Below are 230,686 nucleotides of genomic sequence, written 5' to 3' on the forward strand. Positions count from 1 at the left end.
GTCTCGGAGGGAACTGACTTTCGGCTACAGGGCTTTTACCTTCTATGCCGGGCCTTTCCAGACCTCTTCGCCTAACCAGTTCCTTTGTAACTCCATGTGAGACGTCCCACAACCCCGGCCAGCAAGCTGACCGGTTTAGGCTAATCCGCGTTCGCTCGCCGCTACTGACGGAATCACTATTGTTTTCTCTTCCTCAGGGTACTTAGATGTTTCAGTTCCCCTGGTATGCCTCTTCACATCCTATGTATTCAGATGCGAGTGACTGACTATTACATCAGCCGGGTTTCCCCATTCGGACATCCCCGGATCAAAGCTTGCTTACAGCTCCCCGAGGCAGTATCGTTGTTCGCCACGTCCTTCATCGGCTCCTAGCGCCTAGGCATCCTCCGTGTGCTCTTAGTAGCTTAACCTTTGACTCCTGTTTGTCTCGCTTCGCTCCGTTGTTTTGTGCTTCGCACAAAGCCAAAGTCGCTCTTCGATTCAAACACTCGTCTGCTACTCTTTTACTAACTTGTTTTGACACAAGTTCAGCTATACTGAAATTCAATTTTGCGCAAAGCGAAATTTCATTTCAGTACGAAAAGGATATTTCTAAAACGCAAATTCGTTTCGTTATCTAGTTTTCAAGGATCAACAATCAATTTTTCGGTTCATCACGGATGTGTGAATGAAAATTTGATTAAGTTATAGATGAAATATTGGTGGAGCCAAGCGGGATCGAACCGCTGACCTCCTGCTTGCAAGGCAGGCGCTCTCCCAGCTGAGCTATGGCCCCATAACAAATTCCATCAAAACTGAACAAATAGAATGATGTTGGTGTTGCTGATTTGTACCGCTTCACTCAGAAGCGAGGTACTCCATAGAAAGGAGGTGATCCAGCCGCACCTTCCGATACGGCTACCTTGTTACGACTTCACCCCAATCATCTACCCCACCTTCGGCGGCTGGCTCCTTGCGGTTACCCCACCGACTTCGGGTGTTGTAAACTCTCGTGGTGTGACGGGCGGTGTGTACAAGACCCGGGAACGTATTCACCGCGGCATGCTGATCCGCGATTACTAGCAATTCCGACTTCATGCAGGCGGGTTGCAGCCTGCAATCCGAACTGAGACCAGCTTTGATAGGATTGGCTCCATCTCGCGACTTCGCTTCCCGTTGTACTGGCCATTGTAGTACGTGTGTAGCCCAGGTCATAAGGGGCATGATGATTTGACGTCATCCCCGCCTTCCTCCGGTTTGTCACCGGCAGTCATTCTAGAGTGCCCACCTTAATGTGCTGGCAACTAAAATCAAGGGTTGCGCTCGTTGCGGGACTTAACCCAACATCTCACGACACGAGCTGACGACAACCATGCACCACCTGTCTCCTCTGTCCCGAAGGCCGCCTCTATCTCTAGAGGATTCAGAGGGATGTCAAGACCTGGTAAGGTTCTTCGCGTTGCTTCGAATTAAACCACATACTCCACTGCTTGTGCGGGTCCCCGTCAATTCCTTTGAGTTTCAGTCTTGCGACCGTACTCCCCAGGCGGAATGCTTAATGTGTTAACTTCGGCACCAAGGGTATCGAAACCCCTAACACCTAGCATTCATCGTTTACGGCGTGGACTACCAGGGTATCTAATCCTGTTTGCTCCCCACGCTTTCGCGCCTCAGCGTCAGTTACAGCCCAGAAAGTCGCCTTCGCCACTGGTGTTCCTCCACATCTCTACGCATTTCACCGCTACACGTGGAATTCCACTTTCCTCTTCTGCACTCAAGTCACCCAGTTTCCAGTGCGAACTAGAGTTGAGCCCTAGCCTTAAACACCAGACTTAAGTGACCGCCTGCGCGCGCTTTACGCCCAATAATTCCGGACAACGCTTGCCCCCTACGTATTACCGCGGCTGCTGGCACGTAGTTAGCCGGGGCTTTCTTCTCAGGTACCGTCACTCGGATAGCAGTTACTCTACCCGACGTTCTTCCCTGGCAACAGAGCTTTACGATCCGAAAACCTTCATCACTCACGCGGCGTTGCTCCGTCAGGCTTTCGCCCATTGCGGAAGATTCCCTACTGCTGCCTCCCGTAGGAGTCTGGGCCGTGTCTCAGTCCCAGTGTGGCCGTTCACCCTCTCAGGTCGGCTACGCATCGTCGCCTTGGTGAGCCGTTACCTCACCAACTAGCTAATGCGCCGCAGGCCCATCCGTAAGTGACAGATTGCTCCGTCTTTCATTACCGCTCCATGCGAAGCGATAAATTATCCGGTATTAGCTACCGTTTCCGGTAGTTATCCCGGTCTTACGGGCAGGTTGCCTACGTGTTACTCACCCGTCCGCCGCTAACCAAGAGCGATCCGAAGATCGCTAAGGTCCGCTCGACTTGCATGTATTAGGCACGCCGCCAGCGTTCGTCCTGAGCCAGGATCAAACTCTCCAAGAAAGATGAATCATTCGTCGGCTTTGCAGCGACGGGTGATTCATCGAAAGGTCGAACTTCGTTCGACCGACGATTGAAAATGGGTCAAACTCGGCTGAGTCGATCATTTTCAATCCATATCTTCGAAAGAGCTCTTAGCTCATTTTGAATCTGACGAGAAATAACGGACTTTCGATTGACCAAAGCCAAATCAAAAATCTCATTAATTCATCTTCATTTAAACATCATCTATTTGTTCAGTTTTCAAGGAACTTGTTTCGGTCTGTTTCGACAATTTTCATCACCGCAACAGGATCTTATTATATCATTTTCTTTCAATCAAGTCAACACTTTTTTTCGAGAGTTTCGAAAGTGTTTATCGTTTTGAAAGCCCGCCGCATCAGCGACAAGAAATAATATACCACGGATAACATGTATCATGCAACTGTTTTTTTAAAGATTAAATATGTTAATATTCTCCTGTCCATTCATAGCTTATGTAATTATAGAATTCTTCCTAATTCATTGACCTCGTTTTGCTGACGTCAGCCTAGAAAACATGATACTGGACACTTCTCACCTGGATGAATAAACGTCCCCGCCTTTTAGCTCTGCTCTAATTTAAACATCAGCAGCCACTCTACTTCTTTTAAAAAGGAAACCGGCCAGACGATCGCGAATTTCCTAAGAACATAAGAACAAAGTAATCAAAACTCTGCTTTTCAGTGACTCTGAGATCCAATCCGGTGTTAGGGGGATGAATATGAACGATTGGCTGAACCGCATACGCAAAGGTATAGGCAAAAAGCTGGCTGCCGTCCACCGATGGAATGCATGGATGATCGCCTTTCTGGCCTTTAGCGGATTGATTTTGCCCTTGGGCGTGTGGAGGGAATGGCTCGGGGCAGGCAGGGTATGGCTAAAATGGCTCCACACCGGTTTAGGTTTGGCTCTGCTGGTCCCCGTGCTCTATTACCTGCTGCTTGCCGGCAAACATTGGAGCCTGCTCAAGGGCCGACCCGCACAAAAATGGAACGTCGTGCTCGTTCTAGGCATCCTGGCTGGCTGGTTCCTTTCCGGCGTGGTGCTCTGGCAGCTTCGTTTTTTCGGCCCTGCCTGGACCAATGTCGCGCTGACGGTTCACGATGTATTTACCTGGATCGGCCTGCCCTATATCATCTACCATTCCCTGGCCCGCACCCGCTGGTTGAAAGAATCCCATCGCCGAACCGTCCGTACGGATTCCCCACCGGCCAACGTTGACTCCCCGCGTTCGGGAACGGAACCGCTGTATACGCGCAGAGCTTTTTTGCGTTCAGCGATCGGCCTGGGCCTGACGGTCGCTCTTGGACCTTCCTTCGTAAAATGGCTGTCTTCCAGCCTCAACTCCGAGGCCAATGTCGAAGCGCTTGTTCAAAAGGGCCAAAACGACCTTGTCCCCGCCCCCCAGCCTGCGGCGGATTCGCTTCCCCCGGTCGGCGGCGGCTCCAAAGGCAGCTTCCGGATCTACACCGTTACTCCCATTCCGACCTTCGACAACAGCAACTGGTCCTTTGCGGTTGATGGCCTCGTGGACCATGCGTTGAAATGGAATTGGGAAGAGTTCGTCAAACTGCCGCGGACGGTCCAAGTCAGCGACTTTCACTGCGTGACCGGCTGGTCCGTATACGACAACACTTGGGAGGGCATCCCGCTTTACCGGCTTCTTGAAAAAGCCCGCGTCCAGCCTTCGGCCACAACCGTCAAATTTTATTCGGGAGACGGGGTATACACCGATGCCTTAACCTTGGAACAGGCTCAAATGAAAGACATCATGGTCGCCGTCCTGCTTGACGGCAAACCGATTCCGAGCGAGCTTGGCGGCCCCGTCCGTCTGGTCGTTCCCCAAATGTACACCTATAAGTCCGTAAAATGGCTGAACCGGATCGAGCTGATCGCCGCAGATCATATCGGGTACTGGGAAGCGCGGGGCTACGATAAGGACGCCTGGCTGCCGGGGGCAAAAAGAACATGAAACGGTTCTCATCCATATGCAGCTGCAGAAGCAGGGGCGTGTTCCGTTATTGCTACGGACCGCCCCTTTGCTATTCCTTATACGCTTTTCTCATGACTGCGGCAAATAGAGCGGCAGCTTTCCCGCTTCCTTCGGTCATGTAATTATTGTGGTCCGTCCGGTCAAAACCCATCCATACCGCCGCCGTCCATTCGGAAGTATAACCGACAAACCAGAGGTCGCGGTTCGCTTTTCGGCTGACGCCCGGGAGATCGAGCTGGGTGGTTCCCGTTTTGCCTGCGACGGGCCGGCCGAGCCGGGCCTTTTTCCCCGTCCCTTCCGTCACGACGTTTCGCAGCATCCCTGTCATTCGTTCAGCCGTCTGCGGCGAAATTACTTGCTGATCCCGGTGAACATATTCGTACACCACGTTCCCTTTGGAGTCTTGGATCCGGCGCACCATATGAGCTTCGCGAAACACGCCGCCGCTTGCAAACACGCTGTACGCCTGCGCCATTTTTAATGGGGAGATTCCGGCATGAAGTCCCCCAAGCGCTATGGACAGGTTGCGGTCTTCCTTCGGCAGGTCGATCCCCAGTTTTGCGGCAAACGCCGTCGCTTGCGAAATGCCTACCTGCGAAAGCAGCCACACGGCAGGGGCATTCATCGATTGCTGCAGGGCCGTCCTCATCGTCACTTGCCCGCGATAAACTCCGTTCAAATTTTCCGGCGCATAACTTCCATAAGAAGCTTTCCGGTCCGGAAGCAGGCTCTCCGGCGTAAACCTCCCGCTTTCGAGGGCAGGCCCGTAATCAATGATCGGCTTAAAGGCGGACCCCGGCTGCCGTGCGTCGACGGTCGCCCTGTTCAGGCCGCCGCGAACCGGATTTCTTCCCCCGGTCAATGCGGCAATCTCGCCGGTGCGGTGATCGATAATGGCCATCGCAGCCTCAACCTGCTGATCCTTGCCGTCCGGCGGAAACAGGTCGGGATTCGAAAACGTATCCTCCAGCGCTTGCTGCACCGAAGCATTCATGCCGGTCACGATCGTGTATCCGCCCGTCAGCAGCTCCGTTTGCGATTTGCCCGTCAGCCTTGAAGCTTCCTCCAAAGCCGCATCGATGTACGAAGCGCCGATTCGCCTTTCCATTGCCCGCTCCGGGGGTCGGTATTCCTTCCGCTGGGCGGCCGCCATTTCTTCCTGCGTAATCAGCCCCTGCTCCCGCATGATTCCGAGTACCAGGTTCCGCCGCTCGACGGAAAGCCCGGCGTCATCGCCCGGATGATATATGGACGGCCCCTTCGGAATGGCGGCCAGGGAAGCGATCTGCGCGACATCAAGCTCTTTCAAATTCGTGACGCCAAAATAGTGCTCCGCCGCCGCCTTCACCCCGTATTGCCCTTCCCCCATATAAATCTGATTGAGATACATCTCCAAAATGTCATGTTTGGACAACCGCTTTTCCAACGCCAGCGCGATGGACGCCTCGTTCAGCTTGCGCAGCAGGGTCTGCTTCCGGTTCAAATACAAATTGCGGGCGAGCTGCTGCGTGATGCTGCTCCCGCCTTCCGAGACGCGCATATGAAGCGTATTATTCAACAAAGCGCGGGCGATCCCCTGATAATCCAGACCCTGATGGCGATAAAACCGCCGGTCCTCCACCGCCAAAAAAGTATCGACGAGCCGCTTCGGCATTTCCTCGAGCGTGGCCAGTTTCCGGTAACCCGACCCGGGCAGCGGGATTTTCCGCAAAACCGTTCCGTCCGATGCCGCAACGACGCTCGATTCCTGCAGCACGAGTTTTTCCGGATGGCGGGATACGGTATGTTGACCATAAACATGGACGTAAAACAAACCGGCAAGCAGCATTACCGAAACAAGAACGGCCAAATCAAACGCGATATAAGCCCCTTTTAGCAGCTTCCTTCTTGCTTCCACATGAATTCCGATCATGGCGCGGCGATCAGGCTTTCCAAAAGCCTTTCCATTCCGAGCGCTTCCCGCCTCAAGGCATCCACGTCCAAACGTTCGTCCCGTTCCTGCCCGCTGTGGGCCTGATCGGCCTTATCGATGATCCGCCGCAAAGATTTGATTCTTAAGACGAGCGCCTTGAGCTCTTCATTCTCCAGCCGGCGATCCTGTTTTTCCCGTATGTTGCGATCCTCCGCAGCAGCATCCCGCTTAGGCCTGGATCCGGCCTGTTCGTTCAAGCGCCGCAAATATCCGGCCAACTCCCGCAGTTCGCCAGCCGAAGCGACTTCGAGCTTTTTGAACGATCCTTTTCGGGCCAGCTCTTCCGTCGCCGCTAACAGCGCCTTGACATCATCGGCCGTCTTCTGCGACCGCAGCATAAAAAACAAGACGAATACCGCCAAAAAGAGCAGGACGGCAATCGGCGTTTTTCCGATATGATTGATGAGCCAGTGGACGGCCCGCACCACAAATGCTTCAGGATGCGACGCATAATGGGAATACAGCAGTCCAAACATTTTATATGTAATAAAAACAAAAAGGCCGCTGAGAAGCATGCTTCCCATAAAAATGTACAGGTACGCGGCGCGTACCGTCAAAAGCTTGTTTGCCATTTCCATCCCTCCTTGCAACCGCAGGCAAACGATGCCTTTCGCAAATAAAGGATAACGGCCAATTCTTAAAAAACAGCCCATAAATTCTTAACATTCTCTTAAAAACAACCTACAGGGCAGATCATTGCGGCCAACACGGCCGTACTTTTGGCGGGAGATCGTCGTGCACCAAGTCCGAAAACTTTCGTTTAAGCCGATTCCTTTTGCTCCCTGCACAGCGGAAACCGCGTGATAAAATCCGTCCGGTAAGTATCGCTCTGCGCCGAAATGGTCCCATGATGCCGGTCGACGATTCCTTTCGCAATCGCCAGCCCCAAACCCGAACCCCCGGTATGCTGCGACCGCGAACGTTCCGCCCGGTAAAACCGCTCAAAAATATGCGGAAGGTCTTTTTCCGCAATCATGTCCCCGAAGTTGCTGATCCGCACCACCGCCTCGTCCTTTTCGCGGGCAAAAGAGATCTCCAGCTTTTTTCCCGATTTGCCGTACCGGATCGCGTTGGTGATCAAATTTTCATAAGCCCTTACCAGCTCGTATGGCGCAGCCTCAATCCAAAGCGTTTCGTTCGTCTGGTCATGGACCGTGTACGTCATGCCGGCCAGGTTCAGCTCCGGAACCGCCTCCTCGGCCAATTGCCGGACAAAAGCCTTCAGATCCAGCCGTTCCAACACCAGCGGAGGCCCGCCGCCGCTCACGCGCGTATATTCGAACAAATCGTCGATCAGCTTGCGCAGCACGAGCGTTTTCTGGTACGCAATATCGACGTAATAGCGCATCTCGAGTTCGTCCCGGCAGCGGTCCTGCTCGATCACTTCCAAAAAACCGAGAATCGACGTCAAAGGGGTCCGCAAATCATGGGATACGCCCGTAATCAAATCGTTTTTCGCCTGGACGGCGGCCCTCTCCTCCATCAAGGAATGCTGCAGCCGCTCGGACATCACGTTGATGTTTTCCGCCAGCACTCCCAGCTCGTCCGTCGTTCGGACTTCGATCCGGTGGGATTCGCCCAGCTTGGTGATCTGCTGAATGCCTGCGGTAATTTCCTCGAGATAAGAAATGACCTTTCGGGTAAAAATAAAAAAGAAAATCAAAAAGCTCACAATGCCGGCAACGGCCATCAAAGGCCCCGAGCCGATATGGTTAATGATCCATCTCAGGATGCGCGTATACGGAGCCGAGGGCGGGGCCGAATTCGAGTACACCATGAAGTTGACGAGCTGATATCCTGCCATCAATACGGCCGCGCCCGATACCATGCTTAACAAAAAAGCCCAAATGAACTTCCAACGGATCGTGCTGATGTATTTTGCATTCATGAATCGGTCTACCTCCCCATCAGGATGTCGGCGTATCCAGTTTATAACCTACGCCCCAAACCGTTTGCACGTAACGCGGGCGTTTCGGATCGATCTCGATTTTTTCGCGGATTTTCCGTACATGCACCATGACGGTGTTGCCCCCATCGAGAAAAGGCTCGTTCCACACGCTGTTATAAATTTGTTCCATGCTGAGCACTTTTCCCTGATGCCGCGCCAGCAGCTCGAGAATCGCGAATTCCCGGGGAGTCAGCTTAACCAGTCGGCCATCGACGCGCACTTCATGTTTTACCGTATCCACCACCAAATCCTCGAACGCAAGCACGCCTTCGTCGGCCTGGGGAGGCGCTTCTTTATTAAAACGGTGATAACGCCTCAGCTGGGATTTGACTCTTGCAATCAGTTCAAGCGGATTAAACGGTTTGCCGACGTAATCATCGGCGCCGATGCTGAGGCCGTATATTTTGTCCATGTCGGTGTTTTTGGCGGACAACATGATGATCGGCATGCGGCGCTCCTCTCGAATTTTCATGCAGGCGGCGATCCCGTCCATTTGCGGCATCATCACGTCCAGAATGATCAGATCGACGTCCTCCTTCTGCAGCCACTCCAGCGCTTCTGCCCCGTTATAGGCTTTGAGGAGCCGGTATCCTTCGTTCGTAAAATAAATATCAAGCAGCTTCACGATTTCCTGTTCGTCGTCTACGAGCAATATCGTTTCCTTTTTCACTAACAAGCGTCCTCTCTATCCAAGTGATTTTTCTCATTTCATCTTAACAAAGATTCCATGCTTATATTTCCTTTTCATGCAAAAAGTCCCGATTCATAAGCTGAATCAGGACTTTTCCTATGCGGGTATATTCAATTAACTTTCCATATCCAATAAACGGATAAACTCGTCTTCGTCTTCGATCACCTGGATGCCAAGCTGCTGGGCTTTGGTCAATTTGCTACCGGCTTTTTCGCCCGCGATGACCAGATCCGTCTTCGAGGATACGCTGCCGGTGACTTTGGCTCCCAACGCCTCCAGCCTTTTGGCCGCTTCGTCGCGGGTCAGCTGGTGCAGCGTTCCGGTCAGGACGACCGTTTTGCCGCTGAAGAAGGAATCGGTGTTAATGACCTGCGGCGCTTCCGGCGCTTGGGCTTTGACGCCCAAGGCCAGCATTTTTTCGATGCCCGATTTCATGAACGGATCCGCGAAAAAGCTTACGATGCTTTCGGCGACGATGCCGCCCACGTCCGGGAGGGCAATCAATTCTTCCACGGTTGCGTTCATGATCGCATGCAGGTCGCGGAAATGGTCGGCCAGCATTTTGGTCGTCGATTTGCCGGTATTCGGGATGCCCAAGGCAAACAGGAACGACGCAAGATCCCGGTCTTTGCTTTTTTCCAGCGCGGCAAGCAGGTTGTTCGCCTTCTTCTCTCCAAAACGGTCCAGCTTGATCAGGTCCTCGAACGCGAGCGTGTACAAATCGGCAGGCTCGCGCACATTCAGCTCATTGTACAGCTGCTCGGCGGTCATGACGCTGAACGTCTCGATGTCCATCGCATCCCGCGAGGCAAAATGGGTGATCCGGCCAATGATCTGCGGTTTGCAGTCCAAACGGTTGTTGCAGAACAGATGCGCTCCGCGCTGCTCCAGCGGGAATCCACAAGCAGGGCAATGCTCCGGGTACACGATCTCTTCGCCGTCGCTCTCTTCGGTCACTTTCCCCAAAATTTCCGGGATGACGTCGTTCGAGCGGCGGATAAAGACGCGTGTGCCAAGCGCATGCTTCAGGTTTTTCCGTTCGATGTCGCCGATGTTGTTGAGCGTGCAGTTCTGCACCGTCACGCCCGCCAGTTCGACAGGTTCGACGCGCGCCACCGGCGTGATTTTGCCCGTGCGTCCCACTTCCCAGGAGACGGACTCGAGCACGGTCGTCGTTTCTTCCGCCTCAAACTTGTAGGCGACGGCCCAACGCGGGAACTTATCCGTGTATCCCAGCGCCTCCCGCGTACGCATATCGACGATTTTCACGACGGCGCCGTCGATCAGGTAATCGAGTCCCGCACGGCGCTCCTGGATGTCCTCCAGCTGTTTCGTCACGTCGTCGAAATTTTCGAAATAGAAAATATACGGGTTTACCTTGAAATGATTGTCGCGCAAAAAATCCATCATTTCCTTGTGGGATTCGAAACGGATATTGTCGGAGTACCCGACGTTGTAAAAGAATGCGCTGAGCTTGCGCTCGGCCGTGACCTTCGGATTCAGGTTGCGGAGGGCGCCGGCCGCCGCATTGCGGGCGTTTTTGAGCGGTTCGGCCGCCGTCTGGTTATATTTCTCCAGCACCGACAGGTTCATGATGCCTTCGCCTTGTACTTCGATCGTGCCTTCTGTGTAAGGGATGGTGAGCGGGACGGATTTGATCGTTTTGACTTGGGCCAAAATGCCTTCGCCAACGACGCCGTTGCCGCGGGTCGCGGCCTGCACCAGCCTGCCGTCCTTATACGTCAGATTGAGCGTTAAGCCGTCGAATTTCAGTTCGACCGCGTAGCTTGGCTGGGGCAAAGGATTGTCCGGATTTTTGCTGTTATAGTCCGCCACAAGCTTGGTGACGCGCGCGTTCCAGCTTTGCAGCTGGTCCGCGTTTTGCGCCTTGTCCAGGCTCCACAGCGGCGCCAGATGACGATGCTGAACGAATCCTTTCAGCAGCTCGCCGCCGACGCGTTGGGTCGGGGAATCCGGCAAAACGACGCCGCTCTCCTTCTCCAAAGCGACCAGCCGATCGTATAAGGCATCATACTCTTTATCGCTGATCAGCGGCTTGTCGAGCGTATAATAATGGTAATTCAATTTGTTCAGCTCGGCGACGAGCTGCTCCATCGTAGACATCGGATCCATGCGCGGACCATCCCTCCGTCATATATAATTATTTTTTTCAAAAAGCTTTTAGCTTCGAAAAGAATCGATTCCGTCCCCTCCGCTAATCCAGCATCTAGCCCAGAACTAATGAAGTTGGATTCTACTTTTTTAGCCTTCCACTCTCGTAATCGGCGCAAACCCGGCCAGAAGCCGTTTTACGCCGACAGGCGCCGGAAACGCGATTTGCAGCTCTGTATCGTTCCCGGTCCCTTTGACCGAAACGACCGTGCCCGTGCCCCATTTGCCGTGGGCAACCTTATCGCCGGCCTTCAAGGTCGTCAGGTCGGATTTGTCTCCCGATGCCGCCGGCTGCGGCGCGGAAGTCGTGACCGTCACTTTGCTAGACGATCCGGTGGCCCGTGCTGTTGAACCGCTAAGCGATGAGGTCTGGGTCTGGTTGCTGCGTCCGAAATTGCTTCCGCCGCTGCCGAAGCCCCGTCCGCCGTACGAGCCGCCGATGTTGCCGCCGCGGCGGTACCGGTCGCGGGCGACGCCGGTCTCCTCTTTCAGCTCTTCCGGGATTTCATCCAGGAAACGCGATGGCTGGTTCGCCGTCGTCCGCCCGAAAAGCGTCCGCATCTGCGCGCAGGAGAGGTACAGCTGCTGCTCCGCCCGGGTAATGCCGACATACGCCAAGCGGCGCTCCTCTTCCAATTCTTCGTTGTCCAAAAACGCCCGGCTGTGCGGGAACACGCCTTCCTCCATGCCGACGATAAACACGATCGGGAACTCCAATCCTTTTGCGCTGTGCATCGTCATAAGAATGACGGCATCGGATTGATCCTCGTCTTCGTCGTTCATCGAATCGATGTCGGCAATGAGCGCCAGGTCCGTGAGGAAGGACACCAGCGACTTGTCTTCGTTGTTTTTTTCGAATTCCATCGTAACGGACAGGAACTCGTCGATGTTCTCGAGGCGCGACCGCGATTCGATCGTGTTTTCGCGCTGCATTTCGACGCGGTATTCGCTCATCTCCAGCATTTTTTCGGTGAGCTCCGTGACGGATAAATATTCTACCATTTGATTCAGCGCGGCGATCATATCGTAAAATTCCACCAGCGCGTTGCGCGTTTTGCCGGCAAACCCGAGATCGTCCACGACCGCAAGCACCTGGAAAATCGACACGCCGCGTTCGGCCGCGGCTGCCGTCAGTTTGGCCACCGAGGTGTCGCCGATGCCTCTTTTCGGCACGTTGATGACGCGCGCCAAGCTGAGGTCGTCGTCGGGATTGGATATGAGCCGCAAATAAGCGAGGATATCCTTAATCTCTTTGCGGTCATAGAACTTGATGCCGCCCACGATTTGGTACGGAATATCGGATTTGATCAAAATTTCCTCGATCACCCGGGATTGCGCGTTGGTGCGGTACAAAATGGCGTGATCCTGGTACGACTTGCCCTGCTTCACGTTATTGCTGATTTCAGAGGTCACGAAATACCCTTCATCATGTTCCGAATCGGCTCTGTAGATTTTGATCTTTGCGCCTTCGCCTTTATCGGTCCACAGATTTTTCGACTTGCGTCCGCTGTTTTGCTTGATGACTGCGTTGGCCGCGTTCAAAATGGTGGCCGTCGACCGGTAATTCTGCTCGAGCAGGATGGTGCGGGCTTCCGGATAATCCTCCTCGAAATTGAGGATGTTGCTGATGTCCGCCCCGCGCCAGCGGTAGATCGACTGGTCGCTGTCGCCCACGACGCAAATGCGGTGATGGCCGTCGGCCAGCATCCGGCACAGCATGTACTGCGCCCGGTTCGTATCCTGGTATTCGTCGACGTGGATGTATTGGAACTTTTTCTGATAAAAATCCAGCACCTCAGGCACTTCTTTAAACAACTGGATCGTCGCCATGATCAGGTCGTCGAAATCCAGCGAGTTGTTGCTTTTCAGGCGGCGCTGGTACATGGTGTATACCTTGGCGGCGATGCTTTCCATGAAGTCTCCGGCCTTCTGCTCGTATTGAGCGGGCGTGATCAGTTCGTTTTTCGCGGCGCTGATCAGGGAAAGCACGGCTTTCGGCTCGAATTTTTTCGTGTCCAGGTTCAGGTCCTTCATGCAGTTCCGCACCAAGGATAACTGGTCCGTCGAATCCAAAATCGTAAAATTGGAATTAAAGCCGATCCGTTCGATATCCTTGCGGAGAATGCGCACGCACATCGAGTGGAACGTCGATACCCAAATGTCGCGGCCTTCATGGCCGACAAGCTTGGTGACGCGTTCCTGCATCTCGCGTGCCGCCTTGTTCGTAAACGTAATCGCCAAAATGCTCCAAGGGGGCGCTTTGCGGGTGGCGATCAGGTACGCAATCCGGTGCGTCAGCACCCGGGTCTTGCCGCTTCCCGCCCCGGCCAAAATGAGCAGCGGTCCTTCCGTCGCCTCGACGGCCTGCCGCTGCTGCGGGTTTAACTTTTGAATCGCTTGATGTATATCTATCGGTTGCATGCAGGCATGCTCCTTCCTTCATGTCGTTGTAATCCGGCAAAAGCTACTTCACGGCCTTGACGGTAAGCAGCGCCTGTTTCAAATCGCTATAAACCGCATTGCCGACGACGATCGTATCGCAAACTGCCGCCGCAGCCGCCGCGGTTTCCGGATCGTGAATGCCTCCCCCGTAAAACACCTTGGCGCCATGGACCGACTGGTGGATTTTTCTGACCGTGTCCATGTCGCCGAAGCGTCCGCTGTATTCGACGTAAACGACCGGCAGGGACATCAGCTTGTCCGCCACCTGCGCATAAGCAGCCGCCGCGTCCGCGTCCAAATCGGTTTGGGCGCCGGTCAGCCGGGCTACGGTCGAATCCGGATTCAATATAATGTAGCCTTCGGGAACGAGCAGATCCCACGGAATCATATAGCCGTACTCCTCGATGGCCCGCTTGTGCTGGCCGGTAATCCACGCCGAATCCGCGGTATTCATCACCATAGGAATCATGTACAAATCAAAACCCGGCACAATCATCTCCAGATTGGAAACCTCCAGCACGCACGGAAGCTCAAATCGGCGCACCCGCGACAGCAAATCGACCGTATTGTCGAACGTTACGCCGCTCGAGCCGCCAATCATGATGGCATCCGTTCCGGACATACATACCGCTTCCAGTGACGCGTCGTCGATCTCCCGGTCCGGGTCCAGCTTAAAAACATGTCTCCATGGTTTGATCATCTGCTTCAAACTTCATTCCTCCACGACTTTTTCTCTTAAATCTAGTCTATGTCAGCACGGGAGTAGTGTCAATTTCTTGTTCGCATTCAATGCGAACATTTTTATGGAATTTCCAGCAAGCGTTAAATAAGACGGCAAAAGACGAATCAGCCGCGGCTTAAGGTCCGTTTCAGGCTCTTTATGGGGGCTCCGGGAAATTCAGATATTTCAAGCGCAAAAAAGCCACCGACGATATGCCAGCGGCTTGCGACTCCCTTTTGTTCTATTTTCCCAGCGCGTACAGCCATCCTGCGGATTCCACCTCTTTTTCCGTTAAAAAGTCCGAGTATACGCCGTTCGCCCCCATCCGCTTAAACCTATTCGCATCAGCGGGTTCGTTGATCGTGTTGACGTAAGCGGCCGCCCCGGCTTTTTTCAGCTTCGACAAAAAGGAACGGGTCACGCGTTGTTCCGGGATCGTCACCGCTTCGATGTCATTTTCCGCTACGAAATCAACGACCTCGTCGTCCGTATCTTGGGTTGCATACAACGTATAGATGATCGATGGAAAGTCGTAAACGGCCTTGACCGTTTCCAGCATCGGCCGGTTATAAATTTGCGGCACCACCCGCTCCAGCAGCTGCGGATCGCGCGCTTGCGCCGACCTGACCAGCAGCGAAAGCTGACGCTTCCTATCTTCCGAATCCTGCTCCTTCATGTCCGTCACGATATAAATGTCCGGATAACGCTCCATCAGGTCCATGATGTCCTGCCAATCGAGCGGAGCGTAAGCGCCGAGAATTTTGCTGTTTTTGAACTCATTGTAGGTTAAACGTGCCGCCTGGCGGGCTTCGGGGAGCTGGCCTTCCTGCTGCAGCAGCTCGGTCATCGCCTGCGTCCATTCATGCCTTGCCACCAGATTGCCGTCTTCGGTCAGCAGCAAATCCACTTCGAATACCCGATTCCCTTTTTCATAATTGGCGATAAAAGCTTCATAAGAATTCGTATACGCATGATCGCGGATGCCTCCCATCGCGTGGGAAATCACCTTATAATCCGTAAAACCTCCGGTCGTTTCCTGCGAATTGCCCCGGGGCGTCCAGAACAGGATCGCGGCGGTTCCGGCCAGCAGCAGCAGGGCGATCCATTTTCGCATAGCGGTTCACATCCTTTGGCGTCGGGTTATGTATTTATGAACGATGTACCGTCATGTGGAAAATTACCCGGACAAGGATGGGAAGAAACGAACGGCAAACATAAAAAAGCGACGTGTCGACCACGCCGCTCTTCGCATCTGAAAATGCTCTAATATGCGTTTTTGTTCACGAATCCATTGCGGATCGTTTTGAAAATGATTTTAATATCGAATAAAAGAGACCAGTTTTCAATGTAAAAAATGTCATGGTTGATGCGCTCTTCGATGGAAGTGTCCCCGCGTAAGCCGTTGCTCTGCGCCCAGCCGGTAATGCCCGGACGGACATGATGCTTTACCATGTATTTCGGGATTTCTTCCCGGAACTGATCCACGAAATACGGACGTTCCGGCCGCGGGCCGACCACGCTCATATGCCCGAACAACACGTTAAAAAACTGCGGCAGCTCATCCAGGCTTGTTTTGCGCAGGAAGGAACCGAACTTCGTCCGACGGGGGTCGTTTTCGACCGTCCAGCCCGTGTCTTCGGTGCCCGGCGGCAGCTGCTTCATCGAGCGGAATTTGTACATCATGAAGTTGCGCCTGTTCAGCCCGACCCGCTCCTGCTTAAAAATAATCGGCCCGGGCGACGTCAATTTCACGCCGATGGCGATCGCAAGCATAATGGGCGACGTCAGCAGGATGGCAAACAAGGAAAACGCGATGTCGAACAGCCGTTTAAACATCCGGTTGCCTGCCAAATCGAGCGGAATGTCGCGGACGTTGATCATCGGCATCCCGGCGAAATTGTCGAAATACGGCCGGGCCGGAAGATAATCGAAAAAGTCGGGAATGATGAGCGTACGTACGCCCGCTTTTTCGCACAGGTTGATGATCTTCGGGTACTTCGAGTGCGCATCCAGCGGAAGCGCCATAATGACTTCGTCGATCAGTACTTCCTCAAGCACCTTTTCAAGATCGTCTACCGTTCCTAAAATAGGTTTATACCGCTTCTCTTCAAGCGAATCCCACTGCTGAAAATCATCAAGGAAACCGACCACCTCATACCCCATCTCCGGGTATTGCTTCAGATTCTGGTAAAATCTTTTGCCGAGCGAACCTGCGCCGACGATCAGCACGAACTGGCGGTTATAGCCCTTTTCCCGGATGACCTTGAGGGATACTTTCAGTATGTACCGGTAAAACAGGATAAACATGACGAGGGAAACCATGTAGATGGCCAAATACGACCGGGAAATGTTGATTTCCTTCACGAAAAACATCAAGCTGAGCAAAACGAAGATGCTGATGGCATGCACCTGCACGATTTTGATGAATTCATCCGCAAAGCGCTTTTTTCGCTTCGGGGAATATAAGGCGATCAACATGCCGGTCAAAACGGCAATCGCCCCGTAAATAAAGCTCCACATGGCATACGTCTCGATCGGCAAGGGAGCTTCGTAGGGTATCCAGCCGCTTTTAAATCTCAGCCACCAGGCTAACAGAAAAGAGAACTGGATGAACACAAAATCCGTCAAAACATACATTTGCGTCAAAAACTCCTGATTTTTGCGGATCACATGCCCACCTCCATGTTCGATTCTTTGGTTTGGGGTGCCGGCCCTGCCGGAGCCAGCCTGCTTTTCAAAAGAGCCATGGCAAATTTAAGCCCTACCCCCAGGTATATGAGCGCATTCGTCAGAATATTGTACCGCTTGCGATAATGCTTGCGGTGAAACACGATCATTGCCCGGTGAAATTCATAGATGATCCGAACCGGGCGTCTGCGGGCGCTCCCGCCTTTGTAGTGGACAATCCTCGTTTTCGGGTAGTAATGAATGTCCCAGCCCGCCTGCTTGATCCGGTAACACCAGTCGATGTCCTCGCCGTACATGAAAAACGTCTCGTCCAGTCCGCCAATCTGCTCGATCGTCTCCCGCCGCACCAGCATAAAAGCCCCGACCAAACAGTCCACAGGGTATTCCTGATCCGGATCGAGATGGCCCAGTTGGTACTGGTTAAACTTCGGGTTGTCCGGAAAGAGCTTCGAAAACCCAAAGGCGTAATAAAACGAAGCGGACGGCGTCGGAAATCCGCGCTTGCAAGCTTTGTCGAGCGAGCCGTCAGGCAAAATGACCTTGCACCCCGATGCCCCCACCTTCGGATGCTCATCCATAAAGGCGATCATCGTCTGCAGCGTATCCTTCTGCACGACCGTATCCGAATTAAGCAGCAAAACGTACCGGCCCTTCGCCGCCGCCATCCCTTGGTTGTTGGCTTTGGCAAATCCGGTATTCTCCGTGTTCGCGATAAGCGTTACGTGCGGGAATTCCTCGCGAATCGACTCGACCGAGCCGTCCGAGGAATGGTTGTCGATCACGATGACTTCATATTCGTACACCGTCTCCGAAGCGTAAACCGAACGAAGACAGTCCGTGGTAAGCTGACATGTATTGTAATTCACGATGAGAATGCTTAAATCCAATTGAAGCACATCCTGACAAATTTTTATCGGGTAAGATTGACCATATGACAAAATACGTTATCGTTCGTTCTATCTATCGACATCATTATAGCATATCGCGGCAGCGTTGGCAGGGGGAATATGGAAGAAATGAGAGGGGAAACTAGGTTCAAAAGGTTACCGGGAATCTATTTTCGCTACAATCGCTTTCCGCTTACTTTTTAAACGTTTAAATTCCCTTCCAAAAGACTTCCATGCTCCCAAAACCTTGGGTTCCCTCAAAATAAAATATGCATTACTAGCCACCTCGTAAGGAATCAAATGAAACAAGCACTGAAACCAACGTCGCCGATTCCCGTTTTTGTACATCATTTTATAACGGTTAATATATGAAGACCTCCGAATAAATAGGGGCTGCCGATGGCGGCTTCCTTTTTTCCAGCCTCTTGCATGATAGCCGATCGCTTCCGAATGGTAGAATGATTTCCAGCCTAAAATCTGCGCCCTCCAAGCCACGTCGACATCTTCCTTGTAGGCAAAAAAATCGCTGTCGAAAAATTCGCCGTCGATGCTGATATCTTCGATCATTTTCCTTGAATAAAACGCCGCTGCCCCCGAAACTCCAAAAACCAAACCGGATTCGCTCCATAAGGAAGCTGATTCCCCTGCCCCGCGATCAAAAGCTCTGCAAGCTTTATTCATAACAAGACCGGTACTATCGACAACTTCCGGGTTGGATTTAAGCAATAGTTTTCCGGTGGCGCTGCCAACCTCTGGATGCAATTCAAGATAGTCGACAAGAATTTCTATATACCGTGGATCTAGCGTTACGTCCGGGTTTAACACAAGCACGTATTCGCTATCCGTTGCGGCGATTGCCTGGTTATGGCCCGGTGCAAAACCGGTGTTTTCCTCATTGGGGATAACTATCAGTTTGTCCTGTAAAGCTGCCTCCATTGAAAAGACCTTCTCTAACGTCCGATCCGAAGAATGATTATCGACAACAACGATTTGCTGAACCGGATATGTTTGGGCTATAACAGCATTCAGGCACTCCTGAATGTCTTCCTCGCTATTAAAAGTAACTATATGTACGCTAACTTTTTTGATCATAACATATGGTTTCCAATCTTTATTTTGGTTCTATTATAGCAAATAATCTCTCAACCAAATGCGTATTGGCGAGAGATTATTTTACACTTTAAACTTATTGCAGGTTATTCGCTTCTTTTAACTGATTTAAAAAATCCCTTAAACCTTCCCGCCATGGTCTAAGATCCATTAAGCCATTCGTACGAATCGACAAGTGATCCATGACGGAGTTGGCCGGTCTTGGAGCCGGGCGCGGAAACTGCTCGGTGGTACATGGCTCAACCTGCGCCGTAATTTTAAAGCCAAGTTTCCGAGCTTCCTCAAATATTGCTTGGGTAAATTCAAACCAAGTGCAATCTCCGCTATTCGATGCATGGTAGATGCCGTATTTTTCGGTGTGAACCAATTCCTCCAGAAAACGGGCCAGATCAACCGTGTAGGTAGGAGAACCTTTTTGGTCATGAACGACTTGCAGCTGGGGTTTCTCCTGACCCAGGCGAAGCATCGTTTTCACAAAATTGTTCCCGTGCAGCCCGTAGACCCAGGATGTGCGGACAATGAAATATCTTGAAGATAAGCTTTGCGCAAGTATTTCGCCGGCTCTTTTCGATTTGCCATACACGCTTTGCGGATCCGTATTGTCATATTCCTGGTAAGGGGCTGCGGAACGCCCGTTAAACACGTAATCCGTACTGATGTAGACCAGCTTTGCGCCAACTTTTTCGGCTGCAACAGCTACGTTTCTTGTGCCCACTGCATTTACCTTGTAGGCTCCGTCAACATCCGTCTCGGCGGCATCCACCGCGGTATAAGCGGCACAATGGATGATTGAATCCGGCTGGAATTCGCCCATCACTTGCTGGCATTGCTCCAAACTCGTAATGTCCAATTCAGAGCGGCTGCACCCCATGACTTCGTGCCCTTTTTGTTGAAAAAAAGCGACTACATCCTTGCCTAATTGTCCTGAGGCTCCGGTAACTAAGACTCTCATACGGAATCGCCCAGCCGTTCGCCGTATTGTTTAGCGTAATAGTCTTGGTACTCACCAGATTGAATCCGGGTCCACCATTCTTTGTTGTTCAAATACCATTGAATCGTTTCCTTGATGCCTGTTTCGAAGTTATGCTTCGGCTTCCATCCAAGCTCCTGCGTAATCTTCGTCGGATCGATGCCGTAACGGCGGTCATGCCCGGGACGATCCTGTACATAGGTAATCAGCGACTCCGGTTTATTCAGCTCCGCCAAAATGGTTTTTACGATATGGAGGTTCGTCCGCTCGTTATTGCCTCCAATGTTGTATACCTCGCCGACACGACCCTTATGAATAACCAGGTCAATGGCGCTGCAGTGGTCTTCCACATACAGCCAATCGCGAATGTTAAGCCCGTCTCCGTAAATCGGAAGCGCCTGGTCGTTCAAAGCGCGGGATATCATCAGCGGAATCAGCTTTTCCGGAAATTGATACGGTCCGTAGTTATTAGAGCAGCGGGTGATGTTCACCGGTAGACCAAAAGTCTCGTGGTAGGCACGTACAAGAAGATCCCCGCCCGCTTTGCTCGCAGAATAAGGACTGTTTGGCGTTAGCGGCGTTTCCTCCGTAAATAGGCCGGTTTCCCCTAACGTACCATACACCTCGTCCGTAGATACTTGAACGTATTTCGTCACGCCGTATTTTTTGGCTGCGTCCAAAAGGACCTGCGTCCCCAAAACGTTAGTCTTCACAAACACTTCCGGATCCAAAATGCTGCGGTCCACATGCGATTCGGCAGCAAAGTTGACCACAACGTCAATACCTTGCTGGAACAAGGCGTCAATTGCTTTAGCGTCGGTAATATCAGTTTTAGAGAACGTATAGTTCGGATGATTTTCAATCGATTTCAGGTTTTCCAAATTGCCCGCATACGTTAGCGAGTCCACATTAATGATCTGATACTCCGGATGCTGCTGGAGCATATATAAAACGAAATTACTGCCAATAAATCCGGCTCCGCCGGTAACGAGAAGTTTCATGTAAAAAGCGGCCTCCTAATCAAAATTCAGTTCTGCATCCTTCAGAAGCGGATGGCGCTGGTCTTTGTCCGATAGAATGGGCCTCGATGTCGGCCAGTCGATTCCCAATGCCGGGTCATTCCACAATATGCCGCGGTCATTCTCCGGGGAATAATATTCGTCTACCTTGTACAACACTTGGGTGTTCGGTACAAGCGTGCAAAATCCGTGCGCGAAGCCTTTAGGCACAAGCAGCTGACGGTGATTATGTTCACTCAGAATAACCCCCACCCATTGACCGAAGGTAGGCGAGCTTTTGCGAACGTCAACGATGACGTCGTAAATTGCGCCGGTGAGGACGCGGATCAGCTTAGTTTGGGCTTTAGGATTCAGTTGGTAATGTAGTCCGCGAATCACGCCCGGTTCAGCCGAAAGGGATTGATTGTCTTGGATGAAGTTAAATTTGACGCCCTGCTTTTCCAAGACGGCTTCGTTGTAACTCTCCATAAAAAAACCCCGGTTATCTCCATGGACAACCGGTTCAATCAGGCATGCGCCTTGCAGGTGTAAAGGAGTGACTTTCATGATGGATTCCCTCCATACTCTCTATATTTTCAGTTTTCCAAACTCTTCGCTAAAAGTAAGGTCCTTTGCTAGTTCGTTTGCCCTCGCCAGGGATGGGTGCGTACCTGCATCGGTCCACCATCCTTTTAGGATGTCGAATGAGAGCTGGTTACGTTCAATATATGCATTATTTACATCCGTGATCTCTAATTCGCCTCGAGCGGAAGGTTTTAGGGTTTTAATAATTTCAAACACGTGATGATCGAACATATAAATTCCTGTGACAGCGTAGTTGGATTTTGGATTGGTAGGCTTTTCCTCAATCGACACGATACGATCCCCGTCAATTTCCGGCACTCCGAACCGTTTCGGATCTTGAACTTCTTGTATTAAAATTTTCGCGCCATATTGTTGCTGACGGAAGTTTTGAACAAACGGAGATAGATCGTCCTCAAAAACGTTATCCCCAAGAATAACGACCATTTGATCCTCGCCGACGAAATGTTCTGCAAGACCAAGCGCCTGAGCAATTCCCCCCGCTTCGTCTTGCACCTTATATGTAAAGGTTACGCCCATCTCCCTTCCACTTCCGAGGAGATTGACGACATCGCCCATATGGTCTTTACCGGTGACGATAAGGATGTCAGTAATTTCTGCCTGTTTAAGTCGATGTACAGAATGAAATATCATTGGGTATTTACCGACTGGGAGCAAGTGTTTATTTGTGACTTTAGTTAGTGGATATAGGCGTGAACCTGTCCCACCTGCTAGAATTATGCCTTTCATTTGTAACCTCCTATGATAAGTCAACATCTGATTTAGTAAAAACCCAAATTTGGGATAAAACAAAGTTGAACAATGGCACAACTAGTATTGAAACTAATTGTCCAATAAGGTACCAAAGTTCAAATAAATTAACGATAACAAACATAATCAGTACATTTATTATTAGACCTAATGAACACACTATAGCATATTTAACAAAACTATTTTTACTTTTTGTTTTAAGTTTAAATGTCCAACTTAAATTTAAAAAGTATGAGGTGATTAGAGAAAAAACAAAACCAAGAATTGTTCCAAATAATGGCGAGAAACTAAGCTGTTCTACGGCAAAGGCTAATACTCCAGTGTGAATTGCAGTACCTATTATACCTACAATGCCATACTTAAAAAAATTAACAATATCCCTTTCCCCAAAATGATTTATGATCAATTTTTTTATCATTTGATATTTCCTGCTTTTTTAATGTTTTCTTCCATGACTTGATTCAATTTATTTTTTAATAGTCCAATTTCTTGGGTCAATTTTTTATTTTGATTTGAAAGTCTTGAGACCAATACTGTCATGTTGTAAAGAATAATATATACAACTATAAAAGATACTAGGTAAAGTGCATTAACAGGAGTTTCTATATAGATACTTTTCGAAAGCACAAACAACAAATTAGGGAAAACAGTCAGCAATAAGGATACTGAACTCAGTACGATCCATAACAATGTATATCTAAGTTCAAGCTTATATTTACGAATATTGTTAAGCAAAATTATTATTAGTCCCAAAGTCAGTATTATTAACAGATATTGCAAATTCGTTGAAATCATTTCTATGCAATCTCCTTATTATCTTCCCTGAAGAAATCTATAAGAATAGCTAATGATACTTTAACCATATAATAGATTGACTTAAATTTACTAATTGACGAAGTACCATACTCTCTACTATTCATAACAACAGGAATCTCTACCACATTTAATTTATTCCGTAGTAGAGTAACTATTGTTTCTGGTTCTGGATAATCTGCAGGATAATTCTTCGAAAAAAAACAAATTACTGATTTATTACATGCTCTGAATCCAGAAGTAGGGTCAGTAACTTTCCTTTTCAGCAATATCTTTATGAGTCTACTAAAATGCCGTATACCGACTCTTCTAATTTTGCTGGATTGAAACCCCTCTTTGTTTAGATATCTTGAACCTATTACCATGTCAGCCCTTTGTTCAATTATGGGTTTAATTAAATGAGGAATAAATTCAGGTTTGTGTTGACCATCCCCATCTACTTGTATAGCTATGTCATAGTCATTCATTTCTGCATACTGATAACCAGTTTGAACTGCTCCTCCAATCCCCAAATTATTCGGCAAATCAATAAACTTAACAGAATGCCTTTTACACACATCAACTGTTTTGTCCGTGGAGCAGTCGTTTATTACTAATACATCAACATAGTCATAATTTTTTATACTTTCTAATAATAAACCTAAATTTTCTTCCTCATTATACGCTGGAATAATAACTAATATCTTCATAGGTCACTTTCCTTACTATATAAATAATAAATTCCAACAAGAAATTTTTTACAGTTCTGATTCTCTTTAATCGTGAGATATCCAAAGACTATCATTCTTGGGTCCCGGAAAAGTCCATATACGCATAATATTAAAAGTTATATACCAGAAGTTGATGTTTTTACAATTCTCTCCATAATCCTTACAGAATAATAAATTCCTCTCCAAAAGAACCATTTAATCTCATTCAATAAATTCACCTTCATGTGAGGATGATTAGCTGACTTAATAAATAGTTCTAAATCTTTAACGGCATTAGACCAATAATATCTAGATTTATTATAATTCTGTGGTTTTCTTAAAATTAACTTTTCTATAGCTTCTGCTACTGCTTGGGCATCATTAGTAGGTACTGTAATACCTAGACCATGTTCTTTTACTATTTGCGAGAACACATCACCTTCAGATGCAACAATTGGAAGATTACACCAAATATAATCTAAAATTCTAGTTCTATAAGAAAACCTAGTTTCCAAATGGTTTTCATGAAGCGAGACACCAACACTTGCTTCAAGTAAATAATGACTTCTTTTTTCGTATTCAACCCATTCATTAAATATGACGGTTCCTTCTAAATCCAAATCCCTTGCCATCTGCTTTAATAACTTAAGCTTGCTAGGTTCTCTTCCGTTAGGAGGCTTTACTCCGATAAAAATACATTTAATATTACTTATTTTATTTTTTAATAGTCTAACTGCTTTTAGTAAAGTCTCAGGATCTAACCAATCCCAGATTCCTCCACCCCAAACTATTAAAACATCGTCTTCCTTAATTTCAGGATGTTTTTGACTAATTGGGGTCTCTGATCTTACTGGTTCTTCTTCTGGAATGCCAAAAGGGACAATTCCGATTAAGTTATCAATTTTACCCTGAATTTGATGATACCTTTTAACATTAATTCGCCCTACAGAGGTAAGCATTCCTAACCAGTAATCCACCTGTTTTTCAGAGGCACAAAAAAAATAATCCCCAATTTTTAATTGTTCGCTCAACATGATTAGGGTTGTTTTATAAAGAATCCCGCTTTTCATACTATTATCTTTGTACACTTCCAAATTTTCCAAATGAAAAGGGTCATAGAGATCTACAGCAATTAATTTTTTAAGATATTTAATTACAGGATATTTCCATAAAGTCATGCCTTGTAGTATAATTACATCGGCCTTTTTCCCATATTTAACAATATTTCTAAAATTCAATGTATCCGTCGTTAAATTCTGGTTATAAAGTTCTATATATTTAGGAGCCAGAAGAACAACTTGATTTTTTTTTGCTAACTGGCATGAAATCTCCCAATATCTGATTGATGGGCCAGCCATCCTTTTTCCAATAGGGGTAGGGGAAATGATTAATATATTTTTCATATCAACTTTTCCATTCAAGATATTTGCTAAGAATCTTTGAATTACGTATTTTTTTAACTACTTCTACTTCAGGTAAGAGCGATTCAATTTCCTCCTCTAAATCCCTTATTTTCCTTTGTTTATTATTGCACTCTATTTTTTTGTTTTCCAACTCTATATTTAAGTTATCAAACATTGCTTTTTGTTGTTTATAACTTTCTTCTAATTGGCTGTATAAGTTCTTTATCTTAGTCATCTCTTGTTCAAATTGACGATTATTATTATCATTTTCATTTTTCATATAATCTATATGACTCTCTAATTCTTGAAATTGCTTATCCTTTTTTTCTATTATTTTTTCAAGATCTGTAGAGTATTGTTGTTGCAGAACCAATGATTCCTTTAATTGATTTACTTCTCTCTGCAAGTCAATTTTCTCTTTTTTTACACTTTCTAAAGTATCATAGATATTTTTAAAACGGTTTTCTTCATTTAGTAACACCGCTTTAATAATAAATTGATAGGTGTTAGACTCCTTGTTAGTTGTATTGATAAAATTTATTAGATTCTCCGGATATTTATGCAATACTGAAGAAAATTCGGTATTTTGTGGTAGAATCGTAACTCTAGAAACTACTTTAGGCAAGAAACCACTTTTCTCAAAGAGCTCCAGAGCTGTTTCCTTTGTGAAGAATTTCAAATGCGTGTTATCGAGTAACCCTATTTTTTGATATTCGAAAACTCCATTAATCAAATTAAGGACAATTGACATATGAGCTATGTTTGGAATAGAAGCTAAAACTTGTCCATCTGACTTTATTAAATACTTACATTTCTCCAATACAAGTTCTGGCCTTTTTAAATGTTCCAAAACATCTGCAAATACTATATAGTCAAAATCTTCACTAGGAAAGAGGTTCAAAAGATCTAAGTTCTCAATATCGCCTACGATAACTTCGCTACAATAGCGTCTTGCTTGTTCTGCTGCCCACTCATCTATTTCAATACCAATAACTGTACAATTTTTCTCTTCTACTAATATTTTTGACATATAACCAGTAGCACATCCGAACTCTAATACCTTTGAACCTGACTTTATAAGCTCAATAACATGAGAAGCCGAGTTGTTCGAATTTTGATTCACATCGTAACCATATTTGAACATCCTTTACCCCTCCCAAGTATGATCAAGTAAAAATAACCCTTCACCCTTGTATGAACTACTAACTACATTAAAAGATGAAATATTTGATTTATAGTCTAATCTCCCAATTGCCTCTTTTTCAAAAAAACCGACATGTATATGATATGTGCCTGGAAGAAGTCTTAAATTATCATAATGTATTCTCAGTTTGTTTATCCCCATACACGAGGATATTTTATACCCATCTAACTTGGTATTTAAACCACAAATATAAGCACCCGCTGGGGTATATATTGCAACCCCTGCTACAATATCTCTTATTTCTTTCAGAAGCTCATATTCAACTTCTATAGTCATGGGTTCTAATACTTCAAACTGTTGCTTTTTCTTATGGCCTTTATACTCAAAAAAGCTAGCCTTAAGTATAATAAGTGGTTGTTCAACTTGAATATCTTCGGTTTCCCTATTTATAGAATCTTTATTATCTATATCAGAAATGTCAAGATCACTTTTCTTCTTCATGAAATCTTCAAACTCGGATACAACATGAAGCGGGTCCCCCTGCTGTATAATTTTCCCGTGATCTAACCATACAGCATAATCACAAATATTTTTAACTGAGTACGTATCATGTGTTACATAAATAATAGTTTTACCACTTTCTTTAAAACTTCTGATTTTTTCAATACATTTTAATTGAAAATAGAGATCACCAACGGCAAGAGCCTCATCTACTATCAATATATCAGGGTCAATGTTAATTGCGGCTGCAAAAGCCAATCTGACAAACATACCCGAGGAGTAGGTTTTTACCGGTTTATTAATGAACTCCCCTATTTCAGCAAATTCCTGAATTAGTGGTAAACGCTGGTCCATCTCTTCCTTAGTAAAACCTTGGATAGCACCATTCATATAAACATTCTCTATACCTGTAAACTCAGGATTAAATCCTGCTCCTAACTCTAACAATGCAGAGATTCTTCCGTTTACTTTTACTTCTCCTACATTGGGTTTGAGAATTCCACAAATCACTTGCAAAAGAGTGCTTTTTCCACTTCCATTTTGTCCTACGAGTCCTATAGTTACTCCATTTGGTATCTTCAGGCTTACATCATTCAATGCATGATACTCTTCGTAAAATTTCCCCCCATCAAAAAAGAGCTCTTTCATTCTATCTAGAGGCTTACTATACGTCTTGAATATTTTACTTACATTTGTAAGTTCTACTGCATAGCTCATATAAAAACACCTTACCTATTTTTCAATTTCAACAAAAATAACAAAGCCCTTTTGGCTAATTTTGAAACAAATTCATTTCTCTTTACATAATTTATAAATCTCCATCCTAAGGTATTATAAATCAATTGCAGCTCATGCTCTCTTAATTGAAGCTCTCGCTCTAGATGTTGATTCGCACTGTTATTTTTGTTAATACTTTCATAAATTTCAAAATTAGAAAACCGAATACGGTTCTTATTATACGTATAAGAATTATTGTTAATATGTTTTTTATAGAGCATATCATATTCATAACTCATGCGGCTTATCTCATTAACCTGCATTTTCATTACATTATCTTTAACTATCTTATAATTGTTTTTATCACTAATTATATTTGTAATGACTTGTATTAACTCATTTGAATTCAAATTTTGGACTTTCCAACCATTTATTTCTTCTTCGACTCTTGAGCCTAATGCGCCCCTATCATTAACTAGTACTGGAATTCCTGCTGACCAAGCTTCTGATAATGTAAATGAAAATGTTTCCGGTACTACCGAAAGCAAACAAACTAAATGAATATTTGCTTGGTTTAGCAACTCAGTTATATTGGAACGGTTATACTGTCCCATTTTATATAAATTTCCCTTTTTCAGCTCATTTATTATAGGATCATGTATTTCACCGAATAAAAAATAGTTAATACCAAGTGAAGAATTAGTTTTATTAATGACGTCCGCAATAATATTGCTGCCTTTATGTTTTGCAAAGTTACCCACAAAAGCTATATTGAATGAATCCTCCGGTAAAGCATGAGACTTAGTTCCGTTATACTTTTCAATCCCATGCTCAATAATTGTATATTTTATATCGTTCGATATAAGATCATATTCTTTGCTGAAAAATTCATATACTGATTTTGAAGGGAAAATAATCAAACTCATTTTTTTTAGATTTTGTTCAACATGTTGTTTCCATGTTTCACGAAAATTTGTACCGTAACCCATCTTAAAGTGAAGACAATTTTGACATATTACTTCATTCTTCTTATTAAAACAATAGTCTCCTTTTTCATCCATTAATAGAATTGAGGGGCATATAAGATGGTAGTCATGGGCTGTAAAAAGCACTGGAATATCATACTTCACACACACATCTAATAAGTCAAAGGTATGTCTTTGAAAATGATGTACATGTACAATATTTATTTCAAAACTATTTACTATTTTTTCAAACAAAATACGATATTCATCTGAATAAAAAGTATGGGTCTCTATAGGATTTTTCAAATAAAAATTATAATTCAAGACCGAGCCATTGCAGAACTCTTTTAACAACACTCTTCTACCGTTAGTTGTAAGTGTATAAATATCATATTGGCTGTTTAAAGACTGAGATAAATCCGCAACATGATACTCTGTCCCTCCTCTTTTAAAGAGCCAATCTTCATCGATAGTATTATGTGTAACATATAATATTCTATTTTTCTTTGTAGGATTCGTTTTCATTCGTCGTTGAATATTATCAACTAATCTGAACACATCATTAGCTTTTAAAAATTGATCTACTCGATCAAAATAATAAGGATATTTTTTTCTAAGTACTTCTGAATTTTTGGTAATAAGTTCCGCCTTTTCAGCTTTAAACGACATTGATCCTTTATGATAAATAAAGACGTCATCAGCCAATACATTAATATATCCATGTTCAATGACCCGACAACAAAAATCATTTTCTTCCCCATAACCCATATTAAAGTTCACGTCGTCAAATAATCCTATTTCCTTGATAATGCTTCTTTTTATTAACATGCAAAATCCAACTGCTGTAGGTATAATGGGATATTCTTTAAAGGATATCTTCTCGATAAATTCGGAAAAACTACTTACTGAATAACCCTCAGGTATATCATTATCTTGTCCAAACAAAGGTACCGAACAAATTGTTCCGTTGTTTGTAAATGGGGTTACTGTAGCTATTCTATGAGAAGAGTAAGCGCACTGATCTAATTTCGATAACCATCTAGGAGTAACTTCAGTATCACTGTTAAGAAGAATTACGTCATTATTAGAGTATTTCATGCCTCTATTTACAGTTGAAACGAAGCCCATATTACTTTCATTATATAACGCATGAACATGATCATATTTATCATTTAAAAAGCCGATATAATCACGAACTCTTTGGTCAGGACTGCAGTCATCTATCAATATTAATCTATAATTCTCATAATCTGTTGTATTTTTAATTATTGACTCTACACAAGCTACTAACTCATCATAAGCATTATAAATAGGTATGATTACATCGTAATATCGCTTTGCATCTAAAGTATGCATAAAAATTCCCCTTTAATCATTAAGTGTAATCTTTCCATCTCGGTACGTTATATTTGGATTAATGAATTGGTCTGTTTTAGGTATTCTTCCTTTCCACTTTTCAACAAAAGGGGCATCTATATAAGTACATGCACTACTATAATGATTGGTTGATATAAATTTAATAAAAGGATGATATATATTGAATTTTCCCTTATACAGTACGTAGAATAAAAAGTCTCTCATACTATATTCTTCACTTTCACTTTTTAAATATTCAGCAAGAAGTTCCGTTTTGATCATAAGACTTTTATCAAACCAAATACTAGTATTTTGAATTCTTCTTACTCTTCCTAAATATCCAGTTGCATCATGTTCATCACCATAGTCGGCATACATAATTGATAAGTTCTTACCTGTAAAACAATAGTAACCACCACTGTATACTATTTTATTATTCTCAGAAACCACCTGCCCGCACACACCTGCAATATCATGGCGGTTGGCATAAGGAATCATTTTTTCTAACCACTTTTCGGTGATAGGACTTAAATCCAAATCTAAAATAGTTATTAAAGAAGCCCGGCATTTCACTGCTTCTGATAGTACACATTGTAAAATGTTGTTATCATTAATTAATACAACATCTGAATTGTTTTGGGCTAAACTCTCATGGCTAGTAAAAATGACCATCTGATAATTAGTATAAGTAATTGTTTTTTCTAATTTCCTGATTTTTTTTTGCAAGCTATCATTGTTATCACCATTAAAAAACACAGCCAAAAAAATTCTAGAGGAGTTGTTGACCTTGAATATAGGAATGTAGTTACCTCTGATATTAGGATCCTCATCCACATGTATGCATGGCAAGTTTCTTCGTTGTAATGATTGCAGAACTGCTAATCGTCCACGATCATATGCATAACCTTTACTGTCTACTTCAACAGCCGTTGAACCCGGTATCATTCTCCAATGGTAAAGTATCCTAGGAATATGAGCGATCCGATTTGTTCTTTCAGTGAATCGCAATAAGAGATCATAATCCTGAGCCCCTTCAAATCCTTTTCGAAAACCTCCAATTAAATCGACAATTTCTTTTCTGTATACTCCAAGGTGACCTATATACATAAAAGAAAATATCATTTCTGGATTCCATCCGCCTTTAAAAGCCGGATAAATTCTTCTTCCATCAAGCAATTTTTTATCTTCATCTGAGTAAATCAAGTCAAGTTTCGGGTCTCTATTAAGTAATTTCACAACCTCGTATAAAGCGTCTTCAGTTAGTTCATCGTCGTGATCTAATAAAGCAATGAATTCACCCTCTGCTTGTTTTAAAGCAGCATTAGAAGCTTCTGATATATGAGCATTTTTTTCTAATAAAACAACCTTTATTTTCTCACTTTTTTTGCTTAATAAGTAATCTTGTATTTTTTTATTAGTAGAGGCATCATCAACGATACATAACTCCCAATTAGTATAACTTTGTTTTTCAACTGAATTAATGGCTTTTTCCAACCATTCTATTGAAACATTATAAACAGGCATAATTACTGAAATTAATGGTCGATATTGAATTTTTTTTTCTTGGATCGCAGTTGTTTTATTTGCTAACCATTTATTATAAGTTTCAGCATCATCGGGATGTCCAATGTTCGCTCTTTTATTGAATCTCTTAAGCACTCTATAAATTTTATCTAACATGAAAATCTCCTAATTATCAAAGATTAATTTATTACAACATTAGACAGAGTGAATTTTTGATTATCTTCTACTGGATCAATTCTGATAGCTTGAATTGGTGTAATAGCATACTTTAATGGAAGCTTAATGTTAAGATTATTTTCTCCTTCTTTTATCGGAACTCTTATAGAATGAATTTCGTTAAATCCATTGTCTTCTATAGTTTGAAAAAATAACTGAGATACTGTCGAGTGTTCTGCTTTAATAATGAAGCTAACTTTATTTATAAAGATTTGTGTCCCTGGAAAGTTAAGAATCATAGATGGATCATTATTTTGCCCTTCAGCGGATAACTTACCGTTATTAAAATTGGCATCTATGACATTAACTATTTCAAAATCCTTTAGTTGCGGTTTAATATATTGATAACTTACCGTTTCTCTCTTAACCAAGTCCTTTATCGTACCCGCTATTCCTGTATTCCAGACTAAGATAATAAGGACTAATACGATGAGGTAAAAAAAACTTTTTCTCTTTATGCTCATAGTCTCTCCTTATTCCGATTCAAAAAATACGCTGCCATAAACACACTTAACAAACATACAACAGGTAAACCATATCGAGGATTTACCAAGAAAGGCAATGAGAATACAATATGGTACATTATAAGTAAAATTAATGGGTGGGTTAAATTCTTTTTCAGAACTAATTTAATCAAATTAAAAAGACCAAATACTGCTACTACTATTGCCAGAAGCATATTAAACACCTTAAAAAATGTAGCTGTCAGTCCTTCTGATTTAGAAAAACCGATTAGGTCTCCATAAGGAAAAAACCAATAATACTGATTCCCCACCAATAATCTTCCTACTTTTTTCACATCCCAATAGATGTACTCCATAAAATTGTTGCGGATATTATTCATGGCGACTTTTTGCAGTCTAGTATCCCCCTCACTTTCAAGATGAGTATAGGGGGTGGTGATTTCAAGGGTTTGATAATCCTTCCCTCTATAAGGCGGCTCGTCCCCCTCGGTGTCAGGCCGAGATCCTAAATAAAGTGCGGCCCCACTGCCATTGCTTATACTTAACTTGTTAAACAGCAAGTAGTTTTTGGTAATCACTGGTGAAATTACTATAAAAAAAACAAATAGATAAATTAAGCTTTTTTTCACAAAAATCTTTTTTCCGAGTCTATTATCATAAAAAGTTAGACAAATAAATAATGGAGCTATCAATAACATTGATCTAGTTAATGTGGACAATCCCAATAATAGTGCGGATAGTATTAGCTGTTTTATGCTTTGCGAGTCCCTCTCTTTAAGTAAGTAATATATACCTAGAAATAAAAGAAACATATATAATGGTTCAGTTAGTAAAGTAGGTGAAATCTCGATAATAGGATAGTAAATAGCAACAAAAAAGGCAGCAAAAACACCAACTCTGACATTAAAGGTTTTTACGCCAATTTTGTAAACTATAAATATTGTCAATACTGAGATGACTATGTTCACTAGTCTTATAAATAAAATTGGTTGACTAGTAACACCTGATAAAAGATAAATATAAAAAGAGTTAAGTGGTGCTGTCCATAAGGATTGTTCACTAATAAATGCTCCAAATAAGCCTTTTGTTTTTATCAGTTCAGACATGTTGTAATATACATTTTCGTCTGGATAATACCTAATTAAATCACTTGCATTTAATGGAATCGGTGTACTTATAAAATGAAAGAGCCTAAAGATAAAACCGAGTACCAAAACTAGGCACAGTTGTAATCTGCTGTTTTTTACCAATTTAAAGAACATCAGCGAAACCATCCTTTAGTCTATTAAATATTTTCAATCCCATAACTAGAGTTAGTATTGAAAAAAATGCAACATATAGAAAACTTGAAATATTCATTGGTTCATTTGTAGATAATAAAGCAAATCGAAAACCACTAATGAAGTGGTATACAGGGTTAATTTCAAGAAAGAATCTATATTTCTCGGGAATAATTGATATAGGATACACGATCGGTGTGAGATAAAACCAAATGTTTAAAAAAATTGAAACAAATTGGGCAATATCTCTTAGATATACATTTAAAGCAGATAAACTAAGTGCAAGACCAAATGCGAAGATCCCCATCATTAGGATATAGCATGGTAGCAGAATTACTTTTAAACTTAATGCTATACCGAAAACTCCAAGTAAAATAAAAACAATAACTAAAAATACTAGGAACGAAAACAGACTCGACAATGTGTTTGAGAGAATAATCCAACGAGTATCAACTATTGTTTTCTTTATCAAAGACGAGTTATCTAAGAGGGAATTAGTCCCCCTAACCAATACCTCATTAAAAAACATCCAAGGAACTAAGCCAGATATCAGCCAAATAGAAAAATTCATTCCACCAAATTCAGGGCCTAGTTTTGCTTTTAAAACAAAAGAAAAAACAAATGTATAGATCAAAACAGTCATGATTGGCTGAAAAAAGAACCAAAACAACCCAAACATAGAGCCGACGTATCTTTGTTTGATATCACGAATTAACATGTTTTTTACTAAATACTGATTGCTTCTATAGGAAATAACTAGCTTCCTAATCACTATATTCCACCTCATTGATATGTCTAGTCTAAAATAATGTTCTCCTTAGTTTATTTTATGTTAAAATATTGTCGTATCTTCACAAAAAGGAGAATGGAAACTTTGTCTAATCCAGTATACGGTAAACAGGCTAAAAGGTCGAGTAACGTCGAGAAAAAGCCTGCGCTTCTTTGGGTGTTAATTGTTGCCATGATAGCATATTTATTTTGGACTCCCTTTCAAGTAGCGCTTTTTAATGGTCAGATGTTAGAGTTCGAAAAGCCCTTATTTTGGGCAATTGCCTTCGGTTCAGTATTGCTGTTCCTATGGATCGCCAACTATTACAAGAGCTTTAAACTTAATGAGCAGCGAGACTGGCTCCCCTTAGCAGTACTATTGCTGCCTATTACATATCTATTGTCGTATTTTGGGGCCGCTTCGCATTATTTGGCGATGAATATGGTGCTTGTCGAATGTCTGTATGCCATCATGTTCATTATTAGCATCTATCTGCTCCAGGACCAGAGAGCCAATAAGATCATTCAAACGACGATCATGACGGTCGCGTATATTATTGTATGGTTCGGTTTTCTAAACTGGTTCGGTCATGGAAAATTTGCAGGAACGCTTATCGTCTGGTTTTCGAATGGTGTGCTGAACGGAAAATATACGGATGCGGTGATGACGGACTCCAACGGGTTGCGTCTGACCTCCGTCTTCCAGTATGCCAATACATATGCGGCATTCCTCATGGCATTTTTGTTTGCTGCCGTATTCTGTCTGATTCGCTCGAAAAAATGGTACGGGCAAGCCATTCACGGATTTATGCTGGTACCGATTATCGTGTCGATATTGCTCACGCTTTCCCGCGGCGGTCTGGTTATGCTGCCAGTCGTATTTGTTCTTTTACTGCTATTCCTGAAGCCGGCGAAGCAAATTCTTTGGGTCGTATATTGTGCAATCGCTGGCATAGCTTCCCTCGCCATCTCCAAAGAGGTTACCGATCTGGGACTTCAACTGAACCAAAAATTCGAGGCTGGCGGAGCAGCCAAAGCATGGGCATTCCTCTTAATAACATCCGTTGTGGTGGCAGTGATCGGCTGGGCCATTCAAGCATTTCTTGCACCTAAAATGGAGCAGGGCTTGGCCAAGGCTTCAGCCAAAAAGCTTGCCAATCTGTGGATTCCGGTCGGATCGGTGATCGTGGTTGGCGTTGTAGCCTTTTTGCTTATCGGAACCAGCGTACGCAATATTTTGCCGGAAAACGTCAGCACGCGACTTGAGAACATTAACTTCAATCAGCACAGCGTGCTGGAGCGGATTACGTTCTATAAAGACGGCATGAAGGTCGTGAAAGATTACCCGGTTCTCGGTGCCGGCGGCGGCGCTTGGGCTGCATTGTACGAGAAGTATCAGAATAACCCGTACACAAGCCGTCAGGCGCATAACTTCTTCGTTCAGTACTTGTTGGAAGTAGGGATTGTCGGTTTCGTTATTTTCATGGCATTTGTCCTGTTTATTTTCTATAAATATATTCGCGGATATATCCAATCGGATGCTGAAAGAAAAGATTCATATTTTCTGTACCTCATACTGACTTTGTCCATTCTTATTCACAGTATTCTAGACTTTAACATGAGTTACGTATTTATCGGGATGCTGGTGTTCATTGGTCTTGGAGGCATGGCCGCTGCCATGGACAGCAAACCTTTGAAGAAGATTGCCTGGAAAACAGAGGGCGCAGGATGGATTTATAGTTTGGTAGTCGGCATTTGCGGAATCGTCGTGCTGATTACTTCGGTTCGCTTTGTGCAGGCAAGCAATGCCGGTCTGGAAGCCCGAAAAATAGCGCAAACGAGCACCTCTTATGAGGAAATCAAAGCCGCCTTGGATAAAGACTTGAAGATTCGCCACACTCATCCGGATTCCGTACTGTTGATGTCTTCGCTGTATCAATCGGTGTATAAACAGACCCAAAACGACGATTTTTACAATGCGGCGAATTCTCTCCTGACGGACGCGCTCAAAAAAGAACCTTATAACAAAAGCATGATCAACCGCCTCATTACCAACTACCAGCTGAAAAATGAAAATGATAAAGCCTTTGAAACGCTGGTTGCAAACGCACCGAAATTCAACTGGGATATCGAATGGTATGAAAAAATGATTACGCAAGGTTATGAGCTGGGTTATACGGCGCTTGGCCAAGGCGATACTGCTGCGAAAGAGAAGTACTTTAAAGCGGGGATTGCAGCCTTTGAAAAGGTTCAAGCCGGTCTCAAGCATCTGGCTACATTGCCCAAAGGGCAAATGGCTGGACGTCCGTTCTCCAACTCGCCGGTTATGATCCTTGACGCCGGAAAAATGTACTACATGACCAACCAACTGGATAAAGCTGCTGAGACGTTAAAAATGGGTATCGCTCAGGATTTCAGCGATCCGACAAACCGCGAAATTGCCCATTGGTATATAGCGGCATTGATGAAGCAAGGTTCGAACGACCAGGCTGTGTATGACCAACTCGTTAAAGCCGATCCGACAGAAAAAGAGTCGATTGAAAAATTAGTGCAAATCAATTTTTAATTAGGGCTTGCTGAACACTTAAAAAAACAACAAAAACCGCATAACAACAAGGATTCTAAGGCCCATTTGTCGAAATCATATGCAAAGGAAATGTTTGAAAACCACCTAAAACCTTTGCAGATGGAGTGACGAAGATGTTTAAGCCGACCGCGCACCTCGATAATCAATTGATCCTGCCCGGCGATTTCTTTCTGCCCTTTGGCGGAAAGCTGGACGAGGACAATCGCTGGGTCCAGTTGGCGCGGTTGGTGCCGTGGGCGGAGGCTGAGAAAACATACGGTCAATTTTTCAAAGACACCTTTCGCGGCCAGCAAACGATCAGTCTTCGGATGGGGCTCGGTGCGCTCATCATTCAGGAGCGAATGCAACTGACCGACAGAGAAACGTTGGAGTCGATCAGCGAAAATCCTTACATGCAATACTTCATTGGTCTGCCTGGATTCGTCATGAAGCCACCGTTCCATCACTCCATGATGACGCATTTCCGCAAGCGTCTGACGGACGTGCTGGCAGAGTTGAATGAGATCGTCGCCACCGAAGGTGCGAAGGAAACGAAAGATGATGATGACAGCAACGACGCGACCGGCGGCGGTAAAGGCCAAGGGAAGCGCTCGAAGAAGCGCGCCTCTGATGAAGAAGTCGAGCAGCAAACCATGTTTGCACAATCGCAAGTCGCATCGTCAGAAGCAGCGTCTCCCGTGGAGTCGATGGCTACAGAGTCAGAGGTTCCTGAAACGAATAAACTTGTTTGCGAAGCGCATCCGAAATCGACCGCAGAATGGGAAGCCCCTGAGCAGCCGAATCAAGGGACCGTGCTGGTGGATGCCACCTGTGCGCCGGCGGATGTGGCGTATCCGACCGATCTGAATCTGTTGAATGAAGCGCGGGAGAAGCTCGAAGCGATCATCGATACGCTGCATGAGCCGGTCATCGGACAAATGGCGAAACCGCGCACGTACCGGGAAAAAGCGCGCAAACAGTTTCTGGCCGTTTCCAAGCAACGCAGACCGGGGCCGAAAGTGATTCGCAAAGCGATCAGGAGGCAACTCGGTTACGTTGGACGGAACCTCTCCATCATCGCCGAGCAAGCCAAGTCGCAACCGCTCACGCTACTTGGCCGCAAAGCCTATCGCGACCTGCTGGTGATTCACGAACTGTACCGTCAGCAGCTTCACATGTACAACGAGCGTTCCCACCAGATGGAAGACCGGGTCGTCAGCATTCATCAGCCGCATGTCAGGCCGATCGTGCGCGGGAAAGCCAAGGCGCGCGTCGAGTTCGGAGCCAAGATCGCGGTAAGCATGACGAAGGGCTACGCGTTCCTTGATCGGCTATCTTGGGATAACTTCAACGAGAGCACGACGCTCATGGACGTGATCGAGAAGTATCGCAGCCGCATGGGATTCTATCCGGCTGTCGTCCAAGCGGATCAGATCTACCGCACACGCGAAAACCGGAGATTCTGCAAACAGCATGGGATTCGGCTCAGCGGACCGGCACTGGGACGCAAGCCGAAAAACGGCCCGACAAGCGAAGATAGGCAAGTGGCCAAACAGGATACCGGAGAACGAAACGCAATCGAAGGCAAGTTCGGAGAAGGCAAGCGCAAGTACGGGCTTGGCTGTATTCGAGCACGCCTCGCAAAGACAAGTGAATCCGTGATTACGCTGCAACTTCTGGTGATGAACCTGGAGCGCAGGCTCCGCGTTCTTTTTTGCCTCATTTTTACGCTGCTATCTCGCAGTCGCCTAGCCATGAGTTTCGGTTAAAGAATCGTTCAGCAAGCCCTAATTATGATCGAAAAAGAGCAGTTCACTTCTGAAGTGCCCCCTGTCAAGTGGACAGTGTAAAAAAACAAAAATAGTTTATCTAGATCCCTCAGTTTGTTTAACGGAACTGAGGGATCTTCCTTATGCAACTCGCCTGTATTCGTTGGGTGACAGACCCTCTAAACGTTCTGTATAGCGATGGTTATTGTAATAGCGAATATAATTGCTAACATCTTTCAGGACGTCTTCATAGGTATCATGCTTTGTAAGATAATAACTTTCCGATTTATAAGTACCCCAAAAGCGCTCAATAGGTTGGTTGTCCAAGCATCGGCTCACACGAGACATGCTTTTCATAAATCCATACTTTAGTTGGAGCCGATTATACTCGTGGGACGTGTACTGGAAACCTCTGTCGCTGTGTAGGAGTGGGGTTACACCGGGATTCTTCTCATAAGCCTGCTTCAGCGTATCCACCACGAGTTTAGTGTTGTTGGAATGGCTTAATACCCATGAAACAATGGAGTTATCATATACATCGATAATGGCGCTTAAATAGGCTTTGCGGCCATTTCCATACTTCAGTTCTGTCACATCTGTACACCACTTTGTATTTGGAGACTGGGCCTCAAAGTTACGGTTCATTACATTTTCAACGACATGGGTCTCTGGGGCTTTCATATAGCTTGGTCGTTTCTTACGAATGACTGCTTTGAGGCCAAGCGCACGCATAATTCGGTAATAGCGCTTTTTGTTGTACTGCTTTTTGAGCTTTCGGTTTAATTGAGTACGCATTTGGCGGTAGCCAAGTATTCCGTTTCGCTTGTCATAACGAAGCTTTACTTCTTTGGCTAGCACTTGAATTTCAAGTTCCTTGGTAGATGGCGTCCAACCTAACCACTTGTAATAGGCAGATCGAGCAACCCCTGCTAACGCACACAACTTCTTAATTGCGTAACCTTTTTCTTTGTTCAGTTCTTGAATCGCTTGATACAAGTTTACTTGTCGAACAAGGGTTAGCGTGTATTTCGTCGCTTGATCTCCGCCAACTTTTTTGCGAAGGCATTCTCCATCTCCAGGTATTCGTTTCGAGCTTCTAATTCCTTGATCCGCAGCTTGAGACGTTCATGCTCATCCAGTTCCTCTACAGGCTTCTTTCGACCGCGATTGTCCTTAAGAGCATCTTCACTGCCTGCTTGATACTTCCGAACCCAGGCATACACTTGCTGATAAGATACACCGTACTTTTCGATGGCTTTCTGATAATCCAAACCATTAGCGATTGTATATTGCGCAATTTCAATACGTTCCTCGTAAGTTGTTTTACGTCCTTTGTTCATTTGAGATAGTCCTCTTCCTTTAAGAGTAGGTTTTAATTCTATCTCCTTAGTATACTTGTTAATCCATTTCCGCAACACACTGTTGCTGGAAATACGATGCTTCCTTGTCGCCTCTTCAAGGGAGCAATGTCCAGATAACACATCCTGAACAGCAGCAATTTTCAATTCCCTTGAATACGTTTTCCATGTTCTCGATTCCCCCAATCCATCCAAACCATCTGCTCTGTATTTTCTTATCCACTCTCTAACTGTGTGGGAACTAACCCCTAGTTGTCTCGCTTCATAGTTTGGATTTGACCTGTGATCCAGGCATCGCTGTATGGCATGCAGTTTCGTTTCAATTGAAGTTGAACTTCTTCTAGACATAGAAATACTCCCATCGTTGTAGTAGTAGAAGTTTTTATTTTTTCTACTGTCTACTATGATGGGAGCATATCATTCAATAGTGAGCTGCTCTTTTTATGAGAATAATCCAAGTCCAAGCAGGCGTATATAACGCAATACAGTTCGGGGTCTTACTAACAGGTTGAAGGGCATACTGGACAATATAAATTTTCCTACGTTTGCCTATCTGACTAAACCGAATACTTCCGCTCCCTCTCCATAACCTCCCTAATAAACTCCAGCAAATCCTCTTTCAGCTCCTCATGCTGCAGCGCATAGTGAATCGTCGTTTTGATGAATCCGAACTTCTCGCCGACGTCATGCCGTAAGCCATCAAAATGGTAGGCAAAAATCGATTCGGTTTCGCTCAGTTTCGAGAGCGCGTCCGTTAATTGGATTTCGCCATTAACACCAACAGGCTGTTCTTCGAGGATCGTAAAAATTTGGGGCGTCAGAATATATCTTCCCATGATGGCCAAATTGGAAGGCGCCTCGGAAGGCTGTGGCTTCTCTACCAGGGCGTTTGCCCGGTATACCCGATCATTCACCCTCGTTGCATCCACAACGCCGTAGCGGGAAACCTCGGACCATTCCACGGGCTGCACGCCGACGATGGAGGATTGAGGTTCATTGTAAATATCCATCATCTGTTTTAAGCAAGGAATGTCGGACTCTACGATATCGTCCCCGAGCAGAACGGCAAAAGGCTCATCGCCAATGAATTTGCGTGCGCACCAGATCGCGTGGCCCAGGCCCTTGGGCTCCTTTTGCCGAATGTAGTGGATGTCTGCCATTTCGGAGGACTTTCGGACTTCATTCAGGAGATCCCATTTCCTTTTTGCCGTCAAATTATGTTCGAGCTCGAATGAATAGTCGAAATGGTCCTCGATGGCCCGCTTGCCTTTACCGGTAACGATGATGATATCCTCAATCCCGGAAGCAACGGCTTCTTCAATGATATATTGGATGGTAGGTTTATCGACGATCGGCAGCATTTCTTTGGGCATCGCTTTGGTCGCCGGAAGAAAACGCGTCCCCAGCCCAGCCGCGGGAATGATGGCCTTACGAATTCTCATCTATATGCTCCTTATCCGGAAGTTCTATGTAATACACGGTTAATGCACGATTTATACACGATCTATTACCCTATTATATCGGACTTTACCCGAATTCGCTTGAATGTAAAAAAAGCCCCTGCTTGATCAGAGACAAATGATCAATGCAGGGGCGATATCGTTTAGATCCTTTACTTCACCAACTGCCCCCGGGTTACTCCGAGCTGATTGGTGGCTTTCAGCGTTTTCCATACCTGGGTGCCGCTGATTTCGCCGCGCAGGGCGCGGTTGTAGAGGTCGATGACCTCATGCACCTGCTCTTTCGTTTCCTCGAGGAACTCGACGCGGTAGCGCGCTACGCCCAGGTCCATAAAGTTCGTCAAGTATTCGGCGCCGGATTGCTCGATGGCGTTGTAGACCGTATTGCGGCAGCCTTCGTCCACCCGGACCGGATGGGACATGCCGATGCGGTCCTGCAGCGATACCCGGTGCGCTTCGCACGGGCGGCCGCAGTTGGTGTAGTCGGTGCCTTCGCTCAGGAAGGTGCAGTATACGCAGTGCTCGGTATGGAACATCGGCAAATGCTGATGGATGACGATTTCCATCCGCGACGTGTTCGAACGCTCGAGCAGATCGACCATCTGCTGGATGTTCAGGTCGTACGACGGCGTAACGATGTCGCAGCCGGCTTCCAGGAACAGGTTCACCGCTTTATGGTTGGCGATGTTCAGCGAGAAATCGCCGATCAGCTGCGGATGTTTGGCATCCGGGTTCTGCATCCGTTCGCGCAGGTAGAAATAGAGCGCGCCGGTGTTGCGCACCAGCACGGCGTCCGGCTGGAGGCGCAGGATGTTTTTGTGGATGCCGTTCTCGATCGGCATATGGATGCGCGGCGTCACGAGCGCAATCCGCTTGCCGGCCGCATGAACGAGTTCCACCGCTTCCTTGAACTGCTTGATGAATTCGAAGTCGGCGTAGATGAATTCGATGCCGGCTTCCAGCGCAGCCTCCACCTGCGGGAGGCTGCGGCACAGCGCGGTGAGCTCCGCCTCACCGCGCGCCACCGGCGATGCGCTGCGCGCCGCATCGCCGAACACGTCCACCGCCCGTTTCACGTACACGGGCGGCTTCGGGCGCTCGCCGGCGAGCAGCTCCACCGCACGGCGGCGGATGCTGTTCAGCTCGCGCATGGGCAAGATGACGTCGCCTTGCAGGTCGACGTCCAGCTTCTCCAGCTGGAACACGGTGCCGCCCAAACGGCCGAACTGCTCTTCGAGCAGTGCGTAATCCATCGGCCGTTTCTTGGCGACTTCCAGTTCCAGCTCCGAATCCACCTGGACCGTCGTGCCTTTCTGCACATCGGTCCAGATCGTCGTCAGCAGGCCGCCCGCATGGCCGAATGCTCTCACATGCACCGGAAAGACCCGGTACGGCTTATCCGTCTCGAACGTTTGGCGCAGGCGTTTGTCCAGCGCCGGGTCGTTCGTTTTCCAGATGCGGTCGCCGACATGCACCTTATGCAGATCCACGTCGCTGCGGCCGGGAACGATGTCGACGATCCAGCCTTCGTCCGCCTCGCCTTCGATTTTAACGCCTTTGCGCCGCAAATCGTAAATGCGTCCGCCTTCTTCCGGCTTGGTCGGGTCCCCGGCGTCAAACACGATGCCGTCGCCGCGCTTCAGCGGCGCTTCGATTTTGCATACGACGCCGTCGCGCAGAATTTTCTCTACCCGTCCGACATATACGCCGCGGCTTTTCGGGAACGTGCCGTCTACCAGCTTTTTATTGTTCGTGCCTTCCAGGAAACCATGCGTAAACCCGCGCGAAAAGCTCTGCTGCAGCTCCCGCATCTCCTCCTTGCTTGGCTTCGTGTTGTCTCCTTCGAAATAACGGTCGATTGCCTTGCGATATTTGCTGACCACGTTCGCGACGTATTCCGGGCTTTTCAGGCGCCCTTCGATTTTAAACGAAGTCACCCCTGCTTCGATCAGCTCCGGCATCAAATCGATCGCCGCCAAATCCTTCGGCGAAAGCAAATACGCAACGTCGCCCATCGGCTTTTGCTCGCCGTCAACCATCAGGTCGTACGGCAGGCGGCATGCCTGCGCGCATTCGCCGCGGTTCGCCGAGCGGCCGCCCCACATTTCCGAGGTCAAGCACTGACCCGAATAGGAAACGCAAAGCGCGCCGTGCACGAAAACCTCCATCGGCAGCTTCGCCTGCTCCCCGATTTTCTGAATCTGCTTCAAATTGTTTTCGCGGCCGAGAACGACCCGCTCCATGCCCCAAGGTTTCGTAAATTCGACCGCTTCCGGGGACGTGATCGTCATCTGCGTGGAGCCGTGAATCGGAAAGTCCGGGGAAATTTCGCGGATCATTTTCACGAGCCCCAGGTCTTGGACGATCACGGCGTCGACGCCCGCGTCGATGCAAGCATCGATCAGCTCTTTGGCGTCTTCCAGCTCGTTTTCGAACACCAAAATGTTAAACGTCAAAAACCCTTTTACGCCGTAGCTATGCAAAAACGACATGATTTCCGGAAGTTCGGCCATCAAAAAGTTGTTGGCGCGCGCCCGGGCGTTAAACTTCTCGACGCCAAAAAAGATCGCGTCCGCCCCGTTCGCCACCGCTGCCCGCATGCAATCCCAATCGCCGGCCGGCGCAAGCAGCTCCACATCTTCCCTGCGCAATGCTTTTGTGCTCATGTATATCCTCCCAAACCGGCTTTTGCCGGTTGCTCTAGTTTTTGTACCTGCATTTGACTACTCTTTGAGTTCATAACCTCTTCAACTTATCTAGTTTACCAGACATCCCGCAATCCATCTACTACGACCAAGCGATCAACGGGTGGTGGATTCTGCAAACATGCACGCTATCATTTTGGTCAAAATGGAAGCCGGGCATTCGGGCCATGAGGATCATAGTCTATCGGATTCCACTCCTGCTTCCGCCTCTTCAAAAAAAACGCAAGCAGCCCCTTTGAGGAGCCGCTTGCAGTCAGTCAATGATAGATTTTATGAGTGTCTATGCCCGTTCCTTATTTCGCTTTTTCCGTAAACGCAAACGAATTCAGCGTCTGCTCCAACGCCGCTTTTTGCAGCTCGGTCGCATTGGCGTCATTGAGGGACGCGCTGATCGTGTAGACGACGTCGTCCTTTTGCAGCAAAATCTGGCGCGCGCTGTATGGGATGCCGTCCTTCACCTGGTGCACCGTGATTAAAACGGCCGGTACGCCGGCAAAGGTGATGTTTTCGGTCTTTTCGACCTTCAGGTCCTTCTGGTATTTCGCGGCCTCCGCGTAATACGCTTTGAGCTGGCTCGCCGTCGCATCCAAGGAACCCGACTTCTCGGCTGCAATCCGGAACCTTCCTCCGACAAACTGATATTCGACGGGAGATCTTTCGAATTTATCCTGGATCGCGGTCCAGTACTGCGGAATGTTGATTTTGTACCCGAACGCCTTGGACTGCTTCGTCGTCGCTTTCGTTTTGCTGATCAGGAAGGCGTCTTCCTCCATTTTGCCAAACGTGTCGGAGACGACGCCAAAATCGATCTCCATGGACTTCATCAAATCCTTGAATTTGTTCAAGTCCTCTTTGTTGGCCTCCGGCACGGCGTATTCGGCATAATAGCGGTAGCCGTTATGAAGCACCATCACTTCGTATTCCGTCATCCAGCCGTCGCCGTAGTTGTACCGGACCTCGTTGACGAGCCCCTTCTCGCCGGAAATCTCGATCGGAGTCGTGCCTACGATTTGATAAGCATCCTGCACAAAAGCCTCTTTGACCCACGTTTTCAAATCCTCGCTCCACTGCTCCAGGCTTTCGCCTTTCGGCGAGGAGGAGACGTCCAGCTTTAGATAACTTCCCTTTTTGCTTTCGTAATACATATTGGCATTGTCGACGCTCCAGCCTGCAGGCACGTCCAGAGAAACGCCGTAATCGTCGTTCCCTTCTCGGCGCATGCCGTTTTGGACGGTGGAAAGGTCTTTTACCGTTTTATCATAACCGTTGTAGCCGATGCTGAACGAATCCAGGAATCCGGCATACCGTTTCAAATCTTTGTAGTTCGTTGCCTTCAGGTCGGCAAAATACACCTCGTATACCCGGCCGTTCGCGTAATAGCTGCGGTTTTCCCAGAACGTCCCGTCCCCGTCTTTGCTGATGATGCGGGCATACGGCACTTTGGCCTGCGGGAAGCTTTCCCGGTCCACCACCAGTTCGCCGGCATCCTTCGCGTCGCTGACCAGCATCTCAAGCAGCTCGTCCGCTCCGAGCTTGACGTCCTGATCGTTGGCGTGAACCTCGACGTAATAGGTGTTCTCCGCATCCCCGAACGACACGATGCTCTCATCCTGCTCCGAATCGCCCAGAAGCAGGCCGCTCGGGTAGTTCATCGACCATTGATAGTAGCTGTTGCCGATTTTCGTTTTGCCCTGATCGGTGTCGATGCCCGGATCCTCCGGTTCACCGGTATCCGACGGCGCGAGGCTGACGACAAGCGTTCCCGTGCTTCCCGGCGCCAATTCCGCCCCGATGCCTTCGGCCACCAATCTGAGCGGGGCCATCAACGTTCCCGATACCATCGCCGGCGCGGCATCCAGCTTTATTTTGCGTCCGTCGACCCAAGCGGTATGGCTCCCGATCGTCATGGAGACCGTATGCGGCCCATACATCACTTTCACGACGTTTTCGCCTTCAAGCCGTATCTGGCTGCCGAATGCGCGTTTGAACAACCCCAGCGGAACCATCAGCGTTCCGTGGTCCAAATACGGTTTTGCGATCTTTTCGTCTTTTCCGTTCAGCAAAGCCGAGGTGCTTCCGGCCTTTACCCTAAACGATAGTTTCTCCGCCGCATTGTCGGCCCACGCCGGCATCGCCGCCGAAAATACGATGCTTCCCGCCAATAACGCGGAACCCCATTTCAAAACCCCGTTTCTCTTCATCCGTGCATGTCCCTTCCCCATTAAAATTCATCTCCGGCATCGCCCGCTGCCGCTTCCCCGATGGCGTCCTCCCCGAGCTCCGCCGTCAGCACGAGCTTGCGGACCACGATATCGCCGTCGCTCTGCATCAGCAGCTTGACCGTTTGTCCAGGCATATATGCTTTGAACAATTCGTTGATGTCCACGATCGATGTGACGCGTTTGCCGTCAATGCTGTACAGGACGTCATTTTCGCGAATGCCGGCCTTCTTCGCTTCTTCGGAGACGACCTTCGTGATGGTCAAAGGATCCTGCGTCGGCAGCCCCACAATCGCGGACCAGCTCTCCTCCATACTGAATCCAAGGCTTGGCCGCTTGACCTCGCCGTATTTAAACAGCTGGTTGATCACGTACTGGACCGTTTCCGACGGAATCGAAAATCCCATATTTTCCACGCCGACCGCCGAAAACTTCATGCTGTTGATGCCCAGCACTTCGCCTTTCATGTTGACGAGCGGTCCGCCGCTGTTGCCTGGATTGATCGCCGTATCGCTTTGAATCAACCGGTACGAGGCGTTAATGGCCCGGTTCAGGCCGCTGACCACGCCCACGGTTGCAGAATTGCGAAAAGAGAACGAAATCGGCGTGCCGATCGCCACGACCTTTTCCCCGACCTGGGCGCTTTGCGCCGACTTGGCGAACACGGCAGGTTTCAGGTTGGACGCATTGATTTTGATCAAGGCCAAATCGCTGATTTCATCGACGTATGTATCCGTAATTTTATACGTTTTGCCGTCCGCAGTGACAACGACGGTGCTTTGCAGTCCGTTCACGACATGGGCGTTGGTTACGATCCAGCCGTTCGACCGAATGATAACCCCCGTGCCATGCATCAAGTTGTTGCGGTCTGCCGTGGTTTGTCCTGCCGGAGCCCGGCCGATAATGCCGACGACGGACGGCGAAATGTTTTTCACGATTTGCGGAACCGGATCCGCAGCAACTTTCAGCTGATTCGGCGCCGCGGTTTTTTGATTTTTGACAGCCGCGGCTGCCGTCGCCGTTTTGGCTTTTGCAGTCCCTTGCTTCGCTGCGGTTTGCGCGCCGGCTTGAGCGGCACCGCTAAGCAGCAGCAGGCTGCAGAACAGTATCATGACCCTCTTTTTCCCCATAGGCTTCATCGTCCTCACCTAGCCTCATTTTTCTAATTTTACACATTAATGGTGCTTCTCCCCTGAACCTTAATGCCAAATGTAACACAGAATATAAAAGTGTACAATTCATCCGTAGCCCTATCTTTTAAAGGCGAAAAAGAACATATACCGACAGCGATACCGACCCCTGAACGTCGCGGATCAATGCTCTGCGGGTCGGGCGAAGCGCAGGACGTTCCCATGTATCAGCGTATAAAAAAAGACCCCTTCTACGCCCCAGGGCGCAAGGTGTCTTCGTCATGCATTGCGTAAATGTCAGCCTAGCTCAACCAGTTTTGAACCATGGCATAATCAGAAGCAAGGAAAACCAGCAAGCAAATGATGCTGAATCCGATTGCAAACTTGTTCTTGACCGGCTGTCTGATCAAACGAATGGTTCCGATCAAAATAAGCAGCGTAAACAGTATCATAAAAATATCAAAGGTGTTGAATTTGGATGCGGCTGATGCAGCAGCTTCTGCAAGCAACATGATTGGACCTCCTCTATGAACGTTCGCTCGTTTTTACATATCTCCTTACATGTTATCCTTCCGCCGGGGCAGATGCAAGACTTTCCCTTCAAAAAGCCTGCAAAAAGTTGAAATTGTCATGAATTTGCCTATTTTTGGATAACGATACCGTGAGAGGGGTACTTCAAAAGACCTGAATCTGCTTTGTCATAGTATGGGTTTATTCGTCCCAAAATATGTTCGGAACAACCAAAATAACCCCGCAAAACGGGGCTGATGGCTTCGAAGCCGATTTAAGGACTTTGCTGGAACCCCGGAATTTATCCAAATGTTATAGAAAAAGAAACCGCCGGAGTTTCCCTCCGGCGGCCATGTCTCCGCTGACTGGGAAACGAGAATCAGCTGCTAACTTTCATCGCTTCGGTGCGCGCCGTGTCCCGTTCCAATATAGGTTTAAGATATTTCCCGGTATAGGAAGCCTCAACCTGGACGATCTGCTCCGGCGTTCCCGTCGCGATGATCGTTCCGCCGCCGCTGCCGCCTTCCGGCCCGAGATCGATCAAATAATCGGCCGTTTTAATGACGTCCAGATTATGCTCGATGACAAGCACCGATTCGCCCGAATCGACCAAACGATGCAGCACGGTCAACAAGCGGTCGATGTCGTCCACGTGAAGCCCTGTCGTCGGCTCATCGAGGATGTACATCGTTTTGCCGGTGCTGCGGCGGTACAGCTCGGAAGCTAGCTTCACGCGCTGCGCTTCGCCTCCGGACAACGTCGTGGCCGGCTGGCCCAGCGTAATGTACCCGAGGCCCACGTCAAGCAGCGTCTGCAACTTCCGGTGGATTTTCGGAATGTTTTTGAAAAACTCCGTCGCATCCTCCACCGTCATTTCCAGCACATCGGCGATGCTTTTGCCTTTGTATTTGACTTCCAGCGTTTCGCGATTGTAGCGCTTGCCTTTGCACACTTCGCAAGGCACGTACACGTCCGGCAGGAAGTGCATTTCGATTTTGATGATGCCGTCCCCGCGGCAGGCTTCGCAGCGCCCGCCCTTGACGTTGAAGCTGAAGCGTCCCTTTTTGTATCCGCGGATTTTCGCTTCGTTCGTTTGCGCGTAAATGTCGCGGATATCGTCGAACACGCCGGTATAGGTCGCAGGGTTCGAACGCGGCGTACGCCCGATCGGAGACTGGTCGATATCGATGACCTTTTCCAAATGCTCAAGGCCCCGGATTTCCTTATGCGCCCCCGGACGCACTTTCACGGCTTTGTTCAGCTCTTTCGCAAGCGTTTTATACAAAATTTCGTTGACCAGCGTCGATTTCCCGGAGCCGGACACGCCCGTTACGGCCGTGAATACGCCGACCGGTATTTTGACGTTCAGGTTTTTCAGATTGTTTTCGCGCGCGCCGCGGATTTCCAGCCAACGGCCATCCGGTTTTCTCCGGTTCGGGTTGACGGGAATGAACTTCCGGCCGCTCAAATATTGTCCGGTCAAGGAGTTCGGATCTTCCATGATTTGCTTCGGCGTCCCTTTTGCGATGACGCGTCCGCCATGAATGCCTGCCCCCGGACCGATGTCGATGATATAATCGGCCGCGAGCATCGTATCCTCGTCATGCTCCACGACGATCAGCGTGTTGCCAAGATCCCGCATGTGCTCCAGCGTCGCGATCAGCCGGTCGTTGTCGCGCTGGTGCAGGCCGATGCTCGGCTCGTCCAAAATGTACAGAACCCCCATCAAGCTGGAGCCGATTTGGGTCGCGAGCCGGATCCGCTGGGCTTCACCGCCGGACAAGGTTCCCGCCGCGCGGCTGAGCGTGAGGTACTGCAAACCGACGTTGACAAGGAATCCCAGCCGGCTGTTGATTTCCTTCAGAATCAAATGGGCGATGGAACGTTCCTTTTCGCTCAGCTCCAGCGAATCGAACAGCTGCATCGCGTCGCCGATCGACAAGCTGGTCACGTCGGCGATATTATGCCCGCATACCGTTACCGCGAGCACTTCCTTTTTCAAACGATGCCCTTTGCACACCTCGCATGGTTTGGCGCTCATGAAGTTTTCGATGAACTCGCGGATGCCGTCCGAAGCGGTTTCGCGATAGCGGCGCTCGAGGTTCGGAATGATGCCTTCGAACACGACGTTCGCTTCCTTCCGCTGCCCGAAGTCATTTTCGTAACGGAATCGGACCTTTTCGTTGCCGGTTCCGTACAGCAGCTTGTCCATGTCCTCTTTTTTCAGCTGGCTGACCGGGACGTCCTGCGGAATGCCGTAATGCTCACATACGGAGCTGAGGAACTGCGGATAATAATTGGAGGTGCTTCCCGTCCAAGCCAGGAACGCCCCTTCTTCGATGGATTTTTCCATGTCCGGGATGAGCAGGTCCGGATCCACGATCATTTTGACGCCGAGGCCGTCGCAAGCCGTACAAGCCCCGAACGGGCTGTTGAACGAAAACATGCGCGGAGACAGCTCTTCCATGCTGAAGCCGCAAATCGGGCAGGCAAAGTTGGAGCTGAAACGCAGCTCCTCCTGGCCGATGATATCTACGAGAATTTGACCGCCGGAAAGCTTGAGCGCCGTCTCGATCGAATCCGCAAGCCGGGCTTCGACGCCTTCCTTAATGACGATCCGGTCCACGACCACTTCGATCGTGTGTTTTTTGTTTTTCTCAAGCTCGATATTTTCGGAAAGATCCCGCAGTTCCCCGTCGACGCGGACCCGCACGAAGCCTTGTTTGGCCACGTCGGCGAACAGGCTTTTATGCTCGCCCTTGCGTCCGGACACGAGCGGAGCCATCAGCTGGAGTCTCGTTTTTTCCGGGTAGGACATGATCCGGTCGACCATCTGTTCCACGGTCTGGGAGGTAATCTCGATGCCGTGCTCCGGGCAATGGGGATGCCCGATTCTCGCGAACAGCAGGCGGAGATAATCGTAGATTTCCGTTACCGTCCCTACGGTTGACCGGGGGTTGCGGCTTGTCGTTTTTTGGTCGATGGAAATGGCCGGGGACAGGCCGTCGATCGAATCCACGTCGGGCTTCTCCATTTGGCCCAAAAATTGGCGCGCGTACGCGGACAAAGACTCCACGTAACGCCGCTGGCCTTCGGCATAAATCGTATCAAAGGCCAGGGAGGATTTGCCCGATCCGCTTAATCCCGTCAGTACGACAAACTTGTCCCGCGGAATGGTAATATCGATGTTTTTCAGATTATGAGCCCGTGCGCCTTTGATGACGATATTTTCGCTTGCCAATGCTCGTTCATCTCCTTTGATCATAAAGCCGGCGTTCTTTGCGAGCTTTATGGCATGAGTTTGTTTATGATAACGCCATGATGACGTTTCTAATATCCACAAAGAGAACGACCTGCGAACCATGGCCGTTCTCTTCTCTTGTTTCAACTTGCAGTTATTCCGCCTTCAGTTCCAGCAAAGCATCGCGAAGTTCGGCGGCGCGTTCGAACTGGAGGTTTTTGGCCGCTTCCTTCATCTCCGCCTCCAGGCGCTGAATGACCGATTGGCGTTCCTTCTTCGACATTTTGCCTGCAGCGTCCGTCAAGTATTCCGCCTTCGATTCGGCGACCTTCGTCGCTTCGATGACGTCGCGGACCTTTTTGCGGATCGTCTGCGGCGTAATGCCGTGTTTCTCGTTGTATTCGATCTGCAGTGCGCGGCGGCGGGCCGTTTCCTTGATCGCCTTATCCATCGACTCGGTAATCTGATCGCCGTACATGACGACGAACCCTTCCGAATTCCGCGCCGCGCGGCCGATCGTCTGGATCAGCGAGCGTTCGGAACGCAGGAAACCTTCCTTGTCCGCATCCAATATCGCGACTAGCGATACCTCCGGCAGGTCCAAGCCTTCACGCAGCAGGTTGATGCCGATCAATACATGGAACACGCCCAGCCGGAGATCCCGCAATATCGCCATCCGCTCCAGCGTCTTGATATCGGAATGCAGGTACCGGACCTTGATGCCGATCTCCTTCAAATAATCCGTCAAATCCTCCGCCATCTTCTTCGTGAGCGTCGTCACCAGCACGCGTTCGTCGCGATCGATCCGTCCCCGGATCTCCCCGATCAGGTCGTCGATCTGCCCTTCGGTCGGGCGAACCTCGATGACCGGATCCAGCAGTCCCGTCGGACGGATGATCTGCTCGACCATCGTATCGCAATGCTCCATCTCGTACGGACCCGGCGTCGCCGACACGTATATGATCTGGTTCACCTTTTCCTCGAATTCCTCGAACTGCAGCGGACGGTTATCGAGGGCCGAAGGAAGCCGGAATCCATGATCCACCAGCACCGTCTTCCGGGCCCGGTCCCCGTTGTACATCGCCCGGATTTGCGGCAGCGTGACATGGGATTCGTCGACCACGATCAAAAAGTCGTCCGGAAAATAATCGAGCAGCGTATACGGCGTTGCGCCGCGCTCGCGGAAGGTCAAAGGACCGGAGTAATTCTCGATCCCGGAACAGAAGCCGATCTCCTTCATCATCTCGATGTCGTAACGCGTACGCTGCTCGAGCCGCTGAGCCTCCAGCAGTTTGCCTTCGGAACGGAAATATTCCAGCCGCTCCTCCAGCTCGCGTTCGATGTTTTGCAGGGCGACCCGCATCGTCTCTTCCTTCGTAACGAAGTGGGAGGCCGGGAAGATGGCCACATGTTCGCGTTCGCCGACCAGTTCTCCGGTAAGGACGTCGATCTCCGTGATCCGTTCGATCTCGTCCCCGAAGAACTCGACCCGGATGGCTCTCTCGCCGTTCGATGCCGGGAAAATTTCGAGGACGTCGCCGCGGACGCGGAACGTGCCGCGAACGAAGTTGATGTCATTGCGTTGGTACTGGATGTCGACAAGGCGGGACAAGATCTGGTTGCGCGGCTTTTCCATGCCGACGCGCAACGACAGCAGGAGGCTGGAATATTCGGAAGGCGAACCGAGGCCGTATATGCACGACACGCTGGCCACGATGATCACGTCCCGGCGCTCGAACAGCGAGCTCGTCGCGGAGTGCCGCAGCTTGTCGATTTCCTCGTTGATGCTCGAATCTTTTTCGATATAGGTATCGGATGATGGGATATAAGCTTCCGGTTGGTAGTAATCATAGTAGCTGACAAAGTAGTCCACCGAATTGTTCGGAAAAAACTCCTTGAATTCGCTCGCCAGTTGGGCCGCCAGCGTCTTGTTGTGGGCGATCACCAGCGTCGGGCGGTTGACCTTGGCGATCGTCTGCGCGATGGTAAACGTCTTTCCCGTTCCCGTCGCCCCAAGCAAAGTCTGGTGTTTTTTCCCTTGCTTAAGTCCTTCCACCAGTTCCCCGATCGCCTTGGGCTGGTCGCCCTGCGGCTTGTAGTCCGAGATCAGCTCGAACGGTTTGGTACTGACGACAATATCACTCATTGCCCAACATCACCCTTATCATCTAAAATAGATATTCTAAACTATATGTCGAGATTTCCCGATAATATGAATAGGAAAATCTTTGTTGAAATAGGAATGCTTGTTCCCGTCTATTATACTCTGATCACCTGCTCTATGCAAACCCTAACTCAAGGATAGGAGTGGTAACGACAACATGGAAATTACGACGATCATCGGCATTCTGGCCGGCCTTGCCGCGCTGGTGGGAGGCTTTTTATGGGAAGGGGGCCAAATAAACGGACTTATGCAGGGAGCGGCGGCGCTCATCGTGTTCGGAGGCACCATCGCCGCCGTCGTCATCAGCTTCCCGCTCGCACGGCTTAAGACGATCCCCCAAGCGCTCCGTTTCGCCTTTACCCGGCAGACGGACAATCCCGAGCAGCTCATCGACGATTTGGTCAACATGGCCGCGTCCGCCCGGCGCAACGGCGTATTGTCCCTCGAGCAGCTCGTGCAGGATCATCCCAACTCGTTTTTGCGCGAAGGCATTCAGATGGTCGTGGACGGAACGGAAGAAACGCTGCTGAGGCAAATCATGGAATTTGAGATCGATGCGGCCGAACACAAACATGAAGGGTATGCCAAAATGTTCGAATCCGCCGGCGGGTACGCCCCGACGATGGGGATCATCGGCACCGTCATGGGACTCATCCACGTGCTCGGCAGCCTGACGGAGCCGACCGAACTCGGCCCTTCCATCGCGGTCGCCTTTACGGCCACGTTATACGGCGTTGCCGTCGCCAATATTATCTTTTTACCCATTGCATCAAAGATTAAGTCGCGCAGCGCCGATGAAATTCAAACGATGGAGCTGCTGGTCGAAGGCATTCTGGCCGTCCAAAACGGCGAACACCCGAACCTCGTGCGCAAAAAACTTTTATCCTTCACGCCGGAGGAACGCCGTTCCGCGTCCGCGCCTGCGATGAAGGAGGGATTCCATGAGACAGCGGAGTAACCGGCGCAAACGCGACAAAGGCGGGGAAAGCGGCCAGGACCGGTGGCTGATTACCTATGCGGACCTGATCACGCTGCTGCTCATCTTTTTCGTCATGATGTTTGCCATGAGCCGGCTGGATACCGAAAAGTATAAAGAAATCACGCAATCGCTCCAGAACACGTTCCGCAGCGGCGATTCGCTTCTGAGCCAAGGCTCGGGCATCACGGGCACCGCGGACAAGTATACGCACAGAAATCCGGACGTTACGTCGAAATCCGATCAGCAAAAAAAGGGGGCGGACCAGCTCTCGGACCGCGAGCTTGCCTTCCGCAAACAGGAGCAGGAGCTGCAAAACCTGATGAAGGTCATCTCCAAATACGTGAAGGACAACAAGCTCGAAGACCAAATTTTCGTCGCCGACCAGCCGCAGGGAATCTCCATCACGCTGAGCGACAAGTTGTTGTTCGACGTCGGCAAGGCAGACCTCAAACCGGGGGCGATGCCCGTCATGGACAAGCTGGCCAGCTTGTTTAAGGAGCTGAACACCGTCATCAGCATCGAAGGCCATACGGATAACCTGCCGATCGTGTACGCTTCGAAATATAAAGACAACTGGGAGCTTTCCGGTGCCCGGGCGCTCTCCGTCCTGCGTTATTTCCTGGACCAAAAGCATCTGAATGCCAGGGAGTTCCAATATGCGGGCTACGGCGATACCCGGCCGGCGGCGGACAACCGAACGGAGGCGGGGCGGCAGAAAAACCGGCGCGTGGAAATCATCGTGCTGCGGCAGTTAAAAGAATAGCCGAAACATGAAAGGCGGGGAACCGATCGTTCCCCGCCTTTTGCGTTGTTTCGCGCCTCACTGCATCCGGGCCGATTCGCCTTCGCTTGGCTTGCCGAGCTGCAGTTCGTTTGTTTTGGTTTTGGCCTGGACCTTCATGGCGACCAGCTGAAAGATGCTGACCGGCTTCATCACGAGGACGACGCCCGCATCCGGATCCGGCGCCAAAATGACGCCGAGCTGATGGTGTTCGCCGGCATAGATGGCCCGCTGCAAAAATTTGCTTTCCCCCTGCAAATTCCGGACCTCAAGCTTGCAGAAGGCCGGATTCTTCCGCAAGGCGGCATGCATTTGTTCCTTGGTTCGAATGCTGATCCCGTTGATTTTGACGATGGATTCCCCCGCCCTGATCCCAATCTCCTGGGCCGGGCTGCCCGGAATGACGGCAAGCACCTTCATTCCCTCCCGCGGGTGTACGAACATCGGACTGTTCTGCTGCTCTTCCAATCGGCTGTACCACAGCAGCCCCTCATGAACGAGGAAGCTGACGAGGGCGGCGGCGATCATCAGCGGCTTCCACCACGCCGCCAGCAAGCTGAGTCCCAGCAGCACGATGCCGTATATGAGCAGCCGTCTAAAGGTTTTGTCCGCTTTGGCCTGCGGCAGCATGCTTTGGGTCATTTCGCTGAAACCGATGATGACCGGCAGCGCCGCCATGCTGAACCCTGCGCTCCAGCCGTCTCCCCCAAGCAGCGGCGTCCACGGCAGCAGCTCCCCACCCGTCTGCGCCGGAATCAGGAGGAACAGCGGGATCGGCCAAAACGCCTGGATTTGATACGCTCCGACCAGCTTGCCGCGTTTGCTTTCCATAAATACCGGGTTCGCGAAGCCTGCTCCCTGCAGCTTGACGAGCAAGGCTTCGGCCAGGTGCAAAACGGCGACGAGCGCCAGCAGCGCCGGGATGTCCAGCTCCCTTACGGTATCGACGGCCGTTCCCGCCATCCCCGCGGGATGAAACCCGGGGAAAAAGCCAAGCACGAACTGAATGACGCCGAGCACGCCGATCGAATAGGCAAAACATAAAAATCTGACGCGGAAAAGCAGCAGGATGACCGCGACGATCCAAATGCAAACGACGGCTTCGGGCGTCAGCGATATCCCGAGAAAAAGAATAACGACGGACACGGAAAGGCCTGCCAGCAATCCGCCGATAAAAGTACGCCACGTCTGAAGGCCCCAGCTATGCAGCCTCACATGAAAAAGCTTGCGCTCCAGCAGCACCTGCCTGCGGTACATCAGCATGATAAACAGGATCGAAATATAATAAAACGGCTGCATCAGCAGCTGTACGATCGCATCCGTAAAGTTCCACAGCAATTCCAAAGCGACTTCCAAACAACGCCACTCCCCTTTCTGGATGTTTCCGAGTCCGCGATTTCGGCGGACGCTACAAGAAAGAAAAAAAGAAGGCTCATGAGCCTTCTTTAATGTTTCGACGCCGTTGCCGTGATTTCCTTCTGGACCTCGGCAATCGCCGCTTTGAGCTGATGATCGAATTTCGGATCACGGATTCGTTTGATCAGCTCGTTTTCCAAAGCTTCGGCCGTTTTGGCGTCAATGACGCCGGTTACGCCCAGCTTCTGCGCTTTCTGGAACGATTTGACCGCGGAAACGGTTTTTTCGTCGAAAAATCCGTCCTTGCGGCCCGGCTTGTAGCCGAGTCCGTCCAGCATGACCTGCGCGCTTTTGACGTCGGCATTGTTCATGTTGGGTTTCAGCGCGGTTTCTTTGTTGATCGGCGCCACCAAGAAATAATCCGGCTGCGCGACCGCGATGTCAGGCTTGAGGCCTTTTTGGTGAATCCAGCTTCCGTTCGGCGTCAGCCATTTGGCAATCGTGATTTTCAGCAGGCTGCCGTCGTCGAATTGTTTGCTGAAGCTGGTTTGCACGGTGCCTTTGCCGAAGGAGTTTTCGCCCATCAGTTTCGCTCCGGCCGACTGCTGCAGCGCCCCTGCCAAAATTTCGGATGCGCTGGCGCTTCCTTTGTTCATCAGCAGCGTGACCGGATAAGGCTTGCCGCTTCCCTTGGAAAGGTTCTGCTCCCGTTTCTTGTTTTTGTCTTCGACTTGAACGATGACTTTGCCTTTCGGCACGAACTGCTGCGCAATGTCAATGACGACGGAGAGAACGCCGCCCGGATTGTTGCGGACATCGATGACCAGCCCCTTCATGCCTTCCTTCTCCAGCGTGGAAAGCTCCTGTTTGAAGCGTTCGCCGGTATTCAGCGAGAATTGGGTGATCTCGATGACACCGATTTTGCCGGGTTCCATATGGGCTTTGACCGTCTCGACGTCAACGTCGTCGCGGATGATGGTATATTCGATCGGCGCGGCCGAGCCGCTGCGTTTGATCGTCAATTTCGCCTCGCTGCCTTTCGGGCCGCGGATTTTGGCGACGGCATCGTTCAGCTCCAGGCCATGAAGCGATTCGCCGTTGACGCTTAAAATGATGTCTTTCGCACGGATGCCCGCCTTCTCGGCAGGCGAACCTTTAATCGGCGACACCACGACGACGTTTCCGTTCTCGGACGAAACCTCGGCACCGATGCCGCTGAACGATCCTTCGATCGACTCTTCGAACTCCTCGGCCGTCTTTTTGCCCATATAAGAGGAATACGGGTCGTCAAGGGATTGGGTCATCCCGTTAATGGCGCCGTCCAGCAACTTGGTGCGGTCCACGTCCTGATAATAATTCGACTGGATGAGGTCCAGGGCCGTGCCCAATTTTTTCGCTTCATCCGGCTTCAAGCCGCCGGCTGCGCTAGCGAACACGCCTTTCCCCAGAGCCGCTTGATTGGCTATGCTGGAACCTGTCAATGCAAACGTCAGCGCGCTTCCGCAAAGCATCGCCAGAAGGACCAGAAATACGACCGTACGTTTTTTCATGTGTGATCACCGCCTTTTATTTTCCGGCCAAGCCTTGTAGGGACCAGTTCTAACCATTGTAGTATATGTCCGGCTTGTACGGAATATTTATGATCTTACAAATAAGGCATCGGATTCACAGGGTTGCCGTTCTCGCGGACCTCGAAATGCAAATGCGGGCCCGTTACCCGTCCCGTCGATCCGGATTCGGCAATCACCTGGCCGCGGCTGACGTGCTCGCCAACCTTCACCTTGATTCCGCCGCTGCGAATGTGGCCGTACAGCGTCCACATCCCGCCTCCATGATCGATAATAACACAGTAGCCGTATCCGCTCCACCATTCGGCAAGCGTGACGGTTCCTTCATCCGCCGCGTGGATCGGCGTTCCTTCCGGAACGGCCAAATCGACGCCCGTATGCATTTTGCCGACTTCCCCCGTCACCGGATGGACTCTTCGTCCGTATCCCGAAGACACCCGGGCGCCGCTAACCGGCATATATAACGGTCCGCCGTTGCCGGAGAATCCTCCGGAGCTTGCGACCGACGAGCTGGCCTTTTTCTTGGCCGCCGCGGCGGCCCTTTTCGCAGCCGCGGCCTTCGCTGCCGCCGCGCGTCTGGCTGCTTCTTCGGCCTTCAGCTTGTTTTTCTCCTGCTGCAGCGCCGAACGTTTGCTGACCAGGCTGACGAGCAATGCGTTTTGCTCTTCGCTGAGATCGTCCGAATCCTCGATCTGCTGATCGTATTTGGCGATAAGAATTTGCTTTTGTCTTTCATTTTCGTCCAGGATGGCTTTTTGGTTCTCCATCTCGGCGTACAGATCCTTCGCCTTGGCATACTGCCCTTCAAGCTCTTTTTTCTTCTCGAGCACGAGCGCTTTGTCCTTCTTATGCTGCTCGAGCAAATCCTTGTCCTGGTCCACGAAGTTTTTGAGCGTGTCCGCCCGTTCCAGGAAATCGGAAAAGCTCGTCGAAGACAGAAGCACTTCCAGGTAAGAGACGCTGCCGTCCGTGTACATCAGCCTGACGCGGGATTCCAGCATTTTCTCCCGGGACGCGATCCGGTCCTCCGCCGCGTCGAGCGCGGTGGCCGTCTCGCGGAGCTTGTCCTGGGTTTCGTCGATTTGGACCGAAATCTTGGTCAGCTTATTGCTGACCTGCTCGATCTGGTTCAACACGTACTGCAAATTTTGCGTCGTTTTATTTTTATAATGCTGCGCTTCCTGCTTCTGCGATTCGGCCTTTTCCTTTTGCTTTTTGGCCGCCTGCGCCTGCTGCTGCAGCACTCTTAACTCATGTTCGATTTGATCGACGGTTCTCTTTTTGGCGTAGCCCTCGGAGGGCTGGACAACGGCCGCCGCCAGCAAGACAACGGCAAGTACAGAGGCTATCTTTTTCAACTTGCGCTCCCCATCCTTTTCAAATAATCTTCCGTATGGAGTCGCCCTAGCTGCGGGCGCGTTCCTCGCGCGATTAACCTATACCTTCAAAAATTTGCGAATAGAGAGGGTCGTTCCCCACATGCCGATCAGGACGCCGAGCACGATCAGGAGGCCGCCCCACTGCCATAAATCGCTTACGGGCAGCAGCGACATCTGCAGCGTGAAATCGGAGCCCACGGTTGCCGCCAAACGGCTGTACCCGGCAAACAGGATCGCGACCGTGATGATCGAACCGATCAGGCCGATCAGCGTCCCTTCCACGAAAAACGGCCAGCGGATAAACGTGTTCGTCGCGCCCACCAGCTTCATGATCCCGATTTCCCGGCGCCGCGCAAGAATCGTGACCCGGATCGTGTTGGAAATGAGGAACATCGACATCACCGCAAGCCCGGCCACGAAAATGAATCCGATATTGCGCACCATGCGCGTGACTTTGAACAGCGTTTCAATCGTGCCTTTGCCGTATTTCACCTTCATGATCGGCTGCTGGTCGGCATGGCTCGCGTTTAACGCTTCGATTTTTTTGGAGACAAAAGGAACGGTCGTCGGTTCGTATACTTCGATCTTGAACGCGTCCGGAAGCGGATTGTTGTCCTTGTCGAACCCTTCGAGCAGCTCCTTGCCTTCATCGCCCATGCTCTTGCGGAAATCCTCGAGCCCTTGCTCCTTGGAGATGAAGTCGATCTTGCTGACTTCCGGCATGGCGGCAATTTCCTTCTGCACGGTTTCGCGCAGCTTCTGGTCCACGTTCAAATTCAGGTATGCCCGGATCTGCACCTGCTTGTCCGCTTTGTCCGCGATGGCGTTTACATTGAGTACAAGCAGAATAAATACGCCCAAAATGAATAGAGATACGATAATGGATACAATCGATGCGACGGACATCCAGCCGTTGCGGAATATGTTTTTCGCCCCTTCCCGCAAATGCCGCAAGAAGGTGTTAAAAGTCATATCCGTACTCTCCTCTCAGCTGGTCGCGCACGATGTTGCCGTGTTCGATCGCGATGACGCGCTTGCGCATCGTGTTCACGATATCCTTGTTGTGGGTGGCCATGACGATGGTCGTTCCGCGGAAGTTGATTTCGTCCAGAAGCTGCATGATGCCCCAGGACGTTTCGGGGTCGAGGTTACCGGTAGGCTCGTCCGCGATGATTACCGAGGGATTGTTGACGATCGCGCGGGCGATGGCGATGCGCTGCTGCTCTCCGCCGGAAAGCTGGGCGGGCTGGCGGTTCGCTTTGGCCTTCAGGCCGACCAGATCCAGCACTTCCATGACCCGTTTTTTCATCTGGCGTTTCGGGGTTTCGATGACTTCCATGGCAAACGCAACGTTTTCATACGCGGTAAGCTTCGGCAAAAGGCGGAAATCCTGAAAAATGACGCCGATGTTGCGTCTGACGTAAGGAATTTTCCGCTGCTGCAGCTTCCCTATATTAAACCCGTTTACGGAGATTTGCCCTTTCGTAGGCACCTCTTCGCGGTATATAAGTTTCATAAAGGTCGATTTTCCTGCGCCGGACGGGCCGACGACATATACGAATTCATTGCGGTCAATCTTGACGGACACCCCTTGAAGCGCATGGGTTCCGTTCGGGTACGTCTTCCACACATCCTGCATTTCGATCACTTCATTATCACTTCCTACATTACATAATTAGCCATTATAATTTCGACATGTTCCAGCTAATTCCTTTAAAAATCTTTCGGAATCACCATGATGTTTTTTATTGTAACAAATTTGTTACCTTTTGAGTACCCGAAATTTTTCCAATTTATTTACATATATATGAAAGACTGCATCAACCGCGTTTAATATGAAGCGAAAAAAGGTGGGAGCCATGAAAAAAGTTCATTTGACGCTGATCATCGTCGCCGCCATGGTGCTGATCGGTTCCGTCGCTGCCGGGGGCATACATCTTTATATCGGCCAAAACACGCTTCCGGATTACATTACGGTCGGCGGCTGGGACGTCGGCGGAAAGAAAAAGGACGAGGTCCTCCGGGAGCTGGACGCCAGGCTGAAACAGCTGGAGGAAAAGCCGCTGGCGGTGACGCTTGCCGCGAGCGACGGCCAGGACGTCAACATGACGCTAAAATCGGCGGGCGTCACGTTCGACGCGGCCGAATTCAAAAAAGCGGTTGCCGCCCTCGACGAAGGCAGCTGGCTGGACCGGCTCAAAGCTCGCCAACGGTTCAAACGGGAATGGACGCTGTCCCCGCGCTGGAATCGGGCGCTGATGAAGGAGCGGTTCGGGCCCGGATGGGAGGAAAAACAATTCGGCAGCCCCGTCAACGCCTCGCGCCGCATCGCCAAAAACGACAAGGTGGTCTATACCCCGGAAGTATCGGTGCCCCGGATCGATTGGGAAAACTTTACCCGAACGATGACGGCGCTCATTCCCAAAAGCTTCCCCGAGCCCGAAGACGCGGACGTGCCGCTGAAGATAAAGCTTCCTTTATATAACCTGAAACCGAAGGTAACGGTGAACAGCCTGAAGGAAGAAGGCATCGAGCGAAAAATCGTCGAGTCCAGCACCGGCCTCGGCTCCAGCGCCTCCGGCAGGGTATACAACGTCAGCTCCGCCGCTAAGGCCATCGACGGCATGGTGTTGAAGCCGGGGGAAATATTCGATTACGGGCAGGTCATCGCAAAGGCCGAGAAAACGTACGGCTTCCGCGAAGCCCCGGTCATTCTGAACGGGAAGCTCGTCCCGGGAATCGGCGGCGGCATCTGCCAGGTGTCCAGTACCGTGTACAATGCGGCGCTGCGGACCGGGCTGGAGATCGTGGAAAGGCGCAACCACTCCTTGCCGGTCAGCTATTTGCCCAAGGGGCTCGACGCCACGTTCGCCGAGGGCTCCATCAACTTCCGGTTCAAAAACACGACAGGCAAATCGCTGCTGATCCGCGCTTACGTGGAAGGCAACAATTTGACCGTCAAATTTTTCGGCACGTTTCCGAAAAACACCGAATACGAGCTGGAGACCCGAACCGTCGAGACGCTTCCCGTGAAGGAAAAATTCGTGCAGAACAAAGACATTCCGGCAGGCGCGCAAGAGGTGCTGCAGGAGGGCAAGCCCGGCTACGTCGTGGAAACCTATCAGATCAAGAAGGTGAACGGCGAGACCGTCGGGAAAAAACGCGTTTCCCGGGATACGTACCGACCGCAAAGCAGGCTGATCGCCGTTAATAACGGAAGCGCCGAAGCCGGCAGCGATTCCCAAGGCTCCAAAGAGCAGATCGTCGAAGACGGAATCAGCGGCCCGAATTTCTAGGGAAACGGGGAGCCCGCAATACAGAAGGCGGCCCTTCGCCAAAAGCGAAGAGGCCGCCTTCTTAATCTTATATGGACGAACAGGCGGATGCTGCGCAGCTCTCCGTCCATCCGATTGTTCTCTAACTCACGGGTTTTAAAGATATTTCGTGATCGCCGATCTGTTCGCGGTATTTCTGAATGGCCAGGTCCAGCCCTTTCGAATATTGGTTCAGCGTTTCGGTTGCAGCGGAAATTTGCTCCATGATGGAGTGATGCTCTTCGACGGCTTGCGTTACGTTGTTCATTTCCGACATCGTTTTCACGGCGATTTGCTCCGTTTTTTCCATGGTCACGACCAGCTGCTCCGCGCCTGCCGCGATTTCTTCGACGGCCGAGGATACTTCCTGGATTTGACCCGCTACCTCGCCGACCGAAAGCTTGATGAATTCGAATGAATCTCCGGCTTGGTTCACGACTTTTAACCCGTTTCCTACTTGTTCTGCCACCAGCTTGGTAGAATCGACCGCCTGCGCCGTTTCCTTCAGGATCGCCGATACGACCTTCGTCACTTGCTTGGCGGAATTGGAAGACTGCTCTGCCAGGTTTCGGATCTCGCCGGCAATGACGGAGAACCCTCTGCCCTCATCCCCGAAACGCGCTGCCTCAATGGCCGCATTCAACGAAAGCAGGTGCGTCTGTTCGGCGATTTCCCGGATCATGGCGACAAACGATACGACTTCGCGCGAGCTCTCGTCCAGCCGGTTCATCATCTCGACCAGGGAGCGAACCGTCGTATCGGCTTCGTCCATCTGCTTCATGGCTGCCAAAATCGCTTCCTGCCCTTCCGCGGATTTTTCGGACGATTCGCCTGCCGCCGCAGCCACCTCGTCGGCGCTGCCGGCGATGTGCCGGATCGCGTTGACCACGTCTCCCACCGTATTGGAACTGATCCGGATCATGTCGGTCTGCTGGCTTGCATCTTGGGATACGCCCAGCGTCGCTTCCTTGATCATGTCCGATACGTAAAAGCCCATTTCGGCGCTGGCTTTGACTTCTTCGATGGTACCCGCCATCTGCGAGATTTGGGTATTGAACTCTTCCGATAATTCCTTGTACTGAAGCCCGATCTTATGTATATGATCTTCCGATGCGCCTGCAAGCTCGCCGGAGATTCCGCCGCCGGTTACGGCCTGGCCCCGAACGTTCCCGGCCCCTGCCGTACGCAGCAGCCATACCGCGATCAAATAACCGACCGGTACCGTCAAAACAAGGCTTGCGATCAATCCCGCCCAACCGGGCAAACCGCATAAGAGACAAATCAGATTGATGATGACAACAGCTCCCGCAAAATATCCTGCGCCCGCCAGCCCTATTTTTCTGTATTGCTTTTGCATGTCGGGATTTTCGACTTTCATGGTGCATTTCACCCACCTATCCGGTTGCACCCGATGTCCGCGGACATCGGGTGCATGTTGTATGGATTAGTTTTTCAAGAACGCTTCCACGTCTTCCAGCTTTTCAAAGGAATCGACCACTTCGCCAAACATCCGTTTCATTTGAAGCTTGGATACGGCCGAACCGGTGTAGTAAGCCCATTTGGACAGTCCTTTTTGAACCGAAAGATCGCCCAGCGGGCTCAGTTTTTCGGCGACGTCCATCGTAAACAGCTTGCCTTCGCTCAAATCCGTCAGGCCCGTAAATCCTGGCTTGACTCCTTCAAGCGCCTTTTTGAAATCTTCGATGTACTGGTTGACGTTGTCCTTGTTGATTTCGCTCACTTTGACGGTAACACGGTTCAATCCGGCATCATAATTAATTGTGTACATGCTTTTTCCCCCATTTTTTATCAGGATAACGAATATCCCGAATAGAATATATTGGTTTTAGCATAAGCAAAAATCATAGATTTGTAAAGAAGAATTTACCGAATTATGTAGAATTATGCCGAATTAGATAAATCCTTCTTTTCTGCAATGGTTAAACATCTTATGGATCATTTCGCGGTCCAGCGAACTCCACGAAAAGCCAAATTTCGACAATATCTGCGTCGTCTTGCCGGAGAAAATCGTAAAAAATGTCGTAGACACCGTTTCTTCCATCCAGCCGTAATGCAGCATGATTTGTTCGATGACGCGCTTCGATTGTTCATCGTCGTATTGCTTCCCAAGATAATCGACAAATTTGTCGAATGATAGCAGATCGATCGTTTGGCCGAACGGATTTTCTTGCAAAACGGCGCCGATATTCGCTTCGTGCGGATTGGCGATATGGAACGATTCGTTCCGAAGCGCCCGGGAATCGGCCAGCAGCAAAATCGCCTTGCTTGCCTGATCGACATAGGTAAAATCGAAGTCGCTGTGCTCTCCCGGCGCGATGCCGAGCTCGAAAAACGACTTCATCGTCGTATAAAACGCGTTGTCCGCGATGTTTTGCTGGAACCTTCCCGTTTCGGAGTGGAACACGATGTTGCCGAGCCGGTAGATGTTCGTGACGATCCCGCGCTCCCGTGCGGCCAATACGAGGCGTTCCGCCTCATATTTCGTCCTGGCGTAATAATTCTCGAACCGCTGCCCTTTTTCCAGGTCGTATTCCGTAAAGCACACATGCGGTTCCCCCTCGACGACGCCTGTCGCAACGCCGAGCGTGGAGATGTGGTGCATATGCTTCGGCCGGCCTTCGGCGGCAAAGGCAAGCAGGTTGGCCGTCGCCTTCACGTTCTGCAGCTCGAAATCGGCATAACTTCCGTAATGTTTGACGTTGGCCGCCGAATGGATAATCGCGTCCGTTTGCTGCAGGAGTTTCTCATACGCCTGAACATCGAGTCCAAACCGGTCCCGGGTAATGTCGCCGGCATAGGCATGGATGCGTTCCCGATATAGCCCGAACCAATCCGGTCCGAAGTAATAGGCGCATTTTTGCCTCAGCCGCTCCTCGGCTTCGGCGTCCGACCCTGCCCGGACGATGGCGATGACGTTCCAATCTTTTTCGGTCATCGCTTCCCATAGCAAATGGGCTCCAAGATACCCCGTGGCCCCCGTCAGAAGCACGTTTCCGTATCCGTTCACGGCTGCCGTATCCAGCTGCTCGTAATTTCGGTTACGCTCGTTATACATTGTTTTATCGGCTGAAAGGTCGATATTTTTTAAGCCGGCGTACAGTTCTTTCACCTGCTCGAGCCTGGAGTGGAGATGGTTTGTTTTCGGTTTGATCTTGCTTGCCAGCTCCGCAATCGTCTGATGCTCGAAAATATCGTTCATGCCGATCTCGAACTGCTTCTGCAGCCGGGCGACGACGACCGTCGCTTTCAACGAGTGGCCGCCAAGCTCGAAGAAATTGTCATGGATCCCGACGTTGTCCACTTGAAGCACAGCCTGCCACACCTCGGCCACGGCCTGCTCCGTTTCCGTTCTCGGACCTACGTAATCCCTGCTTCGCCCCTGGGACGCGTCGGGCTCCGGCAGAGCCTTGCGGTCGATTTTCCCGTTCGGCGTCAGCGGCATTTCCGGCAGCTGCGTGAAATAAGAAGGAATCATGTAATCCGGCAAGGCCTTGCCGATATGCTCCCGCAGCTCGCTGACGGACATGTCGGCCGTCGCCGTGAAATAAGCGCATAAATAGTGGCCGCCTTTGCCGTCCTCTTTGGCCACGACGATCGTTTCCGACACCGCCGGATGGTTCAGCAGGCAATTTTCGATTTCGCCGAGCTCGATCCGGAAACCGCGGATTTTGACCTGGTGGTCAAGCCGGCCCAAAAACTCGATGGTGCCTTCCCGGGTCCATCTTGCCAAGTCGCCCGTTTTGTACATGCGTTCGCCTTGGATGAACGGGTTTGGCACGTAGCGCTCCCGGGTCATGTCCTCGTTGTTGTAATAACCGCGTCCGACGTTGTGCCCGGCAATGTACAGCTCCCCGGCCACGCCGACCGGCTGCGGCTGCAGGTTTTCGTTCACGATGTAAATCTGCGTATTGGCAATCGGCTTGCCGATCGGAGGCAGCTCCGGAATCGCCCCGTTCGGGTCGATCGTATGCGTCGTGACGACATGCGTTTCCGACGGTCCGTAATGGTTATGCAAATAGACGCCGTGCTTTTTCAGATGGGCGCGGAATTTTTCCGGCACGATGAGCTGTTCGCCCGCCGTGATGACATGTTTTACGGAAGACGGGAAACGGTCCGCGTATTCTTTTTCGTTCAAAATGAACTTCAGGAACGATACCGGCATAAACAGGATTTCGATGCCCTTGGTTTCGATATGTTCCAGCAGGTCGCCGACGCTCATCCGCAGATCGTTCGTGATCAAATGCAGCGTGCCGCCCGCCAGCAGCGTCGACCAGATTTCCTGCGAGCAGACGTCGAAGCTGATCGTGGTGAATTGAAGCACATTGCCGCCGTAATCGACGTTCGTAGCCTCGTATTCAAAATGAAGCAGGTTGACGATGTTCCGGTGCTCGATCATGACGCCCTTCGGTTTTCCGGTGGTCCCCGACGTATAGATGACGTACAGCAGGTCGGACGGTCCGTTCACGTGCGGCAAATCTTCCGTGCGGTCGCCGTAAGCGTCCTCGCCGTCGATCAGCAGCGTTTCGCCCCCAAAGGAGACTTGTCCGGCCAGATGCGACTGCGTCAGCAGCAGCCGGGTATGGCTGTTCTCCAGCATGTAGACGACGCGGTCCTGCGGATATTCGGGATCGATCGGCACGTAGGCTCCGCCCGCCTTCAGGATGGCAAGCAAGCCGACGATCATCTCGAACGAGCGGTCGACCATCAGCCCGACGACCTGATCCGGCACGACGCCTTTGTCGCGCAGCGTCCAGGCGAGCCGGTTGGCGCGTTCGTTCAATTCGCGGTAGGACATGCTGCGCGGGCCGAAGACAAGCGCTGTTTTCTCCGGCGTACGCCGCGCCTGCTCCTCGAACAAGCCGTGAATCGTCATTTGATCCCGGTAAGCCGAATCGGTCGCGTTTAATCCTTTTACGAGGAACTCATGCTCCTCTTCGTCCAAAATTTCGAGTTCGCACAGCATTTTGCCCGGATGGACCAGCGCATCGGCCAACAGCTGCAGGAAACGGGCGCCGAACGCCTCGATGCTTTGCCGTTCGAACAAATCCGTGCAGTACTGGAGGTCGATCCGAATGCCGGTTTCTTCCTCCGTCAAATCGACCATCAGGTCGTATTTCGAGATCGGATGGACATAAGGATAAAGGGACGTTTCCGCACCTTCCAGCCGAAGCTCGAGTTTGCCCGTGTTCTGCATGACGAACAGCGTGTCGAACAGCAGGTTGCGGCTTGGATCGCGCGGAATGTTCAATGAACGAACCAGTTCCTCCAGCTCGTAATCCTGATGTTCGAAAGCGCCGAGCAGCGCCGTCTTCACTTCCTGCAGCAGCTGCATGAAGGATTTGCGCTTTTCGGGATAGCAGCGGACAGGCAGCGTGTTGACGAACATGCCGATCACGGCGTGAAGCTCTTCGCGCAACCGTCCGGCAACCGGGACGCCCGTAATGATGTCCTCCTGGTTCGTGTAGCGGGACAGCAGCGCGTGATAACCCGCAAACAGCACCATAAACGGCGTGACGCCCGAATCGAGCGCGAACTTTTTAAGCCGGTCGGCCGTCTCTTCGGGAAGCCTGATCGTTACCGTATCCCCCGCAAAGCTCTGCTTGGCCGGGCGTTCCCGATCGGCCGGAAGCTGCAGGATCGGAAGCTCGCCGGACAATGTTTTTTCCCAATAAGCTTTATGGCCCCCGTTAGCCCTTCTTTCAGCCGAGTCCGCTTCCCAGACGGCAAAATCGGCAAAACCGATCGGCAGCTCACCGAGCGTTTCCCCGCGATACAATCGGGACAGCTCATCGAAAAAGACGTTGGCCGAGATGCCGTCGACCGCAATATGATGGAAATCGACCAACAGCACCTGGAGATCCGCATCCCCGCAGCGGATGAGCCAAGCACGCAGCAGCGGCGCCTTGGCGAGATCAAACGGCGTGATCAGGGAATGGATCAGGGCGCTCAGGTTTGGTTCGCTGGTTTCCTTCTGCCCAAGCTCGAACGGAACCTGGTCATGCAGCCGCTGCACGATTTCTTCGTTCTCCCATTGATAGGACGTGCGGAAAGCATCATGTCTGGCGATCATCGTACGGAATGCCTGTTCCAGCCGCGGCTGATCCACTTCCCCTTCGATCCGGAAAGCAAACGGCGCATTATAGGCCGTTCCGACCTGCTCCATCTGTTCGATGAAATAAAGCCTTTTTTGTGCCGAAGCAAGCGGATAACTTGTCCTTGCCGGGCCTTTCGCAATGACGTCCGGGCCTGTCCCGGCGGTTTCGGTTGCAGCCGCTTGCTCGTTGCGGCAAGACGATTCCGAAGCCGCTTGTTCGATCCATTCCGCTTGCTCCCGAACCGTCGGCCGTTCGAACAGCAGCGTGACCGGTACGGATGCGCCGAAACGCCGCTCAAGCTTGGCCTGCAGCAGGACGGCCTTCAGCGAATCCCCGCCCGCCGTAAAAAACGACTCGCAGGCGTCCACGCGGCCCAAGCCCAGCACTTCACTCCATATAGCCGCCACTTTTTCTTCCCATTCGCCGGCCGGGGCTTCGTAACGTCCCTCGTCGAGCGAAGCCGCGGGGGCGGGAAGCGCACGTCTGTCGACCTTGCCGTTGGCCGTTAGCGGAAGCTCTTGAAGCCCTACCAACTTGGAAGGAACCATGTAATCCGGCAATTGCTCCGCCAAAAAAGCCTTCATTTCGCCGTAGGCCAATTCCCCGTCCGCCACAACGTATGCGCACAAATATTTGGCGCCGGATGCGTCCTCGAGATCGACGACGACGGCTTCGGACACCTGCGGGTGCTGCAGCAGCCGGTGTTCGATTTCGCCGGTTTCGATCCGGAAGCCGCGGATTTTGACCTGGTGGTCGATCCGCCCGAGGAATTCGATGACGCCGTCTTCCGTCCATCTTGCCAAGTCCCCCGTCCGGTACAGCCGTTCTTCTCCGGTTATTCCTCCCGGCACAAACTTCTGCCCGGTCAGCTCCGGCTGGTTCAAATAACCGCGCGCCAGCCCGCTTCCGGCAATGCACAATTCGCCGGCAATGCCGACAGGCTGCGGATGCCCGTATGCGTCCAAAATGTAGACCCTCGAGTTATCGACCGGATAACCGATCGGAATGTTCGGCGTCAACTCCGTGACCTTATAGGCGGTCGTGACTACGGTGTTTTCCGTCGGGCCGTAGCAATTGTACAGATCATAGTTCTGCCTGCTGAACGATTTCAGCTTGTCCCCGCCCGTCAAAAGAACGCGCAGCGTCGGATGGTCCATCGTCATGAAATGCTCGCAGAACTGGGTCGGCAAAAAGCTGATCGTAATGCCGTGCTGCTTAAAGTACGCATGCAGCTGCGTCGAATCCAGGCGGATTTCTTCGGGAATGACGTGAATCGCCGCCCCCGACACCAGATACGGAAACATCTCCCACACGGAAGCGTCAAAGCCGAAGCCGGCGTATTTGGTGGCCCGGTCCTTCTCGGTCACTCCGAATTCCCGGATGTGCCAGGCGCACAGATTGACAAGCGATCGGTGCTCGACCATCACGCCTTTCGGCCTTCCCGTCGAACCGGAAGTGTAGATGACGTAAGCCATGTCGCCCGGTTCCGCAGATTCGCGCACATTCCGCATCTTTGCATCGGCAGCCTCCGATTCGCCGCGAATATCGGCAGAAAACTCCGCCGCGCAAACCATCCGGCCTTTGAAGCGGACTTTTCCGTCCAGTCTGACCTTCGGCTCGGTGACAAGCAGCTCCGTTCCGCTGTCTTCGAGCATATACGTGATGCGGTCGGCGGGATACGCCGGATCGATCGGCAAGTAGGCCGCGCCCGTTTTCAGGATCGCCAGCGTCCCGACGATCATCTCAAGGGACGGCGTCGCGATGATGCCGACGATTTGCTCGCGGCCGGCTCCCCTCCGTACCAATTCGCGGGCCAATCTGTCCGCTTTTTCGTTCAGCTCGCCGTACGTCAACGATTCGCCTTGGTAGACCACCGCGACGTTATCCGGAGCCTTGTGCGCCTGCTCCTCAAACAAGCCGTGGATGGTCCGGTCCAATTCGGCATGCGCAGCCGTTTGGTTCCAGCCCGCAAGCTGGGCCTCCTCTTCTTCCGTCAGCAGCTTCAAGCCGCCGATCGTCATGTTTGAACCTGCCGCCCATGCGGCCATGATATGCTGCAAATGCCGGCACATGCGGCGAATAAAATCGCCGGGGAACATGCCGTCCGCATGCCAAACCTCGAAGCCGCCCGCTTCGTGTAGGTGCAGCGAGACCGCCAGTTCAAATTTGCCCTGCAGCTCGTCCGGGCCTATGCCGCTTCCCGTCCAGATGGCGGTGTTGCATACCGGGGATCCTTCGTCCAGGCCGGCGCAAATACCGGCGATTTCATCGAAAGCCGCCGACTTGGCCGCATGCTCCGTCATGGCTGCGGCAACCTGAAGCACATGGCTTTGCAGCGCCGTTGCCCCGTCCGCCTTCGTTATGAGCGGATAGGCTTGCTCGGCGGATGCGACGACGGCGAACGCAACCTCCTCCCGGCGCAAATACCGGATCAGCAGCATGCCCCATGCCGCACTCAGCAGCACGCTTGGTTCAATACGCGCGGTCTCGCATGCCTGCCGAATTTGACGCCCCGTTTCCTTCGGCCAGCGATACATAACCCTTTGCATTGGAATGGGCGCCTTTCCGGAATGAATGCGCAGTATCGTCCGTTCTTCCAATTGCTTCACATACCGATTCCATTCATCCAAGTTGGACTTTCCTGTTGTTAACACCGACATGTTCATCTTTCCTTTGCTAGATCATAGGATTCATATATAAAAAAATTAAAAAACAAAAAAACTCTACTTGCCGAGAGTAGAGTTCCTTTGATCGCGAAAACGTCTTTCGGCAGCTGGCTGGCATAGCGAAAAGATCGAGGATCTTGCGCCTGAAGCCCCTTTAGCTTTGTGCCCCTGCCTTTCGGCAGGTTTACCTTTGGCTTGAGTTTTCAAAGTGCGATATTTCAGGTATTGCAGAAAATGAAAATGAAATATCTGAAAAATACACTTTTAATATATCATGTTTATAGTCAAAGTACAGGTTAGATCCTTCCAATAAGAGGCAATAAAAGTGTCTATATCCCGAAATTATGGGAATTGCCATAGGTTATCATTGGAAAAGCCCCCCCTCGCCCTGAATCCCCGGCTTCAGAACATGACTGTAACGCAGCCAGCAGCCCCCCCGGAGAAAAGCGCCGGACAACGACCGCTTGCTCCTCCAGCGGCATGCAAACGGATAACTTGTAGGCGGGGTCAAACGGGACGACTTGAAGATGCAGCTCCGGATCGATCCTGCCTTGATGCACGATGCGAATCCCGGAAGGATGCCTGACCGTCTCCAGCTTGGACAAGCCGATCGAAAGGCCTTTGCCGACGGCTTTGGAATAACTTTCTTTAAGCGTCCACAACTCGAAAAAAAAGGCATCCCGACGTTCGGCGGGCTGCCTTCTCCATTCAGTCAGCTCCCGTGGCGTAAAACACAACTCGGCTGCTTCCTCCTCCGCCCGGCCGATATGCTCGACATCGATGCCGATCGGTCCCCCGGCGCCCACGGCGCATACGACCCAATCCTTGGCATGGGACACGTTAAAATAATAGTCGGGAACGCCTGCCAGGAACGGTTTGCCGTAACCATCCCTGGCAAACTCCACGTTCCGGAGCCGGAGCCCCTTTTCGAGACAAGCCGTCACCCGCTTCAAGGCATCGGAAACGATCACGCGCTCCGCATCCCGCTCCGATCTGTGCCTCGCGGCCCGGGACCTTGCTTCATCAGGCAAAAAAGCGAGCAGCCGCTGCATATCCGCGCCGGCGCCTTCCCGCCAATCGTTAAGATTTACGGCATATATCGTCGCGATGCGTTTCACCTTCTCCCTTCCTCGCTCCTTGCATCGAAGGCCGTTTATGGCACAAGTCAAGGAATCAGTTTGAGCTTGCGCGCCTGCTCTTCGGTCAAAATAAATTCCTCGGCCGGCCATACCTCGTCTTCGTCGTCCACGCCGAACATGTTCATGACCTCGGGCCAAATTCCTTTTTCCACCGCTTCTTCCTGGGTAATAATCACTTTCATGAGCGACCAGCCTCCTCATGTTGACCGTATTTAATTCAAGTATTACCCAATCATGGACCCTTGTCGACAGCAAAATGGCATCCGGAGTGCAACGGCTCTGTTCGATCATCCCATTAAGCCTTCGTTCGGGATTGCGCGGGGGAAGGCTCTTGGGCGAACTGCATCCGCCCCGCGCCCATCATCGACACCGAAAGCAAGGCGAAAAACACCGGAAGGAGAGCCCACAGAAACGCATGTTCGACGGAAAGCGAAAGCGCCGCGCTGATTTTTTCCATGACGGGCTTCGGAATCAGCGCTCTCATCTCAGGCGATAAGAGCTGCTGCGGGTCGGCGTTTGCCGGCATGTTTTCCCCCGAACCCCCAAGCCTTTCCGCCAGTTGATTATTGAAATCGTTGCGCTGAATGATGCCGAACACGGTAATTCCGATCGTCATCCCGAGCGAACGCAGAAACGAAATCGTCGAGTTGGCCGACCCCCGCTGCCGCACATCCATCCCTTGGATGGCCGACATGCTGAGCACGGAAAACGAAAACCCGATGCCAAAGCCGGTAATCATCATATAAAGCGAAAGCACCGTCCGGGACGTTTCCGGCGTAATCGTGGCAAGCAAATACATGCCGAGCAAAAACACGACGGCCGAAAAAACCATGATTCTGCGGAACGTCATTTTGGCGGAAAGCATGCCGCCGACTTGCGAAGCGACAACCGAGCTCAGTGTAAGCGGAAGCAGTATCAATCCGGAGTTAGTCGCACTTCCACCCATGACGCCTTGGACGAAAATAGGAATGTACACCGCCGCCGTAATAAAAGCCGCCCCGTAAAACAATGCGGCCGCGCTGCTTGCCGCAAACAGCCTTTTCCGGAACATGCCGTACGAGATGATCGGTTCCGCCGCCTTGCGCTCAATCAGCAGGAACGCGATGAACAGCACGGCAAACGCCGCAAACAAACCTAAAATGACGAAGGAATCCCATGCATATGTGTTGCCGCCGAGCTCGAGCGCGAACATGAGGCTGACGACAGCGCCCACAAGCGTTGCCGCTCCCCAGACGTCGATTTTTTGCCGCGAATGCTCATGCGATTCCTTGTAAAAGAACACGACGAGCAGAAACGCGAGCAGCCCCAGCGGGATATTGATATAGAAAATCCAACGCCAATGCCAATAATCCGTAATATACGCTCCCATCAAAGGACCGAACAAATTCGCGATGCCGAAGACCGCGCCGAACATCCCTGACATTTTGCCCCGCTTCTCCGGCGGAAAAATGTCAAAAATGATCGTAAACGTAATCGGGATGAGCGCGCCGCCGCCAATCCCCTGAATGGCCCGATAGATGCTGAGCTCCGTAATCGTATGCGCCGTGCCGCACAGCATGGAGCCGATCAGGAAAACGACGATGCCGAAGACAAAAAATTTCTTCCTGCCGTACATATCCGACAGCTTCCCGAAAATCGGCATGCCCGCCATTTCGGCCACCATGTACGCCGATGTCACCCAAACGAATTGGTCGAGCCCGCCCAGCTCCCCGATCATCGTTCCCATGGCAGTCGCCACGATCGTATTATCGATGGCCGCGATCAGGATGCCGAGCAACAGCCCCGCAACGATCCATCCCAGCCTGTTCTTTTTAACCGCCATAAAAGCCTATCGCCCCTTTCCTCACCATTCGGCTTTGGCCGACTGCGAAACGACGGCTTCGGGATCCTGCTTCAATTCATCCTTGTATTCCACAAGGCCGATGCTGCATCCGGCGCCGATGGTGACGCTGCGTCCCCGGACCACGGCAGCTTTGGTATTTTCCAGCTCGACCGTATCTCCTTCGATCGTTTCCGCCGTAAGCATGCCGTCCGGCCCCATGAACAATTTCCCGAAAAGAGACATGCCGCTTCCTTTTTTGACGGTAATTCGGCTTCCGACCAGCTCCCGCAGCCGGCTGTGCCCGTGCAGCTTGAAATCCGCCTGCTCGGCATTCAGCATGCCGTTCACGTCGACCATTCCCCGGACAACCAGTTCTTCCATCTGGCAATCCGCGTTCGCCCGGAGCTCTCCCGTGATTTTCGCTTTTTCCGCCGACACCCGTCCGTCGACCGACATGACGCCGGAAATGGAGACGCTTTGAGCCGACAGGTCCCCGCCGATCCGCAGCTCCCCTTGCGTCCGGAAGCTCCCGCCGCTTGCGCTGCCGGCTACTTTCAGCGTGCCGGTGCAGGATACGCTCCCCGCCTGAAGCACCCCTTTCACCTCGGAATTGCCCAGGCATTTGAACATTTCGCATTCCGTGTCGGCATGGATGATCGCGTCGCCCATGATTTTAACGTTGCGGAAAGCCCCTCCGCCGGATTGGCCGTTGCCCGTCATTTTCAAATCGCCGCGGGTGCCGTTCGGATTTCCGTTTATATTCATGTCTCCGTTCCTCCTTTTAAATGTCCTTGCATTAAATCTGCTGCGCCTTTTCAATCGTGGCATCGTCTTCCCGAATCAGCCGGTCCTTATACTCCACGCGGCCGATTTTGCAGCCTTTGCCGATGCGCACGACATTCCCCCGCACAATATTCGCCTCCGTATATTCCAGGTCGATCTCGTCGCCTTCGATGACTTCTGCCTGAAGCCGGGCGGAAAATGCCGGAACGACCTGCTCGAGGACGCTGACCTTTTTGAACCGTTTGACCGATATCGCATCCCCGCCGATCTCATTGACCTTGCTGGGCATGCTCAGTTTGACGTCGATCATTCCGGCATTCAGCAAACCGCCGATGTTGAATCCGCCGTGAACGTGAAACCATTCGCACTGCACGCCGCCCCTTGTTTTCAAGCTGCCGAAAATTTCAACCTTCTCGCCGATCAGCCCGCCGGCGATGGACAAGCGTCCATTGGCCGTAAGCGATTCATGGCAGACCGCCTGATCCTTAAAAGTGACGAGCCCATCCAACATCATGCGGTTTGCGTTTACCCGGCCTTCGACCGTCGCCGTGCCGTTCACCGTGACGGCCTCGCTTTGCAGCGCCCCCTCCAACGTCAACGTGCCGTTGCTGTCGAAGGAAAGGCAGTCGGTGTCCCCGTTGATTTTCACCATGCCGTCCAGCCTGACATGAGAATACAAGCCGCCTTGAGACCTGCCGATGCCGGAAATGCTCATTTCTGTTCTTTCCATTCTTACGCCTCCGTTTCATTTAGCTTCAGCTTCAATTCCTCGATGGATGCCGCCAAAGGCAGCCGGAAAATCCATTTCGCGTCCTTGTCAAAATAAATTTGCTCCGCCGACTCCGCCAAAAACAGCAGCGGAACTCCCATTTTCCGGACCAAGGCTAATTCGCACGGTTTGGACGCAAACGCCCCGTAGTGCTCGCGCATGACCGCAATCAGCATTCTGCCTTCATCCCGCGTCATGTCTCCGCCTTGCAACAGCTTCTGCAGCACATATACCGTCAGGATATCGTCAAAAGATAACGTTTCCTGCCTTCCGGCCACTTCTTCAAATAATGCCAGCGAAATACTTGTAACAATGTTACGTTCTATAAGTTGGGCTGAGGACATCGACTGGATGTTCGAGCTCGGGGAAAACACATCCGCCAGCTCATCCAGCGACAATCCGTCTTTCATATTTTTTATGCGTTCGATCCGCTGCAGTATTTTATCCTTGGGAAAGAAGGTTTCCTGCCCCGTAAAGGCCGACTTACGGACAAACCACTCCTCGGGAATCAGGTTTTTGCGCTTCCAGCGGTACAGTTGCCCGTAGGAGATCCCCGTCAGCTCCAGCAGTTCCTTTTTCGAAATCAGATCCTCTTCGTTCATGACACCGCCTCCTTGCATCATAATGTAACATAACATTGTTACGTTGTAAATGGGTTTAAAACATTTTTATGATTTGCGGGATTGCGGCAATATACACTTGAAGACAGCAGAGACGGTTACGAACAGACGATTTCTGATACGAACGGGATCCCCGGAAATAAAAAAGAGCAGAATGCCGGATTCTGCTCTTACAATATACTTTGTTGCAACGATTTTATGAGTCCGCCCGCACGCGCCACACGGCAGCGCCGGAGCTCATCGCCCGGCAACGGCCGATCGCCTCTTCCGCTGTGCCAACGTCCTTTCTCCAATCGATGAAATAGCGGAATTCGTAAAATCCGCCCAGGGTTGCTTTGAAGTTGGTTTCCCAATAGTTGCTCATGGCCCATACGTAGAGGTGCCGTTCCGTCTCTTCGGTTTGCTGGGTGTGGAGCAGCCGTTTTCCGTGGTCCAGCGAACCTAACTGCACAAGCGGCGTATCCGGCGTGGCGATCATGAGAGCTCGGTTTTCTCCCGCAAAAGCCAGCCCCTCCTGAATGCAGTAGTAGTCCAGCAGCGTCCCCGGCAGCTGGTCGATCCCGGGACGGACGGGCGCGCCCGCTTTATCCAGCCATAGCGCCTCGGCATCCGGCAATCCGGAAGTGAACGGCAGCGAAATATATACGTTTTCCGGTTCCCATACGCTTTCTTTATGGAAACGGACGGAGACGTCGACCCGGCTTGATCCAGCATAAAGCTTCAGAAATACGGAATAACAGCTCATGCCGCGCGTTTCGAACTGCAGCTCCACGACTCCGTACAACGGGCCGTTCGAGACGGCCTTGGCCTTCGCAAGCCGCCCGACAAAGCGCTGCACGTTCAGCCCCTTGCGGTTACGGCCCATCGCGCTGCGCACGGCATACATGCTTCCCGAATTCGCAGGCCCTTCCGCAGGGGTCACTTCGTAAGCAGGCGTAAACGCCCCATGTTTCCGGTCCGCGCGGATCAAATCCTCTCCGGTTTCCTTGATGACCCAGGACACGATCCCTTCTTCGTTCCAGCGAATGTTTACGTGAGGGGATTCGGCCCCATGCTGCGAAAATACGCATGCATCCTTCGCTTCGCCTGACGGGTACATATCCTCGATGTCGTATACCGTGTCGGCGCCGACCAGCTTCACGTTGCTCGTCGTGACCGTCTTCGATGTTTTGGCGGGACGAACCGTGAATTGTTTCTGTTCCCCCGGCCCCAGGTCTACCTCGACCGAGGCGCACTGAACGCCGATTTGGTGCAATACCGCCTGCCCCGTGCTTTCGTCGACCACTTCCAGCCCGTCCTTAAAACGTTCGTTTTCGAAGCCGTCCCATTCCAAATCCGCCAGCTGCCTTAATGCATGCCGCTCGGTATTGGCCACCCGGTAACGGAAAGGGCGTCCGGGATACAGCAGGGCTCCGCCCAGAGCATGCCGGACTTTATCCAAGGCCAGATGGGCCAACCGGCTGGCGTTGGCGGCATAAGCCAGCTTGCGCGCCTCAAGCATCTGCACGTTCCAGTGCCACGGCGCATGCACCGAAGCATGGAATCCCCACGTATGCTCGGCATACATGACAAGCTGCTGCTCGATGCCGGATAGCTCCTCGCGGCTTACAGTCTGCTGCCGGGGGTCCAAGCTTTTCACTTTGCGCAGCGTTCGCTGGGCATCCCTGAACATTTGCGTGTGCATCGGCGTGGAGCTTACGCCGTCCGACCACCAGTCCGGCCAATCGCCGCGATAGACCGGAATTTCCGCATCCTGCTGCTTCAGATGGCTGAAAAATCGGCTTAACGTGGACATTTCAACCGTAATCCTGTCTCCGTGCAGCTCATTCCAGGAGCGAATGGCCCGCGCGATGTCCCCGTTCGGCGAGCCGTTGTCGGTAGCCAGTCCCGACACCATGACCGGCACAAAATCATACGGGTATCCTTCGTCCTCCAGCTTGCTTAAATACCGTTCGATGCGCGTTTTCATGATCTCTTCCCGGTTGTCCACGATGGCCGGCGTCCGGAATTCGTCGCGGATCATGTAGCTGCCGACGCCGTCCGGACAAAGGCCCAGCTCGTTCCCGAACATGTAATGCTCCCCGTTCCAGACGAGCAGCTTTCTTCCGTCCGGCGCTTCCCACCAGAACGGGGTCTGTTTGCGGCCCAGCGCAAACATGCCGTGATGCGTGTGGATGCAGGAAAACAGATGCGAAATGCCCGCATCCAGCAGGCTTTGCGCGTACCCCCAGCCGTAGCCGTTAATGTCGGCGGTCATCGCCGAGTCCACGGGACAGCCGATGGAGCGCCCGTATTCCGCCGCCTTGGCGTGGATGGCCCGCAGCAGATCCTCATCGGCAAGCTCCGTCATGTTCAGGTAGGTACCGGAAAGCTCAATATCGCCCTGCCGTACCGCCTCCGCAAAATCGCGCCGTTCTTCGCTGCCCGCCTCCTTCAGAAACTGCTCCACCGCCCAAAACGTCTCGCAGGTCCATTTGAAACCTGACCATTCGTCGCGTTTTCCGGATCGCATGTCTTTGCATATCCGGATGGCCTGTCGGATAAAATCCACATGATACTGCTCGATCCGTTCCTGCCTTTCCGTATAACCGATGTCCGTATGCGAATGGTGGATCACAAACATGCGCCACTTCCGGCTTGGTTTATTCATGAGTACCTCTCCCATCATGAAGATTTCATAAAAACGGTATTGACCCAATGTTCCATGGAAAAATCACTCGCGCTGCACGTCCGCAAAAAGCCGGCTTGCCCCTCTGAGCGCGCTTATCGACGTGTCCGCCGCTATTCGAACCGGAACGCCTCCCAGCCGGCCGGAGACGAACAGGTCCGCGGATTTGGCGATTTGCCCGCCGATCACGATCTCATCCGGCTGAAAAGAGCCGATCCAGGGAAGCAGCGCCTCCGACAGCCTTTCGCCGAATCGGCGGAACAATTGCACAACCTGCATTTCGCCGTCACGCGACCTGGCGGCCAACAATTTCACGTCTTCGTCCCCGTGCGCCACTCGCGGCACTCCCATTTCTTCGGCGAGCCGAACGATCCCTCTGCGCGAGATGTAATCGTCCAGCACCCCGTCCCGATAAGGCAGCCGATACAGCCAGCCTTCCTCCGGAACCCCTTCGCCCTGTTTGACCAGCCGTCCGCGGTTAACGAAAGCGGATCCAAGTCCCGTACCAAGCGTCAAATACATCGTTTTTTCCCCGGACCGCCCAGCGCCAAAGGCGTATTCGCCCAGCGCGAACAAAGCCGCGTCGTTTTCGATGGCAACCGCCGGGATGCCGCTCCACCTGCTTGCAAGCCCTGGAATCGCGCCGATTCTTGCCGTTAATTCCTCCCGAAGATTTACGCCGTACAAAGCCTCAAATTTGTTCAAGCCGCGGGTAAGGCAAATCCCCCGTTCATAATCGAAAGGGCCCGGGAAGGCCAGCCCGACGCCGCGGATGCCGCATTCGGGCGGAACCTGCTTCCCTTGAATGTCGACGAGATCCGTAAAATGCCGCAGCAGCGCCTCCTTCGTCTCGCCCGATCTTGCGGGATAAACCCGCGGAGGCCCTAACAGGCTTCCATCGACGCCAACCAGGCCCGCCTTGACATACGTGCCTCCCACGTCGAAAGCCAATACGACGTCACGCATGCGGATCAACCAGGCTGACGTTCCATTGCTTCGAAACGCCTGCTTTAATCAGCTTGCACGGACTGCCGCCCCGGTTCACGATCGTGTACGCGCCAAACGCGGCCGGAATGATGTAGGACTCCGCATAACGGAGCTCGGCGTACACCGCTCCATCCTCAAGCGAAACGACGGCGACGTGTTCCCCTTCGACCAAATTCAGCATGACGAACTCGCCTTCGGCCGCATCCTCCCAGCGGTCATCCAAATGGATGCGATGGACGTAAAACAGCAGATCTTCCCTTTCGCCCAGCACGTATTCCTCGTTGCTTCCCTGGGTCCTCAGCAGCCTTGGGCTTGGGATCAGGTTCTCCTGAACCCATTTCCCTTTGCGGGAGAAATCGATGTTGTCGAAAGCGTAATCGATGTTCATCGGCCGCGGCTTGCCGTCCAGATCCTTGCGCACGTAATCGTAAATCTTGAACGTGAACCACCAGGTCGTCGCGGAAATTTCCAGGACGAAGTTATCCTTTCCGGAGCAGTGGACCGTGCCGGTCGGAATGAGGTACAGGCCGCCTTTTTCGCTCTCCCATTCCTGCACGTAATCCGTGAAGGCGATCGGCTCGCCGGTAACCTGGGACCGTTCCGCCGCTTCGCGAAAAGCCTCGGGCGTGCACCCCTCCGTCAAACCGAGATAAACTTTGGCATCGCCCTGTTTTTCCATGACGTAATACGATTCCTGCTGCTCCATGAACTCGTTGAACCTCTCCCGGACAAAGCGCTGCTTCGGGTGAACCTGGCAGGAGAGGTTGTCGCCGTCCATCGTGTCCAAGTAGTCGAACCGCACCGGAAAATAATCGCCGAACAACCGCACGTTGCGCTCCCCCATGATCTCCATCGGGGCATGCGCCATGACCAGCAGGAACGGAATCTCCGCAACCCCTCCTCCGTGCGTGACAAGCAGCGAGTTTTCCGGCGCAATCGGCTCGAAGTTCCAGGCGCAGTTCACCATATCCTCCGGCAAATCCGCGATCCGTTTCATGTATTGTCCGCCCCACACGCCCGGCATCATAAACGGTTTGACCCGCAGCGGATAACGCGCGACATCGCGGATGGCGGCGATCAGATCGCCAGTGGCGAGCAGGGCGGGCCGGCTTGGGTCGTTCATGTCGACATACAGGTCGAAGGCTTCGAGCCGCTCCTTGCGGTAAGCCTCCAGCAGCGGCCATTCCACGAAATAAGCGATTTTATAGGCTTCGACGGCATCCACATTCCACGTGAACCCGAAGTTTAACAACCCCTGCTTGTGGCCAAGCTCCTGATATTCCCGGGAAACGTCGAGAAACATCGATGCGTCGCAGCGTCCGCCGCACAGCCACAAGGCGCCCGGGCCAAAGACGACGAATACCGTCCGTTCGGCTGCCGTTTCCGCGAGTCGCGCTGCATGCTCTTCAAAACGACGCTGCGAACCGTCCCTGAAATATTCGTCGATATTCCCTTCGGCGACGTATCCGAAAGCGCGGTTATTTGTTATGTTCCGCCGAAAATGTTCCCGAAGCTCCGCGCCCGATTTCAAATAACCGTACGTATCCGAAGCGGCGAATCGAAACCCTTGCTTTTCGGCATAAGGGATCAAACGTTTCAGCAGAGACTGGAAATCTGCGCCGTGCGTCCCGTCAATCACGATCGTTGTGACGTTGCCGTTTTGGCCTTGAGCCAGGGAAAAAGCCCGCTCCAGCACGGCTTCGTATCCTTGCAGAATGCCAAGTTCAAGCACGGCTTGCCGGACCCTATTCAACGGTCTTTTTTCAAACATAAGCTCCATCCTTTCCAACCGGGCCTATAAACGAAATTCAGCCCGCATCCCACGGGAAACCCCCGCGATCCCGAGCCGCTTGTTTTTGAGCCCGGATGATCGCTGGAATAACCGTATTTCAAACGAAAACGAACTCGTGTACCATTGTACAAAAGGACCTTGCGGGCGTCTTTGCATGAACGGGCCATCCTTTTGCAAAAAACGGACACGCGCATGCGCATCCTTTCCCGACTACACCGTTTAGGGGAGTTTCCTCATGTCCATCGAATCCAGCTTTCGCAAAGCCAACCAAATATGCAACCGCCAGCTGACCCGCATCGAAGCCGATCGTTTAAGCCTTTCGATTCTTTATTGGGGGTTTATGCCTGCGCATTTCGACAATGCCCTGCATCGCCATTCGTTTTTCGAAGCTTGTTACGTCATCGAAGGCAGCGGCTCCTATATCGAACACGACACGGAATACCCGCTCGGCAAAGGCACCTCCTTTTTGTCCGTGCCGGGGACCTGGCATCAAATCCGGAGCCTTACGGGGTTAACCTTGGTTTACGTCGCTTTTGAAGTGGATGAGGAGCGAACCGGGCCAAGTTGCGCCGAAGACTACCATCGCCTTGCGGAACAGGCCCGGCCCGTGATTTACGGCGCGGATGCCGAACCTTTGGGCCATTTATGGGAGACGCTCATATCGATCTTCGACGATCAAAAACCTGTTTTTCCGGCCTTGCTGCAGCACGCCTCCACATCCCTGCTCCTGTCGGTCCCTGCCCTTCATGGATCCTACCGGGAAGAAGCTTGGCATCATCAGGCGGACGCCGCTTGGGACGAAAACAGCCTTTTTCGCCAGGCGAAGCTGTTCATTGCCGACAACCTGAGCGAGGAACTGACATTGCCCAGGGTAGCGGGCCATCTCCATATTTCGCCCCGGCATCTGACGAGATTGTTTCAGCAGCATACGAATCAAACCTTCGTCCATTACATTCAGGAACGCAGGGTTCAGTTGGCCGCGCAAATGCTCTTGAACGGGGATTTGTCCATCAAGGACATCGCCTCCCAGTGCGGCTTCCAATCGGTCCACTATTTCACCCGGATTTTCACCCAGAAGCTCGGCGTATCCCCCGCCAAATTCAGGCGCGCGCAGTTCACGGAAGGGCGTTCCGGCAAACATCGCTTTACGGAATAGACGCAAAATGACCCCGCACGAAACGGGGCTAAACCAAATAAAAGCTGACGCCGGGGGATACCCGGTGCCAGCCTTCAGCTTTATCTGCGTATGCAAAATGTCTTCGTCAATGCGGGTATAAAACGTCGAACTCGTTCCCGCACGGCCCGCCGTCCGGATTCGCCTCCAGCATCACTTCGGAACCGTCCGCCGCGTACAGCGGGCGGTAGAAGGCTCCGATTCGAACCGCGGATGCATTGGCATAATGGCATATGAACGCCCGCCGGAAACGGTCCTTGGATTTGTTGCGGTACGACCCGTGGATCAGATTCCCGTTGAAAAACAGCACGTCGCCTTCGTCCATGACGGCCGGAACGGCTTTTTTGTCTTTGGGCGGTTTGACGTAATGGGTGGTAAACGACTCCTTCTCGTCAGCCAGTTCGGGGCATACCACTTCATAACCGCTGGTTTTCGGAACGACCAACAAACAGCCGTTTTCCTCGTCGGCGGCATCAATCGCCGTCCATGCGGCAATGCAGTTGCCCGGTTCCACCTTCAAATAGAAATTGTCCTGGTGAAGCGCCTGCCCCCTTGATCCCGGAGGTTTGTAATAATACATGCTTTGCGCCGCCAGCGCGGGTTCCCCATACAGATTCTCCAGCACATCCATCACCGGTTTGTGCAGCATGTATTTCATGGCCGTTGGATTGAATCGATGCGGATGCATGACGCGCGGATATCTTTTGAGAGGATCCGGGTTGTCCGGGTCGAACACGGGCTCAAAATGCCCCTGCACCGTCGTTTCGCCGATTCTCTCGAACGTGCTGCGAATGTCGTCCAGCTCTCCGGGCTCGAACAACCCTTTGACGATCAAATACCCTTCCGCTTGAAAAAACGCCATCTGGTCCGGCGACAATCCTTTTCCGCTTGGGCCCATAAGTTCGCTCCTTTACAAGGATATTGAAATGAACTATGTTCATTGTAGCTTGCGAAGACAAACGAAAACAGTAAGCTTTCTGCTCAAAACTCATCCGATTCTGCTGTCATGCAAATGGCCGCCGGAATCGGTCCGTTCCTGTTTTGCGATCAACGGAGGAGGGTTAGGAAAAATATGAAATTCGCTCATCATACCGCCGATTCCGGATATATTTTCGGTGGATATTACGACGAATCCGACGCTTATATGGTGAGACGCCCCGACGGCATGTCCGACTGGCTGCTTCTCTATACCGTCAGCGGCGGCGGTTATTTTCAGACGCCCCAAGGCCGAAAAGAATGCGCGGAAGGAGATGTGACGCTTCTGCGGAGCGGCGTCCCCCATCAATACGGAACGATGCCGGGACAACGGTGGCGGTTTTTCTGGTCCCATTTTCAAGGATTGCCCGAGATCGGCTATCTTCCCCAGGTTGAGGTGTGGAATCAAAGCATCTCCAGCGAATATTACCGTGTGCGGATCGGCCATGCATTTCGCAACCTGCTTCATGATTCCAGGGAGCGGGCGGGCATGTGGGAATTTTTATGCCAAAACGCCATTCGGGAAGTGCTGCTGTTATCCTGCGAAAGCCTGCATTCCCCGCTCGATCCGCGCGTGCAGACGGCACTGCATTGGCTTACCCGCAACATGGCCGAAGACATCACCGTCGAGGAGCTCGCCCGGTCGGTTGCGCTATCCCCTTCGCGATTATCCCATCTGTTCAAACAGGAGACCGGACTATCCATCCTCGAATACCGCAACCGGATGCGAATCCAACAGGCGGCCCTGCTGATCCGGCATATGAAAAAGACGGCCGGCGAAGCGGCCCTCGAGGTCGGATTTTCCAACTACAATCACTTTTCCAGACTATTTAAAAAGCAGTTCTCCGTGTGTCCGAAAGATTACCGTCCATGAAATCGACATCCCCATGCTTACATTCGTCTACCAGGCTGATCCTGCCCGCGCTCAAGTCGTAGCGATGCTCAACCGGTTTCTGCACGCCGTTCATTTGATCGAGCCGCTCTCGTCACGAATCGGACTGCCTTTGTCAAAAAAGGCCCTTCAAAAAGGGTCTTTTTGTTTTGCCATGAAATAAAAAGGTTGAATTCGAACTCGTTTTGCATATAATTAGTACCAAGTCCTAATACTTGATATTAATTCTACCCGCTTTCCCGGTTTATCGGCTTGTCCATTATCCGTAAGGAGGAAAAACCATGATCAGTAACGCAATATCCAAAGCCGCTATTACGGCCATCGGCACGTATGTGCCGGACAAAAGATTAACGAATGCGGATTTGGAAAAACTCGTGGAGACGAACGACGAATGGATCGTGCAGCGGACCGGCATGAGGGAGCGCCGGATCAGCGCCGAGCAAGAGTTTACTTCGGGCCTGTGCATCCGGGCGGTCGATGACTTAATGCGGACCTACGGCAAAACCGTGGAGGATGTCGATTTGATCATCGTCGCCACCACGACGCCGGACTACCCGTTCCCCAGCGTGGCGTGTTTGATTCAGGAGCAATTTAACATCCGAAGCACCGGGGCCTTCGACTTGAACGCGACTTGCGCAGGGTTCGCTTATGGCCTGCATCTGGCAAACGGGCTTATTAGCGCCGGGCTGCACCGCAAGGTGCTGGTCGTCGGCGGCGAAACGCTGTCCAAGGTGACGGATTATACGGATCGGACGACATGCATTCTGTTCGGGGACGGCGCGGGCGCGGTACTGGTCGAAGCGGACGAAGCCCGTCCCGGCTTCATCGCGTCCCTTCAAGGCACGGACGGCAGCGGCGGGGTCCACCTCTACCGTGCCGGGATGTCCGATACATTAAAAGGCCAACCGCTTGCGGGCCAAGGAAACATCGTGCAAAACGGACGAGAGGTGTATAAATGGGCCGTGCGAACGGTCTCCTCGGGAATCGCGGAGCTTTTGCCGCATGCCGGCATGACGACCGCGGATATCGACTGGTTCGTGCCTCACAGCGTCAACCTTCGAATGATCGAGTCCATTTGCGAGAAAACCGGCATTCTCATCGAAAAAACGCTCTACAGCGTGGAATATATGGGGAATACATCCGCGGCATCCATCCCGCTGTCGCTCGGTCTCGGCGTGCGGGAGCAGAAGCTGAAATACGGCGACACGCTCCTTCTATACGGATTCGGCGGCGGGTTGACCCACGCGGGACTGGTCGTGCGCTGGGGCGTTCCCGATCTGGATGTCCGAGCATAACCCTGCACCGATCCGTGAAGCTATTCGCCGCTGTCCTCCCTTCATCGTAGCGACATCGGCCTTTTTCCGTCCGCAATGAAACCCGCAGGGTTTGCTTAAATTTCGCTTTCGGGATATATATGAAGTAACACATACGACGGAGGCCGAGGCGCGGGCAGCGCTAAAGCGCTAACGCAAAGCAATAAGGGGAGCATGGTGAACATGATACAGATCAAACGGATTTATGACCCTGCCGAAGCTACGGACGGACAGCGGATTTTGGTGGACCGGATCTGGCCTAGGGGAGTAACGAAGGAAAAAGCGCAAATCGCGGCCTGGATGAAGGAAATTACGCCAAGCCCAAGCCTGCGCACCTGGTTCGGGCATCGGCCGGAAAGATTCGCAGAATTCAAAGCGCGTTACGAAGCCGAATTATCCGATGAGACGGCCCATGCTTCTTTGGAAAAGATTCGCGGCTGGGCGGCATCGGGAACGGTCACGCTGCTGTATGCCGCAAAAGACCGGCAGTTTAACCATGCCGTGGTGCTGAAGGAATACTTGGAGCAGATGCCATCTAGCGATGATGATTATTTTTCGAAAACCCCTTCAATATAGCCTCTCTGCGCATCCTGTTTTCGTTCGTAATCTGCTCTTGGCTTTTAAAAGTAACTTTCTTAGGCTTATTGACCGGAAAAGGAATTACCTTTTTGTTTTTCATCATAAAAAGACCATCCTTGTTCTTTTAGCATCAGGATGGTCTTGATCTATCAAATCTATACTATTCTATCAAGTTATTTATCTTATTTATCGTTTTTCTCGGCCGCTAAGGATGCAGCCGCCTCGCTTTGACCCTTGCGAATGATTTGAAGGGCCTTTAACACGTCTTGTCGACGCTCGCGATTCGCCTTTGTAATCTCCTTTTGGGACGTAAATTCAATTTTGATAGGTTTTGTCATAGGAGTCGCCACTTTGAGTCATCTCCTTCTCCCGAAGCATTTCCTTCTGCAAAATCAAGCAAAAGGCATGAACCAATCGATACACTTCCCTTATATCTATAATATCATGGGAAAGTGTGAGGGACAACGCTCTGTCATTGCCGTCATCAAAGTGAAAATTCCAAATCCATACGGCTTGATTAAACATCTTCATCCGATATGAAACGACATTTCGGCCTGGAGAAGACAAATTATATCTAGGGTCGCCGTCCGAAGACATCGCCGCATCCACGACAGCATACCGCAGCGCGTTTTCCTTGTTGATCTCAAATTGCTCAGGGCTGCTGCCGGTCGTGCCCTTATCGACGATTTTATAAAGCTTGTCTCCCCTTACTTCGTAGATCGTATACGCGGAAATAAAATCAAGCTCCGAAAAATTCATGACCCCGTTTGCGATTCGATAGATCGCCGTATTGATCGACTTCAATAAATCGATAAGATATAACACGTATTTTTCGTTTTTTTCAATTTCGCTCAGCAAAAATGCCCGTTCTTCCTTGTATGTATCGATATTCGCCTGCAAAAAATCCTGTTGTCCCTTGGCATAGTTCAAAATTTGCTCGATGCTTACATCCGTTTTGGAAGCATCGATAAGAAGCGGCGTCATGAAGGCATATAGCCCATTAAATGTGGCCCCGCTATGACGAAAGGCGGCCCATAGCGCATACTCTTTCGGTTTTTTGGCTTTAAAGGCGCCCACATGAAAATGTTCGCTGGCAATCGAGGCCATTTCATTCGTGAATCTGCAAACGAGGATCCAGTAAGTGATCATGATGATGAACGCCGCTGCACTGATCATGCCCCAAAGAGGGATATGGGCTAAATAGCCGCCAACGCCCGCTATAACAGGCCCGATAAGCGGCAAACCCGCCCATTTGATTTTGGCCAAGGTACCCGCTGATTTAAACGTGTTTTTCAGCTTCTTTAGCGGCCCTTTCCAAGCTTGTCCCCTCCAGCCATCGAAGTCCTGCTCCCGCATTTTCTTGATAATGGGGTCAAAGTCGTTTTTAATCTCTTCCAGGAAGCTATGATAGTTTAGCCTGATATTCAGATCGCTCATACCATATGCACCAATTTTTCCTAAATTTGATATGATGATAACTTACTCGCATCCATTTGTAAACGGTTATTTATCCTAGGATCCAAGGCGGCTCGCTTCGTGAAGCTTATCCTTTTTTAACAGCCAAAAAAGCCGCTCTCACGATTAGAGAGAACGGCTTTCCCTTACCCAATGCCTTTTATTGATGTTCTTCCAGCCACTGCTCCGTCATCCGCAGCAGCACCTCGCTGCGCTTGATGGCATCCGCGACCTGCTCCTTAGCCGTGCCGCCGTATACGTTGCGGGCGTTCACGACCGTCTCCGGCTGCAGCACCTCGTAAATCGCATCGTCGAACAGCGGAGAAAACTGCTTGAATTCTTCCAGCGTCAGATCGAGCAAATATTTGCCGTTCTGGATGCAGTACAGCACCGTTTTCCCGATCACTTCATGCGCCTGGCGGAACGGGAGGCCTTTGCCTACGAGGAAATCGGCGATGTCCGTCGCGTTGGAGAAATCCTTGTTGACCGCTTCGCGCATCCGCGATTTGTTGACCTTCATCGTGGCGATCATCGGCGCGAACAGCTGCAGGGCGCCTTCGAGCGTCGCCACCGTGTCGAACATGCCTTCTTTGTCTTCCTGCATATCCTTGTTGTAGGCAAGCGGCAGCGACTTCAGCACCGTCAGAAGCCCCATCAGGTTGCCGTAGACGCGGCCGGTTTTGCCGCGGACGAGCTCCGGCACGTCGGGATTTTTCTTCTGCGGCATGATGCTGCTGCCGGTACAAAACGCGTCGTCCAGCTCGATGAAGTTAAACTCGGTGCTGCTCCACAGCACAAGCTCCTCCGACAAGCGGGACAGATGCATCATGATGATGGAAGCGTGGGACAGAAACTCCAGAATAAAGTCGCGGTCGCTGACGGCGTCCAGGCTGTTTTCGTAGACGCGGTCGAACTGCAGCTGCTCCGCCACGAAATGGCGGTCGATCGGGAACGTCGTTCCGGCCAACGCCCCGGCGCCGAGCGGCAGCACGTTGATGCGCTTGTAGCTGTCCATCATGCGCTCAATGTCGCGCTGGAACATCGATACGTATGCCATCAAGTGATGGGCGAACAGGATCGGCTGCGCCCGCTGCAGATGCGTATATCCCGGCACGATCGTATCCAGGTTGTCGCGGGCTTGCCCGATCAGCGATTTTTGCAGCTCATAGAGCATGCCGGACAGCTCCACCACGCGTTTGCGCAGGTACAGGTGCATATCGGTGGCCACCTGGTCGTTGCGGCTGCGGCCCGTATGCAGCTTGCCCCCAACCGGGCCGATTTCGGCGATCAGGTTTTTTTCCACGTTCATATGGATATCTTCGTCCGACACCGAAAACTCGATTTCGCCCTTGCGGATTTTTTCAAGCACCTTGTTCAGGCCGCCTTTGATCGTTTCGACGTCTTCCTGCGGCAAAATCCCGCATTTGCCCAGCATCGTCACATGCGCCAGGCTCCCTTGAATGTCTTCTTCGGCCAGCTTTTGGTCAAACCCGATCGAAGCGGTATACTCGTCCACCAAATGGTTGGTTTGCTTCGTAAAGCGCCCTCCCCACAATTTACTCACGAATGTTCTCTCCTCTCTGATACGGCAGAGGGCCGCTCCTTCTCATGAATGAAAAGCAGCGGCCGTCATCGCCGTTACGCTTGCGCGGTTCATGGTTCTATTTGTTGTTCTGCTCCACGCCCGTGCCCACTTTGAGGCGAAGCGCGTTCAAGCGGATAAAGCCCGTTGCATCCCCTTGATCGTACGCTTGCGTCGGATCGGCTTCCATCGTTGCGATATCCGGGTTGTACAAGCTGACCGGACTTTTGACGCCCGCGGCGATGATATTGCCTTTATAGAGCTTCACGCGCACCGTTCCGGTGACGTTCTTTTGGCTTTCGGTCACCAGCGCCTGCAAAGCAAGGCGTTCCGGCGCAAACCAGAAACCGTTGTATACGAGCGTGCTGTAACGCGTAATGAGGCTGTCGCGCAGGTTCATCACTTCGCGGTCCATCGTGATGGATTCCATTTTGCGGTGAGCGGTGAACAAAATCGTTCCGCCCGGCGTTTCGTACACCCCGCGGCTTTTCATGCCGACGAAGCGGTTTTCCACCATGTCGACGCGGCCGATGCCGTGTTTGCCGCCAAGCTCGTTCAGTTTTTCCATGACCTGCAGCGGGTTCAGCTGCTCGCCGTTCAACGCCACGCAGTTGCCTTGGACGAACTCGAGCTCGAGGTATTCCGCTTCATCCGGCGCATCCTCGGGGGAGTTGCTGAGAAGGTACATGTCTTTGTTTTCCGGTGCGCTGGCATCGAACCAAGGATCCTCCAGCACGCCGCTTTCGTAGCTGATATGCAGCAGGTTGCGGTCCATGGAGTATGGTTTGGCAGCAGAGGCGGTAACCGGAATGCCGTGTTTTTCTGCAAAAGCGATCATTTCGGCGCGGCCCGGGAAGTCGTTGCGGAACTCCTCGAGGCGCCATGGCGCGATCACTTCGATGTCCGGAGCCAGTGCGGCAACGCCGAGCTCAAAACGGACCTGGTCATTCCCTTTGCCCGTTGCCCCGTGCGCAATCGCGGTGGCGCCTTCGGCGCGGGCGATCTCCACCATGCGTTTAGCGATCAATGGACGCGCGATGCTTGTGCCGAGCAAATACTGGCCTTCATACAGCGCGCCTGCTTGGAACATCGGATAAATAAAGTCCTTCGCGAACTCCTCGCGCAAATCGTCGATGTATACTTTGGAAGCACCGGTCGCAAGCGCCTTGGCTTCGAGGCCGTCCAGTTCTTCCTTCTGGCCGATATCCGCCGTAAAGGCGATAATTTCCGCGTCGTAAGTTTCTTTGAGCCATTTGAGGATAATGGATGTGTCCAGCCCGCCGGAATAGGCGAGCACGATTTTTTCTTTTGCCATCATGAACTTCCTTTCGTTTATGCTTCATGGTTTGATTATATCGTGATGGGGTCTTTAACCCATAGAACATTTTCGCTCGTGTTGACCGCTCCGGGTACGTATCGTTCTTCCGATCGCCGTTGTCTACCCCATCAACGCAGCCATCAATGCTTTCTGCGCGTGCAGGCGGTTTTCGGCCTGATCGAAAATCACCGAGTTTTTGCCGTCGATGACGCCTTCGCTGACTTCCTCTCCGCGGTGCGCAGGCAGGCAGTGCATGAACAGATAGTCGCTTTTTGCGCCTTTCGCCAGCTCTTCGTCTACTTGATAGTCCTTAAAAGCGGCCTCGCGGATCTTTTGCTCTTCCTCGAAGCCCATGCTTGCCCATACGTCCGTATAGATGACGTCGGCGTCTTTGACCGCTTCCTGCGGGCTGCGCGTTACGACGATTTCTGCGCCGGTCTCCTTCGCGATTTCGCGGCTTGCCTTCACGACCTCCGCATCCGGCTCATATCCTTCCGGACTGGCCACGGACACATGCACGCCCAGCTTCGCTCCGCCGATCATGAGGGAATGCGCCATGTTGTTGCCGTCGCCGATGTACGCGAGCTTAAGGCCTTTCAGCTTGCCTTTATGTTCGAGGATCGTTTGGTAATCCGCCAGCACCTGGCACGGATGCGCCAGATCGCTCAGCCCGTTGATGACCGGCACGGTAGCGTATTTGGCCAGATCCACCACATTGTTGTGCCCGAAGGTACGGATCATAATGCCGTCGAGGTAACGGGAAAGCACCTGCGCGGTATCGCTGATGATTTCGCCCCGTCCGAGCTGGATGTCGTTTTTGCTTAAAAAGAGCGCGTGCGCTCCAAGCTGGAACGCCCCGACTTCAAAGGAAACCCGCGTACGGGTGGAAGATTTTTCGAAAATGAGTCCGATCGTTTTGCCTTTCAGCGGCTGGTAAACCTCGCCGTTTTTTTGCTTGCGCTTCAGTTCGATCGCCAGATCGAGCAGGTACTGGATCTCTTCCGTGGAGTAGTCGTCCAGCTCAAGCAAATCCCGGCCCTTCAGGTTGACATGCTGCAGCTGCTCTGTTTGGGTCATGGGTGTTCCTCCTTGTTTGCGTTTGGTTATCATCTCGCCTAATGACGCTGCGGTACGGGCCGTTTTGCCGATGGCCGGCGTTCTCAGGCCGCTTCGCCCCGCAACAGGTCATTCAGGATAAAAAATATTTATAATATATTAATCTTTTTTTACGGCCGTATGGTCATGGATCACGCCGGCGATGATGCTTACCGCCTGATCGATTTCTTCCTTCGTCACGTACAGGTTCGGCAGCAGCCGGATGACGTTGGGTCCTGCAGTAATGAACAGCAGCCCGCGTTTTTGGCCTTCGAGCACCAGGTCGCCCACAGGTTCCGCGCATTCGATGCCAACCAGCAAACCGAGGCCTCGGACGGCTTTGACGTGAGGGTTGCCTGCCAGCTTCTCCGTCAGCTGCTCTTTCAAATAAGCTCCCATCTCTTCCGCGCGCTGCGGAAGCCGGTCCTCCAGCATCGTTTCGATCGTGGCGATGACGGCCGCCGTCGCAATCGGCGTTCCGCCGAAGGTCGAGCCGTGGCTGCCCGCCGAAAACGCATCCCGCAGAAAAGCTTTGCCGAGCATCGCGCCGGTCGGAAAGCCGCTGGCAATGCCTTTGGCAAGCGTAAAAATATCCGGTTCAATGCCGTAATGCTCATGCGCAAACAGTTTGCCCGTACGTCCCATGCCGGTCTGCACTTCGTCGATGATCAGCAGCAGGCCATGCTCCTTGCACAGCTCCTGAATGGCGCGGACAAATCCTTCTTCCACCGGAAGCACGCCGCCTTCGGCAAGCACCAGCTCCAGCATGACGGCCGCCGTATGGTCGGTAATGGCCGCTTTGAGCGCATCCAGGTCATGCAGCGGCACGCTTTTAAAGCCGGCAGGAAGCGGCAGGAAACCGTCCTTTACTTTGTCCTGCCCCGTCGCCGTCAGCGTCGCCAGCGTCCGTCCATGGAACGACTGGAAAAAGGTGATGATCTCATAACGATCCGTGCCTTTTACCTTTTGGTGATAACGCCGTGCCAGCTTGATCGCCGCTTCATTCGCTTCGGCGCCGCTGTTGCAGAAAAACACCGCATCGGCACAGCTGTTCGCCGTAAGAAGCGCCGCCGCCTTTTCCTGATTCGGAATGTGGAACAGGTTCGACACATGCCACAGCTGATCCAGCTGCCCTTTCAGCTTCGCCGTCACTTTCTCCGGGGCATGGCCCAGGTTGGTTACTGCGATGCCGCTCATGAAATCGAGATACTTGTTGCCTTGGTCGTCCCACAACCAGCTGCCTTGGCCTTTTACCAAACTGATCGGATATCTGGCGTAGTTGGGAAACAACGAACTGGATTGCCCTTCAGGGATACTCATATAAAATCACTCCTATCCGAATCGATATATGATCGTTTCTTTGCCGTACTTTTCATCCGCCGCGTTGGTCGGTATAGCCAAACATCTGTATTTGAAGTGTTTTATTTTACGATTCTCGTCCCGATGGCTTCCCCTTGCAGCACCCTGCTCAGCACCATCGGCTCGCTGCCGTTCACGATGACGACTTCCCGGACGTCGCCCTGAATGCAGCCGACCGCCGCTTTGACTTTCGGGATCATTCCGCCGTAAATGTCGCCGCTGGCGATCATGTCCTCGATCTGTTGAACCGTCACGACAGGAAGCACCTGCTTGGCGCCTTCAATCTCTTTCATGATGCCCGGAACGTCGGTTACGACGATCATCCGGTCCGTTCCCAGATGCGAAGCGACCGCTCCCGCGGCCGTGTCGGCATTGATGTTGTACCGCTGCCCGCTCGGATCCACGCCGACAGGCGCGATGACCGGCATGTAGCCCATAGCCGCAATCCCTTGAATGATGTCGGACCTTACATGCGTGACGTCCCCGACCCAGCCTACCGCATCGCTATTCGCTACCGGCTGCGCTTGGATCAAACCGCCGTCGACGCCCGAGATGCCAAGCGCCCTGCCGCCGCTTTGCTGGATGCGCCGGACGATCTGCTTGTTGATGCTGCCCGCGAGCACCATCTCCACCACGTCGAGCACCGCCTCCGTCGTCCGTCGCAAGCCGTTCACGAATTCCGTCTCAATCCCAAGCTTCTCCAGATTTTCCGAAATGGCCGGTCCGCCGCCGTGAACGATCACGGTTTGGATGCCGGAAGCCTGCAGCTGCTTCAAATCCTCGAAAAACGAATCCGGCAGCGCCGCCAGCGTACTGCCGCCGCATTTCATCACGAAGCTTTGCCGGCCTGCATGATCGGCCACCCGGGCGTCCCGCTGCTCCAATGTTTCCACTTGCTCTCTCCTCCCTCCGTATCCGTTTGGTTAGGTTCGGTAAGCCGCATTGATGCGGACATAATCGTAAGTCAAATCACAGCCCCAGGCCGTGGCCCGGCCTTCTCCTTGATGCAGATCCACCGCAATCCGGACGGTATCGCCCTTCAAATATTGCAAGGCTTCCTCTTCGTCAAACGCGACCGGCCGGGAGCCTTCCAAAACCGAAATGTGGCCGATTTGAATGTCCACCGTTTCCGGATTCACGGGTTCTCCTGCACGGCCGACCGCCGCGATCACCCGTCCCCAGTTCGCATCGGCGCCGAATACCGCCGATTTGACGAGGCTCGATCCAATCACCGTCTTGGCAATGGCGCGCGCTGACGCGTCGCTGACCGCTCCGTTCACCTGCACCTCGACCAGCTTCGTTGCCCCTTCGCCGTCCCGGGCGATCGCTTGGGCCAATACTTGGCAGATATAAGTGAATCCTGCCGCAAAAGCCTCCCAATCCGGGTGCGCCGGATGCAGCGCCTCATTGCCAGCCAACCCGCTCGCCATCGCAATGAGCATGTCATTGGTGCTGGTATCCCCATCCACCGTGATCATGTTAAAGGTAACGTCTGTGGCCTGACGCAGAAGCTGCTGCAGCGCTCCTGCCTCGATCGCAGCATCCGTCGTCATAAACGCCAGCATCGTCGCCATGTTCGGATGAATCATTCCCGACCCTTTGGCCGCCCCGGCAATCGTCACGTCCTTGCCGTTAACGACGACCGAAACGCATGCTTCCTTCTTTACGAGGTCGGTCGTTAAAATCGCCTGCGAAAAATCCTCCGCACCGGATGCTTCGCCGCTCAGCCGATCCGGCAAGCCGGCAATTCCCTCCGTGACGCGGTCCATTTTGAGCAGTTCGCCGATTACGCCCGTTGAGGCGACCGCCACGTCCTGCTCCGCTACGCCAAGATGGCGGGCAGCTTCCGCCCGCATCGTATAGGCATCTTCTTCGCCCTGTTTGCCGGTGCAGGCATTGGCATTGCCGCTGTTAACGACAACAGCCTGCAGTCTGCCGTCCTGCAGGCTTTCGCGCGTCACCTTCAGCGGTGCGGCCTGGATCAAGTTGGTCGTATAGACGGCCGCCGCGACGGCCGGTACTTCGCAAAAAATGGCGCCGAGGTCATGACGCCCGGATTTTTTGAGCCCGCAGTGCAAGCCGCCTGCGGAAAAGCCCTTTGGTGTTATGATGGAACCGCCTTGTACCGCGGTAAATTTTGATTGTCCCATATGCTTTCATCCCTTTCCTTACGGATACACCGGCGTGTATCCCAGTCCGAGATTCTCCTCCCATCCCATCATCAGATTCAGGTTCTGTATCGCTTGGCCCGCGGCACCCTTCACGACGTTGTCGATCACGGAAATGATCGTCACGCGTCCCGTCCGTTCGTCCGCCGCAAAACCGATGTCGCAGTAATTGGAGCCGTACACCTCTTTGGTCGCCGGCCAAATGCCTTTATCCCGCACGCGCACGAACGGGCGGCCCTCATAATACTCCCGGTACAGCTTCACGAAGTCCTCATCGCTATACGTACCGTTCATCCGTGCATACATCGTGCTCATGATTCCGCGCGTCATCGGAACGAGATGCGTCGTAAAGGTCACGGTTACCGGCTCGCCGGCAACTTGGCCCAGCACCTGTTCGATTTCAGGAATGTGCTGGTGTTTGTTGACCTTATAGGCTTTAAAATTTTCGTTGATTTCCGCGTAATGCGAAGTCAGGCTGGTGCCCCGGCCCGAGCCGGAAACGCCGGATTTGGCATCGATAATGATGCTTTTCGGGTCGATCCAGCCGGAACGGATGGCCGGGATGAGGCCGAGCAGCGTTGCCGTTGGATAACAGCCGGGGTTCGAGACGAAATCGACGTTTGCGACTTCCTCCCCATAAATCTCGCATAAGCCGTACACCGCTTTTTCCAAATACCGCTCCTCCGGAGCCGAATGTTTATACCATTGTTCGTACGTGCCGCCGTCCTTAATCCGAAAGTCGCCCGACAAATCAATGACTTTCAGCCCCGCTTCCAGCAGCTCCGGCACCAATTTCGAGCTTACGCCGGATGGCGTTGCCGTAAACACGACATCGGCTTTTCCGGCGATTTCCGCGGCATTCACGCCGTCCAGCTTATGCACGATAATATCCGTTAAATGCGGAAAACCTTCCGATATCGGCGCTCCCGCGCTTGATGATGAAATCACAGACGTAATTTCCGCCAGCGGATGGGCTTGAAGCAGCCGGATCAATTCCACCCCGCCATAACCCGTCGAGCCGACGATCGCTATCCTGATTTTCCCCGTTTCCCCTTGTTCTCCTGGCATCCCTTTGTTCTCCTCTCTATCCGTCTGACTTGCATCCCTCTCACAAATATGTATTATTATACGACCGTATTTATATAAATACAACACTTCAAACCGAATTTACGCATGTCCCCACCGGTTTATTTCCATTTCGCCTAGACAAGCATTCATATCAAAAAAGAGACACCCAAGCTATCGATGATAGCCGGATGCCTCTTTCGGGCCCTATAACCTCGCTATGCCTCCAGTTTAAACCCTTCCCCGAGCACTTCATGCGCACTGCTGATAATAACAAACGCTTTGGGATCGACGGAACGCACCAACGTTTTGAGCCTTGTCGCCTCGCTTTGGCCGATGACGACCATCAGCACGGTACGGTCATCCCCGGTGTAACCGCCCTGGGCATTCAGCTTCGTCAACCCTCGATCAAGTTCATGCAAAATCGCTTCGCTGATGCGGTCCGTATGGTCCGATATAATGTACGCCACCTTGGAGTAGCTGAAGCCAAGTTCTACCGCATCGATGACCTTTCCTGAGACGTAAAGGCCTACAAGCGCATACAGCGCTTTTTCGAGGGACAACGTGCATGCCGCCAAAAGAATGACGCTGCCGTCCAGCATCACCACGCAGAGGGAAAAATTGAGCCCGCTGTACTTCTGGATGATCTGGGCCACGGTCGCCAGCCCTCCGGTCGATCCTCTGCCCCGGTATACGATGCCGATGCCCAAGCCTACGGCGATCCCCCCGTAGATCGAGGCGAGTATCGGGTTATCCGTCGGCAGCGGCCAATCCTTCGTCACATAGACGAACAGCGGCAAAACGATGCTGCCGAGCAGCGAACGAACCGCGTAGTTTTTCCCCAGCAGCAAAAATCCCAATATAAACACCGGAATGTTCAGCGCCCATTGCGTATAAGCCGGCTCCAGGCCGAACCATGCCTCAAACAGCACGGAAATCCCCGAGACGCCGCCGGACGCGATCCCGTGAGGCAGGAAAAATAAATTAAACCCTAAAGCGATCACAAACGAACCCACGACGATCAGGGCGATATCCGCCGTATGGCGGAGCGGTCCGGATGGGGGGAGGATGGGGGCCTTTCTGCGGCCCGAAACTTCTGCATGCGACATCTTCTTTTTTCTCTCCTTGGCTTAAAAATGATCAATATCCGCGGTGTGGATGAGTCCGCCCGAAACGGTAATGAACGAAAAAAATTCCTACAACGATACAGTGAACTTCAGGGAAACGAATCCCTCGTTCAATCTATATAGCGTGTAGGAATTTTTTAGGTTTTATTCGGTATCCACTTTAATTTGGCTGCGCAAATAGCCGTCGATGAACAGGTCCAGATCCCCGTCCATCACGGCGCCGACGTTGCCGGTCTCTACTGATGTGCGGTGGTCCTTTACCATGCTATAGGGATGAAATACGTAGGATCGGATCTGGCTGCCCCAGGCAATATCCGACTGTTCCCCTCGGATTTCATCCAGCTCTTTTTGCTGCTCTTCGATTTTGCGCTCATACAGTTTCGAACGGAGCATCGTCATCGCGCGCTCCCGGTTTTTGATCTGCGACCGTTCGTTCTGGCAGGTGACCACGATCCCCGTCGGGATGTGGGTAATCCGCACGGCCGAGTCGGTGGTGTTGATATGCTGGCCGCCCGCGCCGCTGGCCCGGTACGTATCGATCTTCAGATCTTCGGTCCGGATTTCGATCTCGACGTCATCCGTAATTTCCGGCACGACGTCGCAGGATACGAACGAGGTATGGCGCCGGCCCGACGAGTCGAATGGCGAAATCCGCACCAGACGGTGAACGCCTTTTTCCGCCTTCAAATATCCGTAAGCGTTAAATCCTTTGATGAGAAGCGTGACGCTTTTGATGCCCGCTTCGTCACCCGGCAGGTAGTCGAGCACTTCGACCTTGTAGCCTCTTTTTTCGGCCCATCTCGTATACATCCGCAGCAGCATTTGGCCCCAGTCCTGGGATTCCGTGCCGCCCGCTCCCGGGTGAAGCTCCAGAATCGCATTCATTTTGTCGTAAGGCTGGTTCAGCAGCAGATTCAGTTCAAACTCTTCAAGTTTTTTCTTGAGGTTCGTTACCGCTTCGCTGATTTCCTCGACAAGCGATTCGTCGCCTTCCTCTTCGGCCAGCTCGGCCATCATGGCCGCGTCGTCGTATTCCTGCTGCAGCTTTTCGTATTGGTCCACGGAAGATTTGACCGCGTTCATTTCGGCGATGATGCCCTGCGCCTTTTCGTTATCGTCCCAAAAATCGGGCGCGGACATTTTCTCCTCGTAGTTGGCGATCATTTCCTGTTTAAGATCTAAGTCAAAGAGACCCCCTAAGGTTGGTTAATTTGGTTGCGATTTCCCGCAAATCATGTTTGACAGATGCATCGATCATGATTGTTCTTCACCTCTTCTATCGACATAAACTCCCTTAAACAAAGGGGCTCGGGATACCTGCAGGGTCGCCCGCGCCTTAACCTTCGATTCAAGGGAGTCTGGGTCCGGATCCAATGAATGGGCCCGGCTTGTTATCCTTGCGCCTGCAAGCCGTTAGACCGCAGGCAGGCTTTATGATCTGTATATTGTCTCTTGCCGCCAGTTCAATTTATTCCGATACGGCTATTCTTGCCCGTGGCAGTGCTTGTATTTTTTGCCGCTGCCGCATGGGCAAGGATCGTTGCGCCCGATTTGTTCCCCGACATGCACCGGTTTTTTCTCGGCAGGTTCGCTGTTGGTGGTAATTTTGCTTTCTTCCACCACCGCCTGGCGCTCCTGGTTCGCTTCGATATGGGCCTTCATGACGTAAGTGGCCACTTCTTCCTGAATGGCAGCCGTCATGGCATTAAACATTTCGAAGCCCTCGAACTGGTACTCGCGAAGCGGATCCGTACCGCCGTAAGCGCGAAGGTGGATACCTTGACGCAGCTGGTCCATGGCGTCGATATGGTCCATCCACTTGCTGTCTACGGAACGGAGCACGATCACTTTCTCAAACTCGCGAACGAGTTCGGAGCCGATGCGTTCTTCGCGTTGGTCGTATCTGGCTTTGACTTTCTCGAAGATGAAATCCGCCATCTCCGGAATTTCTTTGCCCCACAAATCGTCGCGGGTAACGGAACCTTCGTCCAGAAGCTTGCTGTTGACGTAATCGGCAACCTCCTGCAGCTCCCAGTTCTCCGGAATATCGTCTTGGCAGTGGGCTTCGACCACGCGGTCGATGACCGGCTTGATCATGTCCATGACGATTTCCTTGATGTTGTCGGATTCCAAAATTTCGCGGCGCTGCTTGTAGATGATTTCGCGCTGCTGGTTCATGACGTCGTCGTATTGGAGAACGATTTTGCGCAGGTCGAAGTTGTTGCCTTCGACGCGTTTTTGCGCGGATTCGATCGCACGCGTGATCATTTTGCTCTCGATCGGCTGGTCTTCTTCGAAACCGAGACGCTCCATCATGTTCAGCACGTTGTCCGCGCCGAAGCGTTTCATCAGCTCGTCGCCCAGCGAAAGGTAGAACTGCGTGGAGCCCGGGTCGCCCTGGCGTCCTGCGCGTCCGCGAAGCTGGTTATCGATCCGGCGGGATTCATGCCGTTCCGTACCGATGATGTGCAGACCGCCCAGCTCGGCCACGCCTTCGCCCAGCAAAATGTCCGTACCGCGGCCCGCCATGTTCGTGGCGATCGTGACGGCGCCCGGTTGACCGGCGCCCGCGATGATTTCGGCTTCTTCGGCATGGTATTTGGCGTTCAGCACCTGGTGTTTGACGCCTTTGCGCTTCAGCATATCCGAAATGAGCTCGGAGTTCTCGATGGACACCGTGCCGACCAGAACCGGCTGGTTCTTTTTGTGGCGTTCCACGATTTCCTCCACGACGGCCTTGAACTTCCCGTTTACGCTCTTGTAGACCACGTCAGGCATATCGATCCGCTGGTTCGGTTTATTCGTAGGCACCTGGAGCACTTCCAGGCCGTAAATTTTCTTGAATTCTTCTTCCTCGGTTTTCGCCGTACCGGTCATGCCCGCCAGCTTGCGGTACATGCGGAAGTAGTTCTGGAACGTAATCGTGGCCAGCGTCATGCTTTCGTTCTGAACCTCGATGCCTTCCTTCGCCTCGATCGCCTGGTGCAGCCCGTCGCTATAGCGGCGGCCGGCCATCAGACGGCCCGTGAATTCGTCGACGATGACGACTTCGTCTTCGGTGACGACGTAATCCACGTCGCGGCGCATGATGACGTTCGCTTTGAGCGCCTGCACGATGTGGTGGTTCAGCGTCACGTGGGCGTGGTCGTACAGGTTGTCGATGCCAAAGGCGCGTTCCGCTTTCGCCACGCCTTTTTCGGTAAGCGCAACGGATTTGACCTTAATATCGACCGTGAAATCCTCTTCCGCCTGGAGAGTCTTCACGAAGCGGTCAGCCACGTAGTACAGCTGCGTCGACTTCTGAGCTTGTCCGGAAATGATCAGCGGCGTACGCGCTTCGTCGATCAAAATGGAGTCCACTTCGTCGATCGTACAGAAGTACAGCGGACGTTGTACCATCTGCTCTTTGTACAGCACCATGTTGTCGCGCAAATAGTCGAAGCCGAACTCGTTGTTCGTGCCGTACGTAATATCGCAAGCATAAGCGACTTGCTTATCGGCATGGTCCATGCCGTTCAGGTTTACCCCGACGGTCATGCCCAAAAATTCGTAAATTTGGCCCATTTCCTGGCTGTCGCGCTGTGCAAGATAGTCGTTGACCGTAACGACGTGCACGCCTAGGCCGAGGAGGGCGTTCAGATATACCGGCAGCGTGCCGACGAGGGTTTTACCTTCACCGGTTTTCATCTCGGCGATACGGCCTTCGTGAAGCGCCATGCCCCCGATCAGCTGGACATCGTAATGTCTTTTGCCGAGAACGCGCTTCGAGGCTTCACGCACGGTCGCGAACGCTTCCGGAAGGAGCTCGTCGAGCGTTTCGCCCTTTTCGATGCGCGCGCGGAATTCCGCCGTTTTGGCTTTCAGCTGTTCATCGGTCAGCTTTACGAAATCCGGTTCTAGTTTGTTAATGATATCGACCGTTTTCATCAAACGTTTGACGTCGCGGTCATTCGTGTCACCAAAGATTTTTTTAACAAGTCCTAGCATGGTTAACCCCTTTCACGCAAAACAAATGTTAAATTAACTTCAAGAATTCAGGGTTATCAACAAATGAAATCGATCCGGAGAATCCGTCTCACAGGCATGCGCTGAATGACAGGATCCGCTGACGAACCGATTCATACAGAAATGCAGGTGATTGTCTGAATGAAATGATCCGCGAAACAGAATCGACTTCACCCAGACCGTTGTTACGGTTTGAAGTTAATTCGTTGAACAAACAGGATTTTGCCAAATCCTTAGGATGCATATTCAAGCCTCTACATATAAAATCCCGAAAATGGCGTTTGCATAAATTGTAACAGTTTGTAAGTAAAGCCGCAACCGTGCGGATGACAATGCATGCGCGGTTTTTAGGCCTACGATCTATATACGTAAGAAGAGCCCAATCCGTTGCAGGAGTTGAGCTCTTTTTTTCATGGATTCGGATTTAATTTTTGCATCATTTTGAAAAATGTACCTCTGGAAGCCCGAAGCTGCTTAATACGGATCGGATTCCGTTTGTTCGATCAAACCGTATTTGCCGTCGTTGCGCTTGTAGACAACACTCACTTCCTGGGTATCTACATTGGAAAACACAAAGAAATTATGCCCGACCATGTTCATCTGCAAAATGGCCTCTTCCACATTCATCGGTTTGAACGTGAAACGCTTGATGCGTACCACTTCGAAATCGTCATGGTCTTCTTCCGTCTGAAGCTCGGATGGCGCTGCGCCCGCAACGGCCGCTTCATCCGCGAACAACGTCTTCAAGCTGCCCTCCTGACGGAGTTTGCGGTTCAATTTGGTTTTGTGTTTGCGGATTTGACGTTCCAACTTGTCCACAACGGCATCAATGGATGCGTACATATCGTCGCTGCGGTCCTCGGCACGAAGCATCATGCCCGGGAGCGGAATCGTCACTTCCACGGTGTGCAAACCTCGAACGACACTTAGCGTTACATATCCTTCTGAGGCAAGGGGTGCATCAAAATACTTTTCAAGTCTGCGGAGCTTCTTGTCAACGTAGTCCTTCAAAGCTTCAGTCACGTCGATCTGTTGACCTCGAACACTTAAATTCATATGGCACTCCTCCTTTGCAATTCCATTATATCACATTTGTTAACGCTAAGTAAAAAGACATTTCTGTGTACGTCGCGGATGTAAGCGCTTATCCATGGACTTCGCGTTTGTTGGCGCTAGCGCGCTTTTTACCCAATGAGCGATAACGGAAGGGCACAAAAAAACCCTGGATTGCTCCAGGGTTTGATGCTATCGTTTTTCAATTACTTAACCATCTAACCGTATATGTAGGTCGGCCTTGCCGGATGATTATAATTTGATTACGTTAGCAGCTTGAGGTCCGCGAGCGCCTTCGACGATGTCGAATTCAACGTCTTGACCTTCTTCCAAAGTTTTGAAACCTTCAGCTTGAATTGCGGAGAAGTGTACGAATACGTCGCCGCCTTCAGCAGTTTCGATGAAGCCATACCCTTTTTCTGCGTTAAACCATTTTACTTTACCTTGCATGCACAAACATTCCCTTCGTCATCAAATAAAGTGTGACTTTCGTCCACATTCCTGAATATACCACTCAGGCTTGTTTGTTGTCAATTGGAAAGGAAAATGGTTTATTGTAAATTAATTGAAATGAAAAATAAAATTATTGAATCGTTATTGTTAACCCAGTTTAATGGGCCTCGGGATCAAAGGGAGGTGTCTCTGGAATACTTGTCCCTGTATTATAACCATTAACTTCAAACGTAATAATTTTATCAAAGAATACATAATCTTTGCGATTTACGAATGGCCCCTTATTATTATTGTGTTTATGCTGCTAGACTAAAAAGTAGACATGGAGAACCGAGAATCGGGTAAAATGAATCTATCCAAATTCGAGGTGCTACCATGACGAAAAAATACGATAAAGAATTTAAACTGCAAACGATTCAGATGATCCAGGAAGAAGGGAAAGCGGTGGCGCAGGTCGCCCGCGAACTGGGGATCAGCGACAACACCCTGTATCGTTGGATGGCGGAATACAAGAAAGACGGCGCACAGGCCTTTCCAGGCAGTGGGCAACTGAAAGCCGACGATAAAGCAATGAGAGATCTTCAGAAACGCCTTCGTGATCTGGAAGAGGAGAACGACATCTTAAAAAAGGCGATGCACTACTTCGCCAAAGACCGGCGCTGATCTATGCCTTCATCCACGATCATCGCTTCAAGTGCCGAGTCTCGAAGATGTGCGAAGCCTTTGAAGTATCCCGAAGCGGCTATTACAAATGGACCCAGCGAAAAGCCAGCAAACGTGAAAAGCGACGTCGCAAGCTGGAGCGGCGGATCCGTCGTATCTTTCTAGAATCCCGTCGATTATATGGAAGCCCCAAAGTAGCAAAAGAACTGCACAAGCAGGGCATACGAGTGTCCGAGAAAACAGTCGCTCGGATCATGAAGGAGCTGGGTTTACGTTCTCGCACGGTGAAGAAATACAAGGCCACAACCAACTCGAAGCACAACCTGCCTGTCCAAGAGAACGTGTTGAACCGCGAGTTTAATCCGTCCGCTCCAAACAAGGCCTGGGTGGCTGATATTACGTATATCCCGACCGATGAGGGTTGGCTATACCTGGCAAGCATCATGGACCTGTACAGTCGTAAAATCGTTGGATTTCACATGGATGAGCGAATGACGAAAGAACTCGTGTTAACGGCGCTGGACCGCGCCCACAGCCAGCAGCGACCGTGCGAAGAGGTTCTGCATCATTCGGATCGCGGCAGCCAGTACGCTTCTCATGACTACCAGGCGCGGCTGTGCACCTACAAGATGAAAGGCAGTATGAGCCGCAAAGGGAACTGCTACGATAATGCGTGTATTGAATCGTTCCACAGTGTGCTTAAGAAAGAACTTGTCTACTTGGAGAAGTTCAAAACACGCAAGCAAGCCAAGAAACGCATTTTTGAATATATTACCTGCTTCTACAATGGAAAACGAATCCATTCCGCGATTGGGTATTCTACGCCCAATGAGTGCGAACGTATGTACCGATCTGCCGCATAATTTTCTCGATTCTTTGTGTCTACTCTATTGACAGAGGTACATTATCTATGGCATACATTGTAGTTCCAGATCCGTTAGCGCGTCCTTCATACCACTTAATGAAGGAAACGACTTCAGACATGGATAAGTCATATTCCTTTTCAATTCCATTGATTAGAATAATACGCAATAAAGCCCGTTCTCCTTCTGGGCCAGGAGTAGGAGGATTTACAACATCAGCTCTCGGAGTAGCGGAAGCTTCGTTCGAGTTTGCGCTTTCTCCTGCTGCTGAGACCGCTGTGACGACATAATAATAGGTAGTTCCATTGACTACATTATTATCTATGTAGCTATAAGTATCTCCCGTAACGCTGCCAATTACGATATAAGGACCACCGGATACCGTAGCACGTTTTACATTAAAACTCGTAGTGACATTGCCTGAGTTGCTCCAATTCAATGCAACAGTTTTGTTACCAGCCGTTGCGGTCAAGTTTAATGGCGCCTCAGGAGGAAGTTCTCCACCTTTGCCAAAAACGTTCCATTCGTAAACTCTGGCACTGCTTCCTGTGTACTTTAATGCAACGGTTGAGACATTCTGTATTGGAGCAGGGAGTGTCTGAATCTCATCACTTTTCGAAAATTCATACCTCTGCAGCAGGTTATTGTTTGAATCATAGAATTCAACCGCTACTGGGTTCAAATATTTCGCAACGACCGCCGAAATTTCTACCGGCGAAGAAAACGTATACCATACAAAATTCCCACCGCTTAGATCGGTAAGAGTGGTTGGGTTATTATCCGTTAAATTCCGAGTAGTGCTTGTCGGAGAGGAAATTGATTTACCCACTTGCAGGGTAAGCCAATCCAGGAGTCCCCCCGTATACTTGGTTGCATCCGGCTTAATTCCTTTTTCGGGGGAGTTAGCACTTTCTCCCGCCCGGTTCACCGTTGAAATCACATAATAGTATGTTGTTCCATTAGTTACAGTCTTATCGGAATAAGTTGTGTCTTTTACATTTGCAAGCAATGTGTATGGCCCGCCAGGAGAAGTGGCACGCTTCACATTATACGATTCCGCTCCAGTCGCAGCCCAATCCAGTTTGACGATCTGATCACCACTTTGGATCCAGTTGATCGTTGTAGGTAACGGTGCAGTTGATGGAGTAGCAAAGACGTTCCATTCGTAGACTCTGGCACCACTGCTTCCTGTGTACTTTAATGCAACGGTCGAAACATTCTGTGCCGGGGCAGGGAGTGTCTGAACCCCATCATTATTCAATAATTCATACCTTTGCAGCAAGTTATTGTTTGAATCATAGAATTCAACCGCTACTGGGTTCAAAGATTTCGCAACGACCGCCGAAATTTCTACCGGCGAAGAAAACGTATACCATACAAAATTCCCACCGCTTAGATCGGTAAGAGTGGTTGGGTTATTATCCGTTAAATTCCGAGTAGTGCTTGTCGGAGAGGAAATTGATTTACCCACTTGCAGGGTAAGCCAATCCAGGAGTCCCCCCGTATACTTGGTTGCATCCGGCTTAATTCCTTTTTCGGGGGAGTTAGCACTTTCTCCCGCCCGGTTCACCGTTGAAATCACATAATAGTATGTTGTTCCATTAGTTACAGTCTTATCGGAATAAGTTGTGTCTTTTACATTTGCAAGCAATGTGTATGGCCCGCCAGGAGAAGTGGCACGCTTCACATTATACGATTCCGCTCCAGTCGCAGCCCAATCCAGTTTGACGATCTGATCACCACTTTGGATCCAGTTGATCGTTGTAGGTAACGGTGCAGTTGATGGAGTAGCAAAGACGTTCCATTCGTAGACTCTGGCACCACTGCTTCCTGTGTACTTTAATGCAACGGTCGAAACATTCTGTGCCGGGGCAGGGAGTGTCTGAACCCCATCATTATTCAATAATTCATACCTTTGCAGCAAGTTATTGTTTGAATCATAGAATTCAACCGCTACTGGGTTCAAAGATTTCGCAACGACCGCTGAAATTTCTACCGGCGAAGAAAATGTGTACCAAGCAAACTTTCCACCACTTAAATCGATGTAAGTAGACGGATTGTTGTCCGATAACTGTGAAGCCACACTTAATGGTTGGCCAATTACGGTTCCTACTTGAATCGGCTCTCCATCCAATAACCCACCTGTATATTGTGATGCCGCCTGTGCCCCTGATGGGCTGACAAATACTGTACTTAAAACAAAAACAGCTAGTAGTAAAAAATAACTAATTCTCCTCAACTTTTATCCTCCTTTGGATATAAATATGGTCCCCCTGCACTAGTAATCTACCATTTATGTTAAAATGTGTCCATGAAATAATTTGATATTTATTACTTTTATAGCAATAATTTGATTTAATTGTTATTCTATAATGGTGCCTCAGTAAAATGCCAATTTAGTCTTGTATTTCCCCGCCCACACCTTCAATCGACCGATGTCAGCAATCCCCGGTTCTTTCGCTACTGCCGCTGTTGTCATACCCACTAATCGCATTTCTATTGTTTTTTAAGGCGGGCTTTGACCTAGAAATATTTAGTCAACATAAACCAAAGGAGAGCTTGAAGCATTGGAAGGCTATCTACGCTGCTCATGGCGAAGCAGGTCTTCTTGAGGAACGGCGAGGTAAAAGCGGCTTTGGTAGACCCTCCAGTAAGGAGCTTTCAGTCGAGGAGAAATTAAGACGTGCTGAGGCGAAGATCAAGCTTCTGGAAGTGGAGAATGAGTTAAAAAAAAGCTGAAGGCACTAGAAAGGCAGGCGAAGCAAGACAAACATTAAGCATATCATTGCGCTTCGAACTGATCAATCGAACCATTCGTCAATATGGCATTAAGGGATTGACTCGTCATCTCTGCAAGTTTGCTGAAGTAAGTGTTAGCGGTTATTACGATGGCTCTCTACGGAAGAAACCCGTCAACGTAGAGAGGCCGACGAGAGGGATCTGCAGCTCATTAAGGCACACTTTGATCGTCTAAAAAGAAAAGCCGGCGCGCTTTCTATCAAAATGAATCTTGAAAACGAGGATATCGTGTGATAATGAACCATAAAAAATTCGCCGCCTCATGCACAAATATAATCTCGTTGCAAAAATCGTCAGGCTAAACCATATCGGAAGATGGCCCAAGCTACCCAGGAACATAAAACGTGCGCCAATCTGCTAAAACGTCAGTTTGATCAGGGAGAGCTGGAAAAAGTGCTGCTCACAGATATAACGTACCTCAAGTAGAAGCATGGCCAGCAATAGGGATATCTCTCTTGCGTAAAAGACGGTTCCACGCACGAGATCCTTGCGCATTACTTGTCGACTTCGCTTAAACTGTCTCTAGTGGATCGAACATTAGACAAGCTATTAGAACGACTGGATGGCAATAAATCATCCCGACGCCATTATTCATTTGGATCAAGGCATGCACACTACACACTTCCCAATTTCAAACACGCATAAGAGAAGCTAGATTTAGAAAAGCCATGTCCCGAAGAGGAAACTGCTATGACAAAAAAATCATTTTTCGGTGATATGAAAAACGAATTAGAATACAAAGATTGCACAACCATTGACGAACTTCGAGCTTGCATTAACGAGTACATTCATTTTTACAACACCGAGCGATATCAATGGACGCCAAAGAAGATGACCCCTAACGAAAATAGGCATCATCTTCTGGCAGCGTAGTGCTTTTTTATACTGTTCATGTTAAAGGTTATAGTTCAGGGTTTGAACCATTTAACTTTTCCTTGCTGCACAAACATTCCCTTCGTCATGTATGTTAGGCAACTCATGTTTAATTATCCAGAGCAAATTGCAATTCAGAATAAGCCTTTGGGTCCAACTTCTTCAACTCATTTTTAAAAGTTGCCGCTTCCTCTACTTCGCCAATAAATTCAAGAAAATATGCAATATTATACAATACTTCTTTATTTTCTAAATCAAGCTGATAGGCTTTATCGAAAAATGGAAGGACCCTATCATAGGCCCCCATTTCAAAATGAACCACCCCAAGTGCGTTGAGCAAATCAACCTTATGAGCAACGTCGGAAATATGCTGAATATGTTCAATTAGCTTCTGAGGAGTATACGATTTTACCCTTTCATAAAAATTTCGGGGGTCATCTTTGTAGTCCATGATATTTTCCAACACATCGTATAAGCTTTCCTTTTCGAATAAAGCAATGTATTGATAAATATTAAATTGGTCTTTAATTTCCTTTTGTCCCATCAGAGCTAGCTGCTCGACAAGGATTTTTGTTTCCTCGGTTGCAGGCAAAGTCGTCCCGCCTATTTTTTTTACTTCGAAACCTGTTGTTATCGCCATCTTTTGTATTTCATTAAAAGTAAAAAATCTTAGATGGGTTTTATCTAGAATCCCGGCTTCCTCATATCCCCAGGTTCCCATAACAAGCTTGCTTATTACACTATAGTGCATAATGTTTGGAAGACTGATTAATATCTTTCCGCTTGATTTTAAATGTTTCCGTAGATTTTTCAAAGCTGCCCAAGGATCGCTCATATGTTCTAGTACATCTGCACATATAATGTAGTCAAAATATTCTTCTGGATAGCTTAAATCGTCCTTCTCAACATCGGCATCAAGCATTTCCGCTATCAACGAAGCAATCCGTCCGCTATTTTTATTTAACTCAATTCCATGTAATTTACTGTTTTTGTACATGCTTTTTATCCCCAGAAGGGTACCGCCACATGCACATCCAACTTCTAAAATACGAAGGGGTGCATCCAAGGGGGCCTCAATCAAATCAATTAACTCATATCTGATATGTTGAGAATAATTCGAGTCGAACCCCCATTTTTTTTGGAACTTTTGCTCGTTTTTTTGAAGCAACTGCCTATATTTTAAATCCTGCTCTTGCGATTTAAACGATACGCTGCCGTAGTGGTGGATAAACGTATCTTTGCATAACAACAGTCTATACCCTGCCTGTCTCATTCTAATCGAAAAATCATCATCTTCATGATTGCCGGGAGTAAACAATTCATCGAGCAGTCCGACTGTATGGACAATGACTCTTTTGAATAGCAAGCAGAAACCAACCAACTTTAACCTTTCTTCCCATTTCTCCGGATCGGAATGGTTAAAGGTTGCTGCAAACTTTTGCATTTCGTCCATGGTTTCGTAATTGGCGGGAACAGTCTGCTTGTATGAACAATGGTTCGTCACGCAGCTAACCGCCCCAACGGATTCATCGCTATACAAAGCTGAGAGCATATTCTCCAGCCAATGACTTGTAACGACGACATCATTATTTAATAAAAGGATGTTATCGCCGTTTGAAATTTCAATTCCTTGATTACATCCCTTGGGAAATCCCAAGTTCTCGTCATTGAATATAGCTCTAATGTCTTTCTGCTCCCTTACCCACTCTCTCGTTGAATCAGAAGAGGCATTATCTACGATGATAAGTTCATAGGTGCCCGGTCTTGTGTATTGACGAATGCTTTCAATGCATTGTTTCGTATATTCCAATTGATTGTAGGTTAGTATAACTATGCTAGTTAACATGGTCCCTCCTAAAGAACTTAAAAATAAACTAGTTTACAGCACTGAAATCATTTAAATGAATACGGTTCGCCCAAGCAGAGGTCGGCTCCATTTTCCTCATTTGAGATAATAGATCCCCTGCTTCTTGAAACATTTGATTCTTGGTTAAAAGCAAAAACAATTCATATGCGTTGGAGTAACGTGGGTTGATTTTATAGGCTTCTAAGCCGTAATAAATCGCATCATCAATTTGCCCCAAATCTCTTAATATATTTCGTACTAAGGAAAAGATTTTTTCATTTTCCTTGTTGTTTTTCGACTCTACGACAACCGTTAGCGCTAATTCGCTAAAACCATGTTTATTTAAATAGAATGCAATGTAGTATCGCAATAAGGGTTCTTTTGTAAGGCGCAACAAAAACTCCAACTCATCATATTTTTTAAGGTTTAACAAATCTTCGCATAGCCATGCCCAGTATTTCTCCAGATCAGGGGTAATCGTAATTTCCGATAGTTCATCTCTCAGCAGCAGTTGATTCCACCACTTCCATTCTTTTTCCCTACAATTAAATAAATTTTTATGCTTTTGCAAGATATCGTTTTCTTGAAGGAGGAAACTTAGTAACAAAATGTCTCTCCTATGCTCTTCATTTATGTTTTTACTTGTATTCCATAATAATTTTGCTTGAATGAAATCATTCTCCACCATTGCAATCCATGCTGCTACTTCCGTAGGAGTTTCTACGCGATAACATTTGATAAGATCATATGCCCCTGGGTGCCTAAGGCGGTAGAGGACGGCAATCATCTGCTCTAGTCTTTTCGTTTCATCTAAGGGCCATATTTTAACAAGAGCGTCCACAAAATCGGTACCTCTCAAATTCGGATAAAGATCCACGAAAACTTTTAATAAATATAAAAGATCTGGAGCTTCCTTTACCGCCTCAATAAAGTGCAATTTCGCAGAAGCATAATCCGATTTCCTAGTGTACAGTTCTGCCAGTTTGCCATGAGCCATAAATGAACCTGTTCCTTCATGATTGCTAAACTGGATCACATCCGGACTTTCCCCGATTTCCAGACACTTTTTAAAGCAATCGATAGCATCTTCTATATAGTCTAAATGTTCATATATTAACCCGAGTCGGAAAGGGAAATCCGACTTCGTCGGATATAGAAGCGCGCTGTCACTACAAACATCAACGGCTTCTTGAAAACGATTCAATTCCGTAAGCGATTTAACGATAAAAGCGAGCACTCTTGGTGCAAAGGAAAGGTCTGGAGCCATCGAATACGATTTCTTCAAGGCTTCCAATGCTTCCTCATGTCTGTTTTCAAAAGAAAGCTGCATGCCGAGGTTATGGTAATTGAATGCCGAAGGATTGACCCTTACCTCTTCTTTTATGATCTTCATGTTTCGTTCATTCTTGTCTTTACTTTGAACAACAGCAGTCGTATAGCCATCATGATGAATAAGGACTTTCATAAAATCGAACGAAAGATTATCATGCTTCAAAAGATTAATCTGTTCGTGAAGAGCTCCCTCGTATTTTAACAATGGGTCATTTTTAAACAATCTTACGAATTGATGGAACTCAGCGAAGCCTGAACCAATATCGTTTCTAATTCGCAGAAAATAGTAATCGCGATCCAAAGGAAGGCCCAGATTCTCCCCACCTTCACCAATCCATTCATCAGCGTCCAGTTGTAAAATGTATTCGCACGTTGCATATTGAAGAGCATAATTCCGTGCTTCGGCAAAATTGTTCGTCCAGTCAAACGAGTAAATTTTACTCGTATACTTTTTAGCGATTTCCACAGTGCGATCCGTGGAACCAGTGTCAACAATGATTATCTCTTGAACAAAATCCTTCACGCTCTCCAAACATCTGGCCAGACAACGTTCCTCATTTTTTACGATCATACAAAGTGATATGCTAGACATTTTCATTCCTCAATTCTTGTTTGTAAGTACTAACAATCTTTGATAAGCATTGTCGAAACCCTGTTCGGAACTAATCCTGTAATGATGAATCGCTCTATCCTTTAATCCGGACAATTCATAGTAAAGCCCCAGATTAAAGTGTGCACGGAATGAGCCTACCCCAATTACAGTTTCATACTTTTTCGAGTCGGCTTCCCCTAACTGTATACAGGCATGAAAAGCGTCAGGGATTTGGTTAAACCAGTTGGGGTTTCTGGATTCGATTAACCCGCACCCATATATATAATATAAATCGGTATAATCCGGATAAATATTGAGGGCTTGTTGAACGATTTCAAAGAAGTCACTCCAACGTCCTGACTTCATATGTGTTGTCGCCATATGATATAAAAGACTGCTGAAGTACTGAGAACGGTAATCAATCTTTTCTTTTGCCACCGAGTAATATTGGATCGCACTAGGCCAATCTTGCATTATCTCATAGGAACGGCCGATTTGAAATAACAGATATGCATTATCTGGCGAGTCTTTAAGATCTGTTAGTAATAGCTCAAGGTTACGGTTGATCTTATTCTTTTCATTTATTTGATCCGGTAAATAACCAGAATGGTTAAATTTAATCATAGAGTTAACGATTTTTGGTTCTTCACCCGAATAAAGCAACTGCTCATGAATTCTGCCATAATATTTATGGCCAGGCCTGTTATGAAATAATCTTGTAATCCAAGAAGTTGAAATCGTATTCGGAGAAGTGACACTTTGAATTTCGATCCTGGCGGCACTGTCTGGATTGTTTTCCAGAATTATACATGATTGTTCAAGCTCTTCTTTTGAAGTTACCATTTCCTCATCCGCGTCCATTACTAAAATCAACGGATTCTTAGCTAAACTGATACAATAGTTTCTTGCTTCGGCAAAATGGAATCCCCAATCTCTGGATATTACTCGTGCCCCCAGATCCTTCGCAATTTGCAAAGTACGATCCGTCGAGTGGTGATCGACCACAATCACTTCGTTAACGTAAGGTTTAACGGAGGAAATCGATTTTTCAATATGCTTCTCTTCATTAAAAACAATCATGCAAACCGAAACCTCATTCATGAAATATCCCCCTATCATAAAAACAGCAGGGGCCGAGTCTACTCGACACGACACCTGCTGAATGATAAAAAACAGCTAATCAATTATAGGTGTAGGCATTTGCCAATACGCCTACCTGACCATCCACATTCACTACTTTGACCTCTACGGGCCCTGTTACGGATGATGCAGGAACTCGAACCTGTAGATTCGTCGAACTAAAGTACGACGATCCGGCCAATACACCATTAATGTAAACTTTTGACCCGCTTTCGAAATTCGTACCTACAACGCTGATAATATTCCCTCCGCTCTTCGATCCATTATTGGGGGTTACCGAAGTAATCGTTGGGGCTGGCTTGGGAGCAGGGGCGGTGTATGTGAATCCCCCCGTTTGAACAACGGATTGGCCGTCACTGTTCAGAACCGTAACATCGACCGGTCCCACTGCCGTACTTGCCGGCACTTTTGCCCGAAGATCTGTAGAACTGTAAAATGTTGCAGGTGCTTGAACGCCATTAATCAGCACCTTACTGGTTGAAGTAAACGATGTTCCTATAATTGTTATCACCGTGCCGCCTGTATTCAGTCCGCTATTAGGCGAGATCGATGTAATCGTTGGCGGTGGAGGGAGCACAACATTAAGGCCTCCGCTCAAAACGCCTGTTTGGCCGTCCGGATTAATAACCGTAATATCAACTGCCCCCGGTTGGTTCCATACAGGAGTCCTGACCGCTAACTGGGTAGCGCTATAAAACGTTGCTGTAAGTTCAACAGTTCCCAATCTTACTTTTGCTCCATTAACAAAGTTTTTACCGGTAATCGTTACATTCGTTGGCGTGGTCGTAACTACGCTATTCGGCGAAGCGGATTCGACTACCGGGGCAGGAGGAGGCGGCGGTAGAATATACGTAAAACCATTTTCCAATACCGAAACTTGCCCATCCGGATTTTCGACCTTAACATTTACCGCTCCGCTAGTACTCCACTTTGGAGATCTTAGTTGCAACTCCGAGGAGGAGTAATATGTGGAGGCAATCAACGTATCATTGAAATACACTTTTGATCCGGATTCGAAGTTTGCCCCTTTTATAGAAACAATGACTCCTCCGGTTGTTTCACCACTATTAGGCGTCACGGCAGAAATAGAAGGCGCTGGTTTCGGAGGTGGCGCAATATACTTAAAGGCTTGTTGCAGTACTCCCTTTTGTCCATCAGGGTTAACAACACCTACGTCCACAGTTTCACCGCTAGTCCAAGAAGGTGTACGAATCATAAGTTCTGTACCGCTCATAAATGTCGCCGCGAATTCCTTTTGCCCCAACAAAACTTTAGCTCCGTTAACAAAGTTTTCACCTTTAATAGTGACTATAGTGCCACCTGCTTGCGGCCCGGAATCAGGGGAAACACTATGAACTACAGGAGCCGGCGGCGGTGGTGGAGTTTCAAAAGTGAACCCTTGTTGCAATGTCCCCAACTGCCCATCCGGATTTATAACCGTAACATCAACGGTTTCTGGATTTGTCCAAGCAGCAGTTTTAAATGTCAATTGAGAAGAGGAATTAAAGGTTGTTACCATTTCCTTATCTCCAAGTTTAACTTTTGCTCCATTAACAAAGTTAGCCCCAGTTAACGTTACCGTTGTCCCGCCTGAGATTAACCCTTTATTTGGCGAAAGAGAAATTACCTCAGGAGGTGGAGGGGCAATATAAGTATATGCATCCGCCAGAACGGATTCTTGGCCGTCCGGATTCACCACTTTAATGCTAATGATTCCTGCAGTAGACCATGCAGGCATCTTTACGCTAATCAGTTCTTTGCCCATGTAACTGAACGTCGTTATTGGAGTATCGTTGAAATACAATTTCAAGCCGTTGGCAAATTCAGTACCTTTAATACTTACAATGTTTCCGCCAGCCTGCGGCCCTGAATCAGGGGTTACGCTCAAAATGGAAGGACCTGGAGGAGGAGGCGGTGCAATATATAGGAATGCGTCGGCCAATACGGATTCCCTGCCATATGGATCAACAAGCTTGATATCTACCTTCTCAGCAGTGCTCCATGCTGGGGTGTTAGCTACGATTTGAGTTGCCGTTAAAGAGCTGATTGCAACTTCCTTAGTATCAAAATATAATTTTGATCCCGTCAGGAAATTGGTTCCTTTAAGGGTTACAGATGTTCCGCCGGCAGTTGGTCCTTCCGCAGGTGTTACCCCGCTCAATGTAGGAGCGGCAGGCAGCAAATACGTAAATGCGTTTTCCAATACAGCTTCCTGCGCATCCGGATTAACTACTTTCAAATCAACCGTGTCGGCTTGAGCCCATGCAGGCGTACGGAACTGAATTTCTTTATCCGATATAAAAGAAACGGCAGAAACTAATGTATTGTCTAGATATACTTTTGCTCCATTAAGAAAATGGGAGCCGCTTATTTTAACTACCGTTCCTCCGGCAACAAGGCCTTCTTTGGGCTCAATCCCCGTAATAATAGGTTGTGGATAGACGTAAGTGTACCCTTTGTCCAGCACATAATACTGCCCGTCCGGATTCAACACTTTAACTTTTACCGATTCGTTGGCAGCCCATGGCGGAGTCGTTATTGCCAGTTCCTTATCTGAAACGAAAGTCGCCGGCACTTGTACCGAATTAAAATAAACTTTGGCACCGTCAATAAATCTTGTACCATTTAACGTTACCGACTCGCCGCCCAGTGTAAAGCCGTGATCCGGCGTAAGCGACAATAATTCTGGACCCAGCACATAGGTATACCCTTTTTCAACCGTCACTTCGGTAGCATCAGGATTGATCACCTTAACGTCGACCGATTCGGCAACTGCAGAGGCTGGAGCTTTTACTACGATTAACTTCGGAGCTACCGAGACTACGGTGGCTGGCTGGTCGCCGAATTTCACTTGAACCCCTGTCAAAAAATAATTCCCTGAGATTTTGACCTCATTACCTCCCGCAAGCGGTCCGTAATTAGGATCAATGCTCGTAATAATCGGATCGGCCAAGTAACGATACGTTGCTGTCGCAAACTTGCCATCGTCATTCGTTACCTTAACTTCCACTTGGCCTTGAGCCCCGGCAGGTGTCGTTACCAGTAATTTTGTTGAATCAACGAATTGAACAGAAGTTGCGGGAGTGCCTCCAAAAAAAACCTTTGCGTTGTCTCGGAAATACTGTCCATTAATTTCAACGGTTTCTCCGCCTTTAATATTGCCGTTGTCTTTCACAACGGAAGTAATCGTCGGTGCTGGATAGCTTACAGTGATAATTGGATTTGCCGTATTATATTCATGAGGATTTCCGGAGTAATCTTTATACTTTACATTGATGTCTTGTGCGCCGACGGAAAGTTTCCCTACTTTAGCACCCGCCTTATGACGGATTTTATAGGATAATGTAAGAGTCTCTTTTTTCAACTCATTAAACTTCCACACTAAAGTGTTTCCTGTTACGATTGGCTGCGGAATATTATCTTTATAGGAGTCCGGCACAATCTCGAATTCAGGAGCTACTGTATCCGTTATGGTGACATCATAGGCGCTGGCCACGCCAATCTCATCCACAATGGCTCTATATATTTCCGCCAAACCTACAGAGCCGAGTACGAAATGATGGTGGTGAGCCGTAGTAGCCATATCCTTCATCAATAAATTCGGAGCGCTCGTATCCGGATTCTCGCTTTTCAACAAAAGCGCAATCGTATAAAAAACAATCCCTTCCGATTTGGCGGAGGAGGCTTGTTCGAGGGCAACCTGGCGAGCATAACTGTCAGGCGACGGTTCCGTAGCTTGTCCATCCGTCATAAGAATAATAACTGGTTGTGCATCCGCTCTATGATTTGCCAACAATTGTTGGGCTAACTTGATGGCATCCCTGGTTCCTGTTCCCCCGTTAGCTTTAATCCCATCAATATACTGCTTCAAAGCTGCTGGATCTGTTGACAAATCTTTATAGCTGGTATTACTTGCAAAGTCAACCACACCAACCCTGTGTTTTGAGAAATCGACTAAATCGATAAATCCTTTGGCAGCTTCCTTGGCGTTTTTCATTTTGTCTTCGCCATTATTCGGCGCGTAAGTCGGTGCCATGCTACCTGAGCGGTCTATGATTAATATAATATCATTTGGCTTAACAAAACTTACATCTCCTGAGCCTTGCACATTAAGCTTAATATCAGCCTCTTCGCCCGACAAAATCTTTGACGGTTCTACCGTTTTTGATACTTGTACCGTATCCGTGCTCGTAGCAGCTGCGCTAGCTGAAAGCGGAAATTGAGCGATTAGCAAGATGGTCGCCAATAATAAATACACTACCTTAGACAAGGGCCTTTTCACTCACGTACCTCCTATTTATTTTTTGTAATCAATAAAAAAGGCATCCTGACCATAGTAATTAGATATCTTTCCGTATTGATTCGTTACTCTTCTCTTCTTATCCAAAGCAGCTATCTGTTCACCTAAACTCGCTTTTTCATGTAAGATGTTACTGATGAGTTCATCATGCAATTTTTTTAAATTTTCTAGCTTTTTACGTTCCTCATGACTAAATTCCTGTTGTCTAAGATAATCAAAAATTTGGTCAATATCCCCTGCCTTTTCTTCATATCTTTCAAAACTAGGGTTAGTCAAAAGATCTTCGTAAATCGCCGAAGCTCGCTCAATAGCAGAAGATAGTTCCAAATTATACATTAGAAATACTTCCCCCTGTTTTCACCAATGTCAAAGCCTGCTTCCAGGTTTCGACCATTCCTCTAGCAAATTCTAATGTATCATCTAATACGGCTTCATCTTTGTTAATGATGAAATTAGTCAAATGCTGATTGTAAAACAAGTACAAGTCCCTTAGTTCATGAGAAATCTCATATTTAAGGTCTAATGTGATAATTAGTTCATTAAATATGCTTCTGACCTTATGCAATGCTTGGTTCAAGTCCTCATTCATGCCCAGAGAGTACAACTTTTTGGCTTTTAATAGCGTTTTTACGACCTCCTGGTACAACATCAACGTCAATTCTCCCGGACTTGCCGTCTCGACCTGAACTTTCAAATATTGCATGTGCTGTTGTTGAGCATTTTGCATGTTAACCTCTCCATGTAATTAATCTATTAAGCGTGTTGTAGGTATAAGATAAGATCATTATCCTAATTGAGAAGATAGCCATGAACCTTGGCTGTTAAGCTTTTGAAGGGCTTGCTCCATAGCCGTAAACTTTTTGTAATATCTCGTTTCAATATCTTCCAATCTGCGTTCCAAATCCGATTCTCTTTGTCCCAATTCCTTTAGTTGCTTCCCCAGCACACTATCATCGAGGGCTTCAATCGATCCGGAACCAATCTTTTTAGTAAAACTCGTCAACTGTTTTGTTATTTCTTCATAGATACGCTCGGCAAAGCCAAGCTCCCCTCTGCGTTTCTTGGCATTTTCCGGGGTATCGGCCTTTGTATCGGAGGTTTTGGCAAACAACTGAACGACTTCATCAAAACGAGTATTAATAGCTTCGCTTAATTTGGCTTCGTCGATTTCCAGCTTTCCGTTTTCGCGCCAGTCTGACTTCACTTTAATCCCTATGTCAGACAACATATCCAGTTGGCTTTTATCAGACAATTCAAGAGGTGTATTCAGTGCGGAACGAAAGGACCCAAGCGCTCCTGTTAGCAAGCTATCCTGATACAACGTACCGGCTCTTGCTTTTTTCTCCCACAGTTCGATTTCGTTCTCCGACATAGCGCTTTTTTCTTCGGACGTTAGAGGCTGATAATCCCGATTCCGCTTCGTGGAAGCAGCAGTGGAAAACAAGTCAATTATTTCATTATATTTGTTTACGAATTCCTTGATTTTGTCGATCGCTCCGCTACGATCCGTAACCGCGCTAATGGTAGCTTCGCCGCTACCTCGCAGCGTCACTTGGGCACCGTTAATCGTTACGGTATTAGAGCTTGACTTTATGGGATCCCCGCCGTTAACGGTAAATTCGGCATCATCGCCTGTGACTGACAACTTGGAAGTATCCAATTTAAAAACCTCAACCAATGCGTTAGTGCCGCTGTTCGAAGTAATTTCGATTTTGGAGGAAGACCCTGTCGAACTTGAACTAAGGTACAGCACTCCGGTTGATCTGTCAAAACTAGCCTTTACTCCGGTTTTGGCAGCATTGCCGTTGATATCTTTCACAATGGAGTCGATTGTTGATGTACCGGAAGTTATCGTAATATCTGCCGATCCCGATGAGCCGGTAATTGTCACTGTACCGCTTACGTTCACCGGATCAGCCGTCGATTGTGTCACTTGGCCGCCGATAATTGTTGCCGACGTCGCCAATTTCGTGACGTTAACCTTGCTTAAACTCGGGTTTGCTCCACCGGACGCTACCTCTAATACACCGGAATTGGAGGAGCTGGCTTTTACGGTTTGGAAACTCGATTCAAAACGCAGATCATTAACTGCGGTTCGAAAAGATAACAATGCTGTGTTCATCGATCGATAATCTTCGCGCTGCCAAAGGGTGAACTGCTTTTTCTTTTGAATATTGCTAAGAGGAATTCTTTCAGCTTTCATTAAATCTTTGATTAAGTTATCCGTATCCAGCATTCCGCTAAATCCGGTTAATCTAATTGGAGAGGCCACGGCATTTTCTCCTTTCTAAATTCTCTCATCCAAAAACACACCCACTTGAACGCACATGTTATACATCATGTCCAGAAGTTTTTCCCGAGGAATTTCGAGCACGACCTCATTGGTCTCATTCGAGACAACCGAAACCATGATTGTGTGGGTTTTTTCATGGAGCTTCACTTTAATATGAGTTCCGGCTTCAGCTAAATTTTTGTTCAATTTATCTGCCAGTTCCTCTACCGTATATTTCTCTTTGTTTGGTGCGTTTCCCGATTCAGACTGACTCAACAAAGCGGAGGAGTGAATATCTTTCAACCCTGGTATTAGGAACGCAGATGTTGAGTTGTGCTCAACCTTCACCCTTTTCCCTCCCATTCACTCTCGTACGAATATAGAAAAAAAGCCGACCGGTTTCCCGGCCGGCCTGAATTGGAAATTAACGAAGCAATTGCAGAACCCCTTGAGGCTGCTGATTCGCTTGAGCCAACATTGCCGTTGCAGCTTGTTGCAGAATGTTGTTCTTCGTGAATTCGGACATCTCTTTGGCCATATCAACGTCACGAATACGGGATTCAGCTGCTTGAAGGTTCTCTGCTGTAGTTCCCAAGTTGTTGATCGTGTGTTCCAGACGGTTTTGGACAGCACCAAGATTCGAACGGATCTCGGAAACCTTGTTGATAGCCACTTGTACGGCAGACAAGTTGGCGGCTGCATCCGTGTTCAGAGCAGTACTAGCAGACAATGCAGTCAAGCCTGCGCCACCGAATTGAACGCTCAATGCCGTTGCCAGAGCTGCAGTCAGTCCGAGAGAAATCGTTTCGTTGCTGTTAGCGCCAACTTGGAATACTACGTTTGTTACCGTTCCATCAAGCAATTTCTTGGTGTTGAACTGGGTTTGGTTGGCGATCGCGTCGATTTGTTGAGACAACTGTTGTACTTCGCTGTCAATCTTCGCAGCGTCCGTAGTCGTCAAAACTTCGTTCGCACCTTGAACGTAAAGTTCAGCCATACGTTGCAGCATGGCATGAGTTTCGTTCAACGCACCTTCAGCCGTTTGGATCAAAGAAATGCCGTCGAGAGCATTTTTATTTGCCTGTTCCAAACCGCGAATTTGGTTGCGCATTTTTTCGGAAATAGCCAGGCCAGCAGCATCGTCAGCTGCACGGTTAATCCGGTATCCCGAAGAAAGCTTTTCCAAAGATTTCGAAGATTGAGTGTTGTTGAAAGACAACTGACGCTGAGTGTTGTAAGAGCTAATATTGTGGTTAATACGCATGTTAAAATTCCTCCTTGGAATGTCGACGGCGCTTCCATGCGCCATCCTCTATTAGATTGATAGATTCAGGTTTACGGCCGTTAAAACCTAGCTATCATCTCTTAATTTATATATCGGACGAACCAAGATTTTCTTTTATAGCTAAACGCATATTATTTTTCATTTTTCTTATTTTTTAAAACCTGGCTTAATAATTGCTGGGCGTTGTCTTGAATGGCGGCCGCGCTCCGGTTTTGGTCCTGAAGCGCTTTGTAAATTTCCTCGCGGTATACCGTTACCTCAGGAGGAGCGTCGATCCCGATACGCACATGGTCTCCGGACACTTCCAAAATAGTCAACACGATATCGTTATTGATGACGATTTTTTCCCCTTTACTCCTCGATAGAACAAGCATTTACTTCTCCCCCCCTAGCAAGGAATGCTGAATGGAATACGGGGAGTTGTCCAATACGATTTGCACGGCATTTTTGTTACGGGTATTGAATATAATCGGCGCCTTCAGGTTCGCGGTAATGTCGCTTTGGGACCTGACCGTCAGAATCACTTTCACTTCAATGTCTTCGGCCGAGTCAATGGAGAGGCGTTCCTTCCACACGTCACTCAAGTCAAATTCGTATTCCGGAAATAAGGTGAAGGGATCGACCACAATGAACGTAAGGTCAGGTTCGCCGACCGCCTGCAAATATTCAAAAATATCCTCCGATTCCTGGTGAAGCACAATATATTCACGGAGCTCAGGAAAGCCGAATAAAGGTTCGATGAACCGATAGACTTGCTGCTGCGGAATATCCAGTTCGCCGAACCGGGTCGAAGTTATGATCATGGTTAAATACCTCCATATAAAAAGATAGTCGTACTTGAGCGGTTGCCAATTACAACTATCTTATCACTGTCATTTAGATCACTGCATCCATGGATTGGCCAGTGACACTTATGGATATAAAGTTCTTCTGAATCAGGTAAGGATTGACCTTGCCAGGATAATAATCTACGACAGGTTTGCTCGTTTTGACGTCAAAAGTAACGGATCCCGGAACGTAATTCATGTGTATTTTAGATGGAGTATATGTAATGTCTACGTTATCAAACCCCGGTTCGCCGCATATCTCGATCGGATATTCACGAAAAACCTTATCCCTGGCAATCTCCCCAAAGGCTCTTTCTTTGTGCTGAATTTGCATCATGCGGTCCCCATCGCTTGCAATATTGCCGATATTTTGATACGAAATTCGCAATGCGCTTTGGGCAATCCGGTCATTCATCTCCGCAATGCGGGACACGCCGAGTGCAGACCAGGCTTTCCGGGAATCGATCTCAAGCTTGGACTTTTCCGTGTTTATCTCCAGCCGTCCGGGTTCTTGTTTCATGTTCAGCTCAGGTCGTGGCTGCTCGATGCTGTAATGTCCCCGTGTCGTTTCCAGACCAATTTTACTGTATCCTTGCTGAATTTGTATCCGGGGGATGTTCATGGCTACCTGACTCCTATCTTAAAAAGTCCATCAGGCTTGGTCTGATAATGCGCGCCATGGTGTCCAGGGAAGCCTGATAAATGCTCTCTGCCGTCTTCAGGTCGGAAATGACGGACGGCATGTCCACATCTTCGGCTTTGGATTGAAGACTGATATAGTTCAAATTCAAGTCATCTAGGCGATTCAGCGTGAATTCAAGACGGTTTTGTTTTCCGCCGACTTCCGCCTGGGTTGTGATGATATTTTCAAGGTTTTTTTGCAAAGCGGGGATTGCAGCTTGGATTCCTGCCGTGCTGTCTCCCAACAATGCTTGCTTTAGGTTATCGACGACTTTAAACAGTCCGTTCGGATCGCCTGAAACACCGAAAATTTTATCCCCGTTCGTATTGACCCCGACATAAATCCCCGCACCGATTTGGTATTCGACCTCACCTTGGTCGAGGCTGTAAGGTTGGTTGGCTGGATCGTCAGGGTAAGGCTGCTCGTTTACACGTTCGCCGTTAAAAATATATTTCCCTTTAAACTGCGAATTCCCGAGCGAAACGAGCTGTTTGTACAATTCGTCCACTTCTGCAGCTATGTTCTTCCGCGCATCCGCCGGCACCGTATCCGTTCCGCCTTGGACGGCCAGTTCCGAAAGTCTTTGCACGATTTGGGTTGCTTCCGTCATGACGGTGTCGCTGAACTTCATCCAGGAATCCGCGTCCTGGACGTTTTCGTTAAATTGCGTGGTCGAGCTGATTTCGGCTCGATATTTCAGGGCGCTGGACACGCCGACCGGATCGTCGGAAGGGCGATTCAGGCGGCGCTGGGTCATCAGCTGCTCCTGCGTTTTATCCAATCTCCGGTAGTTGGTTTGCAAGTTGCTCATCATCGAGCTGTTCATCATCGACTGTGTAATCCGCATGAGTTCATCTCCTATCTACGCTGGGTTTATCTGCCTACGATGCCGGTGCCGTTGATCAGCTTGTCCAGCATTTCGTCCATCGAGGTAATGATCCGGGATGACGCGCTGTAAGCATGCTGGAATTTAATGAGGTCGGACATCTCTTCGTCCAAGGAAACGCTGCTGACCGATTGCCGCAGGTTGTCCGCGTGTTGAACGAGCAGAGTGCCGTTGTCCATCATTTTCGCGGCATGGTCCGTGTCGGTTCCAAGCTGGGCGATCACCGACTGCAGATATCCGCCGAACGTCCCCTCAGCCGAAAGGGCGCCGTTATTATTGTTCGGATTAAAATTAAACTTCTTCTCGGCGAGGCCGGCAATAAGAAGCGCCAAATCTCCGTTTCCTTGAAGAACCTTGGTTTGCGTAACCCCGTTTGCGGTGACGGTTTCCGTCCGCATCGAAGCGGCGATGTTTTTCAAATCCGCCAGGATATCCGAATTCACTCGAATGTTAGCCGCCGTGAAGGCGTTGGAGTTATCCGAAGTCACGAAAAAATCTTTCCCCGGGGTTGCCGGATCGGCAAGCGTATACCCGAGTTTATGCAGTCCGTTCAGCCCGTCGACCGTATATTTCACGTCGGCTGCCAGCTTGCCGGGCACGTTAGGATCGAACTGGGCATTCGGAATGGTAACGCCCGGAGGGATCATCGAACCTGCGGGCAGCGTCACCTCAACCTTGCCGGTAGCGAGCGTATTGGCCATAATGTCAAGCTGTTTGGCGTATTCGGCCACGTGTACGTCCCTGGATTGGAAATATCCCGCGATTTCCCCCTTCGTCAGGTTGGCTGCGTCCGCCGCCGTGATTTGGGTGGAGGTTTGCCCGTCGACCACGGCCGTCGTCCCGAAAATCACCTGATAGTTATCGTCGGTTTCGGTCACTTGAACGTTGCCGAGCTTGGACAGCTGGTCCACAAGCAGATCCCGTTTGTCGCGAAGATCGTTGGCATTGTCCCCGAGCCCTTCGATGCGGGCGATCATCAGGCTGAGATCGGAAATCTGCGTAATATAGTTATTCGCTTCGTTCACCTTGACGTTGATTTTTTCCGTAATATTGTCTTTTAACATGCTCAGCTGAGATGCGATATGATTAAACGTTTCGGTCAGGGCGATGGCTTTCTGCTGAACCACCGTACGCGCAGACAGGTCCGTAGCGCTTGGATTTTTGCTGAGCTGCTGCCATGCATTCCAAAATTCCGAGATGCTCGTGGCTATGCTGTCCTCCGAAGGCTCGTTAATGATCCCCTCGATGTTGGACAAGGTTTCCTGCTTGACCGCCCACGTCGCTTGATCCGTATTTTGGTTGCGGTACTGGACGTCCAGCAGCAAATCCCTGACGCGCGTAATGCTGGTTGCTTCGACCCCCATGCCAAGCTGCCCCGGTGCCGTCGACATCAAGAGTCCGGGATAAAACAGCGGCCGGGATGCTTCCAAGTGAACCGTTTGTCTCGAATATCCCGGAGTATTGGCATTCGTCACGTTTTGGCCCGTCGTGTTCAGTGCCGTCTGCTGCGCCAATATCCCCCTTTTCCCAACTTCTATGGAATGAAACGTTGACGTCATCCTTTTTCCCCCGCTTCTTATGCTCTTGCATCAAAAAAACCGCGGTTATTGCCGCCCGTCGTTTTTTGCTGCGCTGGATTTTTGTATAACATGTCATCCTCGGGACGACTGACGACCAGATTCAACGAATAATCGATGAATGCCAAGGATTGATCTATTAGCTCTTTGTTTAACTGATTTATGTTTTTTAAGGTTACAAGTGTTTCCGTCAGTCGTTTTTGGGCATCAATCAAATTCTGCTTTTCTCCCGGCTCGAACACGAGACGCGTCAATTCCGTGATGGTAAGCTGAAGCTTGGAACGGATTCCCTTCTCGCGCAAAAATGCCAGCATGGCCTCCTCGCGCTTCGCGTCGTATTCCGCAATCTGCTTCATCAGCCGGGTCTCGCGCGTCATGATCTGGGTGAGGGCTTGGATGTCATTTTGGATAATGACCTGCTTTTTCTCTTCTCCGGCCTGAATCATTTCGTTATACGCAGCGTTTAATTGATCCATTGCGACGATGACCTGCTCTACGCTCACTCTTTGTCACCTGATTTACTGTAGGATTTGAAATACGGCATCAGCTTCTCGGCGAGCTTGCCCGCATCCACATGGTAGGTTCCCGTCGCCACGGACTCTTTCAGCTGCTGAATTCGTTTGGCGCGTTCCGGGTCCTGGGCCCGTTTGGCGTCATCCAGCATTTCGAGAGCTTCCGGCGAAAAGGACACCTGGTCTGTTTGCCGTTTCTTTTTCTCAACATGATGTTCGCGTGATTCCACATTTCGCTGGTATGGATTAATACCGCCTAACCGTCCTGTGTCGTTCACTTTCATGTTTGTTCACCTCACTTTGAATAAAAAACGTCTATCGCTGCGACTTGTTGCGGACAGGCCGCTTTTGCAGAAGTTCCCTTGCGAATATAGGTTAGCTTCGGCATCGCTGCCAATAGAAGACGCTATATTCTAAAAGAAAAATGTCTGGCGTTTGTATTTTCTCCGAAGATAGGTCGCGTTTCACATGTTGCTTTTGATACGGATCGGACTTCGCCTTAGTTGCATGAAAACTCAAAAGTTTCCGTATCTAAAAAGACAACCGATAAGCTTTACTAAGTTTATCGGTCGTCATAGAAACATTGTTAATAGCTTATGTTGTTTTTAGGCTATTGGTACGTCATTTATGAAATTTATCCACGACGCGGTAGGCTCCTTCGCCTGCTTCCCCCGTGCCTAACGTCTTATTTGACTCGCTGCTCGCGGCCCGGGTCAGCTCCTTCGTCAGCCGAGTGCGACAAGAGTCGCACATATGCCCCTCGCGAATCAAGGTTCCGCATACCTCGCATGGATACATCAAATTCGGGGCGTTCATGACGGAAATGCGGCCCTCGCGTATAAACCGGGTGATCTGCTTGACCGAGACTCCGGTCGCCTCGGAAAGCTCCTGAATCGTTGCCCCTCTCTCTTCACGCAAATATTGAACGCAAATCTCGTATTCATGTTCAATATCCTTGATGCAGTTTGGGCATATGTCTCTGAAATTAGCCGCAAACAATTTGCCGCAGCGGGGACAATTTGCCAGATTCATGTTTTACGACCTCCCGTGTTTCCTCAAAAGGATGGCCAAATTCGCGAAAAACCGTTTCGAATTGTGACGGATCCTTAAAGTACAACAAATATGATATACCACTAGATTACCTTATTCTCCCGCACTTCGTCTATCCCTCAAATCTTCTGAGCGAATTCCGTCACATATTTAAACCAGACATTTTGATAACTAACGGATTTAGCCCAAAAGATTTCCATGAAAATATCCCGGAGACGTTTGCTCTCTACAAACTCCGGACATGCGCAAAAGCCCGTTACGAACGGGCCCAGGTCAAACTATAGATTTCGGGATCCATGCCGGTCTCCCGCCTGACGCCCTGCCGGATCACGGTCGCGCAGGCATTAAGGGTGCCGCCGGTCGTATAAATGTCGTCTACGATCAAAATCCGCATCGTTCCCGGGACGGCATCCGACGGAGGGATAACCCGGCTGCTGTTTTCACAAATATGAAAACCCCTTGCGCTAAACTCAAAAGCGCTTCGCATCGATTGGATTCGCTCGAGCCGTGTTTTGAAGCTTTGTTTTTCGGTATGCCTGCTTCGCACAAGCAGGTCGGCGACCGTAAGCCCGTGAAGCCGCCCCAAACCTTCGGCAAACACCTGAGCCTGGTTGAATCCCCGCTCCGCGAGCCGGGCTGAACTGACAGGGACGTACGTCACGAGATCCGGCCGCCAAAGCTGGTCAGTTCGGGACAGGCTGGGTTGCCGCTGCAAGGAAGAGATCTCGTGCTGCATCCTCACAAAAGCATGGCTGAGCATTTTTACGATTAACGCTGCGTATCTCTCATGTCCCCGGTATTTATACTGGGCGAGCCATTCCCGCATCATCTCGTTGTATCTGACCGCGCTTCGGTTCATGACAAAAGACCGCAGCCGGGCATCGGGCCGCAGGCAATCCGGACAGCCGATGGCTCTCCCGCAATACGCGCAACGGGGCCGAAAAATCCACGGGATCGCCCCGGCGCAGCGCCGGCATATCCCCGGCCATTCCCGAACGAGTTTCGTCCTGCTGCCGCATGTCAGGCAAACGTCTCCCGGCGGAGCCAGAAGCTCGCGAATAAATCGGGAAATGGATGAACTTAACGAACTCATCTCGCATTACCCCTCCTAATGATTGAAAAAATATAGGCAGGCACGGCATGGACATTCTCTCGTTGTGAGCTCAATGGACGGGAAAATCCCCCCGCGCGTCACTTAGAAGGATCTGCCCAGGAGTCCTTCAAAGATACCCGTTTTTCCGCGCAATGCGATTCATGCTTTTGATTTGGTTGACGGCTCTTTTCTGCGAAATCGTCCACTGCGGCGAGGCAAACACGACCCGGCCTGCCGGGTCCTCGGCGGAACGGCCTGCCCGGCCGGCCATTTGCACGAGCGAAGCTTCGTCAAAAAGGCTGCTGTCGGCATCCGCGATAAAAACGTCGCTGCGCGGAACCGTCACCCCGCGTTCCAAAATCGTCGTCGTCACCAGCAGCCTGATTTCCCGCCGGCGAAACCGCGTCACTTTCTCCGCGCGGAAGGGGTCCTCCGATGAAGTGCCTTCGATGCGGACCCCGCCCAACATCCTGCGCAGGATGGCGACAAGGGGATCGATATGCCGAATGCGGGAAACGAACAAAAAAATTTGCGCCCCCCGCTCCAACGACAGACTCAGATGGCTCGACAACCGCTTTAAAAGCATCGGCTGGCGCAAACATTGCTCGATGCTTTTGAGCGCGATCCGCTTGGGAACCGGAAGGGGATGCCCATGAAACCGGACGGGCACTTTCGCATGCGGCAGACGGCCGCGGGCCGCTTCCTTTTGCAAAGGGCGCGGGGGCGTTGCGGACAGATAAACGAACTTTCCGTCCGGTTTGCAAGCATGCTCGGCCGCATAAGCCAGCATCGGGTCGTTATGGTAAGGAAAAGCGTCAAGTTCGTCGATGACGACCAGGTCAAAGGCCTGATAAAAACGCATCAGCTGATGGGTTGTCGCCAGCGTCAGGTCGCCTTCACGCCAACGTTCGTCGCTGCCTCCATACAAGGTGACGATCCGCGTGTCCGAAAAGGCTTTGGCCAGCCGGGGCGCTAGCTCCAGCACGACGTCCCGGCGGGGCGTGGCCACCAGCACGCGGCCGCCCCTCTCCAATATCGCGCCGAGCAGCGGAAAGATCATCTCGGTTTTGCCCGCGCCGGTGACGGCCCATAGAAGGAAGCGGGCATGTCTGGCGGGGGCCAGCGGCCGCTCCGCTCGGCCGCCCGGGGCCGCGGAGCCCCTGCGGGGCGGCTCCGCCAGGAACCCCAGCGCGGCGCAGGCGGCATCGCCCTGCGCCGCGCTCAATCCCCACCGCCCGCGCACCGCGGCGGTGGACGGCCCGGCCGCTGCGCGCACGGCCGGGTCCCTCGCTGCTGAGCGGAGCAGCAGCGAACAGGCGCGACTGCGCCCCAGAGCGAGGCACGCCTCGCAGTAGGCGCAGTCCGCGCGGCCGCACGCGGCGCATGCCGTGCGGCCCGTGGCTTCGCTGCCGCAGCGCCGGCACCGGGGGAGCCTCGGGCGGCCCATGCGCAGCAGGCCGCCTCCCCGACGCGGGCCGGCATCCGCAAGGCCCGCGTCCAGCGCCAGCCGGCCCTGCAGGCTGGCCAGCTGGGCGGCGCTGTGCCAGGCGCCAGCAAGGCCCGGCGCCATCTCCTGCAGCAGCGCGTCGACCTCCGCTGCGAGCAGCGATCTGCCGCTGACCTGCGCGACCAGCGCATCGGACATTCCGCCAAGCTCGGCCAAAGCACCGGCAGCCTGTCCCGGTCCGGCGGGACGCTCCAGCAGGCGCAAAACCTGCTCGGGCACCGACTGGCGAAAATCCCACATCCATACCCCGCTGCCGTTATGCAAACTTTCCCCGGAACCGCCGAATAGCGCTTGTCCACCAACGGCTGCATCCCCATTCGTCCCCCGGCCCGCTTCCTCTTCCATCCGCTCGCGAAACCAGAGCCCCCACTTCCGCGGATCCCATCCGTTCATATCCGTCCGCGGCTCAAAACGCTGCTCCAACCGGACTGCCGAACTTAACGCGGTTGCCGCGGACAACAATACCATCCTGGCGGAACCTGGCGTCGCGCAAAACCGCTGCCCCCACCACAGAACATCCACCCGCAAATCCAGCGAACGTCTTATTCTCCATTTCCCTTCATGCACAACGGCATAAACTGCCACCCGCACGCGCATCCCTCCTTAGAAATATTCTCGGCCCAAATGTATCGCCGCGTTCCAATCGGGCTTGTCCCAATCCGTCCGATCCGCAACATTTCGCCGATCATGACCGTCAATATTGTTGAATTAAGCAAAAAAGCACACCTCCCCGGTTCCCCGTTAAGAAGTGTGCTTCACATCGGAATACTCCCTATGCCGCTGTTTGCGGGCTTCGTCCTAGACATAGGGAATCTGCCTCGCTTCATGCGGATTTCGCAAATCGATCGTCGTTACATCCGAATCTTCGGAACCGCCAGCACGGCTTAAGACCGATTCATCGGTCGTCACGGACAGCTCCATGCCGGCCAACCCCTTAAGCCGTCTGACAATGCCAATCGTGGCATCATCCGAATGGAGATCGAGCACCGTTAGGCGAATTCTTTTGCCCGTCACCCAGGCATAAAAGCCCAGAGCGCGGACATACCATTCGATTTGGCGTTCATGGTTAAACGTGACGAGAATATAGTGAATTGCGCGCCTTTCCCGGCGCTTTTGCCAGGCATGAAAGGCATGAACCGCCGCAATCGCTGCCATATACACCAGAAGGATGGACAATAACGGGGTCAACATGCTGACTCACCTCCCTGTTACCAACAATATATGCTGGTCGCAGCAGGTCGGTGAATGAAAGCGCATCAGAAGCCCGCACCCTTTTGGGCGGTCACGTCCATAGCCTATATCCCGTGGGAAATTTCACAAACAATGGCAGCCGGAACCAGAAGTTCCAAAGCTGCTCAGCGTCATAGCGTTACCCAACCGTATTTGATCGAGTTGATGACGGCTTGCGTGCGGTCGTCGACCTCCATCTTCTGCAAAATGCTGCTGACATGGTTTTTCACCGTTTTTTCGCTAATGAAGAGGTATTCCCCGATCATTTTATTGCTCTTGCCCTCTGCCATCAGGCGCAGCACCTCGGCTTCGCGGCGGGTCAACGGATTATTTTCCCCGGCAACGAATTTAACTCCGGCTTCCCTGACGCCGCTTTCCGCCATGGCTCCCGTTTCGTTCAGGAACGTCATGCGGCGCAGCTGCTGGATCAATTTACCGGTGACTTTCGGATGAATAAAAGCGTATCCTTCCTGCACCGAACGAATCGCATTGATCAGCGACTCCGCCTCCATGTCCTTCAGCAGGTAACCGTTAGCGCCTTTGCGGAGCGTTTCGAATACATAACTTTCGTCGTCGTGAATGGACAGAATGATGACCTTCACGTCCGGAAACAGCTCACGCAGCTTCTCGGTCGCCTCCACGCCGTTTTCGACCGGCATATTGATGTCCATGAGCACGATGTCCGGTTTTTCTTCGTTGCAAAATTCCAATACTTGAATGCCGTCCCCGCATTCGCCGATGACTTCAATGTCATCCTCCATGTTCAAAATGCGCTTCAGACCCTCGCGAAACAATTGATGATCGTCAGCCAAAAGGACTTTAATGGTTGTTTTGTCAGAATCCCTGTTTTCCATCCTGTTACTCCTTTCCCTTCTCCACGTTCGTTGGGATATGGATTACGATCTTTGTACCCTGGTTCTCTGCGGATTCAAGTTCCATTCTTCCTTCGAGCAGCTCCACTCTCTCGCGCATCCCGATCAACCCAAAATGATCTTTCGATTTCTGTTCCAGGAGTTCCACCTTAAAACCGAGTCCATTATCCTGAACAACAATTTTCACCATCTGGGCCTGGTATGTAATCTCGACTAAAACATAAGTAGGATAGGCATGCTTGGCCGCGTTGCTAAGCGCTTCCTGCACCAAGCGGTAAATGGCTGCTTCCATGGCGGAAGAGAGACGGTGCTCTTTGCCCCGCGTTTCGAAAATCGTACGGATTTTCGTCTTCTCCTCGTAATCATGCACGTATTTCCGGAGCGTCGGGATCAGCCCCAAATCATCAAGAGCCATCGGCCTGAGGTTAAAGATGACCTTCCGCATTTCTTCCAGGCTGGAGCGCACTTGTTCCTTCAAATCTAATATTTCGTCCTGCACCATCTTAAATTCCTGCTTCATCAGCATTCTTTCCACAATTTCCGTGCGGAGAACGAGATTGGCCAGCAGCTGTGCGGGACCATCATGGATTTCGCGGGCAATGCGTTTGCGTTCCTCTTCCTGAGCCAGTATGATTTTCAGACCGATCAACTGACGGTTTTTCGCCGTTTCGATAATCCGAGTCACCTGTCCCAGTTCGCCTGACAAGTACTCCAGTACCACACCCATTTGTGATCCGATGGATTCAGCACGTTCAACAGAGTTTTCAACATTTCGGACCCTTTTTTGCAATTCATCGCGTCTTGCCTTCAGGTACATTTCCTTCTCGCGATAAATCATAACATCGAGCTGCAGCTGCGTCGCTTTCTCATACGCCTGCCTGATGTCATCCTCTTTGTAGCGGACGAAGTCCCGGCTGACTTCCGTCAGCCGGATGCGCGAACGCTTGTAGTTCAGCTCCAGCTGATCCACCTTTTGCAGCGTTTCGATCGTTTCCTTCATCACGTATTGCAGCTCCTGATTCAATGAGGCCAGCTCGTCCCGGGCCGCCTCAAGAATCTCGAACATCTGATACTTGCTGTTTTCCATCACCTGAATGGCGTTCTTAATGACGCGGTCTATCGCATCGGCTTGAAAATCCACGTACGTTCTACTCCATTTCTTACCATTACAGTTCTATATAGAATGAGCTACGAGTCGGTCCGACGAACACAGTAACTTGTATATCGCACGCAAAATAGAACTCTACCGGACTGACTCCCGTGATCCATGGTCATTAGTTCATTTCTATACATATCATACCATATCATGATTCGATAGTGACGGTCTTCGTTTTTTGTTCCCATTTTACATTTAATCCTAATTGCTCGGATACGAGACGAAGTGGGACTAAAGTCCGACCATTACTAATATATGGAGCAACATTTGCGCCTTTGCGCTTTCCGTTTAGGATAAAGTCCGTATCTCCTACCGTCAAATCCATGACTTTTCCACCACGCGTCACCGTGATTCGTTGATTGGCGGCATCCCATACCGCCCGGCCTCCGAACGTATCCAGCACGTATTTGATAGGAATATAGGTACTTGCTCCCTTCATGACGGGGGCAACTTCCATCGTTTTGCTCTGTCCGTTCGCGGTAAAGGACTTCTGGCCGATCGCCATCACGACTTTTCCGGTCGGCAAGCCGGCCTCGCTGGATAGGGACGGCATCGTGAATTTGATATTGTCGAATGCGACCGTGCCTGTTTTCGCCCGTTCGTCCTGTCCCTCTTCCACGTTTACGACATAGACGCGCTTAAGTTGGGCCGGGAAGGCGATTCCTTTATCGCTGAGGTCGACATCGATCGTTTTCCAGCCGTCCCAGTCGATTGCCTTGGCCAGATCCACGTAGACGGTTTGACCGTTGTTGTCCTTCAGCTCCGCACGGGCCCAGTTCAGGCTGTTGTCGCCCATCACGTCGATCGACATCCGGGTGGCCGGAGCCGCAATCGTTTTGCCTGCCGTGCCGTTCAGTTCCGCGTACGCGTACATTTTGCCTGTGCCCGCGGTCATGTCATACGTCAATTGAAGCACTTTCGAACCTGCATGGTCCCCGGTTCCTTGCGTTACGGCGGCGGTGCCGGTCACTTGCGGATGATTGCTCGTAAACTGGACCGGATAAGAGACGTTTTCGAAGTTCTCCCACAGGTCTTCGCCGGCTGCCGACAGGATGACCGCCGTGCTGAAGCCGTTGTAACGGGCGATCGCATACCCCACTTTAACGTCCGGATCAACGGAGGCCACGGTCAGCTTGCCGTTTTTCACGCTGCCTTTAAAGCCGACGAACTCCCACTTCAGCGCGCTTTCCGGCACTTCGACCTTGTCCCCGTCCTTCGTCACGGCGGTCACCGGCACGGATACCGTGCTGCCTGCCTGCAGCGGCGCCGTTTGGGAACCGACGTTAAGCGCGGTCAAATCGCTTGCCCCCAGCACCTTCACTTGCATGCTTGTGCTCGCTTGGCCGCTGACCGCGGTAATGGTCGAGGTTCCCGGCTTCACCCCGGTAACGGTCTGGCCGCTCACTTTAATGTTGCCGTTGCTGGATTTCCATGTCGGCGTAAGGCTGGACGTATCCACCGGATTGTAGTAATTGTCGTAGCCTTTTAACTTAAAGGAGGCTTGCTGGCCGATCAGGATGGCCGAGGAACCGCTGATCTTCAGGCCTTTCAGTTCGCCCTTCGGCGCTTCGGAGAACACGCCCACGGCGTTCACGACGCTGCGCTGCTGCGTCCCGTATTCGGTATGAAAGGTAAGCGTGGCGTCATTTTCGCCCAGAGGCCTGCTGACCAGCGTCGTCGAACCGCCTCCGTCGAGGTTCATGCCCTTCCATACGCCGATGTCGACCATAAACGACTGCAGCTCGCCCAGCGACATGCCGGAGCTGTTGTCGTTTTTCTCTACCGTCACGATATAGACGTAACGCTCGTCCTTCGAGTAGCCGAGAGCCGTCCGCGCCCGGTATCCGCCGATGCTGGACACGTCGCGGGAGAAGGCGGCGGCTTTGCCGTTATTCACCAAAATGGTGTGCCCGCCGATCATCGTCTGCAGTTTGGAGGGATCCACGGACTGACCCATCGTTTTCGAGTTCAGCATGTAGCTGGTCTTCAGCGTTTGGCCGACGGCCAGATGATTTTTCACGAATTCGGCGGCTTTGCCGTGGGTCCGCAAAATATATCCGTCCTGCGGCACCTGCATCCCCACGAATCCGCCCACGTCGGAAATCTGCGTAATGACGTCGTTCTGAACAAGCACCTCGATCGGCGTCGTTGCGCTGTTTTTCGGACGCTCCGTCGATTTCCAGGCGCTGGTGTAGATGTACATGGCGTCCGCGTGGCTGTAGGTCGCGCTGCTGCTTTCCGGATTATACGAAGATTTATTGATGCCCGCGAGCGGGAAGGACGATCCGTCCTCTGCCGTTACGGAGCCGCTGAAGGCAAACTCGTCGATGATCGGCTTGCCGTCCGTCGTCACCGCAAAGGAATACATCCCTTTAATGTCCGACGGCGTCGACAGAAGCTGTCCGTCCGTCACTTGGCCGCCGATCGGCGCGCCGTCCGCGGTGGTATTAAAGTAGTCCCCGTTCACTGCAGCAACGGCGCCGTTTTCTTTGGCCATGCCGCCGGTGCTTTGTTTCGTCGTAAACTGGCCGTTTTTGCCGTTCATCACGTCGATCTTGACGTACGGGTTTTGCAGATCGATCCGGATCACGTCCGCCAAAGCGGTGGCCTTTTTCCCGGAACGGGTCGTCGTGAACTTGTATTTGGTCAACATCGCGCCCGACGTCACCGGATTTTCATCCAGCTTGACGACCGATGCGGACGCAGCGCTCGCTACCGATGAAATGGAATGCCCGTTCAGCGGAATCCCGCTGCCGACGACGGGGGCGATAAAAAGCAATCCCGCGAGCGAAACGACCATCCACTTTTTGCTTGCCGCCATCCCCTGCTTGCTGTCACTTGTCTTTCCGTTTCTTTTCATGAAGCGTTACTCTCCCATCTTTTTTTAAAACACATTCCAACCCTATGAACCGGAATAAAACTAATAATCTACTGACGTCTCTGCTTAGAAAAAAGTTCCACCGCTGGCCAATGTTGCCCATTCGGTTCGCTTTTACGAGCTTAAGAGATTACTTTTCTGTAACCTCTGTCCTATTTAATAGACTGTTTTAAGCCGGAAAAGTTACGGATAAATATGCTTTTTTTAACGAAATCGCCAGATTCGGTCGAAAAAAAGCCCGGTCCCCTCCGAATGGGGGGATCAGGCTTGCAAAACTTACATATATTCTATTTTTTCCAGCATTCTTTGGAGCATCACCGCCGCCTGCGCTCTTGTCGCATTGCCTTTCGGTTGGAACGATTTCTCGCTCACGCCTTGGATGATGCCCTCTTTTAGGAGCTTGGCAACGGTATCCTTGACTTGAATCTTTTTATAGTCGGCGAACTTCTGCAGATACGTTTCCGGAGTATAAGCAAGCGTCGCCCGATATCCGGCATAATTCATGGCCCGCATCATCATGATCGCCATTTCTTCGCGGGTAATCGGATTGTTCGGCTTAAACGAACCGTCTTTGTTGCCGACGATGATTCCGGCTTTGACCGCCGCGCCGATAAACGCATTCTCTTTCGTATTGGTAATGTCGTAGAAGCGCTGGGACGTTTGCACGTCGCCGGAAAGGCCGAGCCCTCTGGCTACGTATTCCGCAAACTCGGCCCGGGTGATCATTTTATTCGGTTCGAATTTGTTGCTCGTTCGGCCTTCGATGATCAGTTTTCCGGATAAAGCTTGGATCGCTTTGGAAGCCCAGTGGCTGACGACGTCGGTATAATATTTGTACGAAACGCCGATGACGACGGTATAGTTTCCTTTGATTTTGGCTTTAAAAACTTTCCTTGCACCTTGGTTCACAACAATGGAAGGAACGAAGGTCATTTTGTCCGCGCCCCGGTCCCATCGGAATACGCTTATTTTATCGACAAGCGAAGTCGAAGTGTTCGAAATCCAATACTCATTGTCAACCTGCACATCCACCGAATAAGACGAAGCGTTGTTATGGACGGCCGTGATATAGAAATCGACAGGTTCGGCCATTTTGGTGATCGCGGATGCGCTTATTTTACCGTTCATAAATGCCGCTGAGTCTCCCGTCAGCTTTTCCACCGCGATGTTTAAAGCCACGTTGGACGAGGAGGTGTTCAGGCTTCGGGCAATGCCGGCGATATCGAGCCGGCTCAACTGGAGAACCATCATCGATTCCCCCGCTTTTACCGCAATCGCCGCGTTTTTGTCCTTGGCATAAATGCTTTCCAAAGCGCTAAGCGAAAGGCTAACGGAAACGCCGTTTGAGCCTGACTGGGCTTCGATTAACGTCAAATGCGTGCCGGATCTGCTGCTCGCGATGTATTCGTATGCGTTGATAAGTTTCTCCGAATCCACGACGATGCGTTTGATCGTTTGATTGTTTCGGGACTGGATATTGGCTGCGGGAACTGCGGCCGCCTCGCTTAACGCAAATGCCGATATTCCAAAATTTTTCACTTCGGTCAGCGACAGATAATCCGGCCGGTTCGCATCCGCCTTGTCCCCGGTGAACTCCCCTGCCACCAGATTATTGAATGCCGGCATCTTGTTGCCGTCGCTGTCCGTCACGCCGTTTGCACCCGTCAGATACGTCACTTCGACTCTCTGTCCGCTGGAGACGGGGCTGCTCAGCTTTAAAGTAACGGTATTGCCGTTAACAACCGCCTGCAGCACGCCGCGGATCAATCCGTCCACATACACCTGGAAGAGGCCTGAAGAAACATTGGTCTGCAAAAGCGTTCGGTAATACGTAATTTGCACGACGTCCCCTTGCACCGAGATCGATTTGACCTCTCCGGAGGCGCCGTTTTCCACGATCTTGACGGGCTCCAGGTTGACGTACCCTGCGGCATTGCCGTTAAGATCCGTCAGGCGGCTTGTCCCCGGAACGTAGGAAATCGTCACCTTGGAAAGCTTGTTTATGGATGTCGCCTGGGTTAAGATCACCTGGTTGTTTTTCACTTCGACCGCGCTCACGTAATTCGGCGCCCCGTTCACCAGAACCGAGAACTGGCTTTTCATCGGGATATTGGTCGTGCTTAAAGGTTCGTTATACGTCAGGGTCACCTTTTTGTCCGTGCCTTCGGCTTTTTGGAAAACCGGCGGCTTCGTGTCCTGATAGTTTCGCACGAAAAAATCGGTGAACGCGCTGATGTTTTGTCCCCTGCTGTCCTGCAGCGGATAATTTCCCGGCTTATAGCTTACCTTCACCACCTGGCCGTCCGAAACGGGACTGCTCAGCGTCAAATAAACCGTTTGTCCGCTTTGGCTGATCGACTTGATGTCCACGGCGGTGTCATCCGCTTTTACCGTAAATTGTTCGTAAGCGAACGACGAAACCGATTTAAGCGACTGATTAAAGGATAAGGTTAGATTGCTGTATGAAACATAACCGCTTGAAGGTTTGGGGAGGGCCGTGTCCATTCCGTTCACCACGTCGCGCCCCGAAAAGGTCGCCGCCTGATTTTTGTAAAGGTCTTGAATCGGACGCGAACCTCCGCTGTAGCTGACTTTGACGTTCTGGCCTACGGCCACCCCGGTTTCCAGCGTGATGTATACGCTGTTCCCCGAAGTGGAAACATAGCTGATTTTGCGTTTTTCATCGTTGACCGTTACCGTAAAGCTGCTGGTTTGCAGCCAGGTATCCGCGTACAGCTGTTTGTTGTAGGCGAGCCGGATCGTCGTATTGTTGTACATCTCGCTGCTTTGAAGCACCGGAGGCTGCCTGTCCGTCACCGGCGTCTGGAACGTCCACCCCGATGTTAATCCCGGATACTGGTTGTTGTCATTTTGCGCGTCGTAAAAAGCGTTTCTTCCGATCGTAACGTAATAGGTCGAGTCATAATCGAACGTATAACCGGACTGAAGCCGTATCCGCACTTCGCGTCCGTTGACGCTGACATCGACCGGAACATTCGAACTGCTCCCCGATTTGCGTACCGACACTTCGCCAGGGCCCCGGACCACTTCCCGATTAAAGGTGACGTACAAATCCGAATCGACGGCCACGCCGGTGCTTTGATGGTACGGACTGAAGCTGGTGATGGTCAGCGCCGAGGAACTGTCGACAGCAGTCGTAAATCTCCATCCGTTAGGCGACGTGATCCCTTGAACCGCATTGCCTTGCGAATCTTTAAAAGCATCGTCGGCAACCGTCACATAATACCCGGAGTTGCCGGTCATGTAATTGCTGAAGTCCATCGTAATTTGGGTGGTGCCGCTTCCCGTTACCAAAGTATGGTTTGCAGGAATGGACTGGATCAAAGCGCCGTTTGTCCGCCGAAGTTCGATGGCACCGGTTCCTGCGGTTACCGGAAAATTATACGTTAACGTCAATTTTGTGGCTGCCGGAACATTGACGTCATTGTTGCGCGGATATGTACTTACGATGGCCGTCTTCGGCTGCGTCTTAAAAGACCATTCACCAGGGCTATGTATGCCATCAAACGGAAGCCCCGTTTTGGTTGCAAAAGCATTCGGATCTACTTTCACCCAATACGTCGTATCGTTCGCGAGCGTTTGGCTCAATGCAACGACAACATCGCAGCCATTGACGCTCACCTGATTGCCGGCGGCTGGAATCGTCTCCACGACGGCATTGTCCGATTGTTTGACGACCTGAATGGAACCCGTACCGGCAACCATGTCTTCGTTGAATCTCATTTTAAGCTTCAATTGCACGGGATTGATCCCGGTTGCATTCGATGCCGGCTCGTAAGACTGCACGGCTTTTTTTACCGTACTAAATGGATATGCCGCCTCTTCCGAAGGCGTATTTTGTCCGTCAGCCGTTTCAAAAGCACCTGCGCTCATTTTCAAAACATAATTGTGGCCATATTGCAGCCGCTTCTGATTGTCGAATCTTACCTCAAAATGCGTCCCTGGTTGAGCCGGATCTCCTTGAATCGGGAGACTATCCATGCTCCCCTTCGGGTCGGTTAAATCCTGCAGATAAATCCGGGTGATCCCGCCACCGAGTATGACTAATTTCATGGGTTGATTGAAATCCAAATTGAAGCTCGGCGTCAGACCAACTCCTTCCGTGCTGCACGAATTCGGAGCGGCCGAAATTTTCGCGGCTAAATCTGGCGTAGAAGCGGCGGCAGCAGTGACAGCCCCGACTCCCCCAAAGACCACCTCGATCGTTAAGATGAAGGCCAGCAGCAGTGACAGCCTTTTTCTCATTCGTCTCATCCTTCCTTTCCCGGGCGTCGTGTTCTCCTGACATGTTTTATGAGCCCGTCACAAAACACACGCTTATACTTCTTTTTCGGTCAAAAAAGGGATGAAGTTTAGGACTTTGGCCGGAAGGTTTTTTTACGACGAAAAACCTCAGCCCGGCGCAAAGCCAAACTGAGGTTTTAATTTGTAGGGCATCCCCGTATAGCGGTGACCCCCGGGAATTATAACTCTTGTATCCGTTAAAGAGAAAAGCTTACAGACCCGCTTGGGCTTTAAGCTCTTCCGCCTTATCCACGCGTTCCCATGGCAGGTCGACGTCCGTACGGCCAAAGTGACCGTAAGCGGCGGTTTGCTTGTAGATTGGGCGACGCAGGTCCAGCATGCGGATAATGCCTGCAGGACGAAGATCAAAGTTGTTCCGGATCAGCTCAACGAGCTTCTCGTCGCTTACTTTGCCCGTGCCGTACGTATCCACGTTGATGGACACCGGCGTTGCAACGCCGATCGCATAAGCAAGCTGGATTTCGCACTTGTCTGCGAGTCCTGCTGCAACGATGTTTTTGGCAACATAACGTGCGGCATACGCTGCGGAACGGTCCACTTTCGTTGGATCCTTGCCGGAGAATGCGCCGCCGCCATGGCGTGCATAACCGCCGTAGGTGTCGACGATGATTTTGCGGCCCGTCAGGCCGGCATCCCCTTGAGGACCGCCGATCACGAAACGTCCGGTTGGGTTAATGAAATATTTCGTTTGTTCATCCAGCAATTCTGCCGGTACGACCGGAAGAATAACCTTTTCCTTAATATCGGCTTGAATTTGCTCAAGCGTTGCATCCTCGGAATGCTGAGTCGACACCACGATCGTGTCCACGCGTACCGGTTTGCCGTCCACGTATTCGATCGTCACTTGCGTTTTGCCGTCCGGACGGAGATAGTCAAGCGTGCCGTCTTTGCGGACTTCGGACAAACGGCGGGCGATACGGTGAGAAAGCGCGATAGGGAGCGGCATAAGCTCCGGCGTTTCGTTGGTCGCAAAACCAAACATCAAACCTTGGTCGCCTGCACCGATATTTTCCGTTTCCTTATCCATTTGGGCAGGATCGCGGCTTTCAAGCGCAGCGTTTACGCCTTGGGCGATATCCGCAGACTGTTCGTTCAAGGATGTCAGCACGGCCATCGTATTGTAGTCGAAGCCAAACTTGGCGCGTGTATACCCGATTTCTTTGACGGTATTTCTAACAATAGCTGGGATATCTACATACTCGGATTTGGTACTGATTTCACCAATAACCAATACAAGGCCAGTCGCAACCGACACTTCGCAGGCTACGCGAGCGTAAGGATCGTTTTCCAGAAATGCATCAAGCACCGCATCGGAGATTTGGTCGCAAATCTTGTCCGGATGTCCTTCCGTAACGGACTCTGAAGTAAACAGATGACGTCCTTTTACAGACATAGGTTCAACCTCCTAAGGATCAAATATTAAGAAAAACGTCAACCGACGTACTTCCTTTTACAGCTCTGCCGCATAACGCGGCGTTATTGTCCTGATTATAAATAATCATTAAGTATGCCCTATACAAAAAATGAACCTTTTCCCAGGCAGGAAAAGGCTGCATGACAATCCTCAATGGACATATTAACGCATTTGTCAACCTATGTCAACGAAAGGAGAATGAATCCTACATTTGCAAAAATCGTTCCAGATAATGGATACATCAATCCACCAAAAGAAACTTTTGTGCTGTTATTGCAGCGCTTTCGGTCAAAATGATGCTTTAAGATTACAATAAGCTTTGTTGCGCTTGGCGAACGAGACGTTTGGTCATTTCCCCGCCGACCGATCCATTTTGACGGGAAGTCAAATGACCGGCATAAGAGCCGCCGCCCGCAAATCCGCCAACTTCGCCTAATTCTCCCGCAAACTCGGTGTCCGCAAACCCGCCGGAAGAACCATAGGCCGAACTCAGCCCCAGCTCCGAGGCAATTTCGTATTTCATTTGGTTCAGCATATCTCTGGATTCAGGCACGAGCTTACGATTCCGGTTATTTGATCTAGGCATTGAAAATGCACCTCCTGCATGGTTGGTACTGCAGGATTAGTATCTGTATTTCACGTCGCAATAGACGTATAAATCATTGTTACTTTTGGCAAAAATAAGGCTATATAAAGCGCTATCTATGGATGTTATTGGATCGAATATCCGCCACGCACCATGACAATCAAATTATATTTGTTGCCCTCCTGCACCATGATGCCGCGTCCGTCTCTAGGAAAAGAAAGCAAATGGTTATTCCCTACAGGTTGTCCATTGGCAATATCTTTTCCATCGGTAAGATCCGCTACACCGTTCGAGTCCTGACTGTATACAACGCCTTTGCCGCTGCGAATAATAAACTCAGTACCGGCTTTGGCAATCAACTTTTCACCTGGCTTCAAGGTAACAACGGACACCGTGTTTTCAACGGTCGTGGTTTCATCTTTTCCGCTGGATGGCTTTTCCGTTGCCGGAGGCGTAGTTGGATTGGTTGGCGTGGTTGGATTCGTCGGCGGCGTAGTTGTTGTGTTTCCGCCACCGCCTAAAGCTTTTTGGATTTGTTGATCAACGTAGCTTTTGGTGACGACAGGGTCGTCGGCTGTACCGGGTTGACCTACAGAGCCTGCACCTTGTGCGGTAATGTTGAAGATGGAGCCGAGGGCGATGCCGCCAGATAGTAATGCTATCGTAAATAACGTCTTAGATACTTTATTCATAAATTGCCTCCATATGATTTCAAACATAAGTTAAAAAAGAGGCTAATGAGAATCATCTCATTAGCCCCTCTTTCTTAAAGAAGAATTTAATTCCTTAAATCTTAGCGAGTTACCGAAGTTCTGAAGTCTTCAGCAGCATTGCCTGCTTCGTCAACAACGAATTTACCATTTGCGTTACCATTGAGGTAAACTTCAAGGTTTCTAATGTCGCTGAGTTTCACATCAGATTTGAATTGAACGTACAGTTTGTTGCCGTCTACACGAGCACCAACTGTATCGGCAGAATCACCGTTCACAGCAACTTTGAATGCTGCAGAAGTATAGAATACTTTTACATTTTCTACAAATGTAAGTTCTGCTTCATAGTAAGTAGCTCCACCTACAGTGGAAGTACCGATGTTAGCACTCAAAGGATTGGCATTATTTGCTGTATTCAATACAGGAGCAATCTTATCAGCTACAGGTGCCGCTACAATCTCTTGAAGGTTACGTCCGTAACCATCAACGGATCTAATGTCATTTTGTGCAACAGTGTTAAGTGTAACACCGGAATTAGCAGGAATTACATCATTGTAGAACTTAAATTCAACCGATGTTTTTCCAGAAGATGCATTTACAATAGTGGCAGAGAAGTCGCTAGAAGTATACTTTTTGCCTGCGATTGTAAATTCAAAATCGGAAGCATACAAACGAGTCAACTCACCTTTAAAGTCAGCAACGACTTTGTTTTTCGCAGTAGCTTGAACACTATCTTTGTCGACTTCAATTCTCGAAGTATTGCGATCTTTCAAGCTAACTGTTTTATTAGATACAAAGTTTCCGTCAGCATCAGAAATGTTGATAGCACGGATGCTAACATTTCCTGCACCGAAATCAACTTTAACATCTTTTCTAGGCACAGTCAGTTGTACAGTGTTAGAGCTGTAAAGTTTAACTTCAGTCGATGTGGATGGGAATGGATAGTAAGTCGATCCAACTACATAGTTGTATTTGTTTACATCCAGAGCATCTCCGCTACCAGTAGTTACGACAGGTTTATTAAACTGAACATTTACAACGTAGTTGTTGTCTTCATCAATTGTATACCAAGCCGAGTTAAGCTCGATGTTACCTGCTTCAGTTGCAGTAAAGCTTACGCTTTGAGGAACAATTGTGTTTCCAATTGCCGTATTATCACGGACACCTGCAACTTCAAGGGTGTATTTGCCAGAAGGCAATTTACCAATTGTCGTCAGAACAACTTTGTTTTTCAGTTTTTCATTGTTGTACTTGCTTACTGCGAAAACTGGTTGGTTTACTGGGTGACCTTTAGTATCAAAGCCTTTACCCGTGAAAATGTCTCCATTTTCTTTTTTCAGCGTGAAGTTTTCTCTGTTAGCGATGTCAGTAGCATTTACATCTTTAGAGAATTCAACAGTGATTTTCGTAACATCTCCATCAACTTCGCTAGTTACGCCAGCTACAGTCGGACGAGTTGTATCCAATTCAGGCGTTACTTTAATTTGACGGTTAGCAGAGTTACCGCTGTAGTCAGTTACACCATCAACATAGATCGTGTTTTCACCCAAGCTCAATTGCTTATCTTTGTCGAAAGTCAAAATGAGCTTGTTGTCTTTAATTTTGTAATCAGCATTTTTGCTGCTGGAAGTATGATATACTTTGCTGATCGATTTTACGGATTCATTGAAAGTAATTTCAACTTTAGTAAGGTCCGTTGCTTTTACGGATTCAACTTCTGGTGCAGCTGTATCTTCAGCAACCGTCAGATCCGTCTCAACCGGAGCTACTTTGAAGTTTGCATAATCTTGAACATCTTGTACTGTCAAAGTGTGTTTACCAACACTCAGATCAGTAGTAATGAAGGCAATGTTCGGATAAGTATAATCTACATGTCCGGAAATGTTTTTGCCGTCAACTTTGTAGTTAGCCAAGTTTCTTGCAGTGGTTTGCGTTACTGGCTCAGAGAACACAACTTTGAATGCTTTTGTTCCCAAAGCTTTAGCTTCTTTAACTTGAGGAAGCTGAGTATCTACTGCAGAGAATTGAACTGTTTCATTGAAAGTCTTAGTGCCGCCAGCATTTTTGACGCCGTTAACTTTCAGGTTGTAAGTTTTTTGCGAAGACAATTTGCTGTCTTCTTGCAGCAGCAGAGTTACGCTCTTCTTGTCGGAAGACAATGTAGCGGACTCCAGTTTTGTAAATTCAGCAACTTTATAGTTGTCTGCATTTTCAGCTGTTTGTTGGTCAAGCTCGCCATCAAAATTGATTACTACTTCTTTGTAGTTTGTACCGGAAGCAGAAACGATTTTTTGAGCGGCTGTTACTACCCAAGTCACTTTAGCGGTGATTTCTTGGCCAGCAGAGTTTTTGAATTTAACTTCAGTTTCTTTGTTAGGCTCGAGGGCTTTTTCCAAAGTTACTTTTACAACTTCGCCGGAGCTCAAAGTGAACTCAATGTCTTTACCATTCTCAGCGATTTTATATTCCTTTACGGAAAGGTTGATGATTTGCTCTGCTTGGTAAGCAGCGTTAACTAGTTGTTCGCGAGTAGCGTTAGCTTGGAAGTTCAGATCTTTGGAGATCAGACCTTTGTCGATTGCTGCTTGCACATATCCTTTAGCCCAAGTAGAAGCGCTGTTGTCAGCGTTCGCTGGAACTTCAAGTTTCAGTGCACGAACCAGTGCAGTAGCCATTTCTTGAACGGTTACTTTACCGTTGTAGTTGAAGATTTGTTTTACTTTGTCTTGGCCTTCCATGATGCCGGCAGCAGTTACTGCTTCGATGTAAGGAACGGCCCAGTTTTTAGCGTTGTAGCCTTTGTCTTTGTAAGACAGAGTGCCAGTTACTTCTTTCAGACCCAGAAGTTTAGTCAGGACTTTCGCGAACTCAGCGCGAGTCATGTCTCTTTCCAGGTGAGCTTGTTGGTCTGGGTAACCATTGAAGATTCCTTTAGCTTTCAGGGAATCATATTTCTCTTGTACGGATACTGCGGAATCACCGAATGCTACAGAAGCAAACATGGAGAATGCCATTGCTGTAGACAAAGCGACTGTCAAAATTTTCTTCATAACCTTTTGTTCTCCTCCTTGAACTTTCATCACAATAGAGTTTTCTTTAATTGGGTAGCTCTTGTTACTCATAGTCACGTGCACCCCCTTTCCCGAGTCGGAGCAAAATTTCCATATAAATGATGTCTGTGACGAAATCACAGAAACTGGTAAACTTGGAATACGACAAAAAAAGAGTAGATTCCTAATACTACCTAAGTATTATACAATGGGGTCAAGATGCCGTAAAGAACATTTTTCTAAATTATAGACAAATTTCTTATACAGGACATTGTTGGATTCGCCCATCGTAATTGACTCTACATCTTAGACGCACGCCGTCATAAAAAGTTGCACCTTTTTTAAAAAAATTTCAAAATTGTTACCCGAGTGCCGTAATGATGGGATATTTACCTGCTTGTACAGGAGATATGTGGAAATTTAGGGGCTTTGCGAACTGGAAATGGATCTTCCGAAAAAGAAAAAAGAACGCCGTTTGGCGTTCTTTATGATCAATGAATGGATGTAATAGTTACAAAACGTTAACGAATTTTCATGGCCAGTTCGATGATCTGAGCCCGCATCTCCGGACTGGAGTTCAGGTTCTCATACATCTGTTCGATCGGCTGTTTGTTCTCGCGGTATGTTTTTTCGTGCTTAATCGTGGAGTGGGACCACTCGATCAGTGCGTTTTCGGACTGCAGCAGTTCGTTATAGGCATCATGAAAGCCCGTTTCCATTACAAGGCCTTCCATGACTTCTTGAGTAATTTCTCTCGTTTTGCGAGTCATCTCAATCTTTTTTTCCAATGTGCTGGCCTTATTCTCAAATTTGGTTTTTGCTTTCATATAGTCCAACTGAGCTTTGGAATAGATCGGTTTCATAAGATAGCCTTCACCCTTTAAATTATAAATTGTATTCTACGTCATTGTATCCTAATCCTCGACAAATTACAAAGAATTGTAATTGGAAATAGAACGGGAGCCGGAATTGCCGGCTCCCGCTGTTTGTTTTTTCATGCTTACATCTTAGGCAGCTTCTTCAGGTCTGCCATGACTTTGCCCATAATGATGGCGGCATCTCCGCGCAGCATATTGGCGGTAGGATTAAACATGTTACCCCGTTTCGGATCGGCCGGATCGACAGGCGAACCTTGGATGAAGCCTTTTTTGGCGATGGCCAGAACCGAAGGCTGCGCGTAGTAATCGATGCTTGCATAGTCTTTAAAATATTTTTGGAGATCCTTCGTGATTTTCGCCCGGTCGGTCTCAAGCTTCAGGTTGAGCGCCTTGGCGATCATGACCGAAGCGTCCTGGCGGGTAATGGCGCTTTCCGCGTCGAAGAACTGCGGCTGCGCCCCTCTCGTGATCCCTTCGCGCGCCGCGGTCTCGATATATCTGAAATCCCATAGACCGTCGACGTTAATGCTCGTAAGCGAGCTTGGAATATCGGAGAAATGCTTAGGTCCCTGGTAATTCAAAGGAATCTCCAGCGCTCTGACGATCGCGCGCACGAATTCAGCCCGGGAAATATACAAATCCGTTCCAAAACGTTCCGACGGATCGAAGGCGTTCATGACGCCTTTGGCATAGATGGTTTCGATATAATCCCGGCCGTACGGATGCTGCACGACATCGTTGTAGGAATAACCTAATTTGGCAACGACGTAGTAGCCAAAACGGTCAAACGGCACTTTAACCGTATGTTTTTTCGGATCCACGACGCCGCCGATGTTTTCCCATTTCTGCAGCTCCGGATCAAAACGGAATACCGTTACGAGCCGTCCCGCGTCCTGCGTAATATTCGCGTCATAGGTGAGCGTCAGCGTCCCGCGTTTGGACGGAACCAGCTCGTTCATGCTTTCTCTATTATAGAAGCTTCGCACTTCGGACCCCGGAAGCTGGTATGGGTCGGAACCATGCGTAATCGGGTCATATACCTTGTCCGTGTTGATATCGTCGGCCGTTCCCGGATCAATCCAGAATACAGGGCTCGATTTGACAAACCGCTGCTGGAAGTTGCCGATAAAGAGCTGTTTGCCCAGCGCGATTTCATTATCGAAATTGGCAACCGGCACTTCGAATTCGCGGCGGTCTACGACGCCGTCCTCGCTGTTCGCGATGGCGAACAAAATATCATGCCCGGAGAACACTTGGTTTTTGAACTGGTCAGCCACGTTGTAATCTCTCCGGATCAGGCTTGCACCTTTCGGAAAGGTTAACGTCAAATTGCCGTCAAAAGCTTTGTGCGAGCTTTTCATCGTTTCCAAATATTGCGCGCCCGGAATGCTTGTCGGCACGTATTTGACGGTAATGTAGTCTTTCAGTTGATCGTTTCCGACAAATACCGTAATGTCGATTTTGTTGTCCTTGTTCGGCTTGAGATCTTTAACGATCGCCCGATAAGCGTTCGGGTAATCGATGCCGTTGGACGGATCGTAATCCGCGTCAAAAGCGGACTTCTTCGCTTCCTGCTTTCCGATCATCACTTTCGATGCGTTGTCGGACGAAACGATGACCTCGACGAAGTTCTGGTTCACCAGTCTTCTGCCTTCAAGCGGACGAATGATCTGGAACGGTGCCGTTTTATAAGTGACTTCGAGTCGGAACGTTGCCGTCGGACCGCCTTCCCCGCTGTTATACACCGTGATGTTGTATACGATCGGGCTGCCGTTCAGCGGCAAGGATTGATTCAAAAGCTTAAAGCTGAACGTTTGGGTGTCGTAATCATAATAAACGTTCAGGTTTGGATTCGTATTGCCGTTCGAGCTGTTAAATACGTCGCCCGGGCTTTTTAATGCATAAAATCTTTGATCCATGGACCAAGTATATTCTTGGGTTTTGCCATCGGTCGTTGGAGTCGAGATTTTAAGCATATATTTCGAGTTGCTTGCTGAATTGGTGCGAAGCTTGCTGTCCACCGCGCTTTTGGTTTGGCCCAAATCGATGAAATCGAACGTTCCGTATACGTTCATCTTTTTCTCGGTCGTCGTATAGACGGAACCCGTCTTTTCGAACTTCTTGTCGTTGTTGTCAGGAACCGGGTCGGTATTGTCAATGCTGTAAGGGAATACCCCTACGGAATCCGGTACCGGAATCACAGGTACGTTCAAAGGCACGTAGCTGATATTAATCGATTTTTCATACGAGTTCTTTGGCGACTTAAACACGAATTTAATGATGTTGTTGCCTGGGAACAACGCTTGGTAAGCTTTATTCTCGTCGCCTGAAGCGATTCTGAACTTGGACACCTCAGACGAGGTCGGATCCTTCTCAAGGCTCACAAGCGTATTATTGATGTACAAAAAGATCGTTTGATCGGTGCCGCTGTATTTGATTTCGCTGTCGTTGGCGACGTTCATCAGCTGCCCTTTGAAATAATCCACGTCTTTCATGACGTTGTCCTTCAGATTCGGATTATTCGTATCCATCTCGATTTTCATGTCGTCATACAGCGATGTGAACTGCACATAAGGGCCGTAAAGCAGCGTAACCGGAACGGTCAGCTCAGACCCGGCCACATTGTTGGCCTGGAAGGTAATCTTCTGATACCCTGCCGCGGGAAGCTTGTCTACCCGGATGATGATGCGCTGCAGTTCGACCTGATTGCCGTTAATGTTTCTAACGACTCTTTCGGAGGCCAGGACAACCGGCTGGCTGAATGGCGTAAGGTCGTTGCCTTTGGCATCCGTGATGCCGGTGATCGTGATGTTATTGACGCTTGCCCCGTTCGCGACCAAAACCTCCATGGCGATCGGCAGGGAGAAAATGTTGGCGCCGTTCATCGAAGTCCCCGAAAGGTTCAAGATCTGCGACGGGCTCATGCCGCTGCTGTAACCGGACAAATAATTGACTTCCTGGATAAAAGGCTTGTTTTTGTCTCTTAAGGTTAAACCGACCGTCGAACTAATGCCTGCACCGGTCGTGCCGTCTGCAGCTGTCAGCGTCACGTTGATCAGGCTGTCGAACTGCGCCGAAACCGGAGCCACGCCGGAGAACTCGATCATCATGTAATCGTTGGCGCTCTCGAGCACGGTCACGGGCGCGGTTCCGCTGCCGGATGCCCCGTTGGCAAACGCGTACCCCAAATAGGTCGAAAGAGCTGCCGCATCCGGCAATTGACCGTTTTTGATCGGGATAATTGCTTTACCTTTGACGGTAATATTCGTGCTGCTTACATTGAAGTTAGGGAAAGACGACAGATCTGCCGATACGTCGGTACCGTCCGTCGCTCTTACGTCAAAAAAGGTGACCTTGCCGTTATAAAACGTAACTTCGCGGCTAGTTTCAAGCGTCTGGTTTTGATTCAAAACTTTGATTTTGACGATGTTGCTTCCGCTGTTGACATTGATCGGCGAAGCAAAAAACTTGTAGTTGTTGTAGCTCGACACCGTATAAGTCCAACTGCGTCCGTTAACCTCGACCGTCACTTTATCCGCGCTCGGCGCATAACCGGAGATGCTGATATCCGTTTTGGTTTTGCCGTACGCAGGACTTCCCGGGGAAGCCGTCAATACGGCCGGACTGTCTTCCTTCAATTCAATGGCCTGGCTGCCGTCCACCAGGTTCGCTTTCAAATCGTAAATCGTCGGCCCGTTGCGGTACTCGACATAGATCGAATCTTCGACTTGCGTCGTGCCTTGCAGGCCTTTAAACGTAATCCGGTTCAATCCGGAAAAAAGCTTGATGTTGGACACCGTGATTTTGCCGTTGTTGACGATGATGTTGCCGGTTTGTCCTTCATTCGAATTGACGATGGAAATCGTGCCATCCGCTTTTTTCGTCAATTGAAATACGCTGTAAGAAATTTGCTTATCATTGACCCCGTTCAGCGTACCCGTCAAACTAACGCGGTCTTCATTGACAAGACGCGCCGAATTGACGTCATACTGCTCGTTCGGAAAAATAAAAAAAGTGCCGGCTTGCGCTGCGCTTACCGTATTGGCAAAAGAAGCCGGCAGCAAACTGATGACAAGGACAACTGCCAAAAATACGGATAGGATCCTCTTCAAAATCATTTTCCCTCCTGTTTTATGCATTTATCTCTTTTATCGGCACCAGCCAATCGATAATTTAGTAAAACCTAACAATAAAAAAACCCTTGCCTGAAAAACACCGCCAAAATAGAAATCAAAAAACGCCGCACCCAAGGTGCGACGTTCTGCATATGAATATATGATGGCATGACGCATAAACAATCCACGTTTACTTCGAACCGCGCTCCGCGCTTGCTTTCATTCGGAGCCTTGCAACCAAATCCAGAATCGGCCGTTTCGTCTTCCCGACAAGTCCGATAACTTCGGCGCCGATTTGCATGAAGAACATCATCACGCAGATGACGACGAAGGTGACCCAATTCGCTTCATACATCGCGGCGGAAGACTGAATGACAGCCAGGACGCCGAAAAAGGCGGCGATGCCGTATACGATGAGGACAGACTGGCGGTGGCTGAAGCCAATTTCCCGCAAGCAGTGATGCAGGTGACCCTTGTCCGGGGCGAAAATCGGTTTCTTCTGGATCCAGCGGCGCACGATGGCGAAAAACGTATCCGACAGCGGCACGCCGATAATGATCAGCGGTGTGATAAACGAAACGATCGCGATCTGCTTAAATCCGAGCATGGACAACATCGCCAGGCAGAAGCCGAGGAACAGCGAACCCGTATCGCCCATGAAAATTTGTGCCGGATGGAAGTTGAAGAACAGGAATCCGATGATCGCGCCAAGCAGCAGCAGGCAGAGCAGCGCAACGGTCAGGTTGCCCATGAGCAGGGACATGACCAGAATCGTTCCGATCGCGATGCCCGATACTCCGGCGGCCAACCCGTCCAGACCGTCGATCAGGTTGATGGCGTTCGTGACGCCGACGATCCAGAAAATCGTGAGCGGGATGGCGATCCAGCTTTCGAGCGACGAGTAGGAATCGTTAAAAGGTATATTCACAAAATCGACCGTGATGCCAAAGCCGAAAACGACGATGCACGCGGCAATGATTTGTCCAAGCAGTTTCACTTTGGCCGACAGCTCAAACCGGTCGTCCAAGGCGCCGGTCAGGACGATCAGCGATCCCCCAAGCAAGAAGGCCTTAATAAAATTCGCATCCCGAGCGGAAAACTGATCTGCGACAAATGGAAGGACGGCAAACATGGACAGCATAAATGCCAAAAATATCGCCAATCCGCCAAGCCGGGGCATGATTTTCGTGTGCACTTTTCGGGCGTTCGGAACATCGACGGCGCCGATCTTTATCGCAAGTTTTTTCACCAGCGGCGTTAACAGCAGTGCCAAAGCCAATGACACGATACATCCGATGATGGCTATCATTAACATGTGTACGTTCAACCCCCATTTTCTTTACCGGATTGAATTATACTCTCATCAAAAAAATAAAACCAATCCTGTTTTTCAGCAAAAAATCGGGTTTTTGCAGTTCATAAGCGTCTTTTATCTGGGTTTCGTCACGTTTTCTTTATCCCGCATCACTTTAAGGGCGAATTTCGGCAGCGCAAGCATTCTTGCGGCCCGCGTCGGCTCTCTCAGCAGCCGGTAGAACCATTCGAGACGCAGTTTTTGGAACAGCTTCGGCGCGCGTTTGGACTTGCCCGAGATGACGTCGAAGCTTCCGCCGACGCCCATCATAAGCGGAACGCCAAGCTGTTCCTTATAACGGGCAATCCATGGTTCCTGCGTATCCGCCCCCCGCGCGACGAACAAAATATCCGGCGCAGCCTTGCGAATCTCCGCGATGACCTCCGCATCCTGTTCCGCCTTGAAATAACCGTCGCGGTAGCCCGCGATTTCGACGCCCGGATATTGCAGATGTAACCGCTCCGCGGCGGCCTGAATCACTTCCGGCGTCGAGCCGAGCAAGTATACCTTCCAATGGTAGTCTTCTCCGACTCTCATCAGTTCATGTAAAAGGTCAAACCCGGCCACGCGTTCCTGGACAGGCATTCCCGTTTTGGCGGCCGCCCACACGACGCCGGTACCGTCCGGCACGAGCAGTTCGGCGTTTTTCATCACCTGCATGTAATCCGGCTCTTCCAGAGCTTTCATCACCATGATCGGGTTGGCCGTAATTACCTGTATAGGCTTGCGCTCTTCCGACTGCAACTTATGGGTTAAATACTTAACGGTGTCCTCCATCCCCCATCTGCATATCTGCAAACCGTAGATGGGAACCGTAGGCATCTGTTCGAATTGGTTCACGGTCAAATCCCCTTATCCTTTACTGCTCAAAAACTCAATGATGTGCCGCGCAGGCTCCTGCGCCTCCCGCTTCAGCTTGTCGATGCGGGGTTTGGCCTCTTCCTTCCACCGCTCCGCGCCGGCCAACAGCCTGGAGATCTCCGACGCAAGCGCCGCGGGGGAAAGCGAACTGCTCGTTCCGACAGGCTCAACGTCGAGCCTTTTCAGGAAATGGTCGATCTTCGGGTCGTACGAAATGCCGATCAGCGGTACCTGCCGGTTAGCGGCGTAAATCAAACTGTGAAGCCGCATCCCGATGACCAGGTCGCAGCGCCCCACTTCGGCTAGCATATTGCGCGGATGAACCGCCTCCCGGCATACCGACACTTTGCTTCCGGCGGAAACCAAATCCCCCATCTGCTGGATGATGTCCTGCGACGCCTTTTCGTCGTCCGGAAAATGAAACGGCAGAAAGCGCAGGTGGGCGGGCTGCTTTTGGCAAAATGCCCGAAGCCCTTCGGCAATCGCCCGCAGCTCCCGGCGCTCCGCATCCCAATAACGGACGGAAATGCCGATGACGGGCAGCTGCGGATCTTCATCCGAGGCAAGCGCAGCCAAGCCTTCCGTTTCAGGCGTTAGCCCCATCACGGGGTCGGGAACCACTTGAATCCGGTCCCGCTCCAGCCCCATGCTTTGCAGCAGCTCCGCGGATTGCTCGTCGCGAACGGAAATGTATTCGCATTTTTTGAACGTTCCTTTAATCAGCGGATAAAACAGCTTGCGGTTCACGGGGCCGATCCCTTGGGAGTAAATGAACACCGGCTTGTTCAGCCATTGGGCCAGCTTAATAATCCCGAGGTAATACGGAATGGTCTTGGTTCCGGTGGCGTCCTGCAAAAGGCTGCCGCCCCCGCTGATCAAACCGCTGCTGTTCTTCAGAGCGTTTCTCACTTCGCCCAGCTTCATCCGGTGAACCGCCCGTACGCCGTAGGTCGACGACGTCCATGCCGGATCGATCGAAAGCACGACGGGGGTGATTTTGACCCCCGCTTGCTTCCCCTGTTCTTCCAGCGCCGTCAGAATGGACTGCAGCACGGCCTCGTCTCCGCTGTTTTTAAAGCCGTAATACCCCGAAATGACTACTGTTGTTTCAGGCGAGGTGACCATTTTTTCCAACATCCTTCCGCGATTTGCCATACCACGATAGCGATCAGTCCGAGGATAAATCCGATTCCCAGACCCAGGAGGTCGCGGGCAAGCGAAATTTTCATCGGCGAATGAATATGGGCAAAAGTGTCCACCATCGACAATTGGCCGATGACGGCGAAAATCATGATGTAAACGGCATTCCGGTATCTAATCGACAGGAAGATGCCAAGCAGGAAGAGCGGATGCATGGCGATTTCCTTGTTGCGCGGACGCACATGGAACGTATTTTCCAGGAACGTGCGCATCACCATCTCGATCGAGCTGACTTTGCCCGCATTGCCTGTCCGGCTCAAATAATACATGCCGGCGCCGGCGATCACGACGCCCACGACGACCCACAGCAGCGTAATCGGCGTTCTGAACAGCTTGCCGATCTGCCGGAACGGTTTGCCGCCGCGGTACAAAATGACGAACACGGCGATAAGCAGAATCGGAGCGGCATGCAGCAGGCTGACACCGCGGAACTGGTTCAGCACGAGGCTGTACGTAATATTGTTGAGCAGCGCGATCACGAACGGAATCGCCGCCATGGAAATAATGGCCGTTTTGATGTACAACACGATGGCATGCGTCACGCGCCGTCCCGTTGCCAGTTCCGAATCCGCGCCGTTAAGGGCATTGAGTTTGCGTACCGCAAGAATCATCGCCACCGTCGGGCCGCTGATGGCCACGAGCAAAGCAAGCGCTTGTTCAAACAACGTAGGCTTCAGCACATACAGTCCCGCGCTGCCGATCAAACCGAGCACAAAGGCCGGCAAAGTAAGCAGCGGCAGGAAATAAGAAATCATGAGCGCCACAAAAGCGACTCCGCCAAGCACGACGACCATTTTCAAATAATGCTGCAAGGAAGAATCGGTAATATGGAAGGCTTCTGCGCGTCCCATATGGAATCCGTTTTTCTCCATTTGTTCGATGGCGTTGCCAGGCTCTTTCAAACTTTTGATGATGTTGTCGATCGAATCGGTCACCATCGCTTTGGATGCGCTCCGGCTTGGCGCCGTATTGATGTAAAGCATCCGGATATTCCGGTCTTTGGTCGCCAAGGCAAAACGGTCGGCGATCGTGTCTTCGTCCAGGAGCGCGTCTTTTTCGCTCAGAGAATACAGCCGGACGACATTATAATGGATGTTATACGCCAGCGTGGACATGCCCGCCTGCGGTTTTTTCGTGTTTTCGATGGCCGCAATGCCGATGCCGTGCTGGTTCAGCAGGTTGGCGAAGCTTTGCAGGCTGTTTTTGTCTTCGTTATCGTTAAACCCTCTGACCGAGTCTCCCTCAAACAAAATCCGTTTGACGTCATTGGCTTCATAATAAGCAAGCAGCTTCTCCATCGCCTCTTGGTCGTAAGGAAGGCTGTCGGACATGCGCGGCACGATATGGAATCCTTTGCTGCGCAGCATTTCGAACGCGATCGGATCCGGCTGCATCGGTTTGAGCGCGGCGTCCTCCGGCGACGTTTCGATGATCAAACCTTTCTGGTTATGGAACTCCCAAGGTTTCACGTTGATGTCCAGGCTCTTGAACGTGTCTTCGATGACAGGCGTTAACCGGCCTGCATTCTCTTCATTGGTAAACAGAATGTACGTGAAGTTTTCATCGGTCGGCACGACGCTTTGCGTCATTTGCGCAATGTCATGGGCGTTATAGACCATCAGCCGCCGCGATTTTTTGAAATCGTCCAGCGTGCTTTCAAACATGGCCATGCTTGTGATGCCGGCCGCTTTTAATTTATCCAGCTGCTCCTGCAAAAATTGCTCGGGATGGGCATGGTAAGAAGCCACCTCGGCCAAGCCGCGGTAGTTGAATACCAACTCCACATTGCTCGCTGATGATTCCGTTTGGTATCGGTCGTACGCGACCGGCAATGCGGCGACGATGCCCAGTACGACCAGGATCCACAGCCATTTGCGCGATGCCGTGCTAAAGTGCTGCCATTTTTGATGCACCAAAAGTACCTCCTCGTTTATAACACTCCGCAAAGCCGCAGCAGCAGTGGCCGGGGCTTTGCGGACTATCCTTGTCTTGTCGTGTTAGGCGTCCACCCTCGACATCACTTCGGCCGCGAGCTTGTTGATCCGCTCCTCGGCATCCTGCAGCGACGTACCGCGAACGGCAAAATACACCTTAATCTTCGGTTCCGTGCCGGATGGGCGCAGGCAGAACCATGAACCGTCATCGAGCATATATTTCAGCACGTTTTCGCGCGGCAACCCGTCCAGCCCTTTGGAATAGTCCAGCACTTCCTTCACGGAAGCCCCCGCAATGGTCTGCGGCGGATGATTGCGCCAATCCGTCATTTTCGCCTGGATCTGGGCCAACCCGTCCTTGCCCTTCAGCGTGCGGGATTCCAGCTTCTCGCGGAAGTATCCGAACTGTTCGTACAGCTCCTGGAGCACGGTGTAGAGCGTTTTGCCCTGGGCCTTATAGTAAGCGCCCGCTTCGCAGATCAGGAGCGACGCAAGCACCGCATCCTTGTCCCGTGCATAGTTTCCGGCAAGGTATCCATAGCTTTCCTCATAGCCGAACAAATACGTATGCGAGCCGGATTGTTCGAACTCCGTCATTTTTTCGCCGATATATTTGAAGCCGGTCAGCGTATTGAAGACTTGCGCCCCGTAATGCCGGGCGATCGTCGCGCCCATTTCGCTCGTCACGATCGTTTTGATGACCGCGCCGTTATCCGGCAGTTTTCCTTTTTCCTTCAGCTGGCTCAGCAAATAGTGAATCATGATGGCTCCGGATTGGTTTCCGGAAAGGACTTCATATTCGCCCTTGTCATTCAGCACGACGGCTCCCATGCGGTCGCAATCGGGATCGGTGCCGATCAGGATATCGGCCTGCAGCTCTTTCCCGAGTTTCATCGCCAGCGTAAACGCTTCGCGTTCCTCCGGATTCGGCGATTTGACGGTCGAAAATTCCGCATCCGGCTGCTCTTGCTCGGTTACGACATGCACGTTGGTAAAGCCAACCTTTTTGAGCACGTTCCGCACCGGGATGTTGCCCGTGCCGTGCAGCGGCGTAAAAACGATGTTAAAATCCTTGCCCAGCTTCGAGGCAATCAGGTCCCGATTGACGCTTGCCGCCGCGACCGTATCCTCGAATGCTTCGTCTTCGGCTTCCCCGAGCCATACAAGCAGCCCTTTCGCTTCCGCTTCGGAACGATCGAGCCGTTTGACCGCCGCAAAAGAATCGACTTCCTGAATATAAGCGATCACTTTTTCCGCCTGGTCCGGAACCAGCTGGCCGCCTTCGGCATTATACACCTTATAGCCGTTATATTCCGGCGGGTTATGGCTGGCCGTCACCACGATGCCTCCGGTCGCGTTCAAATGGCGTACGCTGAACGAAAGCTGAGGCGTCGGGCGAAGCGACGGAAAGAGTTTGGCGGTGATGCCGTTGCCGGCAAGCACCAGTGCCGCTTCAAGCGCGAATTCCGGAGAAAAATGGCGGGAATCATGGGCGATCACGACCGATGGCGTGCCTTCCGCCTGGCCGTGCTGCTCAAGAATGTAGCGCGCAAAACCTTGCGTGGCCCTGCCCACGGTATAACGGTTCATCCGGTTGCTTCCCGCGCCGATCACGCCGCGGAGGCCGCCGGTTCCGAATTCGAGATCCTTATAAAAACGGTCTTCCAGCTCCTGCGGCTGCTCGCGCAGCTGTTGCAGCTCCTGTTTGGTCTCTTCGTCGACCGAAGGATCGGATAACCAGCGCCGTACGTTTTCTTCTGCCGTTAAGCTGAGTTGCGTCATATCGTTTCCCCTTTCACCGTCTTTTTAATATTGGTTTCGTCTAACCTTTGGTTGGATCGGACAAAGCAAACATGATTTCGCCTTCGGCAACCACCTTGTCGTCAACCTTCGCGACCGCATGGCCTTTGCCGATGCTCCCTTTCAATCGGGTGATTTCCACTTCCAAACGGAGCGTATCGCCCGGAACGACTTGTCCTCTGAAACGGAATCCGTCAAGGCCGGCCAAAAAACCGATTTTGCCCTTATTGCTTTCTTCCTGCAAAATCGCCGCAGCCCCTACTTGGGCGAGCGCTTCGGTAATAAGAACGCCCGGCATCACCGGATATTCCGGAAAATGGCCAATAAAAAACGGCTCGTTGATCGTCACGTTTTTAATGCCGACCGCACGTTTGCCGACCTCCATTTCCACGATCCGATCCACCAGCAAAAACGGGGGACGGTGAGGGATAATCTCCTGGATTTCTTTAACGTTAAGCACGGGTATCAATTCTCCTTCCAAAAGTGGGTTGAGCCGATGGGCGCCGCTACCGCCTGCGCCTAAACGGCGTTTCTAACCTCTATCATTGCATAAAAACATAAATATACGGAAAAAACTATACGTATCCTTCACCAACTGCAGAAGTGAAGGTTCAGATAAGGGGCTTTCTCCATCAAGCCGCAGTCGATTGGCGCGGCCCGGAGAGGGCCCTTTTGGGTGTTCTCAAGTCCCCCATCATTATACATTTTCCGAGCAAAAAAAGAAAACTCCCACGGACGAACGAAGGAGTTTTCTGTCACTCTGTTGCAATGTTTCGCCCTTTAAGGAGCAAAAACCAAATCGATGACATGCTGCCATGTCTCCCACTTAAACACGTCGGACAAGCTTTGCTTGCCGATGACGACGTATCCGACAATCAACCCGCCGACCAGCGCAAGCAGCAGAAACAGCGGAATCATCCAGCGTATGACAATTCTCCAGCGTGCCGTTTTTTTCCTGGCAGGCTTCGTCCCGTCATCCGGTTTCCCGTCCTGCTTGCCTTCGGCATCGTTTGTATGCCGCACCCTAGCCAAACGATCGGTTGGCTTATTCGTATCGCTCATAGCCGCTTCCACCTAACCCCGCATATTATTGGCCAGGCTCATCATCGTATCGCTGGAAGCAATGGCCCGGGCCGCCAACTGATACGCGCGCTGCATTTGCATCATATCGGTAATTTGGCCCATGTAATCCACGTTGGATTGTTCGAGATATCCGGAACGGATTGAAGTATCCTTCGGCAGGCCTCCTGCTGCCGGTACTTCAAACACCTGATTCTCGGTTAATCTCGCCGGAACGACAAACAGGTTGCCGTCCATTTGCTGAAGCTCATCTTCGCGCAGCGGCTTCAGCACTTTAAGCGTGCCTGCCGTCGTGATGGCGCCGCCCCGATCGACGAGAACTTTGCCTTGAGGGTCAATGGCCACTTTCGCCTTATCGGACACCCGGATATGCTGGTTTTTCTCGTTTAACACGAAATAGCCTTGGTTATTGACCAGCACCATCGACCCCGGAACGCCCGGATCCGGAACGAAATGGAAAGCGCCTTCCCGCGTGTACGCCCGTCTGCCGCCTGCTTCGACCGCAAACATGCCTTCCCCTTCGATCGCCAGGTCCATCGGCTGGTTCGTCTGCTCCAGCGGTCCTTGCGACAGATCACGGAAAACGTCGCCCGTACGGACGCCGAAGCCGGTCGTATATCCCAGCGGCGAAAATCTTCCCTGCTGCTTGAAGTCCTTCGGCTGCTGCATCACGGAAGTCAGCGTATCCTCGAACGTGGTATCCTTTTGTTTGTATCCCACCGTATCCAGGTTCGCGATATTGTCGGCAATGACATCCAGTTTGCGTTGAATCCCGTTCATCGACACCATCGCGCTGATCATGGAGTTGTTCATGTTAGACCTCCCTTAACCCTCATATCCGCTTTATACCCTGCCAACCTCGTTGACGGCTTTTTCCAAGCTTTTATCGTAAAACTGAATCACTTTCTGATTGGCCTCGTACGCGCGCAGCGCCGTATTCATATCGACCATGACCTCGGACGCGTTGACGTTCGAGCTTTCGATATAGTGCTGGCGTACCTCCACGCGGTCGGTTCCGCCGACGGGACGGACGCCGGCCTCTTGCGGATCGTCGATCCGGAATACGCCGTTTCCTTCGCGGACCATCTGATAAGGTTGTCCCACGACCGCCACGCCCAGCCGCGCCCCACGCGCTCCGGTGGCCGGATTCAGGACGTATCCCTGCTCGTCCACTTTAAAACGGTCTGCGGGGCCTGTCAATACGATCGGCCGATTATTGCTATCCAATACCTGGTATCCTTCCTGGGTCAGCAGGCTGCCGTCAAGGGCGACTTTAAAGCTGCCGTCCTTCGTATACCGCAGTTCTCCGTTTTGATCCTGCACCGTAAAGAAAGCTTCAGGCTTGTAAAAGACTTCGCCGTCCGCGTTCACGTATTTGCCGGAGCCGTCAAACCGGATCGGTTGCCCGGTGGCCGGATCGGTCATCTCCATATCGGACACGAGCGCAAAATCGGTCGGTTTGCTGCTTTCCCGAATGACGCCCTGCTGATATAGCGACAACGCCTCTTCCGCAAAAACCCCCGTGTTCAGCTTGCCGATCCTGGTTGCCGGGACATCGCTTGCACCGCCGACCATCGACAGCAGCATTTCCGGAAACGAACGCGCTACGCTGTTTACCTGTTTGTAGCCCGGGGTATTGATGTTCGCTAAATTTTGAACCGCCGTATCATGCCGGCTTTCCTGGGTCAGCATGCCGGCGGCTGCCGTGTACAATCCTCTAATCATTGAGCGGGAGCCCCCTTTTCCTGGTGGTGCATATCCGTAAACGGGCCTGACGGCCCGCGATCCTATACTTTTTTATCGGACGCTCAGACCGTTTTCTTAACCACCTTGTCCAAATTGTCCAGCATGATGCCCGTCCCTTTGACGACGCAATGCATCGGGTCTTCGGCAATCAATACCGGAACGCGGAGTTCTTCGGAGAGAAGCTCGTCCAGTCCGTTCAGCAGCGCTCCCCCGCCTGTCAATATGACGCCGCGGTCGATAATGTCCGCCGACAATTCGGGCGGTGTCCGTTCCAAAACCGACTTGGCTGCAGCGACGATGGAGGAAACGGGCTCCCACAGCGCCTCCTGAACCTCGTCCGACGAAATGGTGACCGTGAGCGGAAGTCCCGAAACCATGTCGCGCCCTCGAATATCCATTTCATCCTTGCGTCCCCCCGGACGCACCGTGCCGATCTTGATTTTGATATCCTCGGAAGTACGTTCGCCGATCAACAGTTTATATTTGTTTTTGATATATTTTACGATGGACTCGTCAAACTTGTCCCCCGCCATTTTAATAGAAGATGCCGTTACGATGTCGCCCATGGAAAGCACGGCCACATCCGTCGTGCCGCCGCCGATGTCGACGACCATATTGCCGCTCGGTTCGAAGATGTCCATGCCGGCTCCGATCGCCGCGGCCTTCGGTTCCTCTTCCAAAAAGACGTCCCTGGCCCCGCTGCGCTCGGCCGCCTCGCGGATGGCCTTCTGTTCGACCGACGTGATGTTGGTCGGCGCGCAAATCAGGATGCGGGGGCGGCTGCTCCAGCCGCGTGCACCCACACGTCCGATAAAATATTTCAGCATCGCCTCGGTGATGGCAAAATCCGCAATGACCCCGTCGCGAAGCGGACGGATGGCCACGATGTTGCCCGGCGTGCGTCCCACCATCCGGCGGGCGTCCTCGCCGACGGCAAGCACCTTTTTCGTATCGCTTTCAATCGTCACTACGGAAGGTTCGTCAAGGATAACCCCCTTCCCTTTGACATGGATCAGAACGTTAGCCGTACCTAAATCAATTCCAATATCCTTGCTAAACATCATGAAAAGAGCCCCCAAAGTCATATTTTATGGTAAAAGAGTCCCTGAGCCTTAAGAAGTCCCTTTTCGACAAGATGCGGCAGGAATTATGTATATAGGGAAGCAGGGATCACATTTTTCGACCTCATACCATCTTTTAACATATCATACTTCAGGGGACGGATTCAATGGTTTAAGGCGCTATTTGACCAGCCAATCGTTACGATTTGGCCGACGCCACGGCTTCGCGTTTTTTCGTCTTTTTGTATTTGATTTTTGTCGCTTCCCCTCCCCGTAGATGACGGATCGACTTATGGTATTCGAGTATGTGTTTGACCTGGTCAGCCAGATCAGGATTGATTTCCGGCAGCCGCTCGGTCAAGTCCTTATGCACAGTGCTTTTTGATACGCCAAATTCCTTGGCTATAGTCCGGACCGTGTGCTTCGTTTCCACGATACAACGTCCAATCTTAATAGTCCGTTCCTTGATGTAATCGTGCACGTTCCCGCCTCCCTACTGTGGATAGTTTGGTACATTATATGAGGGGCGTGCCTATATATTCGCGCTTTGGAGGGCTGACAAGCTCCTTTAGGCCTATTTATTTTTCGCTGCATGCAAAAAACCTAAGGAAAACGGGACCTTGGCTTCGGAGCCGACCGAGCGCTTTGACGGGCTCCGGAAAAGGATGCATCGTCCCGGTTCCCAATAAAGACTGAGCCGTATGAAGGACCGGCATGAAACGCGAAGCAAAGGAACGGACGAAAAAAAAGACAGGGGATTTCCCTGCCTTTCCTCGTGCTTTAATTATTTTTTGGGAAGAAGCTCTTCCGGATTGACCGGCGCTCCTTTTTCATGCACTTCGAAGTGCAGGTGGTTGCCCAGGTCTTTTTCGAGTTCGCTGCGGCCGGCCGTACCGATCGTATCGCCCTGCTTCACCGTGTCGCCTTCTTTGACTTTGGCGTCGGAAAGGGATTGATACACCGTTTTGACGTCGTTGTCATGCGTAATTTCGATGACCGTGCCGGTGAGCGGCGGATTCAGCTCCACGCGGGTGACTTTGCCCCCGAGCGCTGCTTTGACTTCAAAAGCTTTGTCGTCCTCGCGTCCGAGATCGACGCCGACGTTCGGCATAAACGTGTCATTGTACTGCACCATGGCTGCCTGATTGTTTTCCGGCGTGCCATCTTCTTCAAAAAACGGCTTCACGACTTTGATTTCCTTGGCATCGGCCACCGGCCATGCCATGTCTTCGACGGTTGCGGTCACTTCAACGGCTTTGTCTTGTTTGGCGTCCTTGCCGGTTTCGCCGGCAGCAGGCGCGTTTGCGGTTTCCGACACTTTAGCAGGGTCTTGCGGAAGGTTCTTCATGCTGGCATCCTGGTAGACCCAAACTAAGGTTAGTATAATTGCTGCTGCGGCCACGTAAGCTGCCGGGTATACCCACCGTTTGGACAACAGCTTTTTCCATGCAGACGGCTGGTTTACCAGCTCTCCCTGTGATTTTTTAGGAGTTTCTCCATGGTTTTGACTACTTTTGTTTTGTTCATTCATATGGTTATCACCTCAGTAATCATTGTTACCGGGGTCAAACCTTTTATACGTATCTCTTATATTATTTTTGAAAAAAATCTATCGGCCCATTTTCGGAGTCTCATTTTACAAAATCGGAAGCTTTCGAAAATTGGACGCCGGTATAATAATGTTTCAGGATTTGCGTGGCGGTGTATCCTTCCTTCGCCATGCCTTCCGCCCCCCACTGGCTCATGCCTACGCCATGGCCGTACCCGTACGTCGTAATCAACACGTCGCTGCCGGAAGTCTTCCAACTGAACTCGCTGGAGCGCAGCCCTAGTTTTTCTCTCACTTCGCGGCCGGTGAACGTTTCGCCCCCGATCGAAATCTCTTTGATCCGATGGCCTTCGGTCGTTGATAGGATGTGGATAAAAGGCCGGTGTTCTCCCGTCGCCGAAGCCGGAACCGCCTTGTCCGCCAATCCGAGCTTGGTCAAAAAATCCTTGATGCTCATTTGAACGGTCTCTTTGTAACCCGGCGCCTGCTCGTCCCATGGACTGGCGACGCTGCGCAGGTACGGGATGCTCTGGCTCCAGTAGTCTTCGGAATTTTCGGTGTACCCGTTGCCGGTAGAGAAAAACGAAGCGGTGATCGGTTTGCCGTTATAGGTCATGATCGTGTTGCGGCTTTCTTCCACCGCCCGTTTCAGCTTCGCCAGCTCCTCGGGTTTTTCCTTCCATTTGGCCGCCAGCTCGGCCTGGGAAATGTAAGCCTGGTGGGCTACCGTATCGGTCACGTCCGCCTGCAAACCGGGAACGCCGCTTTTATCCCCGTCCGCGAGCCTGCGGACAATAAAGGTGCGGGCCGCGACCGCTTGCGCCTTAAGCGCTTCAAGGTCGAATTCGGCGGGCATTTCCGCCGCGACGACGCCAACGACGTAATCTTCGAGCGACAGCTTCTCCACCTGGCCCGTCTTCGTTAAATAGACGGACACCTGCGGCTGTGCCGTCTGCTGCGGCACAACCGGGGCGGCCGGCGCGGGGATCGGCGCCGGCGCGGGATCCGGCTTTTGGTGCGTCGCCACCACAAGCGCCGGGATGAGCAGCGCCAGCGTCAGCAGCCCGCCCGCCCACATGGCGGCGGGGCGGAGCCTGCGGGCGCTGCCCGGTCCCTGCGGCCGCCCAGGCTTTGCCGCGGCCGCGCGCGGGAGGCGGCGGGGCCCATGGCCGCCGCCCGGGCTCCTGCCGGGCGCCTGCGGGCGCGCCCGGCCCTTGCCGGAGCGCTTCGCGCGGCTCCGGCATCTCCGGCGCAGCGGCCTGCGGCGGCTGCGCCTCGGGAGCCGGCAGCACCCGCAGGTGCTGCCGGGAGCTGGCGGCCGGGCTGCGCTCCCGGCAGCCCTCCTGATGTATCGCATGATCGGGCTCCGCAGCTTGGCGGCGCTGCCCGACGGAAACTCTGATTTGCGTGCGAGGATCGTTCATATTCTTTCAACCTCCATTGGTTCAGATCAACCGCTATTGGTAGAATGTCATCGGCATTCGGCTTGCGTAAGGGATTGTGGTCGGATTCCTCCAGCTATTTCGCCTCTCAACAATCCCGATACGTATAGTTATGACCCCAATTTGGATGATAGAACTCCTTTTTAAGAGAAAAGAAGATTCATATGCCCCGAACATAACGGCACGTTCATGCAGAAAACCGCAGCTTCACCCGATCGTCGCACGCATCGCATACATGGTTTCTTCCGCTTGCAGCTTCTCTTCTATATTGAAGAAACGGGAGACGAGAATTCTGCAAAACGATCGAAACGCAAAAAAGGCCGAACCCTCACGGGCCCGGCCTTCTTCCCAAAAACACGTACTTTATGTTTTGTTCCAGTCCAAGTTCTTGCTCGATTCCAGTACAATGTTATTTTTTACTTCATTAATAAGAAATAAAAACAGTTATACCCAAGTCGGCTGGACTTTGAACAGAGGAACCTCTTCTTCCAGCTCCACTTTTTTCTTGGCCGGTTCAAGCACCGGCTCGTCGACGGAAACGCGCCAAATATCGGCGCCAAGCGCAGACAGCTTCTCCGCCAGATCCACGTATCCGCGGTCAATGTGATGCGTTCCGCTTACTTCGGTCGTCCCCTCGGAAACGAGGCCCGCCAAGATAAGCGCGGCACCGGCACGCAAATCCGTTGCGCATACTTTGGCGCCTTTCAGGTTGGCTCCGCCCGTTACGATGGCCGAGCGGCCTTCAACCTTGATTTCCGCATTCATGAGCTGGAATTCGTCCACATGCATGAACCGGTTCTCGAACACCGTCTCGGTGACGACGCTCGTTCCTTCCGATTTAAGCAGCAGCGCCATCATTTGCGCCTGCATGTCGGTAGGGAAGCCTGGATAAGGCAGGGTTTTGATGTCGACTGCTTTCAGCGGATGGTTCGCCGTTACGCGGATTCCGTTTTCGTCGGTTTCGATCGTGACGCCCATCTCCTCCATTTTGGAGATGACCGGACCAAGATGGTCCGCAATCGCGCCTTCCACGTACACGTCGCCGCCGGTGATCGCCGCAGCGACCATAAACGTGCCGGCTTCGATCCGGTCCGGAATGACCGTATGTTCCGTGCCGTGCAGCTTCTCGACGCCTTCGATCCGGATCACGCCCGTACCCGCGCCGCGAACTTTGGCGCCCATGCCGTTCAGGTAGTTTGCCAAATCGACAATTTCCGGCTCTTTTGCCGCATTTTCGATGATGGTTACCCCTTCCGCCAGGGTAGCTGCCATCATAATATTTTCAGTAGCGCCTACGCTTGCCACATCCAAATAGATTTTAGCCCCGCGCAGTCTGCTGTTGATTTTCGCTTCAATATAACCTTGCCCGAGACTGATCTCGGCGCCCAAAGCTTCAAATCCCTTCAAGTGCTGGTCGATCGGTCTCGTTCCAATGGCGCAGCCGCCCGGCAAGGAAATCCGCGTATGCCCCATTCTAGCAAGCAAGGGACCCATAACCAGGAAAGACGCACGCATTTTTCGCACCCATTCGTAAGGCGCTTCGCAAGAGGAAATAGCTTGGGCATCAACCCTCATTACATTGTTGTCGTATGTAATGCCTGCACCTATGGATTCCAACACTTTGCTGATTGTAATTACATCGTCAAGAGGAGGTGCGTCATGAATGACGCTTACTCCTTCTTCCCCAAGAAGAGAGGCAGCGATGATCGGAAGAACTGAATTTTTTGCTCCGCTGACTTTCACGCTTCCGGTCAGTTTATTGCCACCGCGGACGATAAATTTGCTCATCATGATTCCCTCCGCGTCCATTTTTTTCCGCAAATTCTGTATTTATTAGAAAACACATTGTGAATTCCCTAACCTCCATCTTAACACCGACCATTTCAAGGATACAAGCGTTTTTTGACGAATGAGGCCCAGAACACAGCTTGGTTTGTGTCTTAAGACCTACTTTCAATTTGGCCGAATCATTTCATGAATACGGAGGGATACCGATGTGCGCCGAATCTGCAATGTCAGACCCCGGGCAGCCGATACGAAAGGGGGTTAGAACAAGCTATAAATCCCGTTATACTCATTGTTGACATAAAAAAATGTTATTATTCGACAAGTTTTCCGTTCATTCGACTTCCTGTCTTGCAGGATAACCTAATGGGGTTATAACCACATACCGTCAAGTTAAAACATGTATTTGATCATTTGGCTCCAGTTCAAGTAATCCAGCAGGAATTTCGCGACGAAATGTCCCAAAATAATGGCCAGCAGCAAATGCAGCAGTTTGCCTTGGGGACTCTTCGGAAACCGGATGAACAAATCCAGCTTTAAATTTTGCAGAGCCCACCAAGACAGTCCAATGCAGACCAGCGAGACAATCATCGAGATCAAGCCCGTTACGCCCAAACTGCCGACCAGGTTATTTGCAAAATCGGAATCCATGGCTACTCCACCTTTCCTGTAGGATTTGCTTCCGCAAAGGTTCGACTGAACTATTATATAATACTTGGCTTTGGTTCAAGAATCCAGCTTCAAAACCGTAATTTTTCGAAAACTTTCAATCCAAAAAAAGGAATACCCTTTTTAGATCAAAAGAGAACGGCTTTCTTTTGCTTCTCCACATTCGTCATTTCCTCGGAAATATATTTGAAAAAGGATAAAAAATCCTATATATTCGCGCTTTTCGACACAAGAGGCATCGTTTTCTCCTAAATCCAATTCCAATATGAAGTTTGCATTCTATAAATCACCAAAACAAGCAACCTCTTATTTCCGTTTTCATGTCAATCCAAGCTAAAACAGGAACATTCAGGGCGAGGCTCAAATTGGTTTTGGCACCTGAACAGGAAGAATCGGGCATATGATCCGTCTTAGACAGGCCCCATAGGCAAAGGTAAGCCCTGTTACAAACAGGCGTCCTCGATAACTTTCCCGCATATCATACGCTCCGGTCATTTAAAAACCCGCCTCAAAACCTATGAGACGGGCTGAACAGCTTATTTATTTGTTGTTGCTATGAACATTGATCCGGTTGATCGCCTTTTGCAAGGCCAATTCCGCACGGCGATAATCGATTTCGGCCTGCTTGTCGGCATTGGCCAAACGGCGTTCCGCACGTTCCTTAGCGGCTTGCGCACGCTGCAAATCGATTTCTTCGGCTGCTTCGGCACTTTCCGCCAGCACAACCACTTTGTCTTTGCGGACTTCCACAAAGCCGCCGTTCACCGCAATTTGACTGGTTTTATTGCCAGTTTTGATGGTAAGCGGAGCGACCTGAAGTGGGGTTACCATCGGAATGTGTCCCGGCAAGATGCCGAGATCGCCTTCCACACCCCGAACCGTCAGGCTTTCTACCTCTCCGGAATATGCCAAGTGATCCGGCGTCACAATTTCCAATATAAAGGTACTCACTTTCATCCCTCCTGAACAGCTCTCACCGGAAGCTTAACGCCCCCGCGCAGGACTTATTCCAGTGTTTTTGCTTTTTCTACCGCTTCTTCAATCGTTCCTACAAAGAGGAAAGCTGCTTCAGGAAGATCATCGTGTTTACCATCGAGGATTTCTTTGAAACTGCGGACCGTTTCTTTTACAGGCACGTAAGTACCCGGCATGCCGTTAAATGCTTCCGCAACGTGGAACGGTTGAGACAAGAAGCGTTGTACTTTACGGGCACGCGCTACGATCAGCTTGTCTTCTTCGCTCAATTCATCCATACCGAGGATCGCGATAATATCTTGAAGCTCGTTATAGCGGGCAAGAAGCTGCTTAACGCCTTGAGCAACGTTGTAGTGCTCTTCGCCTACGATTTCAGGCGTCAAAATCCGGGAGCTCGAAGCGAGCGGATCCACCGCCGGGTAAATACCCATCTCGGAAATTTTACGCTCCAGGTTGGTCGTTGCGTCCAAGTGGGCGAATGTCGTTGCCGGAGCCGGGTCGGTATAGTCATCCGCAGGAACGTAAATCGCCTGGATGGACGTTACGGAACCTTTTTTCGTGGATGTGATACGCTCTTGCAGCTGACCCATTTCCGTTGCCAGCGTAGGCTGGTAACCTACGGCCGAAGGCATGCGGCCGAGCAAAGCGGATACTTCGGAACCGGCCTGCGTAAAGCGGAAAATGTTGTCGATGAAGAGCAACACGTCCTTGCCTTCTTGGTCACGGAAATATTCGGCCATCGTCAAACCTGTCAACGCAACGCGAAGACGCGCGCCCGGAGGCTCGTTCATTTGTCCGAAAACCATCGCCGTTTTCGAGATAACGCCGGAATCGCTCATTTCATGGTACAAGTCGTTACCTTCACGGGTACGTTCGCCGACGCCCGCGAATACGGAAATACCGCCGTGTTCTTGCGCGATGTTGTGGATCAATTCCTGGATGGCGACGGTTTTACCTACGCCCGCGCCTCCGAAGAGACCGATCTTACCGCCTTTTTGGTAAGGAGCCAACAAGTCGATAACTTTAATCCCCGTTTCAAGCATTTCGGCTTGCGTTGACAATTCATCATATTTTGGAGCTTCACGGTGAATCGGGCTGGTTACTTCCGTAGAAACGTCTCCCGCCTCATCGATCGGCTTTCCGAGTACGTTAAATACGCGGCCAAGCGTCGCGCTTCCTACCGGCACGGTAATTGGAGCGCCAAGGTCGACGGCTTCCATGCCGCGAACCAGACCATCCGTGGAGGACATGGCGATGCAGCGTACCATGTTGTCGCCAAGATGGTTTGAAGCTTCCAGGGTCAGGTCGATTTGGCGTCCGCCAGCGACAGTGCCCTCAATTTTGATCGCATTGTAGATTTCCGGAAGTTGACCTCTTTCGAACTCGATGTCGACAACCGCACCCATAATGCTGACTACGCGTCCTTTGTTCATCTTTTTTGTTCCCTCCTACAAGTCTGCTTCTATGCAAACCTTCATCGTAAGCTGCAGGCAGCTTTACGCCAAAATCCGTTCATGGTTTGTCATTTGGTACAAAAACGTTCTACTTATGCCTGAGCGTTCGCTCCGGCCACGATCTCGGTAATCTCCTGAGTAATGGCAGCCTGACGGGCACGGTTGTACGTAAGCGTCAGTTCGTTGATCAGCTTGGTTGCGTTTTTCGTTGCAGCGCCCATCGCCGTCATTTTCGATCCGAGCTCACTCGCCTTACCGTCGAGCAGCGCGCTGAAGATCAGCGTTTCGGCATATCTTGGCAGAAGCGCCTCGAGCACGGCTTCCGGAGAAGGCTCGTATTCGTAGCTTGCCGTTACGCCGGTCGACTGCGTTTCCATGTTTTCCATCGGCAGGAGCTGATTTACTTCAGGGATTTGAGTCAGTGCGTTCACGAAACGGTTGTAGCAGATAAACAGTTCGTCGATTTTGGACTCTTCGAACTGACGTACCGCTGCATAAGCGATGGATTTGATATCCGAGAAGGAAGGCGTATCGGACAGATCCGTAACCTCCTCGACAACCGGCATTTCGCGGCGGCGGAAGTAGTCACGGCCTTTGCGCCCGATAACGAAAATCACGTATTCGTCCTTGGACTTGTGCTTCTCTTTAATCGTGGACATCACTGCTTTCAAAATGTTCGAGTTATACCCGCCGCAAAGACCGCGATCCGAGGTGATTACCAGATAACCGGTCTTTTTCACAGGGCGTTTTTCGAACATCGGATGCTTGATGCCTTTCGTACCGGAAGCGATGCTGGACACCACTTCTTTCAGCTTATCGGAGTAAGGACGGGCATGCTGCGCCATCTCCTGGGCTCTTCTCAGCTTGGAGGCGGCAACCATTTCCATCGCTTTCGTGATTTGCTTCGTACCTTGAATACTCTTGATCTGACGTTTGATTTCACGCAATCCTCTTGCCATGTTTTCACCACCTTCAAGCTTTGGCGAAGCCAAAGCTAACTTCGTAAGCATAAGCTAAACTTTGGCGGAGCCAAAGTTACTTCGTAAGCATTTGCTTAGCTTTGGCGAAGCCAAAGCTAACTTCGTAAGCATAAGCTAAACTTTGGCGGAGCCAAAGTTACTTCGTAAGCATTTTGCTAGCTATAGCCAAGCCGATCATAACAGCATTTATCCGTTTTTTGGCCCAGGACCGGAGGCTGTATTCCCGCGCCTTCGGAACCTGTGCCAAAGCATGTTCGCATTCATTGAAAAAGATGAATCCGAGCCTTGCGGCCCGGTTCATGTTATGACTTACGCCGTCACAGCAAAGCCTCTCTTGAATTTCGCGATGGCATCCTTCAAGGCTGCTTCGTTGTCAGCGACAAGATCTTTGGTGTCGCGAATGGACGCCAGAATTTCCGGATGGTTGCTTTCCAGGAACGCCAGGAATTCTTTTTCGAAGCGGCGGATGTCGCTCACCGGAATGTCGTCCAGATGGCCTCTGACAGCCGTATACAAGCTCGCTACCTGCTGCTCGACTTTGAGCGGCTGGTTAACGCCCTGCTTCAGGATTTCCATCAGTCTGGCACCGCGGTTGAGGCGGGCAAGCGTGGATTTATCCAAATCGGAACCAAATTGCGAGAACGCTTGAAGCTCACGGTATTGGGCAAGGTCGAGCTTCATACCGCCGGCAACCTTTTTCATCGCTTTGATTTGAGCGGAGCTACCTACGCGGGATACGGAGATACCCACGTTGATCGCCGGACGTTGGCCGGCATAGAAGAGCTCGGACTCCAGGAAGATCTGACCGTCCGTAATCGAGATGACGTTCGTCGGAATGTAAGCCGATACGTCGGAAGCTTGCGTTTCGATGAACGGCAGCGCGGTCAAGGAACCGCCGCCGAGCGCGTCGCTCAGCTTCGCTGCGCGTTCCAGCAAGCGGGAATGCAGGTAGAATACGTCACCAGGATAAGCTTCGCGGCCTGGAGGACGTTTGAGCAGCAAGGAAAGTTCGCGGTATGCCGCTGCTTGTTTGGACAAGTCATCATAGATGATCAGGGCATGCTCGCCTTTGTACATGAAATATTCGCCCATTGCGCAGCCGGCGTAAGGAGCGATGTACAAGAGCGGGGACGGCTCGGAAGCCGACGCCGTAACGACGATCGTGTATTCCAGGGCGCCATGGCGGCGAAGGTTTTCTACGACGTGAGCAACCGTGGATTGCTTTTGGCCGATCGCAACGTAAATACATTTTACGCCGTTGCCTTTTTGGTTGATGATCGTGTCGATCGCGATTTGCGTTTTACCGGTTTGACGGTCGCCGATGATGAGCTCGCGCTGGCCGCGGCCGATCGGTACCATGGCGTCGATCGCTTTGATACCGGTTTGCATCGGTTCATGTACCGATTTACGGTCGATAACGCCCGGAGCGTTGTTTTCTACAGGACGGAATTCGGATGCTTCGATAGGTCCTTTGCCGTCGAGAGGTTGACCAAGCGGGTTCACGACGCGTCCGAGCAGCGCTTCGCCTACGGGAACCTGCATGATGCGCCCGGTACGTTTCACTTGGTCGCCTTCTTTGATTTCCGTGTAAGGTCCGAGGATGACGACACCTACGTTGCTTTCTTCCAAGTTCAGCGCAAGGCCTACGACACCGTTCTCGAATTCCACGAGCTCGCCGGCCATGACGTTGTCGATCCCGTGAACGCGGGCAATACCGTCACTAACTTGAATAACGGTACCGACTTCGGATACCTCGATCTCTGATTTATATTGTTCAATTTGACTTTTAATCAGCGTACTGATTTCTTCAGGTCTGATACTCAAGTGTCTTCACCCCTATCTACTGTGCTAGTCTGTTAAAAGACTTTTCAAGCCGTTCCAGCTTCCCTGCCAGACTTCCGTCATACAGCTTGTCGCCGATGATGACTTTTACGCCGCCGAGCAGGCTTTTATCGATCACGTTCGTCACGCGGATTTTTTTGTTGGCCAAAGCTCCAAATTGTGCAGCAACGGTCCCTTTTTCCTGCTCACTCAGCGGATAAGTGGAGTACACTGTCGCATCCGCAATTCCGAGGCTTTCACCTTCGATCCGGATATAGCTTTCCAGAAGATCCGGGAGGATATCAGCTCTGCCCCGCTCAATGAGCAGTTCTACGGTATTGATGACCGGCTGGGATACTTTTTCTTGAAGGGCTTTTTTCAGCACATCCAGTTTTACTGTCACGGAAATGTTGGGTGTAGAGATAAACTGCTGCACGTCGTTGTCTTGCGCGATGGCTTCCACGACGGCTTTCAGCTCCTGCTCCACTTCCAGCGTCTTCTGCTGCCCTGCAGCCACTTCAAACAGCGCCTTTGCGTAACGCTTGGCTGCTATCGTTTCCCGGCTCATGGTCTGCCCCCTACCTCTTTAAGGTATTGGTCCACCAGTTCTTCCTGCACGCCTTCGCTGCTGACTTCCTTCTCAAGCAGCTTGGAAGCGATCTTCACGGAAACGGCGCCCACTTCGTTGCGCAGCTCCTGAACCGCCTTGTTCTTTTCGCTGGCGATATCGCGGACGGCTTCTTCTTTGATGCGGGCCGCTTCTTCCTTCGCCTGCGCCATCAACTGGTCGGCCTGTTTGCTGCTCGTTTGCTTGGATTGTTCGATAATCTCGTATGCTTCCTTGCGAGCCGCCTCGAGGGCTTTCTTCTGCTCCTCTACGTAAGCGACTGCCTGATCGCGGGTTTGCGCAGCTTCGTTCATCTGCGACATCACCAGCTCACGGCGTTTTTCCATGATGGAAAAGAGCGGTCCGAAAGCATATTTGTTGAGAAGCAGGTACAAAATCACAAATGCGATCAACGCGAGTATAAAAGACGGGATGTTAATACTCAATCTTAGTCACTCCTTTCCGGTGCACGTGCACTGCCGTTCACTCTCGTTTACGAAAGACCATAATTCTCACGGCTAAAAAGAAGGCGCGGATGGCCGTGGCCTTCCCCGCCAAACCCTGCTTGTGTTAAATTAAGCTCCTGCGTAGAACAAGAACGCGAGTACGACACCGATGATTGGAAGTGCTTCGACCAGACCAACACCGATAAACATCGTCGTTTGCAGAGTGGATTTTGCTTCTGGTTGACGAGCGATCCCTTCAACCGTTTTAGATACGATCAAACCGTTACCGATACCTGCGCCAAGCGCGCCCAAACCTACTGCGATAGCAGCTGCCAAAAATGCCCAAACTCCCATTTGTAAATCCTCCTTAGAGATGTGTATTTTGTTTGTATTTATGTTGAGTTAAGTGAAGCCTTACTCCAAGCTTAACTTTGAAGCTAATGTTCGTCATGCGACTCGATCATTTGCGAGATGTACACCATCGTCAGGATCGTAAATACGAAGGCCTGGATCGCGCCGACGAAAATACTGAATCCTTGCCATACCACGAGTCCGAGCGCCGAAGCCACCCAGCCCGCCGCGCCAAGCGCAGTCAGTTTCAGCAATACCGAAATGAGCACCTCGCCCGCAAAGATGTTACCGAATAGACGCATGCCCTGCGTGAGCAGTTTCGCGAACTGTTCGATGACGTTGATCGGGAAGAAGAACCAGTATGGCTGAAAATAGTGTTTGAAATAATTCTTCGTATTTTTCGTGATGCCGAGGAAATGCGACAACAGGAAAACGATCAACGCGAGCGCCATCGTCACGGAAGCGTCGGCCGTCGGGGATTTCCACCAAGCGACTCCAACTTCCTCCAGTTCCGGATTTTTCTCGAAGGCCTCTTTTACGGAGACGATCTCCTTGCCGAAAATGTGCGCATGTTCGGCGCCGTGATAGTCGGTTACGATACCAAACGGCAAGCCTAGCAAGTTCGCTACGAAGATAAACATGATGAAAGTGAGACCAAGGGACAGAAAATGCTTCCCTTTTTTCCAGTCCATCGTGCTTGAAATCAGATTTTGAACGAATTCAACTGCCCATTCCATGAAGTTTTGCAGTTTGCCCGGATTTTCGACAGACAAATTTCGAGTTGCCAGTTTCGCGATGACAAACACGATCACGCATGTCACAATGAGCATGAGAACGATGGAAAGGTCAATTGGAATGCCGCCCAATTCAATAATCGGTGATTCATGCATATTTTTCTCACCCCTTTCTCAGTTGAGCAATCTACTCTTCTTTGCGAGACAATCGAATTCCTATAAATAAGAGAAGGAACTGCGATAAGATCAGGGTAGCTGCGACAGCGTACAAATTAAACGTTTCCGGCTTCTGATAGGCGAGTACGACGGCCAGCACGCTTACCGCTGCGCGGGTCAAGAACCCCATGTTCACTCTTTTGCTTTCTCCGTTTGCGACCGCATCGGTCACCTTCTGCACCTTATAGCCCAGATAGAAGCTATTCAGCAGGCTGACGGTAGCGCCAAGCACCATCCCGAGCGCAATGCTCTTGTAATCGGGAAAGAAAGCAGCACCCAAAAAGCATAGGGCAAGAAAATAAAGCGTGGTTCTGGTCAATACCCTGCGGTATTTCCATATTTCATTCATCACTTTCCCCCAGGACTGCCTTGGTGATTATAAAAACGCTTACGCCGCCGATAAGGAGTCCGAATAGAACGCCGAAAGCGATCCAAAGTCCGGGCCCTCCCAAGATCTTGTCCAGCCAGGAGCCCAAATAAAAGCCCCCTAAAGTACACGCTGCCAGATCAATTCCGATTGCGCTTGCAAGTCCGATATATTTCATTGGGGTTGCAACGTTTTTATTGGTTTTACGCGGCTTTTCAGGTTTACTCATTATAGTCCACCCTCATAATCCCTGTTCATTTTACTGAATGTCACAAGAGTTTGTCAATTGAGCGGATTAATGTCATTTTTGCCCGAAACTATGAAAATCATCACAGCAAAACGCCGCAAAACCGTGCAAACCGTACAGTTTAACTGTATGCTGTACTCTTTGCCTCAAGAATGTTGGTTCAACTTTCCTTTGTGAACATTCTGTGAAATTGTTCCGGACGTTCTTTTCGGATGCCAAAATGATGCAAAATCGCTTGAACGATCCGCTCCGACGCCTTGCCGTCCCCGTAAGGATTCGCCGCCTTGCTCATCGATTCGTAAAGCGCCTGGTCGGTCAGCAGCGTTTTGGTGCGCTCGTACACTTTTTCCTCGTCCGTGCCCACCAGTTCGAGCGTTCCCGCCTCAATGCCCTCGGGACGTTCGGTCGTATCGCGGAGCACGAGAACCGGCACGCCGAAAGAAGGAGCCTCTTCCTGAAGCCCGCCCGAGTCCGTCAGGATCAGATGGGTATGAGGATAGAAGTTGTGCAGGTCCACCACGTCCAGCGGGTCGATCAGCTTGATTCGCGGATGGCCGCCAAGGATGGCGTGGGCCGGCTCCTTCACCGCGGGGCTCAGATGCACCGGATAGCAAATCGCGACGTCCTCGAATTCGTCGGCAATCCGTTTGACCGCGCGGAAAATGTTCATATGCGGTTCCCCTTGCGATTCGCGGCGGTGCGCCGTCATCAGGATCAGCCTTTTGCCTGCCGCCCATTCAAGGACCGGGTGCGTGTAATCCGGCTGTACCGTATATTGAAACACATCGGTAACGGTGTTGCCTGTGACATAAATGCTTGATTCGTTTTTGTTCTCCCGTTTCAGGTTGCCAGCAGACCAATCCGTCGGCGAAAAATGAAGATCCGCGAGGATGCCGGTCAATTGGCGGTTCATCTCTTCCGGATACGGGGAAAGCTTGTTCCAAGTCCGGAGTCCCGCCTCCACGTGCCCTACCTGGATTTTTTGCAGGAATGCCGCATAGCTGGCAAGGAAAGTCGTCAGCGTGTCGCCATGCACCAGCACGATGTCGGGCTGCGCTTCGCGAAGCACGGGCTCGAGCCCCTCCAGCACGCGGATGGTAATTTCGTTCAGCGTTTGCCGGTCCTTCATGACATCGAGATCGTAATTCGGCTTGATTTTGAACACGTCAAGCACCTGATCCAGCATCTGGCGATGCTGCGCGGTCACGCATACCACCGATTCGATATGCCCGGGATGTTTTTCCAGCTCCAAAATGAGCGGAGCCATCTTGATCGCTTCCGGCCGCACGCCGAAAATCGTCATCACTTTTATTTTAGACATGAACTCTAACCTCTTTTCGCTTACTTGGTTCCGAACAGGCGGTCGCCGGCATCGCCGAGGCCCGGCACGATATATCCATGGTCGTCCAATTTTTCGTCGAGGGCCGCCACGTAAATGTCTACGTCCGGGTGAGCTTCCTGCACCGCTTTGACGCCTTCAGGGGCAGCGATCAGATTCATCATTTTGATCTGGGTGCAGCCGCGTTTTTTGAGCACGTCGATCGCCGCGATCGCGGAGCCGCCCGTTGCCAGCATCGGGTCGATGACGATCAGCTCGCGCTCCGTCACGTCGGTAGGCAGCTTGGTGTAGTATTCGACGGGCTGCAGCGTTTCGGGATCGCGGAACAAGCCGACATGGCCCACCTTCGCCGCCGGAATGAGCTTCAAAACCCCGTCAAGCATGCCAAGGCCCGCACGCAGGATCGGAATGAGTCCGAGCATGCGTCCGGCAAGCACCTTGCCGTCGACCTCGGCGACAGGCGTCTGGACCTTCACCGTTTCAAGCGGAACCTCGCGCGTAATTTCATAAGCCATCAAAGAAGCAACCTCGTCAACAAGTTCACGGAAATCTTTTGTGTTTGTCCGCACATCACGGATAAAAGTCAGCTTGTGTTGAATTAAAGGGTGATCGCAAATCACCAGTTTTCCCATTGTATTGTCCCTCCGGTAATCGTAAGTCTAAGTGCTGCCAGTGCCGGTTTGCCATGTGCAAAGACGTCTAGGTACACAAATCTTGTTTATTATATCATTCCCTGAAATGAAATTGCACCACGTTTCACATGTTTATTTTCGCCCCAAGCCGCGGAAGATTAAACCTTTTGTGACAAGGGCTGCAATCCGGAAACCGTTTGGCCGGCCGGAGGGTCTTGATGCGGAATGCATAAAAAAGGGGCCGGAGGCCAAGCCTCCAGCCCTTTCAGGTTCAAGTAGGATGCGAATTAATAGTTAAGTTCCGGATACAGCGGATATTGGTCCGTCAATTCCTTCACCATGGCAGCCGCTTTGGACAGGACGGTTTCGTCCTGAGGCTGCTTCAGCGTCATGGCGATGATTTTGCCGATTTTCTCCATGGCGGCCTCGTCCATGCCGCGCGAAGTGGCGGCTGGCGTGCCGATCCGGATGCCGCTTGTGACGAACGGGCTGGTCGGGTCGAAAGGAATCGCGTTTTTGTTCACGGTAATGCCGATGGAATCCAGCACCTTCTCGGCGTCTTTACCCGTGATGTTCACGCTTCGGGTATCCACCAGCATCAGGTGGTTGTCGGTACCGCCGGATACGATGTTCAGGCCTTCGCCGACCAGCGTTTCGGCCAAAACTTTGGCGTTTTTCACGACGTTTTGGGCATAGGTTTTGAACGAAGGATCAAGCGCTTCGCCAAGCGCCACCGCTTTGGACGCGATGACGTGCATCAAAGGACCGCCCTGGGTGCCAGGGAATACCGCTTTGTCGATGGCCTGCGCCCACGGCTGTTTGCACAAAATCATGCCGCCGCGCGGACCGCGAAGCGTTTTATGCGTCGTTGTCGTGACGAATTGGGCATGAGGCACCGGACTCGGGTGAACGCCCGCGGCGACCAGGCCGGCGATATGCGCCATGTCGACCATGAACAACGCGCCCACGTCGTTTGCGATCGAAGCGAAAGCTTCGAAATCGATCGTGCGCGGATACGCGCTGGCGCCGGCAACGATCAAACGCGGACGGTGTTTGAACGCGGCTTTGCGCACTTCGTCGTAATCGATCAGGAAGTTGTCTTCGCGAACGCCGTAAGCGACGAAGTTATACAAAAGGCCGGAGGCGTTGACCGGGCTGCCGTGCGTCAAATGTCCGCCGTGGGCCAGGTTCATGCCGAGCACCGTGTCGCCGGGTTTGATCGCGGCAAGATATACCGCCATGTTCGCTTGTGCGCCGGAATGCGGCTGCACGTTGACGTGTTCGGCGCCGAACAGCTGCTTCGCGCGGTCGCGGGCGATATCCTCGACGATATCGACGCGCTCGCATCCGCCGTAATAACGTTTGCCCGGATAACCTTCCGCATATTTGTTCGTGAGGACGGAGCCCATGGCCTCCATCACCGCTTCGCTAACAATGTTTTCGGAAGCGATCAGCTCGATGTTGCTTCGCTGGCGCTTCAGCTCCAGATTCATCGCATCCAATACCGCAGGGTCCTTTTTACGCAATTGATCCATCTTCTTGTTCCTCCCTTAAAATAAACTTTCCTATTTTTTGTGCATGAACGCTGTCCAATCCCCGACGTTTAATCGCAAGCGGAGGCGTTGCCCGCATCCTGCCCGGGCGAAATGCGGTACACCGCACGCTCGCCGCCGATCAGCTTCGGCCGGGTAAAGGCGGTATTCACGCGAGCCTCCCCCACATACCGAAGCTTGGTGCGGTAAGGCACGGCCACGCGCCGCAAATGCATCCCGATCAATGTTTCTCCGATGTCGATCCCCGCATCCGCTTCGATCGTTTCGGCCAAACACGGCTCCTTCATGGAGCGGTATGCCGCGCTGGCCATGGAACCTCCGGCCTTCGGCACCGGTACGGCCGCCACTTCGGTCAGCCGCAAAGCGGCAAGAAGGGAACGCTCCACGACAAGCGCCCGGTTCAAATGCTCGCAGCACTGGAACGCAAGCTCGAAACCGAACTCGCGGCTGACTTCCCGGATACCTTCCAGCAGCTCCTGAGCCACTTCAAGCGCCCCCGAGGTGCCGATCCGCCGGCCCGCCACTTCGCTCGTGCTGGTTCCGACCACGACGACCTTGCCGGGGCCAAGCCCGGCCGCTTCCGCCAGCTCGCGCAAAATGGCCGACACTTGCTCCTTTAGCGAAACTTCCGCCGGAATGCCTTGTTCGGAAAATTCCATGCGAATACCTCCCTAGCGCTGCAGATAACGGTCCTCGATCGCTTTGATTTTGCCGACGCGCTGCGTATGGCGCTCTCCGCTGCTGAACGGCGTATCGAGCCAGATTTTCGCGATTTCCTGCGCCAGGCCGGGGCCGATGACGCGCTCGCCCATCGCCAGCACGTTCGAATCGTTGTGCTCCCGGGTCGCTTTGGCGGAAAATACGTCATGCACCAGCGCGCAGCGAATGCCCGGAACCTTGTTGGCCGCGATGCTCATGCCAATCCCCGTACCGCAAATCAGAATGCCGCGATCAGCCTCACCCGAGGCAACCTGCTCGCATACAGGCAGGGCATAGTCCGGATAATCCACGGAGTCAGCGCAGCTGCACCCCACGTCCACGACCTCGTGGCCCATTTCCTGAATAACGGCGATGATGTCTTCTTTCAAACGCACTCCCGCGTGATCTGTTCCCACAGCAATCTTCATGTTTCGAAAAACCTCCCTGAATGTCGTGCTTTTGTGACTTCTTGTACATTATACCCTATTTCAAAGCCACAAGATGAAAATACCTTCATGGGGATGCCTGCAAAATCCTCCCTATGAATACAAAAAAGAGCAGTCCGCGGATAACCGCAGAATTGCTCTTTTGCCCAGGCGACCGGCCGTATCATCCGGTGCTCCATCGTGGTTTCATCCACAGTTGTCGCCAGTTACACCGGATCCAAGGTTTTTCACAACCATCATAAATCATTAGACGGCGAAAAGCAAGCAATTTCGGTGCTTGCTCCGCCTGCCGGAGGCGCACCGGGGAAACGTGCAGCCTGGGCCGCTGTATCCCTTGAAGAGGTTCGTTGACGCGCCCCGGATCAAAACCGAAGCCGATCCCCACGCTTTGCTTACGAAGCGCGATAAGCTTCCAGCTTATCCAGCAAACGTTCGATCGCGGCCCGGATTTCTGCCGCGGCCAAATCATAATCCTCCCGGGATCCCCCGAACGGGTCGGAAATATCGAAGCTCGGCACGCGCTGCTGGATTTCGATCAAGCGTTCCCGCTCCGCATCGGTCAGCTCCTGTCCGAGCGAGCGTTTGACCTCCCAGGTCGCGTAAAGGCCGTCCAGTTCTTTCAGGTCGTTCAGCACGCCTTCGTCGTCTTCCACGTATTCCTTCAGCGTGAACACTTTGTCCGCCGCATGCGGAAAGTTGCGGATGACCTGCTGCTTGTGGCTTTGGGTCAGCGTAAGGATCAAGTCGGACCAATCGACCGCTTCCGGCTTCAACGATTTCGAAGTCAGGCGGTCGCCGATCTCATGGTCGCGCAATACCGCCTCCGCATGCCGCGACATCGACATGCCGTCCATGGCCGCGACGCCGGCGGAACGGGCTTCCACGTCGATGCCGCGGTCCTTGGCCATTTTGCGGAGAAGGGCTTCCGCCATCGGGCTGCGGCACGTGTTCCCTGTACACACAAACAAGATATGCTTCACGTCTATCGCACCTCCCGGATTGTTCTTTGGCGATTATTGTATCAAAAGATAAAGGCGAGGCCAAATGCCAGCAGGATCACGCCTCCCAGCGCCTCCCCGAAATCCCCCAGGTTGCGGCTTGCCCTCCGGCCCAGCAGGAGTCCCAAGACCGACATCACTCCGCCGCTGATGCCGAAGGCAAGCACGGTGACGATCAAATTGCTCTGGAACATCCCGAGCGACAGCCCGACGGAAAAGGAATCCACGCTGACGCTTAAGGCGAACAACAACATGCCCAGCAGCGACCGGTGGTCGATCATCCGGGTCTCTCCGCTTTTGAAAGAGCCGAATACCATGTGAACGCCGAGCAGGATGAGCAGTCCCCCGGCAACATAGTCGGCTACCTGTCCAAGCAGGGAGCTCATGTATTGTCCGGTATACATGCCGATCAGGGGCATCAGGATATGAAACAAGCCGATCAGCACGCTGATCTTCAGCACGTGCAGCAGGCGAATCCCTTTCATGCCGATTCCGATCCCCAGGGAAAATGCGTCCATTCCAAGTGCCGCGGCCATCATCAGGATCGCGATCAGCTGACCCAAACCGGCGGGTGTCTCCAACATTCCCATTCCTCCATGTCCGTTAGGTTCTTGTACAACCATATGCGGACAGGTGGACAATCATGACTTGTACGTTGTGGCGGCCAAGCTACCGATCGGCCCGCCCAAGCCTGACGACGTCCTGTCCCGCCGCCTTGCGGAGGCGGTTCATGATCGCCGCGCCGATGCCGTCTTCCGGGCAAGCCTCGGATAAAATAAAACCGACTCCCTCTTCGTCCATGCGGCGCAGGGCGGCATACAGGCGATGCGCAGCGGCGCTCAAATCGGACAGGCTCCCCAGCGACTCGACGCAATCGGCCTGATAGCGGCCGATATGCTCCTCGAACGCAAGGACCCCGGTCCGTTCGCCGCGGGCAGCGGCTTCCCGCAAATGGCGGGCAATCCAATCGGACACTTCGGACGCCGAAGGTCCCGTGACGATGCGGAGCGCGCCCTGGGGAGCATAATGCGTATATTTCATTCCCGGAGCTCTCGGCGCCTGGACAGGCTCGCTTCCGGACTCCGGCAGAAGCGCCGGATCCAAACGCGCCGGCGCTCCCGCCGCCTGCGACAGCTGCTCCAGCGTCACGCCGCCCGGCCGAAGGACGGTCACGATGCCGTCCTCCGCCACCTGAACGACGGTCGACTCGACGCCGACGCCGGTCGCGCCGCCGTCGACGATGCCGCCGATGGCGCCGGCAAGGTCCTCCAGCACGTGGCCGGCCAGCGTCGGGCTCGGCCGTCCCGAGCGGTTCGCGCTCGGCGCCGCCACGGGACAGCCGGATTCTTCGATGAGCGCCAGCGCGACCGGATGATCCGGCATCCGAATCCCGACCGTGTCCAGTCCCGCGGTCACGCGGTGCGAAAGCGCGCCGGACCGTACCGGCAGCACGATCGTGAGCGGTCCCGGCCAAAAGGCTTCCATCAGCCGCCGCGCCGCCGGGCTAACTTCCTTTACCAGCCCGTCCAGCTGATCCTTCCGCGATATATGTACGATCAGCGGATTATCCGACGGTCTGCCTTTCGCCCTGAATACCGCTTCAACCGCTGCCGTGGAACGGGCGTCTGCGCCAAGGCCGTATACCGTTTCGGTCGGAAAAGCGACCACGCCTCCTTCCCGAAGAATGGCCGCCGCCGGTTTAAGCGCTTCTTTCAGCCTGCCGGGCTCGGAGAGAAGCTCCGGACCGATACGCCAATAAGGCGTGACCGATGTCCCCGAAACCGTCTCTTGATCTGTTCGTTCCATGTTTATCCCTGTCTTTCTGTCTGATGTTCATCCCAATATTTAAAAAAGACCCAAATTCGAACCACGGCTTTGCCTCAGGCTTTTCAGCCGATCAGCGACCCGTCGAGCAGCCCCCTAACGCGCATATTGCCGTGATTATGAAGTTGAGCCGTTTGACCGATGAAATGGTTTATCCATTCCTTATCTTATCACACCTGAAACGATGGTTGTATCTCCCGCCCGGGCCGCCGTCCGGAAAACGCCGGATGCGAAAATGTCAAAACAAAGCCTTGAACCAGCTGAAGATCCCTTCGAGCATGTCCCAGAGAAAAAAGCGGACTTCCGGTTCGGATGCTTTGACCGGCGCTTGATCTGCGGCTTTTGCGGATTGGCTTCCCGGCTCCCCCGGGCTGTAGGACGTTTTTTTCGTTTTGCCCGACAACTCTTTGGACGATTCCGCTTTCGCCGCAGCGGGTTTTGCCGCCGCGTCGCCGCTTCCCGCATCGATGAAGCAAAGCGGCGGGAACAGCACGCACCACCAGTTCTGGCCTTTGCCTTCGCCCAGCGTGATCCGCAGCGCTTCATAGTTTCCCGCAGGATACACGGTGCCCCCGTACAATTTCGTCGGGAAAGGCACAACGCCGAGTTCCACGCGGTAACCGTAGCCGATTCCCCGCTCTTCCAGCTCTCTGCCTACCAAGTCATGAAGCTCGGGCAAATGTTCGCGGATCGTTGCGCGAGCCGCCTCCAGACTTTGCGGATCCTCCAAATCCTGTACCCAGGCATCCATTTGTTCCACCACCGCATCCCGGATTTGCCGTTTGACGAGCTGGTCGTCCGGATGATCGGAATTGGCCAGGATGCGCAGCCGGATCGATTCCCCCGGAATCGGTCCGCCGGCGACGGCCGCGTCCGTTTTTTGCGCTTCCCAAGTCATGGCGAGCATCAATAAGATACAAAAAATAATGGCGGTATTCTTCACCAAAGACCGGAGACGGTCTCCTTTTTCGTTATGATTCCACATGCCGTTCATGCCCCCTCTATCAAATCCTGCTATGATACTGACCAGTATGGCCGGAAATGATAGAGTCTAAACCTGGCAATCTATGAATCTAGCGAAATAGTGCAAAAGACCGTTCTCCCATTACCTTTGAAGGTCAGGGAAAACGGTCCACTTGTCCGTGTCAGGCCTGTTTGGCGGCCGCAGCTTTCTGCGGCGCCGGGGCGAAAATATCCTCGCTCACCTCGTGGCCGTGCACGCGCACGCTCATCACGATGCCGATGCTGGCCATATTGATGAGCAGCGACGTACCGCCGTAGCTGATAAACGGCAGCGTAATCCCCGTCAGCGGCATGAGCCCGATAAAGGCGCCAATGTTTTCGAAAATCTGGTAAAGCATCATCGACACGACCCCGACGATGAGCAGCGGCCCCGCCCGGTCCCGGCATTCGAGGCAGATCAGGATCATGCGGTGAATCAATATGAAATACAGCAGCAGAACGACCGACGACCCGACAAACCCGAACTCCTCCGCGATTTCCACGAAAATCGAGTCGGAATACGTGTAAGGCACGCGTCCGGACTGGACCGACGTCCCCTGCATGTACCCTTCGCCCATCATGCCGCCGGAAGCGATGGCAAGTTTGGCGTTTTTCGTATGGTACGAGGCTTTGGCCGTCGCTTTGTCGGGAACGAGCCAAGGGTCGATCCGTTCCGTCCAATGTTCCCGCCCGATGTCTTTCAAGAATTTTTCGATATTGTCATGAAAGTGAATATAAGAGAAAATCCCGCCGACGGCGACCGCTCCCAAAATAATGAGGGCCAAAAAAGCATGCAGGAACTTGATATTGCCGACCCACAGCAGCCCGAGCAAAATGAGCACATAGCTGAGCGCGTTCCCAAGGTCGTTTTGGATCATGACCAGCGCAAACGGAATGAAGGTCAGCCCCCCGATCGGCAGCACGTCCCTCCATAGGGAAAGCTTGGGTTTGGGCCTTTTCATCAACAAATACGTCAGGAAAATGATCAAAATGAGCTTGAACAGCTCGGCCGGCTGCAGGCTGAATCCTCCGAATTTGAACCAGCCCTGGGCCCCGTTCACGTCCGATCCCAAAAAGTTGACCGCGACCAATAACGCGTTGCCGAACAAATAAATATATAACGCATACTTGACGAGCAACTTATAATCCAGTAACACCAGCCCGAAAAAAACGACGAAAGCCAAGATGTAATACTGGAGCATTTTGATGTGGGAGCCTGCGAACTTGGTATCCGTAGTAACGCTGTATATTGCCATGATGCTGACGCCCATGAAAATCATAAGTATAAAAACGACGACATAATCCACTTTTTTTAGCTTCTGAAGCATCTGCTATCCCCCTGATGCGGGCCTCTCCCGCCCTTCTTGCCGTGATCCTTGCCGAAAACTCACTGTACTATTGTAATGGAATAGCAGCCCCATATTCAATTCCTGTTAAATCCATCGCGAAGACGCCGGAGCAAACGGCCGTACCGGCCGCCTTTCTCCATGCTTTCCGGAAGCGGAAACGGCTCCTCCTCTTCCTGTCCGTGAATCCGGATGCTCATGACTACCCCGATGCTCACCATGTTGATGACCAGCGAGGTCCCCCCGTAACTGATAAAAGGGAGCGTAATCCCGGTCAGCGGCATCAGGCCGATAAAAGCCCCGATGTTGACGAATATCTGATAAACGAACATCGCGATGATGCCCGTGATCAAATACGGCCCGGCCCGGTCGCGGCAATCGGCCGCGATCAGCACCATCCGGTGGATCAGGATAAAATAAAGCAGCAGCAGCACCGACGAGCCGATAAAGCCGTATTCCTCGGCGATCTGCACGAAAATCGAGTCGGCATAAGCCAGCGGCACGCGCTCCGATTGGACAGTCGTGCCCTTCATGTACCCTTTGCCTTCGATGCCTCCCGAACCGATGGCCAGCTTCGCGTTGTACGTCTGCCAGCTGACGTCGCGGGAGGCGAGATCCGGCACCAGCCACGGGTCGAAACGGGCGATCCAGTGCTTTTTGCCGAGATCCTCTTTAATCAGCTTGACCGCCTTGTCATGATAATGGATGTAAGCCTGAATGCCCCCGAAAATCGCGGCAGAGGCGATCGCCAATGCGATAAACGCATGCGAATATTTGATGTTGCCGACCCACAGCAGCCCCGCCAAAATGACCATGTAGCTGAGGGCGTTGCCCAGGTCGTTCTGCAGCATCACCAGCGCCCAGGGAACCAGCGTGACAAGGCCGAGCGGGACCACGTCCCGCCAGAAAAGCAGTTTGTTTTTCCGCTTGCGGACCAGCAGGAAGGAAATGAAAATGGTGAGAAACAGTTTGAACAATTCCGCGGGCTGCAGGCTGAGCCCGCCCGGAAGCGTGATCCACCCTTTGGCCCCGTAATATTCGTTGCCGAATAACAGCACCAGCACGAGCAGCATCAGGCCGAACAAATAGATATATAAGGCATACCTGACCAGCAGCTTGTAGCTGATCAGCGAGAAACTCAAAAAAGCCGCGAATCCGACCACGTAATAAACGGCCATTCGCTCCGAATAATGTCCGATTTTGGGCCTGCCGGCCGTGACGCTGTAGATGGAAAGCAAGCTGAACGCCATCAACGCAAGCAGGATGAAAATGATGGACATGTCCATGCGTTTGAATTTCTGCAGCATGCGGCATCCTCCAATATGTTTTGGATTTGGCGAAATTCCCCAAGCCTCAATACCTCTATTGTAGTTTAAACCGGATGCAAAGAAAAATTTACCTCTGGCGCGGCATGTTGGAGACGCCGATCACGTGGCGCTCGATGCCGGCGAGGTCAGGGACGATGATGATGTCGTCCCAATGGCCGGCGGCGCGAAGGAGCTGCGCGACTTCGCGGGCCTGCCCCTGCCCGAGCTCGAAGGCGATGAGCCGGGGCGGGGCCTGGAGCAGCGTCAGCTGCTCCATCATGAGGCGGTACGGCGCGAGTCCGTCCGTGCCGCCGTCGAGCGCGGTGCGCGGCTCGTGGTCGCGCACCTCCCGCTGCAGGCCGGCGATGTCGGCCGCAGGGATGTACGGCGGGTTGGACACCAGGATGTCCAACCATGCCCCCGCAAACGGTTCAAGCAGGTTGCCTTCCAGAAAGTCAACCTGCGCGCCGTTTGCGGCGGCGTTGCGCGCGGCCACCTGCAGCGCGCTTGCCGAAATGTCGCTGGCACGGACATGCCAGCGCGGGGCGTGCAGCGCCAGCGTGACCGCGATGGCTCCGCTGCCCGTGCCGATGTCGGCGCACTCGAGCCGCCGCTCGGCGCCGTTTTTGCCCGCCGCCCCATCGCCGGGGGCGGCGGTGCCGCCAAGGCCGCCGCCGTGCGCGGCGCCCTCCGGCCATAAACGTCCGGCCTGCGCCAGCACGGCCTCCACGAGCAGCTCCGTTTCCGGCCGCGGTATGAGCACGGCCGGCGTTACCTCAAACGGGATGCCGTAAAATTCCTGCATCCCGATAATGTATTGCGCCGGCTCCCCGGACCCGCGGCGCGACACCGCGCGCTCCCAAGCTTCGCGGCGCTCCGCCGGGAACGGCTCGGGCAGCGCCATGTAATAGGCGGCCCCTTCCAGCCCCAGCACATGCTCAAGCAGCAGCTGGGAGCTGCGCTGGGGTTCGGTCACGCCGCACCCGCTTAAAAAAGAGGAAGCCTCAACGAAGGCTTCCCGTATCGTTTGCTTTGGCGTCATCACGAATGTGGTTTCTTGCAAAGCATTATTCCCCTTTTTCCATCAATTCCGCCTGTTCGGCGATGTTCAGCGCGGAAATGATTTCTTCGATTTCGCCGTTCATCACCTGATCGAGCTTATGCAGCGTCAGGCCGATGCGGTGGTCCGTCACCCGGCTTTGCGGGAAGTTGTAGGTCCGGATCCGCTCGCTGCGGTCCCCGGTGCCGACTTTGCTTTTGCGCTCGCCGGCGTATTTCGCTTCCTCTTCCTGGCGTTTCATATCGAAAATGCGGGCGCGCAGCACCTGCAGCGCCTTTTCTTTGTTGGAGTTTTGCGATTTGCCGTCCTGGCAGGTCGCCACGATTCCGGTCGGGATATGCGTAACCCGCACGGCGGATTTGGTCGTGTTGACGGATTGTCCGCCCGCGCCGCTGGAACAGAACGTGTCCACGCGGATATCCTTGTCGAGAATCTCGATGTCGATATCCTCGACTTCAGGCATCACCGCAACCGTCGACGTCGACGTATGGATCCGGCCGCCCGACTCCGTTGCCGGGATGCGCTGCACGCGGTGCGCTCCGCTTTCGTATTTCAATTTGCTGTAGGCGCCGCGGCCGTTGATCATGAAGATGACCTCTTTGAAGCCGCCGAGATCGTTCATGTTCGCTTCCATCAGCTCCACGCGCCAGCCTTGGGTATCGGCGTAGCGGGTGTACATGCGGTACAGGTCGGCCGCAAACAGCGCCGCCTCGTCGCCGCCCGCCGCGCCGCGGATTTCGACGATGACGTTTTTGTCGTCGTTCGGATCTTTCGGAAGCAGCAGGATGCGGATGCGTTCTTCCAGTTCGGTCTGCCGCGAGGACAGCTCCTCGATTTCCATTTTGACCATTTCGCGCATCTCGTCATCGAGCTTTTCGCCTTGCATCGCTTTGGCGGCCTCCAGCTCTTCCGTTACGGTTTTATATTCGGTATAAGCCTCGTAAGCAGGCTGTAAGTCGGATTGTTCCTTCGAATATTCCCGAAGTCGCTTGCTGTCGTTCACAACATCTGGGTCGCACAGCAGCTCGCTCAGTTTTTCATAGCGGTCTGCCAAGGCTTGCAATCGGTCCAACAAGGGGGGTCACCTCTCCTGTTTTTAATATATTCCGGGCCCCCGCAAAGCAATCGGAATAAGCTTCAGACATCACGCGTCACTTTGTGGGGCTGTTTTTTTGGTATCATATGAAGAAAAAGCCGTTTATCCTTTCGCTAGCACACCATGGACAGACGACTTTTTATTATAACATGGAACATGCATTTTTTCCAGCTTCAAAACAGCGGCCCTACTGAACTTTGAAATTGCCGGGATTCAAGCTTCCCGGGTTGAGTGCGGTGCCAACGGTTCAAGGTTCCGCCTCGGAATCCATCCATATTCCTGCCCGCTCGCCATGCGGCACCATCCCCATTCATTCCGTTCCTTAAACCGTTCGGAAACATGCCGATCCGCTTTCTTGGCACCCGTTTTATGGAAATCATTCAAAACAAATACAGAATCTTTCGACCTTGAGGTACAATGAAAAAAGTTTTTAAAAATCTTGCAGGGTTCGTTTCGCGCGGGGCGTCTAACGAAATGAAACGGGAGGAGGGGAGAAGACTGGAAGAGTTGCAATGGGTCCGGGCCGTCAAGGCCGGCCATCCGGAAGCTTACAAATACCTGGTGCAGCGGTACCAAAACATGGTATATCACGTGTGCCTTAAAATAACGTCCGACGATACGTCGGCCAAGGATTTGTCGCAGGACATCTTCATGAAGGCTTATTCGGCCCTTCCCGCCTTCCGCGAGGATTCCTCCTTCTCCACCTGGCTGTACCAGATCGCCGTCCGCAAATGTCTCGACTGGAAGCGCGCGCAGCAGCGCGAGCAGGCGCGGCGGAGTCCCGGGGAAGTCAACGAAAACGATTGGGTCACAAGCGAGACCCCGGAACAAATCGTACTGTCTGAAGAAAAAAGCAGCCGGATCCGAAGGATGGTCGACGAACTGGCGGAGCCGTACCGGTCGGCCGTCCGGATGTATTATTTTGAACAATGCTCTTATCAGGAAATTGCCGAGAGGCGCGGGATTACCGCCAAAACGGTGGAATCGCAGCTGTACCGTGCAAGGGCGATGATGCGAAAGAAAGGAGAGGAACTACGATGAAATGCGAATTGATCCAATACCAGCTGGGGGCTTATACCGCAGGGGAGCTTCCTCACGAATCCTCCCTTTTCATCGAACAGCACCTCCGTACCTGCCCTGCCTGTCAAGCATGGCACAAAGAGGTACAGGAAATGGCCCTCATCTGGCAACAGCCTGGAGAGACGAACGACTTTCCCGATTTAACGGCGGACATCATGGATGAAATCCGGCAGTTGCCGCCTCTATATACGCGCCAAACTTCGCGTTTGAAGCCGAGGGATTCCCGAAGATCGATGATCGCCCATTTTGGGGTAGCGGCCTGCCTGGCCTTCTTCCTATTCCAATTCAACGTGTTCGAACACGTAAGCTCGGGCATCACCCAGGCGACGCAAATCTTTTCCGATTCCGTGGATCATATATTTAAGGAGGGTAAACGATGATTAAAAAAAGTAGATGGCTGACGTTTTTGCTCGCGATGATTCCGGGCGTCGGACACCTGTACCTGGGTTTCACCAAACAAGGACTGCAAATGATGATCGGGGCCGCAGCCTGCATCATCCTGATTCCGTCCATTCCGATGATTTTCTCGTTCGCTCTGGCGATTCTGTGGTTCTATCAACTGTTCGACGCGCTGCAAAAAGCCGCCTGGATGAAAGCCGCGGCCCTGGAGCAGGAACGCATGATGATGGGGCAGGAAACCTTCGGGTATCCTTGGACGATGCAGGATTTGAAGGCGATGGGCGGATATCCGCGGGAAAACCAGCTGAATCCGGTCTGGACCGGGATCGGGTGCGTCATCGTAGGGGCAGCGGTGCTTCTCATGACCATCTTCCCCGCGCTCTGGCACTGGCTGCTTCAGCAAAACACGGCCAGCGTCCTGCTCGCCGTCGCATTAATCGGCTACGGCCTGCGGCTGTTGCTTAAAAAACCCGATCGTAGAGGGAGCGAATCTTTATGAACCCCCAAGTGAATCAAACGCCCCCGCCCGTCAAAGTCGGCCGATGGACTTCTGCCATCGGCCTGATCGGCATCGGCGTGATCGTTTTGCTGCAATTCAACAACATCATTTCGTTTGAAGCGCTCAAATACGTTTGGCCCATGCTGCTGATTCTGCTTGGCGTCGAGGTGGTCATCGCCAATATCGTCCACTCCGAAAGAAGGGTCCGTCTCGGCGGATTCAGCGTCACGATCCTGATTCTGCTGCTGCTGGTCAGCACGGTTCAGACCGTGGTTCCCGATGTGAGCAGCTTGTTCAACCGGGGATATGTCAGCGCCATTCGGGGCCAGGAGGAAATAGGGAGCAGCATCAAACGCGTCGAAATCATGGTCGATCACGGGAAGATCAACGTCACCGGCACCGAAGATGCCAAGTTAACCTACGACGGAAAATTTCGTTTCCGGGACGCCAAACACCAGGAAGATGCCGACCTCAAAGCCAAAGAAAGATGGAAGGTCAGTTCGTCGGGAGACACGCTCGTCCTTTCGCTCGAAGACAATCCTGAAATTTGGTTTAATTTCGGCTTCATCCCGGATGATTATTTGAACGTATCGGTTCCGAAATCGCTTGAGGTCGAGGTTCATACCAAAAACGACTCGGTGACCGGGAAACAAATGGACGCCGGCTTCACGGCCGTAACCACCAACTCGTCCATTACGCTGGAGGAAATCAAAGGCAGCGTGTCCGCTTCAACGACAAACGGCGCGGTTCGCGTGAAGGACATCGGCGGCTCCGCCCAAGCGAAGTCGACCAACGGGTCCCTTACGATCGAACGAGTCGCCGGCGCGGTCACGGCCAAGACGACCAACGGGGCGATCCGGGGAACGTCCGCCATCGGCGGCGACTGGACCTTAAGCAGCACGAACGGCAGCATTAACCTGAAGGTTCCCAAAAACACAAGCGCCGAAATCAAGGCCAAAACCACCAACTCATCCATCGGCGGCAGCGTTCCGTGGAGCGAGAACGGCGGCGATAACCATAAGCAGGCCGTGATCGGGGACGGCTCCCACCAAATCGTGCTGTCGACATCCAACGGGAGCATTAAGGTCAATTACGGAGAGTAACCTTTAGCCCCCCTAAAGGAGATGTTCATTGTATTCGTTCGTTAAATTTAAAATCGGCCTATCGAGATTGTTCATCTCGTTTAGGCCGATCTTTTTGTTTGCAGGGCCCCCGTCAAACCGCGACTCCGCTGCGGATACGGAGTTCTTGTTCCTGGGCCCCGTCGCTCATTCTTTATTCATCGACCAGCTCCAACAAGTAATCGGTGTATTCCTGCTCGCTCATCTTCGAAATGGCGGCCGCCAGCTTGTCTTGGGCTTGTTCGGACGGCAGCCGCTCATAATCGGCTTGGTTTATTTTGGCCATCCGCGCCCGATATGCGGGCGTGCTGTTCTGCTCGATATATTGAATGACATCCTGCATGGGCATTTTCTTTAGCGTCCAAATACTGATGTCGTCGCTCAACGGATCCTCCCCCTTTTTAAATAGATGTCCATGTACTCCTATGGTGTCCGATCACCGTGGCACCCATTCCGTCCGTTTCGGGCGTCGCCTTGCCCGGAGACCGATTGCAAAGGGATGTAAAAAAGGCTGCCCCTGGGCAAACTGAACTCTTTCGCTAATTGACTAGCAATCGGGTGCAGTGCGCTGTCGGGACAGCCTAATATGTCGAACTCTCGTCTTACACGTTAAACCGGAAATGCATCACGTCGCCGTCGGCAACGACGTAGTCTTTGCCTTCGAGGCGGAGCTGGCCGCGCTCTTTGGCCGCGTTCATGCTGCCGGCAGCCATCAGGTCATCGTAGGAAACGACTTCGGCCCGGATAAATCCGCGTTCAAAGTCGGAGTGGATAACGCCTGCAGCCTGCGGCGCTTTGGTTCCTTTGCGGATCGTCCACGCCCGTACTTCCTGAACCCCGGCCGTGAAATACGTATACAGGCCGAGCAGGCGGTAAGCCGCTTTAATCAGGCGGTTCAGGCCTGATTCCTCAAGGCCCAGCTCTTCCAGGAACATCGCCTTGTCTTCTCCCTCAAGCTCGGCGATTTCCGCTTCGACTTTCGCGCTGATCGGCACGACTTCGGCATGTTCCGCCGCCGCGAAATCTTTGACCTGCTGCACGTAAGGATTGTTGTCCGCGTCGGATACCCCGTCCTCGCTGACGTTGGCCGCATAAAGAACCGGCTTCATCGTCAAGAGATGCAGATCGCGCAGCACAACCTTCTCGTCTTCGGTAAGCTCCACGCTGCGCGCAGGCTGATCGTTGTACAACGCTTCTTTGACGCGTTCCAGAATGGCGATCTCCTGCTCGTATTGCTTGTTGCCGCCCTTCATGTTTTTGCGGGCGCGGTCGATCCGTTTGTCCACGCTCTCCAGATCGGCCAAAATCAGCTCCAAATTAATGGTCTGGATGTCGCTGATGGGATCGACCTTGCCGTCGACGTGCGTAATGTTTTCGTCCTCAAAGCATCTGACGACATGGACGATGGCGTCCACCTCGCGAATATGGGCCAGAAACTTGTTGCCAAGCCCTTCGCCTTTGCTGGCGCCGCGGACCAGGCCCGCGATATCCACGAATTCGAATGCGGTAGGCACGGTTTTGTTCGGCTGCACAAGTTCGGTGAGCTTGTCCAGGCGCTCGTCCGGCACCTCGACGACGCCGACGTTCGGGTCGATCGTGCAGAACGGATAGTTGGCGGATTCGGCTCCCGCCTGCGTAATCGCATTAAACAAAGTGGATTTGCCGACGTTCGGCAGTCCCACGATACCTGCTTTCAAAGCCATGGATGATGACACTCCTATTTCATATTGGACTAGGCTTAAGCCTGAATGAATTGAAGGATGCTGAAAACCCTCATCTATTAAAAAAACACATACGCGAATCCTCGTTACTTCGCTGCAAATGCGCAGCCTCTCAATCCTACCCATTATATATTAGAACCTTGGGGGCATCAAGATAAGGAACCGATTCCCCGCCGATGCGGCGGAGGTTCGTACCACCCCCCCTGATCCCTCCGCAAGAGGGTGGAGAGCTGGTCCTGACAGCCGTCAAGGCGAAATCCGGACCAGCCTGTCGGTCGCCCGCAGCGCGGCGATATCGGCCGCGCCGATCCCGAACATGGCCGTGCGCAGCTCAAACTCGACTTGGGCCAGCACCGCATGCAGCGTCTCCTCCGACTCCACGGCCGGGCCAAGCATGCTTCGCCCGAATCCGGCCAGGTCGGCCCCAAGCGCAAGCACCTTGGCGGCATCCACGCCGGATTGGAGGCCGCCGCTGCCGATCAGCCCGGCTTCCGCCGACGTTTTCCGGACCTCCGCGACGCATTCGGCCGTCGGATTGCCCCACCCGGCAAAGGCCTCGGCCGCTCTTCTGCGCATCGGGTCTTGGCTGCGGTGCTTTTCGACCTGGCTCCAGGAGGTGCCTCCGGCTCCGGCGACGTCGATGAATTTCACGCCCGCCTCCAAAAGCAGCGCCGCCGTCTCCCCGTCGATGCCCCAGCCGACTTCCTTGACCCCGACCGGAACCTCCAGCTGCCGGCATACTTGCTCGATTTTGGCCAACAATCCGCTGAAGTTCGTATTGCCTTCGGGCTGAAATACTTCCTGCAATCCGTTCAAATGCAGCACCAGCATGTCCGCACCGGCAATGTCGACCGCACGGCGGCACTCCTCCGCCCCGAAGCCGTAGTTGAGCTGTACCGCTCCCAGGTTGGCGATGACGGGGATCGTGGGGGCATGTTTACGCACACGGAAGGTGTATGCAAGCTCTTCCCGCTCTACGGCCGCGCGCACCGATCCGACGCCAAGCGCCCAGCCCCGCGCCTCGACGGCCGCGGCCAGCCGTTCGTTTATGGCCCCCGTCGCTTGGCTCCCCCCCGTCATGGAGCTGATCAGCAGCGGCGTACGCACCGGCCTGCCCAAAAAGGAGGTCTCCAGGCTGATAGCCTCAAAATCCGTCTCCGGCAGCGCGCGGTGGCGAAAGCGGTATTTTTCCAGTCCGGACGTCACGCCTACGCCGCTGACATCCTCCGTCAAACTGATCCGCACATGTTCGATTTTTCGTTCTCCCGTTGCGATTTCCGGCAAAAGCGATTTTTTGCCCGTATGATTATCGCTCATCGCGATCCCCCTTCCGCATGATCCCGCTTGGCCATACACATGTGATCCGGCCGAATATGAACCCGTAGATTACGCATCCGTCCGCCAAAATATTCTCCTATCATCTCATTTCTAACCCTTTAGTTCAAATCCGATTCATGACCGGCGCCTTTTTAGTCCAGACTAGAAGGTGGATTTGAAAAAAACGGACGGAACGCGTAAAAAAGCAGCCGAAACGGAGGATGACACATGCGACAAAAGGCGGACAGTGCCACGGCTTACGGGGCGAATCCCCCCTCTTCAGACAACCGATCCGAAAGCCTTCGACGCGGAAAGCGGCGCAAAGGCCGCTGGGCCATGGCTTTGTCGGCACTCCTCGTGCTTTGGCTCGTATGCGTGATCATATATCAGACCCATAAGCCGCTCCCTCCGGGCCTTTCCCACGAAAGCCCGCTTTATTACGTGAACAACGTCCGGTTTCTCTATGACCTGACCTACCCCGATCCGTCCGGCAGGGTGGTGAGCGAACAGCAGATCAAGGACCGCATCCATGAAATCGTGGACGAGTCCCGGCGGTTTCTCGTGATCGACTTGTTCCTGTTCAACAACTACACCCATAAGGGCCAAAACTTTCCGAAGGTCAGCGACGATTTGACCGATCACCTCATACGCCACAAAAAGGCGTTCCCCGCCATGGACATCGTCATGATTACCGATCCGGTCAACACCGAATACGGCTCCGCTCCCAACCCGCTTTTGGAACGGCTGAAGGCTGCCGGGATCCGGGTCGTGGTGACGGAACTGAATCCGCTGCGCGACCCGAATCCGATCTATTCGGCGGTATGGCGCACGTTTATTCAATGGTTCGGCGAATCCGGCCAAGGATGGGTGCCGAATTTGATGGCGAACAAAGCTCCGAAAATGACGGTCCGCTCCTACTTGAAACTGTTAAACGTAAAGGCAAACCACCGAAAAGTCGTCGTCAGCGAAAAAAACGCCCTCGTCCTTTCGGGCAACGTCCATGACGCCAGCGCCTATCATTCCAATGTGGCCCTGGAAGTGCAGGGTCCGGTGATTCAGGATATTCTCGCAACGGAGCAGGGCGCGGTCGACTTATCGAAGGGAGGCCGGCTTCCGCGGTACATTCCGGATGAACACGCAGGAAAAAACCGGGGGCCGATCGGCGTCCGGTATGTAACGGAAGGCAAAACGTACAAATACGTGCTGCAGGAGATCGAGGGGGCAAAGCCGGGCGATACGCTGTGGATGGGCATGTTTTACATCGAGGACAAAAAGGTGTTGAACGCCCTGCTGTCCGCGGCGGCGCGCGGCGTGGACGTCCGCCTGGTGCTCGACCCGAACAATAACGCCTTCGGGCAGAAAAAAATCGGGATTCCGAACCGGCAGGTCGCTCCCATGCTGGCCAAACGTTCAAAAGGGGGCATCTCCATCCGCTGGTACCATACGACACAGGAGCAGTTCCATACGAAAATGATGTACATCCAAAAACCGGCCGGACATTCCGTCATCATCGGCGGCGCCGCAAACATGACCCCTCGCAACCTGGACGATTACAACCTGGAAAACGACCTGTGGGTTTCCATGCCGGCGGGCTCGCCGCTGGATTTGCAGATGCAGCATTATTTCGACCGTTTATGGAACAACCGGGACGGCTCCTTCAGCCTCGATCTCGGCGCCTACCGCTCCACCTGGTACGAAAATCTCATCTATCGCGTCCAGAAGGCGGTCCGTTACACCACTTATTGACGGTGGTATTACGGTACTCCCCCCGGTATTTACCCGCCGTCATGGAAGCATGCAAAAAAGGCGTTCCGCCGGGCGGGACACCTTTTTTTATGGCGTTTTTACGGTTGCTCGCAAACGGACTTAAACTGGCAGCGGTCGCCGCACAGGCGGCCTTTGCCGTGCGGTACGCACATCGGCGTGCCGAAAATCGGGTCTTCCGCGATCATGCAGTCCATATAAAACACTTCCTTGACCATCTGGGGCGTCAGCACGTCCTCGGGTGCCCCGGCGCAAAATACGCCCTGGTTTTTGACCGCGATCATGTGGTCGGCATAACGGCAGGCCAGATTCAAATCGTGGAGCACCATCACGATGGTGCGGCCCTGTTCGCGGTTGAGCTCGTATAGAAGATCGAGCACTTCGATCTGATGGTTCAGGTCCAAATAGGTGGTCGGCTCGTCGAGCAAAATAAGATCGGTATTTTGCGCCAGCGTCATGGCGATCCACGCCCGCTGTCTTTGGCCGCCGGATAGCGAATCCACCGTGCGTTCCGCGATGTCGGTAAGCCCGGTCATCTCCAGCGCTTCCCGCACAAGCCGTTCGTCCTCCTCGCTCCACTGCTTCAGCCAGGACTGGTGCGGATATCGGCCTTGTTTGACCAGCTGCAGCACCGTCAGTCCTTCGGGAGCCGTCGGCCCCTGCGGCAAAATCGCCATGTTTCTTGCTACCTCTTTGGTTGATGTGCGGTGGATTTCCTTGCCATCCAGAAGCACAGATCCGCTTTTCGGTCTGAGCAGGCGGGCCAGCGAGCGCAGCAGCGTCGATTTGCCGCATCCGTTGCTGCCGATCAGCACGGTCACCTTTCCTTCAGGAATCTGAAGGCTAAGGTCCTTAATAATCTCCGTATCTCCGTAACTGAGTGTCAGCGCCTCGGTTTGCAAAAGAGTCATCGCCGGTTACCTCCCCATTCTCTGTTCTTTTGATCGCCATCCAAGCCAAAGTTCCGCCAGGCAGCAAATGATAATCATTATCACAAATATAAAATGTCCCGTAACCAATGTCAATACGGCGGGCTTGCCCGCCCCGCTATAAAAGCGGGGACATCAGGCGGGCGAGCGACTCCAAAATCCGTTCGGGAATTTTCTTTTTCATGAACTTGTCCATGACGATTTGCTTCGTCGATTTGAGATCCCGCTCAAAATCCGACACGATCCGCTTCACGCTTTCCGTCTGCACGAGCAGCGCGTTCACCTCGAAATTCAAATGAAAGCTCCTCATATCCATGTTCGCCGTGCCGATCGTGGCCACTTCGCCGTCGATGATGAGCAGCTTGGAATGCAGGAACCCTTTTTCGTATTCGTAAATTTGCACGCCGACGTCCAGCAGTGCCGGGAAATAGGAATGGGATGCCAGAAACGGCAGCCATTTATCCGGTTTTGCCGGGAACAGGATGCGAACGTCCAGGCCCGACATGGCCGCCACCCGCAGGGAGGTGAGGATATCCTCATCCGGTATGAAATACGGCGTCGCCAGCCACACGGATTTTTGCGCGGAAGTGATCATGGAGAAAAAAATATTTTTGAGCGCGCGGCGGTCGTTGTCCGGCCCGCTCGGAATGATCTGGACGGCCCCGCTGTTCCGTTCCGCCAGAAGCGGCGAAAGGTATTCCGCCTCCAGCACCTGCTCCCCCGTCATGTAATTCCAGTCCTGGAGAAAAATGATCTGCAGCGTCCGGACGGCTTCGCCTTTCACGGACATGTGCGTATCCCGCCAAAAGCCGTAGGTGGCATTGCGGCTCAAATATTCGTCCCCGACGTTCAGGCCGCCGATGAACCCCACGTTCCCGTCGATGACGACGATTTTGCGATGATTGCGAAAGTTGACCCTCGACAGGAAAAACGCTTTGGAGCTTCCGTATGCCGCAACCTTGACCCCGGCGTTGGCCATTTCCCTCAGAAACGACTTCGGCAGCTGCATGCTGCCCCAGGCATCGTACATAAACCGCACGTGGACGCCGGCTTTGGCTTTTTCGATCAAAATCCGCTGAATCCGGGTCCCGATATCGTCCGCCCGGTAAATGTAATACTCCATATGAATATGATGTTTGGCCTTTTCCAGCTCCTGCAGCAGCGTGGAGAAGGTTTCTTTGCCGTTGGTCAAAATGCGGGTTTCGCTCGAAAACGAAATCGGCGTCCTCGCCAATCTCTGGGACAGTCTCAGCAGCTGCTGCTGCATCGGATTCAAATCCGACAGGTCCTGCTGGACGCGGACGCTTCCTTCCTCGAGCATCTCGTAGATTTTCGAATCCTGCTCGGCCTTTTTGTCGAATTTGCGGCGTTTGAAGTAGTTTTGCCCGAACAGCAGGTAAAAAAACAGCCCCACGACCGGCACCAGCGCCAACAGCAAAATCCACGCCATCGTCGATGAAGGGTTTCTGTTCTCCATAAATATCATGAATCCGAGCGATACGACGGTCAGAGTCGAAAATATGCTGACGATCGTGCCTGCCGTTTTGCCGAAAAACCCGAATCCGACGTAATAAAAGACAAATAATAAAGCCGCAATAAGTACAGCCTGTATAGCCCTTCTCATCTCTTCCCCCGATTCGTCCGCTTTTCCAAAAGCGCGGCCTGTTCCGGAATTTGGCGAAAATCCAGGTACAGCCAGCAAATTCTATTCTACATGAAGTGACGCCATCTTCCTATAGATCCCGCCATAAAAAACAGTTTAAAACGGGATTTGAAAAAGGGCCATCCCTTTCCTTAACCAGAAACATTTGACGCAGATAAGGACGCCTCTTCAAGGCAATGATCAAAAAAGATGCGTCGCAGCCTTGACAACCGGCTGCATTCGTGAAATGATGTTCCTAACGACCGTTAGGTAGTTTAAATGGAGGCGATGTTATGAATGCAAAACGAATGCTTTTGGAAACCGCGCTGGCGCATTTTGCGGAGGATGGTTACGAAGGGGCCTCGCTGCAGAAAATAGCCGAAGAAGTCGGGATCAAAAAGCCTTCCATATACGCCCATTTTAAGGGAAAGGACGACCTGTTCCTCTGTTCGCTCAAAAACGCGCTGAAAGAAGAAAAGCGGCGAATTACCCGCTTTTTCATCAGCCGGAAGGACCAGCCGCTGGATCGGCGTTTGTCCGAGCTACTGGCCTTTCTCCAAGAGGAATACAACCGCAGCAGCGAGAGCAAATTCGTGCTTCGTATGTCCTTTTTTCCGCCTTCTTCCTTGTACGACGAAGTCATGAAACTGATTTATCCGTTTTTGGATTCCATGGAAAGGCGCGTTTTGCGGCTGATGGAGCAGGCGAAGGCGGACGGAACGGCACCCATCGCCAATCCCGAGGATGCGGCGGTGGCCTATATGACCTTGGTGGACGGCATTATGATCGAGATGGTGTACAGCGGGATGGCCAGCGCCAAGCGGAGACTGAAAGCATCCTGGCCTATTTTCTGGGCCGGCATTCAAGCTTCAAAAACCTAGAAGGAATGATTAGAGGAGGGGGATCAACATGAACCGGAATTGGTTGTACGTTATTTTGGGCGGCGTCGTCGAGGTGCTGTGGGTTTCGGGCTTGAAACACTCCACCAACCTGTTGGAATGGATTCTGACGATTGCCGCGATCGCGGTCAGCTTTTATCTCATTATCGATGCATCGAATCATCTTCCCGTGGGGACGGTATACGCCGTCTTTACCGGACTTGGAACGGCCGGCACGGTCGTTACGGAAATGCTCGTCTTCGGGGAGCCGTTCAGTTGGGCGAAAACGCTGCTGATTCTCGTGCTGCTGGCAGGCGTCATCGGATTGAAGTTGATTACGGCGGATGAAGGCGCCAAGAAAGGAGCGGATGCGTAATGGCTTGGGCAGCGATCGTGCTTGCCGGGATCAGCGAGATTTTCGGCGTCATCGGCATCAAGGGCGTAACGCAAAAAAAGGGCTGGACTGCCTACTTAGTGCTGTTCGCCGCTTTCATCACAAGCTTTTCCCTGTTGTCTTTCGCGATGAATACCCTGCCGATGGGGACGGCGTACGCCGTATGGACCGGAATCGGGACCGTGGGCAGCACGCTTGTGGGCATGTTTGTGTTCGGGGAGCCGAAGGAATGGCGCCGCATGCTTTTTATCGCGATGATTCTCGGTTCGGCGGTAGGTTTGAAATTAATTTCGTAAGCGATGCAAGAAAAACGTCTATCGACGTACTGTCTCAGTAGACAAACCGCGTTTAAATGAAGTTTTTCTTGCAATATCAGGAAATAACAGCCCTGTAGCTTATACTTTCTGAATATTGTCACAAAACAACGGCCTCCTTTGTCTTCCTATATGGAACGACAAAACGAGGAGGGAATTGGAATGAACATGCGATTAAATTACCGGACCGCAAATCCGCATGTATTGCAAGCGTTGGGAAATCTGCAAAAGGCCAGTTCGGACACTTCAATCGATATCGTCCTGCAGGAGCTGATCAAAATCCGCGTCTCGCAAATCAACGGCTGCGCGTTTTGCCTGGATATGCACGCCAAGGATTTAATGAAACACGGGGACTATTTGAATCATATCGTACTCCTTAACGCATGGCGCGAGGCGACGATTTATACGGAGCGGCAGCGGGCGGCGCTTGCCCTGGCCGAAGCGGTGACGCTGATCTCCAAGCAGGGCGTGCCGGACGACGTCTATGCGGAAGCCCGGAAGCATTTTGACGAAAAAGAGTTCATGGAACTGATTCTGGCGATCAACACGATCAACGGCTGGAACCGGGTCGCGATTTCGACGGGCTTGTTCCCGGGATGCTTCTCGCAGCCTGAGAACGCGAAAGCTTAATCGGTTCGCGGAATCGAAAACCCTGCCCTTTTAGCGAAGGTGCAGGGTTTCTTTTTATTGCGTTGAAGGTTGATCCCTCTTGGGCGCAGAAATGTATCATACCAGTACAATAACGAAAAGAGGGAGGCTGGAGATGACGAATAAGGCGGCATTCGAAACGCTTTACCGGACCTACCGGACTTACGGTATGTCCATTGCCTACCGTATGCTGGGCACGTACGCCGATGCCGAGGATATCGTCCAGGACGTATTCGCCGAGCTTGCGGACAAGGATCCGGCGGAAATTCACCATATGAAATCCTATATCGCCAAATCGGTGACGAACCGTTGCCTGAACCTGCTGCGTTCCGCGAGGAAAACCCGCGAGGAATACATCGGCGAATGGCTGCCCGAGCCCATCGCGGCATCCTCCGAGCTGCCCGAGCTTGCAGCGGAGCAAAAAGATACGCTCTCCTATGCCTATCTGCTCATGCTGGAACGGCTTAGCCCGATCGAACGGGCGGTATTTCTGCTGCGGGAAGTGTTCGAATACGGGTATGGGCAAATTGCGGACATGACGGGCAAAACGGAAGCCAACTGCCGCAAAATACTCAGCCGGGCCAAACGGCAGCTTCAGGGAAACGAAGAGCCTGCATCCCCGCGGGGCACCGAGCGGCAAAGGGCAGCCGTGGAGCGGTTTGCGGACGCTTTTCTTCACTGCGATTCAAAGGCGCTGCTTGAACTGCTGGCGGAAGACGCGGTGCTTATTTCCGACGGCGGAGGCGTGGCACGGACGGCCATCCGCCCGATTTTCGGCCGCGACCGCATCCTGAGATTGTTTTGCTCTCCGAAGGCTTACCGGGATATGCGGATCTGGAGCAGGCAAATCACCGAGCTGAACGGCGAAACGGCTATCGTGTTTACGGACGGCCATGGAGCGAAAGCGGCAGTTTGCTTCCGTTTTACCGAATCGGGGGATCGGCTGCGGCATGTGTATATGATCAAAAACCCGTACAAGTTAGTTCACTTGCGAACGTAATAAAAACGCCCCTTTATCAGGCGACAAGAAAGCCATGAAGAAGCTCTTCATGGCTGCTATTGTTGCTCCGCGGATGCAGGAAGCCTCATTCTTAGATCGGCCTGCTCTTTCTAGCGGCCAGGGAATCCCCCGCTTTTATTGTTTCCTCGTAATTCCTCAGTTCGCAATTCTTTCCAATAGCCTCTTCAATGGGACATGTTCGCCGGCCCGAAAACGGGACCAAAGACGCAAATTTGAATCCCCCCTTCCTTTTGTAATATAATTTTTTTGACTACACGGTCAGATTAAGAACCGAAGTGTTCAGAAAGGAGTGAATGTTCGTTTGTCTGAGAAATTGGCGGACAAAAAGAAACAGATTTTGAAGACCGCCCTGCAGCTGTTTTCCACCCAAGGGATCTCGTCCACGTCCATGCAGGAAATCGCCGAGTATTGCGGGATGTCCAAGGGAAGCCTTTATTTGCATTTCAAATCGAAGGAAGAGCTTGAACAAAGCATTTATTCGTATTGCGAAGGGATGATCCGCGACAGCGTCATGCAGGTGGAGCAGGAGCATCTTCTGACTCCGAAGGAACAGCTTCAAAAGCAGGTCGAAGTTCTGCTGAACCGTCTGGTCGAGCTTAGGGAGTTTGCGATCATGCAGCTCCATGACCAGCATATAGGCGGTAAAAAGCCGGCCCTGGAAGCATGCATCCGCGAAAAGCATATCCACGCGCTGCAGTGGTTCCACGACAAATTGGCCGTCATCTATGGGAAGGACATCCTGCCCCACGCCATGGATTTGACGCTGTTTGTGACCGGCATGCTCGGCGGATACATCCGGATGCTCATGATCCCGGGGCTGCCGCTGAACGTCCGCCGGATGGCGGAACGCCTTGTGATGCTGCTGGACGACGTGGCGGCAAGCACGCTCCGCAAGCAAATGGAGCCGATGGTTGCCACCGAGGTGTGGTCCCAATGGCTGGATAAGTACATGACAAGCCCGGACCGTCCGCGCCATCCGCTTATGGTGACGAAACAAATGAAGGATAGGCTCAAAGAGACCGACATCGACGCGGCCAGAAAGGAATTTGCCCTCGATTCCATAGAAATCATGGAACAGGAGCTGCTCGACATCGAGCCGCGCAAAGCCATTCTGACCGGCATGATGAGCAACCTGGAACAAATCCGGGAGCTTGGGCCGCTGAACAAGGAACTGAAGGAAATTTACGAGCTTTACATTGTTTCCCGAGCCGAGCAGCTATGAAAATACATGACGATTCTGGCTACACCCCATACTTGGAAGGTAAATAGAGAGGAGTAGAAACCTGCGAGATGAAAGGAATCATTAATTTCTCATTGAACAACAAGTTTGCGATCTGGATTCTGACCGTCATCGTCGCGGCAGCCGGATTGTACAGCGGCCTGGCGATGAAACAGGAAACCATCCCGAACATCAACATCCCGTTCCTTAGCGTGACCGCGGTTTATCCGGGCGCTGCCCCCGAAGGGGTCGTCCAGGACGTGACCGTGCCGCTGGAGCAGCGGCTGCGCAACGTCGACGGCGTCAAAACCGTCACTTCCACGTCGATGGAAAACGCGGCCAACATCGCGATGGAATTCGATTACGGCACGGACCTCGACCAGGCGACGGCGGCCGTGCGCGAAGCGCTGAACGAGGTCAAACTGCCGGACGGCGCCCAGAAGCCTACCATCTCCAAATTCAGCATGAACTCGCTCCCCGTCGTGTCCCTCAGCGCCTCCGACGATTCGGACGATCTGGAGAAGCTGACCCGCAATATCGAAAATCAGGTAGAGCCCGAACTGGAAAAAATCCCGGGCGTCGCCTCCATCTCGATTTCGGGGCAATACGTCAAGGAAGTAAAGCTGAAGTTTAACAAAGAAAAAATGGCCCAGCTCGGCCTTTCCGAAGACACCGTCAAAGGCATCGTCCAAGGATCTTCGATCCATGTGCCGCTGGGCTTGTTCACGCTGGATCAATCCTCGAAGGCCGTTGTCGTCGACGGCAACGTCATTACGCTGGACGACCTGAAAAACCTGGCCATCCCCGTCATCCCTAACGCGGGAGGCGCAGCCTCCGGAGCGGCCGGAGCACAGGGACAAGGCGCAGCGGCCGGCGCTCCCGCCCAAGGAGCAGGGTCGGCAGCCGGTGCGCAGGGCAATGCCGCTCCGCCTGCCGGAGGCGCCAGTGCAGGCATGACCGGCAGCGCAGCCGGGCAAGGACTTGCGGCGGCCGGCATCCCGACGGTCAAATTGAGCGATATCGCCGACATCCAGGTCATCGGCAAGGCCGAGTCGGTATCCCGGACGAACGGCAAGGCTTCAATCGGCCTGCAGATCGTCAAGGACAACGACGCCAACACCGTCGAAGTGGTGAACGCCGTCAAAGATAAAGCGAAGGCTCTGGAAAGCGAGTTCAAGGGCATGCACCTGACGGTTCTGCTCGACCAGGGCAAGCCGATCGAGGACGCCGTGTCCACGATGATGAGCAAAGCGGTATTCGGCGCTTTGTTCGCGGTGATCATCATCCTGATCTTCCTGAGAAACATCCGTTCGACGCTGATTTCGATCCTGTCGATCCCGCTCTCCCTGCTGATCGCGCTGTTGATCCTGTGGAGACTGGACATCACCCTGAACGTGATGACGCTCGGCGCCATGACCGTCGCGATCGGGCGCGTCGTCGACGACTCGATCGTCGTCATCGAAAATATTTACCGCCGGATGAGCAGCAGCGGCGAGAAACTTCGCGGACGCGAGTTGATTCGCGAAGCCACGCGCGAAATGTTCATCCCGATCATGTCGTCGACGATCGTGACGATCGCGGTCTTCCTGCCGCTTGCGTTCGTCAGCGGCATGGTCGGCGAGCTGTTCCTGCCGTTTGCATTGACGATGGTATTCGCCCTGCTGGCTTCCCTGCTCGTGGCGATCACGCTCGTGCCGATGATGGCGCATTCCTTGTTCCGCAAAGGCATCAAGGCATCGAAGAAGCATGACCATGACAAGCCCGGCAAAATGGCCCGCGGCTACCAACGCATCCTGAACTGGTCGCTTTCGCATAAGCTGCTCACCTTCGGCCTGGCCGTGATTCTGCTTGTGGCGAGCTGCTTCCTGACGCCGCTCATCGGAACAAGCTTCCTGCCGGATCAGGAGGACAAATACGTCATGGTGACGTACTCTCCGGAGCCTGGCGCTCAGCTGGAAACGGTCGAAAAACGCGCTTTGGATGCGGAAAAATACATTTTGCAACAGCCTGACGTCGACAAAATGCAGTATTCCGTCGGCGGCAGCGGCAATCCGCTTGGCGGCGGCTCCTCCAATTCGGGGCTCTTTTATATCGAATACAAAAAAGACACCAAAGATTTCGAAAACGTGAAGAAGAACCTCATCGAAGGACTGAAAAAACAAGTCGCCAAGGGCGAATGGGCCACGATGGACATGGCGGGCGGCCTGGGCGGAAGCTCGCTGAACGTCAGCGTGTTCGGCAACAGCCTGGAGGACATCAAGCCGGTGGCCGATCAAATCCTGAAGCTGGTCGAAGCGGACAAAGCCAATTTCGAAAAAGCAAAAACGAGCCTGTCCAAAGCCTATGACCAGTACACGATCATCGCCGACCAGCAGAAGCTGAGCTCCCTGGGGCTTACGGCAGGGCAAATCGCCATGAAGCTGAGTCCGGAAAGAGAGAAGCCGGTGCTGACCGAGGTTGAGGTCGAAAACAAAAAATACAAAGTGTACATCGAAACCGACGGCAAAGATTACAAGAGCATCGGCGACATCGAAAAAGAAACGATTGCATCCCCGCTTGGCATGAACGTGCCGATCAAAGACGTCGCGAAAGTCGAAAAAGGCTCTTCGCCGGATACGATTACGCGCACGGACGGCAAAATGGTCGTCAACGTCACGGCGAACATTGTATCAAGCAACGTGGGCAAGGCATCCGCCGATTTGCAGAAGGGCATCGACAAAATCAATCTTCCGGACGGCGTGGAAGTCAAATTCGGGGGAACGACCGAGCAGATCAACGACACCTTTACGCAGCTTGGCCTCGCCATGGCGGCGGCCGTCGCGATCGTGTATTTCGTGCTCGTCGTGACGTTCGGCGGCGGTCTGGCGCCGTTTGCGATCCTCTTCTCCCTGCCGTTTACGATCATCGGCGCGCTGGTCGGCCTGTGGCTCGGCGGAGAAACGCTGAACGTATCTTCGCTAATGGGTGCGCTCATGCTGATCGGTATCGTCGTCACCAACGCGATCGTCCTGATCGACCGGGTCATTCACAAGGAACGCGAAGGCCTGTCGACGCGCGAAGCGCTGCTGGAAGCAGGAGCAACCCGTCTGCGTCCGATTCTGATGACCGCGCTCGCCACCATCGGCGCCCTGCTCCCGCTCGTCACCGGGCTGGAAAGCAGCGCAGGCATCATTTCGAGGGGCCTCGGCATTACCGTGATCGGCGGCCTGATCAGCTCCACCTTGCTGACGCTGGTCATCGTGCCGGTCGTATACGAATTCCTGATGAAGTTCCGCAGACCCAAAATAGAGGATTAAATTCAAGAAGCGCAGCATAACCAATAAGGACGCGTTCTTCCCCGAGCGGGAGGGGCGCGTCCTTTATCGTGCCTCCGCTTGAGCCATAACTTCGGCCCGCAAGTTTGTATCGGCCTGCAGCTTGCAGTAAAATGAAAAAAATCCGCAGCACCAAGGAGGCAGCCATGATGAATGAAGAATGGAAACAGGCGGAACCGGCATTATCCCGCATGGAAGTGCTGAAGCAGGGAGATAACGATCCCGTATCCATCGTCGGCGAATCGGACGACTTGTACTGCATCGGCGTCGGAACCGACGCTGCCGTGTTTGTATACGAGCCTCTTCCCGCTTATGCCTACAAACTTTATACCGAACCCGCGCTGCCGAAAAAACAGGCTGAAACCGAGGTATACCATAAGCTTGCGGGCATTCCGTATTTCCCCGTCTATTACGGCGCCGGCGACCGTTACGTCGTCATCAGCCGCGAGGAAGGAACGACCTTGTACGACTGCCTGCTCTACGGCATCCCGGTCCCAAGGCAGGTGATCGACGATGTGGAGGCGGCACGCGATCTGGTTCGGAGGAACGGGCTGAACCCGAGGGACATTCACCTCAAAAACGTGCTTATGCAGAATGGCCGGGGGAAAGTGCTCGATGTGTCCGAATATATCCAAAGCGGGAACGACAAACGCTGGGAGCATCTGCTGTGGGCTTACGACAACGTGTATCCGCTTTTGGAGGGAAGAAAGCTCCCGCTATGGCTGCTTGAGGCGGTCAAAGCCGCATACAACCGCCTGGACCCGCTCAACATTAACCTGCAGGAGTTTGCGGAACGGATTCGAAAGCTGTTTTACAAAAAATAAGGCGACAGATTCCTCTTGACCCTCACATTAATGTCAGGCTTTACAATAAACATACCCCGGGCAGGAAGGAGGAGTTCACGGTGAATATCGGAGAGTTGTCGTCGTTGACCGGAGCAAGCATCCGCTCCCTTCGTTACTACGAGCAAAAGGGCCTGCTGTCGCCGTTCCGGGAAGATAACGGATACCGGGAGTACGCCCCGTTTGCCGTAGAGCAGGTGCGCTCGATTCAGCTGTATTTGAATCTGGGGCTGTCAACCGATGAGATTGCCGGCATCCTGCAGTGCGTGCTGAAAAACAAGGAAGCCTTCTGCGAGGAGGTGCTGCCGATCTACCGGCAGAAGCTTCAGGACATCGACGAACAAATCGAGCTGCTGACGAACATCCGGCAGAACTTGACCGACCGGATCGATGCCATCCTGCTCGAGCGGTCCATATCTGGTCAGGAGGAATAACGATGAGCATCGAAACCGTCAACGATGAGACGTTTGCGGCACGCATCCAACCGGAAGGAACCACGCTTGTGGAATTCGGAGCGGAATGGTGTCCTCCGTGCAAAACGCTGCTGCCCATGCTGGGCGAGCTGTCGCACGAACAAGGAAGCCAGGTCCGCTTTCTGCAAGTAGATTGCGACGAATCCCCGGAGACGGCAAGCAGGTACCGGGTGATGTCCGTGCCGACGGTGATCGTGTTCCGGGACGGAGAGCCCGTAGAGAAGCTGGTCGGCTTGCGGCCGAAAAGCGTGTATGAGCAAGTTCTCTCCAAACACGGCTGAAAGCGACCGGCCAACAATAAAAAGCCCTTTGCAGATATATAGCGCATGACTTTTCGGACGCCCTCGGCGCCGATTAAAAAGTCGCGGCCCACGCCGCTAACCTGCGAGGACAGCAAAAGGCGCATGCCGCACCGGCACGCGCCTTTCTTTATTTCGTCAGCTCTATTCGCAACAATTTCAGCATCAATAGATCATAGGGAATAAACTCGCCCAAAATGCCGCCGATTTCCCGGTAAAGCGGAGTACGCGCGCTGGCGGCCAGTTCCTTCGCAAACTGCGGCGTCCACTGCAGCAAATGCCGCTCCAAAAAATCGACCTGCGTATCCAGCCACGTCAGCCTGCATTCCGGCAGCCCTGCCGTCAAGGCCATATGTTCCCCGGCCACGGCCATAAACTCAAGCTCGATCGTCAGATGATCGTCCGTTTCGCTTTGCAGCTTGTTAAAGACGATGCCGCAGTCCTCGTAAGCCTCCCGGATTTGCCGCAGGCAGCGCCGGGCGCCGCGCGCGTCTCCCGTCCGATAGGCGCTTTCGCGAACGCAAGGGAAAACCGCATTCCGGCCGACGAAGAGCCGCCCGTATTCTTCCGTCTCCGTCCGGCAAGCCGCCAGCAGCCGATCCGGCGTTATGCTTGCCAAATAATCCTGCAGCCGGCGCCCTCCTGCAGTAAGCGCCAGCTCCTCCCGCAGCCCGGCTTGGCGCTGCCACGGCGCGATCTGCGCCAGTCCCGGCGGACTCTCCAAAAAATCGATCAGCAGCTGGTACGCCCAGCCCCTGCCCTGCAGCCATTGGGCTCCTTCCACCGTATCCAGCAGCGGTTCCAGCGTTGTCGTCATTGCCGCCCCTCCTTGATCCAGGTCCGGATATTGTTCAGCATGATGCATCTTCCTAACTTCACCTTACCTGAAACCCAGCCGCAGTTATGTGACTTAATTCACATCAAGCGATTCAAATCCGCCCATTTTACAGAAGAGTGGCATAGAAACGCTCGAAGCCCCCTCATCCCTGATGCCGCTCAGCCGAAACACCGCAGCATGGCCATAAATGGCGGGGCGCCTTAACGCCCCGCCTCTTCTTCGCGCCGCTTCGCGAGCGCAGCCCGGTAATCCTCCGGACGGTTCATATTAAAAAACACATGGCCGGCTTCAAGCCCCGTCTCCTTGGCCAAAACGTCTTCGGGGATATACCGGACCCGAAGACGCTCCAGCCATTCGGTCATCCGCAGCCGGCCGGTTGCGAGCGAATCCTCCAGCGCGGGCAGCACGCTGGCGTGATAAGCCGCCAGCAGCGGCTGCACCCGGCCTCCCTCCATCGGGATGACCGCTTGGAATCCGCCGGCAGCCGGACCGGTTTCCGCGTCCTCTGCGATCTTTTTCAGAAAACGGAACAGCCCCGGCGTGACGAAAGGCATGTCGCAGGCTGCGACGATAATCCACGGCGTCCTGGCCGCATGCAGCGCCGCATGGATGCCGGACAAAGGCCCCTGCCCCGGATATCGGTCGCAGACGATCTCCCTGCCAAGCATATGGTAGGCGCTAGCGTTTTGCCCGTTTGCGGCGACGATCACATCGAGGCCGGCCTCCGACATGGCTCCGATAATGGCCTCGATCGCCTTTTCCCCGCCGACGGCCAGCAGCGCTTTATTTTGCCCCATTCGCCTCGATTCACCGCCTGCCAATACCACGCCGGTCAGCTTCGCATCCGCCATCGAATCACCTCCTGAAAATTCGGTCCGTCCCCCCTCTGATTACGGCCGTTCATCGTTTAAAAACCGCGCGGGGTGGACACTTTAACAATTATTGGTTTGTATCCCTTTTCAACAAATGATAAAGTGAGGGTGGCGGCTTCTATACCTAGCCTCTGTCAATTTGCATTCGGTCGGAAAGGAATGTGCAACGTGCATGATCGTGTAAAAAAACAGTCCAAGCTGCTGCCGCTTAAGGCATTTAATTTCTTAATTTACGGAACCATGGTGATCTTCACCAGCTTTTTTCAATTATACCTGCAGGACGCAGGCATGAACAAATTCGAAATCGGCAGCTTGATGGCGCTTGGCCCGCTCGTGTCCCTCTTCGCCAATCCGTTCTGGATGAAGTGGAGCGATCGTCTGCATAATACGAGACGCATCCTGCTGATCATGATGACCGGCACCTTGCTGCTCCTTCAATTGGTGTTCCATGCCGGCACCTACGGAATGGTTTATTTGGCGATGATCCTCTTTTTCTTCTTTCAGAGCCCGCTGTTCGCCCAAAGCAACACGCTGATTCTGGGATACACGGCGAGCCAGCCGAAAAGGTTCGGCGCGTTCCGGAACTGGGGTTCGATCGGTTGGGCGGTGGTCGCCGTGACCGCGGGCATGCTCATCGACCGGATCGGCATATCCCGGCTGTCGTTCCTTGTCACGGGCATTTTGCTGCTCGCCATCGGTACGGTTCTGCTCCTTCCGCCGCTGAAGGCGGCCTCGGAGACGCCGCCCATCCGGCTGAGGGGACTGGCCCAATTTGTCATCAACCGGTATTTCGTGGCGTTCATACTGCTTGGGATCGTCGTTTCCGTCCCCAATGTCATGAATAATACGTTTATGTCGCTTTATATTACGGAGCTTGGCGGTTCCAAAACGATGGTCGGGTTTGCCGTGTTTCTCTCGTCGTTTCTGGAGGTGGCCGTGCTGATCCTCTTTCACCGTTTCCTGAAACGCTCCCTTCCTACCCTGATCGGGTGTCTGGGACTGGTAAGCGTGCTTTTCTGCATACGGTGGTTGATGATGGCCGGCGCTTCGCATCCGCTTGAAGTCGCGTTCATTCAAATTATGCATTGCATCACGTTCGGCGGATATTTTTACGTCGGCATCCAAGTCGTCAGCCAGCTTGTTCCACCGGCTTATCGCGCATCGGCGCAATCCCTGTTCACGCTCACCTGGAGCGGCATTTCCGGGGTCATCGGCAGCTTGGCCGGCGGATGGCTGTACCAGAACTTCGGCGGCGCCACGATGTACAACATGGGCTTCATGATGGCTTTGGTCGGGGCCGTCGGCTTCGGCATGATGTGGTATTGGCTGCGCTCGCAGGGCCATCACCCGAAAACGGACATCCCTGAAGAAGGATTCGAGGAAATGCAAGACGTCTAAGGCACCAACGAAAAAAGCCAGCGCAAAGAACATGTCTTTGCGGCTGGCTTTTGTATTGGGCAGCGGAACGCTTCCGCGCTTATTTCGGCAGCTGGTAAGAGCTTTTCATCGAAACGATCAGGTTGAACACCGGCTCTCCCGGCTTCGAATATTTCGGATCGACGTTAAAATAGCCGTGGCGGAAAAATTGGAACTTGTCCTGCGGCTTGGCGTCCTTCATGCCCGGCTCCACGAACCCGTGCAGAACTTCCAGGGAGTTCGGGTTGATTTCGTCCAGGAACGTTTTTTCGGCCTTTTCCGTCTCGTCGATCGCTTCCTCGCCTTCGGCCTCGCCGTCATCCTTCGCTTTGATCAGCGGCTCATACAGGCGGAATTCGGCCGGCACGGCGTGGGAAGCCTCCACCCAATGGATCGTGCCCTTCACTTTGCGGCCGGTAAAGCCGGTGCCGCTTTTCGTTTCGGGGTCATACGTGCAGTGGATTTCGATCACGTTGCCGTTTTCGTCCTTGATGAAATCGTGGCATTTGATGAAATACGCATTTTTCAGGCGCACCTCGTTGCCCGGGAACAGACGGAAATACTTATTCGGCGGGTTTTCCATAAAGTCGTCCTGCTCGATGTAAATTTCGCGCGAGAACGGGATTTGGCGGGTGCCCATCTCCGGATTTTCCGTATTGTTCTCCGCTTCGAGCCATTCGACCTGGCCTTCCGGATAGTTCGTGATCACCACTTTCAACGGCTTCAGCACGGCCATCGTGCGCGGCGCCTTCAGCTTCAGGTCCTCGCGGACGAAATGCTCGAGCATTTGCAAGTCGATGAGGCCTTGGCTTTTGGAAATGCCGGTTTCATAAACGAAGCTGCGGATCGCTTCCGGCGTATAACCGCGGCGGCGAAGCCCGGAAATCGTCGGCATGCGCGGGTCGTCCCAGCCGTCCACGATGTTTTCGTCCACCAGGAGCTTCAGCTTCCGTTTGCTCGTCAGCGTTTGCGCCACGTTCAGGCGGCCGAATTCGTATTGATGCGGCGTGTTTTCCATTTCGCATTCCGCGATCACCCAATCGTAAAACGGGCGCTGATCCTCAAACTCCAGCGAGCAGAGGGAGTGCGTCACGCCTTCGATCGCATCCTCGAGCGGGTGGGCAAAAGCGTACATCGGGTAAATGCACCATTTATCTCCCGTGTTGTGGTGCGTTGCGTGGGCAATCCGGTAAATGACCGGGTCGCGCAAGTTGATGTTCGGCGAAGCCATGTCGATTTTGGCGCGCAGCACCTTTTCTCCGTCCTTGAACTCGCCCGCGCGCATTTTGCGGAACAGCTCCAGGTTTTCTTCCACGCTGCGGTCGCGGTACGGGCTGTTTTGTCCCGGCTCGGTGAGCGTCCCGCGCGTTTCGCGGATTTGATCGGCGCTTTGGTCGTCCACGTAGGCTTTGCCCTTTTGGATCAGCAGCTCGGCGCGTTTGTACATTTCCTCGAAGTAATCGGAAGCGTAGCGCTTTTCCGCCCATTCGTAACCGAGCCATTTGACGTCTTCTTCAATGGATTTGACGTATTCCACGTCTTCCTTCAGCGGGTTTGTATCGTCAAAGCGGAGGTTCGTCGAACCGCCGAACTCCTGCGCAAGCGTAAAGTTAATCCAGATGGCCTTGGCATGTCCGATATGCAAATAACCGTTGGGCTCCGGCGGAAAGCGGGTAATCACTTTCTGGACTTTGCCGGACTCCAGGTCATCGATCATTACGTTTTTGATAAAGTTGGAGGGGGTGCTTGGTTTCTCCACAGTAATCAACCTTTCATCCTGATTTATGTCCGCCTCATAGAATGAACCGTCAGCAGTTTCCTGCTCTACCCTACATCTATTCTTTATAAGCGTGTTTCATTTAAATATACCTGTATTAACCGGATAGTTCAATGATTCGGCTTTTTGAGCTTTGACGAAAGGCAGGGGATTAGGGTAGCATGGAAAAATAGAATGGAAACGAAAGCCAAAAAGCGCGGCAAATGCCGTTTACCTCATTTTATATAGAAAGAAGGTCTGAAATTATATGTTTACATATCTTCTGGATGACCATATCGAGCTGAAGCCGCTGGCCCTCCAGCATGCACGCCCGCTGTTCGAGCTGACGGTCGATTCGCGCGACACGCTGCGCGAGTGGCTTCCTTGGGTCGATGCCATCACGGACGTGGAGCATACGGTGAGCTTCGTGAAAAACGCCATCAAGCAGGGAGCCGAAAACGGCGCCGTCTCCGCGGGCATTTGGGTGCATGGGGAACTTGCGGGAATAATCAGCTTTCATGAGATTCAGTGGCATAACCGTTCCGTCAGCATCGGCTACTGGCTCGGCAAACATTTCGTAGGCCAGGGCATCATGACCAGCGCCTGCCGCGCTTTCGTCGATTACGCCCTCATGGATTTGGATCTGAACCGGGTCGAAATCCGCTGCGCCACGGGCAACCATCGCAGCCGCGCCATTCCGGAAAGGCTCGGTTTCGTCCTCGAGGGGATCGTCCGCGAAGCGGAGCTGCTGCCCCAAGGGTATGTGAACCATGCGATTTACGGCATGCTGAAAAGCGAATGGAAGCTGCTGCGATAAACACGAAGCGCACAAGGAAAGCCGCCCCGGCAGGATCCGCGATCCGGCTGAAGCGGCTTTTTGAGGTTTTTATTGATCCTGCAGCCATTTCGCAAAGGATTCCTTCACTGTCGCCGCCAGCGCATCCAGGCCCAGCAGGCGTTTCAGCTCTTCCCGGTCCGCCGCGCGGCGTCCGAGCGCCTGCTGCTTCAACACGGCCGCTACCGTGACGCCCATCGGATGCGAAGAGCGCTTGACGATCTTGGCATCCCGGCTTAAACGGCCCTCCTCCAAAATCCGCAAATAAAAGCCGCTGAATCCGGTATCGAGCACCCGGGCCGGAAAATCCTTGACGCCATGTTTGCTGGCCAGCTTAAAGCACGGGAAGCGCGGCTGGCTGACCTGAACGACGACTTCCCCGATTTCGAAAACGTCCCCGATGCACACGCCGGTTTCAAGCAGCCCGGTTACCGTCAAATTTTCGCCGAACGCGGAATAGTCCAATGTCTTGCCCAGCGCCTGCTCCCAATAAGCGTAATGTTCGTACGGGTATACGCAAACGGCCTTGTCCGGCCCTCCGTGATTGACCGTATCGGCCTGTCCGTCGCCGTCCATCTGCGTGCGTCCCACAAACACTTCGCCATGAACCGGTTGTTTATAAATGCCCGTCGTCAGCGGCTTGCCCAAATAATCCACCGTTACGGGCTTGCCGACATTGACGGACACGATGGCGTACGCGTTTTTTTCCTTCAACTTCGATCCATCTCCCTGCCGATATGTTTAACCCTTATCATACCAAAAAAAGGAGAAAGATCTCAAAGGAATTTTTCCGCCGTTGACGTCTTGCGGCGTGCAAGTCCGTTTTCTGCGGTTTCGCGTCCCGTCGCAGGAGCCGGGCACGCCGAGCGGTTTCTCGGCAATGGCCTTCCGTTACAGGGCTTCGACCAGACCTCCGTCGATCACCAACGTGCTGCCTGTGATGTAGGTGTTTGCTCCCGACAGCAAAAACACGACCGCTTTCTCGAATTCCTCGGGTTCGCCGTAACGGCCCAGCGGAATTTCCTTTTGCGCCTGCTCCGCGACGGCCTGGACCGGAATCCCTTTGTCCTTCGCGCTGCTTTCATTCAGCTTCTTGATGCGGTCCGTGGCAATCCGGCCCGGGGCTACCGTATTCACCAGGATATTGTATTGGGCCAGCTCTTGCGACAGCGTTTTGCTCATGCCGGCCACGCCCGTGCGGAACGTATTGGACAGAATCAGGCCGGGGATCGGCTGTTTGATGGAGCTGGACGTTATATTGACGATGTGGCCCCCGCGTTCCTTCATATGCGGCAGGGCGCAGCGGGTCGTCCGGACATAGCTGAGCAGGTTAAGCCGAAACGCGTTTTCCCAATCTTCATCCGTAAAAGATTCGAACGTTCCCGACGGCGGGCCGCCGCCGTTGTTGACCAGAATGTCGATCCGTCCGAACGTTTCGGCCGTATAGCGGATGAGCCCCTCCACTTCGTGCGGAATCGTAATGTCTGCCGCGTAGTATTCGACTTTGCCGCTGCCGAGCTGCTGCAGCTCCTGCTGCACCGCCTGCAGCTTGTCGTCGCTGCGGCTGTTCAGCATGACGTCCGCTCCCTCTTTGACGAGTTCGGCGGCAATCGCCTTGCCGAGTCCCGAGCTTGAAGCAATGACCAACGCCTTTTTGCCCTGAAGCTGTAAATCCATCATACAACCCCTTTTCCATCGTTTTTTAGAAATTGGTTACCACCGAATATATCAAAATTTCCGAACTTTCGAGCGCCGACAAAAAACGCATATAGCCTTCATTACCCGGCTTTACGCCCGGCGAATCGGCCATTTGAAACAAAGGACCTTCACCTCGTGAAAGTCCATTGATTTACTCTATTCTATTAAGAATAAGCCCGTCGCGGCAAAATATCAAATTCAGGCTATCCATCCAGAAAATATGCCATCCAAATTTCGTCCGTCTCCCGGCCTCCGATCCTATATTCACGAACAAGCCGGCCCTCTTCCACGAACCCGCATTTCAGGTAAAAACGGACCGCTCCGGGATTGGTCGAAAGCACGCGCAGCCGCAGCTTGCGTTTGCCCTGCCCGGCAGCCCACGCCTTGGCCGCGCCGATCAGCCTCGTGCCGATGCCTTCCCGCTGATGCGCCGGGTGCACGGCGATGTTGATCTCGCAAACATGCGAATGGGCCGGAAGGCCGGTGGGGTCCCGAAACCCGACATATCCGCACACGATCCCGTCCGCCTCGGCCACGAGCTGCGACGCCGGAGGGCTGTGCCTCAGAAACGCCTCCCTTGAAGTCCAACGCATCGGCTCAGGCGCGGTCCGCTCCGTCCATACCAACGCATCGATATCCATGAGCGCCTGGGCATCCTTCATCGTGGACAACCGGATCGTAAGCGTCTGCTGATCAAGGTTCATGGAAATTGCACCTCTTTTTGTCTAACGTGTGATGTTGAAATTCTCCGGCAAATCATCTTCCTGCCCTATCCGCCGATGGACTCGCTTAGCGCGCGTTCCGCCGCCTTGTTGCGCATCGCATGCACGACGAAACAGAGAACGGCCACGACGGCGATGCCGATCGACAGCCAGGCCACCGGCGCCAGCCCTCCGCCGTCGTACAGGATGCCCATGAAATAGGGGCCGATCATGCGGCCGAGGGCGGTCATGCCGCCGGTCACGCCAATGTAAAACGGAGCCGCTTTATGCGCATGATCCGAGATGAACGCAGGCACGGCCGGGGAGATGAGCATTTCCCCCAGCGTGGCGAGCACCATCGCAAACAGGAGCCCGGAATAACTCGGAAGCATCAGAATGACCACGTAAGCCGCCAAATAAAACAGGCCGCTGGCCGTCATCTGCGAGGACGACTCTTTGGCGAACCACCGTTTGATCCAGGTCGTGACCGGCTGCGCCACGAAAATGAGGATCCCGTTCAGCGTCCATAAAAAGCCGTAGGCCCGTTTCGGCAGCCCTTCGGAAATGATATGCGGCGAAACCCCCGTGTTCCAGATCGAGTTGCCGAACCACAGGAACAGGGAGCCGAGCCCCAAGTACAAATAAAGCCTCGTATTGCCGAGAAGGGCAGGGACGCTTTCTCCCGTGCCGGCTTTGGTCTTTTTGGCCAAATGCACGGGGCCTTCCTGCTTGTCGAGCCGGTTCAAATAATTCAGGAAAAACAAAGCAAACACGGCAGAGGTGGCGCCGTTCAGGATAAAGGTCAGGTGATACGACACGTCGGCGAGAAAACCGCTCAGCGCCGTTCCGAGCGCCACGCCGATGTTGTTGGCCACATAAATGACGTTAAACAGCTCGCCGCGCCGGTCCGCGAACCGAAAGCCGACGAAGGCCTGGATGGCAGGCATCGACACCGCGTTGCACAGCCCGATGAACCCCATCATGATCATGTACAAGACCCAAAACGAGCTGATGAAAGGGAGCGCGAACAAGCCAAGGCTGCATAACCCCAGCGAGCCGACGATCAGCCGTTTGACCCCGACGCGATGATACAGCGCCCCGCCCAGAAGCTGGCCGATGATGCCTCCGAAGGCTTGGATCATGACGACCAGGCCGGCATCGGCCATGCTGCGCCCAAGCTCGTCGAACACGTACATCGTCGTCAGCGGCCACATCAGCGATCCGCCCGCGGAGTTGATCAGGCTGGCGGCGAGAAATATTTTGACTTCGTTCGGATAGGACTGCAAAAATTTCATGTATTTTGTCTCCTGCTTTTGCAAAATGCGTGTTAGACAAGCTGTGGCGGGACACCCGGCATCTTTCCGATGCCACGGTCCCGAAGACGGCTTTCCGATGCAAAAAAGCCCCGAGGGGCTTTTTCAAACGCAAGCGGATCCGGTCTTCTTGTCCCAGAACCAGTATCCATGATCTTCGCATCCCTGGCAATGACGCCTGCTAACGCTTTACTTGGACGACGGTCGAAAAAAATACCGCTCCGCCCCCCATGTCGGCCAGCCGGTCCGGAGTCAGGGCATTCGCCCGCTGCTTGCGGCCCTTGCCGTCCCACCACAGTCCTTGGCTGACGACCGTTCCCGGGAGCATCTTGTCCGTCACCAGCGCTTTCAGCTCCAGCCGTCCGCGGTCGTTGTAAACGACGACGTCGTCCCCGTCTTCGATGCCGCGTTCCGCCGCATCCTGCGGGTGGATTTGCAGCATTGGCCCCTTCTCCAGCCGCTGGTGTTTTTCGACGTTGGCAAAAGTGGAGTTCAGGAAGTTATGGTTCGGCGGCGAAATGAACATCAGCGGATACGCTTCGCTTGCGCCGGGCCGCCTTGTGCCGTCATAACCTTCTTGAAGCGGAATATATTCCGGGAGCGGCGGCAGGCCTGCTTCCTTCATCGCTTCCGAATACAGTTCGATTTTTCCGGAAGGCGTCGGCAGGCGGTCCAAAAAGGTTGCTTGCGGCGTCATGTCGAGCTTCACGAAGCGCCGTTCCTTCAGCGCGTCGAGGGTCACACCGTTCAAATACGGATTCTCCGGGTAATTCAGCGCCCCGGCGATCAGCTCTTCTTCCATTTCCGCGAAGGCTTCGTCGTCCAGCCCCATGGCGCGGCCCAGCATCGCAAACAGCTCGACGTTGCTTTTGGCTTCCCCGATTCTTTCGATCACGGGCTCCTGCAGCTGTACGTAATGATGCCAATACGATGCGTACAAATCGGTCGTCTCGAACGACGAGGCCGCTGGCAGCACGATATCCGCGTATTTGGCGGTGTCGGTCATAAACAGGTCGTGCACGACGGTAAACAGGTCCTCGCGGGCGAAGCCGGCCTGTACCCGCTCCGTATCGGGGGCAACGACCAGCGGATTGCTGCAATAGACGAAGACCGCCTTGATCGGCTGCTCCTTCAAATGCAGCGCTTCGCCGATCCGGTTCATGTTGATGGTGCGCGCCCCCGGGTTCGGCCGCAAATCCGGCCGCTCCAAATAATCGCTGTTCATGGCATGATAACCGCCGTTCGTTTTCACCGCGCCGCCGCCCTTTTTCAGCCACTGCCCGGTCAGCGCCGGCAGGCAGGCGATGCTGCGCACGTTCATGCCCCCGTTATCGTGGTGCTGAAGCCCGTTGCCGATCGCGATATAGGAGACGGAAGCCTCCCCGTACGCGCGCCCCAGCTTCTCGATATCTTCCGCCGGCACGCCCGTGATGGCCGAAACATGCTCCGGCGTGTAGCTTCTGACATGCTCGCGAAGCTCCTCATGCCCTACGGTATACCGCTTCAGGAAGGCTTCGTCCGTCAGTCCGTCGCGGAACAGGACGTGCATCATGCCCAGCGCAAGCGCCGTATCCGTCCCCGGATAAAGCGGAATGAACCAGTCCGCCCATTGGGCGGTGCGGTTTTGGTGCACGTCGATGACGATCACCTTGGCTCCGCGTTTGCGCGCTTTTTCGGCGATGACGATCTGGTGCATGTTCGTGCTGATCAGATTGCCGCCCCAAACGATGATCAAATCCGCATGCTCCGTATCTTCCGGCGAGGTGCCCCCCTTGAAGCCCATCGTGTATTTCCAGCCGGCGTTTCCGGCGGCGTTGCAGATCGCTTGGTCCAGGCGGCTTGATCCGAGCGCGTTGAAAAACCTGCGGTCCATGCCGTCGACGCTGAGGATGCCCATGTTGCCGTAGAAGCTGTAAGGCAAGATGGACTCCGGTCCGTATGCGTCGATCAGCTCCCGGTACCGCGCCGCGATTTCACTGACCGCCTCGTCCCAAGAGATCCGTTGAAACTCCCCGGAACCCTTCGGGCCCGTCCGCTTCAGCGGGTACAGAATGCGTTCTTTATGATAAATCCGCTCGGTCATATTGCGGACTTTGTTGCAAATCGCTCCCTGCGTGATCGGATGCTCCGGATTGCCGGTAACCTTGACGATTTTGCCGTCTTCCTTATGCAGCAGCAGGCCGCATGTGTCGGGGCAATCCAGCGGGCATACCGCCGGGAACACGCCGTTTTTTTGGTCTATCATTTCCGCTCCACTCCCCTTGTCGCTTCCAGATTGTTCGCTCTTCTATAGTTATCTTAATGGGCGGGCGGGAAATGCGCAAAAGAAATTAAACCGCACCCATGCCAAACCGACCGGGCGTCGGCGTTTTCGCCAAAAGAAAAACCTGCCGCAAAAGCGGCAGGTTCCCCGTGCTGATGTTCGTTGTTCGGCTGCGATTCGTTTCGGTTCGTCTACAGCAGCTGTTCGATGGCCCCCGCCATCGCTTCCGGATCTTCGCGCGGTTCATAGCGTGCGACGACCTCGCCGCTGCGGTTCACCAGAAACTTCGTGAAGTTCCACTGGATATCGCTGCTTTCCGCGGTTCCGGGCTGCTGCTCCTTCAAATAGGCAAAAAGCGGGTGCTCGGCTTCGCCGTTGACGTCGATTTTCGCGAATACGGGGAACGTTACCCCGTAATTCAATTGGCAAAACGAAGCGGCTTCCTCGCTGCTGCCGGGCTCCTGTGCCCCGAATTGGTTGCACGGAAAACCGAGGATGACGAGCCCCTGGTCCCGGTAACGTTCATACAGCTTTTGCAGGTCGCCGTACTGCGGCGTCAGACCGCATTGGCTTGCCGTATTGGCAATGACCAGCACCTTGCCCTTGTACTCCTCCAGAGAGACTTCCTTGCCCGCCGGCGTGGCGGCTGAATACGTATATACCGACATGTTCTTCCCCCGCTTTCATGGATTATCTTCCCCGGTGTTTGGCTTTGGCTTTTTGAACGGCAATTTCCCGTTTGCGCTTCGCCTGGGCTTCCCGCAGCTCTTTGGAGAGACGCGTTTTTTCCCGCTTGCGCAAATCAAGCTCCTGCTTGATGGCTTCCTGGCTTGCCGAGCTGACTCCGCGTCCCCTGGACTCCCTGGCCGCAAGCCGGGCGAGCCTTTTCGGGTTAGCCTTCGGCTGCGTTGCCTCGGCGATATCGACGCCGCAAGACAACCGGTCCGCCACGGAAGAAAGCCCGTGCAGGACAAATTCCCATACTTCCGGAAGCGAAGGCTCCCCGCCGAAAATATGCCTGCCCGCCAGCAGCTTGCCGTCCTTCTCCACTTCCACGATTCCAACCCAATATGGTTCTTCGAAAAATACCGTTAATTTCATGGTACTCCCCCTCTGTTCAACATGGGAACGCCGGACATCCCGAGGGGGGAAGGTTACTGACACGGGACGGCGCCGGGCCGCCGCCTCGTGCGCCCGGACTACCAACCGGGCCGTGTTTTTGCGTTCTAATTCCATCATACACAAGTCGAAGCCGAGTGCAAGCCGCGGCAAGCGTTCGGCCCGGATCGACGCCCGGCAAAAAAAAATGAACCGAAAAAGCGCAAAACCGCGCTTTTCGGTTCATGAATCCGTTGATGTTAACGTCCCGCTCTTCCGCCCCGGCGTCCGGAAGCGTCGCCGCGGCCTCTCCGGCCTTGCGCCTGGGATGCGCCGCGACCCTGTTTGCCGCCGCCCGGGGCTCCGCGCTTGGCACCGCCGCGGACGTCCCCCTTGCGGGAGGAAGCCCGGGCCGGCTTATCCTCGCGGCGGGAACGGCTTTGCCCGCCCCGGCTCGAACCGGCGGCGCCGCCGCGCCCGCCTTCCTGCTCTTTCCGGCGGCCGGGGGCCCGTCCTTCGGCCGGACGAGGACCGCGCGCTTCCACGATCGCTCCGTCCTTTTCATACCGGCGGCGCTCAATGGTGTACTGGATGCCCTGCTCAATGCGCTGCAAGTCCCCCTTGTCCTTCGGGGATGCCAGCGTGATGGCCATCCCTTTTCCGCCGGCACGGCCCGTGCGGCCAATGCGGTGGATGTAGCTGTCGACCTCATGCGGCATGTCGTAGTTAAAGACGTGGGTTACGCCCTCGACGTCCAGCCCCCTTGCCGCCACGTCCGTGGCTACCAGCAGCTGCAGCTTGGCTTCGCGGAAACGTTTCATGACCTGCTCCCGTTTAGCTTGCGACAAGTCGCCATGCAGTTCGTCGGACTCATACCCCTGCTCCAGCAGCGCCGCGTTCAGCGCCGATGCCCGGCGTTTGGTGCGGCAGAATATGATCGCGAGGTACGGACGGTACATTTCAATCATCGAGACCAGCGCCTGCTGTTTGGTCCGATCCGTCACTTCGACGACCAGCTGGCGAATGGACTTCAGCGGCACCGGGGAATGTTCCACCTTGATCGTGACGTCTTCGGCGTCGCGGGTATAAAAAGAAGCGAGCCGCTTGACTTCGGCCGGCATCGTGGCGGAAAACAGCAGCGTCTGCCGATGGTACGGGAGCGCCTGGATGACCGTCTCCACCTCGTCCAGGAAGCCCATATGCAGCATCTGGTCGGCTTCGTCCAGCACGAGCGTTTTGACCCCGCCCAGCTCCAGCGTGCCGCGGCGAAGATGATCGTTCAGCCGTCCCGGCGTACCGATAATGAGATGCCGCCCGCCTTCCAGCTTGCGCAGCTGCTTCTCCACGTCCTGGCCTCCGTATACCGCAAGGATGCGGATCTCAGTGCCCCGCGCCAGCTTCCGCGCTTCCTCCGTGATCTGCAGCGCCAGCTCCCTCGTCGGCGCAATGATCAGGGCCTGCGGGAAAGGACGGCCCGGGTCCAGTTTCTGCATGATCGGCAGCAGGAAAGCCAGCGTCTTCCCCGTTCCGGTTTTGGCGCGGGCGATGACGTCCCGTTCGGCCAGCGCCAGCGGAATCGTCTCCGCCTGCACCGGCGTCGGCACGGCAATCCCGTTCTCTTTCAGGGCGGAAACCCATGTTTCCTTGATGCCCAGCTCTAAAAAATTTGGCAAAACATCCACCTCGTTATGTTCACTTTTTCGTTTGTCCCTGTTTCGAATCCATCTTCAAAATACTTATTGTAACGGATATGCCGCAAGTTGGCGACTCCGCCCCCAAACCCGTTTGCCGAATCATTCCGGATTTGCCGGATTTGCCGGCAGGCCATCGTGACCTCCGCGGTCCGCCGTCATTACTCACCTTTTGCCGGGTAATCCCGATTTGATCCGCCGCCACGGCCCGGACTTAAAATTTGCCCGATTTGAAAATGGCGTACAGCAGCCATACGACCAACAGGAACGCGACGCCCAGACCGATGCCGATCACCGGAAAATGCCATAAAATCGAAGACTGCCGGTTCATGGAGGACCCGATGATCAGCCCGACCATGATGATGCTGAAGGCCAGCAGCACGATGCTGAAGGACAGCCTGTTGCTGATTTGGTCCAGCTTGCGCATCAGCGATTCCATCTCCGGCATGCTGATCTCCACCTTCAGTTTGCCTTTGCTGAACAAAGCGGAGAGATGTCTCGCCTGGGAAGGCATATCCAGCAGCGCCTCGGCCAGCCCGGCCGCGCTTCCGAGCAGCTTGCCGCGGATACGGCGGGGGCTGAACCGATCCTTGATCAGCTTCTTTCCGAACGGCTCCGCCATGTCGATGATGCTCAGCTCCGGATCGAGCTTCTGAATGACGCCCTCCATCGTGAGCAGCGCCTTGCCGAGCAGCGTCAGATCCGGGGGCATCATGATCGCATGCCGCTGGGCTACCCCGAACAGGTCGCTGAGCGCCTTGCCGATGCCGATCTCGGAGAAAGGCATGTCGTAATATTCGTCCCGGAGCGTGTCCAGGTCCCTTCGCAGCGCATCCAGATCATTGTCTTCCGGCAGCAGGCCGAGATGCAGGATCGCGCGGACCATGCTGTCCGTATTTTTACGCATAAGAGCAATAATAAGTTCGGATAAATGATCCTTCATATCGCTGCTAAGACGTCCGACCATCCCGAAGTCGAGGAAGGCCAGGCTGCCGTCCTTCCGGAGGATCAGGTTGCCCGGATGCGGGTCGGCATGGAAAAAACCCTCCATGAATATCTGATGCAGCATGGCGTTGACGAAACGTTTGGCGATCAGCTTCGGATCGAATCCCGATGGTTCCAATTGCTCGGGCTGGCTGAGCGTAATGCCCTCCACATACTCCATCGTCATGACCCGCGAAGAAGAATACTGCCAGAAAATCCGCGGGATGAAAATGTAAGGGTCGTCCTGAAATTGCAGCGCTATTTTTTCCGTGTTGCGGCCTTCGCGGCTGTAATCCATTTCCGCCAGCAGGGATTTGGAAAATTCCTCGACGATTTTGGTCAGCTGGTACCGTCTGGCCCATTCCCACCGTTTTTCGGCGATCTGGGACAGATCCCGCAAAATCGCCAAATCGCGCGTAATGGTTTGCAGCGCGCCGGGGCGCTGGATTTTGACGGCCACCGCTTCCCCCGATTTCAGCTTGCCCAAATGGACCTGCCCGATGGAAGCGGCGGCAACCGGAACGTCGTCAAAACGAGCGAACACCTCGTCAACCGGCGCCTCCAGTTCTTCTTCCAGAATGCTTCGGGCTGCTTTCGCCGGGAAAGGGGGAACCTGATCCTGCAGCTTCACCAGCTCCCTGATCACGGTATCCGGCAGCAAATCCGAGCGCGTGCTCGCAAGCTGCCCAAGCTTCACGAACGTCGGCCCCAAATCCTCCAGCACGAGACGGATCCGCTCGCCGAGCGTTTTCGTCTCCGTTTGCTCATGCTTCAGCCGGCGCCGCGGCAAGGACAGCATCTGAAACAGTCCCAATTCCTCCACCATGTAGCCAAAGCCATGACGCATAAGCGCCATGGCGATTTCCCGGTAACGACCGGTATGCCTGATGCGGACGGCCATATCACGAATGTCCCGTTCCCGGCGTCGGCTCCCCGGCGGTCCCTTCGCGTTCGGCGAGCTTTCGCTCCAGCTCTCCGATGCGCCGCTCCAGATCGGCAACCTGCTTTCCGGAAGGTACATGAAGCTCTGTCAAAATCCGCTGGACTTGCTCCCTCAGAAAATCTTTGAACTGGGACTTCTCCTCCTCGCCGCGTTCGACCAGCCGTTCGATCAGGTCCTTGGATTCCGTGGGCGCCAGTTCGCCGCGCTTCACCAACTCTTCGACCGTTTTTTCGATTTTTTCCTTGCTGACGATGGTCAGGCCCCATCCGAGCGAGATGGCTTTTTTCAACAGATCACTCATCATATTCCCTCCCATGGTTCATTTTCCCTTATTATACCCTGAAATCGCCTTACGTATTTAAAAGACCTTTATTCTGACGCCGCCAAAAAATCCGTTTCCTTCCGAAACTTAGCCGGGAAGATGGGCCGCCCAACGGGCCGCCTGCAGGATGAGCTTGCGGATTTGCGGGTGCTGGAACGTCGGCTCATGATGGCCCGGCATGAAATAAACGACTCTGCCAAGGCCGTATTCATGGGTCCAGGCAGCCGGGTACCAATCTTCCCCAAGCTTGTATTCAAGCAGCACCTCTTTTTCCGTCAGCGGATCGAACTGGATTTGGTAAGGCTCCTCCTCGAGTTCGAACGGTTCGACGCCTTCCGTCACGGGATGTTCCCCGCTCACGCGGAAGGAGATCGGCTGAATCGGCGGATGCCCGTCAAAACGGCCGCCCATCAGCTGAGCCAGCTCATAACGGCGGTTCCCCAGCGATAGGCCGTTATGCAGCACCAGCAAACCTCCCCCCTGGCTGACATAAGAAAGAAGACCCGACGTTTGCTGCTTTGAAACCTGATCGTCCCACAGGTCGAAATAGCAGATGCACAGGTCAAACGGCTTCAGATGCTCGAGAAGCAGCAAATTTTTGTTTTCGCTGCATTGGACCGAAATGACCTCGTTCAGTATGTAGCTGATCTGCGCGTCCACGCCCTGCAGCGGATGGAATTTCGGATGGGTATAGTCGCCGAGCAAAATGCTTTTTTTATTGTACAAAGCTGTTCCTCCTTCGGTAAAACGCATTCTTGGCTATTCTTATATTGTCATATTCCACAATTTTGAATGCATGAATCACGTGCGGGCGGATCGACGCCCTTTCGCAGGGAACCTAATTAAAAAGGGATGCCGCTTTCGTCCGCATCCCTCTATGGCTTTCATGCCTGAACCAATACACCGAATATGATTTTTACGCATCCTGCGTCTGAAAATAACGCGCAAGCTCGACAAGCATGCTGCCCATCCGCTCGTCCCCGGACGGATACACGACCCGCGCGATGCCTTCCTCCCGCAGCGCCTGCGCCGTCAGCTTGCCGACGGCCGCGGCGACGACGGGCCCTTCGAAGGCGGCTATCAGCGCCTCAAGTTTGCCCTGGCGCCTAGCGTATTCCGCCAAATTGCGGATTTGCGGGGCGCTCGTGAAGGCGGCGGCGTCGACCGCGCCGGTCAAAATGTCCCCGAGCAGCCGCTCCAGCTGCTCCGGCTCAGGCGGGGTATGCCGATAAGGCAGTACCTTCCGGACCTTCGCGCCCTGCTCCGCGAGCCACGCTTCCAGCTTCGGCGCCGGATCGCCGTGAAGCTGCAGCACGACCTCCGCGTCCCGAAGCGGATATTCGGCAAGCCCGCGGATGAGGCCCGACGTGCTGCCGTCATCGTCGCGGACGAGAGCTTCGAGCCCTCTTTTGCGCAGGGCGTTTACGGTTTTGTACCCTCTCGCGGCCAGCGACGATCGCCGCAGCGCATCGAGAAAATCCTCTTCCGCGCCCATCTCGGCCGAAACGGCGAACAACGCATCCAGCCCCATGCCGGTCGTCAGGATCGTCCAGTCCGGAGGAGACCCGATCCAATCCGCCAGGTCGCCCCGCACCTTTTCGTCATCCAGAAACACCGTGCCTTGGGCAGGCCGAACGAGGGCCGCACCGCCCATTTTTCCAACGATTTTGACCATGTCCTCCGCTTTGCGCGGACCCGTTAAGGCAATTGTTTTACCAGCCAATCGGTTTCCCATTGACGTATTCTCCTCTCCCGGAAGCGAATCTGTTTTGAACAGTATACTTGACGGGAAGAACGAGGGAAAGGAGTTTTCCGAGTTTTATGGCTTTCGGCCGCACACGTCGTAATACGGTCCTACATCGGCGCGCCCGCCCTCTTGGACAAGCGGTGCTTGAGCCGCTGGTTGTACAAATACCGAACGACAAAATAGGAGGCGACTCCGAGGACAAGCCCGAAGACGGACATGCCGATCAATACGTGCAGGCCTCCCTGCAGCAGATGCTTGAAGATCGTAAAATCCCCTTGCAGCAAATTGCGCCAGGCATGCTCCTGCATGGGCACGTCGATCATTTTTTTCGGAAACAGCCATTCCCCGATTTTTTTGGCAAAAGGAAGCAATACGATAGGCAGGAAGGTCAGCTTGCCGATGACGTTGCCGATAATGGCGGCGGGGAGCGATCCTCCGGCAAGTCTGACGGTGGGATAAAAAATAAGATACACGAGCGATCCGGTCGAAATGACGATCATTTCGAGCCCGAACCCGATCGCGAATCCGAGCGAAACCTTCCTGGCTCCGCCCGGGGAACGGAACAGCTTGATCATATTGAAGCGCAGCTTCCGCGAAAATTTATGGAACAGGTTGTATTTCTTTTGTTTTTTTATCATGCGATCACCCTTCATAACCCGTGGCGGCGTCAAGCCGCATGGAGAGCCGTACCGTCATGGCCTGCCCTTATGCCCATTGTATCATTTCCGGGCCCCTTTTTCTAACGATACGTCGCCGCCGTGTTCCCTTCTCTTCACGTTTTTTGCAGGATGGTGAACGAGAAAAATCAGGATCGGCAGGACAAGGATGAAGAAAAGGGCAATCAGCGTCCATACCTCGTTGAAGTTAAACAGCTCGATCGAGTTGGAATAAAACCAAAAGGCGCAGCTGTAGGCAAGCAGGCCGATCGGCGCCGCCATCATTTTTCCCGATACCGGCGGAATGACGAGTTTCAGGCCGTAGCAAATGATATACAAGCTGATGGCCAGGTTCAGCAGCATCCCCGGGTACCACAACGCCACCACGATCAGGTCGAAACGGTCCAGAAAGTCTGTAATACGCAGCTGCCGAACCAGTTCGTACGTGGGGTACATCATTCGCTCGGTAATCTCCACCCCAAGCAAAAGAATGTCCATGATCACCGCGGCAGCCAACATCCCGACGACGAGCAGCGTGGCATAGAAACCGTACTTGAATCTGAAATCCTTGCCGGAAAAAATGAACGGAAGAATCAGCATCTGCCCGATGTACGCGACGGATATCCAGCTCCCCTCGGTCACTCTCCCCCAATCGACATGCAGCAGGGGCCGCATCAGCCCAAAGTTGAAGTCCCGCAAGGCGATGACCGGCATCAAGGCGAACACGATAATGATGATCGGGCCGTATAGCTCCGTGATCCCCAGGACCGTCCTGGCTCCGCCCCGGGCAATGTAAATAACGGTCGCGGTAACGCAGAGCGCCGTAATGAGGAGCGGAGTAATCGGCAGGAGCACGACGTTCGTAAAATCCGAAACGATCCGGATGTCCCGTACGAGAATCATAAAGAAAAACAGCATGTACAGCACCACCAGCACCCGGCCGAGTGCCGGGAACCGGCTGATGAGCGACTCGAACAGATTTTGGCCGGGAAACCGCAGGGAGCTGCGGGTCAGCATATACAACAGCACCAGAATTAGGGCGCCGGATACCAGAAAACTGATAAAAGCATGCTGGTGGGCCCTGGAAACCAACTGGTTCGGCACGTTCAGCGCCGTTGTATTAATCACGTAGATCATGCCGAGCAGCACGATTTGGCGGGCGGTGATTTTTTGCACGTCAAACGTTCCTCCTTCACCTGACTTAATGTCCGGGGTTTTTCGCAAATCCCGATCCTAAAAAGGCACTAGCGGGCCAAGCCATTTCTGCAACCATACGGAAGCATACACGACGCGGCTGATCTGCAGCGTATAAGCGAAAATGCCCATCCCCGCCAGCAGGAAAATATAGGTGAACCAGCGGTTGATTTTGGGAAGATCGCGAATCACCTTGAAGTCCGTAATCAAAATGATCGCGGAGGCAATCACGTAAATAATCAGAATTTTAATCATGTTTCAGTTTTACGTCCTTTCTGCCGAACGGTTTGTTTACCGCCCCGATGTTTTCGATATGCAGATTGGTGTTGACCACGACCTTGACGTTCGGGTAAAGCTCATCCCAGCGGTCCTTAAAGCGGTCCCAGGCTTTCGGATTTTTTTGGTGTATCGTCCGGCCGAATCCGAGGATATCGGTATGGTACTGGTCTTGAAGTTTATGAAGCCCGGTCTTGATCTGGGCGATGATCACCTTGCTTGCCTCCTGCTCCAGCCGGTTCATATGTTTTTCATCGCCTAGAATGTAGTTGGAGTTGTTCTCGATGACCCCTCCCTTGGCCAAAATGTCTATGTGCATCGTAATGTTGTCGCCGTGGATTACGGGTCTTAACGTCACCAGGTTTTCGATGAACGTGATCGTGATGTATCCTTTCCCGCTGGGGCTCGGCACCGCCACGTCCGATGTCGTAGACTGATTCATGGCCAAATTGATCATTTTTATTTCCGGTCCCTTCATGACCCCTACGAGACGGTCATCTTTGAACAGGGCGAGACCGGTAATTTGAATGTTCTTTTTTTCGTTCTGGTCCCCGATATTATCGGGAACGGCCTGCTGCAGCGAAATGTAAGGCAAAACTACGTCAACGCCGGTTGTCAGCAGATCGTTGGCGAGGACTTTAAGCGTGACTGGCGTTTTCGTGAATTCATTCATCAACTCGCGGATCATTTCGCTCGGGAACTGTTCCATCGGCGCGGCCGCGTCCATGATTTTATAGGCGGGCCCTTCCGTGATCGCGACCAGGGACGAAAGCCGGTTTTGCGGAATGCGCGCGAATAGGTCGAGCATTTCGCTGATGCCCCCTCTGGCGAATTCCTCTCCGACCAGCAGCGTTCTGCGGTGGGCGAAAGAGAGTCTCCGCGAGTTACCCGCTTGGATTTCCAGGTTGGAGTTGCGGAGCGTGATTCCCTTCTTCGATTCCAGATAGTACTTTTTGTTCCCGGCCGTTCCGCCTCCGCCGCCTTCGCTCCCGCTCCCGCCCAAACTGCCGGGAAGCGCGATTTGCAGCGTGCTCCGGACCTGATCGCCTTCTTTGTCCACGCAGGAGCCGATCACGAACGCAACGTCGTTAATCTCGGTGCGGTCCCAGCAGCCGGTAAGAGCGACGGACACGCTCAGCAGCAGCCCTGCGGCACGTATTTTTTTCATCCAACATCACCATACCTTGTCGGAAACGGGGTTGCCGTTGATATCCGGCTTTT

The 230,686-nt window shown here is 52.0% G+C and carries 190 protein-coding genes, 1 tRNA gene, 2 rRNA genes and 2 riboswitches (2 of these 195 cut by a window edge); of the genes, 30 read left to right on the forward strand and 163 right to left on the reverse strand.

Annotated features, from left to right (window positions below):
- The 3 genes from NYE48_RS25165 to NYE48_RS25175 form a co-directional block, all read right to left on the reverse strand.
- Window positions 1-410 (reverse strand): 23S ribosomal RNA (locus NYE48_RS25165) (it extends 2,638 nt beyond the left edge of the window).
- A 289-nt stretch (window positions 411-699) separates the two neighbouring features.
- A tRNA-Ala gene (locus NYE48_RS25170) sits at window positions 700-775 on the reverse strand.
- Between the two features lie 88 nt (window positions 776-863).
- Window positions 864-2,416, reverse strand: a 16S ribosomal RNA gene (locus tag NYE48_RS25175).
- The 16S and 23S rRNA genes sit together here with 1 tRNA gene alongside, the layout of an rRNA operon.
- 739 nt (window positions 2,417-3,155) lie before the next feature.
- On the opposite strand from NYE48_RS25175, the gene NYE48_RS25180 reads away from it, so the two are divergent.
- The gene (locus NYE48_RS25180; RefSeq protein WP_341000296.1) at window positions 3,156-4,406 is read left to right on the forward strand and encodes a molybdopterin-dependent oxidoreductase; all 1,251 of its coding nucleotides are present in this window, start codon (window positions 3,156-3,158) and stop codon (window positions 4,404-4,406) included.
- Between the two features lie 70 nt (window positions 4,407-4,476).
- Here NYE48_RS25180 and NYE48_RS25185 read toward each other — a convergent pair whose 3' ends face one another.
- The 26 genes from NYE48_RS25185 to NYE48_RS25310 form a co-directional block, all read right to left on the reverse strand.
- Complete coding sequence (locus NYE48_RS25185) at window positions 4,477-6,339, reverse strand: transglycosylase domain-containing protein (protein WP_341000297.1); 1,863 nt, start codon at window positions 6,337-6,339, stop codon at window positions 4,477-4,479.
- Window positions 6,336-6,971 carry a hypothetical protein gene (locus NYE48_RS25190; protein ID WP_341000298.1) on the reverse strand — a complete coding sequence of 212 codons (636 nt, stop codon included), beginning with the start codon at window positions 6,969-6,971 and terminating at the stop codon, window positions 6,336-6,338. Before NYE48_RS25190 ends, NYE48_RS25185 begins: the two co-directional genes overlap by 4 nt.
- 188 nt (window positions 6,972-7,159) lie before the next feature.
- A complete protein-coding gene (locus NYE48_RS25195) occupies window positions 7,160-8,287 on the reverse strand; it encodes a sensor histidine kinase (RefSeq protein WP_341000299.1) in 1,128 nt (375 codons plus the stop codon).
- 19 nt (window positions 8,288-8,306) lie between these two features.
- Window positions 8,307-9,017, reverse strand: a complete 711-nt coding sequence (locus NYE48_RS25200; RefSeq protein WP_341000300.1) for a response regulator transcription factor — start codon at window positions 9,015-9,017, stop codon at window positions 8,307-8,309.
- Between the two features lie 135 nt (window positions 9,018-9,152).
- Window positions 9,153-11,171, reverse strand: coding sequence for an NAD-dependent DNA ligase LigA (gene ligA / locus NYE48_RS25205; RefSeq protein WP_341000301.1), 2,019 nt, complete (start codon window positions 11,169-11,171; stop codon window positions 9,153-9,155).
- 129 nt (window positions 11,172-11,300) lie between these two features.
- Window positions 11,301-13,631, reverse strand: a complete 2,331-nt coding sequence (gene pcrA / locus NYE48_RS25210) for a DNA helicase PcrA (RefSeq protein WP_341000302.1) — start codon at window positions 13,629-13,631, stop codon at window positions 11,301-11,303.
- A gap of 43 nt (window positions 13,632-13,674) precedes the next feature.
- Complete coding sequence (locus NYE48_RS25215; protein WP_445324082.1) at window positions 13,675-14,352, reverse strand: heptaprenylglyceryl phosphate synthase; 678 nt, start codon at window positions 14,350-14,352, stop codon at window positions 13,675-13,677.
- A 262-nt stretch (window positions 14,353-14,614) separates the two neighbouring features.
- Window positions 14,615-15,487 (reverse strand): phosphatidylinositol-specific phospholipase C/glycerophosphodiester phosphodiesterase family protein, encoded by an 873-nt coding sequence (locus NYE48_RS25220; RefSeq protein ID WP_341000305.1) that lies wholly within the window; start codon window positions 15,485-15,487, stop codon window positions 14,615-14,617.
- Window positions 15,488-15,636: 149 nt separating this feature from the next.
- Window positions 15,637-17,043 carry an undecaprenyl-phosphate glucose phosphotransferase gene (locus NYE48_RS25225; RefSeq protein ID WP_341000306.1) on the reverse strand — a complete coding sequence of 469 codons (1,407 nt, stop codon included), beginning with the start codon at window positions 17,041-17,043 and terminating at the stop codon, window positions 15,637-15,639.
- The gene (locus tag NYE48_RS25230) at window positions 17,040-17,948 is read right to left on the reverse strand and encodes a glycosyltransferase family 2 protein (protein ID WP_341000307.1); all 909 of its coding nucleotides are present in this window, start codon (window positions 17,946-17,948) and stop codon (window positions 17,040-17,042) included. The genes NYE48_RS25225 and NYE48_RS25230 overlap by 4 nt, the downstream gene beginning before the upstream one ends.
- 156 nt (window positions 17,949-18,104) lie before the next feature.
- Window positions 18,105-19,040 (reverse strand): glycosyltransferase family 2 protein, encoded by a 936-nt coding sequence (locus tag NYE48_RS25235; protein ID WP_341000308.1) that lies wholly within the window; start codon window positions 19,038-19,040, stop codon window positions 18,105-18,107.
- A 94-nt stretch (window positions 19,041-19,134) separates the two neighbouring features.
- A complete protein-coding gene (gene rfbD, locus NYE48_RS25240) occupies window positions 19,135-20,010 on the reverse strand; it encodes a dTDP-4-dehydrorhamnose reductase (protein ID WP_341000309.1) in 876 nt (291 codons plus the stop codon).
- The gene (gene rfbB, locus NYE48_RS25245; RefSeq protein ID WP_341000310.1) at window positions 20,007-21,029 is read right to left on the reverse strand and encodes a dTDP-glucose 4,6-dehydratase; all 1,023 of its coding nucleotides are present in this window, start codon (window positions 21,027-21,029) and stop codon (window positions 20,007-20,009) included. The genes rfbD and rfbB overlap by 4 nt, the downstream gene beginning before the upstream one ends.
- A 15-nt stretch (window positions 21,030-21,044) precedes the next feature.
- Window positions 21,045-21,593, reverse strand: coding sequence for a dTDP-4-dehydrorhamnose 3,5-epimerase (gene rfbC, locus NYE48_RS25250; RefSeq protein ID WP_212952544.1), 549 nt, complete (start codon window positions 21,591-21,593; stop codon window positions 21,045-21,047).
- A gap of 21 nt (window positions 21,594-21,614) precedes the next feature.
- Window positions 21,615-22,358 carry a sugar phosphate nucleotidyltransferase gene (locus tag NYE48_RS25255; protein ID WP_341000311.1) on the reverse strand — a complete coding sequence of 248 codons (744 nt, stop codon included), beginning with the start codon at window positions 22,356-22,358 and terminating at the stop codon, window positions 21,615-21,617.
- Window positions 22,359-22,368: 10 nt separating this feature from the next.
- Entirely contained in the window at window positions 22,369-22,797 is a 429-nt protein-coding gene (locus NYE48_RS25260) for a GtrA family protein (protein ID WP_341000312.1), read from the reverse strand.
- Window positions 22,794-23,174, reverse strand: a complete 381-nt coding sequence (locus NYE48_RS25265) for a DUF2304 domain-containing protein (RefSeq protein WP_341000313.1) — start codon at window positions 23,172-23,174, stop codon at window positions 22,794-22,796. Before NYE48_RS25265 ends, NYE48_RS25260 begins: the two co-directional genes overlap by 4 nt.
- Window positions 23,175-23,176: 2 nt before the next feature.
- Complete coding sequence (locus NYE48_RS25270) at window positions 23,177-23,881, reverse strand: glycosyltransferase family 2 protein (RefSeq protein WP_341000314.1); 705 nt, start codon at window positions 23,879-23,881, stop codon at window positions 23,177-23,179.
- Between the two features lie 137 nt (window positions 23,882-24,018).
- Entirely contained in the window at window positions 24,019-25,284 is a 1,266-nt protein-coding gene (locus NYE48_RS25275) for a glycosyltransferase (RefSeq protein ID WP_341000315.1), read from the reverse strand.
- Window position 25,285: 1 nt separating this feature from the next.
- On the reverse strand, window positions 25,286-26,428 hold the full coding sequence (locus tag NYE48_RS25280; protein WP_341000316.1) for a class I SAM-dependent methyltransferase: 1,143 nt from the start codon (window positions 26,426-26,428) through the stop codon (window positions 25,286-25,288).
- A 3-nt stretch (window positions 26,429-26,431) separates the two neighbouring features.
- Window positions 26,432-27,646: an ABC transporter ATP-binding protein gene (locus NYE48_RS25285; protein ID WP_341000317.1), complete on the reverse strand. Its 1,215-nt coding sequence runs from the start codon at window positions 27,644-27,646 to the stop codon at window positions 26,432-26,434.
- A gap of 11 nt (window positions 27,647-27,657) precedes the next feature.
- Window positions 27,658-29,967, reverse strand: coding sequence for a glycosyltransferase (locus NYE48_RS25290; RefSeq protein ID WP_341000318.1), 2,310 nt, complete (start codon window positions 29,965-29,967; stop codon window positions 27,658-27,660).
- A 12-nt stretch (window positions 29,968-29,979) separates the two neighbouring features.
- Window positions 29,980-31,647: a glycosyltransferase family 2 protein gene (locus tag NYE48_RS25295; RefSeq protein ID WP_341000319.1), complete on the reverse strand. Its 1,668-nt coding sequence runs from the start codon at window positions 31,645-31,647 to the stop codon at window positions 29,980-29,982.
- Window positions 31,648-31,670: 23 nt separating this feature from the next.
- Window positions 31,671-32,171, reverse strand: a complete 501-nt coding sequence (locus tag NYE48_RS25300) for a hypothetical protein (protein WP_341000320.1) — start codon at window positions 32,169-32,171, stop codon at window positions 31,671-31,673.
- Window positions 32,168-33,433: an ArnT family glycosyltransferase gene (locus NYE48_RS25305; protein WP_341000321.1), complete on the reverse strand. Its 1,266-nt coding sequence runs from the start codon at window positions 33,431-33,433 to the stop codon at window positions 32,168-32,170. Before NYE48_RS25305 ends, NYE48_RS25300 begins: the two co-directional genes overlap by 4 nt.
- Entirely contained in the window at window positions 33,423-34,223 is an 801-nt protein-coding gene (locus NYE48_RS25310) for an ABC transporter permease (RefSeq protein WP_341000322.1), read from the reverse strand. The genes NYE48_RS25305 and NYE48_RS25310 overlap by 11 nt, the downstream gene beginning before the upstream one ends.
- Before the next feature lie 102 nt (window positions 34,224-34,325).
- Between NYE48_RS25310 and NYE48_RS25315 the strand changes: the two genes are divergently transcribed.
- Window positions 34,326-36,785: an O-antigen ligase family protein gene (locus NYE48_RS25315; protein WP_341000323.1), complete on the forward strand. Its 2,460-nt coding sequence runs from the start codon at window positions 34,326-34,328 to the stop codon at window positions 36,783-36,785.
- A 134-nt stretch (window positions 36,786-36,919) separates the two neighbouring features.
- Window positions 36,920-38,554 carry an IS5-like element ISPaen2 family transposase gene (locus NYE48_RS25320; RefSeq protein WP_009225464.1) on the forward strand — a complete coding sequence of 545 codons (1,635 nt, stop codon included), beginning with the start codon at window positions 36,920-36,922 and terminating at the stop codon, window positions 38,552-38,554.
- A 141-nt stretch (window positions 38,555-38,695) separates the two neighbouring features.
- On the opposite strand, the gene NYE48_RS25325 is transcribed toward NYE48_RS25320, so the two are convergent.
- From NYE48_RS25325 to uvrB, 9 genes are all read right to left on the reverse strand, one after another.
- Window positions 38,696-39,550, reverse strand: a complete 855-nt coding sequence (locus NYE48_RS25325) for an IS3 family transposase (protein WP_081872853.1) — start codon at window positions 39,548-39,550, stop codon at window positions 38,696-38,698.
- Between the two features lie 20 nt (window positions 39,551-39,570).
- Complete coding sequence (locus NYE48_RS25330) at window positions 39,571-40,260, reverse strand: helix-turn-helix domain-containing protein (protein ID WP_341000324.1); 690 nt, start codon at window positions 40,258-40,260, stop codon at window positions 39,571-39,573.
- A 209-nt stretch (window positions 40,261-40,469) separates the two neighbouring features.
- Window positions 40,470-41,354 (reverse strand): UTP--glucose-1-phosphate uridylyltransferase GalU, encoded by an 885-nt coding sequence (gene galU, locus NYE48_RS25335; RefSeq protein WP_341000325.1) that lies wholly within the window; start codon window positions 41,352-41,354, stop codon window positions 40,470-40,472.
- Between the two features lie 170 nt (window positions 41,355-41,524).
- A complete protein-coding gene (locus NYE48_RS25340) occupies window positions 41,525-44,038 on the reverse strand; it encodes a U32 family peptidase (RefSeq protein WP_341000326.1) in 2,514 nt (837 codons plus the stop codon).
- 332 nt (window positions 44,039-44,370) lie between these two features.
- Window positions 44,371-46,299, reverse strand: a complete 1,929-nt coding sequence (locus NYE48_RS25345; RefSeq protein WP_341000327.1) for a stalk domain-containing protein — start codon at window positions 46,297-46,299, stop codon at window positions 44,371-44,373.
- Window positions 46,299-47,435, reverse strand: coding sequence for a S1C family serine protease (locus NYE48_RS25350; protein WP_341000328.1), 1,137 nt, complete (start codon window positions 47,433-47,435; stop codon window positions 46,299-46,301). Before NYE48_RS25350 ends, NYE48_RS25345 begins: the two co-directional genes overlap by 1 nt.
- 293 nt (window positions 47,436-47,728) lie before the next feature.
- Entirely contained in the window at window positions 47,729-47,938 is a 210-nt protein-coding gene (locus NYE48_RS25355; RefSeq protein ID WP_036710521.1) for a hypothetical protein, read from the reverse strand.
- Window positions 47,939-48,315: 377 nt separating this feature from the next.
- Entirely contained in the window at window positions 48,316-51,177 is a 2,862-nt protein-coding gene (gene uvrA, locus NYE48_RS25360; RefSeq protein ID WP_212949912.1) for an excinuclease ABC subunit UvrA, read from the reverse strand.
- A 154-nt stretch (window positions 51,178-51,331) separates the two neighbouring features.
- Entirely contained in the window at window positions 51,332-53,323 is a 1,992-nt protein-coding gene (uvrB, locus tag NYE48_RS25365; protein ID WP_212949910.1) for an excinuclease ABC subunit UvrB, read from the reverse strand.
- Between the two features lie 175 nt (window positions 53,324-53,498).
- On the opposite strand from uvrB, the gene NYE48_RS25370 reads away from it, so the two are divergent.
- Window positions 53,499-54,299, forward strand: coding sequence for a flagellar motor protein (locus NYE48_RS25370; protein ID WP_341000329.1), 801 nt, complete (start codon window positions 53,499-53,501; stop codon window positions 54,297-54,299).
- Window positions 54,283-55,083, forward strand: a complete 801-nt coding sequence (locus NYE48_RS25375; RefSeq protein ID WP_341000330.1) for a flagellar motor protein MotB — start codon at window positions 54,283-54,285, stop codon at window positions 55,081-55,083. Before NYE48_RS25370 ends, NYE48_RS25375 begins: the two co-directional genes overlap by 17 nt.
- A 57-nt stretch (window positions 55,084-55,140) precedes the next feature.
- On the opposite strand, the gene NYE48_RS25380 is transcribed toward NYE48_RS25375, so the two are convergent.
- From NYE48_RS25380 to ftsE, 5 genes are all read right to left on the reverse strand, one after another.
- Window positions 55,141-56,457, reverse strand: a complete 1,317-nt coding sequence (locus tag NYE48_RS25380; RefSeq protein ID WP_341000331.1) for a PDZ domain-containing protein — start codon at window positions 56,455-56,457, stop codon at window positions 55,141-55,143.
- A gap of 89 nt (window positions 56,458-56,546) precedes the next feature.
- On the reverse strand, window positions 56,547-58,007 hold the full coding sequence (locus tag NYE48_RS25385) for a S41 family peptidase (RefSeq protein ID WP_212949905.1): 1,461 nt from the start codon (window positions 58,005-58,007) through the stop codon (window positions 56,547-56,549).
- A gap of 95 nt (window positions 58,008-58,102) precedes the next feature.
- Entirely contained in the window at window positions 58,103-59,383 is a 1,281-nt protein-coding gene (locus NYE48_RS25390) for a murein hydrolase activator EnvC family protein (RefSeq protein WP_341000332.1), read from the reverse strand.
- A 78-nt stretch (window positions 59,384-59,461) separates the two neighbouring features.
- Window positions 59,462-60,376 (reverse strand): permease-like cell division protein FtsX, encoded by a 915-nt coding sequence (ftsX, locus tag NYE48_RS25395; protein ID WP_212949901.1) that lies wholly within the window; start codon window positions 60,374-60,376, stop codon window positions 59,462-59,464.
- A complete protein-coding gene (gene ftsE / locus NYE48_RS25400; RefSeq protein ID WP_341000333.1) occupies window positions 60,366-61,052 on the reverse strand; it encodes a cell division ATP-binding protein FtsE in 687 nt (228 codons plus the stop codon). Before ftsE ends, ftsX begins: the two co-directional genes overlap by 11 nt.
- 211 nt (window positions 61,053-61,263) lie before the next feature.
- On the opposite strand from ftsE, the gene NYE48_RS25405 reads away from it, so the two are divergent.
- Window positions 61,264-62,700, forward strand: a complete 1,437-nt coding sequence (locus tag NYE48_RS25405) for a VanW family protein (protein ID WP_036710497.1) — start codon at window positions 61,264-61,266, stop codon at window positions 62,698-62,700.
- Between the two features lie 121 nt (window positions 62,701-62,821).
- Here NYE48_RS25405 and NYE48_RS25410 read toward each other — a convergent pair whose 3' ends face one another.
- From NYE48_RS25410 to NYE48_RS25465, 12 genes are all read right to left on the reverse strand, one after another.
- Window positions 62,822-64,096, reverse strand: coding sequence for a methyl-accepting chemotaxis protein (locus NYE48_RS25410; protein ID WP_341000334.1), 1,275 nt, complete (start codon window positions 64,094-64,096; stop codon window positions 62,822-62,824).
- A 66-nt stretch (window positions 64,097-64,162) separates the two neighbouring features.
- Complete coding sequence (locus NYE48_RS25415) at window positions 64,163-64,507, reverse strand: hypothetical protein (protein WP_341000335.1); 345 nt, start codon at window positions 64,505-64,507, stop codon at window positions 64,163-64,165.
- A 123-nt stretch (window positions 64,508-64,630) separates the two neighbouring features.
- Window positions 64,631-71,383, reverse strand: a complete 6,753-nt coding sequence (locus NYE48_RS25420; protein WP_341000336.1) for an amino acid adenylation domain-containing protein — start codon at window positions 71,381-71,383, stop codon at window positions 64,631-64,633.
- A gap of 216 nt (window positions 71,384-71,599) precedes the next feature.
- A riboswitch (cyclic di-GMP riboswitch) is annotated at window positions 71,600-71,699 on the reverse strand.
- A gap of 130 nt (window positions 71,700-71,829) precedes the next feature.
- Window positions 71,830-72,618 carry a 4'-phosphopantetheinyl transferase family protein gene (locus NYE48_RS25425; protein WP_341000337.1) on the reverse strand — a complete coding sequence of 263 codons (789 nt, stop codon included), beginning with the start codon at window positions 72,616-72,618 and terminating at the stop codon, window positions 71,830-71,832.
- A gap of 47 nt (window positions 72,619-72,665) precedes the next feature.
- On the reverse strand, window positions 72,666-72,821 hold the full coding sequence (locus NYE48_RS25430) for a hypothetical protein (RefSeq protein ID WP_197069973.1): 156 nt from the start codon (window positions 72,819-72,821) through the stop codon (window positions 72,666-72,668).
- A 113-nt stretch (window positions 72,822-72,934) separates the two neighbouring features.
- Entirely contained in the window at window positions 72,935-74,461 is a 1,527-nt protein-coding gene (locus tag NYE48_RS25435) for an MDR family MFS transporter (protein ID WP_212949894.1), read from the reverse strand.
- 21 nt (window positions 74,462-74,482) lie between these two features.
- Complete coding sequence (locus NYE48_RS25440) at window positions 74,483-75,226, reverse strand: cytoplasmic protein (protein ID WP_341000338.1); 744 nt, start codon at window positions 75,224-75,226, stop codon at window positions 74,483-74,485.
- Between the two features lie 31 nt (window positions 75,227-75,257).
- Window positions 75,258-75,974 carry a hypothetical protein gene (locus tag NYE48_RS25445; RefSeq protein ID WP_212949891.1) on the reverse strand — a complete coding sequence of 239 codons (717 nt, stop codon included), beginning with the start codon at window positions 75,972-75,974 and terminating at the stop codon, window positions 75,258-75,260.
- Window positions 75,975-75,976: 2 nt separating this feature from the next.
- Window positions 75,977-76,615: a YhbD family protein gene (locus NYE48_RS25450; protein ID WP_036710478.1), complete on the reverse strand. Its 639-nt coding sequence runs from the start codon at window positions 76,613-76,615 to the stop codon at window positions 75,977-75,979.
- A gap of 214 nt (window positions 76,616-76,829) precedes the next feature.
- Window positions 76,830-79,283, reverse strand: coding sequence for a glycoside hydrolase family 38 N-terminal domain-containing protein (locus NYE48_RS25455; protein ID WP_341000339.1), 2,454 nt, complete (start codon window positions 79,281-79,283; stop codon window positions 76,830-76,832).
- A 63-nt stretch (window positions 79,284-79,346) separates the two neighbouring features.
- Window positions 79,347-80,267, reverse strand: coding sequence for an ROK family protein (locus NYE48_RS25460; protein WP_341000340.1), 921 nt, complete (start codon window positions 80,265-80,267; stop codon window positions 79,347-79,349).
- Window positions 80,260-82,059 (reverse strand): class I mannose-6-phosphate isomerase, encoded by a 1,800-nt coding sequence (locus tag NYE48_RS25465; RefSeq protein WP_341000341.1) that lies wholly within the window; start codon window positions 82,057-82,059, stop codon window positions 80,260-80,262. The genes NYE48_RS25460 and NYE48_RS25465 overlap by 8 nt, the downstream gene beginning before the upstream one ends.
- 256 nt (window positions 82,060-82,315) lie before the next feature.
- Here NYE48_RS25465 and NYE48_RS25470 point away from each other — a divergent pair, with 256 nt between their 5' ends.
- Window positions 82,316-83,236, forward strand: a complete 921-nt coding sequence (locus NYE48_RS25470; protein WP_212949882.1) for an AraC family transcriptional regulator — start codon at window positions 82,316-82,318, stop codon at window positions 83,234-83,236.
- Window positions 83,237-83,342: 106 nt separating this feature from the next.
- Here NYE48_RS25470 and NYE48_RS25475 read toward each other — a convergent pair whose 3' ends face one another.
- Entirely contained in the window at window positions 83,343-84,152 is an 810-nt protein-coding gene (locus tag NYE48_RS25475; RefSeq protein WP_341000342.1) for a phytanoyl-CoA dioxygenase family protein, read from the reverse strand.
- A gap of 174 nt (window positions 84,153-84,326) precedes the next feature.
- Here NYE48_RS25475 and NYE48_RS25480 point away from each other — a divergent pair, with 174 nt between their 5' ends.
- The 3 genes from NYE48_RS25480 (at window position 84,327) to NYE48_RS25490 (ending at window position 87,010) form a co-directional block, all read left to right on the forward strand.
- A complete protein-coding gene (locus NYE48_RS25480) occupies window positions 84,327-85,103 on the forward strand; it encodes a helix-turn-helix domain-containing protein (protein WP_341000343.1) in 777 nt (258 codons plus the stop codon).
- A 314-nt stretch (window positions 85,104-85,417) separates the two neighbouring features.
- A complete protein-coding gene (locus tag NYE48_RS25485; protein WP_341000729.1) occupies window positions 85,418-86,416 on the forward strand; it encodes a ketoacyl-ACP synthase III in 999 nt (332 codons plus the stop codon).
- A gap of 201 nt (window positions 86,417-86,617) precedes the next feature.
- Complete coding sequence (locus NYE48_RS25490) at window positions 86,618-87,010, forward strand: DUF488 domain-containing protein (protein WP_341000344.1); 393 nt, start codon at window positions 86,618-86,620, stop codon at window positions 87,008-87,010.
- Between the two features lie 318 nt (window positions 87,011-87,328).
- Here NYE48_RS25490 and NYE48_RS25495 read toward each other — a convergent pair whose 3' ends face one another.
- From NYE48_RS25495 to NYE48_RS25555, 13 genes are all read right to left on the reverse strand, one after another.
- Window positions 87,329-88,450 (reverse strand): hypothetical protein, encoded by a 1,122-nt coding sequence (locus tag NYE48_RS25495; RefSeq protein ID WP_341000345.1) that lies wholly within the window; start codon window positions 88,448-88,450, stop codon window positions 87,329-87,331.
- 178 nt (window positions 88,451-88,628) lie between these two features.
- A complete protein-coding gene (gene argH, locus NYE48_RS25500) occupies window positions 88,629-90,032 on the reverse strand; it encodes an argininosuccinate lyase (RefSeq protein ID WP_341000346.1) in 1,404 nt (467 codons plus the stop codon).
- Between the two features lie 97 nt (window positions 90,033-90,129).
- Window positions 90,130-91,365: an argininosuccinate synthase gene (locus tag NYE48_RS25505; protein ID WP_036710464.1), complete on the reverse strand. Its 1,236-nt coding sequence runs from the start codon at window positions 91,363-91,365 to the stop codon at window positions 90,130-90,132.
- A 123-nt stretch (window positions 91,366-91,488) separates the two neighbouring features.
- Window positions 91,489-92,445 (reverse strand): ornithine carbamoyltransferase, encoded by a 957-nt coding sequence (gene argF, locus NYE48_RS25510; protein ID WP_341000347.1) that lies wholly within the window; start codon window positions 92,443-92,445, stop codon window positions 91,489-91,491.
- A gap of 138 nt (window positions 92,446-92,583) precedes the next feature.
- A complete protein-coding gene (locus tag NYE48_RS25515) occupies window positions 92,584-93,783 on the reverse strand; it encodes an acetylornithine transaminase (RefSeq protein WP_341000348.1) in 1,200 nt (399 codons plus the stop codon).
- A gap of 101 nt (window positions 93,784-93,884) precedes the next feature.
- The gene (argB, locus tag NYE48_RS25520; protein ID WP_341000730.1) at window positions 93,885-94,652 is read right to left on the reverse strand and encodes an acetylglutamate kinase; all 768 of its coding nucleotides are present in this window, start codon (window positions 94,650-94,652) and stop codon (window positions 93,885-93,887) included.
- Between the two features lie 93 nt (window positions 94,653-94,745).
- Window positions 94,746-95,972: a bifunctional glutamate N-acetyltransferase/amino-acid acetyltransferase ArgJ gene (argJ, locus tag NYE48_RS25525; protein WP_341000349.1), complete on the reverse strand. Its 1,227-nt coding sequence runs from the start codon at window positions 95,970-95,972 to the stop codon at window positions 94,746-94,748.
- An 18-nt stretch (window positions 95,973-95,990) separates the two neighbouring features.
- On the reverse strand, window positions 95,991-97,058 hold the full coding sequence (argC, locus tag NYE48_RS25530; RefSeq protein WP_212949866.1) for an N-acetyl-gamma-glutamyl-phosphate reductase: 1,068 nt from the start codon (window positions 97,056-97,058) through the stop codon (window positions 95,991-95,993).
- A gap of 215 nt (window positions 97,059-97,273) precedes the next feature.
- The gene (locus tag NYE48_RS25535) at window positions 97,274-98,164 is read right to left on the reverse strand and encodes a YitT family protein (protein WP_341000350.1); all 891 of its coding nucleotides are present in this window, start codon (window positions 98,162-98,164) and stop codon (window positions 97,274-97,276) included.
- A 162-nt stretch (window positions 98,165-98,326) separates the two neighbouring features.
- A protein-coding gene (prfB, locus tag NYE48_RS25540; RefSeq protein ID WP_212949862.1) for a peptide chain release factor 2 occupies window positions 98,327-99,440 on the reverse strand; the annotation gives its coding sequence in 2 pieces (ribosomal slippage) (window positions 98,327-99,367 and window positions 99,369-99,440; 1,113 coding nt in all).
- Window positions 99,441-99,664: 224 nt separating this feature from the next.
- Complete coding sequence (gene secA / locus NYE48_RS25545) at window positions 99,665-102,169, reverse strand: preprotein translocase subunit SecA (RefSeq protein ID WP_212949860.1); 2,505 nt, start codon at window positions 102,167-102,169, stop codon at window positions 99,665-99,667.
- Between the two features lie 492 nt (window positions 102,170-102,661).
- Window positions 102,662-103,243 (reverse strand): ribosome hibernation-promoting factor, HPF/YfiA family, encoded by a 582-nt coding sequence (gene hpf / locus NYE48_RS25550; protein ID WP_212949859.1) that lies wholly within the window; start codon window positions 103,241-103,243, stop codon window positions 102,662-102,664.
- A gap of 249 nt (window positions 103,244-103,492) precedes the next feature.
- A complete protein-coding gene (locus NYE48_RS25555) occupies window positions 103,493-103,690 on the reverse strand; it encodes a cold shock domain-containing protein (RefSeq protein WP_036710441.1) in 198 nt (65 codons plus the stop codon).
- A 378-nt stretch (window positions 103,691-104,068) separates the two neighbouring features.
- Here NYE48_RS25555 and NYE48_RS25560 point away from each other — a divergent pair.
- Window positions 104,069-105,219 (forward strand): IS3 family transposase gene (locus NYE48_RS25560; protein ID WP_340997616.1). Its coding sequence is split into 2 segments (ribosomal slippage): window positions 104,069-104,324 and window positions 104,324-105,219, totalling 1,152 coding nucleotides; the frame shifts between segments, so codons are not numbered across the junction.
- Window positions 105,220-105,238: 19 nt separating this feature from the next.
- On the opposite strand, the gene NYE48_RS25565 is transcribed toward NYE48_RS25560, so the two are convergent.
- Entirely contained in the window at window positions 105,239-107,458 is a 2,220-nt protein-coding gene (locus NYE48_RS25565; protein WP_341000351.1) for a fibronectin type III domain-containing protein, read from the reverse strand.
- Window positions 107,459-107,778: 320 nt separating this feature from the next.
- Here NYE48_RS25565 and NYE48_RS25570 point away from each other — a divergent pair, with 320 nt between their 5' ends.
- Both NYE48_RS25570 and NYE48_RS25575 read left to right on the forward strand, forming a co-directional pair.
- Window positions 107,779-107,958 (forward strand): hypothetical protein, encoded by a 180-nt coding sequence (locus NYE48_RS25570; protein WP_341000352.1) that lies wholly within the window; start codon window positions 107,779-107,781, stop codon window positions 107,956-107,958.
- Between the two features lie 750 nt (window positions 107,959-108,708).
- Window positions 108,709-108,891, forward strand: coding sequence for an IS3 family transposase (locus NYE48_RS25575; protein ID WP_341000353.1), 183 nt, complete (start codon window positions 108,709-108,711; stop codon window positions 108,889-108,891).
- A gap of 109 nt (window positions 108,892-109,000) precedes the next feature.
- On the opposite strand, the gene NYE48_RS25580 is transcribed toward NYE48_RS25575, so the two are convergent.
- The 68 genes from NYE48_RS25580 to prfA all read right to left on the reverse strand — a co-directional run bounded on the left by NYE48_RS25580 (window position 109,001) and on the right by prfA (window position 188,967).
- Window positions 109,001-110,737, reverse strand: a complete 1,737-nt coding sequence (locus NYE48_RS25580; protein WP_341000354.1) for a glycosyltransferase — start codon at window positions 110,735-110,737, stop codon at window positions 109,001-109,003.
- Between the two features lie 28 nt (window positions 110,738-110,765).
- A complete protein-coding gene (locus NYE48_RS25585; RefSeq protein WP_341000355.1) occupies window positions 110,766-112,640 on the reverse strand; it encodes a glycosyltransferase in 1,875 nt (624 codons plus the stop codon).
- A 30-nt stretch (window positions 112,641-112,670) separates the two neighbouring features.
- Window positions 112,671-113,762, reverse strand: a complete 1,092-nt coding sequence (locus NYE48_RS25590) for a tetratricopeptide repeat-containing glycosyltransferase family 2 protein (protein ID WP_341000356.1) — start codon at window positions 113,760-113,762, stop codon at window positions 112,671-112,673.
- A 79-nt stretch (window positions 113,763-113,841) separates the two neighbouring features.
- Window positions 113,842-118,083, reverse strand: a complete 4,242-nt coding sequence (locus NYE48_RS25595) for an IPT/TIG domain-containing protein (protein WP_341000357.1) — start codon at window positions 118,081-118,083, stop codon at window positions 113,842-113,844.
- A gap of 15 nt (window positions 118,084-118,098) precedes the next feature.
- A complete protein-coding gene (locus NYE48_RS25600) occupies window positions 118,099-118,437 on the reverse strand; it encodes a hypothetical protein (protein WP_341000358.1) in 339 nt (112 codons plus the stop codon).
- The gene (gene fliS / locus NYE48_RS25605) at window positions 118,430-118,828 is read right to left on the reverse strand and encodes a flagellar export chaperone FliS (protein ID WP_341000359.1); all 399 of its coding nucleotides are present in this window, start codon (window positions 118,826-118,828) and stop codon (window positions 118,430-118,432) included. The genes NYE48_RS25600 and fliS overlap by 8 nt, the downstream gene beginning before the upstream one ends.
- Before the next feature lie 57 nt (window positions 118,829-118,885).
- On the reverse strand, window positions 118,886-120,373 hold the full coding sequence (gene fliD / locus NYE48_RS25610; protein ID WP_341000360.1) for a flagellar filament capping protein FliD: 1,488 nt from the start codon (window positions 120,371-120,373) through the stop codon (window positions 118,886-118,888).
- A 15-nt stretch (window positions 120,374-120,388) separates the two neighbouring features.
- The gene (locus NYE48_RS25615; RefSeq protein ID WP_341000361.1) at window positions 120,389-120,721 is read right to left on the reverse strand and encodes a flagellar protein FlaG; all 333 of its coding nucleotides are present in this window, start codon (window positions 120,719-120,721) and stop codon (window positions 120,389-120,391) included.
- A gap of 76 nt (window positions 120,722-120,797) precedes the next feature.
- Window positions 120,798-121,637, reverse strand: coding sequence for a flagellin N-terminal helical domain-containing protein (locus NYE48_RS25620; protein WP_341000362.1), 840 nt, complete (start codon window positions 121,635-121,637; stop codon window positions 120,798-120,800).
- Between the two features lie 152 nt (window positions 121,638-121,789).
- A complete protein-coding gene (gene csrA / locus NYE48_RS25625; protein WP_341000363.1) occupies window positions 121,790-122,032 on the reverse strand; it encodes a carbon storage regulator CsrA in 243 nt (80 codons plus the stop codon).
- Window positions 122,033-122,461: a flagellar assembly protein FliW gene (gene fliW, locus NYE48_RS25630; RefSeq protein WP_341000364.1), complete on the reverse strand. Its 429-nt coding sequence runs from the start codon at window positions 122,459-122,461 to the stop codon at window positions 122,033-122,035. It abuts the gene before it with no gap.
- Between the two features lie 73 nt (window positions 122,462-122,534).
- Entirely contained in the window at window positions 122,535-123,107 is a 573-nt protein-coding gene (locus NYE48_RS25635; RefSeq protein WP_341000365.1) for a DUF6470 family protein, read from the reverse strand.
- Between the two features lie 13 nt (window positions 123,108-123,120).
- Entirely contained in the window at window positions 123,121-124,014 is an 894-nt protein-coding gene (flgL, locus tag NYE48_RS25640) for a flagellar hook-associated protein FlgL (protein ID WP_341000366.1), read from the reverse strand.
- Between the two features lie 26 nt (window positions 124,015-124,040).
- Window positions 124,041-125,612, reverse strand: a complete 1,572-nt coding sequence (flgK, locus tag NYE48_RS25645; RefSeq protein WP_341000367.1) for a flagellar hook-associated protein FlgK — start codon at window positions 125,610-125,612, stop codon at window positions 124,041-124,043.
- A 17-nt stretch (window positions 125,613-125,629) separates the two neighbouring features.
- On the reverse strand, window positions 125,630-126,133 hold the full coding sequence (locus NYE48_RS25650; protein WP_341000368.1) for a flagellar protein FlgN: 504 nt from the start codon (window positions 126,131-126,133) through the stop codon (window positions 125,630-125,632).
- Window positions 126,130-126,426 carry a flagellar biosynthesis anti-sigma factor FlgM gene (flgM, locus tag NYE48_RS25655; RefSeq protein ID WP_212949832.1) on the reverse strand — a complete coding sequence of 99 codons (297 nt, stop codon included), beginning with the start codon at window positions 126,424-126,426 and terminating at the stop codon, window positions 126,130-126,132. Before flgM ends, NYE48_RS25650 begins: the two co-directional genes overlap by 4 nt.
- 337 nt (window positions 126,427-126,763) lie before the next feature.
- Window positions 126,764-127,174, reverse strand: coding sequence for a TIGR03826 family flagellar region protein (locus tag NYE48_RS25660; protein ID WP_212949831.1), 411 nt, complete (start codon window positions 127,172-127,174; stop codon window positions 126,764-126,766).
- 274 nt (window positions 127,175-127,448) lie between these two features.
- Entirely contained in the window at window positions 127,449-128,285 is an 837-nt protein-coding gene (locus NYE48_RS25665; RefSeq protein ID WP_341000369.1) for a ComF family protein, read from the reverse strand.
- 127 nt (window positions 128,286-128,412) lie between these two features.
- Window positions 128,413-130,389, reverse strand: coding sequence for a helicase-related protein (locus tag NYE48_RS25670; protein WP_445324046.1), 1,977 nt, complete (start codon window positions 130,387-130,389; stop codon window positions 128,413-128,415).
- A 201-nt stretch (window positions 130,390-130,590) separates the two neighbouring features.
- The gene (locus NYE48_RS25675) at window positions 130,591-130,983 is read right to left on the reverse strand and encodes a hypothetical protein (protein ID WP_341000371.1); all 393 of its coding nucleotides are present in this window, start codon (window positions 130,981-130,983) and stop codon (window positions 130,591-130,593) included.
- 170 nt (window positions 130,984-131,153) lie between these two features.
- Window positions 131,154-131,876, reverse strand: coding sequence for a response regulator transcription factor (locus NYE48_RS25680; RefSeq protein WP_036715364.1), 723 nt, complete (start codon window positions 131,874-131,876; stop codon window positions 131,154-131,156).
- A gap of 4 nt (window positions 131,877-131,880) precedes the next feature.
- Window positions 131,881-133,035: a sensor histidine kinase gene (locus NYE48_RS25685; protein ID WP_341000372.1), complete on the reverse strand. Its 1,155-nt coding sequence runs from the start codon at window positions 133,033-133,035 to the stop codon at window positions 131,881-131,883.
- Window positions 133,036-133,198: 163 nt separating this feature from the next.
- On the reverse strand, window positions 133,199-135,910 hold the full coding sequence (locus NYE48_RS25690; RefSeq protein ID WP_212949825.1) for a stalk domain-containing protein: 2,712 nt from the start codon (window positions 135,908-135,910) through the stop codon (window positions 133,199-133,201).
- A 294-nt stretch (window positions 135,911-136,204) separates the two neighbouring features.
- Entirely contained in the window at window positions 136,205-140,194 is a 3,990-nt protein-coding gene (locus NYE48_RS25695; protein WP_341000373.1) for an Ig-like domain-containing protein, read from the reverse strand.
- A 250-nt stretch (window positions 140,195-140,444) separates the two neighbouring features.
- Window positions 140,445-141,647 (reverse strand): methionine adenosyltransferase, encoded by a 1,203-nt coding sequence (gene metK, locus NYE48_RS25700; RefSeq protein ID WP_212949822.1) that lies wholly within the window; start codon window positions 141,645-141,647, stop codon window positions 140,445-140,447.
- Window positions 141,648-141,975: 328 nt separating this feature from the next.
- Window positions 141,976-142,254, reverse strand: a complete 279-nt coding sequence (locus NYE48_RS25705) for an alpha/beta-type small acid-soluble spore protein (RefSeq protein ID WP_036715361.1) — start codon at window positions 142,252-142,254, stop codon at window positions 141,976-141,978.
- A gap of 125 nt (window positions 142,255-142,379) precedes the next feature.
- Window positions 142,380-142,946 (reverse strand): hypothetical protein, encoded by a 567-nt coding sequence (locus NYE48_RS25710; RefSeq protein ID WP_341000374.1) that lies wholly within the window; start codon window positions 142,944-142,946, stop codon window positions 142,380-142,382.
- Window positions 142,947-143,047: 101 nt separating this feature from the next.
- A complete protein-coding gene (locus tag NYE48_RS25715) occupies window positions 143,048-146,086 on the reverse strand; it encodes an S-layer protein (RefSeq protein WP_341000375.1) in 3,039 nt (1,012 codons plus the stop codon).
- 449 nt (window positions 146,087-146,535) lie between these two features.
- Entirely contained in the window at window positions 146,536-146,877 is a 342-nt protein-coding gene (locus tag NYE48_RS25720) for a hypothetical protein (protein ID WP_036715061.1), read from the reverse strand.
- 137 nt (window positions 146,878-147,014) lie between these two features.
- A complete protein-coding gene (locus NYE48_RS25725; protein ID WP_341000376.1) occupies window positions 147,015-151,004 on the reverse strand; it encodes an S-layer homology domain-containing protein in 3,990 nt (1,329 codons plus the stop codon).
- Between the two features lie 193 nt (window positions 151,005-151,197).
- On the reverse strand, window positions 151,198-152,322 hold the full coding sequence (locus NYE48_RS25730; protein WP_212949813.1) for an MraY family glycosyltransferase: 1,125 nt from the start codon (window positions 152,320-152,322) through the stop codon (window positions 151,198-151,200).
- 114 nt (window positions 152,323-152,436) lie between these two features.
- Complete coding sequence (locus NYE48_RS25735; RefSeq protein WP_373316228.1) at window positions 152,437-153,183, reverse strand: WecB/TagA/CpsF family glycosyltransferase; 747 nt, start codon at window positions 153,181-153,183, stop codon at window positions 152,437-152,439.
- Between the two features lie 30 nt (window positions 153,184-153,213).
- Complete coding sequence (gene csaB, locus NYE48_RS25740; protein ID WP_341000377.1) at window positions 153,214-154,347, reverse strand: polysaccharide pyruvyl transferase CsaB; 1,134 nt, start codon at window positions 154,345-154,347, stop codon at window positions 153,214-153,216.
- Window positions 154,320-156,335 (reverse strand): DUF5693 family protein, encoded by a 2,016-nt coding sequence (locus tag NYE48_RS25745; protein WP_212949809.1) that lies wholly within the window; start codon window positions 156,333-156,335, stop codon window positions 154,320-154,322. Before NYE48_RS25745 ends, csaB begins: the two co-directional genes overlap by 28 nt.
- An 84-nt stretch (window positions 156,336-156,419) precedes the next feature.
- Entirely contained in the window at window positions 156,420-158,138 is a 1,719-nt protein-coding gene (locus tag NYE48_RS25750) for a phospho-sugar mutase (RefSeq protein ID WP_212949807.1), read from the reverse strand.
- 40 nt (window positions 158,139-158,178) lie between these two features.
- The gene (gene fabZ / locus NYE48_RS25755) at window positions 158,179-158,616 is read right to left on the reverse strand and encodes a 3-hydroxyacyl-ACP dehydratase FabZ (RefSeq protein ID WP_036715052.1); all 438 of its coding nucleotides are present in this window, start codon (window positions 158,614-158,616) and stop codon (window positions 158,179-158,181) included.
- 320 nt (window positions 158,617-158,936) lie between these two features.
- A complete protein-coding gene (locus tag NYE48_RS25760; protein WP_212949806.1) occupies window positions 158,937-159,218 on the reverse strand; it encodes a DNA-directed RNA polymerase subunit beta in 282 nt (93 codons plus the stop codon).
- Between the two features lie 12 nt (window positions 159,219-159,230).
- Window positions 159,231-160,049, reverse strand: coding sequence for a flagellar hook-basal body protein (locus tag NYE48_RS25765; RefSeq protein ID WP_036715049.1), 819 nt, complete (start codon window positions 160,047-160,049; stop codon window positions 159,231-159,233).
- 30 nt (window positions 160,050-160,079) lie between these two features.
- Complete coding sequence (locus tag NYE48_RS25770; protein ID WP_212949804.1) at window positions 160,080-160,961, reverse strand: flagellar hook-basal body protein; 882 nt, start codon at window positions 160,959-160,961, stop codon at window positions 160,080-160,082.
- Window positions 160,962-161,044: 83 nt separating this feature from the next.
- Entirely contained in the window at window positions 161,045-162,043 is a 999-nt protein-coding gene (locus NYE48_RS25775; protein ID WP_036715062.1) for a rod shape-determining protein, read from the reverse strand.
- A gap of 199 nt (window positions 162,044-162,242) precedes the next feature.
- Window positions 162,243-162,524 carry a sporulation transcriptional regulator SpoIIID gene (spoIIID, locus tag NYE48_RS25780; RefSeq protein WP_036715046.1) on the reverse strand — a complete coding sequence of 94 codons (282 nt, stop codon included), beginning with the start codon at window positions 162,522-162,524 and terminating at the stop codon, window positions 162,243-162,245.
- 303 nt (window positions 162,525-162,827) lie between these two features.
- A complete protein-coding gene (locus NYE48_RS25785; RefSeq protein ID WP_036715044.1) occupies window positions 162,828-163,574 on the reverse strand; it encodes a M23 family metallopeptidase in 747 nt (248 codons plus the stop codon).
- 100 nt (window positions 163,575-163,674) lie between these two features.
- Window positions 163,675-164,949 (reverse strand): stage II sporulation protein D, encoded by a 1,275-nt coding sequence (spoIID, locus tag NYE48_RS25790; protein WP_445324047.1) that lies wholly within the window; start codon window positions 164,947-164,949, stop codon window positions 163,675-163,677.
- Window positions 164,950-165,478: 529 nt separating this feature from the next.
- Window positions 165,479-166,822, reverse strand: a complete 1,344-nt coding sequence (murA, locus tag NYE48_RS25795; RefSeq protein ID WP_341000732.1) for a UDP-N-acetylglucosamine 1-carboxyvinyltransferase — start codon at window positions 166,820-166,822, stop codon at window positions 165,479-165,481.
- Between the two features lie 390 nt (window positions 166,823-167,212).
- The gene (locus NYE48_RS25800) at window positions 167,213-167,470 is read right to left on the reverse strand and encodes a DUF1146 family protein (RefSeq protein WP_341000378.1); all 258 of its coding nucleotides are present in this window, start codon (window positions 167,468-167,470) and stop codon (window positions 167,213-167,215) included.
- Between the two features lie 558 nt (window positions 167,471-168,028).
- On the reverse strand, window positions 168,029-168,439 hold the full coding sequence (locus tag NYE48_RS25805; RefSeq protein WP_036706408.1) for a F0F1 ATP synthase subunit epsilon: 411 nt from the start codon (window positions 168,437-168,439) through the stop codon (window positions 168,029-168,031).
- A gap of 53 nt (window positions 168,440-168,492) precedes the next feature.
- Window positions 168,493-169,896 carry a F0F1 ATP synthase subunit beta gene (gene atpD, locus NYE48_RS25810; protein WP_212949798.1) on the reverse strand — a complete coding sequence of 468 codons (1,404 nt, stop codon included), beginning with the start codon at window positions 169,894-169,896 and terminating at the stop codon, window positions 168,493-168,495.
- Window positions 169,897-170,009: 113 nt separating this feature from the next.
- Window positions 170,010-170,876, reverse strand: a complete 867-nt coding sequence (gene atpG, locus NYE48_RS25815) for an ATP synthase F1 subunit gamma (RefSeq protein ID WP_036706404.1) — start codon at window positions 170,874-170,876, stop codon at window positions 170,010-170,012.
- Window positions 170,877-171,206: 330 nt separating this feature from the next.
- On the reverse strand, window positions 171,207-172,721 hold the full coding sequence (gene atpA, locus NYE48_RS25820) for a F0F1 ATP synthase subunit alpha (protein WP_036706402.1): 1,515 nt from the start codon (window positions 172,719-172,721) through the stop codon (window positions 171,207-171,209).
- 16 nt (window positions 172,722-172,737) lie between these two features.
- Entirely contained in the window at window positions 172,738-173,286 is a 549-nt protein-coding gene (locus NYE48_RS25825; RefSeq protein WP_036706400.1) for a F0F1 ATP synthase subunit delta, read from the reverse strand.
- Window positions 173,283-173,771, reverse strand: a complete 489-nt coding sequence (atpF, locus tag NYE48_RS25830; protein WP_212949796.1) for a F0F1 ATP synthase subunit B — start codon at window positions 173,769-173,771, stop codon at window positions 173,283-173,285. Before atpF ends, NYE48_RS25825 begins: the two co-directional genes overlap by 4 nt.
- Window positions 173,772-173,900: 129 nt before the next feature.
- Window positions 173,901-174,125, reverse strand: coding sequence for a F0F1 ATP synthase subunit C (gene atpE, locus NYE48_RS25835; protein ID WP_036706394.1), 225 nt, complete (start codon window positions 174,123-174,125; stop codon window positions 173,901-173,903).
- Between the two features lie 83 nt (window positions 174,126-174,208).
- The gene (gene atpB / locus NYE48_RS25840) at window positions 174,209-175,012 is read right to left on the reverse strand and encodes a F0F1 ATP synthase subunit A (protein WP_212949794.1); all 804 of its coding nucleotides are present in this window, start codon (window positions 175,010-175,012) and stop codon (window positions 174,209-174,211) included.
- Between the two features lie 31 nt (window positions 175,013-175,043).
- Window positions 175,044-175,421 (reverse strand): ATP synthase subunit I, encoded by a 378-nt coding sequence (locus NYE48_RS25845; RefSeq protein ID WP_341000379.1) that lies wholly within the window; start codon window positions 175,419-175,421, stop codon window positions 175,044-175,046.
- Window positions 175,414-175,668 carry an AtpZ/AtpI family protein gene (locus NYE48_RS25850; protein WP_036706388.1) on the reverse strand — a complete coding sequence of 85 codons (255 nt, stop codon included), beginning with the start codon at window positions 175,666-175,668 and terminating at the stop codon, window positions 175,414-175,416. Before NYE48_RS25850 ends, NYE48_RS25845 begins: the two co-directional genes overlap by 8 nt.
- 178 nt (window positions 175,669-175,846) lie before the next feature.
- The gene (gene wecB / locus NYE48_RS25855) at window positions 175,847-177,007 is read right to left on the reverse strand and encodes a non-hydrolyzing UDP-N-acetylglucosamine 2-epimerase (RefSeq protein ID WP_341000380.1); all 1,161 of its coding nucleotides are present in this window, start codon (window positions 177,005-177,007) and stop codon (window positions 175,847-175,849) included.
- 20 nt (window positions 177,008-177,027) lie between these two features.
- Window positions 177,028-177,657 carry a uracil phosphoribosyltransferase gene (gene upp / locus NYE48_RS25860; protein ID WP_036706382.1) on the reverse strand — a complete coding sequence of 210 codons (630 nt, stop codon included), beginning with the start codon at window positions 177,655-177,657 and terminating at the stop codon, window positions 177,028-177,030.
- A 287-nt stretch (window positions 177,658-177,944) separates the two neighbouring features.
- Complete coding sequence (glyA, locus tag NYE48_RS25865) at window positions 177,945-179,192, reverse strand: serine hydroxymethyltransferase (RefSeq protein WP_341000381.1); 1,248 nt, start codon at window positions 179,190-179,192, stop codon at window positions 177,945-177,947.
- Window positions 179,193-179,260: 68 nt separating this feature from the next.
- A complete protein-coding gene (locus NYE48_RS25870; RefSeq protein ID WP_036706377.1) occupies window positions 179,261-179,869 on the reverse strand; it encodes a TIGR01440 family protein in 609 nt (202 codons plus the stop codon).
- Window positions 179,870-179,881: 12 nt separating this feature from the next.
- A complete protein-coding gene (rpiB, locus tag NYE48_RS25875) occupies window positions 179,882-180,337 on the reverse strand; it encodes a ribose 5-phosphate isomerase B (protein ID WP_036706374.1) in 456 nt (151 codons plus the stop codon).
- A 155-nt stretch (window positions 180,338-180,492) separates the two neighbouring features.
- Window positions 180,493-180,575: riboswitch (ZMP/ZTP riboswitch) on the reverse strand.
- A 172-nt stretch (window positions 180,576-180,747) separates the two neighbouring features.
- Window positions 180,748-181,335 (reverse strand): low molecular weight protein arginine phosphatase, encoded by a 588-nt coding sequence (locus NYE48_RS25880; RefSeq protein ID WP_036706371.1) that lies wholly within the window; start codon window positions 181,333-181,335, stop codon window positions 180,748-180,750.
- Window positions 181,336-181,376: 41 nt separating this feature from the next.
- A complete protein-coding gene (locus NYE48_RS25885; RefSeq protein ID WP_341000382.1) occupies window positions 181,377-181,937 on the reverse strand; it encodes a manganese efflux pump MntP in 561 nt (186 codons plus the stop codon).
- Between the two features lie 85 nt (window positions 181,938-182,022).
- Window positions 182,023-183,159, reverse strand: coding sequence for an L-threonylcarbamoyladenylate synthase (locus tag NYE48_RS25890; RefSeq protein WP_339322573.1), 1,137 nt, complete (start codon window positions 183,157-183,159; stop codon window positions 182,023-182,025).
- Window positions 183,160-183,415: 256 nt separating this feature from the next.
- Window positions 183,416-184,162, reverse strand: coding sequence for a stage II sporulation protein R (gene spoIIR, locus NYE48_RS25895; protein ID WP_341000383.1), 747 nt, complete (start codon window positions 184,160-184,162; stop codon window positions 183,416-183,418).
- A gap of 160 nt (window positions 184,163-184,322) precedes the next feature.
- A complete protein-coding gene (locus NYE48_RS25900) occupies window positions 184,323-185,507 on the reverse strand; it encodes an FtsW/RodA/SpoVE family cell cycle protein (RefSeq protein WP_036706360.1) in 1,185 nt (394 codons plus the stop codon).
- A gap of 95 nt (window positions 185,508-185,602) precedes the next feature.
- Window positions 185,603-186,832: an FtsW/RodA/SpoVE family cell cycle protein gene (locus NYE48_RS25905; protein ID WP_081991984.1), complete on the reverse strand. Its 1,230-nt coding sequence runs from the start codon at window positions 186,830-186,832 to the stop codon at window positions 185,603-185,605.
- Window positions 186,833-186,920: 88 nt separating this feature from the next.
- Window positions 186,921-187,874: a peptide chain release factor N(5)-glutamine methyltransferase gene (prmC, locus tag NYE48_RS25910; RefSeq protein WP_445324083.1), complete on the reverse strand. Its 954-nt coding sequence runs from the start codon at window positions 187,872-187,874 to the stop codon at window positions 186,921-186,923.
- A gap of 25 nt (window positions 187,875-187,899) precedes the next feature.
- Window positions 187,900-188,967, reverse strand: coding sequence for a peptide chain release factor 1 (prfA, locus tag NYE48_RS25915; RefSeq protein ID WP_036706357.1), 1,068 nt, complete (start codon window positions 188,965-188,967; stop codon window positions 187,900-187,902).
- Window positions 188,968-189,462: 495 nt separating this feature from the next.
- Between prfA and NYE48_RS25920 the strand changes: the two genes are divergently transcribed.
- Genes NYE48_RS25920 through NYE48_RS25935 form a run of 4 tightly spaced genes read left to right on the forward strand, consistent with a single transcriptional unit; the run spans window position 189,463 to window position 192,069 of the window.
- Window positions 189,463-190,029 carry an RNA polymerase sigma factor gene (locus NYE48_RS25920; protein WP_197069897.1) on the forward strand — a complete coding sequence of 189 codons (567 nt, stop codon included), beginning with the start codon at window positions 189,463-189,465 and terminating at the stop codon, window positions 190,027-190,029.
- Window positions 190,026-190,448, forward strand: coding sequence for a zf-HC2 domain-containing protein (locus NYE48_RS25925; RefSeq protein WP_212949784.1), 423 nt, complete (start codon window positions 190,026-190,028; stop codon window positions 190,446-190,448). The genes NYE48_RS25920 and NYE48_RS25925 overlap by 4 nt, the downstream gene beginning before the upstream one ends.
- Window positions 190,445-190,966, forward strand: coding sequence for a hypothetical protein (locus NYE48_RS25930; RefSeq protein WP_341000385.1), 522 nt, complete (start codon window positions 190,445-190,447; stop codon window positions 190,964-190,966). Before NYE48_RS25925 ends, NYE48_RS25930 begins: the two co-directional genes overlap by 4 nt.
- Window positions 190,963-192,069, forward strand: coding sequence for a DUF4097 family beta strand repeat-containing protein (locus NYE48_RS25935; protein ID WP_212949782.1), 1,107 nt, complete (start codon window positions 190,963-190,965; stop codon window positions 192,067-192,069). Before NYE48_RS25930 ends, NYE48_RS25935 begins: the two co-directional genes overlap by 4 nt.
- A gap of 172 nt (window positions 192,070-192,241) precedes the next feature.
- On the opposite strand, the gene NYE48_RS25940 is transcribed toward NYE48_RS25935, so the two are convergent.
- The 3 genes from NYE48_RS25940 to fni all read right to left on the reverse strand — a co-directional run bounded on the left by NYE48_RS25940 (window position 192,242) and on the right by fni (window position 195,125).
- Entirely contained in the window at window positions 192,242-192,472 is a 231-nt protein-coding gene (locus NYE48_RS25940; RefSeq protein ID WP_036706341.1) for a hypothetical protein, read from the reverse strand.
- Between the two features lie 217 nt (window positions 192,473-192,689).
- On the reverse strand, window positions 192,690-193,790 hold the full coding sequence (ychF, locus tag NYE48_RS25945) for a redox-regulated ATPase YchF (RefSeq protein ID WP_036706339.1): 1,101 nt from the start codon (window positions 193,788-193,790) through the stop codon (window positions 192,690-192,692).
- Window positions 193,791-194,054: 264 nt separating this feature from the next.
- Window positions 194,055-195,125: a type 2 isopentenyl-diphosphate Delta-isomerase gene (gene fni, locus NYE48_RS25950; protein ID WP_341000387.1), complete on the reverse strand. Its 1,071-nt coding sequence runs from the start codon at window positions 195,123-195,125 to the stop codon at window positions 194,055-194,057.
- A 228-nt stretch (window positions 195,126-195,353) separates the two neighbouring features.
- Between fni and NYE48_RS25955 the strand changes: the two genes are divergently transcribed.
- A complete protein-coding gene (locus NYE48_RS25955; RefSeq protein WP_246536858.1) occupies window positions 195,354-196,871 on the forward strand; it encodes a phospholipase D family protein in 1,518 nt (505 codons plus the stop codon).
- Between the two features lie 98 nt (window positions 196,872-196,969).
- Here NYE48_RS25955 and NYE48_RS25960 read toward each other — a convergent pair whose 3' ends face one another.
- Window positions 196,970-197,800: an ABC transporter ATP-binding protein gene (locus NYE48_RS25960; protein ID WP_212949778.1), complete on the reverse strand. Its 831-nt coding sequence runs from the start codon at window positions 197,798-197,800 to the stop codon at window positions 196,970-196,972.
- Window positions 197,801-197,936: 136 nt separating this feature from the next.
- On the reverse strand, window positions 197,937-199,442 hold the full coding sequence (cls, locus tag NYE48_RS25965) for a cardiolipin synthase (protein WP_212949776.1): 1,506 nt from the start codon (window positions 199,440-199,442) through the stop codon (window positions 197,937-197,939).
- 311 nt (window positions 199,443-199,753) lie between these two features.
- Here cls and NYE48_RS25970 point away from each other — a divergent pair, with 311 nt between their 5' ends.
- The 10 genes from NYE48_RS25970 (at window position 199,754) to NYE48_RS26015 (ending at window position 208,844) form a co-directional block, all read left to right on the forward strand.
- Window positions 199,754-200,341: a TetR/AcrR family transcriptional regulator gene (locus NYE48_RS25970; RefSeq protein ID WP_212949775.1), complete on the forward strand. Its 588-nt coding sequence runs from the start codon at window positions 199,754-199,756 to the stop codon at window positions 200,339-200,341.
- A 28-nt stretch (window positions 200,342-200,369) separates the two neighbouring features.
- On the forward strand, window positions 200,370-200,714 hold the full coding sequence (locus NYE48_RS25975) for a DMT family transporter (protein WP_036706329.1): 345 nt from the start codon (window positions 200,370-200,372) through the stop codon (window positions 200,712-200,714).
- Window positions 200,714-201,028: a DMT family transporter gene (locus NYE48_RS25980; RefSeq protein WP_212949773.1), complete on the forward strand. Its 315-nt coding sequence runs from the start codon at window positions 200,714-200,716 to the stop codon at window positions 201,026-201,028. Before NYE48_RS25975 ends, NYE48_RS25980 begins: the two co-directional genes overlap by 1 nt.
- Before the next feature lie 180 nt (window positions 201,029-201,208).
- Window positions 201,209-201,676 carry a carboxymuconolactone decarboxylase family protein gene (locus NYE48_RS25985; protein WP_341000389.1) on the forward strand — a complete coding sequence of 156 codons (468 nt, stop codon included), beginning with the start codon at window positions 201,209-201,211 and terminating at the stop codon, window positions 201,674-201,676.
- Between the two features lie 133 nt (window positions 201,677-201,809).
- Entirely contained in the window at window positions 201,810-202,694 is an 885-nt protein-coding gene (gene sigJ / locus NYE48_RS25990; RefSeq protein ID WP_341000390.1) for an RNA polymerase sigma factor SigJ, read from the forward strand.
- A 322-nt stretch (window positions 202,695-203,016) separates the two neighbouring features.
- Complete coding sequence (locus NYE48_RS25995) at window positions 203,017-203,937, forward strand: TetR/AcrR family transcriptional regulator (RefSeq protein ID WP_052146739.1); 921 nt, start codon at window positions 203,017-203,019, stop codon at window positions 203,935-203,937.
- Window positions 203,938-204,005: 68 nt separating this feature from the next.
- Window positions 204,006-207,230 carry an efflux RND transporter permease subunit gene (locus tag NYE48_RS26000; protein WP_341000391.1) on the forward strand — a complete coding sequence of 1,075 codons (3,225 nt, stop codon included), beginning with the start codon at window positions 204,006-204,008 and terminating at the stop codon, window positions 207,228-207,230.
- A gap of 167 nt (window positions 207,231-207,397) precedes the next feature.
- Entirely contained in the window at window positions 207,398-208,072 is a 675-nt protein-coding gene (locus NYE48_RS26005) for a serine/threonine protein kinase (protein ID WP_341000733.1), read from the forward strand.
- An 80-nt stretch (window positions 208,073-208,152) separates the two neighbouring features.
- A complete protein-coding gene (locus tag NYE48_RS26010; RefSeq protein ID WP_341000392.1) occupies window positions 208,153-208,524 on the forward strand; it encodes a MerR family transcriptional regulator in 372 nt (123 codons plus the stop codon).
- Window positions 208,525-208,526: 2 nt separating this feature from the next.
- Window positions 208,527-208,844 (forward strand): thioredoxin family protein, encoded by a 318-nt coding sequence (locus NYE48_RS26015; protein ID WP_036706319.1) that lies wholly within the window; start codon window positions 208,527-208,529, stop codon window positions 208,842-208,844.
- A gap of 148 nt (window positions 208,845-208,992) precedes the next feature.
- Here the strand turns inward: NYE48_RS26015 and NYE48_RS26020 are convergent, their stop codons facing one another.
- A complete protein-coding gene (locus NYE48_RS26020) occupies window positions 208,993-209,679 on the reverse strand; it encodes a TorD/DmsD family molecular chaperone (protein WP_341000393.1) in 687 nt (228 codons plus the stop codon).
- Between the two features lie 221 nt (window positions 209,680-209,900).
- Complete coding sequence (gene mobA, locus NYE48_RS26025; RefSeq protein ID WP_341000394.1) at window positions 209,901-210,551, reverse strand: molybdenum cofactor guanylyltransferase; 651 nt, start codon at window positions 210,549-210,551, stop codon at window positions 209,901-209,903.
- 180 nt (window positions 210,552-210,731) lie between these two features.
- On the opposite strand from mobA, the gene NYE48_RS26030 reads away from it, so the two are divergent.
- Entirely contained in the window at window positions 210,732-211,970 is a 1,239-nt protein-coding gene (locus tag NYE48_RS26030; protein WP_212949760.1) for an MFS transporter, read from the forward strand.
- Between the two features lie 79 nt (window positions 211,971-212,049).
- Here the strand turns inward: NYE48_RS26030 and NYE48_RS26035 are convergent, their stop codons facing one another.
- A complete protein-coding gene (locus NYE48_RS26035) occupies window positions 212,050-213,747 on the reverse strand; it encodes a glutamine--tRNA ligase/YqeY domain fusion protein (protein ID WP_341000395.1) in 1,698 nt (565 codons plus the stop codon).
- 265 nt (window positions 213,748-214,012) lie between these two features.
- On the opposite strand from NYE48_RS26035, the gene NYE48_RS26040 reads away from it, so the two are divergent.
- Window positions 214,013-214,561, forward strand: coding sequence for a GNAT family N-acetyltransferase (locus tag NYE48_RS26040; RefSeq protein ID WP_036706313.1), 549 nt, complete (start codon window positions 214,013-214,015; stop codon window positions 214,559-214,561).
- 69 nt (window positions 214,562-214,630) lie between these two features.
- Here NYE48_RS26040 and NYE48_RS26045 read toward each other — a convergent pair whose 3' ends face one another.
- The 17 genes from NYE48_RS26045 to NYE48_RS26125 all read right to left on the reverse strand — a co-directional run.
- Complete coding sequence (locus NYE48_RS26045) at window positions 214,631-215,293, reverse strand: MOSC domain-containing protein (RefSeq protein ID WP_246536854.1); 663 nt, start codon at window positions 215,291-215,293, stop codon at window positions 214,631-214,633.
- Between the two features lie 177 nt (window positions 215,294-215,470).
- Window positions 215,471-216,256: an SDR family oxidoreductase gene (locus NYE48_RS26050; RefSeq protein ID WP_341000734.1), complete on the reverse strand. Its 786-nt coding sequence runs from the start codon at window positions 216,254-216,256 to the stop codon at window positions 215,471-215,473.
- Between the two features lie 224 nt (window positions 216,257-216,480).
- On the reverse strand, window positions 216,481-216,981 hold the full coding sequence (locus tag NYE48_RS26055) for a GNAT family N-acetyltransferase (RefSeq protein WP_036706311.1): 501 nt from the start codon (window positions 216,979-216,981) through the stop codon (window positions 216,481-216,483).
- Between the two features lie 65 nt (window positions 216,982-217,046).
- Entirely contained in the window at window positions 217,047-218,273 is a 1,227-nt protein-coding gene (locus NYE48_RS26060; protein ID WP_339322596.1) for an MFS transporter, read from the reverse strand.
- A 199-nt stretch (window positions 218,274-218,472) separates the two neighbouring features.
- The gene (locus NYE48_RS26065) at window positions 218,473-220,536 is read right to left on the reverse strand and encodes a molybdopterin-containing oxidoreductase family protein (protein ID WP_341000396.1); all 2,064 of its coding nucleotides are present in this window, start codon (window positions 220,534-220,536) and stop codon (window positions 218,473-218,475) included.
- A 209-nt stretch (window positions 220,537-220,745) separates the two neighbouring features.
- Window positions 220,746-221,222 carry a glutathione peroxidase gene (locus tag NYE48_RS26070; protein ID WP_212949752.1) on the reverse strand — a complete coding sequence of 159 codons (477 nt, stop codon included), beginning with the start codon at window positions 221,220-221,222 and terminating at the stop codon, window positions 220,746-220,748.
- A 22-nt stretch (window positions 221,223-221,244) separates the two neighbouring features.
- A complete protein-coding gene (locus tag NYE48_RS26075; protein ID WP_212949750.1) occupies window positions 221,245-221,655 on the reverse strand; it encodes a YjdF family protein in 411 nt (136 codons plus the stop codon).
- Between the two features lie 257 nt (window positions 221,656-221,912).
- Window positions 221,913-223,325, reverse strand: coding sequence for a DEAD/DEAH box helicase (locus NYE48_RS26080; RefSeq protein WP_341000397.1), 1,413 nt, complete (start codon window positions 223,323-223,325; stop codon window positions 221,913-221,915).
- Window positions 223,326-223,557: 232 nt separating this feature from the next.
- On the reverse strand, window positions 223,558-225,228 hold the full coding sequence (locus tag NYE48_RS26085; RefSeq protein WP_341000398.1) for an ABC1 kinase family protein: 1,671 nt from the start codon (window positions 225,226-225,228) through the stop codon (window positions 223,558-223,560).
- Between the two features lies 1 nt (window position 225,229).
- Window positions 225,230-225,571 (reverse strand): phasin family protein, encoded by a 342-nt coding sequence (locus tag NYE48_RS26090; RefSeq protein WP_341000399.1) that lies wholly within the window; start codon window positions 225,569-225,571, stop codon window positions 225,230-225,232.
- A gap of 108 nt (window positions 225,572-225,679) precedes the next feature.
- On the reverse strand, window positions 225,680-226,318 hold the full coding sequence (locus tag NYE48_RS26095; protein WP_036706297.1) for a ThuA domain-containing protein: 639 nt from the start codon (window positions 226,316-226,318) through the stop codon (window positions 225,680-225,682).
- A 190-nt stretch (window positions 226,319-226,508) separates the two neighbouring features.
- The gene (locus NYE48_RS26100; RefSeq protein ID WP_341000400.1) at window positions 226,509-227,327 is read right to left on the reverse strand and encodes a uroporphyrinogen-III synthase; all 819 of its coding nucleotides are present in this window, start codon (window positions 227,325-227,327) and stop codon (window positions 226,509-226,511) included.
- A 119-nt stretch (window positions 227,328-227,446) separates the two neighbouring features.
- Window positions 227,447-227,977, reverse strand: a complete 531-nt coding sequence (locus NYE48_RS26105) for a DUF2062 domain-containing protein (protein ID WP_036706290.1) — start codon at window positions 227,975-227,977, stop codon at window positions 227,447-227,449.
- Window positions 227,978-228,058: 81 nt separating this feature from the next.
- Complete coding sequence (locus tag NYE48_RS26110; protein WP_212951096.1) at window positions 228,059-229,171, reverse strand: GerAB/ArcD/ProY family transporter; 1,113 nt, start codon at window positions 229,169-229,171, stop codon at window positions 228,059-228,061.
- A gap of 57 nt (window positions 229,172-229,228) precedes the next feature.
- Complete coding sequence (locus NYE48_RS26115) at window positions 229,229-229,444, reverse strand: hypothetical protein (protein ID WP_036706286.1); 216 nt, start codon at window positions 229,442-229,444, stop codon at window positions 229,229-229,231.
- The gene (locus tag NYE48_RS26120; protein ID WP_341000401.1) at window positions 229,437-230,633 is read right to left on the reverse strand and encodes a Ger(x)C family spore germination protein; all 1,197 of its coding nucleotides are present in this window, start codon (window positions 230,631-230,633) and stop codon (window positions 229,437-229,439) included. Before NYE48_RS26120 ends, NYE48_RS26115 begins: the two co-directional genes overlap by 8 nt.
- A 6-nt stretch (window positions 230,634-230,639) precedes the next feature.
- Window positions 230,640-230,686: the final stretch of a spore germination protein gene (locus tag NYE48_RS26125; RefSeq protein WP_212951100.1), read on the reverse strand. 1,561 nt of this gene lie beyond the right edge of the window; the window shows 47 of its 1,608 coding nt (coding positions 1,562-1,608); its start codon lies off the right edge, out of view; its stop codon occupies window positions 230,640-230,642.

Origin of the sequence: Paenibacillus sp. FSL M7-1455 (assembly GCF_038004655.1) — a bacterium.
Classification (GTDB): Bacteria; Bacillota; Bacilli; order Paenibacillales; family Paenibacillaceae; genus Paenibacillus_AQ; species Paenibacillus_AQ cookii.

Coding starts and splice junctions, on each gene's coding strand:
- NYE48_RS25845 (WP_341000379.1), bottom strand. CDS start 175,421: ATGAATGAAATATGGAAATACCGCAGGGTATTGACCAGAACCACGCTT.
- NYE48_RS25680 (WP_036715364.1), bottom strand. CDS start 131,876: ATGGAAAACAGGGATTCTGACAAAACAACCATTAAAGTCCTTTTGGCT.
- NYE48_RS25435 (WP_212949894.1), bottom strand. CDS start 74,461: ATGGCGGTTAAAAAGAACAGGCTGGGATGGATCGTTGCGGGGCTGTTG.
- NYE48_RS25180 (WP_341000296.1), top strand. CDS start 3,156: ATGAACGATTGGCTGAACCGCATACGCAAAGGTATAGGCAAAAAGCTG.
- NYE48_RS26000 (WP_341000391.1), top strand. CDS start 204,006: ATGAAAGGAATCATTAATTTCTCATTGAACAACAAGTTTGCGATCTGG.
- murA (WP_341000732.1), bottom strand. CDS start 166,822: ATGAGCAAATTTATCGTCCGCGGTGGCAATAAACTGACCGGAAGCGTG.
- NYE48_RS25580 (WP_341000354.1), bottom strand. CDS start 110,737: ATGTTAACTAGCATAGTTATACTAACCTACAATCAATTGGAATATACG.
- NYE48_RS25465 (WP_341000341.1), bottom strand. CDS start 82,059: ATGTTTGAAAAAAGACCGTTGAATAGGGTCCGGCAAGCCGTGCTTGAA.
- NYE48_RS26030 (WP_212949760.1), top strand. CDS start 210,732: ATGTGCAACGTGCATGATCGTGTAAAAAAACAGTCCAAGCTGCTGCCG.
- atpG (WP_036706404.1), bottom strand. CDS start 170,876: ATGGCAAGAGGATTGCGTGAAATCAAACGTCAGATCAAGAGTATTCAA.
- NYE48_RS25445 (WP_212949891.1), bottom strand. CDS start 75,974: ATGGAAAGAACAGAAATGAGCATTTCCGGCATCGGCAGGTCTCAAGGC.
- NYE48_RS25730 (WP_212949813.1), bottom strand. CDS start 152,322: ATGTTAATGATAGCCATCATCGGATGTATCGTGTCATTGGCTTTGGCA.
- NYE48_RS25515 (WP_341000348.1), bottom strand. CDS start 93,783: ATGAGTATCCCTGAAGGGCAATCCAGTTCGTTGTTTCCCAACTACGCC.
- rfbC (WP_212952544.1), bottom strand. CDS start 21,593: ATGAAAGTCACTCCTTTACACCTGCAAGGCGCATGCCTGATTGAACCG.
- NYE48_RS25935 (WP_212949782.1), top strand. CDS start 190,963: ATGAACCCCCAAGTGAATCAAACGCCCCCGCCCGTCAAAGTCGGCCGA.
- NYE48_RS25480 (WP_341000343.1), top strand. CDS start 84,327: ATGAAATTCGCTCATCATACCGCCGATTCCGGATATATTTTCGGTGGA.
- NYE48_RS25440 (WP_341000338.1), bottom strand. CDS start 75,226: ATGAATATAAACGGAAATCCGAACGGCACCCGCGGCGATTTGAAAATG.
- NYE48_RS26020 (WP_341000393.1), bottom strand. CDS start 209,679: ATGACGACAACGCTGGAACCGCTGCTGGATACGGTGGAAGGAGCCCAA.
- NYE48_RS25340 (WP_341000326.1), bottom strand. CDS start 44,038: ATGAGCACAAAAGCATTGCGCAGGGAAGATGTGGAGCTGCTTGCGCCG.
- NYE48_RS25930 (WP_341000385.1), top strand. CDS start 190,445: ATGATTAAAAAAAGTAGATGGCTGACGTTTTTGCTCGCGATGATTCCG.
- NYE48_RS25750 (WP_212949807.1), bottom strand. CDS start 158,138: ATGACGCAACTCAGCTTAACGGCAGAAGAAAACGTACGGCGCTGGTTA.
- ftsX (WP_212949901.1), bottom strand. CDS start 60,376: ATGACTTTTAACACCTTCTTGCGGCATTTGCGGGAAGGGGCGAAAAAC.
- spoIID (WP_445324047.1), bottom strand. CDS start 164,949: ATGCGATACATCAGGAGGGCTGCCGGGAGCGCAGCCCGGCCGCCAGCT.
- NYE48_RS25450 (WP_036710478.1), bottom strand. CDS start 76,615: ATGAACGAAGAGGATCTGATTTCGAAAAAGGAACTGCTGGAGCTGACG.
- NYE48_RS25375 (WP_341000330.1), top strand. CDS start 54,283: ATGAGACAGCGGAGTAACCGGCGCAAACGCGACAAAGGCGGGGAAAGC.
- NYE48_RS25355 (WP_036710521.1), bottom strand. CDS start 47,938: ATGTTGCTTGCAGAAGCTGCTGCATCAGCCGCATCCAAATTCAACACC.
- argF (WP_341000347.1), bottom strand. CDS start 92,445: ATGACCCAAACAGAGCAGCTGCAGCATGTCAACCTGAAGGGCCGGGAT.
- NYE48_RS25715 (WP_341000375.1), bottom strand. CDS start 146,086: ATGAGTAACAAGAGCTACCCAATTAAAGAAAACTCTATTGTGATGAAA.
- NYE48_RS25185 (WP_341000297.1), bottom strand. CDS start 6,339: ATGATCGGAATTCATGTGGAAGCAAGAAGGAAGCTGCTAAAAGGGGCT.
- NYE48_RS25975 (WP_036706329.1), top strand. CDS start 200,370: ATGAACCGGAATTGGTTGTACGTTATTTTGGGCGGCGTCGTCGAGGTG.
- wecB (WP_341000380.1), bottom strand. CDS start 177,007: ATGTCTAAAATAAAAGTGATGACGATTTTCGGCGTGCGGCCGGAAGCG.
- NYE48_RS25660 (WP_212949831.1), bottom strand. CDS start 127,174: ATGAATCTGGCAAATTGTCCCCGCTGCGGCAAATTGTTTGCGGCTAAT.
- atpE (WP_036706394.1), bottom strand. CDS start 174,125: ATGGGAGTTTGGGCATTTTTGGCAGCTGCTATCGCAGTAGGTTTGGGC.
- NYE48_RS25420 (WP_341000336.1), bottom strand. CDS start 71,383: ATGCAAAGGGTTATGTATCGCTGGCCGAAGGAAACGGGGCGTCAAATT.
- NYE48_RS25970 (WP_212949775.1), top strand. CDS start 199,754: ATGAATGCAAAACGAATGCTTTTGGAAACCGCGCTGGCGCATTTTGCG.
- fliS (WP_341000359.1), bottom strand. CDS start 118,828: ATGCAAAATGCTCAACAACAGCACATGCAATATTTGAAAGTTCAGGTC.
- NYE48_RS25270 (WP_341000314.1), bottom strand. CDS start 23,881: ATGAAGATATTAGTTATTATTCCAGCGTATAATGAGGAAGAAAATTTA.
- NYE48_RS25220 (WP_341000305.1), bottom strand. CDS start 15,487: ATGCGAAAATGGATCGCCCTGCTGCTGCTGGCCGGAACCGCCGCGATC.
- NYE48_RS25575 (WP_341000353.1), top strand. CDS start 108,709: ATGACAAAAAAATCATTTTTCGGTGATATGAAAAACGAATTAGAATAC.
- NYE48_RS25985 (WP_341000389.1), top strand. CDS start 201,209: ATGAACATGCGATTAAATTACCGGACCGCAAATCCGCATGTATTGCAA.
- glyA (WP_341000381.1), bottom strand. CDS start 179,192: ATGGATCAATTGCGTAAAAAGGACCCTGCGGTATTGGATGCGATGAAT.
- NYE48_RS25675 (WP_341000371.1), bottom strand. CDS start 130,983: ATGTTGACCCCGTTATTGTCCATCCTTCTGGTGTATATGGCAGCGATT.
- NYE48_RS25555 (WP_036710441.1), bottom strand. CDS start 103,690: ATGCAAGGTAAAGTAAAATGGTTTAACGCAGAAAAAGGGTATGGCTTC.
- NYE48_RS25455 (WP_341000339.1), bottom strand. CDS start 79,283: ATGAATAAACCAAGCCGGAAGTGGCGCATGTTTGTGATCCACCATTCG.
- prmC (WP_445324083.1), bottom strand. CDS start 187,874: ATGACGCCAAAGCAAACGATACGGGAAGCCTTCGTTGAGGCTTCCTCT.
- NYE48_RS25385 (WP_212949905.1), bottom strand. CDS start 58,007: ATGAAAAAACGTACGGTCGTATTTCTGGTCCTTCTGGCGATGCTTTGC.
- NYE48_RS25960 (WP_212949778.1), bottom strand. CDS start 197,800: ATGACTCTTTTGCAAACCGAGGCGCTGACACTCAGTTACGGAGATACG.
- NYE48_RS25320 (WP_009225464.1), top strand. CDS start 36,920: ATGTTTAAGCCGACCGCGCACCTCGATAATCAATTGATCCTGCCCGGC.
- NYE48_RS25470 (WP_212949882.1), top strand. CDS start 82,316: ATGTCCATCGAATCCAGCTTTCGCAAAGCCAACCAAATATGCAACCGC.
- NYE48_RS25905 (WP_081991984.1), bottom strand. CDS start 186,832: ATGCTGCAGAAATTCAAACGCATGGACATGTCCATCATTTTCATCCTG.
- NYE48_RS25505 (WP_036710464.1), bottom strand. CDS start 91,365: ATGGCAAAAGAAAAAATCGTGCTCGCCTATTCCGGCGGGCTGGACACA.
- NYE48_RS25215 (WP_445324082.1), bottom strand. CDS start 14,352: ATGATCAAACCATGGAGACATGTTTTTAAGCTGGACCCGGACCGGGAG.
- NYE48_RS26005 (WP_341000733.1), top strand. CDS start 207,398: ATGAATGAAGAATGGAAACAGGCGGAACCGGCATTATCCCGCATGGAA.
- NYE48_RS25490 (WP_341000344.1), top strand. CDS start 86,618: ATGATACAGATCAAACGGATTTATGACCCTGCCGAAGCTACGGACGGA.
- NYE48_RS25890 (WP_339322573.1), bottom strand. CDS start 183,159: ATGGAACGAACAGATCAAGAGACGGTTTCGGGGACATCGGTCACGCCT.
- atpD (WP_212949798.1), bottom strand. CDS start 169,896: ATGAACAAAGGACGCGTAGTCAGCATTATGGGTGCGGTTGTCGACATC.
- pcrA (WP_341000302.1), bottom strand. CDS start 13,631: ATGCAACCGATAGATATACATCAAGCGATTCAAAAGTTAAACCCGCAG.
- ligA (WP_341000301.1), bottom strand. CDS start 11,171: ATGGATCCGATGTCTACGATGGAGCAGCTCGTCGCCGAGCTGAACAAA.
- NYE48_RS26105 (WP_036706290.1), bottom strand. CDS start 227,977: ATGATAAAAAAACAAAAGAAATACAACCTGTTCCATAAATTTTCGCGG.
- NYE48_RS25825 (WP_036706400.1), bottom strand. CDS start 173,286: ATGAGCCGGGAAACGATAGCAGCCAAGCGTTACGCAAAGGCGCTGTTT.
- NYE48_RS25735 (WP_373316228.1), bottom strand. CDS start 153,183: ATGCCTACGGTTCCCATCTACGGTTTGCAGATATGCAGATGGGGGATG.
- NYE48_RS25775 (WP_036715062.1), bottom strand. CDS start 162,043: ATGTTTAGCAAGGATATTGGAATTGATTTAGGTACGGCTAACGTTCTG.
- rfbD (WP_341000309.1), bottom strand. CDS start 20,010: ATGAGAGTCTTAGTTACCGGAGCCTCAGGACAATTAGGCAAGGATGTA.
- uvrB (WP_212949910.1), bottom strand. CDS start 53,323: ATGAGTGATATTGTCGTCAGTACCAAACCGTTCGAGCTGATCTCGGAC.
- NYE48_RS25925 (WP_212949784.1), top strand. CDS start 190,026: ATGAAATGCGAATTGATCCAATACCAGCTGGGGGCTTATACCGCAGGG.
- hpf (WP_212949859.1), bottom strand. CDS start 103,243: ATGAATTTAAGTGTTCGAGGTCAACAGATCGACGTGACTGAAGCTTTG.
- NYE48_RS26050 (WP_341000734.1), bottom strand. CDS start 216,256: ATGGATTTACAGCTTCAGGGCAAAAAGGCGTTGGTCATTGCTTCAAGC.
- NYE48_RS26085 (WP_341000398.1), bottom strand. CDS start 225,228: ATGGCCGTCCGCATCAGGCATACCGGTCGTTACCGGGAAATCGCCATG.
- fni (WP_341000387.1), bottom strand. CDS start 195,125: ATGAGCGATAATCATACGGGCAAAAAATCGCTTTTGCCGGAAATCGCA.
- NYE48_RS25885 (WP_341000382.1), bottom strand. CDS start 181,937: ATGTTGGAGACACCCGCCGGTTTGGGTCAGCTGATCGCGATCCTGATG.
- NYE48_RS25430 (WP_197069973.1), bottom strand. CDS start 72,821: ATGAAAGTGATTATTACCCAGGAAGAAGCGGTGGAAAAAGGAATTTGG.
- flgK (WP_341000367.1), bottom strand. CDS start 125,612: ATGACGTCAACGTTTCATTCCATAGAAGTTGGGAAAAGGGGGATATTG.
- flgL (WP_341000366.1), bottom strand. CDS start 124,014: ATGCGGATTACACAGTCGATGATGAACAGCTCGATGATGAGCAACTTG.
- sigJ (WP_341000390.1), top strand. CDS start 201,810: ATGACGAATAAGGCGGCATTCGAAACGCTTTACCGGACCTACCGGACT.
- NYE48_RS26040 (WP_036706313.1), top strand. CDS start 214,013: ATGTTTACATATCTTCTGGATGACCATATCGAGCTGAAGCCGCTGGCC.
- rfbB (WP_341000310.1), bottom strand. CDS start 21,029: ATGAAACTTCTCGTTACCGGCGGAGCCGGATTTATTGGCAGTAATTTC.
- NYE48_RS26055 (WP_036706311.1), bottom strand. CDS start 216,981: ATGAACCTTGATCAGCAGACGCTTACGATCCGGTTGTCCACGATGAAG.
- secA (WP_212949860.1), bottom strand. CDS start 102,169: ATGCTAGGACTTGTTAAAAAAATCTTTGGTGACACGAATGACCGCGAC.
- NYE48_RS25295 (WP_341000319.1), bottom strand. CDS start 31,647: ATGTTAGATAAAATTTATAGAGTGCTTAAGAGATTCAATAAAAGAGCG.
- NYE48_RS26100 (WP_341000400.1), bottom strand. CDS start 227,327: ATGGGAAACCGATTGGCTGGTAAAACAATTGCCTTAACGGGTCCGCGC.
- NYE48_RS25330 (WP_341000324.1), bottom strand. CDS start 40,260: ATGTCTAGAAGAAGTTCAACTTCAATTGAAACGAAACTGCATGCCATA.
- NYE48_RS25635 (WP_341000365.1), bottom strand. CDS start 123,107: ATGAACATCCCCCGGATACAAATTCAGCAAGGATACAGTAAAATTGGT.
- NYE48_RS25350 (WP_341000328.1), bottom strand. CDS start 47,435: ATGAAGCCTATGGGGAAAAAGAGGGTCATGATACTGTTCTGCAGCCTG.
- mobA (WP_341000394.1), bottom strand. CDS start 210,551: ATGGCGGATGCGAAGCTGACCGGCGTGGTATTGGCAGGCGGTGAATCG.
- NYE48_RS25870 (WP_036706377.1), bottom strand. CDS start 179,869: ATGGAATTTTCCGAACAAGGCATTCCGGCGGAAGTTTCGCTAAAGGAG.
- NYE48_RS25290 (WP_341000318.1), bottom strand. CDS start 29,967: ATGCATACTTTAGATGCAAAGCGATATTACGATGTAATCATACCTATT.
- NYE48_RS26060 (WP_339322596.1), bottom strand. CDS start 218,273: ATGAAATTTTTGCAGTCCTATCCGAACGAAGTCAAAATATTTCTCGCC.
- argB (WP_341000730.1), bottom strand. CDS start 94,652: ATGAAATGCGGCGGCAGTACGCTGGCGGCGCTGCCGGATTCGTTTTTC.
- NYE48_RS25260 (WP_341000312.1), bottom strand. CDS start 22,797: ATGATAAAAAAATTGATCATAAATCATTTTGGGGAAAGGGATATTGTT.
- argJ (WP_341000349.1), bottom strand. CDS start 95,972: ATGGGACAATCAAAATTTACCGCGGTACAAGGCGGTTCCATCATAACA.
- NYE48_RS25980 (WP_212949773.1), top strand. CDS start 200,714: ATGGCTTGGGCAGCGATCGTGCTTGCCGGGATCAGCGAGATTTTCGGC.
- NYE48_RS25955 (WP_246536858.1), top strand. CDS start 195,354: ATGCGACAAAAGGCGGACAGTGCCACGGCTTACGGGGCGAATCCCCCC.
- NYE48_RS25195 (WP_341000299.1), bottom strand. CDS start 8,287: ATGAATGCAAAATACATCAGCACGATCCGTTGGAAGTTCATTTGGGCT.
- NYE48_RS25900 (WP_036706360.1), bottom strand. CDS start 185,507: ATGCTTCAGAAGCTAAAAAAAGTGGATTATGTCGTCGTTTTTATACTT.
- flgM (WP_212949832.1), bottom strand. CDS start 126,426: ATGAAAGTGAACGACACAGGACGGTTAGGCGGTATTAATCCATACCAG.
- NYE48_RS25345 (WP_341000327.1), bottom strand. CDS start 46,299: ATGGGGAAGGGACATGCACGGATGAAGAGAAACGGGGTTTTGAAATGG.
- NYE48_RS25370 (WP_341000329.1), top strand. CDS start 53,499: ATGGAAATTACGACGATCATCGGCATTCTGGCCGGCCTTGCCGCGCTG.
- NYE48_RS25670 (WP_445324046.1), bottom strand. CDS start 130,389: ATGCGCGTGCGGGTGGCAGTTTATGCCGTTGTGCATGAAGGGAAATGG.
- NYE48_RS26065 (WP_341000396.1), bottom strand. CDS start 220,536: ATGATAGACCAAAAAAACGGCGTGTTCCCGGCGGTATGCCCGCTGGAT.
- NYE48_RS25410 (WP_341000334.1), bottom strand. CDS start 64,096: ATGAAAGTCGAAAATCCCGACATGCAAAAGCAATACAGAAAAATAGGG.
- NYE48_RS25415 (WP_341000335.1), bottom strand. CDS start 64,507: ATGTACACAATTAATTATGATGCCGGATTGAACCGTGTTACCGTCAAA.
- NYE48_RS25720 (WP_036715061.1), bottom strand. CDS start 146,877: ATGAAACCGATCTATTCCAAAGCTCAGTTGGACTATATGAAAGCAAAA.
- NYE48_RS25695 (WP_341000373.1), bottom strand. CDS start 140,194: ATGAGAAAAAGGCTGTCACTGCTGCTGGCCTTCATCTTAACGATCGAG.
- NYE48_RS25255 (WP_341000311.1), bottom strand. CDS start 22,358: ATGAAAGGCATAATTCTAGCAGGTGGGACAGGTTCACGCCTATATCCA.
- csaB (WP_341000377.1), bottom strand. CDS start 154,347: ATGGTCACCTCGCCTGAAACAACAGTAGTCATTTCGGGGTATTACGGC.
- NYE48_RS25235 (WP_341000308.1), bottom strand. CDS start 19,040: ATGATCAAAAAAGTTAGCGTACATATAGTTACTTTTAATAGCGAGGAA.
- NYE48_RS26015 (WP_036706319.1), top strand. CDS start 208,527: ATGAGCATCGAAACCGTCAACGATGAGACGTTTGCGGCACGCATCCAA.
- fliW (WP_341000364.1), bottom strand. CDS start 122,461: ATGATCATAACTTCGACCCGGTTCGGCGAACTGGATATTCCGCAGCAG.
- NYE48_RS25190 (WP_341000298.1), bottom strand. CDS start 6,971: ATGGCAAACAAGCTTTTGACGGTACGCGCCGCGTACCTGTACATTTTT.
- NYE48_RS25770 (WP_212949804.1), bottom strand. CDS start 160,961: ATGATTAGAGGATTGTACACGGCAGCCGCCGGCATGCTGACCCAGGAA.
- NYE48_RS25850 (WP_036706388.1), bottom strand. CDS start 175,668: ATGAGTAAACCTGAAAAGCCGCGTAAAACCAATAAAAACGTTGCAACC.
- NYE48_RS25475 (WP_341000342.1), bottom strand. CDS start 84,152: ATGGGCCCAAGCGGAAAAGGATTGTCGCCGGACCAGATGGCGTTTTTT.
- NYE48_RS25405 (WP_036710497.1), top strand. CDS start 61,264: ATGAAAAAAGTTCATTTGACGCTGATCATCGTCGCCGCCATGGTGCTG.
- NYE48_RS25275 (WP_341000315.1), bottom strand. CDS start 25,284: ATGAAAAATATATTAATCATTTCCCCTACCCCTATTGGAAAAAGGATG.
- NYE48_RS25460 (WP_341000340.1), bottom strand. CDS start 80,267: ATGCGTGACGTCGTATTGGCTTTCGACGTGGGAGGCACGTATGTCAAG.
- NYE48_RS25920 (WP_197069897.1), top strand. CDS start 189,463: ATGAAACGGGAGGAGGGGAGAAGACTGGAAGAGTTGCAATGGGTCCGG.
- NYE48_RS25665 (WP_341000369.1), bottom strand. CDS start 128,285: ATGAGTTCGTTAAGTTCATCCATTTCCCGATTTATTCGCGAGCTTCTG.
- NYE48_RS25535 (WP_341000350.1), bottom strand. CDS start 98,164: ATGTCGCATGCAGAAGTTTCGGGCCGCAGAAAGGCCCCCATCCTCCCC.
- argC (WP_212949866.1), bottom strand. CDS start 97,058: ATGCCAGGAGAACAAGGGGAAACGGGGAAAATCAGGATAGCGATCGTC.
- rpiB (WP_036706374.1), bottom strand. CDS start 180,337: ATGAAGATTGCTGTGGGAACAGATCACGCGGGAGTGCGTTTGAAAGAA.
- NYE48_RS25710 (WP_341000374.1), bottom strand. CDS start 142,946: ATGAATAAAGTATCTAAGACGTTATTTACGATAGCATTACTATCTGGC.
- NYE48_RS26120 (WP_341000401.1), bottom strand. CDS start 230,633: ATGAAAAAAATACGTGCCGCAGGGCTGCTGCTGAGCGTGTCCGTCGCT.
- NYE48_RS26115 (WP_036706286.1), bottom strand. CDS start 229,444: ATGATTAAAATTCTGATTATTTACGTGATTGCCTCCGCGATCATTTTG.
- NYE48_RS25620 (WP_341000362.1), bottom strand. CDS start 121,637: ATGCGTATTAACCACAATATTAGCTCTTACAACACTCAGCGTCAGTTG.
- NYE48_RS25585 (WP_341000355.1), bottom strand. CDS start 112,640: ATGATCGTAAAAAATGAGGAACGTTGTCTGGCCAGATGTTTGGAGAGC.
- NYE48_RS25785 (WP_036715044.1), bottom strand. CDS start 163,574: ATGAATGAACAAAACAAAAGTAGTCAAAACCATGGAGAAACTCCTAAA.
- NYE48_RS26070 (WP_212949752.1), bottom strand. CDS start 221,222: ATGTCGGTATATACGTATTCAGCCGCCACGCCGGCGGGCAAGGAAGTC.
- NYE48_RS25690 (WP_212949825.1), bottom strand. CDS start 135,910: ATGAAAAGAAACGGAAAGACAAGTGACAGCAAGCAGGGGATGGCGGCA.
- NYE48_RS25285 (WP_341000317.1), bottom strand. CDS start 27,646: ATGAGCTATGCAGTAGAACTTACAAATGTAAGTAAAATATTCAAGACG.
- NYE48_RS25705 (WP_036715361.1), bottom strand. CDS start 142,254: ATGCCTAGATCAAATAACCGGAATCGTAAGCTCGTGCCTGAATCCAGA.
- cls (WP_212949776.1), bottom strand. CDS start 199,442: ATGAGAAGGGCTATACAGGCTGTACTTATTGCGGCTTTATTATTTGTC.
- NYE48_RS25800 (WP_341000378.1), bottom strand. CDS start 167,470: ATGGATTCCGATTTTGCAAATAACCTGGTCGGCAGTTTGGGCGTAACG.
- metK (WP_212949822.1), bottom strand. CDS start 141,647: ATGTCTGTAAAAGGACGTCATCTGTTTACTTCAGAGTCCGTTACGGAA.
- NYE48_RS25590 (WP_341000356.1), bottom strand. CDS start 113,762: ATGAATGAGGTTTCGGTTTGCATGATTGTTTTTAATGAAGAGAAGCAT.
- NYE48_RS25600 (WP_341000358.1), bottom strand. CDS start 118,437: ATGTATAATTTGGAACTATCTTCTGCTATTGAGCGAGCTTCGGCGATT.
- NYE48_RS25495 (WP_341000345.1), bottom strand. CDS start 88,450: ATGAGCGATCTGAATATCAGGCTAAACTATCATAGCTTCCTGGAAGAG.
- atpB (WP_212949794.1), bottom strand. CDS start 175,012: ATGCATGAATCACCGATTATTGAATTGGGCGGCATTCCAATTGACCTT.
- NYE48_RS25265 (WP_341000313.1), bottom strand. CDS start 23,174: ATGATTTCAACGAATTTGCAATATCTGTTAATAATACTGACTTTGGGA.
- NYE48_RS26075 (WP_212949750.1), bottom strand. CDS start 221,655: ATGAAATTAACGGTATTTTTCGAAGAACCATATTGGGTTGGAATCGTG.
- NYE48_RS25300 (WP_341000320.1), bottom strand. CDS start 32,171: ATGAGCATAAAGAGAAAAAGTTTTTTTTACCTCATCGTATTAGTCCTT.
- galU (WP_341000325.1), bottom strand. CDS start 41,354: ATGAGAATTCGTAAGGCCATCATTCCCGCGGCTGGGCTGGGGACGCGT.
- spoIIR (WP_341000383.1), bottom strand. CDS start 184,162: ATGTGGAATCATAACGAAAAAGGAGACCGTCTCCGGTCTTTGGTGAAG.
- NYE48_RS25760 (WP_212949806.1), bottom strand. CDS start 159,218: ATGAGCGATACGAATAAGCCAACCGATCGTTTGGCTAGGGTGCGGCAT.
- NYE48_RS25765 (WP_036715049.1), bottom strand. CDS start 160,049: ATGAACAACTCCATGATCAGCGCGATGGTGTCGATGAACGGGATTCAA.
- NYE48_RS25305 (WP_341000321.1), bottom strand. CDS start 33,433: ATGTTCTTTAAATTGGTAAAAAACAGCAGATTACAACTGTGCCTAGTT.
- NYE48_RS26090 (WP_341000399.1), bottom strand. CDS start 225,571: ATGAGTGATCTGTTGAAAAAAGCCATCTCGCTCGGATGGGGCCTGACC.
- ychF (WP_036706339.1), bottom strand. CDS start 193,790: ATGGCTTTGAAAGCAGGTATCGTGGGACTGCCGAACGTCGGCAAATCC.
- NYE48_RS25280 (WP_341000316.1), bottom strand. CDS start 26,428: ATGTTCAAATATGGTTACGATGTGAATCAAAATTCGAACAACTCGGCT.
- csrA (WP_341000363.1), bottom strand. CDS start 122,032: ATGCTTGTTCTATCGAGGAGTAAAGGGGAAAAAATCGTCATCAATAAC.
- upp (WP_036706382.1), bottom strand. CDS start 177,657: ATGGGAAAACTGGTGATTTGCGATCACCCTTTAATTCAACACAAGCTG.